Origin of the sequence: Luteipulveratus mongoliensis, assembly GCF_001190945.1 — a bacterium.
Taxonomy (GTDB): domain Bacteria; phylum Actinomycetota; class Actinomycetes; order Actinomycetales; family Dermatophilaceae; genus Luteipulveratus; species Luteipulveratus mongoliensis.
Window position 1 is genome coordinate 2,826,420 of record NZ_CP011112.1, and the last position, 230,686, is coordinate 3,057,105.

Annotated in this window: 201 protein-coding genes, 1 tRNA gene, 3 rRNA genes and 1 riboswitch (2 of these 206 only partly in view); of the genes, 167 read left to right on the forward strand and 38 right to left on the reverse strand. The window is 68.0% G+C overall.

Annotated elements, in window-relative coordinates; all coding sequences use genetic code 11:
* The 7 genes in view from VV02_RS13500 to xylB are tightly spaced (at most 41 nt apart) and all read left to right on the forward strand, a layout consistent with a single transcriptional unit that may run on beyond the window.
* A protein-coding gene (locus VV02_RS13500; protein ID WP_052592204.1) for an ABC transporter substrate-binding protein crosses the window boundary here: on the forward strand, positions 1–693 show its 3' portion. It extends 663 nt beyond the left edge of the window; the window shows 693 of its 1,356 coding nt (coding positions 664–1,356); the start codon falls outside the window, past its left edge; its stop codon occupies positions 691–693.
* A 29-nt stretch (positions 694–722) separates the two neighbouring features.
* Positions 723–1,604, forward strand: a complete 882-nt coding sequence (locus VV02_RS13505; protein ID WP_245633071.1) for a carbohydrate ABC transporter permease — start codon at positions 723–725, stop codon at positions 1,602–1,604.
* Positions 1,601–2,473 carry a carbohydrate ABC transporter permease gene (locus VV02_RS13510; RefSeq protein ID WP_052592207.1) on the forward strand — a complete coding sequence of 291 codons (873 nt, stop codon included), beginning with the start codon at positions 1,601–1,603 and terminating at the stop codon, positions 2,471–2,473. The genes VV02_RS13505 and VV02_RS13510 overlap by 4 nt, the downstream gene beginning before the upstream one ends.
* Before the next feature lie 41 nt (positions 2,474–2,514).
* The gene (locus VV02_RS13515) at positions 2,515–3,966 is read left to right on the forward strand and encodes a mannitol dehydrogenase family protein (RefSeq protein WP_245633072.1); all 1,452 of its coding nucleotides are present in this window, start codon (positions 2,515–2,517) and stop codon (positions 3,964–3,966) included.
* Between the two features lies 1 nt (position 3,967).
* On the forward strand, positions 3,968–4,981 hold the full coding sequence (locus VV02_RS13520; protein WP_052592209.1) for an NAD(P)-dependent alcohol dehydrogenase: 1,014 nt from the start codon (positions 3,968–3,970) through the stop codon (positions 4,979–4,981).
* A gap of 6 nt (positions 4,982–4,987) precedes the next feature.
* A complete protein-coding gene (locus VV02_RS13525) occupies positions 4,988–6,049 on the forward strand; it encodes a zinc-dependent alcohol dehydrogenase family protein (protein ID WP_052592211.1) in 1,062 nt (353 codons plus the stop codon).
* 12 nt (positions 6,050–6,061) lie between these two features.
* Positions 6,062–7,492, forward strand: a complete 1,431-nt coding sequence (xylB, locus tag VV02_RS13530; RefSeq protein ID WP_052592214.1) for a xylulokinase — start codon at positions 6,062–6,064, stop codon at positions 7,490–7,492.
* On the opposite strand, the gene VV02_RS13535 is transcribed toward xylB, so the two are convergent.
* The 5 genes from VV02_RS13535 to VV02_RS13550 all read right to left on the reverse strand — a co-directional run bounded on the left by VV02_RS13535 (position 7,468) and on the right by VV02_RS13550 (position 9,537).
* Complete coding sequence (locus VV02_RS13535) at positions 7,468–7,830, reverse strand: DUF952 domain-containing protein (RefSeq protein WP_052592216.1); 363 nt, start codon at positions 7,828–7,830, stop codon at positions 7,468–7,470. The two genes, xylB and VV02_RS13535, sit on opposite strands and share 25 nt — an antisense overlap.
* A gap of 53 nt (positions 7,831–7,883) precedes the next feature.
* Positions 7,884–8,528 (reverse strand): SDR family oxidoreductase, encoded by a 645-nt coding sequence (locus VV02_RS13540; RefSeq protein ID WP_052592218.1) that lies wholly within the window; start codon positions 8,526–8,528, stop codon positions 7,884–7,886.
* A gap of 4 nt (positions 8,529–8,532) precedes the next feature.
* A complete protein-coding gene (locus VV02_RS26425; RefSeq protein WP_157063405.1) occupies positions 8,533–8,670 on the reverse strand; it encodes a hypothetical protein in 138 nt (45 codons plus the stop codon).
* A 143-nt stretch (positions 8,671–8,813) separates the two neighbouring features.
* Positions 8,814–9,161 carry a cupin domain-containing protein gene (locus tag VV02_RS13545; RefSeq protein ID WP_052592220.1) on the reverse strand — a complete coding sequence of 116 codons (348 nt, stop codon included), beginning with the start codon at positions 9,159–9,161 and terminating at the stop codon, positions 8,814–8,816.
* 7 nt (positions 9,162–9,168) lie between these two features.
* A complete protein-coding gene (locus VV02_RS13550; protein WP_052592222.1) occupies positions 9,169–9,537 on the reverse strand; it encodes a winged helix-turn-helix transcriptional regulator in 369 nt (122 codons plus the stop codon).
* Between the two features lie 102 nt (positions 9,538–9,639).
* Between VV02_RS13550 and VV02_RS13555 the strand changes: the two genes are divergently transcribed.
* The 39 genes from VV02_RS13555 (at position 9,640) to VV02_RS13740 (ending at position 53,326) form a co-directional block, all read left to right on the forward strand.
* Entirely contained in the window at positions 9,640–10,269 is a 630-nt protein-coding gene (locus tag VV02_RS13555; protein ID WP_052596985.1) for an NAD(P)-dependent oxidoreductase, read from the forward strand.
* A 268-nt stretch (positions 10,270–10,537) separates the two neighbouring features.
* The gene (locus VV02_RS13560) at positions 10,538–12,472 is read left to right on the forward strand and encodes a glycosyltransferase family 2 protein (protein ID WP_052592224.1); all 1,935 of its coding nucleotides are present in this window, start codon (positions 10,538–10,540) and stop codon (positions 12,470–12,472) included.
* Positions 12,469–13,668 (forward strand): acyltransferase family protein, encoded by a 1,200-nt coding sequence (locus VV02_RS13565; RefSeq protein ID WP_052592226.1) that lies wholly within the window; start codon positions 12,469–12,471, stop codon positions 13,666–13,668. Before VV02_RS13560 ends, VV02_RS13565 begins: the two co-directional genes overlap by 4 nt.
* Before the next feature lie 63 nt (positions 13,669–13,731).
* Positions 13,732–14,916, forward strand: coding sequence for an MFS transporter (locus VV02_RS13570; RefSeq protein WP_052592228.1), 1,185 nt, complete (start codon positions 13,732–13,734; stop codon positions 14,914–14,916).
* A gap of 329 nt (positions 14,917–15,245) precedes the next feature.
* Positions 15,246–15,827, forward strand: coding sequence for a translation initiation factor IF-3 (gene infC, locus VV02_RS13575; protein WP_052592230.1), 582 nt, complete (start codon positions 15,246–15,248; stop codon positions 15,825–15,827).
* Positions 15,828–15,952: 125 nt separating this feature from the next.
* A complete protein-coding gene (rpmI, locus tag VV02_RS13580; RefSeq protein ID WP_052592232.1) occupies positions 15,953–16,147 on the forward strand; it encodes a 50S ribosomal protein L35 in 195 nt (64 codons plus the stop codon).
* Between the two features lie 111 nt (positions 16,148–16,258).
* On the forward strand, positions 16,259–16,654 hold the full coding sequence (gene rplT, locus VV02_RS13585; protein ID WP_052592234.1) for a 50S ribosomal protein L20: 396 nt from the start codon (positions 16,259–16,261) through the stop codon (positions 16,652–16,654).
* A 34-nt stretch (positions 16,655–16,688) separates the two neighbouring features.
* A complete protein-coding gene (locus VV02_RS13590; RefSeq protein ID WP_052592236.1) occupies positions 16,689–17,507 on the forward strand; it encodes a TrmH family RNA methyltransferase in 819 nt (272 codons plus the stop codon).
* Between the two features lie 24 nt (positions 17,508–17,531).
* Positions 17,532–18,644, forward strand: coding sequence for a sensor histidine kinase (locus VV02_RS13595; protein ID WP_052592239.1), 1,113 nt, complete (start codon positions 17,532–17,534; stop codon positions 18,642–18,644).
* 122 nt (positions 18,645–18,766) lie between these two features.
* Positions 18,767–19,861 carry a phenylalanine--tRNA ligase subunit alpha gene (gene pheS, locus VV02_RS13600; protein WP_052592241.1) on the forward strand — a complete coding sequence of 365 codons (1,095 nt, stop codon included), beginning with the start codon at positions 18,767–18,769 and terminating at the stop codon, positions 19,859–19,861.
* Positions 19,861–22,383, forward strand: a complete 2,523-nt coding sequence (gene pheT / locus VV02_RS13605; RefSeq protein WP_052592243.1) for a phenylalanine--tRNA ligase subunit beta — start codon at positions 19,861–19,863, stop codon at positions 22,381–22,383. Before pheS ends, pheT begins: the two co-directional genes overlap by 1 nt.
* A 35-nt stretch (positions 22,384–22,418) precedes the next feature.
* Positions 22,419–23,468 carry an N-acetyl-gamma-glutamyl-phosphate reductase gene (gene argC / locus VV02_RS13610; protein WP_052592246.1) on the forward strand — a complete coding sequence of 350 codons (1,050 nt, stop codon included), beginning with the start codon at positions 22,419–22,421 and terminating at the stop codon, positions 23,466–23,468.
* Entirely contained in the window at positions 23,465–24,616 is a 1,152-nt protein-coding gene (argJ, locus tag VV02_RS13615) for a bifunctional glutamate N-acetyltransferase/amino-acid acetyltransferase ArgJ (protein WP_052592248.1), read from the forward strand. The genes argC and argJ overlap by 4 nt, the downstream gene beginning before the upstream one ends.
* On the forward strand, positions 24,613–25,524 hold the full coding sequence (argB, locus tag VV02_RS13620) for an acetylglutamate kinase (RefSeq protein WP_052592251.1): 912 nt from the start codon (positions 24,613–24,615) through the stop codon (positions 25,522–25,524). The genes argJ and argB overlap by 4 nt, the downstream gene beginning before the upstream one ends.
* A complete protein-coding gene (locus VV02_RS13625; RefSeq protein WP_052592252.1) occupies positions 25,521–26,726 on the forward strand; it encodes an acetylornithine transaminase in 1,206 nt (401 codons plus the stop codon). Before argB ends, VV02_RS13625 begins: the two co-directional genes overlap by 4 nt.
* Positions 26,723–27,661, forward strand: a complete 939-nt coding sequence (gene argF, locus VV02_RS13630; protein WP_052592254.1) for an ornithine carbamoyltransferase — start codon at positions 26,723–26,725, stop codon at positions 27,659–27,661. The genes VV02_RS13625 and argF overlap by 4 nt, the downstream gene beginning before the upstream one ends.
* Positions 27,658–28,185 (forward strand): arginine repressor, encoded by a 528-nt coding sequence (locus tag VV02_RS13635; protein WP_052592256.1) that lies wholly within the window; start codon positions 27,658–27,660, stop codon positions 28,183–28,185. Before argF ends, VV02_RS13635 begins: the two co-directional genes overlap by 4 nt.
* A 5-nt stretch (positions 28,186–28,190) precedes the next feature.
* On the forward strand, positions 28,191–29,651 hold the full coding sequence (gene argH / locus VV02_RS13640) for an argininosuccinate lyase (protein ID WP_425412271.1): 1,461 nt from the start codon (positions 28,191–28,193) through the stop codon (positions 29,649–29,651).
* Positions 29,652–29,672: 21 nt separating this feature from the next.
* On the forward strand, positions 29,673–30,290 hold the full coding sequence (locus tag VV02_RS26830) for a DNA-3-methyladenine glycosylase (protein ID WP_052592260.1): 618 nt from the start codon (positions 29,673–29,675) through the stop codon (positions 30,288–30,290).
* Between the two features lie 67 nt (positions 30,291–30,357).
* Complete coding sequence (tyrS, locus tag VV02_RS13650) at positions 30,358–31,620, forward strand: tyrosine--tRNA ligase (protein ID WP_052592262.1); 1,263 nt, start codon at positions 30,358–30,360, stop codon at positions 31,618–31,620.
* Positions 31,621–32,021: 401 nt separating this feature from the next.
* Positions 32,022–33,543: ribosomal RNA gene (locus VV02_RS13655) — 16S ribosomal RNA — on the forward strand.
* A 347-nt stretch (positions 33,544–33,890) separates the two neighbouring features.
* Positions 33,891–36,998 (forward strand): 23S ribosomal RNA (locus tag VV02_RS13660).
* Between the two features lie 141 nt (positions 36,999–37,139).
* Positions 37,140–37,257: ribosomal RNA gene (gene rrf, locus VV02_RS13665) — 5S ribosomal RNA — on the forward strand.
* Together the 16S, 23S and 5S rRNA genes form the textbook arrangement of a ribosomal RNA operon.
* Positions 37,258–37,680: 423 nt before the next feature.
* Positions 37,681–38,190 (forward strand): hypothetical protein, encoded by a 510-nt coding sequence (locus VV02_RS26835; RefSeq protein ID WP_179945362.1) that lies wholly within the window; start codon positions 37,681–37,683, stop codon positions 38,188–38,190.
* Positions 38,191–38,210: 20 nt separating this feature from the next.
* The gene (locus VV02_RS13670) at positions 38,211–38,864 is read left to right on the forward strand and encodes a hypothetical protein (RefSeq protein WP_083450152.1); all 654 of its coding nucleotides are present in this window, start codon (positions 38,211–38,213) and stop codon (positions 38,862–38,864) included.
* Positions 38,865–38,927: 63 nt separating this feature from the next.
* Positions 38,928–39,302 (forward strand): single-stranded DNA-binding protein, encoded by a 375-nt coding sequence (locus tag VV02_RS13675; RefSeq protein WP_052592264.1) that lies wholly within the window; start codon positions 38,928–38,930, stop codon positions 39,300–39,302.
* 47 nt (positions 39,303–39,349) lie between these two features.
* A complete protein-coding gene (locus VV02_RS13680; protein ID WP_245633073.1) occupies positions 39,350–40,453 on the forward strand; it encodes an HAD-IIA family hydrolase in 1,104 nt (367 codons plus the stop codon).
* An 80-nt stretch (positions 40,454–40,533) separates the two neighbouring features.
* Positions 40,534–41,265, forward strand: a complete 732-nt coding sequence (locus tag VV02_RS13685; protein ID WP_052592268.1) for a hypothetical protein — start codon at positions 40,534–40,536, stop codon at positions 41,263–41,265.
* A 1-nt stretch (position 41,266) separates the two neighbouring features.
* The gene (locus tag VV02_RS13690; protein ID WP_052592270.1) at positions 41,267–41,707 is read left to right on the forward strand and encodes a hypothetical protein; all 441 of its coding nucleotides are present in this window, start codon (positions 41,267–41,269) and stop codon (positions 41,705–41,707) included.
* A gap of 42 nt (positions 41,708–41,749) precedes the next feature.
* A complete protein-coding gene (locus VV02_RS13695; RefSeq protein WP_245633074.1) occupies positions 41,750–42,589 on the forward strand; it encodes a TlyA family RNA methyltransferase in 840 nt (279 codons plus the stop codon).
* Positions 42,586–43,485, forward strand: coding sequence for an NAD kinase (locus tag VV02_RS13700; protein ID WP_052592272.1), 900 nt, complete (start codon positions 42,586–42,588; stop codon positions 43,483–43,485). Before VV02_RS13695 ends, VV02_RS13700 begins: the two co-directional genes overlap by 4 nt.
* A 38-nt stretch (positions 43,486–43,523) precedes the next feature.
* Positions 43,524–45,251, forward strand: a complete 1,728-nt coding sequence (gene recN, locus VV02_RS13705) for a DNA repair protein RecN (protein ID WP_052596990.1) — start codon at positions 43,524–43,526, stop codon at positions 45,249–45,251.
* A gap of 61 nt (positions 45,252–45,312) precedes the next feature.
* A complete protein-coding gene (gene steA, locus VV02_RS13710) occupies positions 45,313–46,494 on the forward strand; it encodes a putative cytokinetic ring protein SteA (RefSeq protein WP_052592274.1) in 1,182 nt (393 codons plus the stop codon).
* Positions 46,470–47,441 carry a copper transporter gene (locus VV02_RS13715; RefSeq protein ID WP_157063406.1) on the forward strand — a complete coding sequence of 324 codons (972 nt, stop codon included), beginning with the start codon at positions 46,470–46,472 and terminating at the stop codon, positions 47,439–47,441. The genes steA and VV02_RS13715 overlap by 25 nt, the downstream gene beginning before the upstream one ends.
* Positions 47,438–48,220: a hypothetical protein gene (locus VV02_RS13720; protein WP_052592280.1), complete on the forward strand. Its 783-nt coding sequence runs from the start codon at positions 47,438–47,440 to the stop codon at positions 48,218–48,220. Before VV02_RS13715 ends, VV02_RS13720 begins: the two co-directional genes overlap by 4 nt.
* Positions 48,217–49,878 carry a murein biosynthesis integral membrane protein MurJ gene (murJ, locus tag VV02_RS13725; RefSeq protein WP_052592283.1) on the forward strand — a complete coding sequence of 554 codons (1,662 nt, stop codon included), beginning with the start codon at positions 48,217–48,219 and terminating at the stop codon, positions 49,876–49,878. The genes VV02_RS13720 and murJ overlap by 4 nt, the downstream gene beginning before the upstream one ends.
* Positions 49,875–50,957, forward strand: coding sequence for a glycosyltransferase (locus VV02_RS13730; RefSeq protein WP_052592285.1), 1,083 nt, complete (start codon positions 49,875–49,877; stop codon positions 50,955–50,957). Before murJ ends, VV02_RS13730 begins: the two co-directional genes overlap by 4 nt.
* 45 nt (positions 50,958–51,002) lie before the next feature.
* Positions 51,003–52,694 carry a CTP synthase gene (locus VV02_RS13735; protein WP_052592287.1) on the forward strand — a complete coding sequence of 564 codons (1,692 nt, stop codon included), beginning with the start codon at positions 51,003–51,005 and terminating at the stop codon, positions 52,692–52,694.
* Positions 52,691–53,326: an NUDIX domain-containing protein gene (locus VV02_RS13740; protein ID WP_052592288.1), complete on the forward strand. Its 636-nt coding sequence runs from the start codon at positions 52,691–52,693 to the stop codon at positions 53,324–53,326. Before VV02_RS13735 ends, VV02_RS13740 begins: the two co-directional genes overlap by 4 nt.
* A gap of 1 nt (position 53,327) precedes the next feature.
* On the opposite strand, the gene argG is transcribed toward VV02_RS13740, so the two are convergent.
* Positions 53,328–54,746 carry an argininosuccinate synthase gene (argG, locus tag VV02_RS13745; RefSeq protein WP_052592290.1) on the reverse strand — a complete coding sequence of 473 codons (1,419 nt, stop codon included), beginning with the start codon at positions 54,744–54,746 and terminating at the stop codon, positions 53,328–53,330.
* 81 nt (positions 54,747–54,827) lie between these two features.
* On the opposite strand from argG, the gene VV02_RS13750 reads away from it, so the two are divergent.
* The 3 genes from VV02_RS13750 (at position 54,828) to VV02_RS13760 (ending at position 57,032) form a co-directional block, all read left to right on the forward strand.
* Positions 54,828–55,361 (forward strand): PadR family transcriptional regulator, encoded by a 534-nt coding sequence (locus VV02_RS13750; RefSeq protein WP_218917413.1) that lies wholly within the window; start codon positions 54,828–54,830, stop codon positions 55,359–55,361.
* An 81-nt stretch (positions 55,362–55,442) separates the two neighbouring features.
* Positions 55,443–56,639, forward strand: a complete 1,197-nt coding sequence (locus VV02_RS13755) for a DUF2306 domain-containing protein (RefSeq protein ID WP_157063407.1) — start codon at positions 55,443–55,445, stop codon at positions 56,637–56,639.
* Positions 56,640–56,663: 24 nt separating this feature from the next.
* A complete protein-coding gene (locus tag VV02_RS13760) occupies positions 56,664–57,032 on the forward strand; it encodes a YchJ family protein (RefSeq protein WP_052592294.1) in 369 nt (122 codons plus the stop codon).
* Here VV02_RS13760 and VV02_RS13765 read toward each other — a convergent pair.
* From VV02_RS13765 to VV02_RS13775, 3 genes are all read right to left on the reverse strand, one after another.
* Positions 57,014–57,709 carry a peptidylprolyl isomerase gene (locus VV02_RS13765; protein ID WP_218917414.1) on the reverse strand — a complete coding sequence of 232 codons (696 nt, stop codon included), beginning with the start codon at positions 57,707–57,709 and terminating at the stop codon, positions 57,014–57,016. The genes VV02_RS13760 and VV02_RS13765 overlap by 19 nt on opposite strands.
* 87 nt (positions 57,710–57,796) lie before the next feature.
* Positions 57,797–58,702 carry a hypothetical protein gene (locus tag VV02_RS13770; protein WP_157063408.1) on the reverse strand — a complete coding sequence of 302 codons (906 nt, stop codon included), beginning with the start codon at positions 58,700–58,702 and terminating at the stop codon, positions 57,797–57,799.
* Complete coding sequence (locus VV02_RS13775; protein WP_083450153.1) at positions 58,699–60,162, reverse strand: AMP-binding protein; 1,464 nt, start codon at positions 60,160–60,162, stop codon at positions 58,699–58,701. The genes VV02_RS13770 and VV02_RS13775 overlap by 4 nt, the downstream gene beginning before the upstream one ends.
* Before the next feature lie 570 nt (positions 60,163–60,732).
* Between VV02_RS13775 and aspS the strand changes: the two genes are divergently transcribed.
* On the forward strand, positions 60,733–62,550 hold the full coding sequence (aspS, locus tag VV02_RS13780; protein ID WP_052592303.1) for an aspartate--tRNA ligase: 1,818 nt from the start codon (positions 60,733–60,735) through the stop codon (positions 62,548–62,550).
* A 2-nt stretch (positions 62,551–62,552) separates the two neighbouring features.
* Positions 62,553–63,185 (forward strand): HAD family hydrolase, encoded by a 633-nt coding sequence (locus tag VV02_RS13785; protein WP_052592305.1) that lies wholly within the window; start codon positions 62,553–62,555, stop codon positions 63,183–63,185.
* Here VV02_RS13785 and VV02_RS13790 read toward each other — a convergent pair.
* Positions 63,182–63,952, reverse strand: coding sequence for a GNAT family N-acetyltransferase (locus VV02_RS13790; RefSeq protein WP_052592308.1), 771 nt, complete (start codon positions 63,950–63,952; stop codon positions 63,182–63,184). The genes VV02_RS13785 and VV02_RS13790 overlap by 4 nt on opposite strands.
* Positions 63,953–63,971: 19 nt before the next feature.
* On the opposite strand from VV02_RS13790, the gene VV02_RS13795 reads away from it, so the two are divergent.
* From VV02_RS13795 to aroB, 14 genes are all read left to right on the forward strand, one after another.
* Positions 63,972–65,333, forward strand: coding sequence for a replication-associated recombination protein A (locus tag VV02_RS13795; RefSeq protein WP_052592311.1), 1,362 nt, complete (start codon positions 63,972–63,974; stop codon positions 65,331–65,333).
* Between the two features lie 150 nt (positions 65,334–65,483).
* Entirely contained in the window at positions 65,484–67,223 is a 1,740-nt protein-coding gene (locus tag VV02_RS13800; RefSeq protein WP_052592313.1) for an ABC transporter substrate-binding protein, read from the forward strand.
* 510 nt (positions 67,224–67,733) lie between these two features.
* Positions 67,734–68,741: an ABC transporter permease gene (locus VV02_RS13805; protein WP_245633075.1), complete on the forward strand. Its 1,008-nt coding sequence runs from the start codon at positions 67,734–67,736 to the stop codon at positions 68,739–68,741.
* 98 nt (positions 68,742–68,839) lie between these two features.
* Positions 68,840–70,609, forward strand: coding sequence for an ABC transporter substrate-binding protein (locus VV02_RS13810; protein ID WP_052592316.1), 1,770 nt, complete (start codon positions 68,840–68,842; stop codon positions 70,607–70,609).
* Positions 70,610–70,704: 95 nt separating this feature from the next.
* Complete coding sequence (locus VV02_RS13815) at positions 70,705–71,682, forward strand: ABC transporter permease (protein WP_052592318.1); 978 nt, start codon at positions 70,705–70,707, stop codon at positions 71,680–71,682.
* Positions 71,679–72,737, forward strand: a complete 1,059-nt coding sequence (locus VV02_RS13820) for an ABC transporter ATP-binding protein (protein ID WP_052592319.1) — start codon at positions 71,679–71,681, stop codon at positions 72,735–72,737. Before VV02_RS13815 ends, VV02_RS13820 begins: the two co-directional genes overlap by 4 nt.
* 5 nt (positions 72,738–72,742) lie before the next feature.
* Positions 72,743–73,831 carry an ABC transporter ATP-binding protein gene (locus tag VV02_RS13825; RefSeq protein WP_218917415.1) on the forward strand — a complete coding sequence of 363 codons (1,089 nt, stop codon included), beginning with the start codon at positions 72,743–72,745 and terminating at the stop codon, positions 73,829–73,831.
* Positions 73,832–74,062: 231 nt separating this feature from the next.
* On the forward strand, positions 74,063–76,783 hold the full coding sequence (gene alaS, locus VV02_RS13830; RefSeq protein ID WP_052596998.1) for an alanine--tRNA ligase: 2,721 nt from the start codon (positions 74,063–74,065) through the stop codon (positions 76,781–76,783).
* A gap of 1 nt (position 76,784) precedes the next feature.
* Positions 76,785–77,291 carry a Holliday junction resolvase RuvX gene (gene ruvX, locus VV02_RS13835; RefSeq protein ID WP_052592321.1) on the forward strand — a complete coding sequence of 169 codons (507 nt, stop codon included), beginning with the start codon at positions 76,785–76,787 and terminating at the stop codon, positions 77,289–77,291.
* Positions 77,288–78,598: an endolytic transglycosylase MltG gene (gene mltG, locus VV02_RS13840; protein ID WP_052592323.1), complete on the forward strand. Its 1,311-nt coding sequence runs from the start codon at positions 77,288–77,290 to the stop codon at positions 78,596–78,598. The genes ruvX and mltG overlap by 4 nt, the downstream gene beginning before the upstream one ends.
* The gene (locus VV02_RS13845) at positions 78,592–79,440 is read left to right on the forward strand and encodes a shikimate dehydrogenase (RefSeq protein WP_083450157.1); all 849 of its coding nucleotides are present in this window, start codon (positions 78,592–78,594) and stop codon (positions 79,438–79,440) included. Before mltG ends, VV02_RS13845 begins: the two co-directional genes overlap by 7 nt.
* Positions 79,441–79,486: 46 nt before the next feature.
* Complete coding sequence (gene aroC, locus VV02_RS13850) at positions 79,487–80,707, forward strand: chorismate synthase (RefSeq protein ID WP_052592325.1); 1,221 nt, start codon at positions 79,487–79,489, stop codon at positions 80,705–80,707.
* A gap of 77 nt (positions 80,708–80,784) precedes the next feature.
* Complete coding sequence (locus VV02_RS13855) at positions 80,785–81,300, forward strand: shikimate kinase (protein WP_052597002.1); 516 nt, start codon at positions 80,785–80,787, stop codon at positions 81,298–81,300.
* Complete coding sequence (gene aroB, locus VV02_RS13860; RefSeq protein ID WP_052592327.1) at positions 81,297–82,379, forward strand: 3-dehydroquinate synthase; 1,083 nt, start codon at positions 81,297–81,299, stop codon at positions 82,377–82,379. Before VV02_RS13855 ends, aroB begins: the two co-directional genes overlap by 4 nt.
* A 37-nt stretch (positions 82,380–82,416) precedes the next feature.
* On the opposite strand, the gene VV02_RS13865 is transcribed toward aroB, so the two are convergent.
* Complete coding sequence (locus VV02_RS13865) at positions 82,417–83,994, reverse strand: FMN-binding glutamate synthase family protein (RefSeq protein WP_052597005.1); 1,578 nt, start codon at positions 83,992–83,994, stop codon at positions 82,417–82,419.
* 114 nt (positions 83,995–84,108) lie between these two features.
* On the opposite strand from VV02_RS13865, the gene VV02_RS13870 reads away from it, so the two are divergent.
* From VV02_RS13870 to VV02_RS13895, 6 genes are all read left to right on the forward strand, one after another.
* Entirely contained in the window at positions 84,109–84,981 is an 873-nt protein-coding gene (locus VV02_RS13870) for an intradiol ring-cleavage dioxygenase (RefSeq protein WP_052592329.1), read from the forward strand.
* A 129-nt stretch (positions 84,982–85,110) separates the two neighbouring features.
* Positions 85,111–85,671 (forward strand): elongation factor P, encoded by a 561-nt coding sequence (efp, locus tag VV02_RS13875; RefSeq protein ID WP_052592331.1) that lies wholly within the window; start codon positions 85,111–85,113, stop codon positions 85,669–85,671.
* A 7-nt stretch (positions 85,672–85,678) separates the two neighbouring features.
* Entirely contained in the window at positions 85,679–86,095 is a 417-nt protein-coding gene (gene nusB, locus VV02_RS13880; protein ID WP_052592333.1) for a transcription antitermination factor NusB, read from the forward strand.
* 10 nt (positions 86,096–86,105) lie between these two features.
* On the forward strand, positions 86,106–86,882 hold the full coding sequence (locus VV02_RS13885) for an acetyltransferase domain-containing protein (protein ID WP_052592335.1): 777 nt from the start codon (positions 86,106–86,108) through the stop codon (positions 86,880–86,882).
* A gap of 49 nt (positions 86,883–86,931) precedes the next feature.
* The gene (locus VV02_RS13890) at positions 86,932–87,192 is read left to right on the forward strand and encodes a FitA-like ribbon-helix-helix domain-containing protein (RefSeq protein WP_425412272.1); all 261 of its coding nucleotides are present in this window, start codon (positions 86,932–86,934) and stop codon (positions 87,190–87,192) included.
* Positions 87,189–87,614 carry a type II toxin-antitoxin system VapC family toxin gene (locus VV02_RS13895; RefSeq protein ID WP_052592337.1) on the forward strand — a complete coding sequence of 142 codons (426 nt, stop codon included), beginning with the start codon at positions 87,189–87,191 and terminating at the stop codon, positions 87,612–87,614. Before VV02_RS13890 ends, VV02_RS13895 begins: the two co-directional genes overlap by 4 nt.
* Here the strand turns inward: VV02_RS13895 and VV02_RS13900 are convergent.
* Positions 87,586–88,005, reverse strand: a complete 420-nt coding sequence (locus tag VV02_RS13900) for an NUDIX hydrolase (protein WP_083450158.1) — start codon at positions 88,003–88,005, stop codon at positions 87,586–87,588. The two genes, VV02_RS13895 and VV02_RS13900, sit on opposite strands and share 29 nt — an antisense overlap.
* 173 nt (positions 88,006–88,178) lie before the next feature.
* On the opposite strand from VV02_RS13900, the gene pyrR reads away from it, so the two are divergent.
* The 6 genes from pyrR to pyrF are packed head-to-tail and all read left to right on the forward strand — an operon-like array spanning position 88,179 to position 96,366.
* On the forward strand, positions 88,179–88,775 hold the full coding sequence (gene pyrR, locus VV02_RS13905) for a bifunctional pyr operon transcriptional regulator/uracil phosphoribosyltransferase PyrR (protein WP_052592341.1): 597 nt from the start codon (positions 88,179–88,181) through the stop codon (positions 88,773–88,775).
* Entirely contained in the window at positions 88,772–89,707 is a 936-nt protein-coding gene (locus tag VV02_RS13910) for an aspartate carbamoyltransferase catalytic subunit (RefSeq protein ID WP_052592342.1), read from the forward strand. Before pyrR ends, VV02_RS13910 begins: the two co-directional genes overlap by 4 nt.
* The gene (locus tag VV02_RS13915) at positions 89,707–91,023 is read left to right on the forward strand and encodes a dihydroorotase (protein WP_052592344.1); all 1,317 of its coding nucleotides are present in this window, start codon (positions 89,707–89,709) and stop codon (positions 91,021–91,023) included. The genes VV02_RS13910 and VV02_RS13915 overlap by 1 nt, the downstream gene beginning before the upstream one ends.
* The gene (gene carA, locus VV02_RS13920) at positions 91,020–92,171 is read left to right on the forward strand and encodes a glutamine-hydrolyzing carbamoyl-phosphate synthase small subunit (RefSeq protein WP_052592345.1); all 1,152 of its coding nucleotides are present in this window, start codon (positions 91,020–91,022) and stop codon (positions 92,169–92,171) included. The genes VV02_RS13915 and carA overlap by 4 nt, the downstream gene beginning before the upstream one ends.
* Complete coding sequence (carB, locus tag VV02_RS13925) at positions 92,171–95,497, forward strand: carbamoyl-phosphate synthase large subunit (protein ID WP_052592348.1); 3,327 nt, start codon at positions 92,171–92,173, stop codon at positions 95,495–95,497. Before carA ends, carB begins: the two co-directional genes overlap by 1 nt.
* Complete coding sequence (gene pyrF / locus VV02_RS13930) at positions 95,497–96,366, forward strand: orotidine-5'-phosphate decarboxylase (protein ID WP_052592350.1); 870 nt, start codon at positions 95,497–95,499, stop codon at positions 96,364–96,366. The genes carB and pyrF overlap by 1 nt, the downstream gene beginning before the upstream one ends.
* A gap of 7 nt (positions 96,367–96,373) precedes the next feature.
* Here the strand turns inward: pyrF and VV02_RS13935 are convergent, their stop codons facing one another.
* Positions 96,374–97,249 carry an RNA polymerase sigma-70 factor gene (locus tag VV02_RS13935; protein ID WP_052592354.1) on the reverse strand — a complete coding sequence of 292 codons (876 nt, stop codon included), beginning with the start codon at positions 97,247–97,249 and terminating at the stop codon, positions 96,374–96,376.
* Positions 97,250–97,321: 72 nt separating this feature from the next.
* Complete coding sequence (locus VV02_RS13940) at positions 97,322–98,356, reverse strand: aldo/keto reductase (protein ID WP_052592356.1); 1,035 nt, start codon at positions 98,354–98,356, stop codon at positions 97,322–97,324.
* Between the two features lie 102 nt (positions 98,357–98,458).
* Here VV02_RS13940 and VV02_RS13945 point away from each other — a divergent pair, with 102 nt between their 5' ends.
* The 8 genes from VV02_RS13945 to VV02_RS13980 all read left to right on the forward strand — a co-directional run bounded on the left by VV02_RS13945 (position 98,459) and on the right by VV02_RS13980 (position 106,126).
* The gene (locus VV02_RS13945; protein ID WP_052592358.1) at positions 98,459–99,301 is read left to right on the forward strand and encodes a helix-turn-helix transcriptional regulator; all 843 of its coding nucleotides are present in this window, start codon (positions 98,459–98,461) and stop codon (positions 99,299–99,301) included.
* Between the two features lie 126 nt (positions 99,302–99,427).
* Positions 99,428–99,745 (forward strand): integration host factor, actinobacterial type, encoded by a 318-nt coding sequence (gene mihF / locus VV02_RS13950; protein WP_052592360.1) that lies wholly within the window; start codon positions 99,428–99,430, stop codon positions 99,743–99,745.
* 7 nt (positions 99,746–99,752) lie between these two features.
* Positions 99,753–100,325, forward strand: coding sequence for a guanylate kinase (gene gmk / locus VV02_RS13955; RefSeq protein WP_425412273.1), 573 nt, complete (start codon positions 99,753–99,755; stop codon positions 100,323–100,325).
* A gap of 52 nt (positions 100,326–100,377) precedes the next feature.
* Positions 100,378–100,641 carry a DNA-directed RNA polymerase subunit omega gene (rpoZ, locus tag VV02_RS13960; RefSeq protein ID WP_052592362.1) on the forward strand — a complete coding sequence of 88 codons (264 nt, stop codon included), beginning with the start codon at positions 100,378–100,380 and terminating at the stop codon, positions 100,639–100,641.
* Between the two features lie 29 nt (positions 100,642–100,670).
* Complete coding sequence (coaBC, locus tag VV02_RS13965) at positions 100,671–101,888, forward strand: bifunctional phosphopantothenoylcysteine decarboxylase/phosphopantothenate--cysteine ligase CoaBC (protein WP_052592364.1); 1,218 nt, start codon at positions 100,671–100,673, stop codon at positions 101,886–101,888.
* 69 nt (positions 101,889–101,957) lie between these two features.
* On the forward strand, positions 101,958–103,178 hold the full coding sequence (metK, locus tag VV02_RS13970) for a methionine adenosyltransferase (RefSeq protein ID WP_052592366.1): 1,221 nt from the start codon (positions 101,958–101,960) through the stop codon (positions 103,176–103,178).
* 106 nt (positions 103,179–103,284) lie between these two features.
* Entirely contained in the window at positions 103,285–105,363 is a 2,079-nt protein-coding gene (locus VV02_RS13975; RefSeq protein WP_052592368.1) for a primosomal protein N', read from the forward strand.
* A 64-nt stretch (positions 105,364–105,427) separates the two neighbouring features.
* Positions 105,428–106,126, forward strand: coding sequence for an HAD family hydrolase (locus VV02_RS13980; protein WP_052592370.1), 699 nt, complete (start codon positions 105,428–105,430; stop codon positions 106,124–106,126).
* A gap of 9 nt (positions 106,127–106,135) precedes the next feature.
* Here VV02_RS13980 and VV02_RS13985 read toward each other — a convergent pair whose 3' ends face one another.
* A complete protein-coding gene (locus VV02_RS13985; protein WP_052592372.1) occupies positions 106,136–107,623 on the reverse strand; it encodes a hypothetical protein in 1,488 nt (495 codons plus the stop codon).
* 241 nt (positions 107,624–107,864) lie between these two features.
* Between VV02_RS13985 and def the strand changes: the two genes are divergently transcribed.
* The 13 genes from def (at position 107,865) to VV02_RS14050 (ending at position 120,066) form a co-directional block, all read left to right on the forward strand.
* Positions 107,865–108,422, forward strand: a complete 558-nt coding sequence (gene def / locus VV02_RS13990) for a peptide deformylase (protein ID WP_245633077.1) — start codon at positions 107,865–107,867, stop codon at positions 108,420–108,422.
* Between the two features lie 3 nt (positions 108,423–108,425).
* Positions 108,426–109,355 (forward strand): methionyl-tRNA formyltransferase, encoded by a 930-nt coding sequence (fmt, locus tag VV02_RS13995; RefSeq protein WP_052592376.1) that lies wholly within the window; start codon positions 108,426–108,428, stop codon positions 109,353–109,355.
* Positions 109,348–110,865, forward strand: coding sequence for an RsmB/NOP family class I SAM-dependent RNA methyltransferase (locus VV02_RS14000; protein WP_052592378.1), 1,518 nt, complete (start codon positions 109,348–109,350; stop codon positions 110,863–110,865). Before fmt ends, VV02_RS14000 begins: the two co-directional genes overlap by 8 nt.
* A 19-nt stretch (positions 110,866–110,884) precedes the next feature.
* Positions 110,885–111,541: a ribulose-phosphate 3-epimerase gene (gene rpe, locus VV02_RS14005; RefSeq protein WP_052592380.1), complete on the forward strand. Its 657-nt coding sequence runs from the start codon at positions 110,885–110,887 to the stop codon at positions 111,539–111,541.
* Positions 111,542–111,629: 88 nt separating this feature from the next.
* A riboswitch (FMN riboswitch) is annotated at positions 111,630–111,758 on the forward strand.
* A 141-nt stretch (positions 111,759–111,899) separates the two neighbouring features.
* Positions 111,900–112,934, forward strand: coding sequence for a bifunctional diaminohydroxyphosphoribosylaminopyrimidine deaminase/5-amino-6-(5-phosphoribosylamino)uracil reductase RibD (gene ribD / locus VV02_RS14010; RefSeq protein ID WP_052592382.1), 1,035 nt, complete (start codon positions 111,900–111,902; stop codon positions 112,932–112,934).
* The gene (locus VV02_RS14015; protein WP_052592383.1) at positions 112,934–113,545 is read left to right on the forward strand and encodes a riboflavin synthase; all 612 of its coding nucleotides are present in this window, start codon (positions 112,934–112,936) and stop codon (positions 113,543–113,545) included. The genes ribD and VV02_RS14015 overlap by 1 nt, the downstream gene beginning before the upstream one ends.
* Positions 113,542–114,234: a nicotinamide riboside transporter PnuC gene (gene pnuC, locus VV02_RS14020; protein ID WP_052592385.1), complete on the forward strand. Its 693-nt coding sequence runs from the start codon at positions 113,542–113,544 to the stop codon at positions 114,232–114,234. The genes VV02_RS14015 and pnuC overlap by 4 nt, the downstream gene beginning before the upstream one ends.
* A gap of 23 nt (positions 114,235–114,257) precedes the next feature.
* A complete protein-coding gene (locus VV02_RS14025; protein ID WP_052592387.1) occupies positions 114,258–115,478 on the forward strand; it encodes a bifunctional 3,4-dihydroxy-2-butanone-4-phosphate synthase/GTP cyclohydrolase II in 1,221 nt (406 codons plus the stop codon).
* Positions 115,475–115,942, forward strand: coding sequence for a 6,7-dimethyl-8-ribityllumazine synthase (ribH, locus tag VV02_RS14030; RefSeq protein WP_052592389.1), 468 nt, complete (start codon positions 115,475–115,477; stop codon positions 115,940–115,942). The genes VV02_RS14025 and ribH overlap by 4 nt, the downstream gene beginning before the upstream one ends.
* 10 nt (positions 115,943–115,952) lie before the next feature.
* A complete protein-coding gene (locus VV02_RS14035; RefSeq protein WP_245633078.1) occupies positions 115,953–118,466 on the forward strand; it encodes a bifunctional FO biosynthesis protein CofGH in 2,514 nt (837 codons plus the stop codon).
* Between the two features lie 19 nt (positions 118,467–118,485).
* Positions 118,486–118,749 carry a phosphoribosyl-ATP diphosphatase gene (locus VV02_RS14040; protein WP_052597011.1) on the forward strand — a complete coding sequence of 88 codons (264 nt, stop codon included), beginning with the start codon at positions 118,486–118,488 and terminating at the stop codon, positions 118,747–118,749.
* 10 nt (positions 118,750–118,759) lie between these two features.
* Positions 118,760–119,605 (forward strand): ATP phosphoribosyltransferase, encoded by an 846-nt coding sequence (hisG, locus tag VV02_RS14045; protein WP_052592393.1) that lies wholly within the window; start codon positions 118,760–118,762, stop codon positions 119,603–119,605.
* A gap of 8 nt (positions 119,606–119,613) precedes the next feature.
* Positions 119,614–120,066 (forward strand): PH domain-containing protein, encoded by a 453-nt coding sequence (locus VV02_RS14050; RefSeq protein ID WP_052597013.1) that lies wholly within the window; start codon positions 119,614–119,616, stop codon positions 120,064–120,066.
* 6 nt (positions 120,067–120,072) lie between these two features.
* Here the strand turns inward: VV02_RS14050 and VV02_RS14055 are convergent, their stop codons facing one another.
* From VV02_RS14055 to VV02_RS14065, 3 genes are all read right to left on the reverse strand, one after another.
* Positions 120,073–121,260, reverse strand: a complete 1,188-nt coding sequence (locus VV02_RS14055) for an FUSC family protein (RefSeq protein WP_083450160.1) — start codon at positions 121,258–121,260, stop codon at positions 120,073–120,075.
* A gap of 54 nt (positions 121,261–121,314) precedes the next feature.
* Positions 121,315–123,366: a family 20 glycosylhydrolase gene (locus VV02_RS14060; RefSeq protein ID WP_052592395.1), complete on the reverse strand. Its 2,052-nt coding sequence runs from the start codon at positions 123,364–123,366 to the stop codon at positions 121,315–121,317.
* A gap of 77 nt (positions 123,367–123,443) precedes the next feature.
* A complete protein-coding gene (locus VV02_RS14065) occupies positions 123,444–124,025 on the reverse strand; it encodes a nucleoside/nucleotide kinase family protein (protein ID WP_245633079.1) in 582 nt (193 codons plus the stop codon).
* A gap of 23 nt (positions 124,026–124,048) precedes the next feature.
* Between VV02_RS14065 and hisF the strand changes: the two genes are divergently transcribed.
* Positions 124,049–124,804, forward strand: a complete 756-nt coding sequence (gene hisF, locus VV02_RS14070) for an imidazole glycerol phosphate synthase subunit HisF (RefSeq protein ID WP_052592397.1) — start codon at positions 124,049–124,051, stop codon at positions 124,802–124,804.
* Here the strand turns inward: hisF and VV02_RS14075 are convergent.
* Entirely contained in the window at positions 124,801–125,454 is a 654-nt protein-coding gene (locus VV02_RS14075; protein ID WP_052592400.1) for a TIGR03085 family metal-binding protein, read from the reverse strand. The genes hisF and VV02_RS14075 overlap by 4 nt on opposite strands.
* A 132-nt stretch (positions 125,455–125,586) precedes the next feature.
* On the opposite strand from VV02_RS14075, the gene VV02_RS14080 reads away from it, so the two are divergent.
* From VV02_RS14080 to VV02_RS14175, 20 genes are all read left to right on the forward strand, one after another.
* Positions 125,587–127,464 carry an ABC transporter ATP-binding protein gene (locus VV02_RS14080; protein ID WP_052592401.1) on the forward strand — a complete coding sequence of 626 codons (1,878 nt, stop codon included), beginning with the start codon at positions 125,587–125,589 and terminating at the stop codon, positions 127,462–127,464.
* Entirely contained in the window at positions 127,461–129,260 is a 1,800-nt protein-coding gene (locus VV02_RS14085; protein ID WP_052592403.1) for an ABC transporter ATP-binding protein, read from the forward strand. Before VV02_RS14080 ends, VV02_RS14085 begins: the two co-directional genes overlap by 4 nt.
* A 71-nt stretch (positions 129,261–129,331) precedes the next feature.
* Entirely contained in the window at positions 129,332–130,015 is a 684-nt protein-coding gene (locus tag VV02_RS14090) for a DUF2975 domain-containing protein (protein WP_052592405.1), read from the forward strand.
* Positions 130,015–130,239 carry a helix-turn-helix domain-containing protein gene (locus VV02_RS14095; protein WP_052592407.1) on the forward strand — a complete coding sequence of 75 codons (225 nt, stop codon included), beginning with the start codon at positions 130,015–130,017 and terminating at the stop codon, positions 130,237–130,239. The genes VV02_RS14090 and VV02_RS14095 overlap by 1 nt, the downstream gene beginning before the upstream one ends.
* 36 nt (positions 130,240–130,275) lie before the next feature.
* Positions 130,276–130,893, forward strand: coding sequence for a class I SAM-dependent methyltransferase (locus tag VV02_RS14100; protein ID WP_052592409.1), 618 nt, complete (start codon positions 130,276–130,278; stop codon positions 130,891–130,893).
* A 187-nt stretch (positions 130,894–131,080) separates the two neighbouring features.
* Entirely contained in the window at positions 131,081–131,437 is a 357-nt protein-coding gene (hisI, locus tag VV02_RS14105) for a phosphoribosyl-AMP cyclohydrolase (protein ID WP_245633080.1), read from the forward strand.
* Entirely contained in the window at positions 131,434–132,978 is a 1,545-nt protein-coding gene (locus VV02_RS14110; RefSeq protein WP_052592411.1) for an anthranilate synthase component I, read from the forward strand. The genes hisI and VV02_RS14110 overlap by 4 nt, the downstream gene beginning before the upstream one ends.
* Entirely contained in the window at positions 132,975–133,562 is a 588-nt protein-coding gene (locus VV02_RS14115; RefSeq protein WP_052592413.1) for a Trp biosynthesis-associated membrane protein, read from the forward strand. The genes VV02_RS14110 and VV02_RS14115 overlap by 4 nt, the downstream gene beginning before the upstream one ends.
* Before the next feature lie 91 nt (positions 133,563–133,653).
* A complete protein-coding gene (locus VV02_RS14120; RefSeq protein WP_052592415.1) occupies positions 133,654–133,893 on the forward strand; it encodes an HGxxPAAW family protein in 240 nt (79 codons plus the stop codon).
* A 62-nt stretch (positions 133,894–133,955) separates the two neighbouring features.
* The gene (gene trpC, locus VV02_RS14125) at positions 133,956–134,747 is read left to right on the forward strand and encodes an indole-3-glycerol phosphate synthase TrpC (protein WP_052592417.1); all 792 of its coding nucleotides are present in this window, start codon (positions 133,956–133,958) and stop codon (positions 134,745–134,747) included.
* Positions 134,744–135,970: a tryptophan synthase subunit beta gene (gene trpB, locus VV02_RS14130; RefSeq protein ID WP_052592419.1), complete on the forward strand. Its 1,227-nt coding sequence runs from the start codon at positions 134,744–134,746 to the stop codon at positions 135,968–135,970. The genes trpC and trpB overlap by 4 nt, the downstream gene beginning before the upstream one ends.
* Positions 135,967–136,761, forward strand: coding sequence for a tryptophan synthase subunit alpha (gene trpA / locus VV02_RS14135; protein WP_052592421.1), 795 nt, complete (start codon positions 135,967–135,969; stop codon positions 136,759–136,761). The genes trpB and trpA overlap by 4 nt, the downstream gene beginning before the upstream one ends.
* Entirely contained in the window at positions 136,758–137,261 is a 504-nt protein-coding gene (locus tag VV02_RS14140; protein WP_052592423.1) for a MauE/DoxX family redox-associated membrane protein, read from the forward strand. The genes trpA and VV02_RS14140 overlap by 4 nt, the downstream gene beginning before the upstream one ends.
* A gap of 58 nt (positions 137,262–137,319) precedes the next feature.
* Positions 137,320–138,069: a DsbA family protein gene (locus VV02_RS14145; RefSeq protein ID WP_052592426.1), complete on the forward strand. Its 750-nt coding sequence runs from the start codon at positions 137,320–137,322 to the stop codon at positions 138,067–138,069.
* Positions 138,066–138,932 (forward strand): prolipoprotein diacylglyceryl transferase, encoded by an 867-nt coding sequence (lgt, locus tag VV02_RS14150; protein WP_052592428.1) that lies wholly within the window; start codon positions 138,066–138,068, stop codon positions 138,930–138,932. The genes VV02_RS14145 and lgt overlap by 4 nt, the downstream gene beginning before the upstream one ends.
* Before the next feature lie 144 nt (positions 138,933–139,076).
* Positions 139,077–143,615: a glutamate synthase large subunit gene (gltB, locus tag VV02_RS14155; RefSeq protein WP_052592430.1), complete on the forward strand. Its 4,539-nt coding sequence runs from the start codon at positions 139,077–139,079 to the stop codon at positions 143,613–143,615.
* Complete coding sequence (locus tag VV02_RS14160) at positions 143,608–145,065, forward strand: glutamate synthase subunit beta (protein ID WP_052592431.1); 1,458 nt, start codon at positions 143,608–143,610, stop codon at positions 145,063–145,065. The genes gltB and VV02_RS14160 overlap by 8 nt, the downstream gene beginning before the upstream one ends.
* Positions 145,066–145,227: 162 nt before the next feature.
* Positions 145,228–146,682, forward strand: coding sequence for a pyruvate kinase (pyk, locus tag VV02_RS14165; protein WP_052592433.1), 1,455 nt, complete (start codon positions 145,228–145,230; stop codon positions 146,680–146,682).
* A 56-nt stretch (positions 146,683–146,738) separates the two neighbouring features.
* A tRNA-Leu gene (locus VV02_RS14170) sits at positions 146,739–146,821 on the forward strand.
* A gap of 40 nt (positions 146,822–146,861) precedes the next feature.
* Positions 146,862–147,053 carry a hypothetical protein gene (locus tag VV02_RS14175; protein ID WP_052592435.1) on the forward strand — a complete coding sequence of 64 codons (192 nt, stop codon included), beginning with the start codon at positions 146,862–146,864 and terminating at the stop codon, positions 147,051–147,053.
* Between the two features lie 10 nt (positions 147,054–147,063).
* On the opposite strand, the gene VV02_RS14180 is transcribed toward VV02_RS14175, so the two are convergent.
* Positions 147,064–147,747: a hypothetical protein gene (locus VV02_RS14180; RefSeq protein ID WP_052592437.1), complete on the reverse strand. Its 684-nt coding sequence runs from the start codon at positions 147,745–147,747 to the stop codon at positions 147,064–147,066.
* A gap of 90 nt (positions 147,748–147,837) precedes the next feature.
* Here VV02_RS14180 and VV02_RS14185 point away from each other — a divergent pair, with 90 nt between their 5' ends.
* The 6 genes from VV02_RS14185 (at position 147,838) to VV02_RS14210 (ending at position 153,756) form a co-directional block, all read left to right on the forward strand.
* The gene (locus tag VV02_RS14185; RefSeq protein WP_052592440.1) at positions 147,838–148,464 is read left to right on the forward strand and encodes an ANTAR domain-containing response regulator; all 627 of its coding nucleotides are present in this window, start codon (positions 147,838–147,840) and stop codon (positions 148,462–148,464) included.
* A gap of 205 nt (positions 148,465–148,669) precedes the next feature.
* Complete coding sequence (locus VV02_RS14190; protein ID WP_052597021.1) at positions 148,670–149,899, forward strand: branched-chain amino acid ABC transporter substrate-binding protein; 1,230 nt, start codon at positions 148,670–148,672, stop codon at positions 149,897–149,899.
* A gap of 93 nt (positions 149,900–149,992) precedes the next feature.
* Positions 149,993–150,982, forward strand: a complete 990-nt coding sequence (locus VV02_RS14195) for a branched-chain amino acid ABC transporter permease (RefSeq protein WP_245633212.1) — start codon at positions 149,993–149,995, stop codon at positions 150,980–150,982.
* Entirely contained in the window at positions 150,979–152,145 is a 1,167-nt protein-coding gene (locus VV02_RS14200; RefSeq protein ID WP_052592443.1) for a branched-chain amino acid ABC transporter permease, read from the forward strand. Before VV02_RS14195 ends, VV02_RS14200 begins: the two co-directional genes overlap by 4 nt.
* The gene (locus tag VV02_RS14205; RefSeq protein ID WP_052592444.1) at positions 152,142–153,056 is read left to right on the forward strand and encodes an ABC transporter ATP-binding protein; all 915 of its coding nucleotides are present in this window, start codon (positions 152,142–152,144) and stop codon (positions 153,054–153,056) included. The genes VV02_RS14200 and VV02_RS14205 overlap by 4 nt, the downstream gene beginning before the upstream one ends.
* Positions 153,043–153,756 carry an ABC transporter ATP-binding protein gene (locus VV02_RS14210; RefSeq protein ID WP_052592446.1) on the forward strand — a complete coding sequence of 238 codons (714 nt, stop codon included), beginning with the start codon at positions 153,043–153,045 and terminating at the stop codon, positions 153,754–153,756. The genes VV02_RS14205 and VV02_RS14210 overlap by 14 nt, the downstream gene beginning before the upstream one ends.
* A 29-nt stretch (positions 153,757–153,785) precedes the next feature.
* On the opposite strand, the gene VV02_RS14215 is transcribed toward VV02_RS14210, so the two are convergent.
* Positions 153,786–154,544 (reverse strand): DUF554 domain-containing protein, encoded by a 759-nt coding sequence (locus tag VV02_RS14215; protein WP_083450163.1) that lies wholly within the window; start codon positions 154,542–154,544, stop codon positions 153,786–153,788.
* A gap of 172 nt (positions 154,545–154,716) precedes the next feature.
* On the opposite strand from VV02_RS14215, the gene VV02_RS14220 reads away from it, so the two are divergent.
* Positions 154,717–155,304: a GNAT family N-acetyltransferase gene (locus tag VV02_RS14220; protein ID WP_052592448.1), complete on the forward strand. Its 588-nt coding sequence runs from the start codon at positions 154,717–154,719 to the stop codon at positions 155,302–155,304.
* An 8-nt stretch (positions 155,305–155,312) separates the two neighbouring features.
* Here the strand turns inward: VV02_RS14220 and VV02_RS14225 are convergent, their stop codons facing one another.
* Positions 155,313–155,762: a PaaI family thioesterase gene (locus VV02_RS14225; RefSeq protein WP_052592449.1), complete on the reverse strand. Its 450-nt coding sequence runs from the start codon at positions 155,760–155,762 to the stop codon at positions 155,313–155,315.
* Positions 155,763–155,808: 46 nt separating this feature from the next.
* Here VV02_RS14225 and polA point away from each other — a divergent pair, with 46 nt between their 5' ends.
* Positions 155,809–158,487 carry a DNA polymerase I gene (gene polA / locus VV02_RS14230; RefSeq protein WP_052592450.1) on the forward strand — a complete coding sequence of 893 codons (2,679 nt, stop codon included), beginning with the start codon at positions 155,809–155,811 and terminating at the stop codon, positions 158,485–158,487.
* Positions 158,488–158,550: 63 nt separating this feature from the next.
* On the opposite strand, the gene VV02_RS14235 is transcribed toward polA, so the two are convergent.
* Positions 158,551–159,228, reverse strand: a complete 678-nt coding sequence (locus VV02_RS14235) for a hypothetical protein (RefSeq protein ID WP_052592451.1) — start codon at positions 159,226–159,228, stop codon at positions 158,551–158,553.
* A 138-nt stretch (positions 159,229–159,366) separates the two neighbouring features.
* Between VV02_RS14235 and VV02_RS14240 the strand changes: the two genes are divergently transcribed.
* Together VV02_RS14240 and VV02_RS14245 are read left to right on the forward strand one after the other, a co-directional pair.
* The gene (locus VV02_RS14240) at positions 159,367–160,371 is read left to right on the forward strand and encodes a nucleotidyltransferase family protein (RefSeq protein WP_052592453.1); all 1,005 of its coding nucleotides are present in this window, start codon (positions 159,367–159,369) and stop codon (positions 160,369–160,371) included.
* 82 nt (positions 160,372–160,453) lie between these two features.
* Entirely contained in the window at positions 160,454–162,376 is a 1,923-nt protein-coding gene (locus VV02_RS14245) for an acyltransferase family protein (RefSeq protein WP_083450165.1), read from the forward strand.
* A gap of 12 nt (positions 162,377–162,388) precedes the next feature.
* On the opposite strand, the gene VV02_RS14250 is transcribed toward VV02_RS14245, so the two are convergent.
* A complete protein-coding gene (locus tag VV02_RS14250; RefSeq protein ID WP_169787692.1) occupies positions 162,389–164,359 on the reverse strand; it encodes an acyltransferase family protein in 1,971 nt (656 codons plus the stop codon).
* A 122-nt stretch (positions 164,360–164,481) separates the two neighbouring features.
* Here VV02_RS14250 and VV02_RS14255 point away from each other — a divergent pair, with 122 nt between their 5' ends.
* From VV02_RS14255 to VV02_RS14270, 4 genes are all read left to right on the forward strand, one after another.
* The gene (locus VV02_RS14255; protein ID WP_052592459.1) at positions 164,482–164,841 is read left to right on the forward strand and encodes a hypothetical protein; all 360 of its coding nucleotides are present in this window, start codon (positions 164,482–164,484) and stop codon (positions 164,839–164,841) included.
* Positions 164,842–164,912: 71 nt separating this feature from the next.
* On the forward strand, positions 164,913–166,889 hold the full coding sequence (locus VV02_RS14260) for an acyltransferase family protein (RefSeq protein WP_052592461.1): 1,977 nt from the start codon (positions 164,913–164,915) through the stop codon (positions 166,887–166,889).
* Positions 166,886–168,832, forward strand: a complete 1,947-nt coding sequence (locus VV02_RS14265) for an acyltransferase family protein (RefSeq protein WP_052592463.1) — start codon at positions 166,886–166,888, stop codon at positions 168,830–168,832. Before VV02_RS14260 ends, VV02_RS14265 begins: the two co-directional genes overlap by 4 nt.
* Positions 168,833–168,931: 99 nt before the next feature.
* Positions 168,932–169,765 carry a class I SAM-dependent methyltransferase gene (locus VV02_RS14270; RefSeq protein ID WP_052592465.1) on the forward strand — a complete coding sequence of 278 codons (834 nt, stop codon included), beginning with the start codon at positions 168,932–168,934 and terminating at the stop codon, positions 169,763–169,765.
* Here VV02_RS14270 and VV02_RS14275 read toward each other — a convergent pair.
* Complete coding sequence (locus tag VV02_RS14275; protein ID WP_157063409.1) at positions 169,730–170,983, reverse strand: oligosaccharide flippase family protein; 1,254 nt, start codon at positions 170,981–170,983, stop codon at positions 169,730–169,732. The genes VV02_RS14270 and VV02_RS14275 overlap by 36 nt on opposite strands.
* Positions 170,984–171,109: 126 nt before the next feature.
* Between VV02_RS14275 and VV02_RS14280 the strand changes: the two genes are divergently transcribed.
* The 5 genes from VV02_RS14280 (at position 171,110) to VV02_RS26430 (ending at position 179,241) form a co-directional block, all read left to right on the forward strand.
* Complete coding sequence (locus VV02_RS14280) at positions 171,110–175,321, forward strand: alpha-(1->3)-arabinofuranosyltransferase domain-containing protein (RefSeq protein ID WP_052592469.1); 4,212 nt, start codon at positions 171,110–171,112, stop codon at positions 175,319–175,321.
* On the forward strand, positions 175,318–176,151 hold the full coding sequence (locus VV02_RS14285; protein WP_052592471.1) for a glycosyltransferase family 2 protein: 834 nt from the start codon (positions 175,318–175,320) through the stop codon (positions 176,149–176,151). Before VV02_RS14280 ends, VV02_RS14285 begins: the two co-directional genes overlap by 4 nt.
* Positions 176,148–177,239 carry a glycosyltransferase family 4 protein gene (locus tag VV02_RS14290; protein ID WP_052592473.1) on the forward strand — a complete coding sequence of 364 codons (1,092 nt, stop codon included), beginning with the start codon at positions 176,148–176,150 and terminating at the stop codon, positions 177,237–177,239. Before VV02_RS14285 ends, VV02_RS14290 begins: the two co-directional genes overlap by 4 nt.
* Entirely contained in the window at positions 177,236–178,999 is a 1,764-nt protein-coding gene (locus VV02_RS14295) for an MmpA family trehalose lipid delivery protein (protein WP_052592474.1), read from the forward strand. Before VV02_RS14290 ends, VV02_RS14295 begins: the two co-directional genes overlap by 4 nt.
* Positions 179,000–179,091: 92 nt before the next feature.
* Positions 179,092–179,241 (forward strand): hypothetical protein, encoded by a 150-nt coding sequence (locus VV02_RS26430; RefSeq protein ID WP_157063410.1) that lies wholly within the window; start codon positions 179,092–179,094, stop codon positions 179,239–179,241.
* 87 nt (positions 179,242–179,328) lie between these two features.
* Here the strand turns inward: VV02_RS26430 and VV02_RS14300 are convergent, their stop codons facing one another.
* Entirely contained in the window at positions 179,329–180,666 is a 1,338-nt protein-coding gene (locus tag VV02_RS14300) for a glycosyltransferase family 4 protein (RefSeq protein ID WP_245633081.1), read from the reverse strand.
* Positions 180,667–180,777: 111 nt separating this feature from the next.
* On the opposite strand from VV02_RS14300, the gene VV02_RS14305 reads away from it, so the two are divergent.
* Genes VV02_RS14305 through VV02_RS14315 form a run of 3 tightly spaced genes read left to right on the forward strand, consistent with a single transcriptional unit; the run spans position 180,778 to position 186,274 of the window.
* Positions 180,778–181,626 (forward strand): class I SAM-dependent methyltransferase, encoded by an 849-nt coding sequence (locus VV02_RS14305; protein WP_245633082.1) that lies wholly within the window; start codon positions 180,778–180,780, stop codon positions 181,624–181,626.
* On the forward strand, positions 181,623–182,339 hold the full coding sequence (locus VV02_RS14310) for a class I SAM-dependent methyltransferase (protein ID WP_052592479.1): 717 nt from the start codon (positions 181,623–181,625) through the stop codon (positions 182,337–182,339). Before VV02_RS14305 ends, VV02_RS14310 begins: the two co-directional genes overlap by 4 nt.
* Entirely contained in the window at positions 182,336–186,274 is a 3,939-nt protein-coding gene (locus tag VV02_RS14315; RefSeq protein ID WP_052592481.1) for an alpha-(1->3)-arabinofuranosyltransferase domain-containing protein, read from the forward strand. Before VV02_RS14310 ends, VV02_RS14315 begins: the two co-directional genes overlap by 4 nt.
* Here the strand turns inward: VV02_RS14315 and VV02_RS26045 are convergent.
* Complete coding sequence (locus VV02_RS26045) at positions 186,174–187,367, reverse strand: acyltransferase family protein (RefSeq protein ID WP_083450170.1); 1,194 nt, start codon at positions 187,365–187,367, stop codon at positions 186,174–186,176. The genes VV02_RS14315 and VV02_RS26045 overlap by 101 nt on opposite strands.
* Positions 187,368–187,438: 71 nt before the next feature.
* On the opposite strand from VV02_RS26045, the gene VV02_RS14330 reads away from it, so the two are divergent.
* The 6 genes from VV02_RS14330 (at position 187,439) to pgfA (VV02_RS14355) (ending at position 192,930) form a co-directional block, all read left to right on the forward strand.
* Positions 187,439–188,542, forward strand: coding sequence for a GHMP family kinase ATP-binding protein (locus VV02_RS14330; protein ID WP_083450171.1), 1,104 nt, complete (start codon positions 187,439–187,441; stop codon positions 188,540–188,542).
* Positions 188,542–189,189, forward strand: coding sequence for a D-sedoheptulose-7-phosphate isomerase (locus tag VV02_RS14335; RefSeq protein WP_245633083.1), 648 nt, complete (start codon positions 188,542–188,544; stop codon positions 189,187–189,189). The genes VV02_RS14330 and VV02_RS14335 overlap by 1 nt, the downstream gene beginning before the upstream one ends.
* Complete coding sequence (locus VV02_RS14340) at positions 189,167–189,736, forward strand: D-glycero-alpha-D-manno-heptose-1,7-bisphosphate 7-phosphatase (protein ID WP_052592490.1); 570 nt, start codon at positions 189,167–189,169, stop codon at positions 189,734–189,736. The genes VV02_RS14335 and VV02_RS14340 overlap by 23 nt, the downstream gene beginning before the upstream one ends.
* A 104-nt stretch (positions 189,737–189,840) precedes the next feature.
* The gene (gene pgfA / locus VV02_RS14345; protein ID WP_052592492.1) at positions 189,841–190,857 is read left to right on the forward strand and encodes a cell envelope lipid trafficking protein PgfA; all 1,017 of its coding nucleotides are present in this window, start codon (positions 189,841–189,843) and stop codon (positions 190,855–190,857) included.
* Between the two features lie 2 nt (positions 190,858–190,859).
* Positions 190,860–191,852, forward strand: coding sequence for a UDP-glucuronic acid decarboxylase family protein (locus VV02_RS14350; RefSeq protein ID WP_052592494.1), 993 nt, complete (start codon positions 190,860–190,862; stop codon positions 191,850–191,852).
* Positions 191,853–191,928: 76 nt separating this feature from the next.
* The gene (gene pgfA, locus VV02_RS14355; RefSeq protein ID WP_052592496.1) at positions 191,929–192,930 is read left to right on the forward strand and encodes a cell envelope lipid trafficking protein PgfA; all 1,002 of its coding nucleotides are present in this window, start codon (positions 191,929–191,931) and stop codon (positions 192,928–192,930) included.
* A gap of 24 nt (positions 192,931–192,954) precedes the next feature.
* On the opposite strand, the gene VV02_RS14360 is transcribed toward pgfA (VV02_RS14355), so the two are convergent.
* Positions 192,955–193,773: a class I SAM-dependent methyltransferase gene (locus VV02_RS14360; RefSeq protein ID WP_052592498.1), complete on the reverse strand. Its 819-nt coding sequence runs from the start codon at positions 193,771–193,773 to the stop codon at positions 192,955–192,957.
* A 193-nt stretch (positions 193,774–193,966) separates the two neighbouring features.
* Between VV02_RS14360 and rpsA the strand changes: the two genes are divergently transcribed.
* The 9 genes from rpsA to VV02_RS14405 all read left to right on the forward strand — a co-directional run bounded on the left by rpsA (position 193,967) and on the right by VV02_RS14405 (position 206,791).
* A complete protein-coding gene (gene rpsA, locus VV02_RS14365) occupies positions 193,967–195,496 on the forward strand; it encodes a 30S ribosomal protein S1 (RefSeq protein WP_052592500.1) in 1,530 nt (509 codons plus the stop codon).
* Between the two features lie 83 nt (positions 195,497–195,579).
* Positions 195,580–196,044 carry a PPOX class F420-dependent oxidoreductase gene (locus VV02_RS14370; RefSeq protein ID WP_052592503.1) on the forward strand — a complete coding sequence of 155 codons (465 nt, stop codon included), beginning with the start codon at positions 195,580–195,582 and terminating at the stop codon, positions 196,042–196,044.
* A 31-nt stretch (positions 196,045–196,075) separates the two neighbouring features.
* On the forward strand, positions 196,076–197,338 hold the full coding sequence (coaE, locus tag VV02_RS14375; RefSeq protein ID WP_052592505.1) for a dephospho-CoA kinase: 1,263 nt from the start codon (positions 196,076–196,078) through the stop codon (positions 197,336–197,338).
* Positions 197,339–197,364: 26 nt separating this feature from the next.
* Positions 197,365–198,282, forward strand: a complete 918-nt coding sequence (locus tag VV02_RS14380) for a siderophore-interacting protein (RefSeq protein WP_052597027.1) — start codon at positions 197,365–197,367, stop codon at positions 198,280–198,282.
* 41 nt (positions 198,283–198,323) lie between these two features.
* Positions 198,324–199,388 carry a lipoate-protein ligase LplAB gene (lplAB, locus tag VV02_RS14385; RefSeq protein WP_052592507.1) on the forward strand — a complete coding sequence of 355 codons (1,065 nt, stop codon included), beginning with the start codon at positions 198,324–198,326 and terminating at the stop codon, positions 199,386–199,388.
* Positions 199,389–199,445: 57 nt separating this feature from the next.
* On the forward strand, positions 199,446–201,554 hold the full coding sequence (gene uvrB / locus VV02_RS14390) for an excinuclease ABC subunit UvrB (protein ID WP_052592509.1): 2,109 nt from the start codon (positions 199,446–199,448) through the stop codon (positions 201,552–201,554).
* Between the two features lie 198 nt (positions 201,555–201,752).
* Complete coding sequence (locus VV02_RS14395) at positions 201,753–205,214, forward strand: phosphocholine-specific phospholipase C (RefSeq protein WP_052592511.1); 3,462 nt, start codon at positions 201,753–201,755, stop codon at positions 205,212–205,214.
* Positions 205,215–205,256: 42 nt separating this feature from the next.
* Positions 205,257–205,613, forward strand: coding sequence for a DUF3817 domain-containing protein (locus tag VV02_RS14400; RefSeq protein WP_245633084.1), 357 nt, complete (start codon positions 205,257–205,259; stop codon positions 205,611–205,613).
* A gap of 185 nt (positions 205,614–205,798) precedes the next feature.
* Complete coding sequence (locus VV02_RS14405) at positions 205,799–206,791, forward strand: TerC family protein (protein ID WP_052592516.1); 993 nt, start codon at positions 205,799–205,801, stop codon at positions 206,789–206,791.
* A gap of 67 nt (positions 206,792–206,858) precedes the next feature.
* On the opposite strand, the gene VV02_RS14410 is transcribed toward VV02_RS14405, so the two are convergent.
* The 5 genes from VV02_RS14410 to VV02_RS14430 are packed head-to-tail and all read right to left on the reverse strand — an operon-like array spanning position 206,859 to position 211,847.
* The gene (locus tag VV02_RS14410; RefSeq protein WP_342667830.1) at positions 206,859–207,734 is read right to left on the reverse strand and encodes an EamA family transporter; all 876 of its coding nucleotides are present in this window, start codon (positions 207,732–207,734) and stop codon (positions 206,859–206,861) included.
* A 51-nt stretch (positions 207,735–207,785) separates the two neighbouring features.
* A complete protein-coding gene (locus tag VV02_RS14415; protein ID WP_052592517.1) occupies positions 207,786–208,541 on the reverse strand; it encodes a C40 family peptidase in 756 nt (251 codons plus the stop codon).
* A gap of 56 nt (positions 208,542–208,597) precedes the next feature.
* A complete protein-coding gene (locus VV02_RS14420; RefSeq protein ID WP_052592519.1) occupies positions 208,598–209,281 on the reverse strand; it encodes an MBL fold metallo-hydrolase in 684 nt (227 codons plus the stop codon).
* A gap of 2 nt (positions 209,282–209,283) precedes the next feature.
* Complete coding sequence (locus VV02_RS14425) at positions 209,284–209,991, reverse strand: maleylpyruvate isomerase family mycothiol-dependent enzyme (RefSeq protein WP_052592521.1); 708 nt, start codon at positions 209,989–209,991, stop codon at positions 209,284–209,286.
* Positions 209,991–211,847, reverse strand: a complete 1,857-nt coding sequence (locus VV02_RS14430; protein ID WP_052592523.1) for a glycoside hydrolase family 15 protein — start codon at positions 211,845–211,847, stop codon at positions 209,991–209,993. The genes VV02_RS14425 and VV02_RS14430 overlap by 1 nt, the downstream gene beginning before the upstream one ends.
* Before the next feature lie 117 nt (positions 211,848–211,964).
* Here VV02_RS14430 and uvrA point away from each other — a divergent pair, with 117 nt between their 5' ends.
* The 11 genes from uvrA to VV02_RS14485 all read left to right on the forward strand — a co-directional run bounded on the left by uvrA (position 211,965) and on the right by VV02_RS14485 (position 224,589).
* Positions 211,965–215,066, forward strand: a complete 3,102-nt coding sequence (gene uvrA / locus VV02_RS14435; protein ID WP_052592525.1) for an excinuclease ABC subunit UvrA — start codon at positions 211,965–211,967, stop codon at positions 215,064–215,066.
* A gap of 116 nt (positions 215,067–215,182) precedes the next feature.
* Positions 215,183–215,680, forward strand: coding sequence for a Rieske (2Fe-2S) protein (locus VV02_RS14440; protein ID WP_052592528.1), 498 nt, complete (start codon positions 215,183–215,185; stop codon positions 215,678–215,680).
* A 45-nt stretch (positions 215,681–215,725) separates the two neighbouring features.
* Positions 215,726–217,717: an excinuclease ABC subunit UvrC gene (gene uvrC, locus VV02_RS14445; protein ID WP_052592530.1), complete on the forward strand. Its 1,992-nt coding sequence runs from the start codon at positions 215,726–215,728 to the stop codon at positions 217,715–217,717.
* A gap of 14 nt (positions 217,718–217,731) precedes the next feature.
* A complete protein-coding gene (gene rapZ / locus VV02_RS14450; protein WP_052597030.1) occupies positions 217,732–218,619 on the forward strand; it encodes an RNase adapter RapZ in 888 nt (295 codons plus the stop codon).
* Positions 218,616–219,602 (forward strand): gluconeogenesis factor YvcK family protein, encoded by a 987-nt coding sequence (locus VV02_RS14455; RefSeq protein WP_083450175.1) that lies wholly within the window; start codon positions 218,616–218,618, stop codon positions 219,600–219,602. The genes rapZ and VV02_RS14455 overlap by 4 nt, the downstream gene beginning before the upstream one ends.
* A gap of 103 nt (positions 219,603–219,705) precedes the next feature.
* A complete protein-coding gene (gene whiA / locus VV02_RS14460; protein ID WP_052592531.1) occupies positions 219,706–220,686 on the forward strand; it encodes a DNA-binding protein WhiA in 981 nt (326 codons plus the stop codon).
* 154 nt (positions 220,687–220,840) lie between these two features.
* Positions 220,841–221,845 carry a type I glyceraldehyde-3-phosphate dehydrogenase gene (gap, locus tag VV02_RS14465; RefSeq protein WP_052592533.1) on the forward strand — a complete coding sequence of 335 codons (1,005 nt, stop codon included), beginning with the start codon at positions 220,841–220,843 and terminating at the stop codon, positions 221,843–221,845.
* Between the two features lie 4 nt (positions 221,846–221,849).
* Positions 221,850–223,049 (forward strand): phosphoglycerate kinase, encoded by a 1,200-nt coding sequence (locus VV02_RS14470; protein ID WP_052592535.1) that lies wholly within the window; start codon positions 221,850–221,852, stop codon positions 223,047–223,049.
* A gap of 4 nt (positions 223,050–223,053) precedes the next feature.
* Positions 223,054–223,872: a triose-phosphate isomerase gene (tpiA, locus tag VV02_RS14475; protein ID WP_052592537.1), complete on the forward strand. Its 819-nt coding sequence runs from the start codon at positions 223,054–223,056 to the stop codon at positions 223,870–223,872.
* A gap of 81 nt (positions 223,873–223,953) precedes the next feature.
* Positions 223,954–224,196 carry a preprotein translocase subunit SecG gene (secG, locus tag VV02_RS14480; RefSeq protein WP_083450176.1) on the forward strand — a complete coding sequence of 81 codons (243 nt, stop codon included), beginning with the start codon at positions 223,954–223,956 and terminating at the stop codon, positions 224,194–224,196.
* 42 nt (positions 224,197–224,238) lie between these two features.
* Positions 224,239–224,589 (forward strand): RNA polymerase-binding protein RbpA, encoded by a 351-nt coding sequence (locus VV02_RS14485; RefSeq protein WP_083450177.1) that lies wholly within the window; start codon positions 224,239–224,241, stop codon positions 224,587–224,589.
* Positions 224,590–224,671: 82 nt separating this feature from the next.
* Here the strand turns inward: VV02_RS14485 and pgl are convergent, their stop codons facing one another.
* The 5 genes in view from pgl to tal are tightly spaced (at most 55 nt apart) and all read right to left on the reverse strand, a layout consistent with a single transcriptional unit that may run on beyond the window.
* The gene (gene pgl / locus VV02_RS14490) at positions 224,672–225,430 is read right to left on the reverse strand and encodes a 6-phosphogluconolactonase (protein WP_052592539.1); all 759 of its coding nucleotides are present in this window, start codon (positions 225,428–225,430) and stop codon (positions 224,672–224,674) included.
* Positions 225,427–226,626: a glucose-6-phosphate dehydrogenase assembly protein OpcA gene (locus VV02_RS14495; RefSeq protein WP_052592541.1), complete on the reverse strand. Its 1,200-nt coding sequence runs from the start codon at positions 226,624–226,626 to the stop codon at positions 225,427–225,429. Before VV02_RS14495 ends, pgl begins: the two co-directional genes overlap by 4 nt.
* A gap of 55 nt (positions 226,627–226,681) precedes the next feature.
* Positions 226,682–228,226 carry a glucose-6-phosphate dehydrogenase gene (zwf, locus tag VV02_RS14500; protein ID WP_052592542.1) on the reverse strand — a complete coding sequence of 515 codons (1,545 nt, stop codon included), beginning with the start codon at positions 228,224–228,226 and terminating at the stop codon, positions 226,682–226,684.
* The gene (locus tag VV02_RS14505) at positions 228,223–229,866 is read right to left on the reverse strand and encodes a glucose-6-phosphate isomerase (RefSeq protein WP_052592544.1); all 1,644 of its coding nucleotides are present in this window, start codon (positions 229,864–229,866) and stop codon (positions 228,223–228,225) included. The genes zwf and VV02_RS14505 overlap by 4 nt, the downstream gene beginning before the upstream one ends.
* Positions 229,867–229,868: 2 nt before the next feature.
* Positions 229,869–230,686, reverse strand: partial view of a transaldolase gene (gene tal / locus VV02_RS14510; protein WP_052592546.1) — the 3' portion only. The gene runs 328 nt beyond the window's last position; 818 of the gene's 1,146 nt are visible here — the last part of the coding sequence; its start codon lies beyond the right edge, outside the window — the gene reads right to left on this strand; its stop codon occupies positions 229,869–229,871.

The window sequence follows — 230,686 nt, forward strand, 5'->3', positions numbered from 1 at the left end:
AAGGACTGGAACGCCAAGGTGGACTCACCCGAGTTCACCCAGGCGACGTCGTTCTACGTCAACCTGGTGCGCAAGTACGGCGAGAAGGGCGCACCGCAGGCGGGCTTCACCGAGTGCCTCAACAACCTCACGCAGGGCAGTGTCGCGATGTGGTACGACGCAACGTCGGCGGCGGGATCGCTCGAGGCTGACGGGTCGCCGGTCAAGGGCAAGATCGGCTACGCGCCGGCGCCGGTGGTCAAGACCAAGAGCTCGGGCTGGCTCTACACCTGGTCCTGGGCCATCGAGCAGGCGAGCACCAAGAAGGACAACGCCTGGAAGTTCGTGTCGTGGGCCAGCAGCAAGAAGTACGAGAACCTCGTCGGCACTCGCATCGGCTGGTCGAGCGTCCCGGCAGGCAAGCGCGCCTCGACCTACACCAACCCGCAGTACCTCAAGTCCGCGGGCGCGTTCGCGGCGCAGACCAAGGCCTCGATCCAGTCCGCTGACCCGGTCAACCCCGGCGTCCAGCCGCGACCGGCAGCCGGCATTCAGTTCGTCGATATCCCGGAGTTCCCCGACCTCGGCACCCAGGTCAGCCAGGAGGTCAGCTCGGCGATCGCTGGCAAGACCAGTGTTCACAACGCTCTCGACCTGGGGCAGCAGCTCGCCGATGACGTGGCGAAGCAGTATCAGAAACGGGAGGGGAAATGAGTTCTGTTGTTGCTCAATGCAATTCGGCGATGAACAAGGCGGGAGCCTGGGCCAGGCGAGCACCGCTGCTGCCAGCGCTGATCTTCATGATCATCGTCACGCAGCTGCCGTTCCTCGTGACCCTGGTGGTCTCGTTCATGAACTGGAACGCGTACTACCCCGATGACCGTGGGTTCGCAGGCGTCGACAACTTCGTCAGCGTGCTGACTGATGTCAATGCTCGCAAGGCGATCTTCGTGACGGTCCTGCTCACCGTCGGTGTCGTGCTGATCTCGCTCATCGTCGGGCTCTGCATCGCGCTCCTGCTGGACCGCAAGTTCCGCGGCCGCGGGGTGGCCCGCACCTTGATGATCACCCCATTCCTCGTCGTCCCGGTCGCCGCGGCGCTGATGTGGAAGCACGCGCTGTTCAACCCGGAGTACGGCCTGCTCAACGGGATGCTGAAGATGGTGTTCGGAGACAACGCTCCGCAACGCGACTGGATCACCGACAACCCGCTGATCTCCATCGTTGTCGCTCTGGTCTGGCAGTGGACGCCGTTCATGATGCTGATCCTGCTGGCGGGCCTGCAGAGCAGGCCCATGGACGTCGTCGAGGCGGCGCGCATCGATGGCGCCTCACCGTGGCAGATCTTCCGCAGCATGACCTTGCCCCACCTGCGCCCCTACATCGAGCTGTCGGGTCTGCTCGGCGCGATCTATGTCGTGCAGAACTTCGATGCGGTCTTCACCATCACCTCGGGCGGGCTCGGGACGGCCAACCTGCCCTACTTCATCTATCAGACCTTCTACACCGCTCACGACTACGGTCGAGCGTCCGCAGCGGGCGTCGTCGTGGTGATCGGCACGATCATCATCGCGACCTTCGCACTGCGTACGGCGTTCAGCCTCTTTCAGGAGGACTCGCGATGACGTCTACCACCGTCAAGAAGGCGGCCACCAGACCGCCGCTGGAGATCCGGCACGCCAAGCCCAAGAGGTCAGGTGTCCTGCTGACCGGGCTCGCGTGGTTCATCAGTGTGATGTTCGTGCTGCCCGTGGTCTGGATGGTTCTGACGTCGTTGCACACCGAGCAGGACGCCGCCGCCAACCCGCCCAAGCTGGGTGCGCCGATCAGCCTTGACGGCTACCGGTCCTTCTTCGACTCCGGACCCTGGCCGCCGATTGCGAACTCGCTGACGGCGAGCATCGTGTCGACGTTCCTGGTCCTGGTGCTGGCCCTGCCGGCGGCGTACGCGCTGTCGATCAAGCCGGTGAAGAAGTGGAGCGACGTGATGTTCTTCTTCCTCTCCACGAAGTTCCTACCGGTGGTCGCGGGGCTGCTGCCGGTCTACCTGTTCGCCCAGAAGGTCAACCTGCTGGACAACATCTGGTTGCTGATCATCTTGTACACCTCGATGAACCTGCCGATCGCGGTCTGGATGCTGCGCTCGTTCCTGTCCGAGGTGCCGGTCGAGATGCTCGAGGCCGCGCAGGTCGACGGTGCCGGTCTGGTGCGGACGCTGAAGGAGATCGTGGCGCCCGTCGTCATGCCTGGCATCGCGTCGGCAGCGCTGATCTGTTTCATCTTCTCCTGGAACGAGCTGCTCTTCGCCCGTGTCCTCACCGGCACCCGGGCCGAGACAGCACCGGTGTTCCTCACCGGGTTCGTCACGAGCCAGGGCCTGTTCCTGGCCAAGGTGTGTGCGGCATCGTTGGTGGTGTCACTACCGGTGCTCGCGGCCGGGTTCGCCGCGCAGGACAAGCTGGTCCAAGGTCTGTCGATGGGAGCCGTCAAGTGAGCCGTACGCCGATCTCGTTGTCTCCCAGCACGATCGGCGAGTTGGATACGCGAGTCCAGCGACCGTCGTACGACCGCTCCCGCGTGACGCCGGGCATCGTGCACTTCGGGGTGGGCGGCTTCCATCGCGCCCATCAGGCGATGTACCTCGACGCGCTGATGAACGACGGCAAGGCGCTGGACTGGGGCATCGTCGGCGTCGGGGTGCTGCCGCAGGACAGCCGGATCGTCGACGCGCTCACGGCGCAGGGCGGGCTCTACACCCTGGTCCTGAAGCATCCCGATGGACGCCTCGAACCGCGCGTCATCGGCTCGATCGTCGGGATGCTCCTGGCACCCGAGGACCCGGAGGCAGTGCTGGAGCGGATGACCAACCCGGGCACCCGCATCGTCTCTCTGACGATCACCGAAGGCAGCTATCTGATCAATCAGGCGACGGGGGAGTTCGACGGCGAGCACCCCTCGATCCAGGCCGACCTCGCTGAGAACGCAGTGCCCGCAACGGCGTTCGGCTTCATCATCGAGGCGCTGCGTCGGCGGCGTGAGGCTGGCACGCCGCCCTTCACGGTGATGTCCTGCGACAACCTCCCGGGCAACGGTGATGTGGCGCGCAAGACGCTGACGGCGTTCGCGCGGCTGAAGGATCCTGCGCTCGCGGACTGGATGGAGGCCGACGTGGCCTTTCCCAACGGGATGGTCGACCGGATCACCCCGGTCACGGCTGCCGAGGACACGCAGCGGCTGGCCGAGGAGTTCGGCGTCGAGGATGCATGGCCAGTGGTCTGCGAGCCCTTCACCCAGTGGGTGCTGGAGGACGAGTTCCCGCAGGGGCGGCCGCCGTACGAGGACGCGGGCGTGCAGCTCGTCGACGACGTCGTGCCTTATGAGCTGATGAAGCTGCGGCTGCTCAACTCCAGCCATCAGGCCCTGTGCTACCTCGGCTACCTGTCCGGCTACCGCTACGCCCACGAGGTCTGCCAGGACCCGCTCTACGTGGAGTTCCTGCTGGGCTACATGCGCGACGAGGGCCGACCCACCCTGCCGGACGTACCCGGTGTCGACCTCGATGACTACAGCCGCACGCTGATCGAGCGATTCGCCAACCCCGAGGTGCGGGACACGCTCGCTCGGCTGTGTGCGGAGAGCTCGGACCGCATCCCGAAGTGGCTGGTCCCGGTCATCCGCGACAACTTGAAGGCAGGTGGCCAGGTGGATCGCTCGGCGCTGGTGGTCGCAGCCTGGGCGCGCTATGCCGAGGGCCTCGATGAGGCAGGCGAGCCGATCGAGATCGTGGACCACCGCAAGGACGCGGTCATGGCAGCCGCAGCGGATCAGGCCGAGGACCCGCTGGCGTTCCTGCGTGACACGACACTCTTCGGTGACCTCGCAGATCAGGAGGCCTTCACCAAGCCCTACCTCGCAGCGCTGAAGTCGTTGCACGACAACGGTGCTCGCGCAACGACAGAGGCGCTCGTCGAACGACTGCGCACCTGACATGCGGGTCAGTGTGCTGGCGCGCGCCGGCGTCGTGGAGCTGATCGAGCGCGATCGTCCCACTCCCGCGCAGGACGAGGTCCTGGTGCGCGTCGTCGCCGTCGGAGTGTGCGGCTCGGACACCCACTACTTCGATCACGGCCGTATCGGACACTTCGTCGTCGAGAGTCCACTCGTCCTCGGCCACGAGGCGGCGGGTGTCATCGAGGAGGTTGGCGCAGAGGTCGATCCGAGCCGGGTGGGCCAACGGGTCAGCATCGAACCCGGCGTGCCTTGTCGACGCTGTCGCCTGTGCCTGTCCGGTCACTACAACCTGTGCGCGGACATGGTCTTCTATGCGACGCCACCGGTGGATGGAGCCCTTGCCGAGTACGTCACGATCCACGAGGCCTTCGCACACCCGGTCCCGGACGTGCTGTCCGACGACGCGGCCGCGCTTCTCGAGCCGCTCTCCGTCGCACTGTGGGCTGCTCAGCGTGCCGGCATCCGCGCGGGCTCGCGGGTGCTGGTCACCGGGTGCGGACCGATCGGCCTGATCGCGGTGCAGACTGCGCGGGCGTTCGGCGCGACGGACGTCATCGCCAGCGACGTCAACGCACACCGACTCGCGCTCGCCCGCGAGATGGGTGCCACGCAGGCTCTCGACACCTCGGCACAGGTCCTTTCAGAGGTAGGCGTGGAGGCGGACGTGCTGCTGGAGTGCTCGGGACACCCAGCAGCGACGTTGGACGCCCTACGGGTGCTCGCCCCTGCCGGACGAGCGGTTCTGGTCGGCACCGGCAGTCACGACCTTGCCATCCCGCTGCAGCTGGTGCAGGAGAAGGAGCTCGAGCTGACCGGCACGTTTCGTTATGCCGGCACCTGGCCGGTGGCGATCAACCTGGTAGCCACCGGAGCCGTCGACCTCGATCGACTGGTCACGGCACACTTCGCTCTCGCTGAGAGCAGCTCGGCGCTCACGGCCGGTCGTGACGATCCGCACGCCGTCAAGTCCGTCATCCGACCTCAGGAGTAGCCGACGATGTCCACGATGCAGGGTGTTGTGCTGCCTGGAGACAGCACCGTCGAGCACGTCACGGTGCCTGTCCCCGAGCCAGGGCCGGGCCAGGTGCTGCTGCGGGTCCGCGCATCATCGATCTGCGGCAGCGACATCCGCGCGATCTACCGAGAGCATCTCGGTCACGGCGCCGAGGCTTATCAAGGTGTCATCGCCGGGCACGAGCCCTGCGGTGAGGTCGTCGGGCTCGGCGCGGGTTCGCGACGACTGGTCGAGGGCGACCGCGTCGTGGTCTATCACATCGCGGGTTGCGGCATGTGCGACGAGTGTCGGCGCGGCTACGAGGTCGGCTGCCACTCACCCCATCGGGCGGCCCACGGTTGGCAGCGCGATGGTGGGCACGCGGAATTCCTTCTGGCAGAGGAGCGTTCGTGCATCCTGCTGCCCGAGCCGCTCACCTTCGTCGACGGTGCTCTGGTCTCGTGCGGCTTCGGGACGGCGTACGAAGGACTCCGGCGAGCCGACGTGAGCGGCCGGGACCGGCTGCTGGTGACCGGGCTCGGTCCGGTGGGCCTGGCTGCTTGCATGCTCGGTCGCGCGATGGGTGCGACCGAGGTCATCGGCATGGACGTCGTGCCCGAACGGGTCGAGCTCGCGCGCCGGCTCGGACTCGTCGACGGTGCGGTCACCTCGTCAGATGACCTCGTGCGCGTCGTCCGCGAATGCACTGGGGATGGGGTGGAAGTCGCCATCGACTGCAGCGGCAACCCACAGGCCCGCGAGCTGGCACTTCGGAGCACGCGCCCGTGGGGTCGTACGGTCTTCGTCGGCGAGGGCGGCGACGTCACCTTCGCGGTCTCGGACCTGTTGATCCACAAGCAGATTCAGCTGCACGGCTCATGGGTCACCTCGGTGCTACACATGGAGGAGCTGCTGGCCGAGCTGGTGCGGTGGGAGCTGCATCCGGACGTGATCGTGACTGACATCCTGCCTTTGTCCCAGGCCGCCCGTGCCTATGAGCTGGCGGACGGCGGTCGCACAGGCAAGGTCTGCCTCGTGACGAACGCGCCTGAGAAGTCGGGGTAGACAATGGCTCCCATGGAGCGACGTCTCGTAGCCGGGGTGGACTCGTCCACCCAGTCCTGCAAGGTCGTGGTCTGCGACGCCGACACCGGAGAGGTGGTCCGCGAGGGCCGAGCCTCGCACCCAGACGGCTCCGAGGTCAGCGCCACCCACTGGTGGCGCGCGTACGAGAAGGCGACGTCCGGCGGACTCCTCGAGGGCGTCGCAGCGCTTGCGGTCGGCGGTCAGCAGCACGGCATGGTCACGCTCGACGAGCGCGGCAAGCTCGTCCGAGATGCGTTGCTGTGGAACGACACTCGCTCGTCGGGCGCGGCGGAGGACCTGGTGCGTGAGCTCGGTGGTGCGCTGGCGTGGGTTGACGCCGTCGACTGCGTGCCGGTCGCGAGCTTCACGGTGACCAAGCTGCGCTGGCTGGCCGAGCATGAGCCAGACAACGCGCGTCGCACACATCGAGTGGTTCTGCCGCACGACTGGCTCACGGGCCAGATCTTGCAGAGCCGGGGTGGGTTCCACGACTGGACGACGGATCGAGGCGACGCGTCCGGGACGTGCTACTGGTCTGCCACTACCGGTGACTACCGCCACGACCTGGTGGAGCTGGCCTTCGGCAGACAGCTCGAGCTCCCGAGGGTGCTCGGTCCGGCGGAGGTCGCGGGGCGTACACACGATGGGGCTGTCGTCGCCGCAGGCACCGGCGACAACATGGGAGCCGCGCTCGGTCTCGGTCTCCGGACCGGCGATGTCGCAGTGTCCCTCGGAACCAGCGGCACGGTGTTCGCCGAGCACGACGCACCCATCGGTGATGGCAACGGCTATGTCGCCGGATTCGCCAGTGCGACCGGGGGCCACCTGCCACTGGCCTGCACGCTCAACGCGGCCCGTGTGCTGACGGCTGGCGCGAGCATGCTCGGCACCGACCTCGCAGGGCTGGACCGATTGGCATTGGAGGCCGACCCGGGAGCCGGGGGTCTCACTCTGCTGCCCTATCTCGATGGCGAGCGCACCCCCAACCTGCCCGAGTCCACCGGCAACCTGAGCGGCCTGACAAGGAGCAACGCGACGCCCGCTAACCTCGCGCGCGCCTGTGTGGAGGGCATGCTGTGCAACCTGGCCGCCGGCGTTGATGCGTTGCGAGACAAAGGGATTCGAGTCAATCGCGTTCTCCTGATCGGCGGCGCCTCCGCGTCGGCAGCAGTTCGGCGCGTGGCGCCCCAGGTCTTCGGCGTACCAGTCGTCCTGCCTGCCCCGGGGGAGTACGTCGGCCTGGGCGCCGCGCGCCAGGCGGCTTGGGCTCTCGGTGGCACCGACGAGCCGCCCCAGTGGGACGTCGCGCGTGGCCTCGAGCTCGAGCCCCCTGTTGGGGCCGCACTGGAGGCCGCCCGGGAGGTCCGCGGCCGTTATGACGCTTGGCAGCAGCAGGTCTACCCGACCGGCGCTGCGGGCTGACCTACTCCATCGTGGGGAGCGCGGATCGTCCGGACGGCGACCACGGCACCAGGCGTGATCGGTCCGTAGATGTGTGGGAACTCCTCACCCGTCTCAGGGTTGCCCACCTCGCGGATCACCTGGTGCGACAGCAGATCCGGGTCGATCTCGAGCAGGAGGAGGTCGCCCGCGACATCGGCGTAGAAGCTCCGACGGACGACCGGCCACTGGTGCTCGTCGGAGGCATGGATGAAGCCCTCGTCCTCCAACGAACGACCCCGGGTCGAGATCCGGTACGCACCGGACCTCTGGGCCGCCGCCCAGTCGGCCGGCTCAGCAAGGTGGTAGATACGCGACATGGCCCCGAACCTACGGCTGGTGCCGTGGTCGGGGCCATGTCGGGTGGTGCGGTCTAGGCGAACGCCTCTGCGATGGGCGTCGAGCCATGGTTGTACTCGTAGGTCTGCCGGTAGGTACGCGAGTCGTCGACAACCGCCGCAATAGTCGCGGCGACGTCGGCTCTCGAGACCTCTGACTTGTCCTGATCTGCGCCGACACTGACCGACCCGGTTGCGGGTCCGTCCGTGAGGCGGCTCGGTCGCAGGATCGTCCAGTCGAGCTCCGACTGCGCAAGGCGCGCGTCGGCGGCCGACTTGGCATCGGCGTACGCGAAGAACGAGTTGTCCTGGGGCACACCGTGATCCGGTCCCGCGCCGAAGTACGACACCATCACGTAGCGGCTGGCTCCGGCCTTGGTCGCTGCGTCCATACTTCGCACGGCAGCATCCCGATCGACGGCATAGGTGCGTTCGGGGCTGCCCCCGCCTGCGCCGGCGGACCAGACCACGACGTCGTACCCGTCGAGCAGACTCTCGATCTCCTGCTGGTCCATGTGCTCGATGTCCGCGACGACAGCCGTGGCCCCGAGCGCCTCGACGTCGGCCGCGTGATCAGGATTGCGGATGACGGCGCCGACTTCGTCGCCTTGCGACACCAGGAGTGGAATCGCGAGGAGCGCGACCTTGCCGTGCCCGCCGATCAGGGCGATACGAGTCATGCGGTCACCGTACCGGCGCCATGACCGGCTTCGGCGTCGCAGATCGTTGGGTCGTGGTGTGCTGGCTGCCGAGCACAAAGCGGTTGCGCTGTCGCAGCAGGTGCTGGGTCGTGGCGGTCACGACGGAGGACGAACGAGGCACAGTGGTCTCCCTTCGACGGCTGTCCTGGAACTCGTGAGAGATCAGACGGCTCGGGTGGCTAGGGGGTCACAGTCGTCAACGGAGGCACCCTCCGATTAATTCCGGCGCTGCTGACTTTCTTTGAAGTCGCCTTACTGCGCCCCTCAGCGCAGACCGGGAGCGGGCTCGAACGGCCCCTCGACCACCAGTGCCGTGAGGCCCTCTGAGCCTGCTTCCGTCTCGTGCTCCTCGTCCGCATGCCACAGGACTGCGCGCCCCGGTGACACGATGGCCGTCGCGCCGTCGGCCCCTGAGACGCGTGCTGATCCAGTCAGCACCACCAGCAGCTGTTCCCCGACTGCGGGGTGCCGTCCGATCAAGCCGTCGGGGCCGAGGGTCAGGACGGCCACGTGCGCAGGCTCGAACTTCCCAACGCCAGCAACCTGAAAACCCTTGCTGGAGAACGCATCCACCGGTCGCGCCGGAGTCTCGGCCAGAGTGATGATCCGCATCGGTGACTCAGGCCGACTCAAGTGCGAGCTGGTCGGACGCGGCGCGCGCAGCGCGAAGGTCGGCCAGATGCTCCTTGGTCCAGGCGCACCGCGCCTTCAGCAGGTCGAGCAGGGACCGCCCGAGCTCGGTGAGCTCGTACTCCACTCGTGCCGGGACCTCGTCGTACGCCGTCCGCGTCACGAAGCCGTCCCGCTGCATCGCCCGGAGCGAGGCTGCCAGGACCTTCGGTGTCACCGGTTGCAGCGCCGTGAGCAGCTCGCCGAATCGACGTGGTCCGTCGAGGAGGGACATCACGATCTGGTCGTCCCACTTGCCCGACAGGTGCACGGGCAGGAGGTCGGTCACGCACTCATGGGTGGAGAGACGCTCGCTCATGCGAAGAAGCCTAGGTCAGCGCCAGTTTCGTTGCGGTAACCACGATCTCGCGTCGTACGTTCCCGCCGTCGCCGGAACGCCCGGCGAGGAGAGCGAGTGGTGATGACAAAGCTGTTGGTGGTGGGCGCAGGCGGAAGGGCAGGTCGCGCCGTGGTGAAGCAGGCGGCTGCGCGCGGTGTGGCCGTGACCGCTGCGGTGCGCGATCCGAGCGCCTACGGACCGGTGCCGGACGACGTGGTGCTGGTACGCGCTGACGTGACTGATGCCGACTCGCTGGCGGCCGCTGCGGCGGGCCACGACACGATGGTGGTGACGGCGGCACGGCTCGACGTCGACGCGAGCGAGTTCTTCCGTGCTGCGGCGACCGCGGTGGTCGATGCGACGACGCGAGCCGGCGTAACGCGCGTGGTACTCACCGGAATCGGCACGCTGTGGGTGAGTGGCCATAGCAGCCGGCTGCTGGACGATCCGGCGTTGCCGGACGAGGCGCGCACGTTCTCCCTCGGACACCTCGAGCAGCTGCGCGTGGTCGAGACGGCGGACGTCGACTGGCTGATCGTGGCACCGCCGCCGGTGTTCCTCGAGGAGGACGGTGACCCGCACCCGTGGATGGTGGCAACGTCACCAGAGGACGCCGGGCCGTTCTCCTTCGCCGACCTCGGCGCTGCGCTGCTCGACGAGGCTCTCTCGCCCAAACACCATCGTGAGGTACTTCAGGTCACGCGCTCCTGACACCCCGGAGATGGCATGTCGACCTGGCATACCGCCTGCGCCTGACCGTTCAGGATGATCTGTCGTGCGCGTCCGCGTGCGTCTGCGCGACGGTAGCGAGGAAGTCTCCTGCCGCGTGTGGTCGTCAAGCGTGAGATATCGCACCCACCAACGGGACTCGGAGTTCGGGACAGGTCCCGGTGGGGGTCGATAGCGTCCAACGCGGACGCGGCGGCTGCCATGACCGGCAGGCCGTCGATGTGACGACAACCCCACAAGGGAGACGTTCGTGACCGCCCTGGTCCCACCGCCGTTGGAGGTCGAGCCCGCCGAAGACGGGCCGCAGGCTCCGCTCGGCCGATTCCCCACCCGAACCGTCGAGACGGAGCACTGGAATCGTCTGGTCTCCGATCAGCTCGGAGCTCCCCGTCGCGACCATCGCGGCGTCGTGGCGATGGTGCGGCTGAGCGAGCTCGACTCCTTGCGGGACAAGCTCGGCCTCGATGACCTCGCCCACCTGCGCGCGACGGTCGCAGATGTTCTCGTGGGCGACGGCACCAGTGGCACGTGGCTGGCGTGGCCCGAGGACGGCCTCATGCTGGCGTTCACACCAGCCGAGTCGCTGGACGCCGCAGAGCGGACCTGGGAAAAGGCATCGCGTGCGCTGGCCGCGCGCGGCGTGGTCATGCGTGAGGACACCTTCCATCTCAGCGCCCATGTCGGCCTTACGACAGTGGCCGGGCATTGCGGTGTCGCCGACACGCTGGCATCCGCCGAAGCCGCGCTGGACACCGCCGAGGTGCGGCAGGACCTCGTACCTCGGGTCGGTCGGCCAGGGGATGGGAACCCGCGTCACAGCCCCAGCCGAACGCGCTTCCTGACGCGCACCCCGGTCCTCGTGCTGCTGGCGTACGCGATCGCCCTGGTCCCGCCGTTCGCGGCGTACGAGCTCATCTGGCGGTTCGGTGTCGACATCACGACCGTGATCTACCCAGTGCTGATCCTGGCCGGGGTCCTGACTTCCTGGACCGTGTGGGTCGAGTGCCTCAAGGCCCTTCGCAACTCCACTCCAACCCGAACGGGTACGCCGTTCGTGTCGCCTGCTGCGACGGCGCTGATCGCGGCCTACCTGCCGAACGAGGCCGCGACCATCGAGGACACGGTCGAGTCATTCCTGGGGTTGGAGCATCCGGGCGGCCTGCAGATCATCCTCGCGTACAACTCACCCACCCGACTCCCGGTCGAGGACCGGCTCATGGCGATGGAGCTCCGACATCCTCAGCTGCAGCTGATCCGCGTCGACTCCAGCACCTCGAAGGCTCAGAACGTCAATGCCGCACTGCCCGAGGTCAGGGGTGAGCTCATCGGCATCTTCGACGCGGACCACCACCCGGAGGCCGGCGGCTTCGACCGCGCGTGGCGCTGGATGCAGGCGGGCTACGACGTGGTGCAGGGGCACTGTGTGGTCCGGAACGGCGGTGCCTCGATGACGTCTCGTGTCGTGGCGGGCGAGTTCGAGGCCATCTACGCCGTGTCGCACCCGGGTCGTGCGCGGTGGCACGGCTTCGGAGTGTTCGGTGGCTCGAACGGCTTCTGGCGCACCGAAGCTCTTCGCGCGGTGCGCTTTCGCAACGACATGCTCACCGAGGACATCGACTCCTCGATCCGTGCGATCACCATGGGCGCCAAGATCGCCAACGATCCCTTCATCGTGTCCACCGAGCTCGCGCCGACGAGCTGGGGCGCGCTCTGGAAGCAGCGGTTGCGCTGGGCTCAGGGTTGGCACCAGGTGGCGCAGCGGCGCTATCACCGCGCGGTCCGTTCCCCACACCTGACGCTGCGTAACCGTCTCGGGCTCACCCTGCTTCTCTGGTGGGCCCAGCTCATGCCGTGGGTCGCTCTCCAGACCGTGCCCGTCCTCGCCTTCGCGGTGATCCACCGCGACTCGATCGACACCAGGTGGGCGGTACCGATCTTCCTGCTCTCGACATTCTTCACGGCAGGGACCACGTTCCTGCAGTACTCGGTCGCCTGGCTTGCCGCCCATCCCAGCGTGCGGCGGCATCGACGGTGGTTCGTCCTCGGTGCGCTGACGTCGGTGCTCTTCTACACCGAGTTCAAGAACGCCGTCGTGCGCACGTCGCACCTTCAGGAGCTGCTGGGCCAGCGTCAGTGGGTCGTCACCCCCCGAGGTGAATCCGCTCGAGCGAAGGTGACCGCATGAGTGACGCACGCCGCATGGTGTCCCTCGACGGTATGCGGGGCGCGATCGTGCTGGCCGTCATCGCCTTCCATGCCTGGCAGTACGCCGGGGGACAGGCGCGGTCGGGGCAGCACGATCCCTACTCGCTGGCGATCCGAGGCGCGAGCTGGGCGGTCGCCTGGTTCTTCGTCGCCACGGGAGCGCTGCTGTACCGCTCGTACTCGACCCGCGTCCTCGAAGATCGAGAGACCGGCCCGGCACATCGATTCCTCATGCGTCGACTGCTGCGCGTGCTCCCGGCGTACTGGGTTGCGGTGGTGGTCGTGTGGGCGGCACGCAACCCCAAGCTGCCGGGGGACTGGGTCGATCTGGTCGAGCACCTCACTCTCACCCACGTATTCGATCCCCAGCGCATCTTCTGGACGATCGGTCCGGCGTGGTCCCTGCCGTCGCAGATCCTGCACTATGTCGTCATCGCCCTGTTGTGGGTGCCGTTGGCGCGGTGGTGCAGCGGCCGTTCGAGGACCGCCCGGACCGTCGCGCTCGCAGCGCCATGCGTCGCCCTGATCCTGATCGGTCTGGTCTACAGCGTCTGGCTGTCCCTGGCGTCCGGCATCGATCGGGGCGACTGGCCCATCTTGTTCAGTCCGGCGGCCCAAGCGCCGGCACTCGGCGGCGGCATGCTCCTGGGTCTCGTCCTGGCCCGATGGAAGCCACAGCTCCGGCGGGTGGGGAGCACCCTCCTCGCCGGTGCAGCAGTAGCGCTCCTGGCGGCTCTCATCGGCTGGGAGGCGTCGCACGGTAGCGGCCACGCGGACGTCCTGGGCTTTCGGGCTCTCAGCACAGCGACCGCCATCGTGTTCATCGCCTCCGTGATGGCCACGCAGCCGAACCTCTGGTGGAACCGTGCGTGGGGCCTGGAGCCGCTCGCGATGGTCGGCAGGATCTCGTTCAGCGTCTATCTGTGGCACGAGCCCTCCCTCCTGCTGATGAGCGCTCTCGGAGTCATCACACCGTCGGACTCTGTTGCTCACGTGACGGTCGTGCTCCTGATCAGCGGCCTGGTCAGCGGGGTCCTGGCGTATCAGGCGATCGAGAAGCCGCTGGCCAACCTGACCGAGCTGGTGGCGCCCCGCGTACCTTTCCGGGACCGCTACCGGGCTGCGCATCGGTCTGCCGAACCCGAGCTCGCTACGGTGACGTCCTCGTCGGCCTGAGCCGGTCGGCCACCATGCGAAATAGATTTGAAACGTAAATATTCGATATGGAAGTATTGGGGCATGACCCTCGCCCCCTACCGTCGCGTGCTGGCCCGCCCGCGAGCCCGCCAGATCCTGCTGCTCGGGCTGCTGCTGCGCATCCCGATCTTCGGCACGGGCGTGCTGCTGACCCTCCACGTGGTCGAGCACCTGGGGCGTTCCTGGAAGGAAGCGGGGCTTCTGTCGGCGATGGCCACTCTGGCCATCGCTATCAGTGGCCCCTGGCGGGGTCGACTGATCGACCGCTACGGACTGCGCCGCGTCGTGGCGCCGTCGCTCTTCGTGACGGGCGCGGCCTGGGCCGTGGCGCCTTTCGTCGGCTACGGCATGCTCATGCTGCTCGCGACCGTCGGCGGCCTGTTCGTGATCCCGATCTTCACCGTCGCCCGCCAGGGAGTGATCGCCGCGGTCCCGGCAGACGAGCGTCGTACCGCGTTGTCCGTCGACGGTGTCGCCGTCGAGCTCGCGTACATGAGTGGGCCTGCCGTTGCGGTCTGGGCCGGCACGCAGTGGGGCACCGCACCCACGCTCCTGGTCGTCCAGATGTGCGCTGTTGCGGGTGGGGTCGTGCTGTGGTGGCTGAACCCGCCGATGCGTGAGGAGGCGGATGTCGAGGCCGTCGAGGTGCCGCGCTCGTCCTGGCTGCGCCCGCGGTTCGTCGCGCTCTGCCTGACCGCGGCTGCCTCGACCGTCGTGCTCGTCGGGAGCGAGGTCGCGGTTGTCGCGGCGCTGCGTGAGTGGGGTCAGGAGACCCAGCTCGGCCTGGTCTTCGCGGCCTGGGGCTTGGGGTCGATCATCGGCGGCATCGCCTACGGCGCGATGTCGCGCGGCCGCTCGCCGTACGTCCTGCTCGCGGGTCTCGCTCTGGTGACCGCGCCGATGGCGCTCGCCGGCTCCGCGTTCACCGTCGCCGCACTCGGCCTGCTCGCCGGCCTGCTCTGTGCACCGACCATCACCGCCGGAGTCGAGGCTGTCACCCGCGTCGTGCCGACGGCCGCGCGTGGCGAGGCGATGGGCTGGCACGGGTCATGCATGACGATCGGTTCGGCGATCGGGGCACCGGTGGCCGGGCTGATGATTGACAGCACGGGCTACCGGTCGGCGATCCTGGTGGTGGCGCTCGTCGGTCTGCTGGTCGCCCTCGGGGGAGGAGCCGCTGCGCTGGTGGCCCGCCGGGAGCGGCGGCCGCTGGAGCTGGCCGCGTAGGCGCCGATTCGGGGAATGTCGCCGATTCCGGTACCGTTGACCTACCGACTGGCGTGCGCAAGTGCGCCAGTGTGCAAGAGAAGCCCAGCTTCCACCCGCGTCGACAGGCATGTCGCCGGGTTCTCGGTGAGGACCGACCCGTTGTCATTACGACATCAGGGTCACCGATCGTCGTACGACGATCGAGGTCCTCGTCCTTGGCGAAGGCTCCTCGTGCACCCCGGTGACGAGGGGCCTTTCTTCGTCTCTGGGAGCCAGGACTAAGGACAACCGAAGGAGCAGACATCAGCGTCGAGCCACGTATCAACGACCGCATCCGGGTACCCGAGGTGCGGCTGGTCGGACCCAACGGTGAGCAGGTCGGGATCGTGCGCGTCGAGGACGCGCTCCGGCTCGCTGCCGAGGCAGACCTGGATCTCGTCGAGGTGGCACCGATGGCCAAGCCACCGGTGGCCAAGCTCATGGACTACGGCAAGTTCAAGTACGAAGCCGCGATCAAAGAGCGCGAAGCTCGCAAGAACCAGATCAACACCGTCATCAAAGAGATCAAGCTGCGCCCCAAGATCGACCCGCACGACTACGGCACCAAGAAGGGCCACGTCGAGCGGTTCCTCAAGGCGGGCGACAAGGTCAAGGTGACGATCATGTTCCGCGGACGTGAGCAGTCCCGCCCCGAGCTCGGGTTCCGGTTGCTGCAGCGCCTCGCAGAGGACGTCATCGAGCTGGGCTTCGTGGAGAGCGCGCCCAAGCAGGACGGCCGCAACATGATCATGGTGCTCGGACCGACCAAGAAGAAGGCTGAGGCACGTGCCGAGGGGCGCCGTCGCCGCGAGGCGGAGGCAGCCGAGTCGGCTGACCCGTCCAGCGAGACCGCCGCTGAGCCGTCAAGCGAGACCGTCGCCTCAGAGTGACTCGAGGGCGACCGCCCTCGAGCGCGGCTCCGGCCGCAACAACAGCTCGCCACGAGTGCGCTCGTGGCTTCATATCCGCGATCGACGCCGTCCCCTGGCGCCGACCACACGAAGGAGATCGGCTCATGCCGAAGATGAAGACGCACAGCGGTGCGAAGAAGCGTTTCCGCGTCACGGGCAAGGGCAAGATCATGCGTGAGCGCGCCCGCCACGTCCACAAGTTCCAGGAGCGCACCTCCAGCCAGGCCCGCCGCCTGGCGAACGACGTCGAGGTCGCTCCTGCCGACGTGAAGAAGATCAAAAAGCTTCTGGGCAAGTGAGCCCGCTGTCTCATCGACGATGCCGATCGGGTGAGCTTGCGAGCCCGGCCGGAGGAGAAGACGAGACCAAAGACACTTCCCCTGACCACCCAGCACTGAAGGAGTACTCACGTGGCACGCGTGAAGCGGGCAGTCAACGCCCACAAGAAGCGTCGGACCGTTCTCGAGCAGGCCAGCGGCTACCGCGGCCAGCGCTCGCGCCTTTACCGCAAGGCCAAGGAGCAGGTCACCCACTCGATGGGTTACAGCTACCGGGACCGTCGCGCTCGCAAGGGTGACTTCCGTCGCCTGTGGATCCAGCGCATCAACGCCGGTTGCCGCGCCAACGGCATGACCTACAACCGTTTCATCCAGGGCCTGAAGGCCGCTGAGGTTGAGGTCGACCGTCGCATGCTGTCCGAGCTGGCCACCAACGACGCGCCCGCCTTCGCCGCGCTCGTCGAGCTGGCCAAGGCCAACGTCCCGGCCCAGGAGACTGCCAAGGCTGAGCCGACTCCGGCTGCCTGAGCATCACCACACCACGAACGCCGGCTCCCCGCCCGTGCTGACCAACCCCCGCGCTGAGCGGGTCAAGGCCGTACGAGCACTGGGCCGGCGTTCGTCGCGTGAGCGGGCGGGTCGCTTCGTCGCCGAAGGCCCGCAGGCCGTGCGAGAGGTGCTCGCGTTCCGTCCCGAGACGGTGATCGAGCTGTACGTCGACCCCGAGGTGAGTGGTCGGCGTACCGACATCCTCGAGCTGGCCGACAAGCACGACGTGCCGGTGCACGAGTGCTCGGCCGACGTCATGACCGCACTGGCGGACACCGAGCACCCGCAGGGACTCCTCGCGGTCTGCCGCCCGGTCGACGTCCCCCTGACCGAGGCCCTGTCCGGGCAGCCTCGGCTGGTCGTCGTCCTGACCAACGTGCGAGACCCGGGCAACGCCGGCACGGTCATTCGTGCAGCCGACGCGGTCGGTGCCGACGCCGTCCTCGTCAGCGATGCGAGCGTCGACATCTACAACCCCAAGGTGGTCCGCTCGACCGTCGGATCGCTGTGGCACCTGCCGGTCGTCCGCGGCGTCCCTGTGCCTGATCTGCTCGAGGCCTGCCGTGCGGCCGGCCTCAGAGTCCTCGCCGCCGACGGGCAGGGTGAGCAGCTGTTGCCCGACACCGACCTGCAGCCACCGCACGCCTGGGTCATGGGCAACGAGGCCTGGGGCCTGGAGCCTGAGGTGCTCGCAGCGTGCGATGAGGTCGTACGGGTCCCCATCTACGGACATGCCGAATCACTCAATCTGGCGATGGCCGCCACCGTGTGTCTGTACGCCTCGGCGGAGGCTGTGTCCACAGCCGCCGGGGTCGAGCGCCGGACCCCCTAAGCGGCGCTGGCTATCCTGCACGGCATGCCTCGGGATCCTGCGCGCGACGACGTCCGCCGCGCGCCCGATGGCGCCGGAGGCACGACCCACGACGGGGTGCCGGTGGGCTGGGCTGCTGCTGTCGAGCGACTCCCCGAGGGCGTGGTCGTCATCGACGACCAGCGGCGGCTCGTCTCGGCCAACCGCCGAGCAGAGCGCCTCACCGGACTCCCGCTCCGGCAGCTGACAGGTCAGTCGGCCGACGTCGTACTCCCGCTCCGGGACAACCAGTACAGACTGTGGTGGGACTACCAGAACCCGTGGACGGGTCTGCACATCCGGTCAGGAGCGCCGGAGCAGGACCTGCGGTTGCCCAACGGCCGCTCGGTGCTGTTCGCCGCCAGCTACCACCGGCATCCCGACCGCTCCCTCGACTACATCGTCGGCACCATGCGCAGCACCCATGTTCGGGAGCGGCTCGAGGCCGACAGCTCCGCCCTGATCAGCACTGTTGCCCACGAGCTGCGCTCGCCGCTCACCTCCGTCCGGGGGTTCTCCCGCACGCTGCGGCAGCGCTGGACCCAGCTGGCGGACGAGCAGAAGCAGTGGATGCTGCAGGCCATCGAGACCGACGCCCAACGCCTGTCCCGTCTTGTTGGAGAGCTCCTCGACATCTCCCGGATCGATGCCGGCCGACTGCGCCTGCGCCAGCAGCCGATCGACCTGGGGACCTTGGTGACCGACCAGGTCGAACGTCTGGTGACAGCCGGCCACGACCCGGCGCGGTTCGCGATCGTCCAGGCACCCGAACCACCCGAGCTGTGGGGCGATGAGGACCGCGTCGTCCAGGTCATCAGCAACCTCCTCGAGAACGCCCTGCGCCACGGTGCCGGCACCGTCACGGTCAGCATCGGGCAGGACGCCGAGCACGTGATCCTGATGGTCGGCGACGAAGGCCCCGGGATCCCCACGGAGAGTCGCGAAGCAGTCTTCGGCCGGTTCTGGCAGGGGAGCACGCACGGCGGCAGCGGCCTGGGTCTCTATGTCGTTCGTGGACTCGTGCAGGCGCACGGTGGACGCGTGGAGGTCCTGGACGTGCCCGGTGGAGCCACCATCCGCGTGCTGCTGCCCGCCGGTCTGCCGGAGTCGTTGCGCTGATGTCGCCGTGAACTGAAGGCGGACGGCCGTCAGGCGCGGCGTACGGCGTCGATAGACTCTGCCCGCGCGCTCGCCGGGGGGACCCCGAGACGCAACCACACGACGCCCGCGAAGTGAGACTCATGTCTGGCCCCAACACGCAGTACGACCCGGTCGAGGTCAGTGCCCTCGACCCTGCCGTCCTTGACCGTGCGGTCGAGGAGGCCCTGAGCGCCATTGCCGCAGCGGGCAGTCTTGACGAGCTCAAGACCGTACGCACCGCGCACCAGGGCGAGCGCAGCCCGCTCGCGCTCGCCAACCGTGAGATCGGTGCGCTGCCGCCGACCGCCAAGGCCGACGCCGGCAAGCGTGTCGGGCAGGCGCGTGGGCGAGTCGGCGGCGCGCTCAAGCAGCGCCAGGCCGAGCTGGAGATCGAGCGCGACGAGCGCATCCTGGTCGACGAGGCCGTCGATGTCACGATGCTCCCGGCGCGACGCCCGGTCGGTCGGCGGCATCCCGTCGAGCTGATGGCCGAGAAGATGGCCGACGTCATGGTCGGCATGGGCTGGGAGATCGCCGAAGGGCCGGAGATCGAGGCCGAGTGGTTCAACTTCGACGCCCTCAACTTCGACGTCGACCACCCCGCGCGGCAGATGCAGGACACGTTCTACGTCGAGCCGGCGGACGATCGGCTGATCCTGCGTACCCACACGTCACCCGTCCAGGCCCGAGCGCTCCTCGAGCGTGGCGCGCCGCTCTACGTCGCGGTGCCCGGCAAGGTGTTCCGCACCGACGAGCTGGACGCCACGCACTCGCCGGTCTTCCACCAGATGGAGGGGCTGGCTGTCGACGAGGGTCTGACGATGGCCCACCTGCAGGGCACGTTGGACCGCCTTGCATCCGAGCTGTTCGGCGAGGGCATCACCACCCGCCTGCGTCCCAACTTCTTCCCGTTCACCGAGCCCAGCGCCGAGATGGACCTGCGCTGCTTCGTCTGTCGCGGCGAGGACCCGGACTGTCGCACCTGCGGCGGTACCGGCTGGGTCGAGTGGGGCGGCTGCGGCATGGTCAACCGCAATGTGCTGCTCGCCTGCGGTGTCGACCCCGACCGATACAGCGGCTTCGCCTTCGGCATGGGAGTGGAGCGAGCACTGATGTTCCGTTCGGGCGTGGCCGATATGCGCGAGATGTTCGAAGGTGACGTGCGGTTCAACGCACAGTTCGGTCTGGAGGTCTGATGCTCGTCCCGATCGAGTGGCTGCGTGACTACGTCGCGGTGCCGGCCGAGGCGACCGGCCTCGAGGTGGCTGCCAGCCTGGTCAAGGTTGGTCTCGAAGAAGAAGGCCTGGTCGGTGGCGACATCACCGGACCGCTGGTCGTGGGCCGCGTGCTCACCCAGGAGCCCGAGCCGCAGAAGAACGGCAAGACGATCAACTGGTGCACCGTGGACGTCGGCGATGCCAACGGCACCGGCGAGCCGCAGGGCGTCGTCTGTGGGGCACACAACTTCGGCGTCGGCGACCTGGTCGTCACCGTCCTGCCGGGTGCCGTGCTGCCGGGTGGTTTCGCCATCTCCGCGCGCAAGACCTACGGGCACGTCAGCTCAGGGATGATCTGCGCCGCCGACGAGCTCGGTCTGCCCGACGACGGCTCAGGCGGCATCATCCGTCTCGCTGAGCGCCTCGGCCGCGACGACCTGACGCCCGGTGAGGACGCCATCCCGTTGCTCGGTCTTGACCGCGAGACCATCGAGGTCAACGTCACGCCCGACCGGGGCTACTGCTTCAGCCTGCGTGGGATCGCCCGTGAGTACGGCCATGCGACCGGTGCGTCGTTCACCGACCCCGCCATCGCCTTGTCGAAGGCGGCGCCGCCGGCCAACGAGCAGGGGCACGCCGTCCGCCTGGCCGACGAGTCGCCGTTGCGTGGCGTGCCCGGCTGCGACCGCTACATCGCCCGGGTGGTTCGTGGCATCGACCCGCAGGCGCAGACACCGGCATGGCTCGCGACCCGCATCACCGAGGCCGGCATGCGGCCGGTGTCGCTCGCTGTCGACGTGACCAACTACGTCATGCTCGCGCTCGGCCAACCGCTGCACGCCTTCGACGTGTCGACGCTCGGCGGGCCGATCGTCGTACGCCGGGCGCAGTCGGGGGAGCAGCTGACCACGCTCGACGGTGTCGAGCGCAAGCTCTATGCCGAGGACCTGTTGATCACCGACTCCGGCGACCAGGTGCTCGGCATCGCGGGAGTGATGGGCGGCCAGACGTCCGAGGTGTCGGAGTCGACGACAGACGTCCTCATCGAGGCGGCGCACTTCGACCCGATCTCGGTGGCGCGCTCCTCGCGGCGCCATCGGCTGACGAGCGAGGCTTCCAAGCGTTTCGAGCGTGGCGTCGACCCCGACGTCGCTGCAGCGGCCGCGCAGCTGGCCGTCGACCTTCTGGTGGAGCACGGCGGCGGCACAGTCGACGAGGGCGTCAGTGACGTTGATGAGCGCGCGGAGCGTCAGAGCCTTCGTATGCCGGTGGAGCTGCCGACCCGACTCGTCGGCGTCGACTACTCGTCGGCCGACGTGATCGGCGTCCTCCGTGAGATCGGTTGCGACGTCATCGAGCTCGGCGACGAGCTCCAGGTCACGCCGCCCTCATGGCGGCCAGACCTGCGCAACGGACCCGACCTCGTCGAGGAGGTCGCCAGACTCAAGGGCTACGACCAGATCCCATCGGTCTTGCCGACACCCCCTGGTGGTCGCGGCTTGACCCACTCCCAGAAGGTCCGGCGCATTGTCGCGAACGCCCTTGCCGCGCAAGGACTTTCGGAAGTCCTGACCTATCCCTTCGTCAGCGATGCCATCTTCGACCAGCTCGCCTATCAGCCCGGGGACCCTCGCCGGACCGCCGTACGACTGGTCAACCCGCTCTCCGACGAGCAGCCCCTGATGCGTACCTCGGTCCTGTCGACTCTGCTGGACACCGTGCGGCGCAACGCGTCCCGCGGCTCCAAGGACCTCGGGCTCTTCGAGCTCGGTCTGGTCGTCGCGGGTGGACAGGGCACCGCGGAGTCCTATCCCGTGGGCGAGTACCCCGGGCCGGATGCCGTGCAGGCCGTACGCGACGCCGTGCCCGATCAGCCCCGTCACCTCGCGTTCGCGCTGGCAGGCGAGATCGAGCGCGCCGGCTGGTGGGGAGCAGGGCGCAGTGCCGACTGGTCCGACGCGGTGGCCACGGCCCGCGCTGTGGGCGAGGTGCTGGCGGTCCCGCTGAGTGTCGAGGCCGGCGACGAGGCGCCCTTCCACCCGGGCCGCTGTGCGCGGTTGTCGCTGGCGGACGGCACGCTCGTCGGTCAGGTCGGCGAGCTGCATCCCAAGGTCGTCCAGACGCTGGGCCTGCCGGCGCGCACGGTCGCGGGCGAGCTCGACCTCGATGTTCTCGTCCGTGCCAGTGAGCCCCTGGTGCAGGTGACGCCCCTGGCGACCTACCCGGTGGCCAACAGTGATGTCGCACTGACCTTGGATGCCGGCGTACCCGCGGCCGAGGTCGAGCGTGCCCTGCGCTCAGGCGCGGGTGAGCTGCTCGATACGGTGACGTTGTTCGACGTCTACTCAGGTGACCAGGTGGGAGAGGGCAAGAAGTCGCTGGCCTACCGCCTCGTCTTCCGCTCGCCGGAGCGCACGCTGACGACCGAAGAAGTCAACGACCTGCGCGACGCGGCAGTCAGCAGCGCTGCCGGTGCCACAGGGGCCGTACAGCGCATCTGACCGCCCCGCATGGTCATGCGGCGTGATGTATCATCATGCAGGTGATCAAGGTTGGCGTCGCGGGCGCGAGTGGGTACGCCGGGGGAGAGGTGCTGCGGCTGGTCCTCGGCCACCCCTCCTGCGAGATAGGCAGCCTGACGGCGGGCGGGAGCGCCGGCACAGCGCTGGGGCTCGTCGCTCCGCACCTCGGGCCGCTGCGAGAGCGCGTCCTGCAGGAGACCACAGCCGAGGCCTTCGCGGACCACGACGTGGTCTTCCTTGCCCTACCGCACGGCGCGTCCGCGGCCTTGGCCGATGCCCTCCCGGACGACGTGGTCGTGATCGACTGTGGCGCCGACCATCGGCTCGTGGATGCGGCGGTGTGGGAGCGGTTCTACGGCACCCCTCACGCCGGGGCCTGGCCGTACGGCATGCCCGAGCTGCTGAGCAACGGCGGAGCGCGGCAGCGCGAGCAGCTCGTGGGCGCGCGCCGAATCGCCGTCCCGGGTTGCTATCCGACCGCCGTCAGCCTCGCGCTCGCGCCGGCCTTGGCTGCCGGTCTCGCGCAGCCTGAGGACATCGTGGTTGTCGCAGCGAGCGGGACGTCGGGTGCTGGGCGTGCGCTCAAGCCGCACCTGCTCGGCGCCGAGGTGATGAGCTCCATGAGCCCGTACGGCGTGGGCGGCGGGCACCGACACACACCGGAGATCGAGCAGAACCTCGCGGCTGCCGCGGGACAGCCCGTGCAGGTGTCCTTCACGCCGACGCTGGCGCCGATGCCGCGTGGGATCCTCGCGACGTGCACGGCCCGCCTCCGTGGCGATGTCGACGAGCAAGCCGTCCGGGCGGCGTACGAATCTGCTTATGGCACAGAGCAGTTCGTGACGCTGCTGCCTGAGGGCCAGTGGCCTTCGACGGGAGCCGTGCTTGGGTCGAACCAGGTGCAGATGCAGGTTGCCGTTGATCCGCACGCCGGACGGGTGATCGTGGTGGCTGCGGTCGACAACCTCACCAAGGGCACCGCCGGGGCCGCTGTCCAAAGCATGAATCTTGCCCTCGGGTTCGCCGAGGACACCGGACTGAGCAGTGTGGGAGTGGCGCCGTGAGCGTGACCGAACCTCAAGGATTCCGCGCCGCTGGCGTTGCTGCGGGACTCAAGACGGGCGACCGACGTGATGTCGCTCTGGTCGTCAACGACGGCCCCGACCACCACGCGGCGGCGGTGTTCACGAGCAACCGGGTCGAGGCGGCACCGGTGACCTGGAGCCGCCAGGTGGTGGTCGACCGCAGGGTCGATGCCGTCGTCCTCAACTCCGGAGGTGCCAACGCGTGCACCGGCGCACAGGGCTTCCAGGACACCCATGCGACAGCTGAGGCCGTCGCCACTGCTCTGGAGATCTCTGCCGGCGACGTCGTGGTCTGCTCCACGGGTCTCATCGGTGAGCTCCTGCCGATGGACAAGATCCTCAACGGCGTTACGGCCGCAACGAATCAGCTGTCCGCACAGGGCGGTCCGACGGCGGCCGAGGCGATCATGACCACGGACACCGTCGCCAAGCAGGCCCTCGTCCAGGGCGACGGCTGGCAGGTCGGCGGGATGGCCAAGGGTGCCGGCATGCTCGCGCCGGCCCTCGCCACGATGCTGGTCGTCGTGACGACGGATGCGGTCGTCGACCCCGAGGAGCTCGACCGGGTGCTGCGTACGGCCACCGCCCAGACCTTCGACCGGATCGACTCCGACGGCTGTCAGTCGACCAACGACACCGTGCTCCTCCTCGCGTCCGGTGCCTCAGGCGTCACAGCCGATCCGCAAGCGCTGACGGAGGCGGTGACGACGTGCTGCGCGCAGCTGGCCCGCCAGCTCATCGCCGACGCCGAAGGCGCCAAGCACGACATCGCGATCGAGATCCGTTCAGCCGCAACGGAGTCCGACGCCCTCGAGGTCGCGCGGTCGATCGCACGCAACAACCTCTTCAAGTGCGCGGTCTTCGGCAACGACCCCAACTGGGGCCGGGTGTTGTCGGCGGTGGGCACGACAGCCGCGGCCTTCGACCCGCAGACTCTGGACGTCTCGATCAACGGGGTCGAGGTGTGCAGATCCGGCGGTGTGGGCGAGGACCGCTCACTGGTCGACCTCACCCAACGTGAGGTCCAGGTGACCGTGGACCTGCACGCCGGCGATGTCACAGTGACGGTCTGGACCAACGACCTCACGCACGACTACGTGCACGAGAACTCGGCGTACAGCTCATGAGCCTGCGCACTCCCGACTCGCTGCTCGCCGCGGCAGACAAGGCAGCCACCCTGGTCGAGGCGCTGCCCTGGCTCGAGCGGTTCAAGGACGCCCTCGTGGTGGTGAAGTACGGCGGCAACGCGATGACCGACGACACGCTCAAGGCTGCGTTCGCCGCTGATGTGGCCTTCCTGCGTTACGCCGGGCTGCGCGTCGTGGTGGTCCACGGTGGCGGACCGCAGATCCAGACGATGCTCGACCGCCTCGGCGTCGCGAGCGAGTTCAAGGGCGGTCTGCGGGTCACGACACCCGAGGCGATGGATGTCGTACGCATGGTGCTCACCGGGCAGGTGTCGCGCGAGCTCGTGGGACTCATCAACCAGCACGGCCCGTTGGCAGTCGGACTGTCCGGCGAGGACGGCGCGCTGTTCGGCGCGCGTAGGCGTCCCGGGACTGTGGATGGCGTCGAGGTGGATCTCGGCCTCGTCGGCGACGTCGTCACCGTCAACCCATCAGCCGTCCGCGATCTGCTGGACGCCGGTCGCATCCCGGTCGTCTCGTCGGTCGCGCCCGACCTCGACCAGGACGGTCAGGTCCTCAACGTCAACGCCGACACGGCCGCCGCTGCTCTGGCCGTCGCCCTCGGTGCGCACAAGCTCGTCGTCCTCACGGACGTCGAAGGCATCTACGAGCGCTGGCCCGACCGAGACAGCCTGCTGTCCAGCCTCAGCGTCGAGCGCGCGGAGGTCCTGCTGGAGACCGTGGCATCAGGCATGGTCCCCAAGCTCGAGGCCTGCATCCGCGCGGTGCGTGGCGGCGTACCCCAGGCACACGTGATTGATGGGCGCGCCTCCCACTCGCTGCTGCTCGAGATCTTCACCGACGAGGGAATCGGCACCATGGTGCTGCCACAGGAGGCGACCGCATGACGACCACTGACAGCCACCAGGCCGGCCTCCTCGAGCGCTATCGCCGCAGCCTGCTCGGTGTCTTCGGCACGCCACCACTCGTGCTCTCCCACGGTGAGGGCTGCTACGTCTGGGACGCCGACGGTCACCGCTACCTCGACTTGGTCGGTGGCATCGCCGTCAATGCGCTCGGACACGGCCACCCGGCCCTCGTCTCAGCGCTGTCCAAGCAGGCCGCTGAGGCGATCCACATCTCCAACCTGTTCACCTCGGTCCCGCAGATCGAGCTCGCGGAGCGGCTCCTGCAGATTGCTGGCGCCCCGGAGGGTTCGGGCGTCTTCCTCGCCAACTCCGGCGCCGAGGCCATCGAGGCCGCGATCAAGCTCAGCCGTCGCACGGGTCGTCAGCAGATCATCGCCGCCGAAGGCGCCTTCCACGGTCGTACGACAGGGGCGCTCGCGCTCACCTCGAAGGCTGCCTACCGCGAGCCGTTCGAGCCGCTGCTGCCGGGCGTCAGCCACATCCCATACGGCGACGTCGACGCTCTCCGGGCCGCGGTCACCGAGGCGACCGCGGCCGTCGTACTCGAGCCCCTCCAGGGTGAGGCCGGCGTGATCGACCCCGGGCCCGACTACCTGGTCGCCGCGCGCGAGATCACCCAGGCAGCGGGTGCACTGCTGATCATCGACGAGATCCAGACCGGTGTCGGCCGTACGGGGGAGTGGTTCGCGTTCCAGGCGAGCGGCATCCAGCCCGACGCGATCACCGTCGCCAAAGGGCTGGGCGGCGGCGTACCCATCGGCGCGCTGATCACGTTCGGGGAGCGCAGCTCTGCTCTGCTCACGGCCGGCCAGCACGGCACGACGTTCGGCGGCAACCCGCTCGCGACCGCCGGAGCGCTGGCGGTGCTCGACACGATCGAGCAGTCGGACTTGCTACGACATGTCACACGGGCCGGGCAGCACCTGGTCGACCAGGTCGCCGCGCTCGATCACCCACTCATCGTACCGGTCCGCGGCCGTGGTCTGCTCCGAGCGATTCCGCTGCGGGAGCCCGTTGCGCCAGCGCTGGCCGCAGCTGCTCGAGAAGCGGGCTTCATCGTCAATCCCGTTTCGCCGCAAGCGATTCGGCTTGCACCACCGCTCATCATCACGCCCGAGCAGCTCGACACGTTCGTCGCAGCGCTGCCCGGCCTGCTCGACTCCTTGGAGGGCCAGTCATGACCCGTCACTTCCTGCGCGACGACGATCTCAGCCCGGCCGAGCAGGCAGCCGTGCTCCAACGCGCGGCCCGCCTCAAGGCAGATCGCCACGCTGAGCAGCCGCTCGCGGGTCCTCAAGGCGTGGCGATCGTCTTCGACAAGCCGACGTTGCGCACCCAGCTTTCCTTCTCGGTGGGCGTTGCCGAGCTCGGCGGGTTCCCGATGGTGGTCGACGGCAGGCTGGCCCAGATCGGCACCCGCGAGTCCATCCCCGACACGGCACGGGTCCTCGGCCGCCAGGTGAGCGCGATCGTCTGGCGGACCTACGAGCAGGCCCGTCTTGAGGAGATGGCCGCCCACGCCGGCGTACCCGTGGTCAACGCACTCACCGATGACTTCCACCCCTGCCAGATCCTCGCGGACCTGCTCACCGTGATCGAGCACAAGGGCGCGCTCGCGGGCCTGACGATGACCTACGTCGGGGATGCGGCCAACAACATGGCGCACTCCTACCTCCTCGGTGGCGCCCTCGCCGGTATGCACGTCCGCGTCGCCGGGCCCGCCACGCACCACCCGCAGGCAGAGATCCTCGCCCGCGCCAGCGAGATCGCTTCGGAGACAGGCGGATCCGTCGCCGCGACCGATGATGCTGTCGGGGCCGCCACCGATGCGGACGTCATGATCACAGACACCTGGGTCTCGATGGGGCAGGAGGCCGAGGCAGGCTCCCGCAAGGGCGAGGAGTCGCCGTTCGCGGCGTACGCCCTCGACAGCGCTCTTCTCGCCCATGCCAAGTCGGACGCCATCGTGCTGCACTGCCTGCCGGCCTACCGCGGTTTCGAGATCGCGGCCGAGGTGATCGACGGTCCGCAGTCCGTCGTGTGGGACGAGGCAGAGAACCGCCTCCATGCTCAGAAGGCCTTGCTCGCCTTCCTCCTCGAGCAGGGTTCGTCGTGATCGCCCGTACGCGGACGGCGCGTCACCAGCGCATCATCGAGATCATCCAGGGCGAGGCGATCCACTCCCAGACCGAGCTCGCGGCGCGCCTTGCGGTGGACGGGCTGGAGGTCACACAGGCGACGCTGTCGCGTGACCTCGTCGAGCTCGGCGCGGAGAAGGTGCGTCAGGGCCGACAGCTCGTGTACGCCGTACCCGGCGAGGGCGCGGACCGCACCCCTCGAGCCGGCGGCGAGGAGCACGAGCCGTCGGACGGGCGACTCCGCCGGGTGGCTGCAGAGCTGCTCGTCGACGCCGAGGCCACCCGCGACCTCGTCGTGCTCCGTACGCCGCCCGGTGCGGCCAACTTCCTGGCCTCAGCGATCGACCACGCGGGTCTGTCATCGGTTCTTGGCACCATCGCCGGCGATGACACGATCCTGGTGATCGCACGACCCGGACATCCGGGCGCTGACGTCGCCGCGACCCTTCTCGACCTTGCCCAGCACGAGGCCGCACCGGCCAGCAACAACCAGGAGGACTGACCGACGTGTCTGCCAGCCACGACCAGCCGAGCGGTGCCGAGGAGGAGCGGGTGAGCCTCTGGGGAGGTCGTTTCGCCGGCGGTCCGGCCGACGCGCTCGCCGCGCTCTCCAAGTCCACCCACTTCGACTGGCGACTCGCGCCCTATGACATCGCCGGGTCGCGGGCACATGCGCGCGTGCTGCACCGAGCAGGTCTCCTCGACGACGCGACTCTCGCGTCGATGCTCGAGGGTCTGCAACGTCTGCTGGCCGACGTCGGCGACGGCTCGTTCGCGCCGGCTCCGGACGACGAGGATGTGCACACCGCCCTCGAACGCGGTCTGATCGAGAGGGTCGGACCCGACGTGGGCGGTCGGCTGCGTGCCGGGCGCTCGCGCAACGACCAGGTCGCCACGTTGTTCCGGATGTACCTACGTGAGCACGCGCGTGTCGTTGCGGCGTTGGTCCTGGACGTCGTCGACTCGCTGGTCGCACAAGCAGATCAGCACCTCGGCGTGGCGATGCCGGGGCGGACTCACCTGCAGCACGCGCAGCCCGTCCTCTTGTCTCACCATCTCCTGGCCCACGCGTGGGCGCTCCTACGCGATGTCGACCGGTGGGTGGACTGGGACAGTCGCGCTGACGAATCTCCTTACGGATCAGGCGCACTCGCTGGGTCGTCCCTGGGCCTCGACCCAGTTGCCGTCGCCACCGACCTCGGCTTCACCCGTGCCACCTGGAACTCCATCGACGGGACGGCATCACGGGACTTCGTGGCCGAGTTCGCTTTCGTCTCAGCGATGGCCGCGGTCGACATCTCGCGCTTCGCCGAGGAGGTCGTCCTCTGGGCGACCAAGGAGTTCTCGTTCGTGACGCTCGATGACTCCTACTCCACCGGGTCGAGCATCATGCCGCAGAAGAAGAACCCTGACGTGGCGGAGCTCGCGCGTGGCAAAGCCGGCCGGTTGGTCGGCGACCTGACCGGTCTCCTCACCACGCTGAAGGCCCTGCCCCTGGCCTACAACCGTGACCTGCAGGAGGACAAGGAGCCGGTCTTCGACGCGGTGGACACGCTCGAGGTCCTCCTTCCAGCCTTCTCCGGCATGGTCGCGACGCTCACGTTTCACCCAGAGCGGCTCGAATCCCTTGCGCCACAAGGGTTCTCGTTGGCAACTGACATCGCTGAGTGGCTCGTGCGACAAGGCGTGGCGTTCCGGATCGCGCACGAGGTCGCCGGCGCGTGCGTCCGTGCCTGCGAAGAGCGGGAGATCGAGCTCTGGGACCTGTCCGACGACGAACTCGCCGCGATCAGTGAGCACCTGACTCCTCAGGTACGCGAGGTCCTCACCGTCCCGGGTTCTCTCGCCTCGCGGTCGTCGCAGGGAGGCACGGCGCCGGATCGAGTGCGCGAGCAGCTCGAGCGGGTCCGCCAGGAGTCGGCGAAGCACCGCTCCTGGACTGCGCACTCGGTTCTCCCGCGCGCCTGAGACCGCGGAGCAGGCGACAGGATGACGAGGCTCAGCGAGGAGTTCTTCGACCGGCCCGTCCTGCAGATCGCGCCGGAGCTGCTTGGCTGCGTGGTGACCCACGCCGGCGTCAGCGTCCGGCTCACCGAGGTGGAGGCGTACGACGGTGCCAACGATCCCGGCTCCCACGCCTTCCGTGGTCGCACGCCCCGCAACGCGAGCATGTTCGGGCCGGCAGGCACGCTCTACGTCTACTTCACCTACGGCATGCACTTCTGCTGCAACATCGGGTGCGGTCCGGAGGGCATCGCCAGCGCAGTGCTGCTGAGGGCGGGCGAGGTCATGGCCGGCCACGACCTCGCGCGGCAGCGTCGCGGTCGCTCGACCGACCGCGACCTGGCCCGCGGGCCGGCGCGTCTCGCACAGGCCATGGCCCTCGGCCGCGATCAGGATGGGCTGTATACGCCGGACCCGGACTGTGCGATGTCCGTCGAGCCGCGCAGTCAGCAGGGCCGTCCGGCTGTTCGCACTGGACCCCGTGTGGGCCTCAGCGGACCGGGCGGGAACGGCGCGACCTACCCGTGGCGGTTCTGGCTGGACGGGGAGACGAGCGTGTCGGCGTACCGCCCGGCGAAACCGCGTCGTCCTCGGGCGACCTGATACGGCAGGCTGGGCCCTGTCAGTCGATGCAGCAGGTATCGGCGGCAGGCGAAGGGAACGAGCGATCGTGGACGACCTCATCGACGAGCTGCAGTGGCGTGGCTTGGTGGCGCAGACCACCGACGAGTCAGCGCTGCGCAAGGCACTCGCCGACGGGCCGATCACGGTGTATTGCGGGTTCGACCCGACCGCGCCGTCCCTCCACTTCGGCAACCTCGTCCAGCTGATCCTGCTGCGGCACCTCCAACGGGTGGGGCACCGCGTGCTCTGCCTGGTCGGCGGTTCGACGGGCCTGATCGGCGACCCGAGGCCGAGCTCTGAGCGCGTGCTCAAGACCAAGGAGCAGACTGCCGAGTGGGTCGCCCAGATCCAGCGTCAGGTCCAGCCGTTCCTCGACTTCGAGGGCGACAACCCGGCACAGATGGTCAACAACCTCGACTGGACCGAGGGGATCTCGGCGCTGGACTTCCTGCGTGACTACGGCAAGCACTTCCGGGTCAACGCCATGATCAAGAAGGATGCTGTCGCCGCACGCCTCAACAGCGAGCAGGGCATCAGCTACACCGAGTTCAGCTACCAGATCCTGCAGGGCCTGGACTACCTGCACCTGTTCCGCGAGTTCGGCTGCACGCTGCAGACCGGAGCGGTTGACCAGTGGGGCAACATCCTCGCCGGGGCCGACCTGATCCGCAGTGCTGAGGGCGCCCACGTCCATGTCTTGACGACTCCCTTGATCACGGATGCCAACGGGGTCAAGTACGGCAAGTCCGAGGGCAACGCGATCTGGCTGGATCGCGACATGACGACGCCGTACGCCTTCTTCCAGTACTGGGTCAACATCGAGGACGCAGAGGTGATCCGGATGCTCAAGGTCATGACCGACCTGGGGCCGGCCGAGATCGCCGACCTCGAGAAGCAGGTGGCCGAGGAGCCCTTCAGACGTGAGGCGCAGCGGACGCTGGCGCGCTCCGTGACGACGCTGGTCCACGGTGAGGAGGCGACCACCGCGGTCGAGGCGGCCTCGGCCGCACTGTTCGGCAAGGGTGATGTCACTGCTCTCGACCAGAGAACTCTCATCGACGCGACGGCAGAGCTGCCCGGGGGAGTCCTGGAGCCCGGCGCGACGATCGTGGATGCCTTGGTCGCCACGGGCGTTGCAGACAGCCGAAACGCCGCGCGTCGACTGGTGGGAGACGGTGGCGTGTCGATCAACAACGCCAAGGTGGCCGACCCTGAGCAGACCCTGTCCGACGAGGACTTCCTGCATGGTCAGGTCGTCCTCATCAAGCGCGGTCGCAAGCACCTCGCGGCGGGCCGACGGCCCTCGTGACGGCCGCCCCTGACGTCGATTTGGCGTCTGGGCGCAGGTCATCTAATGTTTCCCATGTCGCCGCAAGGAGGCACGGACAGCCGGGACACTCGGTTGGCCGGTCCGGCGGAGACACCCACTTCTCAACTCGGTAGACGTCAGTCTGTCGTATGAGTACAGTGGACCTCCGCTCCTAAGCGGCTCCCAACACCCTCTTCAGAGGCGGACCTGGTCCGAGTTGGTGAGAGGCAGGAGCGGTGGTAAGTTAGAGAAGTTGCCCCGGAGTCCTACAGCGCAAGCTGAGGCCAATGGAGTGCGGTTGTTTCTTGAGAACTCAACAGCGTGTCGAATGATTGATGCCAAGTTTGTTTGTTTTTGGTTGATTTTGAACTCTTGTTCATTTTCTGCCGGGTTTTGAGTTTTCTACGGAGAGTTTGATCCTGGCTCAGGACGAACGCTGGCGGCGTGCTTAACACATGCAAGTCGAACGATGAAGGACCAGCTTGCTGGTTTGGATTAGTGGCGAACGGGTGAGTAACACGTGAGTAACCTGCCTTCCACTCTGGGATAAGCCTGAGAAATTGGGTCTAATACTGGATATGACTGATCCTCGCATGGGGGTTGGTGGAAAGATTTTTCGGTGGAAGATGGGCTCGCGGACTATCAGCTTGTTGGTGGGGTAGTGGCCTACCAAGGCTTTGACGGTTAGCCGGCCTGAGAGGGCGACCGGCCACACTGGGACTGAGACACGGCCCAGACTCCTACGGGAGGCAGCAGTGGGGAATATTGCACAATGGGCGAAAGCCTGATGCAGCGACGCCGCGTGCGGGATGACGGCCTTCGGGTTGTAAACCGCTTTCGCCAGGGACGAAGCTTTTGTGACGGTACCTGGAGAAGAAGCACCGGCTAACTACGTGCCAGCAGCCGCGGTAATACGTAGGGTGCGAGCGTTGTCCGGAATTATTGGGCGTAAAGAGCTTGTAGGCGGTTTGTCGCGTCTGCTGTGAAAGCCCGGGGCTTAACTCCGGGTCTGCAGTGGGTACGGGCAGACTAGAGTGTGGTAGGGGAGACTGGAATTCCTGGTGTAGCGGTGAAATGCGCAGATATCAGGAGGAACACCGATGGCGAAGGCAGGTCTCTGGGCCACTACTGACGCTGAGAAGCGAAAGCATGGGGAGCGAACAGGATTAGATACCCTGGTAGTCCATGCCGTAAACGTTGGGAACTAGGTGTGGGCCTCATTCCACGAGGTCCGTGCCGTAGCTAACGCATTAAGTTCCCCGCCTGGGGAGTACGGCCGCAAGGCTAAAACTCAAAGGAATTGACGGGGGCCCGCACAAGCGGCGGAGCATGCGGATTAATTCGATGCAACGCGAAGAACCTTACCAAGGCTTGACATACACCGGAATCATGCAGAGATGTGTGAGTCTTCGGACTGGTGTACAGGTGGTGCATGGTTGTCGTCAGCTCGTGTCGTGAGATGTTGGGTTAAGTCCCGCAACGAGCGCAACCCTCGTTCCATGTTGCCAGCACGTAATGGTGGGGACTCATGGGAGACTGCCGGGGTCAACTCGGAGGAAGGTGGGGATGACGTCAAATCATCATGCCCCTTATGTCTTGGGCTTCACGCATGCTACAATGGCCGGTACAGAGGGTTGCGAGACCGCGAGGTGGAGCGAATCCCTTAAAACTGGTCTCAGTTCGGATTGGGGTCTGCAACTCGACCCCATGAAGTCGGAGTCGCTAGTAATCGCAGATCAGCAACGCTGCGGTGAATACGTTCCCGGGCCTTGTACACACCGCCCGTCAAGTCACGAAAGTCGGTAACACCCGAAGCCGGTGGCCTAACCCTTGTGGGAGGAGCCGTCGAAGGTGGGACTGGCGATTGGGACTAAGTCGTAACAAGGTAGCCGTACCGGAAGGTGCGGCTGGATCACCTCCTTTCTAAGGAGCTGCTAAGCCCTTCATGGCCACCGAGTGTGTGGTCTGGGGTGATGCTCATATGGGTGGATCATCAATCATGGTGCTGTGGGTGTTCGTCGCGCCGGCGTGAGTACGACCTGTGTGCCCCTCTTGGGGGTGTGTGGGTGTGGAAAGTGTTGGTGTGGTGGGGCTTGGAGTGTCGACACGTTGTTGGGTCCTGAGGGAACAACCGGGCCGTCCTGTTTTTTGGGGTGGTGGTTGTTGCTTCTGTGTGTGACGGGCTCATCGGTGCTCCTGCTGTTGTGGGGGTGTGGGTGGGTTTTCCGTGTGTTGTTTGAGAATTGCATAGTGGACGCGAGCATCTTTGTGGCCAAGTTTTTAAGGGCGTACGGTGGATGTCTTGGCACCAGGAACCGATGAAGGACGTAGGAATCTGCGATAAGCCTCGGGAAGTCGATAACCAGACTGTGATCCGAGGATTTCCGAATGGGGAAACCCGGCGAGAGTCATATCTCGTCACCCGCACCTGAATATATAGGGTGCGTGGAGGGAACGTGGGGAAGTGAAACATCTCAGTACCCACAGGAAGAGAAAACAACAGTGATTCCGTGAGTAGTGGCGAGCGAAAGCGGATGAGGCTAAACCTGTTTCGTGTGATACCTGTCAGGGGTTGCGGAGCAGGGGTTGTGGGACTCGTTGGTTGACGCTGACACGTTGACAAAGAGTAAGAAATGACAGGCGTAGGTGAAGCAGCTTGAATGCTGCGGCGTAGAGGGTGGTACCCCCGTAACCGAAACGTTTGTGACTCTTGATGAGTATCCCAAGTAGCACGGGGCTCGAGGAATCCCGTGTGAATCTGGCAGGACCACCTGCTAAGCCTAAATATTCCCTGGTGACCGATAGCGGACTAGTACCGTGAGGGAAAGATGAAAAGTACCCCGGGAGGGGAGTGAAATAGTACCTGAAACCGTGCGCTTACAATCCGTCAGAGCCCCCCTGGTTGGGGTGATGGCGTGCCTTTTGAAGAATGAGCCTGCGAGTTAGTGCTCAGTGGCGAGGTTAACCCGTGTGGGGAAGCCGTAGCGAAAGCGAGTCCGAATAGGGCGTTTGAGTCGCTGGGTCTAGACCCGAAGCGGAGTGATCTACCCATGGCCAGGTTGAAGCGCCGGTAAGACGGCGTGGAGGACCGAACCCACTTAGGTTGAAAACTGAGGGGATGAGCTGTGGGTAGGGGTGAAAGGCCAATCAAACTCCGTGATAGCTGGTTCTCCCCGAAATGCATTTAGGTGCAGCGTCACGTGTTTCTTGCCGGAGGTAGAGCTACTGGATGGCTGATGGGCCTCACCAGGTTACTGACGTCAGCCAAACTCCGAATGCCGGTAAGTGAGAGCGTGGCAGTGAGACTGCGGGGGATAAGCTTCGTAGTCGAGAGGGAAACAGCCCAGATCACCAGCTAAGGTCCCTAAGCGTGTGCTAAGTGGAAAAGGATGTGGAGTTGCTGTGACAACCAGGAGGTTGGCTTAGAAGCAGCCACCCTTTAAAGAGTGCGTAATAGCTCACTGGTCAAGTGATTCCGCGCCGACAATGTAGCGGGGCTCAAGCACACCACCGAAGCTGTGGCAATGACACATTACCCTAGGTTTTCCTCAGGGGTGTTGTTGGGTAGGGGAGCGTCGTGTAGCGGGTGAAGCAGCGGGGTGACCTAGTTGTGGACGCTACACGAGTGAGAATGCAGGCATGAGTAGCGAATGAGGAGTGAGAAACTCCTCCGCCGAATAACCAAGGTTTCCAGGGTCAAGCTCATCTGCCCTGGGTAAGTCGGGACCTAAGGCGAGGCCGACAGGCGTAGTCGATGGACATCCGGTTGATATTCCGGAACCGGCGAAGAACCGCCCATATCGAATCAGGGGATGCTAACCACCTGAAACCAGCTTTACTTTCACCTTCGGGTGAAAGGTTGCTGGCGGAGCGTGGGACCCGATCTTGTAGTAGGTAAGCAATGGAGTGACGCAGGAAGGTAGCCTCCGCGTGGCGATGGTTGTCCACGTCTAAGAGTGTAGGGAGTGAGGTAGGCAAATCCGCCTCACACATATCCTGAGACTTGATAGTGACCACGTAATGTGGGAAGCAGGGTGATCCTATGCTGCCGAGAAAAACTTCTAGCGAGGTTCGAGCCGCCCGTACCCCAAACCGACTCAGGTGGTTAGGTAGAGAATACCAAGGCGATCGAGTGAATCGTGGTTAAGGAACTCGGCAAAATGCCCCCGTAACTTCGGGAGAAGGGGGGCCCAGACCCTGAAGCCTTTACTGGCTAGGGGAAAGGGCCGCAGAGACCAGGGAGAAGCGACTGTTTACTAAAAACACAGGTCCGTGCGAAGAAGCAATTCGATGTATACGGACTGACGCCTGCCCGGTGCTGGAACGTTAAGGGGACCGGTTAGCCTCACGGCGAAGCTGAGAACTTAAGCGCCAGTAAACGGCGGTGGTAACTATAACCATCCTAAGGTAGCGAAATTCCTTGTCGGGTAAGTTCCGACCTGCACGAATGGCGTAACGACTTCTCCACTGTCTCAACCACGAACTCGGCGAAATTGCACTACGAGTAAAGATGCTCGTTACGCGCAGCAGGACGGAAAGACCCCGGGACCTTTACTACAGCTTGGTATTGGTGTTCGGTACGGCTTGTGTAGGATAGGTGGGAGACTTTGAAGCATTAGCGCCAGCTAGTGTGGAGTCAACGTTGAAATACCACTCTGGTCGTTCTGGGCTCCTAACTTCGGACCATGATCTGGTTCAGGGACAGTGCCTGGTGGGTAGTTTAACTGGGGCGGTTGCCTCCTAAAAGGTAACGGAGGCGCCCAAAGGTTCCCTCAGCCTGGTTGGCAATCAGGTTTCGAGTGTAAGTGCACAAGGGAGCTTGACTGCGAGACAGACATGTCGAGCAGGGACGAAAGTCGGGACTAGTGACCCGACGGTGGCTTGTGGAAGCGCCGTCGCTCAACGGATAAAAGGTACCCCGGGGATAACAGGCTGATCTTGCCCAAGAGCTCATATCGACGGCATGGTTTGGCACCTCGATGTCGGCTCGTCGCATCCTGGGGCTGGAGTAGGTCCCAAGGGTTGGGCTGTTCGCCCATTAAAGCGGTACGCGAGCTGGGTTTAGAACGTCGTGAGACAGTTCGGTCCCTATCCGCTGTGCGCGTAGGAAGCTTGAGAAGACCTGTCCCTAGTACGAGAGGACCGGGATGGACGAACCTCTGGTGTGTCAGTTGTTCTGCCAAGAGCACCGCTGATTAGCTACGTTCGGAAGTGATAACCGCTGAAAGCATCTAAGCGGGAAGCACGCTTCAAGATGAGGCTTCCATGCCCCTTGTGGGTGAGAGGCTCCCAGCTAGACGACTGGGTTGATAGGCCGGACGTGGAAGCACAGTAATGTGCGGAGCTGACCGGTACTAATAAGCCGATAACTTGATACACGAAGATGCTACGCGTCCACTATGCAACTCTGGAACAACACACAACCGTTCCACACCCCCTTTGACAGGTCCAGTCTCAGACCGGACCACGTCAGAGGGAAACTAACTGAACAGGTTGCGTGACCTTGCGTTCCACAAGGTTACGGCGGTCATAGCGAAGCGGGAAACGCCCGGACACATTCCGAACCCGGAAGCTAAGCCCTTCAGCGCCGATGGTACTGCACTGGTGACGGTGTGGGAGAGTAGGACACCGCCGGACAAACACACCCAAGGAAGGCCAGCACACACGTGCTGGCCTTCCTTGCGTTACGGCACGATGAGGGGCACAGTGCAGATGGCCCCCGTGGCAGAACCGAACTTATCCATAGCGTTGCCGGCTGGCCGGCGCAGAATCGAGTAGACGTGGCCGACGAGAAGCCGTCAGACGAGGGTTCGCCGTCGCGCGACCAGGAGCGTCAGGCCCGCTCGAGTCGGTGGGCCCGTCCGAGTGGTGCTGCCGATAAGGAACGCCCGACGTCGGAGCCGAAGGCTGAGCGTGATCGCTCGAACGAGGCCCGGCCCCCGGAGCGTGGTGAGCGTGGCCCCGATAGGCGAGGACAGGACGACGGCGCAGGGCGCCAGGGCGGGAGCTCCGAGGGCCAGCGGGACCGCGGGCGACCCGGTCGATCTGACGATCGGCGCGATGAGAGGTCTCGCGGGCGTGAGTCCGGAGCCGACCGGAGGCCGCAGGGCGATGGGCGAGGGCGCGGCTCGGGCGGCGGTCAACCGTCCGGCCGTGGCGAGCGCGACGATCGTTCGGGCGGCCGCTCGTACGGACGAGATGATCGTGGTGCGGGGCGCCAGTCCGGCGGTCGAGGCCGTGACAGCGAAGGCTATCGAGGCGACCGGGACCGGAACGCCGCGCCGCGGCGCTCGGGTCCGGACAGTGGCAGTCGCTCTAGCAGCACCTTCTCCGGGGATCGTGGTCGGAGCGCACCCCGAGGCGTTGCTGGGGGCCGGGACGATCGAGGACCCCGGTACGACGACCGCAGGACTGATCGGTCAGATGGTCCCACTCGCGGTCCACGCAGCTGGGATCGGCGGCGTGAGTCCGATGACAGCACCGCCCCGAGGCGCCGTGAGCCGGAGATTCCAGAAGGCATCACGGGCAAGGAACTTGACCGCAGCGTCTGGCAGCAGCTGCGCACTCTGACCAAGGAGAACGCCGAAGGTGTGGCGCAGCACCTCGCCGCCGCGGCGATGCTGCTGGATGAGGACGAAGAGCTTGCCCTCGACCATGCGCAGCATGCAGTGCGCCGCGCAGGACGGGTCCCGGCAGCGCGTGAGGCTCTGGGCCTCGTCCTTTATCGACGTGGTGAGTTCAGCGAGGCGCTGCGTGAGTTCCGGACGGCTCGACGACTGTCCGGGTCGAATCACCTGCTGCCGTACATGGTCGATTGTGAGCGTGGCCTCGGTCGTCCTGAGCGGGCGCTCGAGCTCGCTGCCTCAGCCGAGGCAAAGGGCTTGGCTGAGGCCGACAACATCGAGCTGGCCATCGTCGTCTCAGGTGTTCGACGTGACCTGGAGCAGTACGACGCAGCAGTGATGGGTCTGAGGATTCCCGCTCTGACGCGAGCCTCGGGACAGGCATGGTCTGCGCGACTGTTCTATGCCTATGCCGACGCTTTGCTGGCAACGGGCGATGAACAGGGTGCTCACGAGTGGTTCAGCAAGGCCCTTTCTGCAGATGCCAACGGCGAGACCGACGCCGCAGAGCGCCTCGCCGATCTCGAGGGACTCGTGGTCGAAGATCTGCTTGAGGAGGACGAGGTGGACGGCTCGTCCTCCACATCCCCAGATGTGCCCGGCGACGGTCCCCAGCGCTGAATCACGTTCTGTCTGCACACTTCTCGAGTTGGCAGTCTGGCCTCCTTAGCGACAGGAGGCAGCATGCCGACAGCACCAACGACGCCAGTGGCGTCCGTAAACGAGGTCAGACTGGTGGGACGGGTCAGCGGAGATCCGCAGACACGCGTCCTCCCGAGTGAGGACGAGCTAGTCACGTTCAGACTCGTCGTGGATCGCCCGACCGAGAAACGCAAGCCAAAGCCCGTCGTCGGGCGGACACCCAGTGTGGACACGTTTGACATCGCGTGCTGGTCGGCGACTACGCGCCGTCGGGCGGGTCTGCTGGTGCCGGGCGACGTCGTGGAGGTCAACGGATCACTGCGGCGGCGATTCTGGAAGGCCGGTGCGGGAGCTGTCAGTCGATGCGAGGTGGAGGCCACCACGATCGCGCGACTACGTCGTGCAGCATCGGCATGAGGCGCCCCGGCGAACGGGCCCACGCGTCATCTCCGACAATGTCTCGGGTGAGCCAACCATCGTTGAAACTGCAAGACGACACCTCGCTGCTTGACCAGTTCGCAGGCCTCATCTGCGATCTGGACGGTGTGGTCTACGAAGGTCCGACGGCGATCTCGGAGGCCATCCCCTCATTGCGCGAAGCGCGCGATCGTGGGCGCGGTGTCGTCTACGCGACCAACAACGCGTCGCGAGCACCGCAAGAAGTCGCGGATCACCTCAGGTCGCTCGGCTTGGATGCGATGCCTGATGACGTGATCACCAGCTCCGTCGCCGGCGCGGATGCTCTCGCTCACTCATTCGAGCCAGGAAGCCGGGTGCTCGCTGTCGGTGGCCAGGGAGTCAGCCACGCGCTGGCCGCTGCGGGTCTGACGCCAGTGCCGGCTCGCCTTGTACGCGCCGGGTCGGCTGTAGACGGAGAGTCCCGCGCCTCGGTGGTCGCAGTGCTCCAGGGCTACGGCCCGGACGTGACCGCTGCCGACCTCGCGGAGGCGGCCTTTGCCATCCATGGCGGTGCGCGATGGGTTGCGACCAATACTGACCGGACGTTGCCTACCGAACGAGGAACGGCGCCGGGCAACGGGACCCTGGTGGCAGCGGTGAGCGCTGCCGTCCGGTCAGAGCCAGAGGTCGTAGGCAAGCCAGGCCCGGCGATGTACGAGCTGGCGGCACGTCGGCTCGGCGCCGAGCCGAGGCGGCTGCTGGGGATCGGTGACCGGCTCGAGACAGATATTGCCGGCGCTCACGCTGCGGGGATGCCGGCCATGCTGGTGCTCACCGGCGTTCATGGCCCGGAGGATCTGATCGTGGCCGAGAGGACCACGCGTCCCGAGTACGTCGGTGCGGACCTGCGTACGTTGCACGAGATCTATCGGGTGCCGAGCCTCACTGACGCGGGAGCCGTGTGTGGGGAGGCCACCGTGCGGGTCGGTGGCGCCGATGACTCGGCCGTCGGCGGGCAGCCGGTCAGCGAGTCGGCTGTCCTACAGGTCACGGGTGGGTCGACCGACGAACAGCTTCGGGCAGCACTGCTTCTCCTGTGGTCCCTGATCGATGCGGGCGACCTGACGCCGGACACCGCTGTTGGACTCTGGCGCAGTAGCGTGGGCTGACAAACCAAGCCGTTGGTGCCGACGCCATGCCAGGTTCTGGCCGCAGCGACGACCATGTTCGCAGGGACTGAGGAGACGTCATGAGTTTGGACAATGTCCGCGCCGCACTACAGCTGCTGTCCGGCGCCGGCGAAGTCACGCGTGCCAAGGCGTTGGATGCCGCCAACAGCTTGCTGTCGGCTCCGGCCCAGCTCCCGGGAGCGCGCGGCACGACCGAGCGAGCAGGTCAGCTGGCGGGTCAGGTGAGCACACTGGCGGACGAACTGGTCGCCGCCGCCGCTGCTAACCAGGAGAACATTCGTGCCCTCGTCCGGCACGAGATCGAAGGACAGCTGCAGAAGGTCGGCCTTGCATCCTCGGGAGAGTTGCAGTCCGCGCGAGCGGAGATCGACAGACTGAAGAGCGAGGTCAGCAACCTGCGTCGCGGGCTTGCGAAGTCGGGGCCCGGACCGAGCGATGAAGCGCCGGTCGCTCGAAAGCGCCCGACTCGCAAGGCTATTGCTGACCGTTCGGCGTCGAACCCGTCTTCTCCGTCGGCGCCGAAGGCTGCTGGCGAAGCATCTGGAACGCCTGCCGCGGGACCTGGTGCGAAGAAGGTGCCGGCCAAGAAGGTTGTGAAGAAAGTTCCCGCAAAGGCACCGGCGGCCACGTCCGCCCAGTCGCCGGGGGCTGCGGCGAAGGCAGCAAGTCCAGGTGCGCCGGCGAAGAAGGCACCGGTCAAGAAGGCAGTGAAAAAGGCGCTGGGCGGGCCGACCAAGAAGAGCACCGGCGGCACGACGACCCCCGTCACTGGCGTAGAGAGCACGAGCTGACGTGACGGACCAGCACACGAGCGAATTCGCTGCGAGCACGGCGCAGGAGGACATGCTGCCGGACGCTCAAGAGGGCCCTGTCCGCGGCGATGACGAGGACAACGAGCGCGGCGTCAACGACCGCGTCGACAGCAACGACTTCGACAGCAACGACTTCGGCAGCGACGACGGAGACAGCGACGACGGAGGCAGCGAGGACAGCTACGGGGTCGACGACAACACGTATGTAGAGACCCCTGTCGCCCGCGATGCGACGCCCGACCCGACTCAGGAGTTTGTGCAGGTCCAGCGTCCCGAACGCCTGGCCACCGGCGACGCCGCGGTCGAGGCATCACTTGATGACCTGGATGCTGCGGACGGACGGACACTCCAGGACCAGATCGACGCCGCAACCGAGACGCACCGCACCCTGCAGAGCCGGTTGTCGGACCTGAACGACTGAGGGGTCCGTGATCGACAGCACCAGCGACCAGTGTGAGATGACGTGACAACGCCCGTGCCCACCGATCCGGTGTCCTCGTCTGCCAGGGTCGACGTCGCACTGGTCAATCGCGGCCTGGTGCGGTCGCGCGCCCAGGCTCGTGAGCAGATCGATGCTGGCAACGTCACGATCGACGGTGACATCGTCCGGAAGCCATCGGTTCGGGTCAGCGCCGAGCAGGTGATCGCCGTGACAGGTGAGCGCGACCCCTGGGTCGGTCGGGCGGCGTACAAGCTGCTGGCTGCGCTGGAAGCCTTCGGCCCACGCGGTCTCGATGTCGCGGGCGCCCGCTGTGTGGATGTCGGCGCATCGACTGGCGGGTTCACGCAGGTGCTGCTGCACTGTGGGGCGGCGCACGTGGTGGCTCTCGATGTCGGCCGTGACCAGCTTGCGCGCGAGATCGCGAGTGATCCACGGGTGCAAGAGATTTCGGGCACCAGCGTTCGTGGTGTGACAAGCGCGCAGGTGGCTCCCGGCGATGTCGTCGTCGCTGACCTCAGCTTCATCTCCCTCAGTCTGGTCATGGCCGACATCGCCGCGCTGACGCGGCCGTCGGGTCACGTGGTCGTGCTCGTCAAGCCACAGTTCGAGGTGGGCCGCGAAGCCCTCGCAAGGGACGGAGTGGTGCGCTCCGGCGAGCTGCGTGCACGGGCGGTCGAGGGAGTCCTGACCGCGGCGCGTACCTCGGACCTGTCGCCGCACGGTCTGCTGGTCAGTCCGGTGGTTGGGGGCACGGGCAATCAGGAGTACCTGTTGTGGCTGCGCTTCGGTGAGGCAGGCATGATGACGGCAATGGATCTCACACAGCAGCTGGCACAGATCTCGGGGAGGTCCGGCCGGTGACCCGTCGCATCGTGCTGGTCGGACACCCGCGGCGGCCAGAGGCGATCCAGGTGGCCGCTGCCCTGGTCCGCGGACTGGCAGACCACGGCATCCAGGTCGATGGCGATGAGGAAGAGCTCGCCGCCTTCGGGCTGCTCAAGGAACCCAACATCGTGGTGGCCGCGCACGGGGCTCCGGCGCCCGGCACCGAGCTCGTGGTCGTCCTGGGCGGCGACGGCACGATTCTGCGCGCGGCGGAGACGGTGCGCGACACCGGCGTACCCCTGCTCGGCATCAACCTCGGCCACGTCGGGTTCCTTGCCGAGGCAGAGCCCGAGGATGTCCACGCCACCGTGTCAGGAATCGCCGATCGCGCATGGACGGTCGAGGAGCGGCAGACGCTCGAGGTCACCGCACGAGTCGACGGCACCGTGGTGTGCGAGGGCTGGGCGCTCAACGAGGCCACCGTCGAGAAGGCGGCGCGCGAGCGCATGCTCGAGCTCGTGGTCGAGATCGATGGCCGTCCGCTCTCGACGTGGGGCTGCGACGGCGTCGTGGTGTCGACGCCGACCGGTTCGACGGCGTACGCGTTCTCGGCCGGGGGACCGGTCGTGTGGCCCGGCGTAGAAGCTCTGCTGCTCGTGCCCATCTCTGCACACGCTCTGTTCGCCCGGCCGCTGGTCCTCGGACCGCAGGCTCAGCTGGCCATTGAGCTGGTGCCTTCGTCCGATGGCCGCGGCGTGCTCTGGTTCGATGGTCGACGTTCCTTCGACCTACCTCCGGGTGCCCGGATCGAAGTACGTCGCAGCGACCGCTCCGTGCACCTGGCGCGGCTGACCGATGCGCCGTTCACCGACCGGCTCGTCGCCAAGTTCGACCTGCCCGTCGAGGGCTGGCGCGGACGGAACCGTCGCTGACGGCCTGCCCGTCACCGATCGTTACTACAGTGACCGCCGTGCTGCGTGAGATCAGGATCCGAGAGCTGGGTGTCATTGACGACGCCGTGCTCGAGCTGTCCGACGGCCTCAACGTCGTCACAGGCGAGACGGGCGCCGGTAAGACCATGGTCGTGTCCGGGCTGGGCCTGCTGCTGGGTGAGCGGGCCGATGCCGGTCGGGTTCGGGCGGGAGCAGACCAGGCCCTCGTGGAAGGCGTCATCGAGGTCACGGCAGACCATCCTGCGGCTATCCGGGCCGCTGAAGCCGGCGCTGACGTGACCGACGGCCTGATCATGGCCCGTTCAGTCTCGGCTACCGGACGGTCCCGCGCCTACATCGGTGGCCGGTCGGCGCCTGTTGGCCTGCTGAGCGAGATCGGTCAGGACCTCGTCGCGGTGCATGGACAGGCTGACCAGTGGCGTCTGCAGCGACCCGAGCAGCACCGTCTGGTCCTCGACGGCTACGCCGGGGAACCGGTGGCCGTCGCAGTCAAGGAGTATGCCGAGCTGTATGACGCGCTGCAGTCCGCGCGCGCCGAGCTCGACTCCCTCACGGTGGCTCACCGGGAGCGGGTGCAGCGACTGGACTCGCTGACCGTGGCGCTGGAGGAGATCGAGAGGGTCGACCCCCAACCCGGCGAGGAGAGCGCCCTGGCCACGGAGGCGGAGCGGCTCAGCCATGCCGACTCGCTGCGGGCGGGCGCCCAGGACGCGCAGGTCGCCCTGATGGGCAACGAGGATCAGGTCGATGACGCGGCGTCAACCGTGGTCGACCTGGTGTCGCATGCCCGGGCCGCTCTGGCGTCATTGACCGAGCACGACCCCGCGGTGGCGGCCTTGGACGGCCGGTTGCGCGAGCTCGCCGTGCTGACAGCGGACCTCGGTGGCGACCTGGCGTCCTACATCGCCGATGTCGATGTCGAGCCGGGGCGCCTGGACGAGGTCAACGCCCGGCGCGCTGCCGTCACCACCCTGATGCGCAAGTACGGCGACTCGGTCGATGAGGTGCTGGCATGGGGCCAGAGCGCGGCAGCGGAGGCAGCTGACCTGGCGGGCACGGACGACAGGATCGAGGCGCTGCAGGCGCAGGTCGGCGATCTTGAGCCACGGCTTGCCGCCTCCGCGCACACGCTCAGCCAGGCGCGCCAGGAGGCGGCGACAACGCTGGGGGAGCGGGTCAGCGACGAGCTCACCCACCTCGCGATGGGCTCGGCGCACGTCGAGGTGGTCGTTCGCCAGCATGAGGCGGAGGACGGGCTGAGGCTGCCTGACGGTCGTACGGTCCGGCTGGCGGGCCACGGTGTCGATGAGGTGGAGATTCTGCTGGCCGCCAACAAGGGCGCGACGCCGCGCACGGTCGCCAAGGCTGCCAGCGGAGGTGAGCTGTCGCGGGTGATGCTCGCGCTGGAGGTGGTCACCGCATCGGGAGATCTGCCGACGTTCGTCTTCGACGAGGTCGATGCAGGCGTCGGAGGCGCAGCCGCTCTCGATGTGGGAGCCCGGCTCAAGGCGCTTTCGGAGCACGCCCAGGTGATCGTCGTGACGCACCTTGCCCAGGTGGCGGCGTACGCCGACCGGCACCTCGTCGTACACAAGGAGGATGACGGCCAGATCACCTCCAGCGGGGTGACGGCCGTCAAGGGCGCGGCGCGTGAGGCTGAGCTGGCGCGGATGCTCGGCGGTGTGAGTGACAGCAAGGCGGCTCTGCGTCATGCGCGCGAGCTGTTGAAGTCCACCGGTTCATGACCGGCCCGGCACGGCTGGGCACGGCGCCTGACCTGCGTTGTTGCATGGCACGATGGTCCCGATGAGGATTCCCCTGCGTCGGCGCGTCAGCCCGGAGCCCGCCGGTGTCGGTGGCCCTGTGCGTGTCGACGCGCGCACCAAGAACCTCACCAAGCGCCTGCGTCCGGGTGACATCGCCGTGATCAACCACCGTGACATCGACCAGGTGAGTGCTGACGCCCTCGTGGCCTGTCGTCCCAGTGCCGTGGTGAACGCGGCGGAGTCGATCAGCGGCCGCTACCCCAACCTCGGTCCCGCCATCCTCGTCGAAGCGGGCATCCCGTTGATCGATCAGGTCGGCGAGGACGTCATGGACGCGGTGTCCGACGGTGAGTCCGGCCGGATCAACGGCGGTGACCTCCTCGTGGGCGACACGGTTGTTGGTTCGGGCATCGCGCTGGACCATGACGCCATCGAGACTGCACTCGAGGAGGCCCGAGCGGGGCTCTCGGAGCAGATGGAGGCGTTCGCCGCCAACACGATGGAGTACCTGCGCGAGGAGCGCGACCTGCTGCTCGACGGCGTCGGTCTGCCCGACATCCGCACGGTGATGGAAGGGCGCCCCGTGCTCGTGGTCGTCCGTGGCTACCACTACAAGGACGACCTGCAGATCCTGCGACCGTTCATCCGGGACTTCAAACCGGTGCTGATCGGTGTCGACGGTGGAGCAGATGCGCTGGTCGAGGTCGGGCTCAAGCCGACGATGATCGTCGGCGATATGGACTCGGTGAGCGACAGCACGCTGCGGTGCGGCGCGGAGGTCGTGGTGCACGCTTACCGCGACGGGCGAGCACCCGGCCTGGAGAGGGTCGAGCAGCTCGGCATCAAGGACGCCGTGGTCTTTCCGGCCACCGGCACGAGCGAGGACATCGCGATGCTCCTCGCTGACGACAAGGGAGCCGACGTGATCGTGGCCGTCGGAACTCACGCGACACTCGTGGAGTTCCTCGACAAGGGCCGGGCCGGTATGGCCAGCACCTTCCTCACCCGCCTCCGGGTCGGCAGCAAGCTGGTCGATGCCAAGGGCGTCAGTCGTCTCTACCGGACCTCCGTGCCGACCTGGATGCTCGTCATGCTGGTCATCTCCGGTTTCCTTGCGCTCCTGGTCGCCCTGGCGACCACGCCAGCGGGTGACACGATGTTCCAGCTGCTGGGCACCCGGTGGGACGAGTTCTGGTCGTGGCTGACGGGGGCCTTCGAATGATCGACTTCCGCTACCACGTGGTGTCGATCGTGGCCGTCTTTCTCGCCCTCGCGGTCGGCATCGTCATCGGAGCGACCACGCTGCGCGACGAGGTCGCCGGGGGTCTGAACCAGCAGGTCAAGGATCAGCGCCGCGAGATGAACACCCTGCGGGACCAGAGCAATGCCGCCAAGAAGGCGATCGGCCGTCAGGACCAGTACGCCGAGTCCGTGGCGCCGAGGGTGCTCCCCGGTCAGCTGGCGACTCGCCCGGTCGCTGTTCTGGTCCTGCCGGGTGTCGATGACGGACTCCTCGACACCACCCGCGACAGCCTGCGCACGGCAGGGGCGACGGTGACGACCACGCTGAAGCTCGACGAGAGCTGGGCCTCGGGTGACAACGCCGACCGCAACACCTACCTCGGTGCGGCGGCACGAGACCTCGGCCTGGACAGCGCCTCGATTCCCAAGAATCGCCTGGCCGGCCAGGTGCTCATCGAGTCGGTGGCGCACAAGGGCTCCAGTGGTCAGCAGGACGAGGCAGCATCACGGGTGCTCGGCCAGCTCAAGGACAGGGACCTGGCGTCCGCTGAGCCGGCCAAGCCCGTACAGGCCGGATCCGTGATCGTGATCTGGCCCGGGATGGACGGCAAGAGCAGCGACAAGAACAGTGCCGTGAAGGCGTGGACGGACGTGATCACCGCTGTGGGTCTTTCGGGACGGCCCGTGGTCGGCGTCTCGGCGGGCCCCATCGAGGACGACCTGACGACTCCGGATGCCCTGGTCACCGCGCTTCGGAAGAGCCCAGAAGTGACCGGCGCGATGAGCACCGTCGACGACGGTGGCCGTGCCATCGGCCAGGCCGCGTTGGTGCTCGCCCTCCGCGAGGAGTTCAACGGTCAGGCTGGTCAGTTCGGACTCGCCAACGACGCCACGACGGTCACGCCGAGTCTGACGGAGGGCGAGTGAACCGATTCGTCGCCGCCGGCATCGCTGCCGGCGCCACTCGCCTCGCGCTGCCTCTCCTCCGACAGGCCCAACCCGGAGGACGCGAGCGCTGGGACCGCACCAACCACGCGGGCCGGACGGTCTCGTTGCTCGAGGGTCCTGCCGTCGTCCTGGGCGCTGCCACCACTGCCCTCGGATCGCCTGCGGCAGGGTTGTCCGCTTTGGCCGCAGGCGCGCTCGGGGTCGTGGATGACCTGGCAGGTGACACCGATCGGAAGGGCCTCAAGGGGCACCTGAGCGCGCTGGCGCAGGGCGATGTCACCACCGGGGCCGTCAAGATCCTCGGACTTGGTGCGACCGGTGCCGTCGCTGCTGCGACGATCGATCGAGGTCGATGGTCACCCTCGACCATCGCGGCTGCCGGTCTCGTCGCCGGCACCGCCAACCTGCTCAATCTCTTCGACCTGCGTCCTGGGCGTGCGCTGAAGGTCTCGCTGCTGCTCGGCGTGCCGACCGCGATCTCTGGGTCAGCCCCGGCGGCCGGTCTGGTCGGAGCAAGCATCGCCGCGCTACCGGAGGACCTGCGCGGCGAGACCATGATGGGCGACACGGGCGCCAACGCGCTGGGTGCCCTGGCCGGCGTAGCACTCGCGGAGCGTCTGCCCGGCGCGGGGCGGTGGGTCGCTCTGGGTGCGGTCGTCGGGCTCACCATGGCATCCGAACGGGTCAGCTTCTCCGCGGTGATCGCGCGGACTCCCGTTCTTGCGCAGATCGACGCCTGGGGCCGGCCACGCACATGAGCTCCAGAGCAGGCCGCGCGTCAGGACTTGCTGCCGCGGCCGGACTCATCGCCATCACCACCCTCGTCGCGCGAGTGGTCGGGTTCGGCCGGTGGATCGCCTTCTCCGGCTCGGTCGGCAGCACCTGCGTGGGCGAGGTCTATGCGACAGCCAATCTGCTGCCCAACGTGCTCTTCGAGGTGGCCGCGGGTGGCGCCCTGGCAGCGGTGGCGGTGCCCTTGGTCGCCGGTGCGCTCGCTCGTAACCGCCGAGCGGAGGCGGACCAGGTCGCCTCGGCCCTGCTGACCTGGGCGATGACGGTCCTGGTGCCACTGGCCGTCCTGCTGGCGGTTGCGGCGCGTCCGATCGCGACCTGGCTGCTCGGTGACTCCTCCGGGCGCGGGTGCGCACAGCAGGGGAGGACCGACCTCGCCGTCACCATGCTGCTCGTCTTTGCACCACAGATCCCGCTCTACGGCATCGGCATCCTGCTCGCAGGTGTGCTCCAGGCGCATCACCGGTTCTTGGCCGCCGCGGTCGCGCCCTTGCTGTCGAGTCTGGTGGTGATCGGGTCCTATCTCTTGTACGGCCACCTCGCCCACGGCGCGGGCGGGGTGCCGGAGCGCCTCAGCGGTGGGGCCGTGGCCGCGCTGTCCGGCGGTACGACGCTCGGTGTCGTCGCGCTGAGCCTGCCCCTCTTGATTCCCTTGCGCCGAGCGGGTGTTCGGCTGCGTCCGACGTGGAGCTTCCCGTCGGGAGCAGGCCGCCGGGCGGTTCACCTCGCCGGCGCCGGCGTCCTCGCGCTGGTGGCGCAGCAGGTCGCTGTGCTGGCCACTGTGACGGTGAGCAACCACCGCGGTGGCACGGGCACCCTCAACGTCTACAACTATGTCCAGGCCCTCTACCTGCTGCCGTACGCCGTGCTGGCCGTGCCCATCGCGACGGCGGCGTTCCCGAGCCTCGTCGGCAGCGACGACGCTTCGCGACGGACCAGCGTCCAGGTCCTGGCGTCCTCGCTCCGCGGTGTGATCGTGGCCGGAGCGCTCGGCGCGGGACTCCTCGCCGCGACGGCCATGCCGGCGAGCCGATTCTTCGAGCGGATCGATGCCAGCCGCGGCGGCGTCGCCGGCTCGTCGGTCCCCGCGATGGAGCCGGCGCTGATCGCCTATGCCGGGGGACTGGTCGGCTTCTCGGTCATCGCACTTCTGCTTCGGGCGCTGTACGTCCAGGGCCGGCCGTGGCAGGGCGGCCTCGCGGTGGCAGGTGGCTGGCTGATCGCGGCCGTCCTACCGCCGCTCCTCGTCACCGATCACGCTGGGTCACGATCAGCCCTGATCACCCTCGGCTGGTCCAGCACCGCGGGCATGACGGCGGGTGCCGTCGCTCTGGCGGTACTGGTCGCTCGGGCGTGGGGTCCGCAGGTCCTGCGGTACGCCGCACGCACGGCCGCCGCGGCCGTGCTTGCCGGCATCGGTGGCGCTGCTGTCGGAGCGCTCTCTGTCGCCTGGGCTGATCCGAGCAGCGTCCTGACCGCGGTACTTGCCGGGCTGCTGGCGGCCGGCGTAGCGCTCGCCGTCTTCGTAGCCCTGCTCGCCATCTGTGACCCGGCCAGCATGGTGCTGCTGCGCGGGCGACTTGGCCGGGCACCCCGCAGCAACAGCCAGGAGTTGGCTTCATGACGTCGCGTCGAGTACTGCTGGTCGTCGGCCTGGTGGCGGGCGGAGCGGGGCGGCACGTCCACGAGCTCTGCTCGGGACTGCTGGCGCGTGGACATCGAGTCACGATCGCCTGCCCGCCCGAGGTCGACGACCGTTATGGGTTCTCCAGATCGGGTGCGCAGGTCGTCGAGGTCGGTATCGCGGACCGGCCGCACCCGGTCTCCGATGCGCGCACGATGCGGACGCTGCGATCTGCGGTCCATGAGCACGACCTGGTCCACGCCCACGGGTTGCGCGCCGGCGCCATGGCCTGCCTGTCGACACGGCTCGTGCCGGTCATCGTGACTCTGCACAATGCCGCGCCAACTGGTCCGAGTCGGGTCATCTTTCAAGCTCTCGAGCGGGTGGTGAGCAGCCGGGCGGCATCGGTGCTTGCGGTGTCGACCGACCTGGTCGAGCGGATGTCCGCCCTGGGCGCGGCCAACGTACGACTTGCCGTGGTGGCCGCGCCCTCCTTGCCACCGACCACTCGGCCGACCCAGGACGTACGCCGTGAGCTCGGCGATCCGGGGTGTCTCGCCCTGGTGGTCGGGAGACTCGCGCCTCAGAAGGACCTCGACCTGCTGCTGGACGCGCTTCCTCTGGTGGATGACCGCGCCGCGCTGACGGTCGCGGTGGCGGGCGACGGGCCGCTGCACGACCACCTGGCGCTCCGGGTCCAGGAGGAATCTCTCTCCGTCCTCATGCTGGGCCATCGCAGCGATGTGCCTGACCTGCTGCGGGCCGCCGATCTGGTGGTGTCGAGTGCACGGTGGGAGGGCCAGCCTGTGTGGCTGCAGGAAGCGCTGTTCGCGGGCCGGCCGATCGTGGCCACCGATGTGGGCGGGACTCGTGACGTGGTCGGCTCCGCAGCGGTGCTGGTGCGGCCCGGCGATCCCGTGGCCCTGGCAGCAGCCATCTCAACCGTGTCGTGCGACGCGTCCTACCGCGAATCTCTTGGCCAGCAAGCCATCTCGCGATCGGAAGACCTGCCGAGCCGTGACCAGGCGGTCGATGCGGCCCTCATGGTCTATCGCGATGTCCTGAGCAACACCCCGTGACCAGGCTGGACGAAGGGCGCTCGGCATAACGTAGACTGAGAGCCCGTGGTGGAGCAGACGAAGCACATCTTTGTGACCGGAGGCGTTGCCTCTTCGCTCGGCAAGGGGCTCACAGCCTCCAGCCTCGGACAACTTCTAAGAGCGCGCGGCTTGCGCGTGACGATGCAAAAGCTGGATCCCTATCTGAATGTGGATCCGGGCACGATGAACCCCTTCCAGCATGGCGAGGTCTTCGTCACCGAGGACGGCGCCGAGACTGATCTCGACATCGGGCACTACGAGCGCTTCCTGGATGTGAACCTCTCCGGCAGCGCCAACGTGACGACCGGCCAGGTCTACAACCAGGTGATCGCCAAGGAGCGCCGCGGCGAGTACCTCGGCGACACGGTCCAGGTGATCCCGCACATCACCAACGAGATCAAGGAACGGATGCGGGCCGAGGCGTCCGTACCCAATCCGCCGGACATCATCATCACCGAGATCGGCGGGACCGTCGGCGACATCGAGAGCCTGCCGTTCCTGGAGGCCGCGCGTCAGGTTCGCCAGGACGTCGGCCGTGACCATGTCTTCTTCCTGCATGTCTCGCTCGTGCCCTACCTCGCACCGAGCGGCGAGCTGAAGACCAAGCCCACCCAGCACTCGGTGGCCGCGCTTCGCCAGGTCGGTATCCAGCCGGATGGGCTCGTGCTGCGGGCCGACCGTGAGATCCCCGAAGGGATCAAGCGCAAGATCTCGCTGATGTGCGATGTCGACACCGAAGCATGTGCCGCCGCGGTCGATGCGCCGTCCATCTACGACATCCCGCGCGTGCTGCACAGCGAAGGCCTGGACGCGTACGTCGTACGCCGCCTCGGTCTGCCCTTCCGTGACGTGAACTGGAAGAAGTGGGACGAGCTGCTGCGTCGGGTCCACGAGCCTGAGCACGAGGTCGAGATCGCCCTGGTCGGCAAGTACATCGATCTGCCCGACGCTTACCTGTCGGTCACAGAGGCGATGCGCGCAGGCGGCTTCCACCACGACGCCAAGGTCAAGATCCGGTGGGTACCCAGCGACGACTGCCAGACCGAGGCAGGCGCCGCCAAGGCACTCGGCGGGGTCGACGCGGTGCTGGTGCCCGGTGGTTTCGGTGTGCGCGGTATCGAGGGCAAGCTCGGCGCGCTGCGCTGGGCGCGGGAGCAGAAGGTGCCAACGCTCGGCATCTGCCTTGGCCTGCAGTGCATGGTGATCGAGTACGCCCGCAATGTCGCCGGCATCAAGGGCGCGTCCTCGACCGAGTTCGACCCTGAGACACCGGCGCCGGTCATCGCCACGATGGAGGAGCAGAAGGCCTTCGTGGAGGGTGCTGGAGACCTGGGCGGCACGATGCGTCTGGGCGGCTATCCCGCTGTCCTGCACAAGGATTCGGTGATCGCGCAGGCGTACGGCGAGACCGAGGTCTCCGAGCGGCACCGCCACCGGTACGAGGTCAACAACGGCTACCGCAAGGATCTCGAGAAGGCCGGTCTGGTCTTCTCCGGCACCTCACCCGACGGCACGCTGGTCGAGTTCGTCGAGCTGGCCCGTGAGGACCATCCTTACTACGTCTCGACGCAGGCGCACCCAGAGTTCCTGTCGCGTCCGCACCGCGCGCATCCGTTGTTCGCGGGTCTCGTGGGAGCTGCGATCGATGCTCAGAAGGCGGCACGTCTGGTCGAGGTGGAACGCCCTCGGCCGGCCGAGACCGTCGCCGCGTCGTGAGCCCGGACTACCTGGCGGACGAGGTCGCTCCTCGGCCGGTGCTGCATCACGAGACCCTTCACAAAGGCGCCATCTGGGACGTCATCCGTGAGCAGGTCGATCTCGGTGACGCAGGAGTCGTGACGCGCGAGTTCATCGATCACCCGGGAGCCGTCGGCTGCGTTGCCCTCGACGAGCAGGGCCAGGTTCTCCTGCTCCAGCAGTACCGGCACCCGACCGGCATCCTCGACTGGGAGCTGCCGGCCGGTCTGCTCGACGTGGAGGGTGAGGCGCCATGGCTCGCCGCCGCGCGTGAGCTGCACGAAGAGGCCGACCTGCGTGCGCAGGACTGGCACGTGCTGGCCGACTGGCAGAACTCACCCGGAGGCTCGACCGAGAACTGGCGCTGCTTCCTGGCCCGTGGGATCTCCGCGGTGCCGCACGACGCGCGGTTCGAGCGAGAGCACGAAGAGGCAGGGATCGTGGTGCGCTGGGTTCCGCTGCAGGAAGCCGTCGACGCTGTGCTTGCGGGACGCCTGCACAACGCGTGCACGGTGGCCGGGGTGCTCGCGGCGCACGCGGCGAGCCAGCAGGGCTGGGCGACCCTGAGGCCCTACGACGCTGCGTGGCCCGAGCACCCGGCGTACCGCTAGGTCAGTCGACTCCGGAGTCGATGGCGGCGCGGTCGAGGGCCTCGTCCTCGTCGGACTCGACCTCTGGGTTGGACGAGATCGCTTGTGCCCCACCGGGACTCAGCTCACCCACGAGCTGGGTGTCACGCGCTGCGAGGCCGCCCTGCGCGGCGTACAGCTCGAGCTTGGCGCGAGTGTCGGCGATGTCAAGGTTGCGCATCGTGAGCTGTCCGATGCGGTCGGTCGGACCGAACGCGGCGTCCTCGGTGCGCTCCATCGAGAGCTTGTCCGGGTGGTAGGAGAAGTCCTCGCCGGTGGTGTTGACGACGGAGTAGTCCTCACCGCGGCGCAGTCGGATCGTCACTTCGCCGGTGACGACTGAGGCCACCCAGCGCAGCAGACCTTCGCGAATCATCAGCGACTGTGGGTCGAACCAGCGTCCCTCGTAGAGCAGGCGTCCGAGGCGGCGGCCGTCGACGTGGTACGCGGCGAGGGTGTCCTCGTTGTGGACCGCGTTGACGAGGCGCTCGTAGGCGATGAAGAGCAGGGCCATGCCGGGCGCCTCGTAGATGCCGCGCGACTTCGCCTCGATGATGCGGTTCTCGATCTGGTCGGACATACCGAGCCCGTGTCGACCGCCGATAGCGTTGGCCTCGTCGAACATGGCGACGACGTCGTCATAGGAGTGGCCGTTGATCGCGACGGGGCGACCACGCTCGAACCGGACCGTGACGTCCTCGGTCTCGATCTCGACAGCCGGGTCCCAGAACGCCACACCCATGATCGGCTCGACGGTCTCCAGCGACGTGTCGAGGTGCTCGAGGGTTTTGGCCTCGTGCGTCGCGCCCAGGATGTTGGCGTCCGTGGAGTACGCCTTCTCGGTGCTGTCGCGGTAGGGCAGATCGTGGGCGACGAGCCATTCGGACATCTCCTTGCGACCGCCGAGCTCGGTCACGAAGTCGGCATCCAGCCAGGGTTTGTAGATGCGTAGGCCCGGGTTGGCCAGCAGGCCGTAACGGTAGAAGCGCTCGATGTCGTTGCCCTTGAACGTCGAGCCGTCGCCCCAGATGGAGACGTTGTCCTCATGCATGGCTCGTACGAGCAGGGTGCCGGTGACAGCGCGGCCCAGGGGAGTGGTGTTGAAGTAGGTGCGGGTGCCGCTGCGGATGTGGAAGGCGCCGCACGCGATCGCGGCCAGACCCTCCTCGACGAGCTGAGCCTTGCAGTCGACCAGTCGCGCGAGCTCGGCGCCGTACTGGCCGGCCCGACCGGGCACGGAGTCGATGTCGGGCTCGTCGTACTGGCCGAGATCGGCCGTGTACGTGCAGGGGACGGCGCCCTTGTCACGCATCCATGCGACCGCAACAGAGGTGTCGAGACCGCCTGAGAAGGCGATGCCGACACGTTCACCGACAGGAAGGGAAGTCAGAACCTTGGACACGCGGGCCACACTAGAGCGCCGGGGCCGTGCATTGGGTGGTGGCCTCAGCGTTCGGACTGCAACATCAGTAGGGTTCACCGCATGCCTGTTCGCCTGACTACGGCCTCCTACCTCGTGCTCGGTCTGGTTGACATGCTGGGAGAGGCGTCGCCGTACGCCCTGAAGCAGGCAGCCGCCGACTATGTGGCTCCCTTCTGGTCCCTGCCGCACACCCAGATCTACGTGCAGGCGGACAAGCTGGTCGAGTCCGGTCTGCTGCGTCAGGACCAGGAGACCGACGGCCGCCGCCGCCGCATCCTCACGATCACCGAGGAGGGCCGGGAGGCGTTGAACTCCTGGCGCGCAGATCCGACCGCGGTCCCCGTCGAGGCTCGTGACCTCGGGCTGCTGAAGCTGTTCTTCGGCGCTGACTCGAAGGTCATCGGACCGGCTCAGGTCGAGCACCACTCACAACGGCTCGCCGGCTACGAGGAGATGAAGGCCGGCGGCTCGCGGATGCCGGACGGTGCCGCGGCGACCTTGGAGTTCGGGATCCGATACGAACGCGCACTCGTCGCGTTCTGGAGCACGCTGCTCGAGGTCCGCAAGCCCCGGTCGCCGCACAAACCGGACTGAAGGGTCTGGTCAGCCACTAGAGGCTTATGGTTCACTCTGAACGTTAAAACGTTCAGATTGGACCGTCCCCTGGGAGCTCACGTGACCCTCGTAGCCCGGCCCTCGCGCCGCCCGAAGATGTTCTGGATCGCCGTCTGGTCCCTGGTGATCGTCTCCGTCGCGTACGCCCCGATCGCGATGACCGCCATCTGGCCCTACGCCTCGCCCGGCGCACCGAGCCTCGGCCCCGACGCCCTCGCCTCAGCGACGTCGTACGACTACGTCCACACCGCGATCGTGGACCGCACGCCGGTCTACGACAAGAACATCCCGGCGCTGCTGGTGCACACCATCGGCGGCGGTCTGCTCATGGTGCTCGGCCCGGTGCAGCTGTTGAGCGCGGTCCGACGTCGCCGACGCCTGCACCGGATCGTCGGTGTGGTCTACGCCGTGACGGTGTTCGCGAGCATGATCGGCGCGCTGATCTACCTGATGACGACACCGATGGATGACGTCTTCAGCGGGCCAGTCTTCGCGATCGCGCTGACGACGATCCTCATCGGTACGGTCATGAGTGTCACCTTCGCGCTGGTGTCCCTGGCGCAAGGGCTCGTGCACATGCACTTCCGGTGGATGGCCCTGAACTATGCGTTCCTCATGACTGCGCCCGGCCTGCGAGGCGAGAGGTACCTGCTGAAGAAGTTCCACCCGGAGGCGAGCCTCGCCGAGGTCAACATGATGGCGATCATGCACCAGGCGGGCCTGGTCGTGGTGGCTGCACTGGTGGCTTCGCGGATGCTCGACACCCGGCGTACGGCACCCGGTGTCACGGGTACCTGGTTGCCCGGGCCGGCGTTCATCGGCGGCGGGTTCTTCTCGCTGGTCGCGTTCGTACCGATGGGTGTCGCCTTCCACAGCTGGGGTGCGGACGGGGACCGACTATTTCTCTACTTCGCCGTGCCGTATCTCGCGACAGCGGCGTTGATGACCTGGTGCATCCTGCGCACGCGGGCCCAAGGGAAGTCGCTGGCGCAGGAGGAGTGGCGCATCCAGCTCTTTCTGCTGTGCGGTGTGCCGGGCCTTGCGCTCTCGCTGGGGTTCGCGTTCCAGAGCCTGCTCGACCTGGACCCGGCGACTGCGCTCACCTCGGCGGTGGCCGTCAGCTGGGGCGTGTGCGCGTTCGGCGCCTTCCAGCTGATGGGTCTACGGCTCTGGCTCGGCCAGCGATCCGTGCGTCAGATACGCGCGACCGAAGCGGCCGTCGCCGCGCCTCAGCAGGAGCTGGTCGAGGCAGGCTGACGGGCTCATCGCTACGTTGAGCCCGTGCCTGACGACGACTTGTGTCCCTGCGGCAGCAACCGTTCGTACGACTCCTGCTGCGGCCCGCTGCTGAGCACCGAACGGCTCGCGGCGACTGCGGAGGAGCTGATGCGCTCGCGCTACACGGCCTACTTCTACGGCAACCGGGAGCACCTCTGGCGGACCTGGCATCCGCGTACGCGCCCTGCCGAGGTCGTCATCGACGCCGCCACCCGCTGGACCGGCCTGCGCATCGACGAGGTCGTGGGCGGGGGAGCAGACGACGACGAGGGCGTGGTCGAGTTCACTGCGAGCCACACCGGCGGCGCGCTCCACGAGCGGAGCACCTTCGCGCGACGGGGCGGTCGGTGGTTCTACCTCGACGCAGAGTGACCCTGCCGGCCCACGATGACGTCCAGGATCCAGACGGGGCGCTTGGGCGGGCCGTCCTGGTCGGGGTCGTCGATGCCGGCCGCCACGATCGCGTCCATCGCGGCGAAGCCGCTGATCTGGCGGCCCATGACGGTGTAGTTGGGCGGGATGTTGGCGAACGAGTGGACGATGAAGAACTCGCTGCCGTTGGTGCCCGGTCCTTGGTTGCCCATGGCGATCGTGCCGCGGGGGTAGGTCTCGGTGCCGTCCACCTCGTCCGGGAACTGGTAGCCCGGCCCGCCCTCCTCCTGCCGGATGAGGTCGCCGCACTGCAGCACCCCGAGCCGTGCGCTGTTGGTGAGGCGGAAGCACTGGCTCAGGGCGTAGAAGTGACTGCGCGCCAGGTGCACGAGGTTGCCGACCGCACATGGCGCGGTGTCGCGCTCGAGGCGGAACGTCATCGGCCCGTAGTTCGTGATGATGCTGACGTCGACCGTGCCATGCGACTTCTGCTTCTCATGCGGGATCCGCACAGGGCGTGCCGCCGGGCGGTCAGGAGTCGGTGTGAAGCTGCACACGGCGGGTCGGTGCCCTTTGTCTGCGGGCGCCGCGTCAGCGGCACCTGGCCATGCCGCTGTAACGCCGAGGGATGCGGTGAGAACGAGCGCAGCGAGTGAGGTGGGCCGGTGAGTTCGCATCTTCATGACGCTAGCGCCGCGTGCGTCTTGATGGGTTCAGCACGTTCGTCGGCCACCAGTGCCAGCCGTGACTCGCTCAGCCAGACGCTAGCGAGATGGAGCCGATGAACTGGCGTCGAACGTACCGGTGGCGTGCTGCGCACCAACGAGGTGCGGGCGAGCTGTGCGTCGAGCTCCCCCCCAATGCTCGAACTCCGCAAACGTCCGTTCTGGTCTCCGCCGGCGCAGCAAGAGGAAGTGGAGCAGTACTGCAGGCCCGATGAAGATCATGGCGGGCACGAGGCTGTCGAGAACTCCTAGCTCGAACCCGATGTGAATCAGGACGAGTCCACCGAGCGTCAGGGCCGCTCCGGTGACTGCATCTCGTCTCGAATGCGCTTTGGTCAGCACCAGCGGCCACAGGGTCGCCATGAGGATGTCACCGAGGCCGATCGCGGCCAAGTTTCCTCCGCTACCCCATCTGAGAACTGGAGTGAACGGCAGAGCCTCCACTCGCCCGTAGAAGTCCACCATCATCGGAAGAGCCCATGTCGCCACCAAGTCGTAGGCGACCAGGAACGCCGCGAGCATGGCTACGTTGCTCGTCCGCATCCCACCCTGGACCCAGGTGTTCGTCGCGCCAACCATGAGAAGGATCAACGCTGCCCCGTTGACCAGATCGAAGAGGGCTGAGTGTGATCCCAGCCCGAGACAGATGGACACGTCGGCGATCCCAAGTGTCAACGCCACGCAGGTACCACCTCGTGAGCCGACGACAGGAACCAAGGTCAAACGGATGAGCGCGGTTCCCAGGACAGCGAAGATCGATCCGACGATCCACCCAGGAAGGTGAAGATAGGCCACCGGGAGAACGATCACGAACACACTGATCAAGTAGACGTCGCTTCGATTCACGACGCCGACTGGCGGCCGATCCATGCGGTAACGCAGTAGGTAGATGACACTGGCGACGATCGCAAGGACAACGCCCCCGATTACCATGGCGAAACTCAACGCAGCTCCCAGGTCCCTAGCGCATCATGTCGGACAGGAATCGTCTCCCGAAGCAATGCGCGGTTAAGCATTCGGTGGGGGATGGACGAGGGGTTCCGGTGACCGATGACGCGCTTGACGGGGAGACCTCGGCGGGTCGCTTCGAGCTCGAGGCGATCGATCAATGGCGGTGGGCACGGGGAGCCGATGTGCAGAATGACCTCGTTGCCGTCCGGCTCGATGCCATAGGAGACGGCGAGCGGAATCGGTGGTTCTCCATGGAGCAGCTCAAGGATGTCTCGCTCGAAGATGCGTTCCGCGTCTATTGAGGGGCGCAGACCCTCACGGCCCAATGGCAGTGACGTCGCCTCCAGCCCCGAGAGCTCACATCCGAGATCGGACTGGTCCAGAACCCGTACTAGGTCCCCGGTGACCATTCGAAGCACGACAGTTGTTTCGCGATAGGGAATGAACGGGGTCATCACCAGGACCCCGATCGAGCCGGGCCTTGCCGGGGTCAGCGAATCAGGATCGAGAGTCTCGACGAGCCCGGTGTCGGACGCGAAGTGAAGGTGGCCGCTTCCGCAGGCCATCCCGGTCATCGGGAATGTCTCGGTCATGGCGTACGCCTCGGTCACTCGGGCGCCGAAGAATCCTTCCGCCTCCTGCTTCAGATGAGCTGTGAGGACCTCACCTCCACAGAGGATCTGCTCGAGCTGGAAGTCGGTGCTCGAAAACCTTCCTGCGCGGGCGGTGTCGAGGAGAGCACCGAGATAACTCGGGCAGGTGATGAGAACGCTTGGCTTGTCCTTCTTTCCCCGGACGCCGATTGGTTGGCTCAGGTTAAACAGGGCCTGCTGGGGATCGATCACTCCTACAAACTGCGACGCGACACCTGCCATTTCTAGAGCGCGTAGCATGGAGCGAACGGCCACGACCGAGCGACCGCTGACGCAGATGGTCACGAGATCTTCGTTTCGAAGGCGGTTAACGGCCAGATAAGCGATTGCCGAGTACGCGGCCGCAAGGTCGAGTTCGTATGTCGAGAACCAGCACACAGCCGGACGGCCGGTCGTCCCCGTGGTCGTTGCGCGCAGCGCTGGTCGAGCAGCCGAGCTGACGAAGTCACTCGGCCTGGATCTCAGGGCTGCTTTTGAGGTGGGCGGGACGGCGTCGAGATTGTCGAGGGTGAGGTCGTCAAGATCAACACCGAGATCGTTGAAGAGATCGCCGTAGAAAGTTGTCGTCCTGCCGGCGTTCTGGGCCGTGCGCCGCCAACCCTTCTCCTTCATTCGTTGCCGGATGTCGGGATCGAGCGGGCGAGCCATCGCCTCCGAGAACTGCTCGTCATTGACGTCGCCGAACTCATCGAGCGTGGCCCTCAGCTGAGTCACCAGGGCGGACACGTCTTCTGGCCGAATGTGACGCCCTGATGCCACGGCAAGCCCGTGACGGACCTGTCGCCATGCTGTGTCGATCATCTGTCATCCCCAGTTTGATTCGATTTCTCGGGGCGGCGCGAACGGCAGTCGCGCCGCCCCTTGCACGTCAGACGTGAATACCGCCGAACATCGTTGCGGTGAAGGAGTTCAGGACGTACTTCATGTGACGAAGGGAAATCTTCATGGTGCACCTCCTCTCGAACGCGGACCGGGTGGACACATCGAATGTATGCAACATGTCGGCGATTCAACGCTCCGCTTCCTGTTCAGGAAGTCTTCCTTGACAAGGCTCCGTCGCGGCCAACGCAGGCTGGTGCACTCACGGGTCACCTGACCAAGCTGGCGCGGGTTCGTGAATGTCGTTCGCACCTGTCTCGTCCTGGCCCGTACGATGGCGGCGTCCTGGGCGGCGGGGTGACGACCCGCCAGGTGCGCGATCGGCGTACCGGCCCTGGACCGCGCGTTCGGCGACACCGACGAGAGGCCGAGGACTCCTCGGCAAAGGTGTGGTGGCACCGCGATCTGGCCCCCGCCCACACCTTCAGGGCTGCCGTTCTCGGAGGCAGCCCTTGCGGACCTCTGAGACCTGATCTCGAGAGGACAACGCACATGATGCGAACACACGACGCCGGCAGCCTGCGTTCCGGCGACGCCGGGACGACCGTGACTCTGGCGGGCTGGGTGGCCCGCCGCCGCGACCACGGGGGAGTGGCCTTCCTGGATGTCCGCGACGCCAGCGGATTCGTTCAGGTGGTGGCGCGCGACGAGGTGCTCACCGGTGCGGCTCATGGCCTGCGCAACGAGTACTGCGTGCAGGTGACCGGCACCGTCACGCCGCGCGACCCCAAGGACGTCAACCCCGACCTGCCGACCGGCGAGATTGACGTGGTGGCCGACAAGATCGAGGTGCTCTCGGCGTCGGCGCCGCTGCCGTTCCAGATCGACGAGCGCGTCAACGTCGGAGAGGAGGCTCGCCTCAAGTACCGCTATCTGGACCTGCGTCGTCCAGCGCCTGGCGAGGCGATCCGGTTGCGCTCCAAGGTCAACGCTGCTGCGCGTTCTGTGCTGGCGGAGCGCGACTTCGTCGAGATCGAGACGCCGACTCTGACCCGGTCGACGCCCGAGGGCGCACGCGACTTCCTCGTGCCCGCGCGCCTTGCGCCCGGCAGCTGGTACGCCCTCCCGCAGAGCCCGCAGCTGTTCAAGCAGCTGCTCATGGTCGCTGGGATGGAGCGCTACTACCAGATCGCCCGCTGCTACCGCGACGAGGACTTCCGCGCCGACCGGCAGCCGGAGTTCACCCAGCTCGACATCGAGATGTCGTTCGTCGAGCAGTCCGACATCATCGAGCTCGGTGAGTCGATCGCGAAGGCTCTCTGGAAGGTCGTCGGCGTCGACCTGCCGACGCCGTTCCCGCAGATGACCTACGCCGACGCGATGGCGCGCTACGGCTCCGACAAGCCCGACCTGCGGTTCGAGAACGAGCTCGTCGAGTGCACGGATCTCTTCAAGGACACCACCTTCCGGGTGTTCCAGGCGCCGTACGTCGGCGCCGTGGTCATGCCCGGCGGTGCCGCTCAGCCGCGTAAGAAGCTCGACGCGTGGCAGGAGTGGGCCAAGCAGCGCGGGGCGAAGGGTCTGGCGTACGTCCTCGTGCAGGAAGACGGGACGCTCACCGGTCCCGTCGCGAAGAACCTCACCGAGGCCGAGATCGCAGCGCTGCCAGGGCATGTCGGCGCCAAGCCGGGCGATTGCATCTTCTTCGGCGCAGGCGAGGCGAAGTCGTCACGAGCGCTGCTCGGCGCGGCCCGCCTCGAGATCGGCAAGCGCTGCGAGCTGATCGACGAGTCGGCCTGGTCGTTCCTGTGGGTGCTGGACGCTCCGTTGTTCGAGCCGGCTGCGGACGCGGTCGCCTCGGGTGACGTCGCGGTCGGTGCTGGCAAGTGGACCGCAGTGCACCACGCGTTCACCATGCCGAAGGCCGAGTTCGTCGACACCTTCGACGCCGAGCCGGGCGAGGCCCTCGCGTACGCGTACGACATGGTCTGCAACGGCAACGAGATCGGCGGTGGCTCAATTCGTATCCACCGCAAGGACATTCAGGAGCGAGTGTTCAAGGTGATGGGTCTGTCCGAGGAGGAGGCCCAGGAGAAGTTCGGCTTCCTCCTGGACGCGTTCGCCTTCGGCGCGCCCCCGCACGGCGGCATCGCGTTCGGCTGGGACCGCATCTGTGCGCTCCTGTCGGGCACGGACTCGATCCGCGAGGTGATCGCGTTCCCGAAGTCCGGTGGAGGCTACGACCCGCTGACCGCCGCGCCCGCCCCGATCACGCCGGCCCAGCGCAAGGAGGCGGGCGTCGACGCCAAGCCCGAGCCGAAGTCCGAAGCGGCCGGTCGGCCGGCGCCTGTCGAGGCGGCGAAGGCTTGAGGTTGAAGCAGATTCGGGCCGTGCTGTGGGACGCCGATGGCGTCCTGCAGCACGGCCACCCGGCCCCCGGCCACTCTGGAGCAGCCGAGGTCCGCGGGTGGCCGGAACGGCTGAACGATATGGGTGGCCCAGACTTCGCCGACGCTCTCTTCGCAGCGGAGAAGGCGCCGCTGCGGGGTGAGGAGCCATTCCGACCCGCAGTCGAACGGCTGCTGATCGACCGCGGCTTGTCCGTGTCGCCGGAGGATGTGCTGGCGCTGTGGGACGACGTGCACGTGGACTCTGAAGCGTTCGACGTAGTGGATCGTGTTCGTGCGCAAGGCATCTCGTGCGCCCTCGCCACCAATCAGCAGGATCATCGAGTGCGGCTGATGCGCGACACGCTCGGATACGACGCGCACTTCGATCGCACCTACTACTCCAGCGAGGTTGGTGCGATGAAACCCGAGCCCGAGTACTTCAGGCGGGTGCTCGCCGATCTCGAGCTGCCTTCGGAGGCAACGCTGTTCATCGATGACAGTGCTGCCAACGTGGAGTCGGCAAGTGTGCTCGGGATCATCGCTGAGAGGCATGACCCACGGGCGGGTGTGGCAGGTCTGCGAACGCTCCTGGCCCGGCACGACATCCTGGTCTAGGTGAGGCGCCGGCTCGCCCAGGCGTGGGCGAGCCGGTAGCCGAGCCCGACGTACACCCGGTGTGCAGTGTCGTTGTCGGCGTTCACGCCCAGGGTGCACACACCGTCTTGACGGACGGCAGTCCTGGTCAGGGCCCCTGTCATCGCGAGACCGAGCCGACGTCCTCGGTGATCCGGATGGACCACGATGCCGGTCAGGTGAGGTGCGCCAGCCGTGGTGCGGTGCATCGCGGCGGCCGCGATCAGCTCGCCGCCGGACCGCACTCCGACCCATCGCTCAGTGGTGCCTTCGCCGGGCTCGGACTCCGCTGACGGATTGCCGATCTCGTTGAGTCGCAGCACATCTCGTGCGTCGCGGCGGTCATCGAGCTCGGTCAGAAGGGCCTCCTCCGCCAGAACCGCCGGTTCATCCGTCGTCCACATCCAGTCCCAGTCGCCGCCGGTGCCGACATCGACATGGCGACGGAGGACGGGTTCGAGGGGGCGTTCGACCGTGACGGCGCCGGCGACCTCGGGAAGTCCGTGAGCGGTGTACCACTCGATCAGGGCCTCGACATCGTCGGCAGGGCCCACGAACGTCAGGGACGGCCGACGCAGTCGGGACTTGGGGATCCGGACCAGAGCGACGGCCCGACCCAACGCCACCGGGGGCACGAGGGTCGGCAGCCGGATGTCGTAACGCACGAAGGGGTCGCCCTGGGTGTGCTCGAGGACTGATGCCGGATCGGTGAGCTCGGTGACGTCAGCCAGGGGGAGAGAGTCAGTCACGGCGGATAGCGTGTCAGACGTGACCGTTGACGACCTGTTCGCCTCCGCGCCCACGAGTGAGGACGTGACGCCTCCGCTCGCCGTGCGGATGCGACCCCGCACCCTCGATGAGGTTCGTGGGCAGCAGGAGGTCCTGCGCGCCGGAAGTCCGCTTCGGCGCCTGGTCGAGGGAGCCAAGGGCGCGGCCGGCCCGATGTCGGCCATCCTGTGGGGACCTCCGGGCACGGGCAAGACGACCCTGGCTCACCTCGTGGCGGGGGCAAGCGAGAGATCGTTCGTCGAGCTGTCCGCGATCAACGCCGGGGTCAAGGACGTGCGCGCCGTGATGGACCAAGCGGCCCGCAGCCGGGATCTCTACGGCCGTCAGACCGTGCTCTTCCTGGATGAGATCCACCGGTTCAGCAAGGCCCAGCAGGACGCCCTGCTCCCAGGTGTTGAGAACCGCCTCATCGTGCTCGTCGCGGCTACCACCGAGAACCCGTCATTCAGCGTGATCGCGCCGTTGCTCTCGCGCTCGATGCTCGTGCGACTCACGTCCTTGGACGACGGCGACGTCGCCGAGCTGATCGATGCCGCGGTGGCCGAGGAGCGCGGTCTCGACGGGGCCTTCGAGCTCGACGAGGCGGCCCGTGACCACCTGGTGCGGATGGCCGGCGGCGATGCTCGCATGGCACTCACCGCCCTCGAGGCTGCGGCCGGCGTCGCCGAGGACGCCGCGTCGGACAAGTCTCCGACACCGATCTCGGTGGGCCAGGTCGAGCAGGCAGTGGCAACCGCGGCGGTGCGCTACGACCGGGCCGGCGACCAGCACTACGACGTGGCCAGCGCCCTGATCAAGTCGATGCGCGGCAGCGACGTGGACGCTGCGCTGCACTACCTCGCACGGATGCTGGAGGCGGGGGAGGACCCGCGATTCATCGCTCGGCGCATCGTGATCGCGGCGAGTGAGGACGTCGGTATGGCCGATCCGACGGCACTGCAGACCGCGGTGGCCGCCATGCACGCCGTGGCGCAGATTGGTATGCCCGAGGCGCGAATCATCCTGGGACAGGCGGTGGTTCACAACGCTGTCGCTCCGAAGTCGAACGCGAGCTATCGAGGCATCAACGCCGCCATTGCTGACGTACGCGAGGGTCGGGGCGGCGCCGTACCTCCCCATCTGCGTGGGTCGGGCTACGCCGGGGCCGATCGTCTGGGTCATGGCGATGGATACCGCTACTCGCACGACGAGCCGGGCGGCGTCGGGCCTCAGCAGTACCTGCCCGACGACCTGATCGACGCCGACTACTACCAGCCCACCGACCGCGGCTGGGAGAGCAACCTCGGTCCCCGCTGGCAGCAGCTGCGTAGCACGATCCGCGGAGGCGACGGCACAAACTGACGAAATGTATGCCCAACGGTGGGTCCGCACTTACCATGTCCGATGGTCGTGCCAGTTGAATGGTCGCCGCGCCTGAGCCCCGGACAATGACGTCCGTCCGTGTGGGCCCCGCTCCTGCGGCTTACGACAGAACACCAAGGAGAAGTCTTTATGCGTCGCTGGACCAAGGTCTGGGCACTCGCCGGGTCGGCGACCCTGGCACTCGCTGCGTGTGGTGGTGGTTCCGCGGACGACAGCTCGTCCAGCGACGACGGGCAGATCCAGCAGGCATCAGCCCAGCTCGATCCCACCGCCATGGGTCCCGCTCCCATCCCCTCGGGGGCAAAGACCGGGGGCACGCTGCGGCTGGCGTTCGCCAACGTTCCCGAGACCCTCGACCCGACTCGGGTCTACTACCGCGACGCGAGCGCCATCCTGGGCCAGCTTGTGGTGCGCAGCCTTACCAACTGGAAGGTCGAGAACGGACAGTCGGTGCTCGTACCCGACCTGGCCACCGACCTGGGGCGGCAGTCCGAGGACGGGCTCAGCTGGACGTTCACCCTGAAGAAGGGTCTGAAGTACGCCGACGGGTCGCCGATCCGGGCTCGGGACATCGTCTACGCGACCGAACGATCCTTCGCCACCGAGGAGCTGCCGGACGGGCCGTCCTACAACCTCGAGTACTTCAAGGGCGGCTCGACCTACAAGGGTCCCTACAAGGACAAGAAGCCGTTCGAAGGGGCGACGGCACCGGATGACCGGACCGTCGAGTTCCACCTGACCAAGCGGTGGGAGACCTTCCCGTACTACGCGAGCTTCAGCCAGATGGCGCCGATTCCGCAGCAGCTCGACACTGGGGCCGACTACGGGCGCAACCCGATGGCGTCCGGGCCCTACATGTTCGACACGTACAGCAAGAACCAGCTGAAGCTGCGCAAGAACCCGCAGTGGGTCGCCAGCTCCGATCCCGCCCGGCGACAGCTGGTCGACGCCTTCATCTTCACGTTCGGCGCAGATGTGGTCCCGACCCAGGAGGGCATCCTCGCGAGCAACGGCAAGGACGCCACCACGCTCAACACCGATCCGGTCGACTCCAGCCTGGTCAGCCGGGTCAAGGGTCCTGCGTCCAAGCAGCTGGTGACCGGTCCGGACCCGTGCGTGACGTACTTCAACTTGGACACCCGCAAGATCCCACTGTCCGTGCGCAAGGCGTTCGCGCTCGCATATCCCTACGACGCGGTCCGCAAGGCCGGCGGAGACACGTCGTTGTCGGTCAGCCCGGCGACGTCGTACATCGCGCCGCAGGTCCCCGGCTTCAAGAGGTACGCCCCGGTCAACGGCATGACGGGGGAGGGCAACGGCGATCCCGTCGCGGCGAAGAAGGCCCTCGAGCAGGCCGGACAGCTCGGCTTCGACCTGTCGTACTACTACATCAACGACGACCCGCAGCAGGCGCAGATCAACGCGGTGCTGAAGCAGAAGCTCGAGCAGGCCGGGTTCCAGGTGCGCGACATCGGCGTCTCCAAGGACGTGATCCGCAAGAAGCGGGCCGACTCCAGCGGCGCCGCGGCCAACACGCAGAGCGGGCCTCAGGGTTGGTGCTACGACTGGGCCGTGGGTGACTCGGTCTATCCGCCTCTGTTCAGCTCCGCCGTGCTGCGCTCGGGCCAGAGCGTCGGGTTCCTCTCGGATCCGGCCCTGGATGCCGAGATGCGACGGATCTCAGCGCTACCGGCGACCGAGCAGGGTGCCCAGTGGAGCAAGTTCGACGAGAGGCTCGCACGCGACTACCTGCCGTCGGTGCCGGTGAGCTACGGCAAAGCCAACTACCTGTTCGGCACCAAGGTGCACAACGTCGTGAACGACCCCAACCGCGGGTGGCCGGACATGGCGCAGATCTGGGTCGGCTGAGTCGACCGCTCTCGTACGCCGGTGCCGGATCTCGTGTCTGGTGCCGGCGTCGTGCTGCGCGGCCCGCTGGCCGATCTACAAGGTCACGGCACGGTCTCCTCGGTCCAGACGGAGTCCGATAGCCCAGGACCCTCCCAACGACCTCATTCACGTAGGAATGCTACGGACCCGAGTGAGGTGTTCGACGAATCGCGTCTGGATTCCGGTGAACGTGAAAAGTGTTGCAGCAGTAGGCAGTTCGAGCGCGCGACTCCGACCTACGCCATCGGAGGATGGTCATCTGGGCTGCCCAGTCGCGCCCAGGAAGAGTCAGCACGAATCAGAAGACCGCGGTTCCACAAACAAGGTAACGATTGGGTGTCCGTGCGCCGTACGGGGATGGCGACCGACGGGGGCTGTGGCACATTTCTGCGGGTGGCGCCGACCGGCGTCAGACGTGGGTCGATTCCGATCCACGCACCACCTCGACAGCTGGCGACTAGAGCGCAGCGAGACGTCACGGAGGCCGAATTGAGTCTGGGAGCAGGCACTGAGGCGACGATCATCGCCGCGGGCGAGGACCAGGCCACTCCAGGGCCCGCGCCACGCGAAGGGCGCTCTCCGACGCAGATCGCTCTGGAGCGGTTGCGCAAGGACAAGTTCGCGATGGCTTCTGTGGCCGTCATCGTCCTGTTCATCCTCGTGGGCGTGTTTGCCCCGGTGCTCACCTCTTTGGTGGGCGTCAACGACCAGGCGGACAACAGCACGCTGGACTTCAACGGGCTCCCGCTGTTCCAGTACAGCAGTGCACACCCGTTCGGAGTGGAGTCGGGCACCGGGTACGACTTGTTCTACAAGTGGGCCTACGGAGCGCGCCCATCTCTGATCATTGGCATCGTTGCGGCCGCGCTGACGGTGCTCGTTGGAGCGGCCCTCGGGTTGATCTCGGGCTTTCTCGGCGGCTGGGTCGACCGGGTGATCAACTGGTTCGTCGACTTCATCCTGTCGCTGCCGTTCATCCTCATGGTGATCGCGCTCGTGCCGATCCTGATCAACCGCTTCGGCAACCCGGACAGTCTGGGATTCGTGCCCCCGGAGAAACAAGCGAATATTCGCTTCGGCGCGATCATCTTCGTGCTGGTGCTCTTCTCCTGGCCGACAGTCGCCCGTCTCGTCCGCGGTGAGGTGCTCTCGCTGCGTGAGCGCGAGTTCGTCCAAGCGGCTCGTTCGCTGGGTATGCCGACCAGCCGCATCATCCGCAAGGAGCTGTTGCCCAACCTGCTCGGCCCGATCTTGGTGAATCTCTCGGTGCTGATCCCGGCTTTCATCTCGGTCGAGGCGGCCCTGTCCTACCTCGGCGTCGGGCTCCAGCCACCCATCAATTCCTGGGGGCAGACGATCTCGGCGGGCTCAGCGCAGTTCGACACTTATCCACTGTGGATGTGGGTGCCGGCGATCAGCGTGTCTCTGCTGGTGCTCGCGTTGAGCCTGTTCGGAGACGCCGTCTCGGATGCCTTCAACCCTCAGACCCGTCGCTAACACGACCTGAATACGACACATCACACAACAACACCGACCAGGCCCGGGGGCTGTACCCGAGCCGTCCCGGTCCGCCGGGAGACACGAAGGAGATCACTATGCGCTGGACCAAGGTCCTCGCGTTCACCGCAGCGGGTGCGTTCACCCTCACGGCCTGTGGCGGAGGCGGCTCGGATGACAAGGGCACGGGCAGCAAGCCCGGAAACCAGCCCACCAACGAGTACGCAGGCGTTCCCGCGAGCGCCGCGCTCCAGCCGAACGCCAAGGGTCCGGCGGCCGTGCCGGCGGGCGCGAAGAAGGGCGGCACATTCACGCTCAACGCGCAGGCGATTCCTGAGAACATGGACCCGTCGACGGAGTACTTCCAGGACTCGGCGATGATCCTGCGGCTGACGACCCGCACGCTCACGCAGTACAAGGTGCAGCCCGACGGCAAGTCGGTCCTGGTGCCGGACATGGCGACCGACCTCGGTCAGCAGTCCAAGGACGGTCTGACCTGGAAGTTCACGCTCAAGAAGGGCCTCAAGTACGAGGACGGCACGCCGATCAAGGCGTCGGACGTCGAGTACTCGGTGCTGCGGTCGTTCGAGACTGCTGCAATGCCCGGTGGTCCCACCTATCAGATGGAGTACCTGAAGGGCGGGGACGCCTACAAGGGTCCGTGGACGCAGCCTGGGGCGAAGTTCCCGGGCATCGAGACCGATGACGCGACTGGCGTGATCACCTTCCACATGGCCAAGAAGGTGCTGGACTTCCCGTACTTCACCGCCTTCACCATGTTTGGTGCCATCCCGAAGGCCAAGGACACCAAGACCAACTACCAGCTGCACTGGGTTTCCACGGGTCCCTACAAGATCCAGAAGTACACCAAGGGCTCGGGACTGACGCTCGTCAAGAACACCAACTGGGACCCGGCGACGGACCCGGCACGTATGCAGCTGCCAGACACGATCCAGTTCAACTTCGGCAAGGACGAGGCGGCCACGGCGAAGGCCATCATGGCCAGCAACGGTCCGGACGCGACCACGCTGACCTATGACGGCGTCGACGCCTCGGTCCTCAAGGACGCCACCGGTTCCAAGAAGAACCAGGTCATCAGCGGGCCGAGCCCGTGCACCAGCTGGACCGGCGCTTCGCTGGACACCCAGAAGATTCCACTCGAGGTGCGACGCGCGATCCAGGTGGCGTGGCCCACCCGGAAGCTGATGCAGGCCACCGGTATCACCCAGTTCGACGCGGCCCCCGGTGGGTCGATCGGCGCACCGCAGGTCCCGGGCTTCAAGGACCTGCCGGCCGCGGGTCAGCCCGTGACGGGCAACGGCGACGCAGCCAAGGCCAAGGAGATGCTGAAGAAGGCCGGCAAGCTCGGCTTCACCCTGTCGTACTACTTCACCAACGACAAGGAGTCGACCAAGAAGGCACAGTCCGTGCGCCAGCCGGCGCTGGAGGCAGCCGGCTTCACGGTCAAGGCCATCGGTGTTCCCGGTAGCCAGCTGCGGGCCAAGATCAAGGACCCGAAGGCGCCGACCAACATGGGTAACGGTGTCGGCACCGGCTGGTGCTTCGACTGGCCGTCCGACAGCTCGGTCTACCCGGCCATCTTCAACAGCAAGCTGGCCCCCAACACGGGCGTCGGCAACGTGAAGCTGCCGTGGTTGGACGCGGAGATGAACACGATCTCCAACCTTCCGCTTGACCAGCAGGGTCCGAAGTGGAGTGAGCTGGACAAGAAGATCCGCGAGCAGGTTGTCCCCGCCGTCGTGATGTACGCCGGTAAGGGCTCGGCGATCTTCGGCACCAAGGTGCACAACGCGAAGATCGACCCGAACGCTGGTGTGCCCGACCTGACGACCATCTGGGTCGGCTGACGAATCCCGTCACATGACTCTCGGCCGGGGCGGGACATCCCGCCCCGGCCGGGAGTCGGGGACCTTCATTCCACCTCTGTTCAGGAGCCCTTCACGTGCTCGTCTACATCCTCCGGCGGCTGATCCTCGGCATCAGCGTCATCGCGGCTGCCATCACGACGACCTTCATCCTCTTCTTCCTCGGACCGAACGATCCCGCGGGCGCCATGTGCGGCGACAAGTGCACACCCGAGCGGCTGGAGTTGATCACTCAGAGTCTCGGGCTGGACAAGCCGGTCTCCGAGCAGTTCACCCAGTACGCCTCTGGTCTCGTCGTCGGCACCCACACGTCGGTGCGGACGTGTGATGCACCGTGCTTCGGCTGGTCCTACTTCCAGAACCGACCGGTCCGCGACATCGTCTTCGAGGCGCTGCCGGTGACGGTCTCGCTCGTGGTCGGCGGCGCTATCGCCTACACCACGGTGGCGCTGATATTCGGAGTGCTGGCGGCGCGACAACGCGCCACCTGGGTAGACCGGGTCATCGTCGGAGGTAGTCAGCTGCTCGGGTCGATCCCGTACTTCGTGATCGCATTGCTGTTCTTCCTGTACCTGATGGTCTTCTGGGAGGTCATTCCCCGCGCCAACTGGGTGCCGTTGACGGACAATCCCTGGAAGTGGTTCACCGGCCTGATCGGTGTGTGGATCTTCTTCGGCATCGTGCAGTCCACCGGATATATCCGTTATGTGCGAGCGAGCATGATCGACACCCAGAACCAGGACTATGTCCGCACGGCACGCTCCAAGGGATTGTCGGAGGGCACCATCGCGGTCAAGCACAGCCTGCGGGCTGCGATTGCACCTGTGGTCACGTTGGTAGGCCTGAATATCGCTGGCGAGCTCAGCGGCACGGTCATCACCGAGTCGATCTTCGGACTGCCAGGTATGGGTCGTACGGCGATCCTTGCCTTCAATACAGGAGACCTCCCGATCATCTCGGGTGTTGTGCTGATGGGTTGTTTCTTCGTCGTGATCATCAACCTGGTCGTTGACCTTCTGTACGGAGTGGTGGACCCCCGCGTGAAGCTGACATGAGTACGGCAGCCGCAGCACCCGAGGCGAGGTCGTCCGAGACCATCCTCAAAGTCGAGGACCTCTGTGTTCAGTTCCCGACCGCGGATGGTTTGGTCAATGCCGTCAACGGGCTGAGCTACACCCTGGACCAGGGCAAGACGTTGGCGATCGTGGGCGAGTCCGGGTCGGGCAAGAGCGTCTCCAGCATGGCCGTGATGGGTTTGCACGATCCGAAGCGAACCCGGATCAGCGGATCCATCGAGCTGGACGGGACCGAGATGGTCCGCGCTTCCTCGTCGGTCATGCGCCGGATGCGCAGCAGCACGGTCTCGATGATCTTCCAGGACCCGCAGAGCTCGTTCCACCCGTTCAAGAAGATCGGGCCGCAGATCGCCGAGGGCTACCTGGCGCACCACAAGGTGTCCAAGTCAGTGGCGATGAAGCGAGCGGTCGAGATGCTCGACCGCGTCGGTATCCCCAACCCGGATCGTCGGGCAAAGCAGTACCCGCACGAGTTCTCGGGCGGTATGCGTCAGCGCGCAATGATTGCTCTCGGTCTGATCAATGACCCGAGACTGCTCATCGCTGACGAGCCGACGACGGCTCTGGACGTCACGGTCCAGGCTCAGATCCTGGACCTGCTGAACGATCTCCAGCGCGAGTTCGGGTCGGCCATCGTGCTGATCACGCACGACCTCGCGGTGGTCGCCGAAGTCGCTGACGACGTCATGGTGATGTACGGCGGCAGGGCGGTCGAGCACGGCACGGCGAAAGAGGTGCTCGCGACACCGCGGCATCCCTACACCTGGGGCCTGCTCGGCTCGGTGCCCAAGCTGTCGGCCAAGGGCGGCAACCTGCGCACCATCCGTGGTCTCCCGCCGTCGTTGATCAACCTGCCGACCGGGTGCTCGTTCCACCCACGGTGTGACTTCATGGACCGGGTGGGCGGGGGCCTGTGCTCCAAGGAGCTGCCGGCCCTGGAGGTTCGCGGAGGCGACAGTACGCGTACGTCGCGCTGCCACCTTGCTGACCCCGGAGGCATCTTCGATGCCGAGATCGCCTCGACCCTGGAGTGATGGACATGAGCACAGCAGACACCGAGACCTCGGACACGGTGGTCCATCCCCGACGTGGCGGCCCGCGCGAGGCACTGCTCGAGGTCACCGACCTGGTCAAGCACTACCCGGTCAAGGAGTACAACGGCCTCTTTCCGGCCAACAAGAGCGTTCGCGCTGTTGACGGCGTCTCGTTCGACGTCGCGCCTGGCGAGACACTCGGCTTGGTGGGGGAGTCCGGTTGCGGCAAGACGACAACTGGCCGCCTGGTCACCCGACTGCTCGAGCCGACGTCCGGCTCGATCAAGTTCGACGGCCAGGAGATCGGCCATGCCAAGGAGCGGGCGCTACGGCCCCTGCGCCGTGACATGCAGCTGATCTTCCAGGACCCGTACCAGTCGCTGAACCCGCGGCAGACGGTCAACACGATCATCAGCACGCCCCTGGAGATCCACAACTTGGTCCCCAAGGACAAGCGCAAGGCCAGGGTCCAGGAACTGCTTGAGCTGGTCGGCCTCAACCCGGAGCACATCAACCGGTACCCGAACGAGTTCTCGGGCGGCCAGCGGCAGCGCATCGGGATCGCGCGAGCGCTGGCCGTCGAGCCGCGGCTGATCGTCGCTGACGAGCCGGTCTCCGCGCTCGACGTCTCGATCCAGGCGCAGGTGATGAACCTGCTCGAGAAGCTGCGGCGTGAGCTGAACCTGGCGTTCGTGTTCGTGGCGCACGACCTCGGTGTCGTTCGGCACTTCTGTGACCGGGTCGCGGTGATGTACCTCGGCAAGATCATGGAGGTCGGTGACCGCGAGGACATCTACGAGGCCCCGCAGCACCCGTACACCCAGGCTCTGCTGTCCGCGGCCCCTGACCTCAACGTCGTGCGCGGCGCTGAGCCGAAGGAGCGCATCAGGCTGGAGGGCGATGTACCGAGCCCGATCAATCCGCCGAGTGGATGCCGCTTCCGCACCCGCTGCTGGAAGGCGCAGGAGATCTGCTCGCAGGAGGAGCCGGTCCTGCAGATCAAGACCGGGGCCCGCGAAGGCCACAGCATCGCCTGCCACTTCCCGGAGATCAAGGACGACCTGACCGCGACGTTGGAGGACACTCCCGTCTAGTCGGATCAACCCGAAACAGATGTCGGTGCGCACGGCCCTCAACGGTAGGGTCGTGCGCATCGATGTGTCCTGCAAGAGGAGAGTCAGTGAGCGTTCTGCTGGGTGAGTGCACCCGGATGGTCAGGCGAGCTATCCAGGGCCGATCGGCCCTGCCTCCGACGCCCTGACCCTCCGCCGGCGCTGATGCCGGCTGCGCAGCTGGTGCTGCGCCCGAACGATGAAGGAACCCTCATGGAGACCGCTGAGATCCGCCGCCGCTGGCTGCGCTACTTCGAGAGCAAGGGCCACTCGGTCGTGCCGAGCGCCCCGCTGATCTATGACGACCCCAACCTGCTGTTCGTCAACGCCGGCATGGTGCCGTTCAAGCCCTACTTCCTCGGTCAGCAGACCCCGCCCTGGGAGCGCGCGACCAGTGTGCAGAAGTGTGTGCGGACCGGCGACATCGACGAGGTCGGCAAGACCTCCCGTCACGGCACGTTCTTCCAGATGAACGGCAACTTCTCCTTCGGCGACTACTTCAAGCGCGGCGCCATCGAGATGGCCTGGGAGCTGTTGACGACGCCTCAGCCAGACGGTGGATACGGACTGGACGCGGATCGCCTCTGGCCGACCGTCTTCAAGGACGACGACGAGGCGTACGCCTTGTGGCGCGACGTGATCGGCATCCCGGAGGCGCGGATCACCCGGCGCGACGAGAACGACAACTACTGGCACATGGGCGTAGCGGGTCCCGGTGGTCCGAGCTCGGAGATCTTTGTCGACCGCGGTCCCGAGTACGGCGTCGAGGGCGGGCCGGCGGTCGATGAGGACCGCTACATGGAGATCTGGAACCTCGTCTTCATGCAGTACGAGCTCTCCGCAGTGCGCAGCAAGGCGGACTTCGACGTGGCGGGCGAGCTGCCCGCGCGCAACGTCGACACGGGAATGGGCCTGGAGCGCATCGCCTCGCTGCTGCAAGGCGTCGACAACCTGTACGAGATCGATGAGGTCTTCCCGGTGCTGGACCGTGCCGCGGAGATGACGGGCAAGAAGTACGGCGCTCACTCCGGGCCGGACGCGGCGCACAGCCACCCGGACGACATCCACCTGCGGGTGGTGGCCGATCACGTGCGTTCGTCGCTGATGCTGATCGGTGACGGGGTCACGCCGGGCAACGAGGGGCGCGGCTACGTGCTGCGCCGGATGCTGCGGCGCGCGGTGCGGGCGATGCGTCTGCTCGGTTATGCGGACAAGGCGCTCCCGGAGCTGCTTCCGATCAGCATGGACCGGATGAAGGCGTCCTACCCCGAGCTGGAGACCGACTTCGCGCGGATCAGCCAGATCGCCTATGCCGAGGAGGAGGCGTTCCGTCGCACCCTGGAGTCCGGGACGACCATCCTCGACACCGCGGTGACCAAGGCCAAGCAGACGCAGGCGTCGACCGGTGACCAGGGGCCGGCGCGGCTGTCGGGTGCTCAGGCGTTCCAGCTGCACGACACCTACGGATTCCCGATCGACCTGACGCTGGAGATGGCGTCCGAGCACGGTGTCGAGGTCGATGAGCCGGGCTTCCGCCGGCTCATGCAGGAGCAGCGCGACCGGGCCAAGGCGGACGCCAAGTCCAAGAAGTCGGTTCACGGCACCACCGAGGTGTGGAAGGACCTGCGCGGCCTCGGCGCGACGGACTTCCTGGCCTACGAGGCGCTGACCACCGAGGCCAACGTGCGTGGCCTCGTCCAGGACGGCGCCATTGTCGAGGAGCTGGAGACCGGCGCGGTCGGCCAGGTCGTGCTCGACCGGACGACGTTCTACGCCGAGTCCGGCGGTCAGGTCGCGGACGAAGGTCTCATCAGGACCTCGGGCGGTCTGCTCAAGGTGGTCGACGTGCAGCGGCCGGTGAAGGGTCTGGTCGTGCACACCGTCGAGGTCGCCGAGGGCTCGATCCGCAACGGTGCTGCGGTGCAGGCCGAGGTCGACTCGGAGTGGCGGCTGTCCGCATGCCAGGCGCACTCAGGCACACACGTGATCCACGCGGCCCTGCGAGAGGTGCTCGGCCCGTCGGCGCTGCAGTCCGGCTCCTACAACAAGCCGGGCTACCTCCGCCTCGACTTCGCCTGGAACCAGGGGCTTTCCGCGGAGACGCGGAGCGAGATCGAGGAGGTCGCCAACCGCGCCTTGCGCCACGACCTGCCGGTCTCCGCGGCGTACATGACGCTGCCGGAGGCGCGTGACCTCGGCGCGCTGGCGTTGTTCGGCGAGACCTATGACGAGCAGGTCCGTGTGGTTGAGATCGGCGGTTCCTGGTCGCGCGAGCTCTGTGGTGGCACGCACGTCCAGCACTCGTCCCAGGTGGGTGCACTCACGCTGACCGGTGAGGCGTCGGTGGGTTCGGGCGTACGCCGCGTCGAGGCCTTCGTGGGTCTCGAGGCGTTGCGCTACCTCGCCAAGGAACGTGCTCTCGTCGCCGAGATCAGCCAGCTGGTGAAGGCACAGCCCGCTGAGCTGACGGATCGGATCGGTGACCTGCTGACGCGGGTCAAGGACGCCGAGCGTGAGGTGGCCGGCTTGCGTCAGCAGCAGGTCCTCGCTCAGGCCGGTGCGTTGGCGAACAAGGCGACCGATGTGTTCGGCGTGCGCTACATCGGGCATGACGCCGGCGAGCTGGGCGGTGACGACGTACGCAGCCTGGTGCTCGACCTGCGGTCACGGCTGGGCGACGGTACGCCCTCCGTCGTGGCTGTCGCGGCGACGGCCAAGGGCCGTCCGGTGGTGGTCATCGGTACGAATGCGCTGGCCCGCGAGTGGGGCGTACGGGCCGGCGACCTGGTGAAGATCGCGGCCTCGACGCTCGGCGGCGGTGGTGGCGGCAAGCCCGATCTCGCACAGGGTGGTGGCACGGATGCGTCGAAGGTGACCGAGGCGCTGCAGCGCGTCGAGCACACCGTCGGCGAGACCGTGACCGCGGGTCGCTGAGGTGCGTCACGGTGTCCGGCTCGGGGTCGACGTGGGCAGTGTCCGCGTCGGCCTCGCGGCCTGTGACGCCGAGGGTGTGCTGGCCACTCCGGTGGCCACCGTGCCGCGTCGGCCCTCCGACCGTTCCGACGTCGTGGCGATCGCGCAGGAAGCGCGTGAGCGCGAGGCGATCGAGATCGTGGTCGGCCTGCCCCGATCCCTGTCCGGCGACGAGGGCGCGGCGGCGCAGGCCGCTCGGGAGTGGGCGAAGGCTCTGCAGGCGGAGCTGTCCGGCGTCCCGATCCGCCTCGTCGACGAACGACTGACCACGGTCGATGCCCACCGGGCACTGCGCGAGAGCGGCGTCTCCGGGCGCGATCAGCGTTCGCGCGTGGATCAGCAGGCGGCCGTGCTGATCTTGCAGGTTGCGCTTGACTCGGAGCGCCGATCAGGACAGCCTTCCGGAGAGCTCCTGGGGGGACGAAAGCCACGGGCGCGCCGGGCCCGTGCAGCGGAAGGTCAAGGATGAACGAGCCCCACCTGAGCGACTCGATCTTCGGAGGCGGCTCGGACCCTTCGGATCCGAGTGCGGCGCGCCCGAAGGGTGAGAGTGCGCCCTCCCATGACCCGGTTCGTCTGCCTGAGGCCCCACCCGCATCACGGAAGGCTGCGCGCGAGCGCGAGGCCGCACGGGAGCGTGAGCAGACGGGCAGCCGCCGGGCCGCCCGTGCTGAGCGGACGCGCGCGCCCCGGACGTACGACGAGGTCAAGCCGCGCCGCCGCAAGCCATGGCTACCGCTTCTGATGGCGTTCGTCCTGGTCTTCGGTGGTGGCGCCGTGGCCTACAAGACCCTCGGACTGCACATGCCGTCGTTGGGCGGCGGCAGCGAGGGCGGCGGCGACTTCGCCGGCGAGGGCAGTGGTGTGGCCAAGATCGTGGTCCGTCGCGGAGACACGGGCAGCGATATCGGAGCGACCTTGGAGCAGGCCGGTGTGGTCAAGTCCGGTCGGACCTTCGCGCGTGCGTTTGCCGCTGAGCACGACGCAGCAGGGCTGCAGCCGGGGACTTACACACTGCGCAAGCAGATGAGCTCCGCGTCGGCGCTGTCGCTCATGCTCGATCCGAAGAGTCACGTCGGAGACGGCGTGACCGTTCCCGAGGGATTGTGGGCGCAGGAGGTCTACGCCCGGCTGAGCAAGGGCACGGGCGTGCCACTGGCCGATTACGCCAAGGTCGACCCCAAACAGCTCGGGCTCCCAGCCGCTGCGGGCGGGCAGGTCGAGGGCTACCTGTTCCCATCGACGTACGAGTTCCCGGACAAGGCGACTGCGACCGACCAGCTGCGGACGATGGTGACCGAGTTCAAGCGCCGTACTGCATCGCTCAACATCCCGGCCGGTCAGGAGCAGCGCGTGATGACGATCGCGAGCGTGGTGCAGGCAGAGTCGAAGCTCGGGGAGGACGGCCCCAAGGTGGCGCGGGTGATCGAGAACCGACTGCGGCCCAACCCGGCCACCAACGGTCGCCTGCAGATGGACTCGACGGTCCACTACATGCTGCGCAAACGCGGCACTGTGACCACGACCGACAAGCAGCGGCAGAGCACGAGCCCGTACAACACGTACGTACATCCGGGCCTGCCGCCGGCACCGGTCGACAGCCCAGGGCTCGAGGCGATCCAGGCTGCGTTGCAGCCGACGCCCGGCAACTGGCTCTACTTCGTCACAGTCAACCTGAGCACGGGCGAGACCCGGTTTGCGGCAACCCTGCCGGAGCACAACAAGAATGTCGCTGTGTTCCAGGCCTGGTGCAAGGCCAACCCGGGCAAGTGCTGAGCCACTGTCGGGCAGCCGTTCTGGGGTCACCGATCGATCACTCCCTGTCGCCGCTGCTGCACCGGGCGGCGTACGCCAGCTGTGGTCTGGCCCCCGAGTGGACGTACGACGCCTACGAGGTCAGGCGCGGTGGGCTGGCCGACTTCGTGGAGGGTTTGGGCCCGCAGTGGCGCGGACTGTCGGTGACTATGCCGCTGAAGGAAGAGGTGCTCAACGCAGCCGCCGACTCTTCGAGCCTCGCCCTGCAGGTCGGCGCTGCCAACACCTTGGTACGCCAGGGCGACGGCTCCTGGCGTGGTGAGAACACCGACGTCGAGGGCATCCGAGCGGCGCTCCAGGATGCGGGGGTCGGGCGCGAGCGGCCTCCCGTGACCGCCGCGGTGATCGGCTCCGGCGCCACCGCTCGCTCGGTCCTCGCAGCGCTCGCCGCGCTGGGGGTACAGCAGGTGACGTTCGTGGTCCGTGACCAGGCCCGGGAGAGCACGCTCGCGCAAGCCCGCGATCACGGGTTGAAGTCGGACGTCGTGCACGAAGCCGACAACCCGGCGGGCTGGGTCGGCGCCGACGTGCTCGTCAGTACGACGCCGGCTGGGGCTGCCGACCGAGTGGCCCAGACGTTGGTGGACGCGCAGCCCGCACCCGAGGGCCAGATCGCCCTGGATGTGGTCTACGCGGACTGGCCGACGACCTTCGCCAGCTCCTGCGAGGCCCGGGGTGTCCGGGTGGTCGGAGGTATCGAGATGCTGATCCATCAGGCTGCCGCTCAGTTCACCTTGATGACTGGTCGACCCGCTCCCCTGGAGGAGATGCAGCGCGTGGGCCGGGCGGCCGTCTCAGGCTGAGGGCCTCGCCGCGGTCCGCCTCGCCGCGCGTGGCAGGATCGCGGGCATGCTGCGTTGGTTGACCGCTGGTGAGTCGCACGGACCGGCCCTGGTGGCGGTGCTGGAGGGCCTCCCGGCCGGAGTCGAGCTCGGCACCGCCGACATCCAGGACGCGCTGGCTCGTCGACGGCTGGGCTACGGTCGCGGAGCGCGGATGTCGTTCGAGAAGGACCAGGTGTCCCTGCTCGGTGGATTCCGGCACGGACGTTCCCTGGGTTCGCCGGTTGCAATCCAGGTCGCCAACACCGAGTGGCCCAAGTGGCAGGCCGTGATGAGTCCGGACGCCGTGGACCAGGGTGCCCTTGATGCAGCGAACGACGTGGGCGCCGAGAAGGAACTGGCGCGCAACCGCCCGCTCACCCGACCGCGGCCCGGTCACGCTGACCTCGTCGGGATGCAGAAGTACGGGTTCGACGAGGCCAGGCCGATCCTCGAGCGTGCGTCCGCGCGTGAGACGGCAGCCCGCGTCGCGCTGGGTGAAGTGGCTGCACGATTCCTGGAGCAGGCGTACGGCATCCGCCTGGTCTCCCACACCGTGGCGATCGGCGAGGCAGGCGTTGCTGACGACGCGGCACTCCCTGGGCCGGACGACGTGGATCGGCTCGACGCCGATCCGGTCCGGACGCTCGACGTCGATGGGTCGGCCGCGATGGTCGCCGCCGTGGATGCGGCCAAGAAAGACGGCGACACGCTGGGCGGGGTCGTCGAGGTGCTCGCCTACGGACTGCCACCCGGTCTGGGCTCACACGTGCACTGGGACCGCCGTCTGGACTCACGTCTGGCCGGCGCCCTCATGAGCGTGCAGGCGATCAAGGGTGTCGAGGTGGGTGACGGGTTCCGGACGGCTGCGCGTCCCGGCTCGGCGGCGCACGACGAGATCGTGCGGTCCGACGGGATCATCCGCCGTGAGACCAATCGCGCCGGCGGCACCGAGGGCGGCATGTCGACGGGTGAGCCGCTGCGGGTGCGCGCGGCGATGAAGCCCATCAGCACCGTGCCCCGGGCATTGCGCACCATCGACGTCGCGTCCGGCGAGGACGCGACGGCCATCCACCAGCGCTCCGACGTGTGTGCGGTGCCGGCCGCGGGTGTCGTCGCCGAGGCGATGGTCGCGCTGGTTCTTGCCGAGGCGTGCACGGAGAAGTTCGGCGGTGACTCGGTGGCCGAGACCCGTCGCAACTATGAGAGCTACCTCGCAGCGATCCCGGAAGGGATGCGGTCGTGGTGAGCGGCGAGGAGGAGGTAGCGCAGGGTGGGGGCGAGGTACCCGGCCGAAGCGAAGTCCGACCGAGCGCGACAGACGGGGTGAGCCGGCCGCAGGTCGTACTCATCGGGCCGCCCGGATCGGGCAAGACCACCACCGGCCGCGCAGTGGCCGAACGCCTCGGTGTCGAGTTCCTCGACACCGACGAGATGGTCGAGGAATCCGCAGGTCGATCCATCTCGGAGATCTTCGTCGAGGACGGCGAGCCGGCTTTCCGGGCGTTGGAGGCGGACGCCGTCATCACCGCGCTCTCGACCCACAGCGGCGTCCTCGCGCTGGGTGGTGGCGCACCGATGCAGGCCGCCGTTGCGCAAGCCCTTGGGGGGCACACGGTGGTGTTCCTCGACGTCACGATCACCGACGCTGCGCGTCGTATCGGTTTCGACGGCACGCGTCCGCTGCTTGCGGTCAACCCACGTGCCACCTGGACCCGACTGATGACCCAGCGGCGACCGACGTACGAGCAGCTGGCCACCGTCTCGGTGGACACGGCCGGCAGATCTGCGGATGAGGTCGCCGACGACATCGTGGCCCGTCGATCGAGCGAGGACGCGTGACGCAGACACACACGATTTCCGTGGGTGGGGCGTACGACGTCGTCATCGGCGACGGGGTGTGGGACCGGCTGGTCGAGCTGATCGGTGACCAGGCGCAACGGGTTCTGCTCGTGCACCCTCCGACGCTGCCGACGTACGCCGAGTCGGTGCGCGAGACTCTGACGGCTGCGGGGTACGACGTGGTGGTCGCCCCGGTGCCCGACGCGGAACGGGCCAAGACAGCTGAGGTCGCCGCGGGCCTGTGGCAGGTCCTTGGGCAGCACGGCTTCACGCGCACGGATGCGGTGGTCGGTCTCGGCGGGGGAGCGACGACCGATCTTGCCGGCTTCGTCGCGGCGTCCTGGCTGCGCGGAGTTCCGGTGGTGCAGGTGCCGACCACGCTGCTCGGCATGGTCGACGCGGCGGTGGGCGGCAAGACCGGCATCAACACCGCGGAGGGCAAGAACCTTGTAGGGGCTTTCCACCCGCCCGTCGGGGTGCTGGCTGACCTCAGCACGTTGCGCACGCTGCCTCACGCCGACCTGGTGGCCGGGATGGCTGAGGTCGTGAAGTGCGGCTTCATCGCCGATCCCAGGATCCTGGAGCTCATCGAGGCCGACCCGACGGCAGCACTCGACGTCGATGGGCCGGTGCTGCGTGAGCTCGTCGAGCGGGCCGTCCAGGTGAAGGCGGACGTCGTGTCCCAGGACCTGCGCGAGTCGTCGCTGCGCGAGATCCTCAACTACGGCCACACGTTCGGGCACGCGATCGAGCAGGTCGAGCAGTATTCATGGCGCCATGGTGAGGCAGTCGCGGTCGGCATGGTCTATGTCGCCGAGCTCGCGCACGCAGCCGGGCTGCTGCCGGCCGACGACGTGGTGAGGCACCGCAGGGTGCTGACCTCGCTCGGCCTGCCGACGTCGTACGCCGGTGGTCGGTGGGAGGATCTGCTCGCCGCGATGCGGCGGGACAAGAAGACGCGAGGATCGCTGCTGCGCTTCGTCGCCCTCGAAGGTGTGGGGCGGCCCACCCGTCTCGAAGGGCCTGCGGACGCGCTCCTGCAGGGTGCCTACGCTGCGATCAGCGAGCATGTGTCCTGACTGACGAAGGGCTCGCGGATCATGGCTGACCGCCGACTCAATGTGCAGCGCTGCGTGATGGGGCAGCTGATCCTCCGGTCGGTGCCTCGCGGGTCATCAGCTCGGTGATGTCCGCGGCGATGTCCTTACCGAGCACGCCCCACGTCGGCGCGTAGCCGTAGACGCCGCGCAGCGGCACCCCGTGACGGGTGCCCTCGAGCAGCTCGATGTCGTCCGGGTCGATCAGACCAGGGTGCAGGACGCCGACAGCCTCCGAGATCTTCAGCAGGTCGCGGCGCACCGTCCGCAGGTAGGCCGCGAGCCGGACCGACTTCGAGGCCGGGTCGAGCCCGCGCACCAGCCAGGGGTTCTGCGTCGCGACGCCGGTCGGGCACTTGTCGGTGTGGCACTTCTGGGACTGGATGCAACCGATGGACAGCATGGCTTCCCGTGCGACGTTGACCATGTCGACACCGAGAGCGAGAGCGACGGTCGCGGCCTTGGGCAGGCCCAGCTTGCCCGAGCCGATGAACGTCACGCTGTCGGTCAGCCCGGCCTCGGCAAAGACCGAGTAGACCCGGGTGAAGCCCACGAAGAACGGCAGCGCCACGGCATCGCTGAACACCAGGGGTGCGGCACCCGTACCGCCCTCGCCGCCGTCCACGGTGACGAAGTCGACGCCGCGGTCGCCCTTGGCCATCTGCTGCGTCAGCTGCTCCCAGAAGACCAGGTCACCGACGGCCGACTTCACTCCGACCGGCAGCCCGGTCGCGTCGGCGATCTTCTCGACCCAGTCGAGCATGGAGTCGACGTCCTTGAACTCGCCGTGCCGCGACGGGCTGACGATGTCGTGCCCCATCTCGACGCCGCGGATGTCGGCGATCTCCTGGGTGAGCTTGGCGGCCGGAAGGACGCCACCCAACCCGGGCTTGGCACCTTGGCTGAGCTTGACCTCGATGGCTCGCACGGGTGCACCGGCCACAACGTCCTTGAGCCGCTCGAGGTCGAACCGCCCCTCGCGGTCACGGCAGCCGAAGTAGCCCGTGCCGATCTGGAAGATCAGGTCGCCGCCCTGACGGTGGTGCGGCGAGAGGGCACCCTCGCCCGTGTTGTGCAGGGCTCCAGCGAGCAGCACACCCTTGTTGATCGCCTCGATGGCGGCCCCGGACAACGACCCGAAGCTCATCGCGGACACGTTGATCAGCGACTGCGGCCGGAACGCCAGCCGCCGACCACGCGGCCCGCCGAGCACCTTCGCGCTCGGGAGGACGACGTCTTCGGCACTGTGCGTCCCGCTCGGCGGCGGGGAGTCGGTGAAGGTGCGGTGCTTGATGACCGGGTAGCCGATGTTGTCCTCGACATCGTCGTCCGTGCCGAATCCGAAGTAGTTGTTCTCGCCCTTGCAGGACGCATAGATCCAGGACCGCTGGTCACGGCTGAAGGGCCGCTCCTGGTCGTTGGTCGAGATGATGTACTGACGCAGCTCCGGGCCGATCGTCTCCAGCAGGTAGCGGCCGTGGCCGATGACGGGGAAGTTGCGCAGCAGGGCGTGCTTCTTCTGCGACATGTCCCAGGCAGCCAGACCAGCCGTCGCGAGTAGCGGAGCTGCGGACAGGGCACGGGTCCACTTCGACATGTCCGCAGTCTGGCGCGGATCACCAGGTCGCGCCACGGGGCACGACCGGACGTCACAGAACGCCCACAGGAAGTTCACAACGGCGTGCTTGGCCCGCCATCCAGGCTTCCTGTCATGAACATGAACCCCCGCCTCGGCCAGCCGCACCCCGACCACGACCGGGGCCTCGCGTACGACGTCTCGACGCTGCTCTCGCGGCGCCGAGCCCTCGGCCTGCTGGGTGGCGCCGGCCTAGTGACCCTCGTCGGGTGCTCCAGCTCGGACCAGGGCTCGGGTACGACTTCCACGGCGAGCGCTTCGGCGAGCGGCTCCTCCTCGTCCTCGTCCTCGAGCGCTGCTGACGTGGTCAATGCTGCCGACGTGGTGGAGGTGCCGGACGAGACCGCAGGGCCCTACCCCGGAGACGGCTCGAACGGCCGCGACGTCCTGACCCAGTCGGGCATCGTGCGCAGCGACATCCGCAAGAGCATCGGCACGGGGTCGGCGACCGCTGCCGGCATACCGCTCACGGTGCACCTGACGGTGCTGAGCGCCGATCGGGACAACGCGGCGTACGCCGGAGCCGCGGTCTACCTGTGGCACTGCGACCGTGACGGGAAGTACTCGATGTACTCCGACGGAGTCGAGAACGAGAACTACCTGCGCGGTGTGCAGGAGTGCGGTGCGGACGGCACGGTCAGCTTCACCACGATCTTCCCGGCCTGCTACGCCGGGCGGTGGCCGCACATCCACTTCGAGGTGTACGCCTCGGTCGACGTCGCGACCTCCTCCGGCCCGATCGTCAAGACGTCCCAGATCGCGCTGCCCGACGCGGTGTGCCGCACGGTCTACGGCACCAGCGGCTACGACGCGAGCACCCACAACCTCGCCCAGATCTCGCTGGCCTCCGACAACGTGTTCGGCGACGACAGCGGCGTGCACCAGCTCGCCACCGTCACCGGCGGCACTAGCCAGGGGTACTCGGCGCACCTCACGATCGCGGCTTGAGGCTTGCCGTGCGATCACGGGCCGCCGAGCCGTTAGACTTCCCCGGAACCCCTAGTCCTGTTGGGGTGCCGTCATGCCCTGGCGAGATGATCGCCGGGCCCGGCACCGGCGTACGAGAGAGATGAACGCGTGGCAAGCACGAATGAGCTGAAGAACGGCCTGGTCCTCAACCTCGAGGGCCAGCTGTGGTCCGTCGTCGAGTTCCAGCACGTCAAGCCTGGCAAGGGCCCGGCCTTCGTGCGCACCAAGCTCAAGAACGTCCTGTCCGGCAAGGTCGTCGACAAGACGTTCAATGCGGGTGTGAAGGTCGAGACGGCCAGCGTCGACCGCTCGGACATGCAGTTCCTGTATAAGGACGGCACGGACTTCGTGTTCATGGACACCAAGACCTATGACCAGATCCACGTCCCCAGCGACACCGTCGGCAAGGTTGCGGACTTCCTCCTGGAGAACCAGGAGGCGATCATCGCCCAGCACGACGGCGCCGTTCTCTACGTCGAGCTGCCCGCGTCCGTGGTCCTGGAGATCTCCTACACCGAGCCGGGTCTGCAGGGCGACCGTTCGACCGGTGGCAGCAAGCCGGCGACCCTCGAGACCGGCGCCGAGATCCAGGTCCCGCTGTTCCTCGAGCAGGGCACCAAGATCAAGGTCGACACCCGCGACGGCAGCTACCTCGGTCGAGTGAGCTGACCTGTCGATGTCATCGGCACGCACGAAGGCCCGCAAACGGGCGCTCGACCTGCTCTTCGAGGCCGAGCAGCGCGGCGTGAACGCGGTGACGCTGCTGGACGACCGCGAGGTCACGCCGGTCACGCCGGCGCCGCTGCCGGCGTACACCGGCATCCTGGTGCGCGGCGTGGTCGGCAAGTGGCACGCGATCAACGAGGCGCTGTCGACGTACTCCCAGGGCTGGCCGTTGGACCGGATGCCGGCGGTCGATCGCGCGCTGCTGCGCGTCGCGGCCTACGAGCTGCTCTACGAGGACGACGTGCCCGACGCCGTGGTGATCTCCGAGGCCGTGGGGCTGGCGACGGAGCTGTCCACCGACGAGTCGCCGTCGTTCATCAACGGCCTGCTGGCGCGGCTCGCCGAGGTCAAGACCACTCTCGTCTGAGGGGAGCCGGATGGCCACCGCACGAGTCGTACGTGAGATGACCACCACGACGACCAGGGTGCCGAGCACCCGTACCTCCCGGATCGCGGCCGTCGACGTCCTGCGCGGCGTCGCGATCATCGCCGTCATCGCCTACCACCTCACGTGGGATCTCGGATCGCTCGACCTCATCGGCACCGACATCAGCCACACGGCGACCGGTCGAGGCATCGCCCACGCGATCGCGGGGACGTTCCTCACCCTCGTCGGTGTGAGCCTGGTGCTCGCCCACCGCGACGGCTTTCGGGCGCGATCCTTCTGGCGGCGCGAGATCGAGATCATCGGGTACGCCGCTCTGGTCACCCTGGCGACCTATGTCACCTTCCCGTCCGAATTCGTCTCGTTCGGGATCCTCCACTCCATCGCGGTGTCATCCGTGCTGGCATTGCCCTTCGTCTGGGCGTCGAAGACGACGGCGATCGGTGCTGCTGGTCTGGCGGTCCTCCTTCCTCGGATGGTGACGATCCCCGGCGACTCGCGCTGGTGGTCGTGGACGGGACTCACGGAGGGCGCGCAGCCGACCATGGACAATGCGCCCGTGCTGCCGATGTTCGCGCTGACGCTGGCGGGCCTCGTGGTGACGCGGATGCTGCACGAGCAGGGGCGCCTCGAGGTGCTGTCCCGGTGGCGCGCCGAGCGCGGAGCCGGGGGAGCGCTGTCGTTCCTCGGACGCCACACCCTGGCGATCTACCTGCTGCACCAGCCGATCCTGCTCGGAGTGCTGCACGCCTACGACTGGCTGCGCTGAGCTCGCCCGCACCTCCGGTGCTAGCATTGACAGCACTCGATCGGAGGTGATGTCGGTGGCCACAATTACGGTCCGAGGACTCGATGACGCCGTGCGTGACAAGTTGCGCGTGCGCGCGGCCGAGCACGGACGATCCATGGAGGCCGAAGTGCGACAGATCCTCAATGACGAGCTCGCCGATCGGCCAGACGACAGGGCAACACTGGGCGACCTGGCACGACGACTGAGGCGCGAAACGGGCGGAGTCGAGCTTCCCATTCCGCCACGTACTGAGGAAGCAGGCTTCGTCGACTTCTCCGATCATCTGTGATCGTTCTCGACGCCAACGTCGTGTCCGAGATGGTCCGCGACGCGCCAGATCCGCGAGTCCTGGAATGGCTCGACGGCATACGGGCCAGTCAAGCGTGCGTGACCGCTGTAGTCCTCGCCGAGCTCTCTGCGGGAGTGGCTGTCCTTCCTGCTGGCACGCGTCGCGACCAGCTCCAGAGCAGCCTGCACCGTGTTCTTGCAGGTCTCTCAGGACACGTCATTCCCTTCGATGAGGCAAGCGCGTCCGAGTATGCAGATGTGTTCGCGAGCCGACGACGGATGGGGCGTCCTGCCTCAGTGCTCGATGCGCAGATTGCTGCGACCTGTCGGGCGCACCGGCTGCCACTCGCGACGAGGAACGTGAAGGACTTCGAGGGCCTCGGCCTCGGCCTCATCAATCCGTGGCAGCCACCAGGCAAGTGATCGCCAGGTCGGCCCACGGCGTCAGATCATCGGGCGGCATGGCTAGCGCGAACCACGCCGTCGCGTCCGTGCCGCCGTCCGCTTCGGGGCGACATCTGCCCGAGGCAGTAGCGGTGAAGATCAGGCGGATGCCGTGGCGTGGAGCGCCGTCATGCGGTGTGTAGACGTTGTCGTGCACAGCGATGAGCGAACCGACCTCGGCTGTGAGTCCGGTCTCTTCCGCGACCTCCCGGACGACGCCGTCCGTCGGTGACTCACCGATCTCAAGGCCGCCTCCGGGCAGTGTCCAGCGCCCGGGGGTCGACGTACGAGAAGACATGCGGCACAACAGGATTCGACCATCGCGCACGCACGCGGCGTAGACCCCGACTCGTCGGATCCCTGGGCTCATCGCCTCACCGTAGACGTCACGGTCAGGCGTGATCGGTCACCAGAGACTCCCGAGAGGCTTTGTCCACGGAGCGTGCCGTTGCGCGCCGAACGCTGGGCGGCAGGTAGCATCCCACCCGAACAGACATCCTTTAACGATCCGTCCTGTGAGGCGGCGAAGGAGGTCCTGACGCCATGTCGCGTCCTGACTCTGCCCTACCCTCGGCGTCCGCGCCCTCGCTGGCTCCGCCGTCCGGACGCGTTGTTCTCAGCGCCAGTGACATCTCCCGGGCGCTGCGACGGATGGCCCACGAGGTCCTCGAGCACAACAAGGGCGCTACCGATCTGGTCGTCCTCGGCATCCCGACGCGCGGCGTCGCACTGGCCCAACGGTTGGTCGACGCCCTGGCTGATGTCGAGGGGACGGACGTCCCCGTGGGTGCGCTCGACGTGACGATGTACCGCGACGACCTGCGGCAGCAGCCCATCCGCACCGCGCACGCCACCCAGATCCCTGCCTCCGGCATCGACGACAAGGTCGTGGTGCTCGTCGACGACGTGCTCTACTCCGGACGCACGGTCCGGGCCGCGCTCGACGCGCTCGGCGACCTGGGCCGCCCCCGGGCCGTACGCCTCGCCGTGCTCGTCGATCGCGGTCACCGCGAGCTGCCCATCCGGGCCGACCACGTCGGCAAGAACCTTCCCACCGCCAAGAGCGAAAGGGTCCACGTGCGGCTGCGCGAGCACGACCAGGCGGATGAGGTCCGCATCGTCGAGGGGGAGTCGGCGTGAAGCACCTGCTGTCCGCGGCGGACCTCTCAAAAGACCAGACTCTGCAGATTCTCGACACCGCCGAGCAGATGCACGAGGTGCAGCACCGTGAGGTCAAGAAGCTTCCGGCGCTACGCGGTCGCACCATCGTCAACCTGTTCTTCGAAGACTCGACCCGCACCCGCAGCTCGTTCGAGATCGCGGGAAAGTGGCTCTCCGCCGACGTCATCAACGTCTCGGCCAAGGGGTCGTCGGTCAGCAAGGGCGAGTCGCTGCGCGACACGGTGCTGACGGTCGCCGCGATGGGCGTCGACGGCCTCGTGATCCGCCACCACGCGAGTGGCGCGCCGCACCAGGTCGCGCAGTGGGTGGACGCCATGGTCGTCAACGCCGGAGATGGCATGCACGAGCACCCGACGCAGGCCCTGCTGGATGCGTACTCGATGCGGCAGCGACTGGGTGACCTCGATGGACGCCACGTCGCCATCGTCGGAGACCTGACCCATTCGCGCGTGGTGCGCAGCAACCTGATCCTGCTCAAGACCCTCGGTGCGCACGTCACCCTCGTAGCGCCGCCGACGCTGATGCCAAGCGGCATCGCCGACTGGGCGAAGGACGAGGGTTTCGACACTTCCTACGACCTGGACGATGTGCTGCCGCACGTCGACGCGGCGATGATGCTGCGGGTTCAGCGGGAGCGGATGAGCGGCGGCTTCTTCCCGACTGCGCGCGAGTACACCGTGGGTTACGGGCTGACTCGACAACGTCTCAAGGTGCTGCCGGAGCACGCCGTCATCTGCCACCCGGGTCCGATGAACCGCGGCCTGGAGATCACCGCAGACGCGGCCGATGAGGCTCGCTCCTTGATCCTGGACCAGGTCTCAGCAGGTGTCGCGGTCCGGATGAGCGTGCTTTATCACCTGCTTGCTTCGAGTGAAGGAGCCGAAAACTGATGGGGGACAAGGCAATTCAGGCAGACTCGACGTACGTCGTCCGCGGGGTCTCGCCGCTCGGCGGCGAGTCCGCGGACCTCCTGATCCGCGACGGGGCCATCGCGAAGGTCGGCAAGGTGAGTGTGCCCAAGGGCGCCACCGTGATCGACGCGGACGGGCTGGTCGCGCTGCCGGGTCTGGTCGATCTGCACACACATCTGCGTGAGCCCGGCCGCGAGGACGCCGAGACGATCGAGACCGGCTCGGCCGCGGCTGCGGCCGGCGGGTTCACCGCGGTGCTCGCCATGGCCAACACCAACCCGGTGACCGATACCGCCGAGGCGGCCGAGCGCGTCCGCGACCTCGGCGACAAGGTGGGCCTGGTCGACGTGCAGCCTGTGGGTGCGGTGACCAAGGGCCTGGCCGGCGAGGAGCTCGCCGAGCTCGGGCTGATGGCCCGGTCGCGCGCCGGCGTACGGGTCTTCTCCGACGACGGCAAGTGCGTCCACGACGCCCGTCTCATGCGCCGGGCGCTGGAGTACGTCAAGGCCTTCGGCGGAGTGGTCTCCCAGCATGCGCAGGAGCCGCGTCTCGCGGACGGGCAGGCGTGCTGCCACGAGGGCGAGCTGTCCGGTCGGCTGGGCCTGCCGGGTTGGCCCGGCGTGGCCGAGGAGGTCATCGTCGCGCGCGACGTGATGCTCGCGCGGCACACCGCATCTCGGGTCCACATCGCCCACGTCTCGACAGCTGGCTCGGTCGACATGATCCGGTGGGCCAAGGCACAGGGCATCGCGGTCACCGCAGAGGTCACGCCGCACCACCTGCTGCTGACGACGGACCTGCTCACCGGCTTCGACCCGGTCTTCAAGGTCAATCCGCCGCTGCGCCCGGCCGAGGACGTCGAGGCGCTGCGCACTGCGCTGGCCGACGGCACCATCGACGCGGTGGCGACCGACCACGCTCCACACGCTCGGCACGACAAGGAGCACGCCTTCGCAGAGGCAGCCTTCGGGATGCTCGGGCTGGAGCAGGCACTGTCCGTCGTCACCACGGTGATGGTCGACAGCGGCCTGATGGCGTGGCCCGAGGTCGCCTCCGCGATGTCCACCAGACCGGCCGAGATCGCCGGGCTGACCGGACAGGGGCGACCGTTGGCGGAGGGAGAGCCGGCCAACGTCGTACTCCTCGATCCGGAGGCCACGGTGACCGTGAACCGCGAGCAGTCCCAGTCACTTTCGCGCAACAACCCCTGGCACGGACGCGAGCTCAAGGGCCGCATCCACTCGACCTTCCTGCGAGGACGAGCCACCTACTTCGATGGAGAGGTTCTGCAATGACGCAGCGTGAGCAGGCGGTTCTCGTCCTCGAGGACGGCCGCACGTTCCACGGTGAGTCCTACGGCGCGGTCGGTGCGACGGTGGGCGAGGGAGTCTTCTCGACCGGCATGACCGGCTACCAGGAGACGATCACCGACCCGAGCTATCACCAGCAGGTCGTGGTCATGACCGCGCCGCACGTCGGCAACACCGGCGTCAATGACGAGGACGCGGAGTCGCGACGCATCTGGGTGGCCGGATACGTCGTGCGCGACCCGGCGATCCGCCCGTCGAGCTGGCGCTCGGTTCGCACGCTCGAGGACGACCTGCGCGACCAGGGCGTGGTGGGCATCAGCGGCATCGACACCCGCGCCCTGACTCGGCACTTGCGCGAACGTGGCGCCATGCGAGTCGGGATCTTCAGCGGCGAGCACCTCGACGACCGGGCGGAGGACCTGCTTGCACGGGTGCAGGACGCACCCGAGATGGCCGGCTCCGAGCTCGCCTCGCAGGTCTCGACCGACGAGGCGTACGTCGTTCCGGCCGTCGGCGAGAAGCGCTTCACCGTCGCGGCGCTCGACCTGGGGATCAAGGCCATGACGCCGGCGATGATGGCGCAGCGGGGGATCGAGGTGCACGTCCTCCCCGCAGATGCGACCTTCGAGCAGATCCAGGCCGTGCAGCCGGACGGTGTGTTCTTCTCCAACGGTCCGGGCGACCCGGCAACCGCACCGCAGGTCGACGTGCTGCGAGAGGTGCTGAACGCCCGACTGCCGTTCTTCGGAATCTGCTTCGGCAACCAGATCCTCGGGCGCGCACTCGGCTTCGGGACGTTCAAGCTGAAGTACGGCCACCGCGGCATCAACCAGCCGGTGATGGACCGCACCACGGGCAAGGTCGAGGTCACCGCGCACAACCACGGCTTCGCCGTTGACGCACCCCTCGATGGGGAGACCGCCGCCCCGGCAGACCAAGCCGATGGGACGTCGTACGGGCGGGTCCGCGTCTCTCATGTCTGCCTCAACGACGATGTCGTTGAGGGGTTGGAATGCCTTGATATCCCTGCCTACTCGGTGCAGTACCACCCGGAGGCGGCGGCCGGCCCGCACGACGCGGCCTACCTCTTCGATCGCTTCCTCACCCTCATGACTGACAAGAAGGGCGCCTGATGCCGAAGCGCGACGACATCAAGAGCGTGCTCGTGATCGGCTCCGGTCCGATCGTGATCGGGCAGGCCTGCGAGTTCGACTACTCCGGGACCCAGGCGTGCCGGGTGCTGCGCGAGGAGGGCCTGCGGGTCATCCTCGTCAACTCCAACCCGGCGACGATCATGACTGACCCGGAGTTCGCGGACGCGACCTACATCGAGCCGATCACACCCGATGTGGTCGAGTCGATCATCGCCAAGGAACGGCCAGACGCCGTGCTCGCCACCCTCGGTGGTCAGACTGCCCTCAACACGGCAATCTCGTTGCACGAGAACGGTGTTCTGGAGAAGTACGGCTGCCCGCTGATCGGCGCGAACGTCGAGGCCATCCAGCTCGGCGAGGACCGTGAGCGGTTCAAGGGCGTCGTCGAGCGCTGCGGCGCCGAGTCGGCACGATCCATCATCGCGCGGTCCATCGACGAGTGCATCGCGGCGGCGGACGACCTCGGTTACCCGATGGTCGTGCGTCCGTCCTTCACCATGGGCGGGCTCGGCTCCGGGTTCGCGTACGACGAGACCGACTTGCGTCGTATCGCCGGCGCCGGCCTCCAGGCCAGCCCGACCACTGAGGTGCTTCTGGAGGAGTCGATCCTCGGCTGGAAGGAGTACGAGCTGGAGGTCATGCGCGACCATGCGGACAACGTCGTGGTCGTCTGCTCCATCGAGAACCTCGACCCCATGGGCGTGCACACCGGCGACTCGATCACGGTGGCGCCGGCGCTCACGCTGACCGACCGCGAGTACCAGCGGCTGCGCGACATCGGTATCGCGGTCATCCGTGAGGTCGGCGTCGACACCGGTGGCTGCAACATCCAGTTCGCGGTCAACCCCGAGGACGGCCGCATCATCGTCATCGAGATGAACCCGCGCGTCTCGCGGTCCTCGGCGCTGGCATCCAAGGCGACCGGGTTCCCGATCGCCAAGATCGCCGCGAAGATGGCGATCGGCTACACGCTCGACGAGGTGCCCAACGACATCACCAAGGAGACGCCGGCCAGCTTCGAGCCGACGCTCGACTATGTCGTCGTCAAGGTGCCCCGGTTTGCCTTCGAGAAGTTCCCGGCTGCGGACACGACGCTGACGACGACCATGAAGTCGGTCGGTGAGGCGATGTCGATCGGTCGCAACTTCACCGAGGCGCTGCAGAAGGCCCTGCGCTCGATGGAGCGCAAGGGCTCGTCGTTCCACTGGAGCCGTGACACCGAGCCTTCCAAGGAGATGGCGCGCGCCCTCCTCGACGAGGCGAGGCGACCCACCGATGGCCGAATCGTGCTGGTACAGCAGGCTCTTCGCGGTGGGCTGTCGGTCGAGGAGGTGCACGAGGCGACCAAGATTGACCCCTGGTTCCTCGACCAGATCCAGCTCATCAACGAGGTTGCCGACGGCCTGGCCGGGGCGCGACAGCTGACACCTGAGCACCTGCGACGGGCCAAGCGACACGGTTTCTCCGATGCTCAGATCGCCGAGATCACCAAGATGCCCGAGTCGGTCGTGCGCGGGGTGCGTCACGCGCTTGGCGTGCGGCCGGTCTTCAAGACGGTCGACACCTGTGCGGCCGAGTTCGCGGCCGAGACGCCGTACTACTACAGCACCTATGACGAGGAGACCGAGGTGCTGCCGCGAGAGCGGCCCGCAGTCCTCATCCTCGGGTCCGGGCCCAACCGCATCGGGCAGGGTGTGGAGTTCGACTACTCCTGTGTTCACGCCAGCTTTGCGTTGCGGGACAAGGGTTTTGACACGGTCATGATCAACTGCAACCCCGAGACCGTGTCGACCGACTACGACACCTCGAGCCGGCTCTACTTCGAGCCGCTGACGCTCGAGGACGTGCTCGAGGTCGTGCACGCCGAGACCGAGGCAGGTCCGCTCGCCGGCGTCATCGTCCAGCTCGGTGGTCAGACGCCGCTTGGCCTCGCCAAGGCGCTCAAGGCCGAGGGTGTCCCGGTTGTCGGCACCTCGCCTGAAGCGATCGACCTCGCGGAGGACAGAGGCGCATTCGGACGAGTCCTCGCGGAGGCGCAGCTGCCCGCCCCCCGGCACGGGACGGCGTACAGCAGCGAGGAAGCCGTCGCGGTCGCCGCGGAGATCGGCTATCCCGTGCTGGTGCGGCCGTCGTACGTCCTGGGCGGGCGTGGCATGGAGATCGTCTACGACGACGAGACGCTGACCGAATACGTCAACCGCGCGACCCTCGCGTCGCCGGAGCACCCCGTCCTGGTCGACCGGTTCCTCGACGAGGCCATCGAGATCGACGTGGACGCGCTCTACGACGGGCACGAGATGTACCTCGGCGGGATCATGGAGCACATCGAGGAGGCCGGGATCCACTCCGGCGACTCGGCCTGTGTGCTGCCTCCGGTCACGCTCGGCGTCGAGGAGATCGAGCGCGTACGCGCCTCGACCCTCAAGCTCGCGGAGGGCATCGGCGTACGCGGCCTCATGAACGTGCAGTTCGCACTGGCGCAAGACGTCCTCTATGTCCTGGAGGCCAATCCTCGTGCCAGCCGGACGGTTCCGTTCGTGGCCAAATCGACCGGTGTGCCCCTGGCCAAGGCTGCGGCCCGCGTGATGCTCGGCTCGACCGTGGCAGAGCTACGGGCCGAGGGCATGCTCCCGCCGGTGGGCGATGGGGGAGCGATGCCGGTCGACGCGGCGGTCTGCGTCAAGGAGGCCGTGCTGCCGTTCAAGCGTTTCTTGACCAAGGAGGGACAGGTCGTCGACAGTCTGCTCGGACCTGAGATGCGCAGCACCGGCGAGGTCATGGGCATCGACCGCGACTTCGGCGCGGCCTTCGCCAAGAGCCAGCTCGGCTCAGTGTCGGGGCTGCCGTCGAGCGGCACGATCTTTGTCTCGGTGGCCAATCGCGACAAGCGCGCGATGATCTTCCCGGTCAAGCGTCTGGCCGATCTCGGCTTCCACCTGATCGCGACGAGCGGTACGGCAGATGTGTTGCGGCGCAACGGGATTCACGCAGACGTGGTCCACAAGCACCACGAGGGCAAGCGGACCGACGGTGAGCTCACGATCGTCGACCACATCCTCTCCGGTGAGGTCGGAATGGTGGTCAACACACCGTCTGGTCGCGACGCACGTGCGGACGGATATGCCATCCGGGCGGCGACGACGAGCATGGACAAGCCGATCATCACGACGGTCCAGCAGCTCGCAGCAGCGGTGCAGGGCATCGAAGCGCAGATGGCTGGGCCGATGACGGTCAAGCCACTCCAGGAGCACGCTGCGGACCTGGATCTCTACGGCCGCCGGACGGCTGCAAAGGAAGGCGCCTGATGAGCGAACCAGCCTTGCGCACAACAGCATTCGGCGACCGCCTGACCAAGGCTGTCGACACGTTCGGGCCTCTTTGCGTCGGGATTGACCCGCACGCGCAGCTCCTCGAAGCCTGGGGTCTCAGCGACGACGTCGACGGGCTCCGCCGCTTCGCAGAGATCAGCGTCGAGGCGTTCGCCGGCCAGGTGGCGATCGTCAAGCCGCAGTCGGCGTTCTTCGAACGCCACGGCTCTGCAGGCGTCGCCGTTCTGGAGGAGGTGCTCGCCGGCCTCCGCGAGGCGGGCACGTTGAGCCTGCTGGACGTGAAGCGTGGCGATATCGGCTCGACGATGACGGCGTACGCCGACGCCTACCTGTCCGACCGCTCGCCCCTGCGCGCGGACGCGATCACGGTCAGTCCCTACCTCGGGTTCGGTTCGTTGCAGCCGACCATCGAGCTGGCCCAGGCGACGGGTCGTGGCTTGTTCGTGCTCGCCATGACCTCCAACCCAGAAGGTGCGTCGGTGCAGCACGCGGTGCGTGACGGTGTCTCCGTTGCGGAGTCGATGATCTCCGGAGTCGCCAAGCTCAATGCAGGCGAGCCGAGCCGGATCGGCAGCTTCGGGCTGGTCGTCGGCGCGACGACGGGCAAGGACCTCGCCGATCTCGGGCTCACCGCGGCGCTGACGGAGAGCCGAGCGCCCTTGCTGGCGCCGGGAGTCGGCGCGCAGGGAGCCACCATCGAGGACGTACGGCGTGGGTTCGGCGAGGCAGAGCGTCAGGTGCTGCCCGCTACATCGCGAGACGTCCTCTCGGCCGGCCCGGATCCGGCGGCGCTGCGCGCACGCTGCCAGAGCGTGGTCGAGGAAGCAGCAGCCCTCCAGCGCTGACCGACTCCTATGTGCGGACTCGGGTGAGCTTGTCCGGGTTGCGGATCAGGTGCAGTGCCGTGATGCCCTGCTCCTCGACCGTCAGGAAGCAGACCGAGTCGAGCTCGTCGTCGCGGGTGAGCAGGATGGCGGACTCGCCGTTGACCGGGAGCACCCGCATCACGACGTCCTTGACGCCGCCCTTCTCAGCGATGCCGGCCAGGAACCTCGACACCTTGTCGACCCCATGGATCGGTCGGAGTGCCGCCTGGCGCACGCCACCGCCGTCCGCGACGAGCACGACCTCCGGCGCGAGCAGCTCCAGCAGCTCTTGGACGTCCCCGGTCGACGCCGCGTGCACGAACTGCTCGGTCACCTTGCGGTGACGGACGCGGTCGACGACCTGGCGAGGCTGCCTCGCCGCGACGTGGGAGCGTGCCCGGTGCCCGAGCTGTCGCGCGGCGGCCTCGGAGCGGTCGAGGGCGATGGCCACCTCGCCGAACGTCAGCCCGAACACGTCGTGCAGGACGAACGCCGCGCGCTCCAGAGGGCTCAGCGTCTCAAGGACGACCATCATGGCCATCGACACCGACTCGGACATCTCCACACTGGTCGCGACATCGACCTCGTCGATCGGCTCGGGCAGCCAGGGACCGACATAGTCTTCGCGTCGACTGCGTTGCTGCCGTAGGCGATTCAGCGCCACACGGGTCGTGACGGTCAGCAGGTACGCCGCCGGTTCGCGCACCTCCTCGCGGTCCACCCTCGACCAGCGCAACCAGGCATCCTGGACGACGTCCTCGGCGTCCGCGACGCTGCCGACGATGCGATAGGCGGCACCCACCAGTCGCGGCCTGACAGCCGAGAACTCCTCAGCAAGGAGCTCGGTTGCATCGGGTGTCATCTGGTCCTCCCGGGTGAAGTGACGATCCTTTCAGGAGTCAGACACCTGGGCTCGAGCGGACTGTGACATCGCTCAGCGCGACTGCTCGCTGTCGAGCATCGCCATCTGGGCCCCGGCGTAACGGTCACCGGCCACGGAGTCGCGAGGCAGCGCCATCTCCAGGGCGGCGACCGCGTCGTCGTCGAGCGGGCGCGCGATCGCGTCCAGCGTGTCGGCGAGCTGGCTGCGCGTCCGTGATCCGACCAGCGGCACGATGTCTTCGCCCTGAGCGGCGACCCACGCGATGGCCGCCTGCGAGACTGACAGGCCGAGTCCGGCAGCGGTCGTACGCAGCTGCTCGACGAGGGCCAGGTTGTGCTGCAGGTTGTCACCCTGGAACCGCGGGCTCGCGCTGCGGAAGTCGCCTGCGCCACCGGAGCGCTCGCCCCAGCGGCCGCTGAGCAGCCCGCGAGACAGCACGCCGTACGCGGTGATCCCGATGCCGAGCTCGCGGCAGGTGGCCAGGATCGTCTCCTCGATGCCGCGGGAGGCCAGGGAGTACTCGATCTGCAGGTCGGAGATCGGGTGGACGGTCGCGGCGCGGCGCAGGGTCGCCGCACCGACCTCGGACAGCCCGATGTATCGGACGTAGCCGCGCTCGACCAGGTCGGCCAGAGCGCCGACCGTCTCCTCGATCGGTACGTCCGGGTCCAGCCGAGCGGGGCGGTAGATGTCGACGTGGTCCAGCCCGAGGCGGGTCAGCGTGTACGTCAGGGCGGTCCGCGTCGCTGCCGGACTGGCATCGAAACCCAGCCACGACCCGTCAGGGTCGCGCTGAGCGCCGTACTTCACGCTGACCAGGAAGTCCTCTCGCGGTCGTCCGTGCAGCGCATCGCGCAGGAGCAGCTCGTTGCCACCCATCCCGTAGAAGTCGCCGGTGTCCAGCAGGGTGAGGCCGGAGTCCAGTGCGGCCCGCACCGTCGCGAGACTCTCGTCCCGGTCGGCCGGTCCGTACAGCGCGCTCATGCCCATGCAGCCGAGGCCGATCGCGCCGACCGTCGGGCCGGTCGCACCGAGCGTGCGGGTCTGCTGGAGTGCGGTCGTCTGGGTGGTCTGCTCGTTCGTCATGTCGATGACGCTGCCCGCTGATCGCTCAGCGCGAAAGAGGAGCGTCGACCCTGGGACGGCCGGTCCCTGGATCGGCTCGCGCCGGAGCGCGAGAATGTGGACGTGGACCGGACATCACTCGCCGACTTCCTCCGACGCAGGCGTGAGCGTCTCGACCCGCAAGAGGTCGGGCTCAGCCCCACTGCGCGGCGGCGTACGCCGGGGTTGCGGCGCGAGGAGGTCGCCGCCTTGGCGGGGATGTCGGTCGACTACGTCGTACGCCTGGAGCAGGGCCGCGCGCCCCATCCCTCGGACCAGATGCTCACCGCGCTGGCCCGCGCGCTGCGGCTCGGCGACGACGAGCGCGACCACCTGTTCGTGCTCGCCGGTTCGAGTCCGCCGCTGCGGACCACACGGCACGCCGCGGTCCGGTCCGGCGTGCTGCATCTGCTGGACGCGGTGTCCGACTCGGGCATGTTCGTCAGCAGTGACCTCGGGCGCCTCCTGGCCGCAAACTCCCTGGCCGTCAACCTCCTCGGGCACGGTCCGGGAGGGGTGGCGCGCGAGGACAGCGCGGTCTGGCAGTGGTTCACTGACCCGGCGTCCCGCGAACGTACGCCTCCCGAGGACTACGAGGACCGCAGCAGGGTGTGGGCCTCCGACCTGCGCGCGGCGACCACCCGTCGCCCGGACGATCCAGAGGTCACCGGCATGGTGGAGGCGCTCCTGCAACGCAGCGAGGAGTTCGCCGCCGTGTGGGCCAGACACGAGGTCGCCGTGCGCCACGCCGACCACAAACGGATCATTCATCCGCAGGTCGGACTGCTCGAGCTGGACTGCGAGACGCTCGTTCTCCCGGAGGCGGACCAACGGCTGGTGGTGCTGACCGCATCGCCGGGTTCTGCGGCGTACGAACGGCTTCGGCTGCTGCGAGTGATCGGTGAGCAGGCATTCGACACGGTTTGACCGGCGGGCTGCGTTGCCTCACGTGAGGCTGAGTCGCTAGGTTCCGAGGAGAGCCCAATCATCCTGTCCTCGGACTGCTTGCGTCCCGCTTGCGTTCGTTGATCGCCGACCTTGAGGAGTCCGCCCGTGGCCCTTCCGCCCTTGACCCCCGAGCAACGCGCGGAGGCTTTGGAGAAGGCGGCGCGGGCTCGCCGTGAGCGGGCCGCGGTCAAGAATCGGCTCAAGTACGCGCAGGGCTCGTTGCGAGACGTGATCGACAGCGGACGCGACAACGACGTGATCGGCAAGATGAAGGTGTCGGCTCTGCTGGAGTCCATGCCGGGCGTCGGCCGGGTGCGCGCCCGCCAGATCATGGAGGAGATCGGCATCTCCGAGAGCCGCCGGGTGCGCGGACTCGGTGCCAATCAGATCTCTGCCCTGCTCGGCCGCTTCGAGCAGGCCTGATCTGCCGGTGAGCGACCAGGAGCACGGGCGACTCGTCGTCCTCGCAGGGCCGACCGCGGTCGGCAAGGGCACCGTGGCGGCGTACGTCCGAGAGCACTTCCCGGAGGTCTGGCTGTCGGTCTCGGCGACGACCCGCAAGCCACGTCCGGGGGAGGTGCACGGCGTCCACTACTTCTTCGTCTCCGACGAGGAGTTCCAGCGCATGGCGCACGAGGGCGAGCTGCTGGAGTACGCCGTCGTGCACGGCCGGGCGAGCTACGGCACCCCGCGACAGCCCGTGCTCGACGCGATCGCCGCCGGCCGGCTGCCGTTGCTGGAGATCGACCTGCAGGGTGCACGGCAGGTCAAGGAGCGGATGCCCGAGGCGTACCTCGTCTTTCTTGAGCCGCCCAGCTGGGATGAGCTCGTGCGTCGGCTGGTCGGTCGAGGCACCGAGACTGCTGACGAGCAGGACGTCCGGCTGCAGACCGCGCGGGCCGAGCTGGCCGCCGTCAGCGAGTTCGATACGACCATCGTCAACGACGATGTTCGGCGTGCGGCCGAGGAACTCGTATCATTGATGCGCAAACCACCTCGCTGAGACCATCGCAGCGGAGTGCTCCGCTGAGTGACAGAGAAAAGAGACTCCTTTCGTGTCTGGCACCAAGGCTGCCCCCGAAGGCATCACCAACCCGCCCATCGACGACCTCCTCGAGGTTGCCGACTCCAAGTACGCCCTGGTCATCTACTCCGCCAAGCGTGCGCGGCAGATCAACGCCTACTACTCCCAGCTGTCCGAGGGCCTGCTCGAGTACGTCGGCCCGCTCGTGGACAGCCAGGTCAACGACAAGGCCCTGTCGGTCTCGCTCCGTGAGATCAACGAGCGACTGCTGACGATGGAGAAGCAGGAGGCCTGAGGCGCAGCGCCTCACCCTCCCCACGACCCATGCGGATCGTCCTGGGCGTCAGCGGTGGCATCGCTGCCTACAAGGCAGCGTCGCTGCTGCGCCGTCTCAGCGAGTCGGGCAATGACGTCACTGTCGTCCCGACCGCTGCTGCCTTGCAGTTCGTCGGCGCCCCCACATGGGCTGCGCTGTCCGGCAAGCCGGTGTCCGATCAGGTCTGGACCGACGTGCACGAGGTGCCGCACGTACGGATCGGCCACGAGGCCGACCTCGTCGTGGTCGCTCCGGCGACTGCCGACCTGCTGGCCAAGGCCGCGCACGGCCTCGCGGACGACCTGCTGACCAACACCCTGCTGACCGCACGCTGCCCGGTGGTCATGGCTCCGGCCATGCACACCGAGATGTGGGAGCACCCGGCCACCGTCGCCAACGTCGCGACCCTGCGCCAGCGTGGTGTGCACGTCATGGAGACCGCGTCCGGGCGCCTGACGGGCGCCGACAGCGGTCCTGGTCGGCTGCCGGAGCCCGAGGACATCGCCGCCTACTGCGAGCAGATCATGGGCGGTCCGTCCGACGACTCACTGACCGGCGTTCACGTGGTGGTCACCGCGGGCGGGACGCGCGAGCCTCTCGACCCGGTGCGCTTCCTCGGCAACCGTTCGAGCGGCAAGCAGGGCTACGCGGTGGCTGAGGTGGCCGCTCGCCGCGGCGCCAAGGTCACCCTTATCTCCTCCTCGACCCTGCCTGCGCCGGCGGGCGTCGAGGTCGTCCCTGTCGAGACTGCACTCGAGCTGCGCGAGCAGGTCCTGGCCATCGACGCCGACGTGGTCGTGATGGCAGCTGCCGTCGCCGACTTCCGACCGGCGGCGGTGTCGGACACCAAGATCAAGAAGACACATGACCCGGCCGACCCGGACGCGGCGCCGAGCGTCGCGCTGGTCCGCAATCCCGACATCCTCGCGGAGCTGGTGCAGCGTCGCGGCGAGGCGACACGCCCGGTCCTGGTCGGCTTCGCTGCCGAGACCGGTGATGCTGACGGGGACGTCCTGACCCACGCGCGCGCCAAGCTCGAGCGCAAGGGCTGCGACTTGCTCGTGGCCAACGAGGTCGGCGACGGGCTGACCTTCGGCCAGGACGAGAGCACCGTCCATCTGCTGCGCCGGGGCGAGGCACAGGTGACGACGATCGGACCCGCTCCGAAGACCGTCGTGGCAACCGCCCTCTGGGATGCGGTCATCCCACTCGTCAAGACGCTTTAGACTCCCCGCGACGCATCATGAGATCTCATGACGCGTCCTCAGCAGCCGCTGCAATCGACAGGAGTATCCGTGGCACGCCTCTTTACCTCCGAATCCGTCACCGAAGGACATCCGGACAAGATCTGTGACCAGATCAGTGACTCGATCCTTGACGCCATGCTTGGGCAGGATCCCACCGCCCGCGTCGCGGTCGAGACCATGGTCACCACCGGGCTGGTCCACGTGGCAGGCGAGGTGAGCACCAGCGGCTACGTCGACATCGCCAAGATCGTCCGCGAGACGATCGTCGGTATCGGCTACGACTCCTCGGCCAAGGGCTTCGACGGCCACTCCTGTGGTGTCTCGATCTCGATCGGTCAGCAGTCGCCCGACATCGCACAGGGTGTCAACACTGCTCACGAGCAGCGCACCGCCGGCGCCGAGCACGCTTACGACCAGCAGGGCGCGGGCGACCAGGGCCTGATGTTCGGTTACGCCTGCCAGGACACGGCCGAGCTGATGCCGCTGCCGATCTATCTCGCGCACCGGTTGTCCGAGCGTCTGACCGACGTCCGCAAGAACGGCGATCTCGCCTACCTGCGACCGGACGGCAAGACTCAGGTCACCATCGGTTACGAGGGCGACAAGGCCGTCTCGCTCGACACTGTGGTCCTGTCCACCCAGCACGCCGAGGACATCTCCCTCGACACCCTCCTCGAGCCGGACATCAAGAAGTTCGTCATCGAGCCGGTGCTCGAAGAGCTCGCGGCGTCCGGCAGCACGCTCGACGCCTCCGGCTACAACACCTACATCAACCCCACCGGCAAGTTCGTCATCGGTGGTCCGATGGGTGACGCCGGCCTGACCGGACGCAAGATCATCGTCGACACCTACGGCGGCATGGCCCGTCACGGTGGCGGCGCCTTCTCCGGCAAGGACCCGTCGAAGGTCGACCGTTCGGCCGCCTACACGATGCGTTGGGTCGCCAAGAACGTCGTGGCCGCCGGCCTGGCGACGCGCTGTGAGGTGCAGGTCGCGTACGCCATCGGCAAGGCTCAGCCGGTCGGTCTCTACATCGAGACGTTCGGCACCGAGACCGCTCCGCTCGACAAGATCCAGAACGCCATCACGACGGTCTTCGACCTGCGTCCGGCGGCCCTGATCCACGAGCTGGACCTGCTGCGCCCGATCTACAAGCCGACCGCGGCGTACGGCCACTTCGGCCGTACCAGCGCCGAGGGCGTCGACAAGGCGTTCACCTGGGAGCAGACCGACAAGGTCGAGGCCCTGCAGAAGGCCGTCCGCGGCTGACGCTCGTCTCACCGATGCCGCCTGGTCCTTGTGACCAGGCGGCATCGTCGTCTCCTGGGCCGGTCCCGGGTGCACGCGTGTCGCCCTGGACCGATAGAACTGCGCCATGACCGAGGAGGGTGCGTCCGCCGCAGCTGAGCAGCTCGCGCTGCTCCAGGCTGTCGCGCCTGCGTCCACTCCGCGGCCGCGCACGGGACCGGCTCTTGCCAGCAAGGACCCAGTGGCCGTCGTACACGTCGACACCGGTCTGCCACACCTGGACCGCCCGTTCGAGTACTCCGTGCCCGCAACACTCGCCGACGACGCCGTTCCCGGGTGTCGGCTCAAGGTGCGGTTCGCCGGGCAGGACGTCGACGCGTTCCTGCTCGAGCGCCGGGCTGAGGCTGAGCACACGGGCCGGCTGACGCCCATCCGCCGGGTGGTCAGTGCGGAGCCGGTGCTCACCGACGACGTACTCCAGCTGGCCCGCGGTGTCGCGGCCCAGTACGCCGGGACACTCGGCGATGTCCTCCGCCTGGCGATCCCGCCTCGCCACGCGCGCGCCGAGAAGGCCCTGGCGATGGCGCCGCCGGAGAGTGCGCCCGAGACCGCTGGAGCAACGCGCCACGTGGCCTGGGAGCCATACCCCGCAGGGCCCGCCCTCCTCCAACGCATCGCCGACGGGGGTGCGCCGGCCGCCTCCTGGCTCGCGCGCCCGACCGTCGGGCCCGAGCTCGACTGGCCGAGTGCCCTCGCCGAGCTCGCTCAGACGGCCCTGAGCGCCGGCCGCGGAGTCGTTCTCGTGGTGCCGGACGGACGTGACACCGAGAGGCTGGACGAGGCCTTACGGGATCGCCTGGGCGCGGGGCAGCATGTACGCCTCAGCGCGGATCAGGGCCCGCAGGCTCGCTACACCGCCTGGCTCAAGCTGTTGCGTGGACACGTCCGTTGTGTCGTCGGCACCAGAGCCGCGGCGTTCGCGCCGGTCCGTGACCTGGGTCTGCTCGTCTGCTGGGACGACGGCGACGACGCGCTGACCGAGCCGCGGGCGCCCTATGCCCACGCTCGTGACGTCCTGGCGATGCGCGCCGAGCAGCAGGGCGCGGCGCTGGTCCTCGGGGGGCATACGCGGTCGGTGCCGGTGCAGGCCTGGCTCGAGGCGGGTCGAGTCCGAGCTGTGGAGGCTCCGCGCGACCGGTCGGCCCACCCACGCACGGTCGTGACCGGCGACGAACGCGACGTCGAGCGTTCGGGGCCGGCCGCACTGGCACACCTGCCGTCACGCGCCTGGGCGGCCGCCAAGGAGGCGCTGCAGTCGGGACCGGTGCTGGTGCAGGTCCCGCGCCGTGGCTACCTGCCGTCGTTGTCCTGCCAGCGCTGCCGGACACCCGCCAGGTGCGCGACCTGTCACGGCCCCCTCGGACTCGTGTCACCGGATCGTCCCCCGGCCTGCCGTTGGTGCGGGCGGGTCGAACCGGCCTTCCGGTGCCCGGAGTGCGACGACACCCGGCTGCGGTCCAGCGTGGTCGGAGCCCGGCGTACGGCTGAGGAGCTGGGGCGAGCGTTCCCCGGCGTGCCTCTGCACCGCTCGGCGGCCGGCGAGATGCTCGACCGGGTAGGCCCCGATCCGTCCCTGGTCATCGCCACACCCGGAGCTGAGCCTGTGGCCGAGTCCGGCTATGCCGCCACGCTGCTGCTCGACGCGTGGGCCTTCTTGGACCGTCCGGTGCTGGAGGCGCAGGCCGAGGCCGTACGTCGATGGACGGCTGCCGCCGCGCTCACCCGTCCCAGCACGGCTGGGGGAGTCGTCGTGCTGTGCGGCGCGCCGACCCACACCACGATCCCGGCCGTGGAGGCTCTGGTGCGATGGGCCCCAGGCTGGTTCGCCGAGCGGGAGCTGCATGAGCGTGCCGAGCTGCGTCTGCCGCCGAGCTGCTGGGTCGCTGAGCTGACCGGCCCCCGCGTGGAGCTGAGCGGCGCGTTGACAGCCCTCGACCTGCCGACGGACGTGGAGGTGCTGGGTCCGCTGCCGGTCGGCACCCGGCGAGCGGGCGAGTCCGAGGACGGGCAGCGCCTGTTGCTGCGGTGTGAGCACGACCAGGCGGCCCTGGTGCTCGCTCGCCTCACCGCGATGCGAGCCGCCCGTAGCGCACGCAAGGACGTCGCGATCGGGGTCCGCGTCGACCCGGACCCGAGCCTGCTCTGACCAGACCGACGCCGGCGTGACCCCGTGGTGGTGCTGTCGGGTGGTCCTGGTTGGGTGTGGGGGTATGAGCGAGTCGCAGCACGAGAGCGTCGAAGCGCCCTTCGCCCTGGACCTTCAGGACGACATCGCGCCCAACCCGGTGGATGCCGTGGTCTTCGATCTGGGCAACGTCCTGATCCGCTGGGACCCCGTGCCCGCGATCGCCGCTGCAGTCGGCCAGGAGCGTGCTGAGGCCTTCGTGGCCGACCCGGCGTTCGACTTCACCGCGTGGAACCACGCCCAGGACGCCGGTCGCAGGTGGGACGAGGGGGAGCAGCTCGCGCTCCGTTCGCACCCACACCTGGAGCAGGAGATCCGCTCCTACCGCTCCAACTTCGGCGCGTCCCTGCTGGGTGAGGTCGAGGACACCGTTGCCATCCTGCGTGAGCTGCACCAGGCCAAGGTGCCGCTGTTCGCCCTGACCAACTGGTCGGAGGAGCTCTTCCCCAAGGCGTTGGACCGCTTCGACTTCCTCGACGTGTTCGAGGACATCATCGTGTCCGGCGAGGAGGAGGTCGCCAAGCCTGATCCCGAGATCTTCGAGGTCCTCGGTGAGCGGATCCGGCACGTCGGTGGGCTCGATGACTGTGTCTTCATCGATGACAGCGAGGCCAATGTGCAAGCCGCGACGGCCGCCGGTCTCGACGCCATCCTCTTCACCGACACCGGCCATCTGCGCGAGGACCTCATCGTGCGCGGACTACCGCTGCAGCCGCGGCGCTAAGTCAGCAGGTCAGCTGCGTACGGCCGAGCCGTTGCGCTGCCACCAGCGGCAGCGTTCGCGGACATCGGTCGACATGTCCGCTGACCTCGCCCACTCCGGCAGCGACGGGTGGGCGCCCATGCCGGCGGCGTAGCGTGCCGCGGCGTCGGGTGTGTCCGGCGTCGAGGATGCAGCCAGCAGGTCGAGGTCGGCTGGTACGCCGGCCGCGTGGGTGATCGCGGTGAGTGCCGCCTGGCGAACCCCTGGCTGCGGGTGCCGGGTCAGCTCGATGAGGGTGTCGGTGTGCTCGGGCAGCGCGAGGTAGGACAGCATGATCGCCGCACTGACCGAGCTGGGGCTGCCCGGCCGCTCGACCAGCAGCTCGGCCGCGACGGACGCCAGGCTGGCGCGATAGGGGCTGGCCATCAGCAGCAGACACGCGTGGTGGCGCAGCTCAGTGCGGTCGTGCACATGGACCTCTTGCAGCAGACGCCGCAGCACCGGATCACTCGGCAGGCCCGTGGCCTGCTGGGCAGCGCGCTCGAAGCGCGCCAGGTCAACGGGCGCCGTGGGCGGCGGGAGAGACCGTGCCGTGCCCGAAGGCGCCGGCGCGGTGCGACGGCGCAGCAGGGCGAGCCCTTCGGCCTGGTCCTCCTCGGGCAGCCGGACGATGAGCTGCCGAGCCAGCCGCGCGTCGTCCAGAGATCCCGCGCACAACGCGCCGATCAACTGGCGCAGCCGCGGCCGTAGTGAGAGCGGGAACGTGCCCATCCGGATCTGGTTGGTGAGCGCGCCGACAGCTCCGGTCCGCACCCGCCCGAACTGGTCGGCACCGAGGTCGAGCAGCACCGGTGCCGTCTGCTCAGCCAGGCCCTCGCCCATCAGGCTGATGGCGTCGATGACCGGCTCGACCCCTGGGACGGCGATGAAGTCCAGGATCGTGTCGACCAGGACCTGGGCGTAGACCGGGTGATCGGCGAGGTGGCACAGCGCCTGATAACGGGTCACATAGGCCGTGCCGCAAGAGCGGACCATCTCGCTCAGCAGGGTCGCGGTCAGGGAACGCACGATCGCGATGGGGATCATCGTGTCGCTCATGTGGTCCCAGTAGGACGTCAAGGCGAACCAGTCGCCGCCCGTCGTCGCGTGCCGGCTGGCTGCGTCGTAGACCGTGTCGAGGAGCTGCTGACCGCCACCGAGTGCGCGGGCCCGCTGCAGCGACGGTCGGCCGCTCGCGGAGATCGAGCGGCTCAAGCCCTCGCAGGTCGCCTGCAGCTGACCCGGCGCGAGATCGAGGACCTTCTCATAGCCGGCAAGGACGGCCAGCGTCATCGGCTGGTGGGCGTTCTCCCACAGGGACACCTTGGTGCTGCTCGCGCTCACCCCGACCGCGCGCATCCGGTCGGCGAACGCAACCTGCTTGGTGGCCTCGGGATCGGAGGATGCACAGCGCGACACGCGAGCCAGCCAGGCCACGCGCGCGCGCAGATCGACGGCGCCGCCCTGCGGGTCGGACATGTCGCCCAAGATCTGGGTCGGTCGTCCCGGTCCTCGCGTCAATGTCCCCACCTCCCCACCCTGCGCGGCATATCGACTCCCTGATGGAACATTACGCGTTGGGACGGCTGCCGCTGGTCATTCCAGAAGTGCCGGTCATTAGAGTGTTCGTCGGACTGATCTCCTCCTCCAATCGGCTCGCAGGCTCCGCCGAGCCGGCATCGTCGATCAGTCGCTGTGAGCACTCCCGTCTCGTCCGCTCGTGAGGTCCCCGTTGCCCGTCCAGCCCATCCGACTCTTCGGAGACCCCGTCCTGCGTACGCCCGCAGCCCCGGTCGTCGACTTCGACGCCGAGCTGCGCCGGTTGGTCGCTGACCTCGAGGACACCATGCTGGATGCGCCCGGCGCGGGTCTCGCGGCGCCTCAGATCGGTGTGGGGCTGCGGGTGTTCACCTATTTCATCGACGGGCAGGTCGGGCATCTGATCAACCCGGACCTCGAGCTGTCAGAGGAGATCGAGTGTGGCCCCGAGGGCTGCCTGTCGATCCCGGACCTGGTCTTCGACACACCGCGGGCTGTGCGCACGGTGGCCAAAGGCTTCTCCATGTACGGCGAGCCGATCACCATCGAGGGCACCCATCGGATGGCGCGCTGTCTCCAGCACGAGACCGACCACCTGGACGGCATCCTCTTCGTCGACCGGCTTGACCATGAGGCGCGCCGTCTGGCTCTCAAGGAGATTCGTGACGCGGAGTGGGCCGGGCAGCCGGGACCGATCATCCGCGAGTCCCCGCACCCGACCTTCGGCCGGGGGCGATGACCGGTGCGCGTGGTCTTCGCCGGCACGCCTGAGGTCGCCCTGCCGTCCCTCGATGCCCTCCTCGACTCCGATCACGAGGTCGTCGCCGTCATCACCCGTCCCGACGCGCGCGCGGGTCGTGGCCGTCGGGCTGCGACCTCCCCGATCCGTCGCCGTGCCGAGGAGGTCGGTCTTGAGGTGCTGGCTCCCGGTCGCCCGTCGGATCCGGAGTTCCAGTCGCGGCTCGCCGCCCTGAGCCCCGATGCCTGCCCGGTCGTCGCCTATGGCGCGCTGGTGCCGCGGTCTGCCCTGGACATCCCTCGGCTCGGCTGGATCAACCTGCACTTCTCACTGCTGCCCGCATGGCGCGGGGCTGCTCCGGTGCAGCACGCCGTGCTGGCGGGCGACGAGGTCACCGGTGCTACCACGTTCATCCTCGAAGAAGGCATGGACACCGGACCCGTCCTCGGCACCCTGACCGAGACGATCCGGCGGACCGACACCAGCGGCGACCTGCTCGAGCGACTGGGCAAGGCCGGTGCCGGCCTGCTCGTCGCCTCGCTCGATGCCCTGGCCGATGGGAGCGCACTGCCGGTGCCCCAGCCGGCCGAAGGCGTGTCTCTCGCACCGAAGATCACCGTCGAGGATGCTGAGATCCGTTGGCAGCAACCAGCATTCGCGGTCGATCGTCGAGTCCGAGCCTGTACGCCTGAGCCGGGTGCGTGGTCGACCTTCCGTGGTGAGCGGCTCAAGATCCAACCCGTCGAGCCCGTTGCTGACGTTGCTGCTCTGCCGCCCGGCCACCTTCGGGTCGCCAAACGGGAGGTTCTCGTCGGCACGGCGACCACCCCCGTACGACTCGGCCTGGTGCAGCCGGCTGGCAAGAAGCCGATGGCGGCCGCAGACTGGGCTCGCGGCGTACGAGCCGGTGACGAGGAGGTTCTGGGTGCCTGAAGGACGCGACGGTGGCAGTTATCGCAACTCACGAGGTCGGCAGCGGCCGGACGCGCGGCGCTCCGGCGACCGCGCACGCTCCGCGAGCCGGCCGTCCGACCGGCGGCGAGAGGGCGATCCGGCCAGGCGGGCGGCGTACGACGTGGCGCGTGCGGTCGACCGTGGCGCGTACGCCAACCTCGAGCTCCCGCGCATCCTGCGCAACGCAGGACTTGAGGGACGCGATGCCGGATTCGCGACTGAGCTGACCTATGGCGGGATCCGGATGCGGGGGCTCTACGACCCTGTGATCGAGCTGGCCGCCGGACGCCCCGCGACACAGATCGACCCGCCCGTCCTGGACACGTTGCGCCTCGGCGCCCACCAGCTGCTCGGGATGCGGGTGCCCTCGCACGCCGCCGCGTCCGAGACGGTCGCGCTGGCGCGCAGTGTCAACGGAGCCGGTGCCGCGGGGTTCGTGAATGCGGTGCTGCGGCGTATCAGTGAGCGCACTCGCGAGGAGTGGGTCACCGAGGTGACCGCAGGCCGGGATCGGGTCGATGCCCTTTCGGTGGAGTACTCCCATCCGGGCTGGGTGGTGCGTGCCCTGCGCGCGGCGCTGGTCGCGCACGGCGCATCCACCGACGAGACGGTTGACGGTGACCTCGAGCGCCTGCTTGCCGCGGACAACGACCCGGCACGCGTGTCGCTCGTGGCTCGTCCTGGTCTTGCGACCGTTGAAGAGCTCGTCGAGGCGGGCGCAGAGGCGTCCTCGTTGTCGCCGTTGGCCGCGATCATGGAGTCGGGCGACCCGGCCGCGATCGCCGCCGTCCGCCAGACGCGTGCGGCCGTGCAGGACGAGGGCTCCCAGCTGCTCGCCCTGGCGCTCGCCGCGGCAACCGTGCAGAACCCCAACCCGGACGGTGAGCAGTGGCTCGACCTGTGCGCCGGGCCCGGAGGCAAGGCAGCTCTCCTCGCGACGCTCGCCGCGCAGCGCGGTGCCGTGCTGTTCGCCAACGAGGTCAGCGAGCACCGCACCGAGCTGGTGCGCAAGACGCTGCGTGCGGCTCTCGATGCGGACGTCGAGGTGATGGTCGGGACCGGCGATGGTCGCGACCTCGGCGCGGAGGAGCCCGACACGTACGACCGTGTGCTGGTGGACGCGCCGTGCACCGGCCTCGGAGCGCTGCGCCGACGCCCCGAGTCACGCTGGCGCCGACAGGCGTCCGACGTCCCTCAGCTGTCGGCCCTCCAGCGCGAGCTGCTCGTCTCGGGCATCGAGGCGACGCGCCCGGGAGGCGTGATCGGCTACGCGACGTGCAGCCCTCATGTGGCCGAGACGCAACTGGTTGTGGACGACATCGTGGGCGACCGCACCGATGTCGTGCTCGAGGACGCGCGGCCCCTGTTCATCGACGCAGAGGGCGCGCCGATCGACAGGTTGGGCGACGGCCCGACCGTCCAGCTGTGGCCGCACATCCACGGCACCGACGCCATGTACTTCGCGCTGCTTCGCAAGCAGCCCCGCTGACACCCCAAGGGACCCTCCGTTGCAGATCTCGCCGAGCATCCTGTCCGCTGACTTCGCCAACCTCGAGCGCGAGCTCGACCGCATCTCCAATGCGGACTGGGCCCATGTCGACGTCATGGACGGCCACTTCGTGCCCAACCTGACGCTGGGCCTGCCGGTGGTCGAAGCGTTGCAGAAGGTCAGCCCGATCCCACTCGACTGTCACCTGATGATCGATGACCCTGACCGGTGGGCACCGTCGTACGCCGAGGCCGGTGCCAAGTCCGTGACCTTTCACATCGAGGCGGCGAAAAACCCTGTGGCGCTTGCGCGTTCGCTGCGGGCGGCCGGCGCCCGAGCGGCCATGGCGCTGAAGCCCAAGACGGAGTTCGCGCCTTACGAGGACCTGCTGCCCGAGCTCGACATGGTGCTCGTGATGACGGTCGAGCCAGGTTTTGGCGGGCAGTCCTTCATGGCAGATCAGATGCCCAAGGTGCGGCAGGTCCGCGACGCCGTGCAGCGTCACGGCGGTGAGATCTGGGTGCAGGTCGATGGGGGAGTCTCGGCCAAGACCATCGAGCAGTGTGCTGAGGCGGGCGCCGATGTGTTCGTCGCGGGTTCGGCGGTCTACGGCGCCGACGACGCGGCGAACGCCATCGGGGAGCTGCGCGAGCTCGCCTCCCAGCACACCCACTGAATCCACCCGACGATCGGCCTGCCATCTCGTCCACGGGGATACACGAAGTGCCGTGATGATCGTCGTGGTGCATACTTATGGGTAGCAGTACGTGCTCCGGGGTCGGTGTAATTCCGAGCCGGCGGTGATAGTCCGCGACCCGGCCACCTTCGGGTGGTCGGTTGACCTGGTGGAACTCCAGGACCGACGGTGAAAGTCCGGATGGGAGGCGCACGTGGCGGTTGCTCTTTGGCGACCGCTTGCCGGTGATGTCCGGTCCCGCTTCGGCGAGGGCCGCTCACTGGGTCGAGCCTTGTCGACCCTTTGACGTCACCAGTCCACCCCGGAGCTCGCCGTCGCGAGCGAGAGGGAGTGGGCCATGACCGTAGGCCTGACGCAGCAGGATGCTGCGCTGCTCTCGCGTGCCGTGGAGCTCGCCGCTCAGGGTCGCCTCGCCGATCCGAACCCCCGAGTCGGTGCCGTGATCCTCAGCGCGCAGGGCGAGGTGGTCGGCGAGGGCTGGCACCACGGAGCCGGTACGCCGCATGCCGAGGTCGTCGCGCTACAAGCCGCCGGCGATCGTGCATCCGGTGGGACGGCGTACGTCAGCCTTGAGCCCTGCTCCCACGAGGGCCGTACGCCGCCGTGCACCCGGGCGCTCCTGGCAGCCGGTGTACGTCGGGTGGTCTTTGCCCAGGCCGACCCGAGCCCTGTGGCCGGCGGGGGAGCCGAACTCCTGCGCTCACAGGGGATTGATGTCACCGGACCGGTGAGCGGGACCGGTGCCGAGGATCTGAACCGGCCGTGGGCGTTCAGCGCTGTCCACGGTCGCCCTTTCGTGACGTGGAAGGTCGGCTCAACCCTTGACGGTCGCGTCGCCGCACTCGACGGCACCAGTCGCTGGATCACCAGCGCGGGGGCGCGCGCGGACGTGCACCGCCGTCGTGCCACGGCCGGGGCGATCCTGGTCGGCACCGGCACCGTGCTGACGGACGACCCCTCTCTGACCGTGCGCGACGCCGAGGACCGCCCAGTCGGAGTGCAGCCGCTCCGAGTCGTCATGGGCGAGCGTGACGTCCCCGCGGACGCGCGCGTCAACGGGCCGGGCGAGGTCTGGCACGCGCGCACTCACTCGGCCGAGGTCGTACTGAAGACGTTGCAGGACAAGGGGATTCGTCACCTGTGGCTCGAAGGCGGCCCGACCGTCGCGGCTGCCTTCCTGCGCGCTGGCCTGGTCGATGAGGCGCTTGTCTACGTCGCTCCCACCCTGCTCGGCGACGGCCCGTCGCTGGTCGCCTCACTCGGCGTGCCGACCCTGTCGGCCGCCCACCATCTCGAGCTGCTCGATATCGAGCAGCTCGGCCAAGACGTCCGGCTGCGCCTGCGGCCGAGACCTGTCGAAGGAGATCTGTGATGTTCACCGGGATCGTTGAGGAGCTCGGCGCCGTGGAGCGCCTCGAGCACGGGTCCGACTCCGCCGTGCTTTGGCTGCGCGGTGCCACGGTCACGGCGGACGCCGTGCACGGTGCCTCGATCGCCGTCAACGGCGTCTGTCTGACCGTGGTCGAGGTGAAGGGCCAGGTGTTCGGCGTCGACGTGATGGCCGAGACGTTGCAGCGCAGCAGCCTCGGCGGACTCACGGTGGGCGATCCGGTCAACCTCGAGCGAGCCATGCCCGCGAACGGCCGCTTCGGTGGCCACGTCGTGCAGGGCCATGTGGACGGCACCGCAGCGATCGTGTCTCGGGAGCCTGGAGACCGCTGGGAGGTCGTCACGTTCGAGCTGCCGGTCGAGCTCGCACGCTACGTCGTAGAGAAGGGCTCGATCACCGTCGACGGTGTCTCGTTGACAGTCTCGGCAGTCGCCGACGGCACGTTCAGCGTGTCCTTGATTCCCACGACCTTGGACCTGACCACGTTGGGGCGTAAGGGAGTTGGTGACCTGGTCAACCTCGAGGTCGATGTCCTGGCGAAGTACGTCGAGCGGCTGCTCGCCAGTGGCGCGCCGACAGGAGTCAGCGCGTGAACCTCTTCGAGCGCATTTACGACGCGCACCTGACCATCTCGGGTCACCCGATCACCTGGCGCGAGATCCTCGGCAACCTGTTCGGGTTCGCCTCCGCGATCGGCGGCATGCGACGCAAGGTGTGGGCCTGGCCCGTCGGCATCATCGGCAACGCGATGCTCTTCACCGTCTTCCTCGGCGTCGGTATCACCAACACCGGGAGCGGGCCGCTGTTCGGTCAGGCCGGGCGGCAGGTCTTCTTCATCATCACCTCGATCTACGGGTGGTGGATCTGGAACGAGAGCCGCAAGCTGCGGGGTGCGGACAAGCCGGCGATCAGCCCGCGCTGGGCGACCACGCAGGAGCGTGTCGGCTATCTGATCGTCTGGGTGGCCGGTGTCCTGGTCACGCAGGCGGTGTTCGCCAAGATCGGCGCGGGCTGGCCCGCGGAGCGTTGGTACTACTGGTGCGACGCCTGGATCTTCGTCGGATCGATGGTCGCGACCTATGCGATGGCTCGCGGCTGGAACGACTTCTGGCTCGCCTGGGTCGCCGTTGATCTGGTCGGAGTGCCGCTGCTGTGGCACTCCAAGTACTACCCGTCAGCCATCCTCTACGTGATTTACGCGGGGCTGGTCATCTACGGGTTCACCGTCTGGCTGCGCGCGACGCGCACCGAGCAACCGACTCCTGTGGAGGTGGCGGCATGAGCGACAGAGCGAATGGTGGAGAAATGAACGCGCTCTCATCGATCGAGGACGCGCTGCAAGCGATGCGCGATGGCCGACCGGTCCTGGTCACCGATGACGAGGACCGCGAGAACGAGGGCGACGTCATCCTCGCCGCGGACACACTCACCGACGAGTGGGTCGCCTGGATGGTGCGGCACACCTCGGGCTACCTGTGCGCGCCGCTGCCCGAGGCGTACGCCGACCGGCTCGGCCTGCCGCTCATGGTCGAGCACAACCGGGACCCGTTCCGTACGGCGTACACCGTGTCCGTGGACGCCGCCGAGGGCGTGACCACCGGGATCAGTGCAGCCGACCGAGCGCGCACGATCCGGCTGCTGGCCGACGCCGACGCGACACCGCAGGACTTCATCCGGCCCGGACACGTCCTGCCGCTGCGCGCGAAGGACGGCGGCGTCCTGGTCCGGCGTGGGCACACCGAGGCCGGCGTCGACCTGCCCCGGCTGGCAGGGCTGAACCCCGTGTCGACGCTCGCGGAACTGCAGCACGACGACGGCACCATGATGCGGCTGACTGCCGTGCTGGAGCTGGGTGCCGAGCACGATCTGCCGGTCATCACGATCGAGCAGCTCGTCCAGTGGCGCGAGAAGCATGATCGCGTCGAGCGGGTCGCGGAGGCGCGCCTGCCCACGTCGCACGGCATCTTCCAGGTCGTCGGCTACCGGGACCGGGTGACCGGCGCTGAGCACGTGGCGCTGATCAGCGGGCGCGGTCTGGACGGCGACCACCCGCTGGTGCGGGTTCATTCGGAGTGCCTGACCGGCGACGTCTTCGGCTCGCGCCGATGTGACTGTGGCCCGCAGCTGGACCGCTCCCTGGAGCGGGTCAGTCGTGAAGGTGGCGTGGTCGTCTACCTGCGCGGGCACGAGGGTCGTGGCGTGGGTCTGCTCTCTAAGCTGCAGGCGTATGCGTTGCAGGACAACGGTTTTGACACGGTCGACGCGCAGACCGAGCTGGGACTCCCGATCGACGACCGCGAGTACGGCGCGGCCGGCGCGATCCTGCGGGACCTCGGTGTCGAGCGGCTGAGGCTGATGACCAACAACCCGGTCAAGGTCGAGGCGCTGGCGCGGTCCGGGATCGACATCGTCGGCGTTGACCGGGTGCACGTGCCCGCGACCGCCGACAACACGGCGTACCTCACGACCAAGCGTGACCGCCTGGGACACGACATCCTCCTCGAGGCTGAGGCGGCGTCCGCATGAGCGGGCACGGGTCGCCACAGATCGCGGTCGACGGGACGGGACTCAGGGTCGCGATCGTCGCGGCTTCCTGGCACACGACGGTCATGGACGGTCTGGTCGACGGTGCCCAGCGCGGGCTCGCCGACGCGCAGGTCGAGGACGTCACGCTGGTACGCGTGCCCGGCAGCTTCGAGCTCGGCGTCGCCTGCGCGCGCCTCGCTCCGTCGTACGACGCTGTCGTGGCTCTCGGTGTCGTCATCCGTGGTGGGACACCGCACTTCGACTACGTCTGCCATGCGGCCACGTCCGCGCTCTCGGACATCTCGGTGCGCACCGGGACACCCGTCGGGTTCGGTCTGCTGACCTGTGACACCGAGAAGCAAGCCCTTGACCGTGCCGGTCTGCCCGACTCGATCGAGGACAAGGGTCACGAGGCGGCCACTGCAGCTGTCGCCACTGCCGTGACGCTGAAGGGCCTCACGTAGCCTGCTGCGAGTGACCTCTTCGAGCGGTATGAGACGGGCACTGGCCCGGGCACGTGACGGCAAGACGCTGGACGAGGGTGAGGCGCTCGTCCTGCTCGGCGCGCGCGGCGAGGACCTGGAGGCGCTCTTCGAGCCAGCCTCCCGGGTGCGTGATGCCGCGATGCTCAAGGCCGGGCGTCCAGAGGTCGTCACGTACTCACGCAAGGTGTTCATCCCGCTGACCCGGTTGTGCCGGGACCGTTGCCACTACTGCACATTCGCGACCGTGCCGCACCGTCTGCCGGCTGCTTTCCTGTCGCCCGACGAGGTGCTGGAAATCGCGCGCGAGGGTGCCGCCCAAGGCTGCAAGGAAGCGCTTTTCACGCTCGGTGACCGCCCGGAGGATCGGTGGCCGGCAGCGCGGGAGTGGCTCGACGCGCATGGGTACGACGACACGCTGGCCTACGTACGCGCCATGGCGATCCGGGTGCTGGAGGAGACCGGGCTGCTGCCGCACCTCAACCCCGGCGTCATGTCCTGGTCCGACCTGCAGCGGTTGAAGCCGGTCGCTCCGTCGATGGGCATGATGCTCGAGACCACCTCGACGGCACTGTTCACGGAGCCGGGCGGTGCGCACTTCGGCTCTCCCGACAAGGACCCGGCCGTACGACTCCGCGTCCTCGAAGACGCAGGCCGCGTCGGCGTACCGTTCACGACCGGGGTCCTGGTCGGCATCGGTGAGACCGTCCAGGACCGGCTCGACAGCATCCTGGCGATCCGGCAGGTAGCGCGGGAGTACGGCGCGATCCAGGAGTGCATCGTCCAGAACTTCCGGGCCAAGGACGACACCGCGATGCGGTCGACGCCCGATGTGGGGGAGGAGGAGTATCTCGCCACCATCGCGGTCACCCGACTGCTCCTCGGCCCATCTGTGACGGTCCAGGCGCCGCCGAATCTGTCTGAGCCACAACAGATCTCACGCCTCCTGGCGGCAGGCGTCGATGACTGGGGCGGCGTTTCGCCGGTCACGCCCGACCACGTCAACCCCGAGCGTCCCTGGCCGGAGGTCGACGAGCTGCGCCAGTGGACCGAGGAGTCAGGGCTGCGGCTCGCCGAGCGTCTGACGGCTCATCCGAGGTACGTCCTCGGTGCCTTGGAGCGCGACGAGCCGTGGATCGACCCGCGGCTCCATGAGCACGTCCGCGCACTGGCGGATCTCTCGACCGGCCTGGCCGCGGAGGACGCTCGCGCCACGGGGCGACCGTGGCAGGAGCCGGATGGCGGGCTGGCCGCGACAGGTGACGGCCGCGGACGTGTCGACCTGCACCGTGAGGTCGACACCGAAGGCCGCACCGATGACCGGCGCAGCGACTTCGACGAGGTCTACGGCGACTGGGCTGAGGTCGCGCATCGCGTCGACTCCGCGCCGCAGCCGCTGGGCGCCGACGTGCGAGATGCGTTGTCCCGTGCGGAAACTGACCCGGCGGGGTTGTCCGACGACGACTACTTGGCGCTTGTCACGAGCGATGGTGCCGACCTCGACGCGCTCTGCCGGCTGGCCGACGACATCCGTCGTGACGTGGTCGGTGATGACGTGACCTATGTCGTCAACCGCAACGTCAACTTCACCAACATCTGTTACGTCGGCTGCCGGTTCTGTGCCTTCGCTCAACGCAAGACGGATGCCGACGCCTTCACCCTGTCCCTGGAGCAGATCGGTCAGCGTGCCGCCGAGGCGCAAGCGCTCGGAGCGACCGAGATCTGTCTGCAGGGCGGGATCGACCCCTCACTGGGGCGGACGGCGTACGTCGACATCGTGCGTGCAGTGACCGGCGCCGCCCCGGGCATCCACGTACACGCCTTCTCTCCGATGGAGATCGCGACGGCTTCCGCGAAGGCAGGCGTGTCCGTGAAGGAGTGGCTGCAGGAAGTACGCGATGCCGGCCTCGGCTCGATCCCCGGGACGGCGGCGGAGATCCTCGACGACGAGGTGCGCTGGGTGCTGACCAAGGGCAAGCTCCCGGCGTCGCAGTGGCTCGAGGTCGTGCAGACCGCGCACGAAGTGGGGCTGCCGAGCAGCTCGACGATGATGTACGGCCACGTCGACCACCCGCGGCACTGGGTCGGCCATCTGCGCACCCTGGCTCGGCTGCAGGACAAGACAGGTGGTTTCACCGAGTTCGTGCCGCTGCCGTTCGTCCATCACAACGCGCCGGTCTATCTCGCCGGTCTGGCACGGCCGGGCCCCACGCTCCGCGACAACCGCGCCGTGCACGCCCTCGCGCGACTGATGCTGCACGGGCGGATCCACAACATCCAGACGTCCTGGGTCAAGCTCGGCGTGGACGGCACCCGGCAGATGCTCCAGGGCGGCGCGAACGACGTCGGCGGCACCCTCATGGAGGAGACGATCAGCCGGATGGCCGGTTCCGAGCATGGCTCCGCCAAGACCGTCGCCGAGCTGCAGGAGATCGCGGCGGGCATCGGCCGAGGGGTGCGGGAGCGTACGACGACCTATGGACGCCCTGCGGCAGGGGCGGCCTGAACCCGTACTCTCTTGCGACGTGAAGACGTTCGAGCAGCTGTGGGACGAGCTGTCCCGCAAGGCCACTGAGCGCCCCGAGGGCTCCGGCACTGTCGCCGCCCTCGATGCAGGCGTACACACCATCGGCAAGAAGGTCGTCGAAGAGGCGGCCGAGGTCTGGATGGCGGCCGAGCATGAGGGCAAGGAGCGCACCGCCGAGGAGATCAGCCAGCTGATCTACCACCTGCAGGTGCTGATGCTCGCCAGCGAGATCTCCCTCGACGACGTCTACGCCCACCTGTAGGAGCACCCTGATGCTGAAAGTGGCTGTCCCCAACAAGGGCGCCCTGTCCGAGTCGGCTGCCGCGATGCTCCGCGAGGCCGGCTACCGCGGCCGCCGTGAGAGCAAGGAGCTCGTGGTCCGCGACACCGACCACGACGTCGAGTTCTTCTTCCTGCGGCCGCGTGACATCGCGATCTATGTCGGCGCCGGCACTCTCGACGTAGGCCTGACCGGGCGCGATCTGCTGCTGGACTCCGCCAGCCCGGCGGAGGAGGTCCTCGCCCTGGGCTTCGGTGGATCAACGTTTCGGTACGCGAGCCTCCCGGGCTTCGCTGCCGATGTCACCGAGCTCGCCGGGCGCCGGATTGCGACCAGCTTTGCCGGCCTGGTGGAGGCTGACCTGGAGCGGCACGGGGTCGAGGCAAGCGTGGTCAAGCTGGACGGTGCCGTCGAGACGGCCGTGACGCTCGGCGTGGCTGACGCGATCGCCGACGTCGTCGAGACCGGTACGTCGATGCGCAACGCGGGCCTGGAAGTCTTCGGTGAGCCGATCATGACCAGCGAGGCGGTGCTGATCCGCCCCGCCGAACGCGAGGACAGCGCGGCCGTCGACGTGCTCGTACGCCGGCTCGAGGGCGTGCTGACCGCACGCCACTACGTGATGATGGACTACGACATCCGGGTCGAGCTGGTCGAGCAGGCGTGCGCCCTGACGCCTGGTTTGGAGTCGCCCACGGTGTCGCCGCTGCACGACAAGGGCTACGTCGCCGTGCGTTCGATGGTCCCGCGCAAGCGCACCAACCAGGTGATGGACGACCTCTACGACCTGGGTGCGCGGGCGATCCTGGTCACCGACATCGCCGCATGCCGCATCTGAGTCTCGCCATGAGTGCCAACAGGGACCTGTACGCCGTCTTCCGCCCTCGCAAGGGACGCATCGTCCCGCTGGTGGCGGCGGCTGCCTCGCTCGCGGTGTTCACGTTCGTCGCGGTCACCGTGCAAGGCGGCGGACACAGCGGCTGGTCAACGCCGGACCGGGTGATGCTGATCGCCTTCGGCGCCCTGATGGCGTTCGGGTTGTGGCGTTTTGCGCAGGTGCGCGCTGTCCCGACGCCGACCGGTCTGACCGTCCACAACCTGATCGCCACGCGGCAGCTGGAGTGGTCGCAGGTCGTCAACGTGCAGTTCGGCGCGCACAGCTCGTGGGCTGTTCTCGAGCTGGATGACACCGAGACGCTCGCGGTGATGGCGATCCAGCGGAATGACGGACAGCGTGCACTGGCAGAGGCACAGCGGCTCGCCGCTCTGGTCGAGGGACGCTCGCGGCCGTCTGCGTGACCGGTGTCAGTCGTCCAGGTCCTCCGCACGGGCCGGCACCTGGCCGCGCGCCTCGGCATAGGTCAGACCGGTGAGCATCAGCAGGTCGACCACGGTGGAGCGCATCTGAGCGCGAATCACCTCACCCGACAGCGATGTTCGGCGCGAGGCCAGCGAGCAACGACGGGCGATACGGACGAGCGCGTCGCGCGAGTCCTCGGGGTCTCGGCGAGCGGTGAGGTCGGTCGCCATCTCGCCCATCGTGGCCGCGAGGTCGTCGAGGATGTCGAGGTAGGACGGCGGAACCAGCTCGCCCACCCAGACTGCGACTGACGCTCGTCGCACGAGCACGCGCAGGTTGCGGATGGCCCGGTCAAGGGGCTCCTGGATGTCGGCGATCCCGACCACCGACGGTCCGTGCCTCCGCCGGAAGGGCGACTGCCGGGTGACCGCGATGCCCTCCGCCGTGGCTTCGCGCAGCTCGGTCAGCATCGACTCCGAGTCCCGCGCACGGTCCAGGGCGGTGTCGACACGGTCCTGGTCACGGCGGCGTACGGCGGTGGCGGTCTCGGCGAGCACATCGCTGAGCTCGGTGAGCACTTCGCCGGCCTTGACGCGCGGTCGGCGGATCGGTGAGGTCGGCGTGATGGTCGCGGCGATGATCGCCACGATGCCTCCGACCGCGGCGTCGAGCCAGCGGCTGAACGCCGTGCCCGGAGGGGCAACGAGGATCACCACGATCATTGACTGGACGCCCGCCTGGATCATGATGAGCCCGCCCGCGCCGAGCAGGACTGCCAGGCACATCGAGCAGACGACGACCACCGCCAGCTGCCACGCGCCCGTGCCGAAGATGTGCACGAACACGTCGCCGATAAAGACTCCGATGGCCACGCCGGCGGTGAGCTCGACCACCCGACGCAGGCGCTGGCCGTACGTCAGGCCAAGCGTGACCAGCACGGTCACCGGTGCGAAGAACGGTTGCGGATGGTCGAGCACGTCGTGCGCGATGACCCAGGCGAGTGCGCCGAACAACCCGCACTGCAGGATCAGGAAGAACCGGTTGCGCAGCCGGTCGGCACGCTCTCGCAAAGAGCGACGGGTGAGCTGGGGGCGAGGGTCGAGGCGCCGACCCCAGTCGCGTGCGAGCACCGTTGCGGCAGTGCTGTCCTCGGCAGGTGGAGGGGTCTCGCCGGACGGCTCCCGCGTGCTCATCGGTGACCTCCTCGACGTCGGGACGAGGCTACCGGCGTTGACGCTCGAACGCCCTTATCGGCGTGGTGCGCCGAACAGCCGAAGGGACATCACGTCCACGCCGCCTGCTGGCGCCGATTCGACGACCAGTCGGACGTATCGGCCAACCCCACGCAGGTGCTCGAACTCTTCGATGCCGACCGCCCGTGGGTCGAAGTCGATCAGGTCCTGGGGAGTGGTCGCCTTCCGGTAGGGCGTGGTGCCGCCCTTCCCCGTGCTGGTCGAGGCCAGCTGGCGCCAGCGCCTGCCGTCGGCGGACAGCTCCAGCCGGTACGCCGAGGCGAACCGAACGCCCCACTGCACGGCCGCGCGGTCCAGCGCTACCGGCTCGCCGAGGTCGATCGTGAACGCAGTGCCACGGCCGCCATCCGACCCGCTGCTCCAGCCGGTCGACGGGTCGTCGTCCACGGCCGCCGCTGGATCCTGGCCAGTCGTCGCCACGGCTCTGCATCCCATGGCCAGGTCCACCGTGGGCAGTCCGCCGGGCGCGTCTCCGACCTGTTGCAGGGCACGGACGAAGCCCGGGTAGTCGGCGGCCGGCTTGGGCGAGCCCCAGCCGGCCTGGGCCACGATGTGAGTGAGCCGGGTGGTGTACTCGGAGATGTGCTGCTCGGACTCCGCGTCGCCTGCGTCGCACCAGATGTGCATGGCGGTGCCCTGGTTGGCCGATCCGGTGATCGTGCGGAATGGGGAGGGGGTCTCTCCGTCCGCTCCCCAGTTCAAGAACTCATCGACCTGCCAGTTGTCGTAGGTCCACGGGGTGTCCTTGCGGTAGTCCCAGCCGCCGCCGGCCGCGTAGTAGGTGGGCGGGCTGCCACCGTTCATCACGGTGAAGCCCTGGTCGACCAGCCACTGAGGGTCCGCGCCGCGGGAGGTCCAGAAGTCGATGTTGATGGTGCTCGACGGCCGGACGACCGCGGTCTTGACCCCGACCAACCCGTCGTTCCACATCCGCATCGTCTTGCCGTGCGCGCGCACGATGTCGTTCGCCCAGTTCAGGAACCCGAGCACGCAGTCGTTGCCGGTCAGCTTGGACGCGTCTCCGTCTGAAGGCAGGTAGTGCGCCTTCGCGTAGGCGATGTACGCAGCGTTGTCCGACACTGAGTCGGCCTCGTCGCCGCCGATCATCCAGTAGCGGCCCGGGAAGAGCGGCAGGTACTCATCCAGCAGGTCCTTGATGAACGCGTAGACCTCGTCCTTGCTCAGGTCCAGGGTGGTCTTGGTGCCCGGCAGACCCAGCTCGGGGTGGACGGAGAGCACCTGGGTCATGTGTCCGGGGACGTCGATCTCAGGGATGATCTCGATGTGGTGCTGCTCCGCGAGCGCGATCAGGTCGCGCACCTGGCGCTTCGTCAGGAAGCCGTCCTTCGACACCACTTCGGGGTGCGTGCTGGACTCGATGCGGAAGCCCTCACTGTCCGACAGATGCAGGTGCAGGGTGTTGAGCTGCATGTACGCCATGTTGCGGATGGTGCCTTCGAGCCACTCGGGCGTGAAGTACTTGCGACCGTTGTCGACCATCAGCCCGCGATAGGGCTTCAGCGGCCAGTCCACGGCGGTGCCGCCCGCCACGACCGGCGACTGGTGCAGCAGCTGGAGCAGCGTACGAGTGCCCCGGAAGATGCCCGTCACAGCCGCCGCTGACAGGTCCATGACAGCGCCGGAGTCAAGGGTGTAGCCCTCGTCGCCGGTCGCCGGGTTCCTGTCGTCGGACAGTCGGAGCCGCAGATCGCCGGGGCGTGCAGCGCCGGTGACCACAGGTATCCGGCGGCCGGTCAGCGTGTGCAGGTCGGTCGCGAACAGGGCGGCGGTGCCGGCCAGCTTCGAGCGGTCGGCCCTGTCCAGGACGATGCGGCTCCGTACGCCGAAGCGGTACGCACCTCTACCGGCCGTCCACTGCTGGAGTCCGGGCACGGTCAGCGGTCGTGCTACCACCGCTTGACGGACGCCCGGGGTTCGCACGAAGCCCTCCGCCCGGGCCGAACCTGCCGGGGCGGTCGTGGCAGCCGCGACGAGGGCGGCCGTGCCGGTGACGAAGGTGCGTCGGGTGGGATGCGCCGGATGCATTGCGACTCCAGAAGGCAGGAGGAAGATGTCTATACAACTCCGGTCATCCTGGCCGTTCGATGCGCGAGCCGCAAGGGTCAGTCGGGATCAGTGCGGAAGAGCAGGTGGGCGTGGTCTCGCGTGTGATCAGCGGCGAAGACCGCCGCCTCCTGACGTGCCCAGCGTTCCCAGTTGGTGCCGAACGTGTCGCCGTCGCGTTCGAGCCCGCGCTTCATCCGCAGATCGTGCTCCGCCTCGAGCCACACTCGCACCGCGACGTCCTCGCGAGCCGACCCGACCGTGCAGGCGCAGCCCTCCACGACCACGAACCGGTGCTCGGGCACCTGCACGAGCTCGGCGTACCGTCCGCTCTGCCAGTCGAACCGGCGGTACGCCGCGGGCTCGCCCCGAGTGAGAGGGGTGAGCACCTGCGCGGACAGGAGGGCGGGAGCGGCGGCCAGGCCGTCCCAGCCGGGAAAGATGTCGTCCAGGTGCACGACGGGCGCATCGTCGAGGGCTCGCGAGACGAGCTGGGCGAGTGAGGACTTCCCCGAGCCGGCAGGCCCGTCGATCCCGACGATCACCGGGGCGCCGCGCGCTGCTCGGGCGAGGTCGGCGACTCGCTCGGCGTCGGCGGGGCGCGCGTGGTTCACACCCCAGACGTGATGGTCATCGGACACGGACGTCACCCTAGGCTGACGGCGTGAGCGTCGCCGTCCGTGTCATCCCGTGTCTCGATGTCGATGCCGGTCGTGTGGTCAAGGGCGTCAACTTCGACAACCTGCGCGACGCGGGCGATCCCGTCGAGCTGGCCGCCGTCTACGACCGGCAGGGCGCCGATGAGCTCACCTTCCTCGACGTCACCGCGTCATCGGCCGACCGCGAGACGACCTACGACGTCGTACGCCGGACGGCCGAGCAGGTCTTCATCCCGCTGACCGTCGGGGGAGGCGTACGCGCAGTCGGCGATGTCGACCTGCTGCTGCGCGCGGGCGCCGACAAGGTCGGCATCAACACCGGCGCCATCGCTCGCCCGGAGGTCATCGCTGAGATCGCCGACCGGTTCGGCTCTCAGGTGCTCGTGCTGTCCGCTGATGTACGCCGCTCGCCGGACGGCCGCTTCGAGGTCACCACCCACGGTGGTCGCCGGTCGGCCGGTCTCGAGGCGGTCGAGTGGTGCGTACGCGCGACAGAGCTGGGCGCCGGCGAGATCCTGCTGAACTCGATGGACGCGGACGGGACCAAGAACGGGTTCGACCTGGAGCTGATCCGGGCGGTGCGCGCCGAAGTGAGTGTGCCGCTGATCGCCAGCGGAGGAGCCGGCACACCGCAGCACTTCGTGGAAGCCGTGGAGGCGGGGGCCGACGCGGTCCTAGCGGCCTCGGTGTTCCACTTCCAGGAGATGACGATCGGCCAGGTCAAGGACGCCTTGCGCACCGCCGGCCACGAGGTCCGTTAGAGCCCCATCGTCGCTGACCGGTACGCCGCGACCGCGTCCGGAGGACCGTCGATCTCGACATCGGCCCTGGCACCATCCGCGCCGGCCCGGCCCGCGATGCTCAGCAGGATCTCGCCGGGAGCGCCCTTCAGCGTGACGGTCTGCTCGGGTCCGCTGCCGCGTCGCAGCACCGCCTCGCCGTGGCCGTCGCTCTGTGCCTCGACACCGACGTCGACCCCACGCAGCGTCATCTTGGCCATCCGCTGCACGACCGGCCACAGCTCTCGCTCAGCAGCTGAGGTCAGCTCGCGCCGCGCGCTCGGATCGACGCCGCGCAGCACGTCCTCGTGGTGGATGAAGAACTCACCCGTGTTGGCGACCTGGTCGATCGCGCCGATCCGGAACGGCGAAAGGAAGGGCGGCCCGGAGCGTACGGTCTGCACGAGCTGCTCCCACGGCTGCGCCGCGAGGCTGGACATCACCGAGTCGGTGTGGCTCGACAGCGCACTGACGAACATCCCGATCGCAGCGTCGGGACGCGACTCGCGCAGCACGAGATGGGCGGCGAGGTCACGGGTCGTCCAGCCCGCGCAGAGAGTGTCCGCGTCGGGCCCGACGAGCTCGAAGGTGTCGCAGAGCGCCTGTCGTTCCTGCTGAGCCAGAGATGCCATGGCGCCATGCTCTCGCGAATAACCGGTGGCGGTCGTGTCGGTACCGCGTGAGAGGCTGGAAGACGCGGTCGCACCGGCTTTGGGGAGTCGGTCTGCGGACCCGTCCACCCGCGGTACGAAAGGGATCTCGCCGTGACCTCGGCTGCTCAGACCAGGCCGGCACCTCGCCGTACCCTCCGCCGGGGCCTGCGCGTCATCGCGACCGGGTTCGGCGAGCAGCGCAAGGTGCTCGCCGTGGCCGTTCTCGGTTCGGCGATCTACGGGGTGATGACCGTCGCGATGGCGCGGGTGATCGCTCATCTGGTGTCCTCGATCGTCGAGCCGGCCGTTGCTGCGCGCTCGATCAGCGGCGGGCAGGTCTGGACGATCGTCTGGCAGATGACGCTGGCCGTGCTGCTCACGGTGGTCGGTGTGGTGCTGCGTCGGGTCGGTGCCGGCATCGCGTTCTTCAACCTCAACGCGTCCTACCGTCGACGGGTCACCCGCCAGTACCTCCGGCTCCCGCTCGCGTGGCACCACCGGCACCCGTCCGGCCAGCTGCTCTCCAACGCCAATGCCGATGTCGAGGCCACCTGGAACGTCTTCCAGCCGCTGCCCATGGCGATCGGTGTCCTCGTGATGCTGGCGGTGGGCTCGGTCGAGATGTTCCGTGTCGACCTGTGGCTGGCGTTGATCGGAATGCTCGTGTTCCCAGCGCTTTTCGTGGCCAACCTGGTCTTCCAGTCCCGCATGTCACCTCGTGTCACCCTCGCCCAGCAGCTGCGGGCGGAGGTCAGCGAGGTCGCCCACGAGAGCCTCGAGGCTGGGCTGCTGGTCAAGGCGATGGGTCGCGAGGAGCAGGAGACCGCGAGGTTCGCCGAGGTCACCAACCGGTTGCGAGTGGCCGCCGTCGAGGTCGGTCGGACGCGCGGCACCTTCGACCCGGTGATCGAGGCGATCCCGACGTTCGGCACGTTGGCCGTGCTCGCAGTGGGGACCGCTCGCGTGTCCTCCGGCGACCTCGACGCCGCCTCCGTGGTCCAGATCGCCTACCTCTTCTCCGTGCTCGCGTTCCCGGTCCGCTCGTTCGGCTGGGTGCTCGCCGAGCTGCCGCGCACCGTCAACGGCTGGGACCGCGTCGCCGGCGTCCTGCGCGCTCGCGGCGAGATGACGTACGGCGACCAGCCTCTCCCGTTCGACGGCCAGGGCGCGGTCGGACTGGAGGGCGTCTCGTACGCCTATGACGTCGCCGAGCGCTCCGACCTGGGCCGCGAGGGCGTGACCGGCTCGGAGTCGGCACCGACTGAGCGCGTCACTGCCGTCCGGGACGTCACCATCGAGATCCCGCCCGGGCAGACGACCGCGCTGGTCGGGCCCACGGGCTCCGGCAAGTCGACCCTCGTCAACATGGTGCTGCGGCTGGTCGATCCGACGGGCGGCGTGGTCGAGATCGACGGGCGCGACCTGCGCGAGGTCCGGCAGGGCGGCGTACCCGAGGTGGCGACGCTGGTCGCCCAGGAGACCTTCCTGTTCGACGACACCGTGGAGGGCAACGTCACACTCGGCCGGGACGCCGATGAGACGGATGTCGAGGACGCTCTGCGGGTCGCACAGGCATCCAAGTTTGTGGCGGAGCTCTCGGACGGCGCGCAGACCCGGGTGGGGGAGCGCGGTGCGAGCCTGTCCGGCGGACAGCGTCAGCGAATTGCGTTGGCACGTGCGGTGATTCGCCGGCCCCGGTTGCTGGTGCTCGACGATGCGACATCCGCCGTTGACCCGGCCATCGAGACAGCCATCCTCGACGGGCTGCGCGAGCGCAGTGACGGGATGACCGTGCTCGTCGTGGCCTACCGGAAGTCGACGATCGGCATGGCTGACCGGGTCGCCTACATCGAGCGTGGCCGGGTACTCGATCAGGGCACGCACTCTGAGCTGATGGACCGGTGCGAGGGCTACCGCCGGCTCGTCACCGCCTACACCCGCGAGGCTGAGGAACGCGCAGCCGTGGCGGCCGATGAGGAGGCGTCATGAGCGCGGACACCGCGACCTCGAGCGAGATCGGCGGCAGCGCCGAGCTGACGACCAGCCAGACGCTGCGTCGCGGCGTCCAGCTGTCACCGGAGCTGCGCAACGGTCTGCTCGTCACCCTGGCGCTCGCCCTGATCTCGACGCTCGGACGCGTCCTCGTGCCGTTCGTCGTCCAGCAGACCATCGACCACGGCATCATGGCCGACGGCGGTCCGGACACCGGCCTGGTCGTACGACTGGTGTGCCTCGCGGGGCTCGCCGTCGGGCTGACGGCCGTGACGTCGTACTTCGTCAACCTGCGGCTTTTCCGCGCCTCTGAGGGCGGTCTGGCCACACTGCGGGTGCGCGCCTTCCGACACATCCACGACCTGTCGGCCTTGACCCAGAACTCCGAACGCCGTGGCGCGCTGGTCTCGCGGGTCACCAGTGACGTCGACACGATCTCGCAGTTCGTGCAGTTCGGCGGGCTGATGTTCATCGTCTCGATCGGTCAGCTGACCGTCGCGACCGTGCTGATGGTCATCTACAGCCCGCTGCTGGCCGCGGTGGTCTGGATCTGCTTCATCCCGCTGTTCGTGGTCGTGCGCCGTTTCCAGGGGATGGTGGGTCGGGCCTACACCGGAGTTCGCGAACGCGTGGGCGACATGCTCGCGGCAATCTCGGAGTCGGTGGTCGGGGCGGTGACGATTCGGGCGTACGGCGTCGAGGAGCGCACCGGCGAGCGGATTGACCTCGCGATCGACCGGCACCGACGTGCGGCCATCCTGGCTCAGCTCAAGGCTGTTGCCGCGTTCACCTCCGGACAGCTGGTCGCCGGCCTGACGACCATGGCAGTGCTCGCGGTGGGTGCAGTGATGGCCGCGCACGGTGACCTCAGCCTGGGTGAGCTGCTCGCATTCTTGTTCCTGGTCAACCTCTTCACCCAGCCGGTGCAGACGGCGACCGAGATCCTCAACGAGATGCAGAACGCCATCGCCGGTTGGCGACGCGTCATCGGCGTGATCGACACTCCAGCCGATGTCAGCGACCCGGCCGACGACGGTGTCGAGCTGCCGCGTGGGCCGATCACGGTGGAGTTCGACGACGTGTCCTTCGCCTACCCGGGCGGCGAGACCGTGCTGTCCGACGTCTCGTTGACGATTCCGCCTCGGTCGCGCGTGGCCGTGGTGGGGGAGACGGGCTCGGGCAAGACGACGCTCGCCAAGCTCCTCACCCGACTGATGGACCCGGCGGGCGGGACCGTACGGCTGGACGGCGTCGACCTGCGTGATCTCCGCTTCTCGTCCTTGCGGTCGCGCGTGGTGATGGTGCCGCAGGAGGGCTTCCTCTTCGATGCCACGCTGCTGCACAACCTCAGGTTCGGTCGCCCGGACGCGAGCATCGAGGACGTCGAGCTGACTCTCACCGAGCTCGGACTGGACGGGTGGGTCGAGGGCTTGCCGCACGGTCTGGACACCGAGGTCGGCCAGCGCGGCGAGTCCCTGTCGGCCGGTGAGCGCCAGCTGGTCGCGCTCGCTCGCGCCTACCTCGCCGACCCTGATCTCCTGGTGCTCGACGAGGCCACCAGCGCAGTTGACCCCTCCACCGAGGTACGCATCCAGCGAGCCCTCGACGGTCTCACCACCGGCCGCACGTCGGTCGCCATCGCCCACCGGCTCTCCACCGCGGAAGCAGCCGATGAGGTGATCGTGGTCGACCGCGGTCGCGTCGTGCAGCGTGGGCCGCACGAGCAGCTCGTCCGGCAGCAGGACGGGGTCTATGCCCGTCTGCACGCGTCCTGGGCCCGCCAGCAGACCTGATCTCGGCTTCCCTGGGGTATCGATATTCGATAGTATCGAAAATCGATAGCATCAAATCTCGGGAGGCTCGGATGTTGACCCAGGACAAGCCCTTTGTGAGTCTGCGCGCCATGAACGCACTGGCTGCCCTTGTCGTCGTGCTCGGCTGGCTGGCGGCCGTGGGTGGCGTGGTGTACGCGATCAACGGTGCGACCCAGGCGGGCGGCTCGATCACCGTCTCTGCGCAGGTGCACGATCTGACCGGGACCACAGTTCGGGACAGCGTGCCGGCCGACGCAACGCTTCGTCCGACGGGGAGCCAGTCGGCGCTTCAGCTAGGGCTGCCGAACAGCGGTACGGACAGCTGGATGCACACCCCGGCCGACTCCTGGTTGCTCACGACAGGGGACTCCTCCGTTGCTGAACAGCTCCTGTCGCGCGGCGACGCGGTCATCTGGGGCCTGAGCGCTCTGGCGGCGGGCTACGCGCTGCGCGCCCTGATCCTGTCCATCAGCGCTGGCCGACCGTTCGCCGAGGGCAACGCTCGCCGCATTGCCACCATGGGCGTTCTGGCGGTGGCAGCGTGCTGGGCCGGGTCTGCCTCGACGGGTGCTGCGGCCGTCGTGGTTGCCGATCGAGTGGGCGTGACGTCACAGGTGAACGGCGTCCTGTCGTTCTCGCTCCTGCCGCTGGTGGTCCTGCCCTTCGTCCTGGTTCTCGCCGAGGCGTTCCGGCGCGGCGGGGAGCTGGCGCGCGACGTCGACGGCCTCGTGTGATGGCAGCTCCCGAGCACCGGGTCACCTGCCATCTCGACCGATTGCTCGAGGAGCGCGGCATGACCCTGACTGAGCTGGCCGAACGTGTCGGCGTCACGGTGGTCAACTTGTCGGTGCTCAAGAACGACCGAGCCAAGGCGATCCGGTTCTCGACACTGACTGGCATCTGCGAGGTTCTCCGGTGCGAGCCGGGCGACGTCCTCTCGCTGCGCGCCGCACCCTGAACGAGCGGTGTCGGTCCTGACCACCAGGATGGCCGGATGAACAGAGCGCAGCTCGAGGCCGACCTCGTGACCTACTACGACAGCGAGGCGGCCGAACGCACGGTGCGCGCACTGCCGCCCGAGCGAGAGGCCGCGCGGTCGTCGTACGCCGACCTGCTCGGTCGCGAGAACCGCGCCTCGGTGCTGGAGATCGGTTCCGGTCCGGGTCGGGACGGTGTGGCGCTGCGTGACACCGGTCTGCGCTACACCGGCGTCGACCTCGCGCCGGAGAGCGTCGCGCTGTGCCGTCAGGAAGGGCTGGACGTCCACGTCGCCTCGGTGCACGAGCTGCCGTTCGAGGACGACGCGTTCGAGGCCGGCTGGACGATGAGCACCCTGCTGCACGTACCCGACACGGACCTCGACTCCGCGCTCGGCGAGATCGTCCGTGTGCTGCGACCCGGAGCTCCGTTGGCGGTCGGCGTCTGGGGTGCAGCGCAGTCGCGCGAGGAGACCTGGGACGAGGGCACCGGGTTCGGGCCGCGGTTCTTCAGCCTCCGCAGCGACGCCGACCTGCGGGAGCAGCTCGCGTCGTACGGCGAGATCGAGGAGTTCCGCACCTGGCCCGGACACGGCGGTCTCCACTACCAGTGGGCCGTGCTGCGCTGCCGCTGATCGACGCAGGGGCACCCTCAAACCCAGGCGACTCGCCACCTCGCAGATGCCTCCCCTACGTGGGGGTCACTCTCGACGTAGCGAGTCACTTTGCGGATGCAAAAGAAGGCCGGCCGTGGTCCGTCCCGATCCGCGCCACGTCCAACCGCTGTACTCCTGCCGACCGGCCATCGTGAACAATGGCCGGGTGCCTGACGAGACCGCTCTGCCCCCGGACGTCGCCGCGCGTCTGAAGCGCGATGCCGACGGCCTGGTCGCCGCCGTCATCCAGCAGCACGACACCGGTGAGGTGCTCATGCTCGGCTGGATGAACGACGAGGCCCTGCACCGCACGCTGACCGAAGGTCGCGTGACGTTCTGGTCGCGCAGCCGCGGCGAGTACTGGCGCAAGGGCGACACCTCCGGTCACGTGCAGCACGTCCGATCCGTCGCCATCGACTGTGACGGCGACGCGCTGCTCGTGCGGGTCGACCAGGTGGGTGCGGCCTGCCACACCGGCGAGCGCACCTGCTTCTTCACCGACATCCCGGCGGTCGTGGCATGAGCTCGCAGGACGTTCACGCGGACCTGAGCTGGGGTACGACCTGGCCCAGCCTGCCGGTCTTCGCCGAGCTGGCGCGCGAGCGGCGAGTCATCCCCGTCGTACGCCGGCTGCTCGCCGACGGGGAGACCCCGCTGGGCGTCTACCGGAAGCTGGCCCAGGACCGCCCGGGCACCTTCCTGCTGGAGTCGGCCGAGCACGGTGGCGTGTGGTCGCGCTACTCGATCATCGGCGCGTCCAGTCACGCGACGCTGACCGAGCAGGACGGCGAGGCGACCTGGCTGGGAGAGCCCCCTGTCGGCGTACCCACCGGTGGCAGCCCGACCGACGCGCTGCGGGACACGGTCGCGGCGCTGGCGACCGTCCCGATCCCTGGCCTGCCGCCGCTGACGGGCGGCATGGTCGGCACGGTCACCTACGACGCCGTACGCCGGTGGGAACGTCTCCCTGACACCGGCACCGACGACCTGGACCTGCCCGAGGTCGCGATGATGCTCGCGACCGATCTCGCGGTGCTCGACCACCGTGACGGCTCGCTGCTGCTCGTGGCCAACGCGATCAACTACGACAACACCGACGCACGGGTCGAGAACGCCTGGGCCGATGCTGTTGAGCGGCTGGACCGGATGACCGCTCAACTCGCGGCCGCCGCGCCCTCCACCGTGGCCGTCCCGCACCCGGTCGAGCTCGAGCCGAGCAGCACGCACACGCGCGAGCAGTTCCACGACATGGTCGAGCGCTGCAAGGAGGACATTCGCGCCGGCGAGGCGTTCCAGATCGTGGTGTCGCAGCGCTTCTCGGTGCCCTGTGCGGCCGATGCGCTGGACGTCTACCGCGCGCTGCGCGCCTCCAACCCGAGCCCCTATATGTATCTCCTGCGGCTGCCGCACCCGGACGGATCGACCTATGACGTGGTCGGGTCAAGCCCGGAGGCGCTCGTCAAGGTGACCGGACGCAAGGTCATCACCCACCCGATCGCTGGGTCCCGCCCACGCGGCAAGACTCCTGAGGACGACCAGCGGCTGGCCGACGAGCTGTCTGCCGACCCCAAGGAGCGCGCTGAGCACCTGATGCTGGTCGACCTCTCCCGCAACGACCTGCAGCGCGTCTGCAGGGCCGGGACGGTCGACACGGTGGAGTTCATGCAGGTCCGTCACTACAGCCACATCATGCATCTGGAGTCGACGGTGATCGGCGAGCTGAAGGCGGGCCGGTCGGCGTACGACGTGCTGGTGGCGACCTTCCCGGCCGGCACGTTGTCCGGCGCGCCCAAGCCGCGAGCCATGCAGATCATCGACGAGCTGGAGCCGAGCCGACGCGGTGTCTATGGGGGAGTGGTCGGCTACCTCGACTTTGCCGGTGACCTCGACCTGGCGATCGCGATCCGCACCGCCGTGCTCAAGGAGGGCACCGCCCATGTCCAGGCCGGGGCCGGCATCGTCGCCGACTCGGTGCCGGAGAGTGAGTACCAGGAGACGATCACCAAGGCCGCGGCAGCGCTGCGCGCCGTGTCGATCGCGACCGGCATGCGAGCCCCTCGATGACCGCCAAGCGCACCGTCCTGATCGAGGTGCTCGTTGCCGCGGTGGTGCTACTCGCGTGCAGCGCACGCACCTGGGTCGAGGGCACGGTCAGTGACGTGGTGCTGCAGGACAGCACCGTCTCGGTGTCCGGCAGCAAGGCCGCTGCCGGTGTGGTTGCAGGGGCCCTGGTCGGTGCGGCAGCCGCGGTTGCTACGGCGACGGGTGGTCGGATCGTACGTTGGGTCGGCGCGATAGCGGCGCTGCTCGCCGGGCTGCTGGCTGTCGTGCTGACCCTGCGGGTCATCCTCGACCCGAGCGATGTCGTCGGCCGTCAGGCGGCGACCACGACCGGCCGCACCGGATCGGTCGAGGCCGACGGCTCGGTCACCGTATGGGTCTGGATCGCCCTGGTCGGAGCCCTGCTGCTCCTCGCCGCTGGTGCCTCCGCCACGGTCGGGATGCGCCGTTGGGCGGGCCTCTCCTCCCGCTATGACGCACCGACGGCCGACAAGCCGGCCCGTCAGGAGTCGGACTGGGAACGACTGAGCAAGGGTGAGGACCCGACGGCAGACGCCGATGTCGACGCGGCCGACCCGCCGCGCTGAGACTCCGTTGCTGTGCGTTCCTGCGCGCCTGCCACAATGAGGCCGACCGCCACGGTGGGCGGTCCACCCCAGATCGAAGGAGTCCCCACGCATGTCTGACGACCACGACGAGAACCACGGCCACAGCGTCGCGGCGTGGACCGGAGTCTTCGCCCTGATCATCGCCTCCGGCCTCATCTCGGTCGGTGTCGCGTGGGGTGCGCACCTGTGGACGTTCCTCGGCATCGCGGTCGGCGTCGTCGGCTTCGTCGGGTCCATCGTGCTCAGCAAGACCGGCTTCGGCGTCGAGGCGAAGAGGCTGCAGGCGCAGGGCCACCAGGGCGTGCGCTGACCCGCTGTCCGGCAGGCAGACCGTCGTCCGGGCGGTCCGAGATCGGCAGGTAGCCTGCTGCGGTGCCCACGGTCCTCGACGAGATCATCAGCGGGGTCCGTGAGGACCTCGACGTCCGCCGGCGTACGACATCGCTGGCCGACCTGCAGAGTCGGGTGAGCGATCTCCCGCCCGCCCTCGACGCCCTCGCAGCATTGCGTGCCGACGGGCCGGTCAAGGTCATCGCCGAGGTCAAGCGCCGCAGTCCCAGCAAGGGCGACCTGGCGGCCATCGCCGATCCGGCAGCTCTTGCCGCGGACTATGCCGCCGGTGGCGCCTCGGTCATCTCCGTCCTCACCGAGCAGCGTCGCTTCGGCGGCACTCTCGATGACCTGGACGCGGTGCGGGCCGCGGTCTCGATCCCGTTGCTGCGCAAGGACTTCATGGTCAGCGACTACCAGCTCTGGGAGGCTCGCGCACACGGCGCGGACGTCATCCTGCTGATCGTCGCGGCACTCGATGACAGCCGGCTGCGCGACCTCCACCAGCTGGCCGGTGAGCTCGGTATGACGGCGCTGGTCGAGGTGCACGACGAGCCCGAGACCGAGCGTGCGGCCTCGCTCGGGGCGTCCGTCATCGGCATCAACGCCCGCAACCTCAAGACACTCGACGTCGACCGTACGACGTTCGCCCGCCTCTCCCCGCTGGTCCCGTCGAGCGCGGTCACCGTCGCCGAGTCCGGCGTACGAGGTCCGGCCGATGTCTCCGACTACGTCGCCGCAGGTGCGGACGCCGTGCTGGTGGGGGAAGCCCTCGTCACCGGCGGCGACCCGCGAGCCGCGGTCGGCCGCCTGCGCCAAGGAAGTGAGTCATGAACCAGGACAACAGGATTGGGCGCTTCGGCGACTACGGCGGGCGCTACGTCCCCGAGGCGTTGGTGGCTGCGCTCGAGGAGCTCGATGAGCAGCGCCTGAAGGCGATGCACGACCCCGGGTTCCTCGGGCAGCTCGCTGAGCTGCACCGCACCTACACCGGCAGACCGAGCATCATCACCGAGGTGCCGCGCTTTGCCGAGCACTGTGGCGGGGCGCGCGTGGTCCTCAAGCGCGAGGACCTCAACCACACCGGTTCGCACAAGATCAACAACGTGCTGGGCCAAGCGCTGCTCACCCAACGGATGGGCAAGCGACGCGTCATCGCTGAGACCGGCGCAGGACAGCACGGCGTCGCGACCGCCACCGCCGCTGCCCTGCTCGGCCTGGAGTGCGTCGTCTACATGGGCCGGGTCGACACCGAGCGGCAGGCGCTCAACGTCGCCCGCATGCGACTGCTCGGTGCCGAGGTCGTCCCGGTCGACCACGGCAGCCGCACCCTCAAGGACGCGGTCAACGAGGCCTTCCGCGACTGGGTGACCAACGTCGACGACACGCACTACGTCCTCGGCACCGTCACCGGTCCCTACCCGTTCCCGGAGATGGTGCGTGACTTCCACCGCATCATCGGCGTCGAGGCGCGGCAACAGGTGCTGGACACCTTCGGTCGGCTGCCGGACGCGGTGTGCGCGTGCGTCGGCGGCGGGTCCAACGCGATGGGCATCTTCCACCGCTTCATCGACGACACCGACGTCCGCCTCATCGGCTTCGAGGGCGGGGGAGAAGGCCCGGAGTCGGGGCGGCACGCGGCGCGCTTCAGCGGCGAGGCGACCCCCGGCGTACTCCATGGCGCGTTCACCTACGTGCTGCAGGACGACGACGGTCAGACGATCGAGTCGCACTCGGTGTCGGCCGGCCTGGACTACCCGAGCGTCGGCCCGGAGCACGCCTACCTCAAGGACATCGGTCGGGCGGAGTACCAGCCGATCACCGACGACGAAGCGATGGAGGCGTTCAAGCTGCTGTCGCAGACCGAGGGCATCCTCCCGGCGATCGAGAGCGCGCACGCTCTCGCCGGCGCGATGAAGGTCGGTCGCCAGCTCGGTCCGGACGGCTTGGTGCTGGTTAACCTGTCCGGCAGGGGAGACAAGGACGTCGACACGGCTGCGCGCTGGTTCGGCCTGCTTCCTGACAAGGCGGACAAGGCAGAGGGAGAGCAGTCGTGAGCCGGCTGAGTGAGGTGCTGGCCTCGACCAAGGCAGAGGGTCGAGCCGCACTGGTCGGCTACCTGCCGGTGGGCTTCCCCGACGTCGAGGGCTCGATCCGGGCGATGGAGGTCATGGTCGAGAACGGCGTCGACGTCGTCGAGATCGGCCTGCCCTACACCGACCCGCTGATGGACGGCCCGATCATTCAGACGGCCGCGACCAAGGCCCTTGAGGCCGGCGTCCGTGTCGCTGACGTGATGAAGGCGGCCCGCGCCGTGTCGGCGACCGGTGCCGGCGCGCTGGTCATGACCTACTGGAACCCCGTACTCCGTTATGGCCCAGACCGATTCGCCGCGGATCTCGCGGCCGCCGGCGGGTCCGGACTCATCACACCGGATCTGGTGCCCGACGAGGCGCAGGACTGGATCGCGGCCAGCGAGGCGCACGACCTCGACCGGATCTTCCTGGTGGCCCCGAGTTCCACGGACGAGCGGCTGATCAGCACCACGGCTGCGTCGAGCGGGTTCGTCTATGCGACCGCGCTCATGGGTGTGACGGGAGCCCGCGACAGCGTCGGCGACGCCGCGTCGATCCTGGTGGGTCGCGTACGCCAGGTCACCGATCTCCCCGTGTGTGTCGGCCTCGGCGTCTCGACCGGAGCGCAGGCCAAGCAGGTCGCGCAGTTCGCCGATGGTGTGATCGTGGGCTCAGCCCTCGTCCGCTGCCTCGTCGAGGCACCCGACCTGGACGCGGGGCTTGCCGAGCTGGCGCGCGTGACACGAGAGCTCGCGGAGGGCGTCCGGGGATGACTTCCAGCGTCCGGGCACTGCAGGGGACCTCGGATCGTTCCCTGGCCGTGAAGGACTGGATCGGCCTGGTGGCGAGACTGCTGCTGGGCGGGGTGCTGGTGGCCGCCGGGCTGCTCAAGATCACCCATCTCGGCAGCTCGCGCACAGCGACGCGGGCCTATGACCTGATGCCTGTCGATCTCGCCAACTTCGTCGGCACTCTGCTGCCGATGCTGGAGATCGTCCTCGGCCTGCTGCTGCTGGCCGGCCTGCTGACCCGCGGCACCGCCGTGCTCGGCGGCCTGCTGATGCTCGCCTTCATCGGTGGCATCGCCTCCGCCTGGGCGCGTGGCCTGACCATCGACTGCGGCTGCTTCGGCGGCGGTGGCTCGGTGGATGAGAACCAGACGAAGTACCTGCAGGAGATCCTGCGTGACACCGGGCTGGCGCTGTGCGCCGTCTGGTTGGTGGTCCGCCCGCGCTCCCGATGGAGCCTGGACGGGCGACTGTGGGGCAGCTGACCCCGACCGAGACTGCGCCCCGGTCGTCCGGGGCTCGACGACCAAGGAGACTCAACGCATGGCTCGCCCCGACGCCTCAGCCAAGCTCGCTGCCACCAAGCCGAAGGAAGGGCCGCCGAAGGCCCTCATCGCCGCGGTGATCGCGGTTGTCCTCGTGATCGTGGCCGGCGGGGCCTTCCTGCTGACCAACCCGTTCGGCAAGCTCGATGCCAAGGGTCCGAAGGCTTCCGTGGCTGAGGGCAACGGCGTCGTGATGTACCCGGGCAAGGCGAAGTCAGGCGTACCGACGGTTGATGTCTACGAGGACTTCCAGTGCCCGGTCTGCGGCCAGCTCGAGAAGAACAACGGCAAGTCGATCCAGCAGCTGGCGGCCGCGGGTGACATCAAGCTCGTCGTGCACATGATGTCCTTCCTGGACGACAACCTCAGCAACGATTCGTCCAAGAGGGCTGCCAACGCGGGATTCTGTGCGGCCGATGCGGGCAAGTTCCCGGAGTACCACAACGCCGTCTTCGCCGGTCAGCCCACCCAGGAGGGCCAGGGCTACACCGACGACCAGCTGAAGAAGACCTTCGCCACAGGAGCCGGCATCACGGGAGCGGCCGCGACGACCTTCACCAAGTGTGTTGATGACGGGACCTACGACGACTACGTCAAGGACACCGAGAAGCGGTCCAACGACGACGGCATCAACGGCACGCCCGCGGTCAAGGTCGACGGCAAGAAGCTCGCGGACGACCAGGTCGGCCAGCTGATCCAGCAGCCGAACACCTTCCCTGCCGTGCTCAAGGCCGCGACCGGCAAGTGAGAGCCTCCATCCCGAGCCCCACGAGCGGCGTCTGGTCCCTCGGACCGTTCCCGCTGCGGGCGTACGCGCTCTGCATCCTGGCCGGCATCGCCGTGGCCATCTGGGTCTGCGGGCGTCGCCTGGTCGACCGTGGCCACCACGTCGACGATGCACTGACGGTGGCCTACTGGGCGGTGCCGTTCGGCATCCTCGGTGGCCGGCTCTACCACGTGATCACGACGCCCCAGCCGTACTTCGGCAAGGGCGGTCACCCTCTCGACGCCTTCAAGATCTGGCACGGCGGCCTCGGCATCTGGGGTGCCGTCGCGCTCGGCGCCTTCGGTGCCTGGCTCGGCTGCCGCCGCCACGGGATCCCGTTCCTGGAGTACGCCGATGCGGCCGCTCCCGGCGTCGCGATCGCCCAGGCGATGGGCCGGTGGGGCAACTACTTCAACAACGAGCTGTATGGCGGGCACACCGACCTGCCGTGGGGTCTGCAGGTACACGAGTGGTCCGACGGGGAAGCCGTTCGCAACGCGGCGGGCGACGCCATCCTCAAGCCAGGCGGACCGTTCCACCCGACCTTCCTCTACGAGTCGATCTGGTGCCTGCTGATCGCGCTGATCGTGGTGCTGATCGACCGACGGCGGGTCCTCGGGCGCGGGCGCTCCTTCGCGCTCTACATCACGCTCTACCCGATCGGCCGCATCGTGTTCGAGCTGATGCGCAGCGATCCGGCCAACCACATCCTCGGAGTCCGCGTCAACGTCTGGATGTCGATCCTGGTGTTCCTGGCCGGTCTGGTGGCGTTCATCCACCTCGGGCGGCGTGATCCGGACGGCGGGCGACCAGCGACAGAGAGCGTCTCAACATCTGAGATCTGAAGTCCATGTTGTGAAACAGATCGGGCGCCGATAAAGTGCTCTGACTGTCCACGCTGGCCAATGTCGTCCTGCATGGCTCTCCCTGCCCGACGCTTTGGCCCCTGGTCACCGCGTCCCGACGACGACAGGACGGTGAGTCATCACATGGGTCTTGCCCACTTCTCCGCCCAGCCTCCGGCCACAGGTCTGTACGACCCCGCGAACGAGCACGACGCGTGCGGTGTCGCGATGGTCGCCACGATGCGTGGCACTGCCGGCCACGACATCGTTGATCACGCGCTGACCGCGCTGCGCAACCTCGAGCACCGTGGAGCCACGGGCGCTGATCCCACCGTCGGTGACGGCGCCGGCATCCTGACGCAGGTCCCCGACGAGTTCCTGCGTGAGGTGGCCGGTTTCGACCTGCCGCCCGCAGGCCAGTACGCCGTCGGCCTCGCGTTCATGCCGACCGATCCCGATGAGCAGTGGCACATCGGGGAGCAGCTCGACGTCCTCGCGTCCCAGGAGGGCCTGCGGGTCGTGGGTTGGCGCGACGTCCCGACCGATCCGTCCCTGGTCGGTGAGATGGCCCTGCAGACGATGCCGGTCTTCCGCCACGTGTTCGTGGCCTCGGCTGAGGGTGACCTGGGCGGCGTCGAGCTCGACCGCCTGGCGTTCTGCCTGCGCAAGCGCGCCGAGCGTGAGCTCGCGGTCTACTTCGCGTCGCTGTCCGCGCGGACCCTGGTCTACAAGGGCATGCTGACGACCGGTCAGCTGGAGCCGTTCTTCCCCGACCTGTCGGACCGTCGCTTCGCCACCGAGCTCGCCCTGGTCCACTCACGGTTCTCGACCAACACATTCCCGTCCTGGCCCCTCGCGCACCCGTACCGCTTCATCGCCCACAACGGCGAGATCAACACGGTGCGCGGCAACCGCAACTGGATGAGCGCGCGTGAGTCGACGCTCTCCAGCGACGTCATCCCGGGCGACCTGTCCCGCATCTTCCCGATCTGCACCCCGGAGGCGTCCGACTCGGCCACCTTCGACGAGGTGCTCGAGCTGCTCCACCTCGGTGGCCGCAGCCTGCCGCACTCGGTCCTGATGATGATTCCCGAGGCGTGGGAGAACCACGCCACGATGGACCCGGCCCGCCGTGCGTTCTACGAGTTCCACTCCACGATCATGGAGCCGTGGGACGGCCCCGCCTGTGTCACCTTCACCGACGGCACGCTGGTCGGCGCGGTGCTGGACCGCAACGGTCTGCGCCCCGGGCGCTACGCCGTGACCAGCGACGGTCTGGTCGTCCTGGCCTCGGAGGCCGGCGTCCTGGACCTTGACCCGGCCACGGTCGTACGCAAGGGCCGGATGCAGCCCGGCAAGATGTTCCTCGTCGACACCGAGCACGGCCGGATTGTCGGTGACGACGAGGTCAAGGCGTCCCTCGCCGCGGAGAACCCTTACGAGGAGTGGCTGCACGCGGGCATCGTCCGCTTCGAGGACCTCCCCGAGCGCGAGCACGTCTGGCACACGCCGGCCTCGGTCGTACGCCGTCAGCAGACCTTCGGCTACACGCAGGAAGAGCTGAAGATCCTGCTCTCGCCGATGGCCCGCACGGGTGGCGAGGCGCTGGGCTCGATGGGCACGGACACGCCGATCGCCGTGCTGTCCAGTCGGCCGCGGCTGCTGTTCGACTACTTCAGTCAGCTGTTCGCGCAGGTGACCAACCCGCCGCTGGACGCCATCCGCGAGGAGCTGGTGACCTCGCTCGGCACGCTCATGGGTCCGGAGGGCAACGCGCTCGAGGCCAGCCCCGCGCATGCCCGTCAGCTCGAGCTGCCGTTCCCGGTCATCGACAACGACGAGCTCGCCAAGATCGTCCATCTCAACTCCCGCGGCGACATGCCCGGCTACGCGACCTACGTCATCCGCGGCACCTACCGCGTCGCAGGTGGCGTGAGCGCGATGCGCGCCCGCCTGCAGGGCATCTTCGCCGAGGTCTCGCAGGCCATCGAGGACGGCCACCGCTTCGTGGTGCTGTCCGACCGCGACAGCGGGCCGGCGTTCGCGCCGATCCCGTCGCTGCTGCTGACGGCGGCCGTGCACCACCACCTGACCCGTGAGAAGACCCGCACCCAGGTCGGTCTGATCGTCGAGGCCGGCGATGTCCGCGAGGTCCATCACGTGGCCCTCCTCGTCGGCTACGGCGCGGCCGCGGTCAACCCGTACCTCGCGATGGAGTCCGTCGAGGACCTCGTACGCCGTGGGGTGCTGACCGATGTCAACGCCGAGCAGGCGGTGCGCAACCTCATCAAGGCGCTCGGCAAGGGCGTGCTGAAGGTGATGTCCAAGATGGGCATCTCCACCGTCGCGTCCTACCGCGGCGCGCAGGTATTCGAGGCGACCGGACTGTCGCAAGAGCTGGTCGATGCCTACTTCACCGGCACCGTGTCTCGCCTCGGTGGCATCGGGCTGGACATCGTGGCCCGGGAGGTCGCCGAGCGGCACGCGAAGGCGTACCCCAAGGACGGCCAGGGTCCCTCGCACCGCACGCTCGAAGATGGTGGCGAGTATCAGTGGCGCCGCGAGGGTGAGCCGCACCTGTTCGACCCGGAGACGGTGTTCCGGCTCCAGCACTCCACGCGTGCCCGCCGCTACGACATCTTCAAGAAGTACACCGAGGCGGTCGACAACCAGTCCGAGCGGCTGATGACGCTGCGCGGTCTCTTCGGCTTCAGCAGCGACCGCGGACCGATCTCCATCGATGAGGTCGAGCCGGTCAGCGAGATCGTCAAGCGGTTCAACACGGGTGCGATGAGCTACGGCTCGATCAGCATGGAGGCACACGAGACGCTCGCGATCGCGATGAACCGTCTCGGCGGGCGGTCGAATACCGGTGAGGGCGGCGAGGACCCCGAGCGGCTGACCGACCCAGAGCGGCGCTCGGCGATCAAGCAGGTCGCGAGCGGGCGCTTCGGTGTGACGTCGCACTACCTCACCGAGTCCGACGACATCCAGATCAAGATGGCGCAGGGCGCCAAGCCGGGCGAGGGTGGCCAGCTGCCCGGCCACAAGGTCTACCCGTGGGTGGCCAAGACGCGTCACTCGACGCCGGGCGTCGGCCTCATCTCGCCGCCCCCGCACCACGACATCTACTCGATCGAGGACCTGGCTCAGCTGATCCATGACCTCAAGAACGCCAACCCGCAGGCGCGCATCCACGTCAAGCTGGTCAGCGAGGTCGGAGTCGGCACGGTGGCGGCCGGCGTCTCCAAGGCGCATGCGGACGTCGTCCTCATCTCCGGTCATGACGGCGGCACCGGCGCATCGCCGCTGACCTCGCTCAAGCACGCGGGCGGACCGTGGGAGCTCGGCCTCGCCGAGACCCAGCAGACGCTGCTGCTCAATGGCCTGCGCAACCGGATCGTGGTGCAGACCGACGGTCAGCTCAAGACCGGTCGAGACGTCGTCATCGCGGCGCTGCTGGGTGCTGAGGAGTACGGCTTCGCGACCGCACCGTTGGTCGTGAGCGGCTGCATCATGATGCGGGTCTGTCACCTCGACACCTGTCCGGTCGGCATCGCGACCCAGAACCCGGACCTGCGAGCGCGGTTCAGCGGTAAGCCGGAGTTCGTCGAGACCTTCTTCGAGTACATCGCCGAGGAGGTGCGCGAGCTGCTCGCCGAGCTCGGCTTCCGCACGCTCGACGAGGCGATCGGTCAGGTCGGCGTCCTGGACACCGCGCGCGCCGTCGACCACTGGAAGGCCAGTGGTCTGGACCTCAGCCCGGTCCTGGCGAATGTCGAGCTCCCCGAGGGCACCTCGCGGCACCAGACCGTCCTTCAGGACCACGGCCTCGAGAAGGCCCTGGACCTGCAGCTGATCACGATGAGCAAGGACGCCCTGGAGCACCAGGCGCCGGTGCGCATCGAGGTGCCCGTCAGCAACGTCAACCGCACGGTCGGCACCATGCTCGGACACGAGGTGACCAAGCGCTATCCCGACGGGTTGGCTGACGACACCATCGACGTCTCGTTCACCGGTTCGGCAGGCCAGTCGTTCGGCGCGTTCGTCCCGGCCGGTGTCACGCTCCGTCTTTACGGCGAAGCGAACGACTACGTCGGCAAGGGCCTCTCGGGAGGCCGCATCGTCGTACGCCCCCTGCGGGATGCCTCGCTCGTCGCCGAACGAAACGCCATTGCTGGCAACGTCATTGGCTACGGCGCGACCAGTGGGCAGATCTTCCTGCGCGGTGTGGTGGGGGAGCGGTTCTGCGTGCGCAACTCCGGTGCGACCGCCGTCGTCGAGGGCGTGGGCGACCACGCCTGCGAATACATGACAGGCGGCACCGTGCTGGTGCTCGGTCAGACCGGCCGCAACTTCGCGGCGGGGATGTCCGGGGGACAGGCGTACGTCCTGGACCTCGACGAGAGCCAGGTCAACCCCGAGCTGGTCGACGTGATCGGCCTGCGTGAGGCAGACATCGCAGCCGTGCACGACCTGCTGCGCGCCCACGAGGAATGGACCGACTCCAGCGTTGCGGGCAAGCTCCTGGCGGAGTGGCCGGCGGCGGTCGAGCGGTTCTCCCTCGTCCTTCCGCGCACCTACCAGAAGGTGCTCGACGTCCGAACCGAGGCCGCAGACGAAGGCCTCGACCCCGACAGCCCCCAGGTGTGGGAGCGGATCATGGAGGCCAACCGTGGCTGACCCCCGTGGATTCTTGACGACGCGGGAGCGCGAGCTGCCCGCCCGCCGTCCGGTGCCCGTCCGGATCAAGGACTGGCGTGAGGTCTATGAGGAGCAGGAGCTCGGTCAGCTCCAGCGCCAGGCCGGCCGCTGCATGGACTGCGGAATTCCCTTCTGCCACAACGGTTGTCCGCTTGGCAACCTGATCCCTGAGTGGAACGACCTCGCGTGGCGGGGCGACTGGCCGGACGCCATCGAGCGGCTGCACGCGACCAACAACTTCCCGGAGTTCACGGGGCGGTTGTGCCCGGCTCCGTGCGAGACCGCCTGCGTGCTCGGCATCAGTGAGCCCGCAGTGACGATCAAGCAGGTCGAGCTGACCACCATCGAGCAGGCCTTCGCCCGCGACGGTGTCGAGCCGCAGCCGCCCGCCCGTCTGACCAACAAGACGGTCGCGGTGGTTGGGTCCGGTCCGGCCGGCCTCGCTGCTGCTCAGCAACTCACCCGCGCCGGTCACACGGTCGCGGTCTACGAGCGGGCCGACAAGCCCGGCGGCCTGCTGCGCTATGGCATCCCCGAGTTCAAGATGGAGAAGTCCGTCCTGGACCGTCGCCTGGAGCAGATGACTGCTGAGGGCACTCGCTTCCGCTGCAACCGCAGCATCGGTGACGACATCACCGGCACCCAGCTGCGTGCTCGGTACGACGCCGTCGTGCTGGCCGTCGGATCGACTGTTCCGCGTGACCTCCCCGTCCCGGGGCGCGAGCTCGACGGCATCGTGCAGGCGATGGACTACCTGCCGGACGCTAACCGGGTCGCGCTCGGCCAGGAGGTCGAGGACCAGATCCTGGCGACCGACAAGGACGTCGTGATCATCGGCGGTGGCGACACCGGTGCCGACTGCCTCGGTACGGCCATCCGCCAGGGTGCCCGGTCGATCACGCAGCTGGAGATCATGCCGCGCCCGGGTGAGGAGCGCGTGGACGGCCAGCCGTGGCCGACGTACCCGATGCTCTTCCGCGTCGCGAGTGCGCACGAGGAGGGCGGCGACCGCGTCTACGCCACGAGCACCAAGGAGGTGCTCGGCGACAAGGACGGCAAGGTCAAGGCGCTGCGCCTCGTCGAGGTCAAGATGGGCGACAAGGGGTTCGAGGAGGTCGAGGGCTCCGAGCGTGAGATCCCGGCCCAGCTCGTGCTGCTGGCGATGGGCTTCCTGGGTCCGGCGCCGGAGGGTCTGGTCGAGCAGCTCGGCGTGGAGACGGATGAGCGTTCCAACATCGTGCGGGACGACTCTTACATGACCTCGGTGCCGGGTGTCTTCGTGGCCGGTGACGCCGGTCGTGGGCAGTCGCTCATCGTGTGGGCGATCGCCGAAGGCCGTTCTGCCGCAAAGGGAGTCGACGCTTTCCTGACCGGTTCGTCCAACCTGCCCTACCCGATTCGACCGACCGAACGGCCGCTCACCGCGTAGTCGGTGGGCGGCCGTCCGGCCGTCATCCGCAATTACCCGACCGTACGTTGCTGTAGCTCTGGCGCGCACTCCTCCTCCGGACGGATTCGCAGGCTCACCCGTGCCGGCATCGTTGTGCAAGCCGGCTGCGTGATGTGCGTTTTCGGTGGATAGTGTTGGTTCATGCGCCGTGCCAAGATCGTTGCCACACTCGGACCTGCCACCTCCACAGCCCAACGGGTCCACGACCTCGTGACCGCGGGCATGGATGTCGCTCGACTCAACCTGTCCCACGGCTCCTATGCCGACCACGAGCAGGTCTATACCTACATTCGCGAAGCCAGCGACGACACCCAGCGTGCGGTCGGGATCCTGGTGGACCTGCAAGGACCCAAGATCCGGACCGGCACCTTCGCCAAGGGACCGATCAAGATCGCGCCGGGGGACCGGTTCACCATCACCGTCGATGACATCGAGGGCGACCAGGATCGGGTGTCGACCACCTACAAGGGGCTGCCCGGCGATGTGAAGCCCGGCGACCGTCTGCTGATCGACGATGGCAAGGTCGAGCTGCGCGCGGTCGAGGTCACCGACACCGACGTGGTCACCGAGGTCGTCGAGGGCGGTGCCGTCTCCAATCACAAGGGCATCAACCTGCCCGGTGTCGCAGTCAGTGTCCCCGCCCTGTCGACCAAGGACGAGGAAGACCTGCGCTGGGCGCTCAAGCTCCGCGCGGACATGATCGCCCTGTCCTTCGTGCGCAACGCGAGCGACATCAAGCGGGTGCACGAGATCATGGACGAGGTTGGCGTACGACTCCCGGTGATCGCCAAGGTCGAGAAGCCGCAGGCGGTCGACAACCTCGCCGAGATCGTCGACGCGTTCGACGGCATCATGGTCGCCCGAGGCGACCTCGGCGTCGAGATGCCGCTCGAGGACGTACCGATCGTGCAGAAGCGTGCGGTCGAGCTCGCCCGCCGCTCCGCGAAGCCGGTCATTGTCGCCACGCAGGTGCTCGAGTCGATGATCGAGAACTCCAGGCCGACCCGCGCCGAGGCGTCCGACTGTGCGAACGCGGTGCTCGACGGGGCGGACGCAATCATGCTGTCCGGCGAGACGAGCGTGGGCGCATGGCCGATCGACGCGGTACGCACGATGTCGCGCATCATCGAGAGCACGGAGGAGCACGGTCTGGAGCGCATTCCGGGTCTCGGTACGCGCCCGCACACCATGGGTGGTGCCGTCACCGCGGCAGCCGCCGAGATCGGTGACCTGCTCGATGTGAAGTACCTCGTCACCTTCACGACCTCAGGCGACTCCGCGCTGCGGATGGCCCGCATCCGCAGCAAGCGTCCGATGCTGGCGTTCACGCCGAACGGCTCGACCCGGTCACAGCTCGCGCTGGTGTGGGGCATGGAGACGTTCCTCACCCCGACCGTGAAGCACACCGACCAGATGGCCGCTCAGGTCGACGAGATCCTGCTGTCCTCCAAGCGCTGCGCTGAGGGGGACAGGGTGATCATCGTCGCCGGCTCGCCCCCCGGGATCCCTGGCTCGACCAACGCGCTGCGGGTCCACCGGATGGGCGATGCCAAGAACAAGGTGGCGCCGGCATACCAGGAGCTCGACAAGGGTTAGCCGCCGTGTCCGAGTTCAGGGCGAGCGGGCTTCTGCCGTATCCTGACTCGGCACTCGCCGGGGTGGTGGAATGGCAGACACGGAGCACTCAAAATGCTCTGCTCGAAAGGGCGTGCGGGTTCAAGTCCCGCTCCCGGCACTCTTATTCACTCGCTTTGCGCACCAGTCAGGGGACCGTCATGTCCGAGCCCAGCGACACGCGTCCATCGAAGGACGGCCCCAACAGGCACGGCGTGATCGGGATGGCGCTCGGCTTCCTGGTCGGCATCTGCGGCGTCCTCGTCGGCACGGCCGGCTGGCCGTCGTGGACCGTCGCTGTCGCGGCCATGGCCTGCGGCTTCTGGTGGGCCTTCGGTCGTCAGCTGTTCTGAGCCGCCGCGCTCAGGCGTCCAGCGGCGTCCGGCACCACGAGCTCATGCGCATGAAGCGATCCCGGCCGTTCTCGGTGTAGTGAAAACGCACCAGCTCCAACGTGTCGACCCGGTAGGCGACCGGCTCGATCCGGCGGCGTGACTGCGACCACTCGATCAGACCCGCGGGGTCCCTGATGTCGGCGGCGAAGTGGATCAGGTTGGCGTAGAAGATGTCTCGTGGGTCATCCCGCTCGTAGTACGCGTCCTCGCCGAGCTCGGCCGCCATCCGGTCCATGAGCTGCCAGGCGCGCTGATCGCTCGGCTCGAGCTGAGCCATCACACTGCCGCTGGTCAACGTGACCCCCGTGAGGGCGAAGGTGAGGGCGTTCGTGGCACGCGCGGTCCGGCGTACGGCTGCGGCGCAGCGCTGGGCGATGGGATCCACGGGCGCGGCGGCCGCCCGGTAGGGCTCGATCGCGCGCACCGTGATGTGTGCGGCCTCCTCGTGGCCGGTCATGAAATGACCCGGGCCTGCGTAGAACTCGGCCTCGCGCATCAGCGAAGCCACCTCCTGGCGCATCGGGTCGGGGAGCGAGAGCACGATGCTGATCGGCCAGCGTCCGCCCTCGTCAGGCGGGACATCGCGCCGGTGGCTCCCCTCCCGGATATCAACCTCGGCGGCCTGGAACAGGGTGTCGAACACGGTGGTCACCGCAGCATGGTCACATGCGGCCCGCGTGATGCTCAGCACGGGCGCGACGTACGGCGATCCGGCGCCAGAACCCGTCGGTAGGCTGATCTCGTGACCGAGAGCGTGCGTGCGACCACTGATGAATCCGCCGGCGGACAGCTCCGCGTGGTGGTGGCCGAGGACGAGGCTTTGATCCGCATGGATCTTGCCGAGATGCTCGGCGAGGCCGGGTACGACGTCGTGGCCGAGGTGGGCAACGGCGAGGAAGCCGTCGCCAAGGCCCGCGAGCTGAAGCCGGACCTGGTCGTGATGGACGTCAAGATGCCCGTGCTCGACGGGATCTCCGCGGCCAGCCAGATCGGCGAGGACGGCATCGCGCCGGTCGTCATGCTGACCGCCTTCAGCGACAAGGACCTGGTCGAGCGCGCCAGCGATGCCGGCGTCATGGCGTACGTCCTCAAGCCCTTCACCATCGATGACCTGCGCCCGGCCATCTCAGTCGCGACCTCTCGGTGGAGGGAGCGGGCGGTTCTTGCTCAGGAGGTCGCTGACCTGGGCGAACGCCTGGAGACCCGCAAGCGGCTGGACCGCGCCAAAGGCATCCTGATGAAGCGCCTCGACATCGATGAGGCGGCGGCCTTCCGATGGATCCAGAAGACCGCCATGGACCGCCGGCTCGGCATGCGCGAGATCTCCGACGCCGTCATCGACGGCATGTCGGACGACCCGAAGTCCTGACGGCAGCACGAGACGTAAGGGTCAAAGCCCGTGTGACTCCCGTCGCAGGCCGCAGATTGGTCACGACATGCGGGAGTTGTGGAGAAGTGCCATCAGCACGGCACGGTCGGGGCTACTTTCGAGCGACCTGTTCCATGGGGGCGGACCGGATCGAGTGATCGAGCCGGTCGTCTACGAACTCTTTCGACACACACGGAGGCTGACTGTGTCTCGGTCCATCAAGGCTTCAGCGGCGCTCGCCGCTGCGGCGTTCGTTCTCGCAGGCTGCGCCAATGACAGCAAGGACGGTGGCAGCTCTGACACCGGTTCCGGCGCGGGGAGCACCGTCAAGCAGCTGCCGGCGCAGTCCAGCATCGAGGCACCCGCAGATGCGCTGAAGCCGGCCGGTGACGGCAAGGCCAAGTGCGCGGCCGGCACGACCATCGCCTACATCGGCGCGATGACGGGCGACAACGCCCAGCTCGGTATCAACATCTACAACGGTGCTCAGCTCGCCATCAACGAGCACAACAAGGCCAACCCCGGCTGCCAGGTGACCTTCAAGAAGGTCGACACCGAGGGTGACCCCAACAAGTCCACCGGCCCGGTCACGCAGGTGACCAACGAGAAGGGCGTCGTGGGTGTCATCGGACTGCCGTTCTCCGGTGAGTCCAAGGCGACCGGCAAGATCTTCGAGCAGGCCGGCCTGGTGCACATCACGCCGTCCGCCACCAACCCGGCCCTGTCGACCAACGGCTGGACCACGTTCTTCCGTGGCCTCGGCAACGACAACGTGCAGGGCCCGGCCGTCCCGAAGCTCGCTGACAAGATCGGTGCCAAGAAGGTCTTCGTCGTCCAGGACGACTCGGACTACGGCATTGGCCTGTTCAAGACGAGCACCGCGGCGCTGGGCGACAAGGTCGCCGGCACCGACAAGGTGACGACCAAGCAGAAGGACTTCTCGGCCACGGTCGACAAGATCATCAAGTCCAAGGCGGACGCGGTGTTCTACTCCGGCTACTTCGCCGAGGGTGCGCCCCTCGACCAGCAGCTGGTCAGCAAGGGCTTCAAGGGCACGTTCATCGGCCCGGATGGTGTCAAGGACGACCAGTTCATCAAGCTGGCCGGTGACGCCTCCAAGAACGCCTACTTCACCTGCCCCTGCATCCCGGGTGAGCTGATCAAGGACTTCGCGACCCAGTACAAGACGGTCTCCGGCAACAAGGAGCCCGGCACGTACTCGGTCGAGGGTTACGACGCCACGGCGATCCTGCTGAGCGGTATCGACAAGGGCAAGGTCACGCGTCCGGCGCTGAAGGACTTCGTCAAGACCTACGACGGCCAGGGCCTCAGCAAGAAGTACAAGTGGGATGACAAGGGCGAGCTCGCGGAGCTGCCCGTCTACGGCTACCGCGTCGACAACGGCAAGATCGTGTCGGTCGGAGTCATCGACTGATCTCGTTCGGCATCAACGGGAGGCTCGCCCGCAATTCGGGCGGGCCTCCCGTCTCTCCGTCACCATTCAGGAGGCTCCAACTCCGTGCACACCTTGCTCATTGCCGCTGACGAACCGTGGATCACCTTCGACTGGGCCGCTCTCGGCGACAGCTTCCTAGGCGCCACCTTCGACGGTCTGACCTTCGGCGCGATCTACGCGCTCGTGGCTCTCGGTTACACGCTGGTCTACGGCGTGCTCAACCTGATGAACTTCGCTCACTCGGAGGTGTTCATCACCGGCGCGTACGCCGTCGTCTTCACCTTGAGTGCCCTTGGATTCGGTGCTTCGCCACCCAATCTCAGCGCTCTTGAGATCGCGCTCAACCTGATTCTGGCGTGCCTCGCGGCCATGGCTGCGGCGGCTGCGGTGGCCTTCCTGCTCGAGCGGATCGCCTATCGGCCGCTGAGACGAAGAAATGCGCCACGCCTGGTCTTCCTGATCACCGCCATCGGCATGTCCTTCGTCATCCAGAACCTCTTCTTCTGGCGGCGTGGAGCGACTGCCGAGCCGGCCGTCATCATGTTCCAGCCGAAGGCGGTCTTCGACATCGGCGGCACCCTGATCTACTCGGACACCCTCATCATCGTCAGCGCCGCCATCGTCATGATGGTCGGCGTCGACCAGCTGATCCGGCGGACGAAGATCGGCCGCGGTATTCGTGCGGTCGCGCAGGACCCGGACACCGCGACCCTGATGGGCGTCAACCGGGAGCGCATCATCGTGTCGACCTTCGTCATCGGTGGTGTCCTCGCCGGGGCGGCCGCGCTCTTCTACGTGATGAAGGTGCCTTCGGGAGTCGTCTACAACGGCGGCTTCATCCTCGGCATCAAGGCCTTCACCGCGGCAGTGCTCGGCGGTATCGGCAACGTGCGCGGTGCACTGCTCGGTGGTCTGCTGCTGGGCGTCATCGGCAACTACGGCCAGATCCTGCTCGGCAACGGTCAGTGGACTGACGTCGTCGCGTTCGTCGTCCTCGTCCTGGTCCTGATGGTGCGGCCCGAGGGCATCCTCGGCAGCAACCTGGCGAAGGTGCGCGCATGAGCTCCCCGATCGAAGACGCAGCGGCTACGCAGTCACACCTGGACGACCAGGCAGAGGGCAAGCGCCCCAGCCGATTCGCCGGTCTGGGCCGCTGGTGGAACGGTCTCGAGCGCTGGCAGCAGTGGGGCGTGCTGGCTATCGGGGCAGTGCTGATCTATCTGCTCCCGGTCATCAACCCGCCGCTGATCACCAGCGAACCGTCGACGGACTTCCCGATCACCTGCGCCAACATGGCGATCTACGCGTTGGCCGCATTGGGCCTGAACGTCGTGGTCGGCCAGGCCGGCCTGCTCGATCTGGGATATGTCGGCTTCTTCGCGGTCGGCGCCTATGTCGCAGCGTTGTGGACGAGCAGCGACTCCACGTTCGTGCACCTTCCGTTCCTCTGGACGTTGCCCCTGGCCATGATCGTGACGGTCTTCTTCGGCATCATCCTGGGCATACCAACGCTGCGGTTGCGCGGTGACTATCTGGCGATCGTCACCCTCGGGTTCGGTGAGATCATCCGCTTGCTGGCGACGCTCATCCCCGCGCTGCACGGACAGACGGGCTTCCAGAACATCGGAGCCCCTCCGGGCACCAGCGATGACGGCAACCCGATCTTCGCCAACAACAAGGGCATTCCTTGGTACTGGCTGACGGTCAGCGTCATCATTTTGATGATGCTGCTCCTGGGCAACCTGGAGCGATCGCGAGCCGGCCGCGCCTGGATTGCCATCCGGGAAGACGAGGACGCCGCCGAGATCATGGGTGTGCCGACCTTCAAGTTCAAGCTCTGGGCGTTCGGCATCGGAGCTGCTCTGGGTGGTCTGTCTGGCGCGCTTTTCGCGGGCCTGAACGGCTTCGTCAACAACCAGAAGTTCGACGTGCAGACCTCGATGCTGTTCCTCGCAGCGGTGGTCCTCGGCGGCGCAGGCAACAAGTTCGGTGCCGTGCTGGGTGGTGCGCTGATCGCGTACATCCCGTTGCGATTCACCGGTCTGGCCGAGTACAAGATCCTCATCTTCGGGATCATCCTGGTGCTGCTGATGATCTTCCGGCCACAAGGTCTGTTCGGTGCCCGCAACCACCTGCTCGCCTATGCGAGCAGAGCCCGTAAGTGGTTGACCAATCGAGAATCGCCAACGGGACCCGTCGAGACGGCGAAGGAGTCCGGCTCATGAGCACACCCGCGGGCACGACGCCCGACGAGCAGCCAGACGTCATCGAGACCGAGCACCCGGACGCTCCGCCGCCTCTGGACTCGGAGGTCGCACAGGTCGTCGCGCCCGACCGCGACATCGAGGTCGCGGTCGGCGACAACCTGGTCGAGATCCGCGATCTGACCGTCACCTTTGGTGGTCTCACCGCGCTCGACTCGGTCAGCTTCGACATCCGCCGTGGCGAGATCCTCGGTCTGATCGGTCCCAACGGTGCTGGCAAGACGACCTGCTTCAACGCGATGACGGGCGTCTACAAGCCAAGCGCGGGATCGGTCGAGCTCGAGGGCCATAACCTCGGCGGCCGCAAGCAGCACGTCATCACCCGCCTCGGCCTGGCCCGGACGTTCCAGAACATCCGGCTCTTCGGGCAGATGACGGCGCTGGAGAACGTCGCGGTCGGGCTGGACGCCCGGCACAAGACCAGCGTCCCCGGCGCAGTGTTCCGCTCTCCCCGCCACCGGCGCGAGGAGCAGGACACGATCGAGCGTGGCATGGCCTTGCTGGAGTTCGTCGGGATCGCCGACAAGGCCAGGGACCTGGCCCGCAACCTCCCGTACGGCTATCAGCGGCGCCTCGAGATCGCGCGGGCCCTCGCGACCGAGCCCAAGCTGTTGTGCCTTGACGAGCCGGCCGCCGGCTTCAACCCGGCGGAGAAGGACGAGCTGATGGCGCTCATCCGGACGATCCGGGACGACGGCTACACCGTGCTGCTCATCGAGCACGACATGCGGCTCGTCATGGGCGTCACCGACCGGATCGTGGTGCTGGAGTTCGGCAAGAAGATCGCCGAGGGCAGCCCGCAGGAGATCAGAGAAGACCCGAAGGTCATCGCGGCCTACCTGGGAGAGGAGTCCGACGATGGCGCTGCTTGAGGTCGACAACATCTCCGTCCACTACGGGCGGATTCAGGCCATCCACGACATGTCACTGAAGGTCGAGGAGGGCGAGATCGTGAGTCTGATCGGTGCCAACGGCGCCGGCAAGACCACGACGATGCGCACACTGGCCGGGCTGCTCAGCCTGTCCGGCGGCTCGATCCGTTTCGAGGGTGACGACATCTCCAAGATGAAGGGTCACACCCGCGTGGCGCGAGGTATCTCGCTCACGCCGGAGGGCCGTGGCATCTTCCCCGCCATGACCATCATGGAGAACCTCGACATGGGTGCCTACGCGCTCAAGGACAAGTCCAAGATGAAAGAGGACTTCGAGCGCGTCTTTGACCTGTTCCCGCGGTTGAAGGAGCGGCAGAAGCAGCTCGGCGGCACGATGTCCGGCGGAGAGCAGCAGATGCTCGCGATCGGTCGGGCGCTGATGGGTCATCCCAAGGTGCTGCTGCTCGACGAGCCGTCGATGGGCCTGGCCCCGCAGTTCATCCGGCAGATCTTCTCGATCATCAAGCAGGTCAACGACCAGGGCACGACGATCCTGCTCGTGGAGCAGAACGCCAACCAGGCGCTGGCCAAGGCAGACCGGGCGTACGTCCTGGAGACCGGCCGGATCACGCACACCGGCACCGGCAAGGAGCTCCTCGCCAACCCGGCGATCAAGGAGGCCTACCTCGGCGCTGCCTGAGCGCGTACGTCCTCGTCGTCGCCCGCCGGTCACCGGAAGGCGGCGACGAGGGCTGTCAGGAGGGGTGCGACGACGATCGCGGGCAACATGTCACCGACCGGGATCTCGCGAATCCGTAGCAGCCGCAGGCCGATTCCCACGAGCAGCAACCCGCCGGTGGCGGTCAGCGCCGCGATGTGAGCGTCCGGCAGCACCGATCCGAGCAGCACACCGAGCACGGTGAGCGAGCCTTGGATCACCGCCACGGACAGAGCGGACATCAGCACTCCGATGCCGAACGTCGACGCGAACGCCAGCGCGGCGAATCCGTCCAGCACGGACTTCAGGACCAGCTGGTCGATACCGCGACCGAGGCCGTCGCTCAGGGTGCCCAAGATGGTCAGCGGGCCCACGCAGAACAGCAACGACGCCGTCATCCAGCCTTCGATGAAGCGTTCCCGCTCGGCATGCCCGCCGCCGTCGTGGCGCATCCGTCTCTGCAGCACACCGGCCAGTCCTTCGAGCCGGCGCTCGATCTGGAGCAACGAGCCGGCGATCGAACCGATGAGCAGGCTGCCGAGGACGATCAGTACCGGCGCACCGTCACCGACGGTGTCCTCGAGCGACGGCGCCGTCACCTGATAAGCGGACAGAGCAGCCATCAGCAGGGTGACCAGGCCGAGGCAGTCGGTCACGACTGAACGGGTGCGCTCAGGTAGCCGATGACCGACAAGCATGCCGAGTGAGGCGCCAAGGAGCACGGTTGCGACATTGATGACGGTGCCGAAACCGGGAAAGGGACTGTCCACGAGTGCTCACCCTACGGCGGGGTAAGACGTCCACCAGCGGTGCTCTACGCTGCGGGTGAACGGTGGGTTCCGCCGTGAATTTCCACCACCCCATTCGTATCTCACCGGATCGTGCGACGGCGTACTCTGACGCCTTGTAGCACGTCCGAACCGCCCTCGTGAGGAGGAGCTGTTGTCCCGGTCCCCGGTCTCAGTCAGTCGTGTCGGCGTGGACGACGAGCAGGCGTTCGCTCCGTTGTGGATCGAGTCGCGCGTGGCCGTCGGTCAGACCGCTGACTGGGCGCGTCGTGCCGTGCGCGAGGGTCGCATCCGGGATGCGTTGCTACGAGACGATATTCGCATTTACGTCGCCAAGGCGGATGGTGCGCAGCTCGGTTTCGTCGTCGTCACTCATAGCCCGCTGTCTGGTCTGAATGACGACGCCGCCGCGTGGATCGACCAGCTGTGGGTCGATCCGGCCCATCGGCGTACGGGCGTGGCTCGTGAGCTCCTTCGGATGGCCGCGCGCTATGCCGAGTACATCGGCGCCAACCAGCTGGTCTCCTGCGTCCCGGCTCAGGAGAAGGACAGCAACCGCTACTTCGCGCGCCTCGGATTCGCTCCGTCGGTGACTAGCCGTTCGACGTCCCCGGGCGCCCTGCGCCGTCGCCTCGCGGGCGACGAGCAGGAGTCGACCTCAGAGGCCGTCGTACGCCGTCGCCGGTCCTTGCGGGCCCGCACCGCCGCCCGCGTCGGGCTGGCGCGCGGCACCGGCATCTGAGGCGCCGCTCAGGTCGCCCTGCTGGGCGTGTCACGCAGGACGCAGGTGATCCTGCTGGTGTTCACCCGACGACCCTCGTCGTCCACGATCGTGACGTCGTAGCTCGCGACCGACCGTCCCTCCGAGAGCGGTGTCGTCGTCGCGGTGACATAGCCGCTACGGACTCCTCGGTGATGGGTGGAGTTGATGTCCAGACCCATGGCCACTCGACCCTCGCCGGCGTGGATGGCCGCAGCGACCGACCCGACCGTCTCCGCCAGGACCACGCTCGCCCCGCCGTGCAGCAGGCCGTACGGCTGGGTGTTGCCCTTGACGGGCATCCGCGCCACGACGCGGCCCGGGCTGACGTCGAGAAACTCGATGCCCATGGTCTCTGCGAGGGTGCCTTGATTCATCGCGTTCATCTGGCTCAGTGCCTCAGCAGTCTGGGCGTCGGTCGACGAGCTCGGGTCTGTCATGGCTACACGTCCTGTCATGTCGGTTCCGACCCATAGGCTTTCATGCGTGAAGCGGCTCCTCCTCCTCGACGGACACTCCCTTGCCTACCGCGCGTTCTTCGCGCTCCCGGTCGAGAACTTCTCGACCACGACCGGCCAGTCGACCAATGCGGTCTACGGGTTCACCTCGATGCTCATCAACGTGCTGCGCGACGAGGAGCCCACCCACATCGGAGTGGCGTTCGACGTGTCGCGCCAGACCTTCCGGGCGGAGGAGTACGCCGAGTACAAGGCGGGTCGGTCCAAGACGCCCGATGAGTTCAAGGGCCAGGTGTCCCTCGTGCACGAGGTGCTCGACGCGCTGCGCGTGCCGTATGTCGAGGTGGCGGGCTTCGAGGCCGACGACATCATCGCGACGCTGACGACCCGAGCAGTTGCGGCGGACTTCGACGAGGTGCTGATCTGCTCGGGTGACCGTGACGCGATCCAGCTGATCAACGACAGGGTCACGCTGCTCTACCCGCGCAAGGGGGTCTCGGACCTGGCGCGGATGACGCCGACAGCGGTCGAGGAGAAGTACGGCGTGCCACCCGAGCGCTACAGCGACCTCGCCGCCATGGTCGGGGAGACCTCGGACAACCTGCCGGGGGTGCCCGGTGTCGGTCCCAAGACCGCGGCCAAGTGGATCAACCTCTATGGCGATCTCGCGGGTGTGGTCGACCATGTCGGTGAGATCAAGGGCAAGGCGGGGGAGGCGCTGCGCGAGCACCTCGACGGCGTGCTGCGCAACCGTCGCCTCAACCAGCTGGTGCTCGACATGCCGCTGGACATCACGGTCGATGAGCTCGAGCGCCGCACCTGGGACCGCGACGAGGTCCACACGGTCTTCGACGGCCTGGAGTTCCGGGTGCTGCGCGACCGGCTCTTCGAGACACTCAAGGCGGTCGACGCCGAGGCCGAGGAGGCCGTCGAGGTCGAGGGCGAGACGCTGGCCCCCGAGCAGGTGGCGGCCTGGATCACGGAGCACCTGCCGCCCGGCGAGCGTGCCGGGGTGCACCTGGCCGGCACCTGGTCGCGTGGCACCGGCGATGCCCACGGACTGGCCGTTGCCGCGCCGGCCGGCACGGCGGCGTACGTCGACCTGACCGAGCTGACGCCCGACGCTGAGGCGGCGTTGAGCGCCTGGCTGAGCGACGCGGAGCGACCCAAGGCGTGGTACGACGCGAAGGGCCCTCTGCAGGCCCTCGCCGCCCGGGGGTTCGAGGTGCGCGGGCTGACCAGTGACACCGCCCTGGCGGCCTATCTGGTACGCCCGGACCAGCGCTCGTACGACCTCACCGACCTCGTGCTGCGCTACCTCAAGCGTGAGCTCAAGGGGGTCGAGCCGGCGGACGGCCAGGGTCTGCTCGACCTCGGTGATACCGGCACGAGCGAGGAAGCTGTTGCGGCGATGCAGCGTGCCCAGGCGGTCGCTGATCTTGCCGTCGCGCTGGACGAGGAGCTCGCGCGCACCAACGGCACCGGCCTGCTGGCCGACATCGAGCTCCCGCTGGTCGGTGTCCTGGCGACGATGGAGCGCGCCGGAATCGCGGTCGACGGTGACGCGATGGAGTCGCTCGAGAGCGACTACGCCGACGGGGTGCGTGAGGCGCAGCAGGATGCTTTCGAAGCCATCGGTGGGGAGCAGATCAACCTGGGGTCACCGAAGCAGCTCCAGGTGGTGCTGTTCGAGACGCTCGGCATGCCCAAGACCAAGAAGACCAAGACCGGCTACACAACGGATGCCGATGCGCTGACCGACCTCTACACCAAGACCGAGCACCCTTTCCTGGAGGCGCTGCTGCGGCACCGCGACTCCTCGCGGCTGCGGGTCACGGTCGAGGGCCTGATCAAGTCGGTCGCCGATGACGCGCGCATCCACACGACCTACCAGCAGACCATCGCGGCCACGGGTCGGCTGTCCTCGACCGAGCCCAACCTGCAGAACATCCCGATCCGCACCGAGGCCGGTCGCCGGATCCGCGAGGTGTTCGTGGTGGGCGATGGCTATGAGTCGCTGATGTCGGCCGACTACAGCCAGATCGAGATGCGCATCATGGCTCACCTGTCCGGTGACGAGGGGCTGATCGAGGCGTTCCGGACGGGGGAGGACCTGCACCGGTTCGTCGGGTCGCGGGTCTTCGCGGTGGAGCCCGAGGACGTCACGCTCGAGATGCGCGCCAAGATCAAGGCGATGTCCTACGGCTTGGCCTACGGGTTGTCCGCGTTCGGGCTGTCCAAGCAGCTGACGATCAGCACCGAGGAGGCCAGCGGGCTGATGGACGAGTACTTCGCTCGTTTCGGCGGCGTCCGTGACTACCTCAAGGAGATCGTCGCCGACGCGCGCAGCACGGGCTACACCGAGACGATGCTGGGCCGGCGCCGCTACCTGCCCGACCTCAACTCCGACAACCGGCAGCGGCGTCAGATGGCGGAGCGGATGGCGCTCAACGCCCCGATCCAGGGCTCGGCAGCGGACATCATCAAGCTCGCGATGCTGCGCGTGGACCGTGCGCTGCAGGAGTCCGAGGCGAAGTCACGGATGCTGCTGCAGGTACACGACGAGCTCGTGCTCGAAGTCGCTCCGGGCGAGCGCGACGACCTCGAAAAGCTGGTCCGGACCGAGATGGGCGCGGCCGTCGAGATGGACGTGCCGCTGGACGTCAGCGTCGGCGTCGGCGGCTCCTGGCACGACGCCGCACACTGACGGCCGCTCTCCAACAAGCAAGGCCCCGCGACCTGGTCGCGGGGCCTTCTCGATGGTGCTGGGTCAGTCGTCGTAACGGTCATCCGGTCGGTCGAAGGTCCGCCGCCGCGGAGCGGGGTCATCGGGGTCGAGCTCGTGGCGTGCCGATCGTGTCTCTTCCTCGTAGCGGCGCGCGCTGCGGGACGGCGCCGGCGCCGGCGCGGTCGACTCATCGTCGGAGTCCAGCCGTCGGCTGCCGCGCGACCCGGTGGTCTCGCCGCGACGTGCGCCTCGCAGCGCATCGTCATCCGGCAGGAAGGCGGAGCGGTCCCGCGAACGCGAGTCGTCCTGGTCCTCCTCCTCGTCCCGGCGGCGACGCGGGCGGTCGCGCTCCTCGTCACGGTCGCGGCGAGGGCGCTCGTCCTCGTCCTCGTGGTCGCGGCGCGGCCGCAGCTCCTGGCGTCGCTCGACACCGAACATCGCACTGCCGAGGCCACCGATCAGCAGACCCGTCGCACCGAGCGCGATGGCGCGGTAGCGGTTGATCGTGTTGAGGTCGCCGCAGGTGCCCTTCTGGAAGCTGCCCGTGGGCGCGCTGGCCGCCGAGTCACAGTTGAAGGTCGAGCCGGTCGATCCCCGCAGGGTGATCGGCACGAAGAAGAAGTAGGCCGCCGCCAGCAGGAAGGGCAGGGCGACGAGGAGGCAGACCTTCGTCCCCGTGCGGGGCGAGATCAGCGTCCGGCTGTCGTGGTCCTCAGGCATGCGCTGGATGCTACTAGCAAGTCATGAGCGCGAGTGGCCTTAGTCACGCCGCTGCGCGCCCGGTGAGACGAGGCTCGGTAGCGTGCACCTCGGTCAGCCGTCCGGAGAGGCGGCACAGTGCAGTCCCAGGAGGTGAGCGTGGCAGTCGGCATCGTGCTCGCTGGGGGTTACGGGACCCGGATGCTGCCCCTGACGGAGCATCGCCCGAAGCATCTGCTGCCGGTCGGTCCGGACCCGATCGTGGTCCATCAGCTGCGCCGTCTTGCGGGCGCCGGGATCGCTGACGTCGTGCTGGCGACCGGCTTCTGTGCCGATCAGTTCGAGCCCGCGCTGGGGGACGGATCGCGCTGGGGCGTACGCCTGCGTTACGCACCCGAACCCGAGCCGCTGGGCACAGCGGGAGCCCTGCGCCACGCGTACGACGCCGTGGCGGATCTCCCCGAGGCCGACACCCTGGTGGTCCTCAACGGCGACCTCCTCAGTGGCCATGACCTGCGGGCTCAGGTCTCCGCGTACGAGAGCTCGGGTGCTGAGGTCTCGATCCACGTCCGGCAGGTTGCCGACCCGCGGGCGTACGGATCGGTGGTCCTGGGCGTTGCGGGTCGCGTACAGGCGTTCGTCGAGAAGTCACCCAACCCTCCGAGTGACCTGATCAACGCCGGGACCTACGTGGTCAGCCGGTCAGTGGCCGCCTCGATCCCGAGCGGGCGGAAGGCGTCATGGGAGCACGAGGTCGTGCCCGGGCTCATCGAGCGCGGTACGCCGGTTGTGGGCTTTCGCGAGGAGGCCTACTTCCGGGACATCGGCTCTCCTTCAGCACTGGTGGCTGCCTCGGTCGATGCGGTGCTCGGAGACCTGCCCGGTGCTGCCGGGGCCGGCGGCCGCGCGTGGATCGCCGCCACGGCCGACGTGGACCCGACCGCTCGGGTGGACGCGGGGAGCGCGGTGCACGACGGGGCGGTCATCGGCCCTCGGGCGCAGGTGTCGGGCAGCATCGTGATGGCGGGTGGTGTCGTCGGCGGGGGAGCCGTGGTCCGTGGCTCGGTGCTCGCTCCGATGTCTGTGGTGGGAGCGGGAGCCCGCCTGGTCGACGAGGCTCTGGCCGACGGCGAGGTGCGGTCGGCGACCCGTCCCACAGTGTGATGCAGACCACCCGTCGTGGCTACTCGCCGGTAATCGGCGACTATGCTGTCGGCGTTCTGTAGGCCGAAGTCTGTTGAGGATCATGAGCTCACGCCCACCCGGGATGGGGTATCGACCGGCGCTGGACGGGCTCCGGGCGGTCTCCGTCGTCACCATCATGCTGTTCCACGTTCCCGTGGCATGGGTGCACGGCGGCTACTGGTCGGTCAACGTCTTCTTCGTGGTCTCGGGCTACCTGATCACCGGTCTGCTCCTGAAGGAGCACTCCAAGTGGGGCAACATCGACCTGGTCGGGTTCTACCTGCGTCGCGCCCGACGGCTGCTCCCAGCGCTGCTGGTGATGCTGGTCGGAGTGTCGTTGCTGGCCCCTCGGATCATGGGCAGCCAGACCCCAGGGACGATCCGCGGCGACGGCATCGCGGCGCTGTTCTATGTCGCCAACTGGCGGATGATCATCACCGGCCAGTCCTACTTCGAGCAGTTCGGTGCGCCGTCACCCTTCCGGCACACCTGGACGCTGGCGATCGAGGAGCAGTACTACCTGCTCTTCCCCCTGCTCCTGCTGCTGCTCCTGCGCATCTTCCGGCAGCGCCGGTCGTGGGGCCCAGTGCTCGTCGTGGGCGCCCTCGGACTGCTGTCCGCCCTGGTCATGTCCTGGGTCAACAAGCCGGGCGATCCGTCCCGTGTCTACTACGGCACCGATGCTCGAATGCAGGACATCCTGGTCGGCGCGGTCCTGGCCCTGGTGCTGCACCGGATGGGCAAGGCCCGGGTCGCCGCACTCGCCCAGCACCGTGGCGTCCTCGCGGTGCTCGGCTGGGTCACCGCAGCCGGCACGCTGGCCGCGTTCTTGTGGCTGCCCGCCGACGGGTGGGTCTTCAGCGGCGGCTTCCTGCTGTTCGACGTGATGTTCGTCTTCCTGGTGCTCAGCGTCGAGCTCGCACCGACCACGTCGATCGCTCGCATCATCAGTACGCCTGTGCTCGCCTGGGTGGGCAAGCTGTCGTACGGCCTCTATCTGTGGCACTGGCCGATCTTCATCTTCCTGTCGCCCGATCGCGTCGACCTCGGGACCGTGCCGCTCATGGCGCTGCGTTTCGCGGTCACGTTCGCCGTGGCGACGGCGTCGTTCTACCTCGTCGAGGACCCGATCCGGCGCGGCTCGCTCCGTCGCCGCCTCGGTCCACGTGTGTCTCCTGCGGTCTCGACCGCCAGCATCGGCGTGACCGCCGTGCTGATCGGGATCTCGGCGTACGGCGTACAGCTCGCCCCGTCGGCCAAGGCTGGTGAGGGCAACTCGACGACGGTCGGCAGCGGCGACTACGGCGTACTGATCGTCGGGGACTCGGTCGGCTTCAGCCTGGGCTACAACTTCCCCAAGGAGAAGTACCCGGACACCTCGACGACGGCCAACGTCAACTTCGGCTGCGGTACGGCCGAGCAGCACCTGGCGTTCAACGGCAAGCCGCAGCAAGGCGACGACCAGCCCGAGTGCGAGACGATCTTCGCCAACTGGCGCGAGGGCATGCAGAAGGCCAAGCCGAAGGCGATCGTCTGGAGCCTCGGCGGCTGGGAGGTCTTCGACCACGTGGCCGATGGCAAGGTGCTCGACGTCGGCACGCCGGCCTACGCGTCCTACCTCTCGGGTCGTCTCGAGAAGGGTCTGGATGCGCTGGGCGAAGGCGGTAGCAAGGCACCGATCTACATCACCAACGTGCCGTGCTACCACCAGGAGAAGTTCGTCGTCAGCGGCGATGACCTGTCGGTGGACCGCAACGACCCCAAGCGGGCCAAGGCCGTCAACGCCGTCCTGACATCCTTCGCGGCCAAGCACCCGGACCGGGTGCACATCGCCGACCTCGACTCCTTCGCCTGCCCCAACGGCAAGTTCGAGGACATTGTGCACGGGGTGAAGCTGCGCATCGACGGCGTGCACTACACCGCGGACGGCGCCCGCGCGTTCTGGGCCTGGCTGATGCCACAGATCCGCAAGGTCACCGGCTGACGCGGTCGGGCCTCAGGGCCGGGTCGCGATCGTCCTCAGCTGCGGCGCGAGCCAGCGCCAGTAGATCGGCCCCGACTCCGGTGTGAAGTGCAGGCCGTCCTGGTAGAGCGGAACGCCATTGACGGTGCCGTGGTAGCCGCCCTTGCAGAGCGATCCATAGGTGTCGATCACGTCGACGCCGTGCTGGTGCGCCCACGCGGTGGCGACCCGGTTGACCCGGCGAACCCGGCTGTCGTCGTTGATCAGCTCGAACTCCTTGTTGACGCCGAAGTCGGGCAGGTCGTGGCAGCTGAGGGTGTTGATCGCGAAGTGCTTGGCGCCGTTGTCGAGCGAGATCTTGCGGACCTCATCCAGCGAGTCCCGGATGAACGCGTCGTGCCCGGGAGTGCCAAAACGTTGCACTCCGGCCTTGGTCTTGAAATCGCTCACGAGCGTCTGCGGCACGAAGAAGAGCAGCACCTCCGGCTTGAGGATCCGCACACTGTCGTCCCACTCGTGCTGCCAGTCCACGCACGCCTTCGACGGTACGACCGGGTCGCCGTCGACCAGCTTGTCGCCCAGGAACGGGTCGCAGCCGAGACTGACCGAGCCGGTCGCCGCGATGTCGGGGACGCTCCCGGGGTTGTGGTTCTGGATGAGGCTCGCGGGAATGGAGTTGCCCAGCAGCATGACCTTGCGCGCGGTCGGCAGCGCCCCAGTCGGCGCGGCCGTCGGGGGAGGCGGGGCGCCACCCAGAGTGGTTGAGCCCTTGCCCTCGTCTCCGATCGGCGCGGCCGACGAGCTCGACTGGCTCAGGCCCAGCGCGCCCAGGATGACGACCGGCAACGCCACGCGTGCGACCGCGACGCTCGGACGCGGCTGGCGGGGGATGAGCGCCTTGAACCCGTGCCGACGGATCGGCTTCTCCACGAAGCGGAAGGTCAGGTAGGACAGCGTCACCGAGAGGGCGATCTGCAGCAGGGAGAGCGGCACCCCGCTCATGTGGGACACGGATGGGTTGAGGAAGACGATGACGGGCCAGTGCCACAGGTAGAGCGAGTAGCTGATCAGACCCAGCCGCCGCAGCCACTCGAAGGACAGCACCCGCTGCAAGGCATTGGGGGAGCGGCTCGACGAGGCCATGATGGGCAGCGTCGCCAGCGCTGACAGCACGAGCAGGCCACCCTGGAACGGAACGTCAGAGTGCTCAGGGAGCACGAAGAAGCTCACCAGCAGCACCGCGAGCGCCGGCCAGGCAGCCCACGCGACCAGGCGTTCACTCGTTGACGGTCGGTCGCGACGGAACTTCGGGTCACGCTCGAACTGTCGCCCGCTGAGGAGGCAGCCGGCCGCTGCGCCGATCAACAGCTCGAACGCCCGGGTGTCCGTGCCGTAGTAGACGCGACCAGGGTCCTGACCAGGGACGTACAGATGGAACATCCACCAGGCGGAGGCCAGGGCGAGGAGCAGGAGGACGGCAGCCCGGACCTTGTGGCTGCGGGTGATCGCGGTGAGCGCCAAGAGGAGCAGGGGGAACGCGAGGTAGTACTGCTCCTCGATGGACAGCGACCAGGTGTGCCGCACCGGCGATGGCAGCGCGAGCCCGCCGAAGTAGGACTCGTCACCCAGCAGGAAGCGCCAGTTCGCGAAGTAGAACAACGCCGAGAACACGTCCCAGCCGACAGGGGAGCGACGGCCCGGTGGAGTCCAGATGCTGGCCGCCACCAGCACCGCGCTGAGCACGATGACCAGCGAGGGCAGCAGCCGGCGGGCGCGCGCCATCCAGAAGCCGATCAGGTCGATGCTGCCCCAGCGATGCTGCTCGTTGATCAGCAGCGAGGTGATCAGGAAGCCGGAGAGCACGAAGAAGAGGTCGACGCCGAGCCAGCCGCCAGGCGCCCAGTCGTTGTTGATGTGATAGATCAGCACCGCTGCGACAGCGAGGCCGCGCAGCCCGTCCAGGGCAGGGCGGTAGGGCAAGGAGCGGTGCTGATGGGAAACCACGATCTTCTTTCGTCACTCGGCAGCCGGCACACGGCAGGGTGTCACGAACTCCAGCGCGACCGAACCACTGTATGTACCGAAGAGTAGATAGTCCCGCCGGAACGATGGTTAGTATTCCGCGCATGCCACCAGACGCGCTCGAGACGCGGACGATCATCAGTCCGCGGCTCGGTACCAGGATTACCACGGTCGTGGCCCTGGTGCTGCTCGCCGGCGCGGTCTACTGGTTCTTCACCCCGATCACCCTGACCGGGTCCAGCGGCGCGCAGTTCGGTTGCGGGTCGGCTAAGAGCCCACCGAGCGACGCCTTCCCCAAGAATGTCTGCGGCGACCTGCCCAAGGTCCACGAGTTCCGCTCGGTGGCCTTCCTCGTCGCCGGCATCCTGATCGGGCTCCTGGGCGCGGTCATGTTCGGCTTCGAGCGTCGTACGCAGACGCGGGCTGCCCGCCCATCGTCGGCAGAGGAGTCGCCCACCCCCTGACGAACGACCAGCTTCAGCGGGGGTGACGTGGCGTCAGCTCGTCGCCCCTCTCGTAGGTGAAGGACACCGGTTTGGCTCGCTCGCGGTACGGCAACCGTCCAGCCCTGGACGGCGTGCGAGGCGTCGCCATGCTCACGTTCATGGCGTTCCACCTCGGCGTCGGCTGGCTGCAGGGCGCCTGGGTCGCGGTCAACGTCTTCTTCGTGCTGTCCGGCTTCCTGATCGTCCGGCTGCTGCTCGAGGAGCGCGTCACCTACGGCGACATCCGGCCGCTGGAGTTCTATCGCCGACGGATGCGGCGGCTGCTGCCGGGCCTCTTCCTGCTGCTCGGCACCCTGACGGTCTATGGCGTCTTCATCGCAGGCGACGACGTACGACGTCCGCTGCGCTCGGACATGCTCGCGACCCTCGGCTACGTCATGAACTGGCGGTTGATCCTGCGTGACGACCAGTACTTCGAGATGTTCGGCAACCCCTCGTTCCTGCGGCACGCCTGGACGCTGGCGGTGGAGGAGCAGTTCTACCTGATCGCGCCGTTCCTGGTGTCGCTGCTGGTGCTCTTCCTGTGGCGGCGCAGCCACCAGGTCGCCGTGCTCCTCCTGCTGGCAGCGGCCTCTGCGGTCTGGACCGCCAACGTCGGCCTCGCTGACCAGTCAGCTCAGGCTCACGCGTACTACGGCACGGACACGCGAGTGCAGGCCCTGCTCATCGGCGCCGCCCTGGCGTTCGTCCTCGGCCCGAAGTCCAACGGTCGTGATCCTCGCCGACTCCCGACCTCGGTCGTGGCAGCCCTCGGATGGGGCGGGCTGGCCGCCATGCTCGCCGGCTACATCTTCATCCCGCCGTTCGCGAGCTGGATGTTCGGTCAGGGCGGGATGGCCCTGTTCTCGCTCGCGTTCGCCGGGCTCGTGCTCGCCTGCGCCGACCCGCGACGGTCCCTGCTCACGACGGTGCTGGGTCAGCGTCCGATCGCCTACCTCGGCAAGCTGTCGTACGGCCTCTACCTCTGGCACTGGCCCATCCACCTCTGGCTGCAGGACGCCTGGCCGGACCTCCCGGTGTGGCTCGCCGTGGTCATCGGGATGGCCTTGACGATCGGGATCGCCGCGGCGTCGTACCGCTTCATCGAGCAACCGGTGATGCGTCGCGGGGTGCGTGCCCTGCTGCCCGGTCGGCGCGGCCGGCGAGGCCGAGGCCGAGTACTGGTGGCGGCAAGCCTCGGCGCGCTGCTGCTCGGCGCGTACGTCGTGGGCAAGGTCCCCGCGGCCGCCACCTCTGCGGACACCGGGCCGAACATTCAGCTGATCCCGGGGAGTGCGACGTACAAGCCCGGGACCACGCACGTGAAGGTCGGGATCTTCGGTGACTCGGTGCCCTACCTGCTCAACGCTCGGATGCCGCGCAGCCGCTATCCCGACCTCGACGTCGTCAACCTCGCCGTTCCGGGCTGCGATCTGGTCGATATCGACATCCGATGGACACCGGACAAGCGCGGTCCGAACTCACCGGAGTGCCTCCGTGGGAAGCGCACGTTCGACGCGACGCTGCGCAGCAGCAAGTCCCAGGTCTTCGTCCTGTTCGGTGGTGCTCTGTTGTCGATGCCGCACATCACACCGGACGGCACAGTGCTGCAGATCGACGACCCACGGATGCAGCGGCTCATCACGGCTCGACTGGATGAGTTCAGGCGCAGGGCGAAGGCTGCAGGGGTGCAGCAGATGCAGGTCGTCACCGTGCCGTGTCGCGACGTGAAGGTGCAGTACATCCCGGAGGAGTACCGGCCGTACATGCGGGCCCATCCCGAGATCGTCAAGGCGGCCACAGACCCGGTCGCGCTGAACACGTTGATGAAGTCGTGGGCCGCCAAGAACGACGTCGCGGTGATCGACATGTACCAGGTGCTGTGCAGCGACGGGTTCCACGCGCGGCGGAACGGGCTGGAGATCTTCGGTGATGCGATCCACTTCTCTCCGGAGGCGACGCCGATGATCTGGACGTGGCTCGCCCCGCAGATCCGTGCCGCCTATCAGCGCGGAGCGCATTCGTGAGCAGTCTGACCACCCGCCGCGACCTCAATGCTGCGCGGGCCCAGCGCTACGCCGCGATCGACGGCTACCGGGGCCTCTTCATCAGTCTCGTACTGCTGTACCACGCGGGGGTCTCGGCGCTCGCCGGCGGTTGGATCGGGATCAACCACTTCTTCGTGTTCTCCGGCTTTCTCATCGCGCGGTTGCTGATCCGGGAGCAGCAGCGCACCGGCACGATCAGGGCGCTGGAGTTCTACAGGCGACGGGTGCGGCGCATCGTGCCGGCGATGCTGATCCTGGTCGGCGCGGTGGTCGTGCACACCTGGCTCACCCAGGAGGCCGAGCAGCGTTCGCAGTTCGGCGGCGACGCCTTCGCGACGCTGGGCTTCTTCCTCAACTGGCGCCTCATCGGACGCGATGACGCCTACTTCGACATGTTCGGACACCCGTCGCCGCTGCGGCATGCCTGGACGCTCTCGGTCGAGGAGCAGTTCTACGTCCTGGCGCCGTTCCTCATCCTGGCGGTGTGCTGGCTGACCCGGAAGCGTCTGCGACGGGCGGCGGTGCCTGTTGGGCTGGCCCTGCTGTCGGCCTGGTGGACGGCGCACCTCGGCCTGCACAGCCTCGCCGACTACCCGCGGCTCTACTACGGCACGGACACTCGCGCCCAGGCGCTTCTGGTCGGAGTCGCGGTCGCCTTCGTGCTCGGCGTCGGGTCGGACGGACGACCCCCTGCTCGGCTGTCGCGTGGCGCCGTCGAGGGCATCGCGTGGACCGGCATGCTCGTCTCGATCTCGGCCCTGTTCATCCTGGACGAGGACACGCCCTGGGCGTTCAACAACGGCGGCATGCTGGTCTTCGCGATCGCGGCCGGCCTGATCGGGTTCGCGGCTGTCGACGACCGCAACCTGCTGATCAACCGGGTGTTCTCGTGGGCGCCGCTGGCCTACCTCGGCCGCATCTCGTACGGCCTCTACCTCTACCACTGGCCGATCATTCTGTGGCTGCCGCTGAACGGGCTCCCGCGCGTGGTGGCCGGCGCGATCCAGCTCGGGCTGACGCTCGTCGTGGCGAGTCTGTCGTTCCGCTTCGTTGAGGCGCCGATCCTGTTGCACGGTCTGCGCGGACTCTTCCGCCGGCGTACGACGCGACGCCTGCTGCCCGTCGGCCTGATCGCGGTACTGACCGCCGGCTCGATGGTCCTCTGGACGACGAAAGCGCCTGCGCTGAGCGAGGTTCCGACCCTCGTGGCAGGTCAGGCCGCGTACAAGGGGAACGGGCAGACGGTCGGTACAACGTTGGTCGGCGACTCGGTCGCGGCGTCGCTGGCAGCCGGCTGGACCCCGGGGTCCTACCCCGATGTACGGCTGGAGAACCAGAGCGCGATCGGCTGCGACCTGATGACGGTGCCGGTCCTCCGTGATGGCCAGACGCAGAAGGAGGATGAGAAGTGCACGGCCTGGAAGTCGCACTGGCCGGCCGTCGTCCGTGAGAAGAGCGACCGGACTGTCCTGCTCGTGGCCGACACGCACTTCCTGACCACGCACCAAGGCCCCGACGGACCGGCCACCCCGCAGTCGCCCGCACTGGCGAAGCTGATCGGCTCGGCCCTGGACCACGCGTGGGCGCAGGCCAAGGCTTCAGGCGCCACGCGCATCAGCGTGCTCAACCTGCCGTGCCGGCGTATCGACCCCCAGCGCCTGGACCCGTCGTTGCGCTTCTTCGCGGCGGAGGGCAGTAACGACCGGGCCGTGACGTGGGCCAACGGGGTCATCGCAGACTGGGTGCGCAAGACGTCCGGCGCGCAGCTCCTCGACCTGCACGCCCAGCTCTGCACCGACGGCTATCGACCGTCGATCCGAGGCGTGAACCTCTACCACGACACGTTGCACTTCTCCCCGCAGGCGGCAGCGATGATCTGGACCTGGATCACCCCACGGATACGAGACCACTCGCTCGCCTGAGCGACCGGCCGCTGCTCGAACGCTGCCATGTGAGGCAGCGCACATGGCACTATGAGTCCGCTACTCGGCGGTAATGACGGACAGGAACGGATCACCAGCATGGACACGGCGAGATTCTTCGAGGGCGTTCCCGCGCTCTTCCCGGGCGACCCCCAGGACACCGACCCGCTGGACTCGTACTGGGACGTCGTCAAGAAGGACGTCAGCGGCTACACCTCCTCCAACGAGCTGGCCGTGCTCAACCACGCGGCGCAGCTGATGCCGGAGTCCGAGGCCTACCTCGAGGTCGGCACCTTCAAGGGGCGCTCGCTGTGCGGGGCCGTGCGGGATGCCGCCGACAAGAAGTTCTATGCCATGGAGAACTTCATGGAGTTCGGGATGGCGGGCCAGGAGGCGCGTACCGAGCTGATGCGCAACCTCGGCGTCTACGGCGCCGACAGCGATGTCGAGCTGCTCGAGGGGGACTGCTTCAAGCTGATGGTCCAGCCGGGTGCGATCGATCGGCCCGTCGGCGTCTACTTCTACGACGGCGAGCACACGCTGCTGTCGCACTACCTCGCACTCGCGGTCGTCGAGCCGCTGCTCGCCGACGAGGCGCTCGTCCTGGTGGACGACGCGACCTGGCCGGTGGTCCAGCGCGCCCACCGCCTCTTCATGAAGCGCCACCCCGGCTGGACGATCGAGGCGACCTGGGATGCCCGCGAGGCCGATGACCCGCGCTGGGCCAATGGTCTGCACGCCCTGGTGTTCCGGCGTACGAAGCCCTCACGTCTCAGCCGCAGCGATGAGTCCCTGCGTCGCTACCAGACGACGGTGCAGGACCGCGTCAACGCCGTCGCCTGGAAGGCCGCGGACGCCATGCCCGGCGTGGTCAAGGCCGGCGCGAAGGTGCTGCTGTCACGCTCGCGTGCCATCGGTAGCGGCGATCGCTGACGTCTCGTCGAACGGATCGACCGCCTGGTGGGCGATCAGCACGCGCACGAGACCAGTCACAGCCACGACGAGTGCGCCAACCACACATACCGTCACGATCTGCGCTGCTGAGTCGTGCCACCAGAAGGCGATGACCGCGCACTGAGTGACCAGGACGACCCAGGTCAGCAGGCCGAGCGTCGCCGAGTTGCCGCCCATCTCCGAGAACAGCCAGACCTGCGCGAGTGCCCAGGTCGTGCCGAGCGCGACGCACGCCACCGCGAGATAGGCGAAGTCGACGTACTGGTCACCGCCTGCCAACCGGATCCACAGGCGTGGCGCCGCAGCGACGACGCCGAGGGCGACCAGGCCGAGGGCGAGCACCAGTCCGGACGCCTTGAGCAGCACCCGCGTGGCGCCGTGCGACTGCATCCGGGGGACGACCAGGAGAGCGACGAACTGGGTGGCCCAACAGACGGCTCGACCGAACGTCGAGGCCAGCGCATAACCGCCTGAGTCGTGGGCCGACAGGAAGTGACGCGCCAGGATCACGTCCACGTTGGTGAGCGCCATGAACGCCGCCAGCGTCGTGTTGGACTTGATCAGCTCAGTGACGAGTCCACGCGTCGCCCCGGGCAGCCGCCGGATCGCCTCACGGCACAGCCACCACCCCCAGGCAGCCCCGAAGGTGCTCGCGATGAGCAGGACGCCGAAGACCTCCTCGACCCTGAGCCCGAGCAGGGCGGCCGCGCAGGCCGCGGCCAACCGACCGCCGGCCGTCACGATGTAGAGACTCGAGAGCCCGCGGACCCGCTGCTCACCGAGGAGCACCCCCTGGAAGGCCCCCGTCAACGTCATCGGGATGAGCGTCAGGCCGAGCAGCACGGGGGACCAGAGCGAGTCGAGGTGGAAGCCCGACGCCAGCACGGTCGACAGCGCCACGGTCAGTCCGGCGAGTGCCGTACCGATCCACGCAGCGAGCCGGACCCCGCTGGTGAGCTCGCCTGAAGCGAGATGGCGGGCGACCACGACCTGGAAGGCGCCGGCGGGGATCGCCAGCAGGATGCCGTACGTCGAGAGCGCGGAGTAGCCGCCGAAGTCGGCCGGCCCGAGCGTGGGCGCCAGGACCACGACGAACAGGTAGCTCAGGACATTCGAGACTCCCATGGCCACACCGAGCACGGCGCCCGTCAGTGTCGCGCGCCACGGGCTGGGCGGCGCGGCATGGCGTGGCTTCAAGGAGGTGACCTTCGCATCGAGCGGCTAAGTGTGATCCAGGCTACTCACGGGTTATATTGGCCGTCGCCCGAAGCGACCTGCCGGCACCTGGCGTCGCCCCCGAGACCACCTCGCGGAGTCCCCGTCTTGCGCCTGTTCACCCGGTACCGGCTGACCGTTGCGCTGTTGGTTCTCATCCTCGGCCTGATCGTCTTCCTGAACGACCTCGGCGACTTCAACACCGACATCAAGCCCGAGGTCTACATCGCGCCGCTGGACATGATCGGGCGTTATCTCTCGTCCTGGACGTCCTCGCCCTATCTGGGCTCGCCGAACTTCAACGTCGGCCTCGTCCCGGTGCTCCTCGTGCTGGCCTTCCTGCGCTGGATCGGGATGTCGCCCGAGATCGCGTTCAAGACCTTCCACCTGATGCTGTGGCTGACGGCCGCGTGGGGGACCACGAAGCTGGTGCGGTCCATCGCTCCTCGCGCTGGCAGGTGGGGTGCCCTCCTCGCCGGCGTGATCTACCTCGCCAACCCCTACACGATCCAGGCGGGCGCGACCCTGGCGATCGCGTTGCCACTGTCGCTGCTCCCGTGGCAGCTCTACTGCTACGTGCGCGCGCTGCGCGACCACCGCAGCTGGGCATGGCCGGCGGGCTTCGGCCTGACGTTCTTCGCGATGAGCGGGATGAACGTCGCCGTCGTTCCCCTGCTGCAGCTGCTGGCGCTGATCCCCGTCGCGGTGGCGATCCGCTCCGAGACGCGGATCTCGTGGGCACGCATCACGGCGGTGACCGCCAAGTGCGCGGCCTTCGTGATCGGGGTGTCGATCTACTGGCTGGTGCCCTCCGCCGCCGCCCGCGCGACGGGCAGCCAGATCGTGGAGAGCTCGGAGACGCTGACCGGCATCGCCAAGGTCGCCTCCTTCCCGGAGGTGCTCCGCGGAGTCGGTCTCTGGCCGCTCTACGGCCACGACGAGAACGGCCCCTGGGTCGCGCAGCACGCGGTCTACGTCGCCAGCCCGTTGGTCATGATCGTCACGATGGTCTGGCCGGTCCTCGGACTGATCGCGCTGCGGTGGTGCACCGGTGTCGTACGCCGGCTGGTCGCCGTCTCCATCGCCATCGCCGCGGTGGTGATGGTCGGGTTGTTCCCCAGCCAGGAGCACCCGGCGTCGCCGTTCGGGCGGGCTCTGGAGTCGGTCCTGAAGATCCCGGTGATGTCGGCCTTCCGGACCACCAACAAGATCGGTGCAGTGCTGGCCCTCGGGCTGGCGATCGCGATCGGCGTGGGGATGGCCGCGATCTTGCCGCGCGTGTGGCGGCGTCCGGGCGCAGCTCCGGTCGTGGTCGGCCTGACGGTGGTGCTGCTCGGTGCGTGGACCCTGCCGGCGATCGGCGGGCGGCTCTACACATCGCAGATGAACATCCCCGCCTACTGGAATTACGCGGCGAAGGCGGCCGATCGAGGCAACCCCAACAGCACGGTGCTGATGCTGCCCGGGCAGGTGCGCCCGGACTACCGCTGGACGGTCGAGCGTCCGGACGATGTCGCCAACTCGCTGTTCAAGCGGGACGCGGTGATCCCGGAGACCAACCCCAACGCCTCGGAGCCGGGCGCCAACTTCCTGGCCGCGCTCAACGACGCGGTGCAGTCCGGCTCTGCGCCCCGCAACGTCATCTCGAGCATGTCGCGCTACCTCGGCGCGGACTCGGTCCTGCTGCGGCGCGACATGGTCTGGGAGGACGACGGTGGCGCAGCGCCGTCCGTGACGACCAAGCTGCTGTCCTCCGACCTCGGCCTCAAACAGTCCGCCACGTTCGGCTATCCCAGCGAGAACGTCGTCGACCCGGCCGGTGACGGACCCGGCGGGACCAAGCTGCCGCCGCTCGCGCTGTACGACGTCGCTCAGCCCCGCTCGGCCGTGCGTGCCGAGTCGACCGATGGCACCCTCGTGGTGGCCGGTGACGGGTTCGCCTTCCCCGCGCTGACCGACGCCGGGCTGCTCGGTACGACGCCCACGGTTCGCTATGCCCAGGACCTCACAGCAGCCCAGCTCGCGCAGGCGCTGCAGTCCACGGGACGCCTCGTCATCACCGACACCAACGCCCGGCGTGATGTGATCCCCAACCGGCTCACGGCCGGGATGGGCCCCCTCCTGGCGTCCAACCAGAAGCTCGACGACACTCGTACGCTCGGCACCAAGGCAGCGGACCAGACGGTGCTGCTGCGGTCCGGTCTCGGCGTTACGGCGAGCACGACGGGCGGCACGTTCTTCGACCTGCCCTACGGCGTGGCCGAGTACGCCGTGGACGGCGACCCGACCACGGCGTGGCGCTTCGGTGACTTCCGCCGGGCCGTGGGCCAGACATTGCAGGTCCGGCTCCCGGGTCCGACCGCGCTCGGCAAGATCCCGGTCTCGCAGCTGCCCATCGGCAGCGTCAAGATCGACAAGGTCACCCTGACTGCCGGTGGTCGCTCCTCGACCGTGCGCCTGCCGGACAAGGGGAGTGCGACGCTCGACCTCGGCGGCGTGATGGCCGACAAGGCGACGCTCAAGATCGACAGCATCCGGGGAGCGGGCTTCAACCTCGTCGGACTCGCCGAGCTCGGAATCCCCGGTCCCAAGGCCACTCGTGCCGCGCGTACCCCGACGACACTCAGCGATCGCTACGACCAGCTGGGCACGGGCGCTCGCGCACAGTTCGCCAAGACGCCCCTCGACATCCTGCTGACCCGAGTGCTCAACACACCGGAGTCCAACGACGACAGCGAGCGCGCCCTGCGCCGCGTCGTGACAGTCCCGGACACGCGTGACTACGCCATCCAGGGCAACGTGCGGGTCACGGCGCCGATCGAGAGGACGTACGACGACGTCGCCGGCTACTCCCGCTCGTCCGGGGCGCGCTCGTCGACCTTCTACTTCGGCAACCCGGTGTGGCGCGCCTCCCAGGCCGCCGACGGCAACCCGAAGACCGCGTGGGTCCCGGGCGGCTCGACCCGAGGCGAGTACTGGGAGAGCACCGGACCCGAGCGCACCATCTCCAGGGTCAAGATCAACCAGGTTCGCGGCCCTGACAAGGAGCCCCTGTGGGCGAGCCGGGTCCAGATCAGCGTGGACGGCAAGGCGGTCCTGACTGCCTCGATCAACCCCGGTCAGAACACCTTGACCCTCCCCGAGAGCGTCCGCGGCTCGAAGGTGCGGATGACGATCCTGGGCCTGTCCGGCAAGCTGACGTCAGCGCCGCCGCGGTTCACCGAGATCGATACCGGCGTGACGATGCAGACCACCACGCCGGGACCACTCGACAAGGCCGACTCACGCTGCCTGACCGTCGCCACCGTCGACGGCAAGGCGGTGCGGATGCGCCCGGACAGCAAGGAGCTCGCGGGTCCGGACCAGTCCGGCACCCGGTGGGTCGGCTGTCAGGATGTGACCCTCGACCGCGGTGAGCGCCGGATCGAGCAGGCAGACGGGTTCGTGCTGGACTCCTTGACGCTGAAGGACAAGCAGGGCAAGGCCCAGCCGACGCCGCTGCCCCCGCAGTTCAAGGTGACCGACAACTCCAGCTCGGCCAAGACCATCAAGGTGACGGCAGGCAAGGCGCCGTACGCCGTGGTCATCGGTCAGAGCATCGACCCGCGGTGGCGCGCGACGATCGACGGCAAGGACGCGGGCGCACCGGTCACGATCGATGGGTTCTCGGCGGGCTGGGTCGTGCCACAGGGCGGCTCGCACACGGTGAAGATCTCGTTCACGCCACAGCGCAGCTCCAACATCGGCCTGGCCGTGTCCACCGTCGTCGTCCTGCTGGCGCTGGTCCTGGTAGTGCTGGCCTGGTGGCGTCGTCGCCGTGGTCCGGCGACGCGTCCGCATCGCCTCGAGGCTGCGTCCGTGGCGACCCGGATGCGTCCTGAGCCTGCCCCGGCGACCCGCACCATCCGCCGGCAACAGGCGGAGGCGCGGCATACCACCGGCCAGCGAGCCCCCTGGCCGCGTCCCGTGCGTGAGCTGGGCCTGCTCGTACTTGCAGGTTTCGCCGTCGGCTGGGCGGGTCTGGCGGCCGCCGCCGTGGTGATCGCCGTACTTCGTTGGCGCCCGCTGCGTCCGTCCTGGCTCATCGGTGCCGGCGCAGGTTTCGCGATGTTGTCGATCGTGGTGTACGTCGCGCTGCTCGGCAGCGATCGTGGTGAAGTGACTGCAGACGCGGTCGCCTCCAGCCTGATCCCGCACTACCTCGCCGGAGGTGGCCTGGTGATCGCGCTGGTCGGCGTCCTACTGGCACACGACCACCATCACGACGACCCGGACGAAGACATGGCAGACGCCATCACGATGGAGGCACCACCCGCATGAGCACAGACAGCAACCCCGTGGTGACCGTCGTCGTACCCACACGCAACAACATCCGTACGATCGCCGCCTGCCTGGCCTCCGTCACCCAGCAGACTTACGCACCCCTTGAGCTGCTCGTCGTGGACAACCACAGCGACGATGGCACGGCGGATGTGGCGGGGGAGTACACCCCGGACGTCATCACCGCCGGTCCGGAGCGCAGTGCGCAGCGCAACATCGGCGTCGAGAAGGCGCGCGGTGAGTGGGTGCTGTGGCTGGACAGCGACATGGTGCTGCCGCCGGAGACGGTCGAGGTCGCGATGCGCACCGCTGCCGAGCACGATGCCGTCGGTGTCGCGCTGCCCGAGCGGACGATCGGTGATGGGTTCTGGACGGCCTGCCGAGCTCTCGAACGCTCCTGCTACCTCGACGACCCGTGGCTGCACAACCCGCGCCTGGTCCGACGGGACTTCCTGATGGAGGACGGCGGGTTCCACCTCGAGATGTCCGGACCCGAGGACGCCGACCTGCGGATGCGGATGCACGCCCAGGGCGCGGCCATTGCGCTGGCGCCGATCATCGTCGACCACGACGAGGGCCGCCTGACGCTGGCCGAGGTGATGCGCAAGCGCTACTACTACGGCCGCAGCATCCCCGCCTTCGCCGAGCAGCACGACGGCGCGGTGGGCGAGCAGGGCCGCGCCGTGCTGCGCTCCTACGTGCGCCACCGCGGTGACCTCGCCAAGGACCCTGCTCACTCGGCCGGCATGGTGGTGATGCGCGGCATGGAGGTCGTGGGCTACTCACTGGGCGCGCGCCGTGGTCGTCGTGACCGCGCCACCACACCATGACGCGTCGGATGCTGTGGGTGTCGCTGCCCGACCAGCGACCGCGCCGCGAGCTCTACTGGATGTCGCGGATGCCCGACACCGCCGTCACCGCTCTCGCGCGCGACGAGCCGGTCGGCGACATCACCTGGGTGCCGAGCACCTACCGCCGTCCGATCAAGCGGTTCATCGAGGCCGGCGCCCTCGCCTGGGTGCGTGGTCTGGACCAGCAGGACCCGACGTCGTACGACTGGGTCACCTCGCTCGAGCTCTGCTCGTTGGTCACCGGTCAGGCCTCGAAATGGCGGCGTACGACGAGTGGTCGCCGCCCGCTCCAGGCCGTCGTCACCTGGGAGAACCTCCCCAACCAGCCGATCTACAAGGTGCCGCCCTACAAGCAGGCGCTCGAGTCGTGCCGGGACGCCGACCTGCTGCTCTGCATGGTCGACGCCGCGCGAGATCACTTGCTGGACAACGGTTTTGACGATGACCGCATCCAAGTGGTCAAACCTGGCGTCGACACCGAGATCTTCACTCCGGCCGCCGAGCCGACCTCTGACCCGGTCGTCGCCTTCATCAGCCCGCTCGCGCCCAACAAAGGCATCGACCGCGTCCTGGAGGCCATGCAGATCGTGCAGCGCACCATCCCTGAGGCGAGTCTCGTCGTCGCCGGTCGTGGCCCGTTGCGCGACCAGGTCGAGGCGGCAGCCGCCGACCCGACCCGACGCGTACGCCTGGCAGGATCACTCGACGCCCACGGCGTGGCCGAGCTGCTGCGGGGGGCGGCCGTCTTCACGACCGCGCCACGCCCCACCTGGAAGTGGACCGAGCAGCTCGGCCTGGCCTACCTCGAGGCCCAGGCCTGCGGCCTCCCGATCGTGACCACCCGCTGCGGCACCAACGATGAGGCGGTCGAGGCACCCAACGACCTCGTCGAGGACGACGCCGAAGCGCTGGCGGCCGCTCTCGTGGCCTGGCTGGAGCACCCCGCGCGTCGCGCCGAGGCCGGCCGAGTCAACCGGGCTCGGATGGTGGCCGACCACGACCTCGTGACCCAGGTCGGGCGGATGGGCGAGGCCTTCGCCACCGTCGAGCGCGCGCACGGCCGATGAGCGCATCCAGCCGGGCACGCCGCTACTGGGGAGCCGGGACCGGTCTGGTCTGCGGCCTCGGGGCCCTCGGTCCGGCGCTGCTGCCGGGCTACCTCCTGGTCTACGACATGGTGTTCGTGCCGCGGCTCGGACTGAGCGACCGGACACTCGGCGTCGACGGATCGGTGCCCCGCGCCGTACCCAACGACCTCGTGGTCGCCCTCCTGTCCCACGTAGCGCCCGGATGGGTGGTCCAGAAGGCGCTGCTGCTGCTGGTGTTCATCGGTGTTGGTGCCGGTGTCGCGGGACTCGTCCGCACCCGCGTGGCAGCCGTCGCCGCCGCGCTGGCCGCCTGCTGGAACCCCTACGTCGCGGAGCGGCTGGCTATCGGGCACTGGGGCTTCCTGCTGGGCTACGCCTGCCTGCCGTGGGTCGCTTCGGCAGCGGCCGCGTGCCGTGACGGGCGCCCGTACGGCCGTGCGCGCCTCGCGACGGCGCTGGTCCTCGTGGCGCTGACCGGGTCCACGGGCTCGGTCCTGGCGGTGCTGCTGGTGGCCTGTGTCTTCGCGACGCCCGGGGCCGAGGCCAAGGCCCGCGCGGCTGCCGCTCGGATCGGCGACGTGGCGTGGATCGTCTTGGTGGCGGTGCTGGCCAACGCACCGTGGTGGTACCCGTTCCTCGTGGTGGCGCCCAGCGCGGAGGCGGACTCGGCTGGAGTCGAGGCGTTCATGTCGCGAGCCGACACCCCGTTCGGGGTGATCCCGTCACTGCTGACCGGCGGCGGGATCTGGAACCGCGGCGTCTGGTTCGACGAGCGGATGTCGGTGGCGATCGCCGGCGTCGCGCTCATCGGCGTCATCGCGTCGGTGGTCTGCTGGGTGCGCGCACGAGGCTGGAACCTGCATCCCGCTGCCGCGGGCCTCGGGCTCGCCGGGGTCATCGGCTTGCTCGCCGCCGGCCTCAGCTCGGTCGTCGGCGGCAAAGAAGTCGTCAGTTGGGTCGTGACCAACCTGCCCGGCGGCGGTCTGATGCGCGACTCGCAGAAGTTCGTCGCGCTGTGGGTCGTGCTCCTCGCCGTGTGCGTCGGCACTCTCACCGAAGTGCTGCGCGCGGCGATGCGGCGCGCCGACGCCGGCTGGGCAGGCAGCGTCGTCTTCGCGCTGGTCCTGGCGGCCTGGCCGGTCGCGACGCTCCCGAGCATGGCCTTCGGTGGACTGGGTCGTTGGGAGGCCGCCGAGTACCCGTCCAGCCAGCTCGCCCTCGCCGACCGGGTCGAGCAGCTCTCACCCGGGTCGGTCGCGGTGTTTCCGTGGACGCTCTACCGGCGCTACGCGTGGAACGACAACATCGTGGTCCTCGACCCGTGGCAGCGGCTGATCTCGCGTGAGGTCCTCGTCAACGACGACCTACCCCTGTCCAGCCGCACGGTTCGAGGAGAGAACGCCGAGTCGCACCAGATCGGCACCGCGTTGCGGACGCCCACCACAGACGTCGCACAGACGATGCGGGGGCTCGGAGTGCGCTACGCGCTGGTTCTGACCGACCAGCCGCCGGATCCAGGCGTACCGGATGTCCGGGGTCTTCCGCTGGTCGCGGCCAGTGACGGGGCCCGGCTGTACGACCTCGGCACCCGCGGGTTGACGCTGCATTCCGGCTCGCCGACAGCCGACCACTACGCCGGCCTGATCGGCGGCGGAGTGGCGCTGGTCGTCACCCTCGGCAGCTGGCCAGCCGGGCGCCTGGCCCGGCGAGATCACGAGTTGAGACCGGCGCGCGTCTGAGCCCCACGCGTACCCGCCAGTATTGCTATGCTTCCACTGAGAGAAGCGGCGCATGCATGCGCTGATGACGACGAGACCAGTGAGGTCAACTGATGACGAGTGGCAACAAGGCGGCCTGGAACATCGGCGGCGCAGTGGTCGGCATCCTGCTTGCCGGACTGTCGATCCTTGGCTTGATCCAGTCGCAGAACTCGATCAAGCAGCCCCAGACCTACAACAACGTCATCAGCTACGACAGCTGACGTGACCCGGCCGATGCGCCGGTGAGCACGACGACGAAGGGCCGCACCCCACGGGTGCGGCCCTTCGTGCGTGTCAGGAGAGCCGCCTCAGCCGGAGCGCTCCAGCTGGGTGTCCAGGTCGTCGAGCTCCTGGGTGAGCAGCACGCTCTCCACGGACGGCAGCAGCGCGTCCAGGTCATCACCCGACGCGGGCGTCGCGAGCAGGTCCTGCTCGATCTCCTCGACGGGCGTGAGCGACAGCGGCTCATGGTTGGGCTGCGGCAGCCGGGGGGAGTGGCCGAGGACCGAGCTCAGGGTGTGCGACAGGAGGGCGCCACTCGCACGCCAGTCGAAGCTGTGGGCGTGGGCCCGCGCACCGGCTCCCAGCCGCTCGCGCAACGTCGGGCTGCCCAGCAGGTGTGCGACCTGCCTGGTCATCTCGCGGGCATCGTGCGACAGCAGGCCGGTCCGGCCGTGCTGGATGGACTCGCTCGGCCCACCGGCGTGCGCGAAGGCCAGGGCCGGCGTGGCGTGCAGCCCGGCCTCGACGATCGTCAGACCCCAGCCCTCCTTGTGCGAGGGCATGAGGACGAGCCAGGACTGCGCGAGCAGCGTGTGCTTGGTCGTCTCGTCGACGAAGCCGTGGAAGTTCACCCGCTCGGCGACCCCGCGGGCCTCGGCGTGGGCGACGAGCTGGTCCTGCCAGTAGCCGGTGCCGACGATGTTGAGCTCGAGGTCGGGATGCTGCTCGGACAGGTCGGCGACGATGTCGATCGCCGTCTCAACCTGCTTGTGCGGCACGAGGCGGCCGAGGACCGTGATGCTCGGGTGCGTCGTACGCGGGAGCTCGGCGTAGGAGTCGAGGTCCTCCGGGTGGTCGTTGCCGCTGTAGATCAGGTCCACGCGGTCCGCGGAGATGCCCAGCTCGCCGAGGTCGCGCCGGGTCGCCTGGGAGACCGTGACGTAGCGCGAGCTGCGGTAGACGCGCGGTGCAAGCCTCGACTCCAGGAACCAGCCGACCCGACCGAGGTGGCGGCCGAAGATGACGTTCCACTGATCGCGGTGCACGTGATGGACCACGTTGACCACCGGCACGCGAGCGGCGACGGGCGACCAGAACGGCACGCCGTTCTGCACGTCGATGACGATGTCGTAGTCACCGCGACGACGAGCCACGTGCGCGAGCCCGTGCAGGTAGCAGGTGAAGCGATTGCCGCGCCGCAGCACGGTCACGTCGTCATGCCGGTCGTCGCGCTGCGCCCCGGGAAAACGGGAGGTGAAAAGGGTGACGTCATGTCCCAGCTGGGTCAGGACTTCGGCCGTACGCTCGACGAACGTCTCGGAGCCGCCGGCCTCGGGGTTGTCGCGGTCACGCCAGGACAGATAGAGGACCCTGAGGGGTCGCTGGGCTGCCCCTGCGGGCGACGCGCCAGAGGTGCGAAGCAACGGGTCTCCTCCTGGATCCGACCGAGGTGCGCAGGTGAGACGGCAGTCACACGTGCGGCCGATAGAGTAACGCCGATTGTTACTGAGAGGTAGCGGAACGGGATGGTGGGTGTGTGCGAGGTCTGTGGCGATGGGCTGCGTCCTCGCGTGCTGCGAGGTGGGGCGACGCTCCAGGAGTGCACTCGATGTGGCCATCTGCTGCGTGATCTGATCAACGCTCCGGCCGCTCATCGTGACCACGCCTACGGCGGCGAACCCACCTTGGACCGGCTGCGTCTCGGCCTGACCTACACCGCACTGCGCCGCTCGCTGCCGCGCCCCGCGCGCTCGGTGTTCGAGATCGGTTACGGCGGAGGCGGTCTCCTGCGGCGCTTCTACGACGACGGGGCGCAGATCGCCGGCGCTGACCCCGACCAGCTCGAGGTCGACGTCGACCCGGTGGTGCTCGAGCACGGCCGTCTGTGGGCGTCACCAGTCGAGGACGTCGACACGCAGGAGGTCGCTTGCGACCTGGTGTTCGGCGTCCACGTCCTGGAGCACGTCACTGACCCGGCGCGCACCTTGCGCGTCTCCTGGGACCTGCTGCAGCCCGGCGGCGTCGCCCAGTTCCTCACTCCGGCAGGCGACTCGACCGGCCCCCGCTGGTACGGGCAGGGTTGGTGGATGCTCGAGGACCCGACCCACATCCGGTTCTTCACCGCTGACAGTCTCGCCCGCCTTGCCCGTGATGCCGGCTTCGTCGATGTGCAGGTACGCCGTCCGGTGCTGGACAGCGTCATCACCGATGCCGCGAGTGCCGCCCGGGTGACGTCGAAGCGGTCTCGACCTGCCGGCGTACTCGCGTCGCGTGGAGTGCTCGCCCTGGGCATCGCGACGGCACCGCTCGTGCTCGGCGCGCGGACGGCGTACCCGCGCATGCGCCCGACCCTCCAGCTCATCGCCCGGAGACCGAACGCATGAGCTCTGCGAATCGGGGGGTCGGGCGCTCGGTCCGGCTCTTCTCCTCGTTCTTGGTGGAGCAGACCGACCCGACCAGGTTCTACGGCACGTTGGCGCAGGACTCGGTCGAGCTGCTGTCGGAGTGGACCGACCTCAACGGTCAGGTCGTGCTCGACGTCGGCGCCGGGCCGCGGGAGTTCGCCGACGCCTTCCGTGCGACCGGAGCCCGCTACGTCCCGGTGGACCACGACCCCGGCGTCGCGTCCGTCGGTGACGGCGGCCTGGTCGCGACAGCCGCCGCGCTGCCGCTGGCCGACCAGAGCGTCGACCTGGTGTTCTCGAGCAACCTCTGGGAGCACGTCCGTGAGCCGGAGCAGGTCGCGGACGAGATGGTTCGCGTGGTGCGGCCAGGTGGCCTGGTCTTTCTCTCCTACACCAACTGGCTCTCGCCCTGGGGCGGTCACGAGACCTCCCCGTGGCACTGGCTCGGCGGCGAGCGCGCCGCCCGGCGCTACGAGCGCAAGCACGGTCACCCGCCCAAGAACACCGTGGATCAGACGCTCTTCCGGGTGAGTGTTGCCCAAGGGCTGCGTTGGGCACGGTCCCAGCCGGACGTCGATGTGCTCGTCGCGAGGCCGCGCTACCTGCCCGACCGGGCGGAGCACCTCCTGCGCGTGCCCGGCCTGCGCGAGCTGCTGACCTGGAACCTCCTGCTCATCCTGCGTCGCCGATGAGCGACGCGCGTCCCGCGGCACCGGTCGACCGCGCCCGGGTGCACCTCTGGCTGGCGGCGGTCGCCATCGCGACCGTGCCGTGGTTGATCGCGCCCGGCAAGGTGCAGCCCGACACCAAGGTCGACCTGACCATCTCGCCGTGGCGATACCTCGGACGCGCGCTGTCGGCCTGGAACGATCACGCCGGGCTCGGCGAGCTGCAGAACCAGGCGTACGGCTATCTCTTCCCGATGGGTCCCGTCATGGGTGTGGCCGAGAGCGTCGGGCTGCCGGCGTGGGCGGCGCAACGGCTGTGGTGGACCGTGCTGCTGGTCGTCGCGTTCCTCGGCACTGAGCGGCTCGTACGCCGCCTGCGCCTTGCCGGGCCCGGCGTCGCGCTGGTGGCCGGTGCCGCGTACGCCCTGTCGTCGCGAGTCCTGACTGTGCTGTCCGAGATCTCCGCAGAGGCGTGGCCACTGGCGGTCGCGCCGTGGCTGGTGCTCGCCGTGATCCCTGCCGTGCAGGAGGGCGCCGATCGCCGCGTACGCATCCGCGCAGCGGCAGTCTCCGGGCTGCTCACTGCGGCGCTCGGGGGCGTCAACGCGACGGCGTCGGCAGTCGTCCTGCTGCTCCCGCTGCTCTATCTGTTGACCGCGGCGCGTGGCGGTCGCGCCCGGGCCATCGCCTGGTGGTCCGGCGGAGTGGCGCTCGGCGCACTGTGGTGGGTGCTGCCGCTGCTGGTCCTGGGCCGCTACGCCTACCCGTTCCTCGACTTCATCGAGACCTCCAGGATCACGACTGCAGTCACCTCGGTGCCCAACTCGATGCGCGGTGCCTCCCACTGGGTCGCCTACATCCTCGACTCCGAGAGCCACCCCGTCTGGCAGGCCGGTTGGGTGCAGGCGCAGGACCCCGTCGCGATCGTGACGACGAGCTTGGTCGCCGGTCTCGGCGCGGCGGGGTTGGTGACGCTGCGGCGTCGTGGGTCCGGCCACGTCGCGCGCTTCGCCCTGGTCGCAGTCGTGCTCGGGACGATGCTGATGGTGGTCGGTCATCCGGGGACTGCCGGGGGAGCCTTCGCTCGGACCGTGCAGTCCTGGCTCGACGGTCCGCTGGCGCCGCTGCGCAACGTGCACAAGGCCGACCCCGTTCTGCGCCTGCCCTTGGTCCTCGGAGTCGCCGTCCTGCTCGGTCGCTGGACCCCTCGTCGTACGACGCTCGCCCGGCTCGGCGTCATCGGCACCGCCGCGGTCCTTCTGATCTCCGCCACTTCTCTGTGGGTCGGTCGTGCGGGTGACGCTGCGGCGTACGGCCAGGTGCCGGCCTCCTGGCGACAACTCGCCAAGACCATCGACCGTGAGGCCGATGCCCACGGCGGCGCGACACTCCTGATGCCCGCATCACGCAATGCGCACTACACGTGGGGGAGTGCGACGGACGAGCCGCTCTCTGCCCTCGCGACGTCGCCGGTGGTGGTCCGAGCGTCGGCGCCGCTCGGTGACCCGGCCTCGACCCGCGTGCTCGACGTCGCGGACCAGCTGGCCGCTTCGGGTGTACGGCAGCCTGGACTCGCCGCGGGACTGGCCCGGATGGGTCTGGCACGAGTTGTGGTCCGGCACGACCTGGCCGCGTCGGTTGGGGCCGAGCCCTGGCGGCTGGTTGAGCAGACGCTGTCCCGGTCACCCGGATTCACCCGCGTCGGCGCCTCCGCCGGCCAGTCGCTGTGGCGAGTGGTGGGTGCGGCCGGCGGGGTGACGGCGTACGACGCCCGGTCCGAGCTGTCGGTACGCGGCGGTCCGGAGAGCATCTTCGGGCTGGCGGCGACGGGTGCGCTCGACCCGGCTGCCTGGACCAGCATTGCGACGGGCGCATCGAACGCCGTGGTCTCAGACTCCCTGCGGTGGCGCGCGTACAACAACGGGCGCACCACTGCGACGGCGTACGGGCCGACGCTCACCGCCTCGGACCGGGCTCCTGAGGAGGCGGGCTCTCGCGACCTGCCGCCGGCCGGTGACCCGAGCAGGCAGACCACCCGTGAGCTCGTCGGGCTCCGCGCGCTCGAGGCCTCGTCGTCAGCCGCGGATCCGTTCGCCCAGGCCTATATCGGCCCGGGCTCCGGCCCGGCGGCGGCGATCGACGGCGACCCCGCCACCTCCTGGATCTCCGACCAGGGCGAGCGTGCTCGCCTCACCTTGCTGCTGACAGAGCCCGGCCCGGTCGGAACCATCCGCCTGCGCACGGCAACAGGTCCAGGAGTGTCGACACCGGCGCAGGTGCGCATCACCACCGTCTCCGCAGGTCGTACGACGACGCGGCTCGCTCCCGTCCGTGATGCGGTTGCCGAGGTCGCTGTCCCCGGCGACCGCATCGATGAGGTGCGCGTCGACCTGGTGGCCGGCGGCAAGGACCAACAGCTCGGCCTCGCCGAGATCTCGTTGTCGGCGCAGGCGATCGGCAGCCGGCTCCATCTGCCCGGGGAGGTCGATCCGACCACGCAGCAGGTACTCATGGCACGTGACTCCCTGCAGCGGTCGGCAGCGGCTCGGGTCGGCGAGGACTCTGCGACGCTGACGCGGGCGATGTCGATCGCGCGGACCGGCTCGGTCTCGCCATCGGTGTCGCTCCGGCCGGTGTGGGGCAACGGACTGGACTCGCTGCTCGACGGGACGGCGCGAGTTGCCGGCAGCTCGCGGGTCGACCTGGACCCGTCCGGACGACCCGGCGCGACTCTCGACGCGGACCCGGCCACTCACTGGCGACCGGCGGCCGACGACCCGCTCCCGACCCTGACCATCGACCTCGGGAGACCGACATCGATCTCGGGGGTGCACGCGAGCGGCGGCGGTTCGCTGCGTGCGGTGCGAGTCACCGCCGACAACCGGACGACGCGGCTGCCCGCGAGCGGTGGACCGATCGCACTGCGGGCACAACGCCTCACCATCGGTCTCGTGCCAGGGACACGCGGACAGGGCTGGGTGGCTCCGGACATCACGATCGACGGCTACACGCCGGTCACCACGTCCTCGGTGACGATGCGCTGTGGACAGGCAGGCAGCCTGACTGCGTCCGGTTCGTCTCCGACGACTGTGCCGCTGAGTGCGCAGACCACGCGTCAGGCGCTGCTGCGTGGTGAGCCGCTCGCCGCTCGACCGTGCGGGCAAGGACTGCTCACGCTGCCCGCCGGCGAGGTGACCGTGTCCGCGTCGGCCGGACGCGGCGTACAAGCAGAGTCAGTCCTTCTTAGCCCGACGCAGCACGCTACGTCGGCGGTCGCGTCGCCTCGGCGGGTCGTCGAGACGAAGCAGGACGCGGGCCTCCACGTGGTCGAGGTGGCTGCCGGGTCGCCCGCGGTGCTCACTCTGACCGAGGGCGCCAACGCCGGATGGCAGGCCACCACCAGCGACGGGCGCCGGCTCGAGGCCGTGACCGTCGACGGATGGCGTCAAGGATTTCGACTGCCCGACACCGGGGCGACGACCGTGCGGGTGGAGTTCGCGCCGACCACCGCCCATCGACGCGGCCTGCTGGTCGGACTCGGGGGAGTGCTGGCCCTCGTGGCCGCCCTCGTCCTGACCCGGCGCGCTCGGCCGACCGATCGGATGCCGGCACCGCGGATGGCCGGTTCCGCGGCCGCGTACCTCGGGTGGGCTGCCAGCGCCGGCACCGTACTGATCGGAGTCCTTGCGGCCGGCTGGCCCGGTGCCGCAGTCGGCGTGGTCGCGCTCCTGGTGCCACGACGCTGGATCGCTGTGGCTGCCGCTGCCGCGATGGGTTGCGCCGGGATCGTCATGGCGACCCTGGGCGTCGTCGAGCAGCAGTCGGTGGGTGCCGTGGCTGGTCAGCTGTGCGGCACGCTCACGCTCGCGTTGCTCGCTCGGGCGCTGTGGCTCGGTGCGCCCAGGCCAGGACCGGGCGCTCCACGAGCTGAGCCGACAGCGACGCGGCTGCCACGGTGAGTCCGACGACCGGCAGCAGCACCCACCAGAAGCTGCCGCTGAACAGGTCTCGGCCGGTCGAGAGATAGACCACCTGTAGAACGAGCACGTGCCACAGGAAGACGCCGTACGACACGTCGCCGAGCCAGTGGGTCGCCGGATGACGACCGATCGCAGCGCCGATGCTCGCCTCCGGTGTGGGAGCAAGGGCGGCAGCGAGCAGGAGGCCCGCGAGGACGGCGTACAGCAGCTCCTTGGTCACGGCGTGCCCGACGCTCGGGGCGCTCAGATCACGTGGTCCGGCCAACGGTGAGGACGCCACGAGATAGACCACCCCGGCCCCCAGCAGGCAGGTGCTCGGCGAACGCAGCAGCTGCAGCCACGATGACCGTGTCCCGCCGGTCGACCACGGCACCACCTCGCCGTCGCGAGCGATCGTGAGCAGAGCGGCCACCGCGCCGACCGCGAACCATGCCGCATGTCCGATCACACTGGTGGACAGGGCTCCCGCGCCGGTCTGCGACCCGGCGTGGGTCCAAGCGGTCCCTGCTGCCTGGGTCACCAGGCCGACGGCAGCGATGACGGCCCACCACACGAGTGCTCGTCGTACGCCTGCAACGCCGGCCCGGCGCCGCAGGACTCGGGCAGTGACGAGCCCGATCACGGGCACGAGGACGTAGAAGACCAGCTCGGTCGTCAGGCTCCAGGTCTGGGTGAACGACTGGTAGGTCTCGCCGGTCATTCCCTGGAGGACGAACAGGTGAGTGACGACCTTGCCGGCTGATCCGACGCCTCCGGTCGAGGCCGCCAGCGCCGCGACGACCAGCACCCCGAGGAGGGCCAGCCAGTAGGCGGGCAGGATGCGCGCGAGCCGGCGCACGGCGTAGGTCCGCCCGTTCGGGCGCGGCTCATCCAGGAGGGCGTGCCGGAACCACGGACGCAGCAGCAGGAACGCCGAGAGCGCGAAGAAGACCGCGACCCCGCTGTCGCCGCGCGCGAGCAGGCCACCGACCACATCCAGGCCCGAGGCTCCGGTCCAGAACGCAACGTGGGAGAGGAGCACCAGCCCGGCCGCGACACCACGCAGTCCGTCGAGCAGTCGGATCCTGGCCATCTGTGCTCCAGTTCACAATTACTATCTAGTAGGTTTCACGCGCTGTCGTCGAGTTGGAGGCTAGTGCGCTCATGACTGAGCTGTTGCGCAAGGACACCGAGCGCCAGGAGTCACCCGCCGATGCGGCGAGGTTCGACTACCGGCGCCCGGTGCTGCGAGCACGCGCTCCGCTGCGGATCTCGTTCGCCGGCGGAGGCACCGACGTCGCGCCGTTCCCGCAGCGCGAAGGCGGCGCCGTGCTGTCCGCGACCATCTCGAGCTACTGCTACTCCACGCTGCGCCCACGCACCGACGGCCGGATCACAGTCCAGTCCTTGGACTACGGCACCTCGATCGGTTTCGGCGTGGACGAGGACGTGGAGTACGACGGTCAGCTCGACCTTCCCAAGGCGGCCATCGCCCGGATCCGTGAGGTCGACGGCGCGCTCCCCGTGACGGGGTTCGACCTCTTCCTGCACACCAACGCGCCGCCCGGCTCCGGTCTGGGGTCCTCGAGCGCGGTCATGGTCTCGGTCATCGGCCTGGTCGCCCAGCACTGCGGGCTCGACCTCACGCCGTACGACGTCGCCGAGCTGGCCTACCGGCTCGAGCGCGAGGACCTCGGCATCCCGGGAGGCTCCCAGGACCAGTACGCCGCGGCGTTCGGAGGCTTCAACTTCATCGAGTTCCTGAAGGACCAGGTCGTGGTCAACCCGCTCCGGGTGCGCGACGCGACCGTCCACGAGCTCGAGCACAACATGCTGCTGGCGTTCACCGGCCGCACGCGGGTGAGCGACCACATCATCGAGGACCAGGTCAGCCGCTACGAGACGGGCAATGTCGACGCGCTCGAGGGCCTGCGCGCCCAGAAGGAGCTCGCCGAGCAGATGAAGGTCGCTCTGGTGCGCGGCGAGGTCGACACGCTGGGCCGCTTGCTGGGCCAGGCGTGGTCGGAGAAGCGCAAGATGTCCTCGCGCATCACCACGCCGCTCATCGACGAGGCCATCAACCGGTCGCTCGATCTCGGCGCCCTCGGCGGCAAGGTGACCGGAGCCGGTGGTGGAGGTCACCTGATCTTCGTCTGCGAGTTCGAACGACGGCACGTCGTTGCCGAAGAGCTGTTGCGTCTGGGCCTGACGGTCTCGGAGTTCACCTTCAGCAAAGAAGGCGTTGTCACATGGAGGGCTCAAGGCTGATGAACATCGACCATCCGCTGCGTCGGGTCGGACCCGACCAGCTCGCAGACGCCGTCGCCGCGCGACGCGACGCCGGGATCGCCTCCTGGGTCGCCCTCGGACGAGACCTGGCCGACCCCATCCTGTGCGCCGAGGTCGACCAGGCCGGTGCTGATCTCGTGAGCAGCCTGGTGTCAGGCGGCACGCTGCTCGTGGTCGGCAACGGCGGCAGTGCCGCCATCGCGAGCCACGTGGCGGCTGAGTTCATCGGCAAGTGCATCCACGACCGGGACCCGCTGCCCGCGATCTCGCTCGCGGAGTCCCTGTCATCCATCACGGCGGTCGGCAACGACTACGGCTACGAGCACGTGTTCACCCGTGGCCTGGCCGCGCTGGGACGTCCGGGTGACGTGCTGCTGGCGATGACCACGAGCGGCACGAGCCCTAATGTCGTCGCGGCCCTCGACCTGGCCCGGGAGCGCGAGATTCGCACCATCGCGATGACCGGCTCGCGGGGGACCATGCTGCGGGGGAGGGCTGACCACGTCCTGGTCGTCCCTTCGGACGAGACGCCACGCATCCAGGAGGTGCACATGCTCTGGGCACACGCGTGGTGCGAGGCCATCGATGTGCTCTCCTCGCTCGATGCTCACGTTGCGCACCGCTGAGGGGCTGCTCGGGCGGGACACGTCCCCGATCCCTCCCGCAGCGCCCGATGCGCCCTTCCACATCGTCTTCCTCGACCGCGACGGGACGCTCAACCGCCATCGCCCCGGCTATGTGACCCGCGCCGCGGACCTGGATGTGCTCCCGGACGCGCCCGCCGCCGTACGCCAGCTCAATGACGCCGGCTGCCGCGTGGTCCTTGTGACCAACCAACGAGGGCTGGCGACTCACGACCTGACCGAGTCCCAGCTGGTGGAGGTGCACCAGGGCCTCGTCGACGCGCTCGCGGCGGAAGGCGCCCATCTCGACGCGATCCAGGTCTGCCCCCACGGCAAGGGCACCTGCCTGTGCCGCAAACCGCTGCCGGGGCTCTTCGAGCAGGCCCTGGCCCGCGCCCCTTGGGCGAGGCCGGAACGGTGCGCGACGCTGGGTGATCAGGCCACCGACCTGGAGCCCGCGCAGGGCCTCGGGATGCGCGTACAGCAGGTGGGAGAAGGCTTCGCCAGCCTTCCCGAGGCCGTCAGATCACTGCTCAGGCCCCCCATCTGACACAGTTGTGACACGAATCTCAGCTCTTGAGGTTGATGTCTGCCGCCGGACGTGGTCCGGATGCTACGGTCCGGTAAGTTTCAGACCATCTTGGAGGTCCCCCCGTGCGGAAAGCCGCAGTTGTCATCGGTCTTGGAGCGTTCTTCTTGACGATGGCGCTCCTGCTGAAGTTCTACGCCTACGGCAAGCTTGCCGTCATCCCGTTGGATCAGAACACCCAGCAGATCGCTCGAGATCAAGGTGCCAAGTTCTTCGATGCCGACAACGTCAAAGCTGGCAGCGGTCCGATTGAGACCAAGCTGACGGTCATCGCTGACAAGGACGCGAGCAAGAAGGCCAGCGAGGCGACCGACAAGAACGTTGTCGTGATCAACTTCGGCCGCTCCACCGATAACAACGGTGAGGCCCCGCCCATGGAGGTCTTCCGCGACACCCTCGCGGTCGACCGCCACACCGGCGAGGCTGTGCGCTGGTCCGGCGACCGCATCGACGGCAAGCCCGGACAGCACCATGGCCTGACGATCAAGTTCCCGTTCCAGACGGACAAGAAGACCTACCAGTTCTGGGATAACCGGACGCACAAGGCCGTCCCGGTTGCGTACTCGGGCTCGGACACGATCAAGGGCCTCAAGGTGTACAAGTTCCACGACACCGAGCCCAAGACCTTCTACCAGGACCAGGAGGTGCCGCGCGGCATCTTCGGTCAGCCCGACACCGGTGGCGTCGTGGCCAAGCGCTACTACACCAACGACCGCACGATCTGGGTCGAGCCTGAGACCGGCGTCATCATCAAGGTCCAGGAGAAGCGGCACGACACGATCGAGATCCCGGGGGCCGAGCCGGTCAATGCGATCACGACCACGAGCACCTTCGACGACAAGACCGTCACCAAGAACGTCGATGACTACAAGAGCAAGGCGACTCTCCTGAAGATCCTGAGGTTCTGGGCGCCGCTCGGCCTCGGCATCCTCGGCGTGCTGGCCATCCTGGGCGGGTTGGCGATCTCCGCCACCGGCGGTCGGCGTGGTGCGGCTCGGGAGGACGAGCAGGGTTTCGCAGGTGTCGATGAAGTGCTCGGGTCGCGTCGCGCGGACCGCTCTACCGGGGGCCAGGCCACCTGATCATGCGTGTTGTGGTGACCGGCGGGGCCGGATTTCTGGGGTCGCACCTGTGCGAGAAGGTGCTGGCCCGCGGTGACGAGGCTGTCGCTGTCGACAACTTCTGCACCGGATCACCGGCCAACGTCGAGCACCTGCGTCACGAGGAGAGCTTCCAGCTGCTCGAGCTGGACGTCTCCGAGCCGTTCACGGTCGAGGGCCAGGTCGACGCGGTGCTGCACTTCGCCAGCCCGGCCTCGCCCGTGGACTACCTGCGGATGCCGATTGAGACGCTGAAGGTCGGATCGCTCGGCACCCTGCACGCGCTGGAGCTGGCTCAGGCCAAGGGCGCCCGACTGGTGCTGGCCTCGACGTCCGAGGTCTACGGCGACCCGGAGGTCCACCCGCAGCCGGAGACCTACTGGGGCAACGTCAACCCGGTCGGCCCGCGCGGCGTCTACGACGAGGCCAAGCGGTTCGCCGAGGCCCTGACCCTTGCGTACCGGCAGTCGCACGGCGTCAACACCGGGATCGTGCGGATCTTCAACACCTTCGGTCCGCGGATGCGCCCCAACGACGGTCGAGCGATCCCCAACTTCGTCCGCCAGGCGTTGGCGGGTGAGCCGGTGACGGTGAGCGGAGACGGGTCGCAGACCAGGTCCATCTGCTACGTCGATGACCTGGTCGAGGCCATCCTGCGGATGATGGACGCCGAGCACGCCGGGCCGATCAACATCGGCAACCCGCATGAGATCTCGATGAAGGACCTCGCCGCGTGGATCGTCCGGCTCGCCGGCTCGAGCTCACCGATCACCTTCATCGAGCGCCCGGTCGACGACCCGACCGTACGGCGTCCGGACACCACCCGAGCCGAGTCACTGCTCGGGTGGGAGCCGCACGTGCCGATCGAGGACGCCTTGAAGTGGACCATCGGCTGGTTCCGTGACCAGCCCCTCGGCGGTCCGCCCCTCAGCGCCCAGGCCACCGAAGAAATTCTCGGGAGTCCTGAGCACCACTGACCCGCAGGATCCGTGGTGCGGTCGTCGACCGCACCAGGGCTTGTCACACCCTTTTCACCATCTCTGGAGGTTCACCGTGCGCAAGGCATCCGTGATCATCGGTCTCGGGGCGTTCTTCGTCACGATGGCGCTGCTGCTGAAGTTCTACGCCTACGACAAGCTGGCGGTGATCCCGCTGGATCAGAACACTCGGCAGACCGTCGTCGATGACCACGCGACGTTCTTCGACGCGGACAAGGTCGCCCCCGGGTCGGGCAAGCTGACCACGATCGCCACGGTGATCGGCGACCCCGACGCCAGCCGGAAGGCCTCCGACAAGAGCGGCAAGGACGTCGTGGTCATCAACAAGGGCCAGACCTCCGACAACAACGGCGAGGCGCCGCCGATGGAGGCCTCGACTCAGCGCATCGTGATCGACCGCTTCACCGGCCTGCCGGTCAACGGCTACGGCGCCACCCAGAACGGCCGGCCGAAGCAGTTCATCGGCCAGCTGATCAAGTTCCCGTTCCAGACCAAGCAGAAGACCTACCAGTACTGGGACGACACGGCCGACAAGCCGATGGACATGAAGTACGTCGGCCACGAGGACATCAAGGGTCTGAAGACCTACAAGTTCGAGGGCTCGCTGCCGCTGGCGGAGTTCCGCGAGCAGGAGGTGCCGCGTGGCATCTTCGGCCTGCCCGACACCGGCGCGGTGGTCGCCAAGCGGCTCTACGAGAACACCCGCACGCTGTGGGTCGAGCCGGAGACCGGCGTCATCATCAAGCTCCAGGAGAACCAGCACCAGGTGCTGCGGATCGACCAGCCGGGCGCCAAGGAGGTCAACGCACTGACCACCAAGAGCGTCTTCACCGACAAGACCATCAAGGACAACGTCGATGAGTACAAGACGAAGGTCGTGCTCCTGAAGATCCTGCGCCTGTGGGCACCGCTCGCCCTCGGGATCCTCGGCCTCCTGCTCCTGCTCGGCGGCCTGGCCATGTCGGTGGTCGGCCTGGGGCGCCGCGGCGACAACCCGGACGTCGAGCTCGGCGGCGGCGACGTCGAGTCGCGCCGCGGGCGTACGACAACGGTCTGACGCGAAGCGCGCAAGCCCTGCTCGTCAGGGCTTGCGCGCGACGTAGATCGCCGTCCCTGGGATCAGCTCGCCACGCAGCGGGCTCCATCCGCCCCAGACCTGGCGATTGTTCGCCGGCCACTCCGGCTCCAGCAGGTCGTCCAGGACCAGGCCGGCCGCCGTCAGCTCTCGGACCCGGTCTCCCAGCGTCCGATGATGCTCCGCATAGGTCGCCCGGCCGTGCTCGTCCTGCTCGACGTAGGCCGTCCGGTCGAAGTACGACTGCCGCACGGTCAGGCCCTCCGGACCGGGAGCGTCGGGGAACGCCCACCGGATCGGGTGGGTGGTCGAGAAGACCAGCCGTCCGCCGGGTCGTAGGACGCGCGCGCACTCGCGCATCAGCCGTCCGGAGTCGGCGACGAAGGGCACTGCGCCGTACGCCGTGACGACCAGGTCGAGCGTCGCGTCGCCGAACGGCAGATAGACCGCGTCGCACTGGACCAGGGGTACGCCATGGGCGGACTGTGCGTTGAGGGCAGCGGCCTGGTGGAGCATCCCCGCCGACAGGTCAGAGGAGACGACTCGCGCACCGCGTGAGAGCAGGTATCGGCCGCCTTGGGCGGCCCCCGCTCCGATCTCGAGGACGCGCAGGCCAAAGACGTCGCCGAGGACGTTGAGCTCGGCCTCGTGCACACCCTCGGGCCCCCAGACCAGCTCGTCGTCGCCGAGGAACTCGCCGTGCTCGAGGTAGTACGCCACCGCCTCGCCGTCCCACCAGGTGCGGTTGGCCGCGGCGGTCTCCGCCTGCTCGGCCGGACGCCGGACAACGCCGAAGTGATCCGGCGTGGACAGGTCATCCGTCATGGCAGTGGCCTGCTTTGACCGGGGTGTGGACGCCTGGGTAGGGTAGGAGGGCGCGGACCTGTGTGCTGCGTGAAAAACTTCTGCACTGCCACGTACAACTCTGTCCACCTCGGGTTGTCGTCCGAACAGGCCGCCGGCGGCCTGACTCCGGGCGTTCGCCTGACCATTCTGTCCACCGAAAGTTACCCACTACATGACTGCCACCACCACCTCGCAGATCGCTGTCAACGACATCGGATCTGAGGAGGAGCTGCTCGCCGCCATCGATGCGACGATCAAGCACTTCAATGACGGAGACATCGTCGAGGGTGTCATCGTCAAGGTCGACCGGGACGAAGTCCTGCTCGACATCGGCTACAAGACCGAGGGTGTGATTCCCTCCCGCGAGCTCTCGATCAAGCACGACGTCGACCCGGGCGAGGTCGTTTCCGTGGGCGATGAGGTCGAGGCTCTGGTTCTCCAGAAGGAGGACAAGGAGGGTCGTCTGATCCTGTCCAAGAAGCGCGCGCAGTACGAGCGCGCCTGGGGCACGATCGAGAAGATCAAGGAAGAGGACGGCGTCGTCACCGGCACCGTCATCGAGGTGGTCAAGGGTGGTCTCATCCTCGACATCGGCCTGCGCGGCTTCCTGCCTGCGTCCTTGGTCGAGATGCGTCGCGTCCGCGACCTCCAGCCGTACGTCGGCAAGGAGATCGAGGCCAAGATCATCGAGCTCGACAAGAACCGCAACAACGTGGTCCTGTCGCGCCGCGCCTGGCTGGAGCAGACGCAGTCCGAGGTCCGTACGACGTTCCTCAAGGAGCTGCAGAAGGGCCAGGTCCGCACGGGTGTCGTCAGCAGCATCGTCAACTTCGGTGCGTTCGTCGACCTGGGCGGCGTGGACGGTCTGGTCCACGTGTCCGAGCTCTCCTGGAAGCACATCGACCACCCGAGCGAGGTTGTCGAGGTCGGCCAGGAGGTCACCGTCGAGGTGCTCGACGTGGACATGGACCGCGAGCGTGTCTCCCTGTCGCTGAAGGCGACGCAGGAGGACCCGTGGCAGCACTTCGCCCGCACTCACGCGATCGGTCAGGTCGTGCCGGGCAAGGTCACCAAGCTGGTTCCGTTCGGTGCGTTCGTCCGCGTGGACGACGGCATCGAGGGTCTGGTCCACATCTCCGAGCTGGCCGAGCGCCACGTGGAGCTGCCGGAGCAGGTCGTCACGGTCGGTCAGGACCTGTTCGTCAAGGTCATCGACATCGACCTGGAGCGTCGCCGCATCTCGCTGTCGCTCAAGCAGGCCAACGACGACGCCGCGGGCGCTGCCGAGTTCGACCCGACGCTCTACGGCATGGCCGCGGAGTACGACGACCAGGGCAACTACAAGTACCCCGAGGGCTTCGACCCGGAGACCAACGAGTGGCTCGAGGGCTTCGAGACGCAGCGTGAGAAGTGGGAGAAGCAGTACGCCGAGGCGCACTCCCGCTACGAGGCCCACCAGGCCCAGATCGAGCAGGCTCGCAAGGACGACGCCGAGGCAGCCGCCGCCGGCGACGCCGCGCCGACGACCTACTCCTCGGGCTCGTCCGACAGCAGCTCCAGCAGCAGCAACGGTGGCGGTGGCAGCAGCAGCTCTTCCTCGAGCAGCAGCAGCACCTCGTCCTCCGCGCCGGCGCCGGCCGAGGGCACGCTCGCCTCGGACGAGGCTCTGGCAGCACTGCGCGAGAAGCTCACGGGCGGCTGACGCTGACCCGCTGACGCGAAGCTGACATCGAAGGCCCCGGACCTACACGGTCCGGGGCCTTCGACGCGTGTGAGCATGGGCGTATGCCACGAACCATCGCGACCACGACGTCCGTCGAGCGTGCCGACCTGCTGAACTTCGTCCGGCCGCGGCACCAGATGCTGCTCATCACCTCTCGCTCCGACGGCCGCCCGCAGGCGTCGCCGGTGACCGGGGGAGTCGACCCGGAGGGACGGCTCGTGATCTCCAGCTATCCGGAGCGCGCCAAGGTCTCCAACGCCAGGCACCGTCCGCAGGTGAGCGTGGTGGTCCTCTCCGAGGAGTTCAACGGGCCGTGGGTCCAGGTTGATGGCGACTGCGAGGTGATCGACTCACCGGACTCGGTCGAGCCGCTGGTCGAGTACTTCCGGTGCATCTCGGGCGAGCATCCCGACTGGGACGAGTACCGGCAGGCGATGCTCGACCAGGGCAAGTCGATCCTGCGGGTCACACCAACCCGGTGGTCGCCGGTCGCGACCGGCGGCTTCCCCGCCAGGCTGGCCGACTGAAACAACCGCACCCCTCAGTAGGGTTTGCCGCATGCTGCGTGTCGGACTTTCGGGTGGGATCGGTTCGGGCAAGTCAACGGTCGCGCGTGGCCTTGTGGCGCGTGGAGCGGTGCTGATCGACTCCGACGTGATCGCCCGTGAGGTGGTGGCGTCTGGGACACCGGGGCTCGATCAGGTGGTGAAGCGCTTCGGCGAGGACATCCTCGGACCGGACGGCACTCTGGACCGGCCGGCGCTGGGGCGGGTCATCTTCGGCGACGACGAGGCGCGCGCGGCGCTCAACGCGATCGTGCACCCGCTGGTGCTGACCGAGACATTGGAGCAGATGGCGGCCGCGCCCGCGGACTCCGTCGTCGTGCACGACATCCCCTTGCTCGTCGAGCTCGGCCGCAGCGTCGACTACCACCTGGTCGTGATCGTGGCAGCCTCTGAGGAGACGCGTCTCCAGCGGCTGATCCATGACCGAGGGATGTCCGAGGACGACGCCCGAGCTCGCATCGGCGCCCAGGCTGGCGACGACCGTCGGCGGGCTGCGGCCGATGTGTGGCTGCTCAATGAAGGGTCCGTCGAAGACCTCAGTAACCGCGTGGATTCGTTGTGGGACAACAGGATTCAGCCGTTCAACGTCAACCTCACCGCGAAACGGCCCGTTCGTCGCCCTGCGCAGATCACGCTCGAAGCTCCTGACCCGTCGTGGCCGACGACGGCGGCTCGACTGCTTGGCCGCATTGTGAGCCAATTGGCCAATGCGGGCCTCGGCGACACCGTCATCGGCGCCGACCACGTGGGTTCGACAAGCGTGCCCGGCCTGCTGGCCAAGCCGGTCATCGACCTTCAGCTGCGCATTCAACAGCTCGAGTCCGCGTCCAGTGAAGTCTTCGAAAACGCCCTGCTGGCAGCCGGATTCGTTCCTTCGCGTGGGCGTCGTGATGCAAATGGCCACAACATCGACACGATCCATCCATGGGCGCCGGAGCCAACCGCTTGGGTCAAGCTCAATTTCGGCAACGCAGATCCGGGACGGGTCACCCATCTCCATGTTCGACAGGGCGACTCGGCAGGCGCGCAGACGTGCCTGCTCTTTCGTGACTGGCTACGCGCCAACCCGAGCGAGTCGGCAGCGTACGCCCAGATGAAGACCGAGATGGCCCAATCGTTCCCCGGCGGGGACGAGGCAAGCCGTGGTGATTACCCGGAGGCGAAGGAGCCGTGGATCGCCGATGCCTTGCTACGCGCTCGGGACTGGGCGGCGAAGACGGAGTGGACGATGCCGAGAGGGACCTTGCGAAGTTAGGTAAGCCTTCCTTTAGGATGTCGACCATGAGTGTTGCCGTCCAGCAAGCAGTCCGCCCCTTCGAGATGTTCCGGGTCGCCGTCAAGACCACGACCCGAGTCTCTCCGCATCTGGTCCGCGTGACGTTCACCGGGCTCGAGCTCTCGGAGTTCGCGGACAATGGCTACGACCAGCGCATCAAGCTCATCCTGCCGGGCACGGACGGCACTCTGGAGGACATGCCGACCGGCGACACCTGGTTCACCGAGTGGCGTCAGCTGGACTCCGCGAAGCGACCGGTCATCCGGACCTACACCGTGCGAGCCGTGCGACAGGCAGACGCCGAGGTCGACATCGACATGGTCGATCACGGCGACTCCGGACCGGCCTCCGCCTTCGCCGGGTCTGCTCTCCCGGGAGACGAGGCGATCCTCTACGGCCCGCACGCGGCGTACGACGGTCCGCACGGTGGGCTGGAGTTCCGGAAGGACCTCGAGGAGCAGACCGACCAGCTGATCGTCGGCGACGAGTCGGCCGGGCCGGCTGTCGCCAGCATCCTCGAGGGGCTGTCTGAGCGGGCCCGAGGCCTGGTGTGCCTCGAGGTGGGCTCCGCCGACGACGTCCTCGACCTGCGCGGCCCGGACGGGGTGCGCATCACCTGGTGCGTGCGGGGCGATGAGCGCGGGCAGCATCAGCGGGCGGTTGTGCGGGAGTGGCTCGACTCCCATCCTGCAGTCGGCCGCGACGAAGGCGGCGAGACGACAGTGCTTGCGGACGGTCAGGACTCGGCGTACTGGGAGGTCACGACCGATCGTGGCGATGACGTCCCGCCCCTGTCAGCATGGATCGCGGGCGAGTCGTCCGCAGTGAAGTCGATGCGCCGAATGTTGGTGGGGGAGTACGACGTTCCCAAGTCCGCGGTCGCGTTCATGGGCTACTGGCGCGAGGGCCACAGCGAGTGCTGACCGGTGATCGGGTCAGCTGAGCTGCGGCGTACGGTCAGGGCATGAGTGAAGGTTCAGTCCGGGGCGAGTACAAGGTCCTGGGTGGCAAGCTCGTCGCCGTCGATGTCGAAGTGGCGGACGGCCGCCTCGCGCGGGCGGCGGTCTCGGGTGACTTCTTCCTCGAGCCGGACGAAGCGCTCGAGGACATCAACGCCGCCCTGATCGGGATGCCCGTGGAGTCGACGGTCGCCCAGCTCGCCTCCGCCATCGACGGCGCTCTCGACGACAGCGTCTCCATGATCGGCTTCTCCGCCGAAGCAGTCGGTGTTGCCGTACGCCGAGCGCTCGGTCGGGCGACCGGCTGGGTCGATCACACCTTCGATGTGATCCCGGCGGTCACGATGGCCCCCGTCATGCACGTCGCGCTCGACGAGGTCATCGCTCAGGAAGTGGCGGCAGGGACCCGACCGCCGACGCTGCGGTTCTGGGACTGGGACTCTCCGCTGGTCGTCATCGGCTCGTTCCAGTCGTACAAGAACGAGATCGACCCCGCCGGTGCGGCGCGGCACGACATCGGGGTCGTCCGGAGGATCTCCGGCGGCGGCGCGATGTTCATGGAGCCGGGCAACTGCATCACTTATTCGCTGGTGGTCCCCAGCTCGATGGTCGAGGGGCTGAGCTTCGAGCGCTCCTACCAGTTCCTCGACGAGTGGGTCATCAGCGCGTTGGCCGAGGTGGGCGTACAGGCGCACTTCGTGCCGCTCAACGACATTGCCTCCGACAAGGGCAAGATCGCCGGCGCGGCGCAGAAGCGGTTCGCCTCCGGCGCGGTCCTGCACCACGTGACCATGGCGTACGACATCGACGCCGACAAGATGCTCGAGGTGCTGCGCATCGGCCGCGAGAAGATGTCCGACAAGGGCACGAAGTCGGCCAACAAGCGGGTCGACCCGATGCGCTCCCAGACCGGCCTCACGCGTGAGGCGATCATGGAGTCGTTCCTGGAGACCTTCCGCGGTCTGTACGCCACCCAGGACTCCGCGTACACCGCCGCTGAGCTGGATGAGGCTCAGGCGCTGGTGGAGGAGAAGTTCGGCACGGAGGCGTGGACTCACCGCGTCCCCTGAGGGCCGGCGTGACCGCGCGGGAAGCACCGTGTCGGTCGCGACGTTTACGGTGACACCATGCGCCCCACGACTGACCTGCAACGCAGGGTGGCTCCGTTCGAAGTCGTCTCCGACTTCGAACCCAGCGGTGACCAGCCGACCGCGATCGCGGACCTGACGCGTCGGGTCAAGGCAGGTGAGCAGGACGTGGTCCTGCTGGGCGCCACCGGCACCGGCAAGTCGGCGACGACGGCCTGGCTGATCGAGCAGGTGCAGCGGCCGACCCTCGTCATGGCGCCCAACAAGACGCTCGCTGCCCAGCTGGCGAATGAGTTCCGCGAGCTGCTGCCCAACAACGCGGTCGAGTACTTCGTCTCTTACTACGACTACTACCAGCCCGAGGCATACGTCCCGCAGACCGACACCTACATCGAGAAGGACTCCTCGATCAACGACGAGGTGGAGCGGCTGCGGCACAGCGCCACCAACTCGCTGCTCACCCGGCGCGACGCGATCGTGGTCGCGTCCGTGTCGTGCATCTACGGCCTGGGCACGCCGCAGGAGTATGTCGACCGGATGGTCCAGCTCAAGGTCGGCCAGCGGCTCGACCGGGACGACCTGCTGCGCCGGTTCGTCCAGATGCAGTACACCCGCAACGACCTCGCCTTCACCCGAGGCACTTTCCGAGCCCGCGGCGACACGGTCGAGATCATCCCGGTCTACGAAGAGCTGGCGATCCGGATCGAGTTCTTCGGCGACGAGATCGAGCGCATCTACACGTTGCACCCGGTCAGCGGCGAGGTGGTTCGTGAGGAGCAGGAGATGTACGTCTTCCCCGCCTCCCACTACGTCGCCGGCCCCCAGCGCATGGAGCGCGCGATCGGCGGAATCGAGGCCGAGCTCGAGCAGCAGCTCGCAACCTTCGAGCGCCAGGGCAAGCTGCTGGAGGCTCAGCGGCTGCGCATGCGCACGACCTATGACATCGAGATGATGCGCCAGATCGGGTCCTGCTCCGGTATCGAGAACTACAGCCGGCACATCGACGGCCGCGGTCCCGGGACCGCGCCGAACTGCCTGATCGACTACTTCCCCGAGGACTTCCTGCTCGTCATCGATGAGTCGCACCAGACCGTGCCGCAGATCGGCGCGATGTACGAGGGCGACATGTCACGCAAGCGGACCCTGGTGGACCACGGGTTCCGACTGCCGTCGGCGATGGACAACCGCCCGCTGAAGTGGGAGGAGTTCCTCGAGCGGATCGGGCAGACCGTCTATCTGTCCGCGACGCCGGGCGACTACGAGCTTGCCAAGAGCGACGGCTTCGTCGAGCAGGTGATCCGGCCGACCGGACTGATCGATCCCGAGGTCGTGCTCAAGCCGACCAAGGGTCAGATCGACGACCTGCTGCACGAGATCCGCGAGCGGGCTCAGCGCGACGAGCGTGTCCTGGTCACCACGCTGACCAAGAAGATGGCCGAGGACCTCACCGACTACCTGCTGGAGAAGGACGTCCGGGTGCGCTACCTGCACTCCGAGGTGGACACCTTGCGCCGAGTGGAGCTGCTGCGTGAGCTGCGGCTCGGCGAGTTCGACGTGCTGGTCGGCATCAACCTGCTGCGTGAGGGCCTCGACCTGCCAGAGGTGTCGCTCGTGTCCATCCTGGATGCCGACAAGGAAGGCTTCCTGCGTTCGGCCAGGTCGCTGATCCAGACCATTGGTCGTGCGGCCCGCAACGTCTCCGGGCAGGTCCACATGTACGCCGACAAGATCACGCCCTCGATGCAGGAAGCGATCGAGGAGACGCAACGGCGGCGCGAGAAGCAGCTGAAGTACAACGCCGACAGGGGCGTCGACCCGCAGCCGCTGCGCAAGAAGATCGCGGACATCACCGACATGCTGCAGCGTGAGGACGCCGACACGGACGCACTCATGGGCTCCGGCAGGTCACAGTCGCGCGGCAAGGGGCGCGGCCGTGGGGGACCGGGTCAGGTCCAGGCCGACGCCGGCGTCGCCTCGGGCCGGCTGGACAACATGCCGGCGAGTGACCTGGCCAACCTCATCCAGGAGCTGACCACTCAGATGCACCAGGCTGCCTCGGACCTGCACTTCGAGCTGGCCGCCCGACTGCGTGATGAGCTCGGTGACCTCAAGAAAGAGCTGCGGCAGATGCAGGACGCCACGCGATAGCTCCCCGACATAGCGGCTCCGCGCGCCATCTCCCTGCTTGTGCATACATGTTCATGATGAGTTCGCCCATCTTGTGGCCGCCGGCGGTTCGCTGCGAATAGGGTCAGGCGCACGATCAGTCCGTGCTGCTCGTCCTCCTTCTCAGAGCGAACAGCTGCCGCGACTGGCGCCGATGTCTAGACAAGATCGGAGCCTCCCATGGCTGCCAAGCCCTCTCGTCGTGCCGTCCTTGGTGGAGCGATCGGCGCCACTGCCCTCGCCGCGCTGCCACCGAGTGTCCAGCGGGCGCTCGCCGCTCCGCCTCGTCCAGGGACGCTGTCCGACATCGAGCACGTGGTCATCTTCATGCAGGAGAACCGCGCCTTCGACCACTACTTCGGCACGGCGCCCGGAGTTCGCGGGTTCGGCGATCGGACCGCGGTGCGGGGGATCAATGGGCAGCCGGTCTTCCGCCAGCCGGACCCGACCCGCGCTGAGGGCTTCTTGGCGCCGTTCTCGATGAATGCGGCTCACACCAACGCCTACCGGCAGGGCGCTCCGGACTTCAGCTACACCACCTCGATGGGCGCTTGGGCTCGGGGTGTCGCGGACGGCTATGTCACCCGGCGCGGGGGAGGCTGGCTCGGCCAGGGCTTCTACGAGCCCGCGGACATGCCGTTCTATGCCGCGTTGGCGTCCGTATTCACCGTCGGGGATGCCTACTACTGCTCGATGCAGACCAGCACGAACCCCAACCGGGAACACTTCATGACCGGCACGAGCGGTGCGACGGTGCGTGACCTAGCGGTCTTCGACAACACGGAGATCCCCGCTGGCTACGAGTGGAAGACGTACGCCGAGCGGCTCGAGCAGGCCGGGGTGAGCTGGAAGACTTATCAGGCGTTGGACAACTTCGATGACAACGCACTGGCCTGGTTCAAAGCCTTCCACGATGCGAAGCCCGGGTCCTCGCTGTACGAGCGCGGCATGCGGATGGCCGGCGACAGCAGCCAGCAGGGTGACCCGTTCGCGATGGGTGACGCGCTGGTCGCGGAGTTCGCCGCCGACGTCAAGGCCGACAAGCTGCCTCAGGTTTCCTGGCTCGTCGCACCTGCGGCACTGTCCGAGCACGCGGACTACGCGCCGCCGAACGGCGAGCATCTGACCGCCCAGCTGCTGAGCGCGCTTGCTGACAACCCGGCTGTCTGGGCGAAGACGGCGTTCATCCTCAACTATGACGAGCACGGCGGGTTCTTCGATCACGTCCTGCCTCCGGTGCCGCCGCTGGGCAACGGACGCGGCAAGAGCAGTGTCAGCACCGATGGCGAGCTGGTCGTTCGCGTCACGTCTGCTGAAGGCGGCACCGCTCACCGGGTCGTCAATCAGGCCGGCCAGTACCGCGTGCGCGCAGCCGACGGGAGTCTGTCCTGGTCGAGCTCTCTGCCGGCGGGGGAGACGCTGGTGTCAGGCCCGCACCCCCTCGGGCTCGGCATGCGCGTACCGCTGATCATCGCCTCGCCCTGGACCCGTGGCGGGGCCGTCGACTCCACGGTCTACGACCACACATCGGTGATCCAGTTTCTCGAGCGGCGTTTCGGCGTGCTCGAGACCAACATCAGCCCCTGGCGCCGCGCCGTCACCGGCGATCTCGTCTCCGCTTTCGACTTCTCCGGGGACGAGCCGCGGTGGCCACGCCTTCCGGACACCAGTGGGAACCGCAAGAAGAGCGAGGACGCCGCCGGTCGGCCGGCGCCGACCGTGCCCAGTCCTCAGGTGCTGGTCCGCCAGCAGGCCGGAACCAAGCGACTGCGGCCGCTCCCATACGCGCTCACGCTCAAGAGCACCCTGCGACCCGGAGCCGTCGACCTGGAGCTGGACAACGGTGGCGACCAGGCGGCCGTCTTCGCGGTCTACCCGGAGCCGGGCGAACCTCCGAAGCACTACACCGTGTCGCGCGGCACGGGGATGAAGGACACTTGGCCGATCTCCGCCGCCGGCTTCGATCTGCGCGTCCATGGCCCCAGCGGGGCGCTGTGGCACCTGCGCGGCCGTGACGTGTCGCTGGACGCGAGTGTGGAGACACACGGCCGGGTGGCGTCGGCCGTGGTGCTCAACCACACGCGCAAGACCCGCACGTTCGTCGTCGGCGATCTGGCGTACGGCGGTGGCGTCCGCGAGGTCCGGGTGCCGGCCGGCCAGAGCCGCACGGTTCCGATGCCGATCGCCCAGCACGGTTGGTACGACGTCGCCGTCACCCTGGTCGACGATCCGTCCTTCCTGCGTCGCCATGCCGGACGCCTGCCCTCGCCGGCAGAGGCTGTCACCGATCCGGCGCTCGGTGTCCCTGACCCGCTGGCCACCTGGCTCACGCTGCCGACCACGCCCAGCGCGGCCGGCCAGATCACGATCGTGCCCGGTCGCCCGACCCGGCTCACCGCACAGCTGGTCGCCACAGATGCCGTCACGGACCTGGTAGGCGAGCTGCGCGTACCGGCCGGCTGGCGCGGACACCCGACGGCGGGCGTACCCACGAAGGTCGCTGCCGGACAGGCCGTCACCGCGACCTGGGAGATCACGTCACCGGTAGACCTCACCGACAAGGACACCCGACTGCTCCAGCTTCGTCTGCACGGCCGTGCCGCACGCCGCATGGTCGTGACGGAGGCTGCTTCGATCCCGGCGGTCGCGGCCGCTCTGACCACGTCGGCGAAAGTGGAGACGACCTCGACCACCATCGATGAGGAGGTGATCGTGCCGGGAGCACCGACCCGTCTGAACGTCGCGTTGACCGCTGCGGACGACCTCAGCGGGATCACGGCGGCCCTGGTCGTCCCGTCAGGCTGGGCATCACGTCTGGTGACTGCGGCCCCGAGGACGCTGGCGGCGGGCAAAGTGGCCACCGCGACCTGGGAGGTGACCGCTCCGGCACACCTCACCAACGACGACCCGCGCAACCTGCGGGCCACAGTGCGTGGCTCAGCGCGCGGCCGGGTCATCGAGGCCAAGGCCGAGTCCGTCCCGATCGTGGCGCCGAACATGACCGGTCACCTGCTCGACGAGGACTTCGAATCTCTGGTGGACAGGCTGCAGCACGCCGTTGATCGGCCCGCGCCCAGTGACATGCTCGGCTGGACGACGACTCCACCGGCGGGATGGTCGATCGTCAACGCCCCCGGAATGCCGCAAGGAACCAAGGAGCTGCAGGGCTGGTCGTTCATGACCAAACGGATGTTCGGCACCGGAGGGCAGGACCGCGCGAGCTTCTCTCGGGGGCTAGGCATCCTGGCGGTCGCCGACCCGGATGACTGGGACGACACGGGCAACCCGTCCGCCAAGGGAGCATTCGACTCGACCCTGATCTCACCGGCGGTGCCGGTCCCGGCCGGTGCGACGAAGCTCTACCTGGTGGTCGACTCGCACTACCGTCAGGAGGCGCCGCAGAAGGCGACGCTGACGGCCACCTTCGACGCGGGCGCACCCGTGCAGGTGGTCTCCTACAGCGGCGACAGCACCGGGAACGACAATGCCGGTAAGGATGTCGAGAACGCTGAGATCCGCAAGGAGATCGCGGTGCCGGCCGGGGCCACGAAGGTCACGCTGCGCTTCCGGGTGTTCGACGCGCGCAACAACTGGTACTGGGCGGTCGACCACATCAGGCTGGATTCGGGAGTGATCGACTGACCCGACGCCGCGCCGGCCAGCGATCTACTACGCTTGGTAGTTGTGACTACGACCTCAAGCTCCGCTCGTCCCCTGCACCGCATGGTCTTTCGCGTGGTGGCCTTCGCCGAGGCCCTCTCGTGGCTCGGCCTGCTGATCGGGATGTACTTCAAGTGGATCGCCGATGCCGGCGAGGGCGGCGTGAAGGCCTTCGGCCCGATCCACGGCACCGTCTTCATCGTGTACGTCGTGGTGACCCTCTGGGTCTCGCGCGCGTTCCGATGGGACGCCAGGACCACCGTCCTTGGGCTCGTCAGCTCGCTCCCGCCGTTCTGCACCGCGGTCTTCGAGGTCTGGGCGGACCGCCGAGGGCAGCTCACCCCGGAGCCGGCCGCGTCGGCCGCCGAAGTGCCCGCCTGACGAGACACCGTCGTACGAATGAGCCCAATTCGCCACGGGTGTGTCCCGTCTGGGAGACTCATGCGTGGAGGGGAGTATCCCCGAAGCGCAACCTCGTCATCACGGCTTTCGGCCCGGGGTTGCACGCCTTAGGGCGGGAGAGACCTCCGGACACCCATTGAGCCGTGCCCGGAAGGTTGCTATTGATGCATGTCGAACCCTGGGTCTGGATCGTCGTCGTCGGCACCACAGCAGCGCTGCTGCTGCTCGACGTCTTCGTGATCGGACGCCGCCCCCACGTTCCCTCCAACCGTGAGACCTCGCTGGCCCTCACGTTCTTCATCGGCCTGGCTGTGCTGTTCGGCCTCGGCGTCTGGTACTTCTCCGGAGGTCAGTACGCCGGTGAGTTCTTTGCCGGATGGCTGACGGAGTACTCGTTGTCGATCGACAACTTGTTCATCTTCTTGATCATCATGGCGCGCTTCAATGTGCCGGCGAAGTTCCAGCAGGAAGCCTTGATGATCGGCATCATCATTGCGCTCGTCCTGCGCGGCATCTTCATCGCCGTCGGAGCGGTCGCGATCAACCAGTTCGCCTGGATCTTCTACATCTTCGGTGCCTTCTTGATCTACACCGCTTACAACCTCTCCAAGGAGGGTGAGAGCGATGACGACGAGTACGAGGAGAACCGTCTCCTGAAGTTCGTCGAGCAGCGTTTCCCGGTCACCCAGTCCTGGGATGCGGGCGTCAAGATGCGCACCATCGAGCAGGGCAAGAAGGTCCTGACACCGTTCGCCATCGTCATTCTGGCCCTGGGTACGACGGACCTGCTCTTCGCGCTGGACTCGATCCCGGCGATCTTCGGCCTCACCAAAGAGCCATTCCTCGTGCTGATGGCCAACATCTTCGCGCTGATGGGTCTGCGTCAGCTGTACTTCCTGATCGGTGGTCTGCTCAAGAAGCTCGTCTACCTGAGCATCGGCCTCTCGGTGCTGCTCGCCTTCATCGGCGTGAAGCTGATCATGCACGCGCTGCACGAGAACAACTTGCCGTTCATCAACGGCGGCGAGCCGATCCACGGCGTGCCGGACATCCCGATCTGGCTCTCCCTGGTCGTCATCATCGGGGTCCTGGCGGTCACCGCGATCGCGAGCCTGGCGAAGTCCAAGCACGACGAGCGGACGCAGCTGAACGCCTGATCTCAGGAGCGACGTACACCGGCGCCGATCACCTCTGTGGTGGTCGGCGCCGTTGCGTTGTCCGCGGTCAGCCCTCGGGTACGCCGGCCGTGCGGCCCCCGCCGAGAACGACGACGCTGGCGAGCACGACCAAGGCCATACCGACCAGTCGAAGGGGCGCCAGGGTCTGGTCCAGCACGATGAGCCCGGCGATCGCGGCGGCGGCCGGCTCGACGCTCAGCAGGATGCCGAACACGTTGGCTCGCATCGTCCGTAGGGCGATCAGCTCGAGCGAGTAGGGCACGACCGATGAGAGCAGCGCGATGCCGAGACCCTTGGCCAGCACCTCGCCCTGCAGAAGGTCCGCACCGGCACCGAGGATGCCGATCGGCGTGACGACGGCGGCGGAAAGGAGCATGGCGATCGCGATCCCATCCAGGCCGGCGAAGCGAGCGCCGGTCCGGGCGCTGGTGAGGATGTAGCCGGCCCAGCACGCACCCGCCGCCAGCGCGAGGCCGAGTCCGAGCAGATCGAGATCTGCCCAGCTGGTGTCCAGGGCACCCGATACCAGCACGACACCTGCGCCGGCGGTGACCACGGCCAACAGGTCGAGTCGGCGACGGGACGTGATGGCCGCCAGCGCGAGGGGACCGGTGAACTCGATCGTCACGGCCACTCCGATCGGTAGCCGGAGCAGCGCGCCATAGAACACCAGGTTCATGACGCCCAGGCATGCGGCGTACGCCGAGACGATCAGCCAGTCACGACGGGAGCGGCCGCGCAGCTGTGGCCGGGCCACCGCGAGGAGGATGAGCGCCGCGATGCCCAGCCGAAGGGCGACGGATCCGGCCACCCCGATGGCAGGCAGCAGGGTAGCCGCCATCGCAGCCCCGAACTGCACGGAGCCGACAGCAACGAGAACGAGCGCCGGAGCAGGGAGGGCTCGGTGCGAGCCCACCGGCACGGCGACTCCTCTCAGGCGGTGGGGCCACCGCCCAGCACGCGTGTCTGTCGGTCAGCTCAGGCCGCGGATGCGGCCGATCGAGACCAAGGTCTCGAGGCGGTCGGTCTGCATCGGCTCATCGACGACGCCGTTGCCGGTGCCGGGAGCGTGCAGCATCTGCCCGCGGGCCGTGACGAACCCGACATGGTGGATCGGCTTGCCGGGGTGGGCGAAGAAGTAGAGGTCGCCGAGCCGTTCGTCACCGTGCTGGACGGGGTCGCACGCGGACGCCTGGTCGTCACCGTCGCGGGGCACGACGACGCCGTGTGCCCGGCAGGAGATGTGGACGAGTCCGGAGCAGTCGAGGGCGGTCGGTGAGACGCCACCCCACAGGTAAGGCAGGCCGACGTAGCGGCGCGCCGACTCGACCACATCGCTGGGCGAGACGGGCTCCGCCTTGGGCTCGACCCGGTCGATGCTGGGCGGCTCGACGGGCGTGAGGTGGGCGGTTCGGATCCAACCCGGGTAGCCGCGCTGGTCACCCTTGCTCGGCTGCCACGGGCAGGCGACCTGACTCCAGCCGTCCTGGGTGGCGAGCACGATCACCGGCTCACCCTCGACGACCTGCGAGTCGATGCGGCCGTCGAGACCCCAACGAGTGTCGTCGCGCTGGTCGGCGGAGTCCATGTCCTTCAGCCACTGCTCGTGGTCGGGCCGGTCCGCCGTCATGGCGTCATCGACGGGACGAGGGGCCGCTGGGGTGCGCCAGAGCACCGTCACGGGAGTGGCGACGGTGCTGACCTGCGGCGACGAAATCGATTCCTGCACAGGGCCATCAAAGCAGGAAGGAATAGGAGCTGCCGCAGAACTCCGATTGGTCGGGGTCACCATCCGCGCGCCCGCCACTCGGCCAGGTGCGGTCGTTCGGCTCCTAGCGTGCTGTCGTCCCCATGCCCCGGATAGAACCAGGTCGCATCGTCATAGCACCCGAAGACCCGCTCCTCGACATCATCGATCAGCTGCGGAAACGACTGGTAATCATGGCGATTCGTCCCGCCGACGCCGCTGGGGAACAGGCTGTCACCGGTGAAGAGGTGGACATGACCGGATGGATCGTCGTACGCAAGAGCGACTCCGCCTGGCGTGTGGCCACGCAGGTGGATCACTGTGAATACGAGGTCGCCGACAGTGATCCGGTCGCCGTTCGCAATACGTACGTCGGGCGGCACGGGGAGCGCATCTGCGTCGGCGGCACCCGCATACGTAGTCGCTCCGGGCTGAGCGGCCACGTCCGAGAGCGCCCTCACGTGGTCCCAGTGCTGGTGCGTCGTCACGATGGCATCGAGTGACCCGGACCCCTCGGCGACCAGTGCTCGCACACGTTCGGCATCGTCCGCGGCGTCCACCAGCAGCTGGGCGCCGGTGGCGCGGCAGGTGATGAGGTAGACGTTGTTGTCCATCTCCGAGACCGACGCCTTGCGGATGACGGCGTGCTCCAGCTCGCGAACCGCGGTGGGTCCGCCAGGGGTGACGTGACCGTCGTACGTCGTCGTGTTGTCCGAGCTCATCGTCAGCCTTCGTTCCGGGCGGGGAGAGGGCCGTCGCCGCGTACGCCCTCGGTCAGACCGCGACCCATCCAACCGAGCACAGCGCCGGGGCTGCCGGAGATCGTGACGCCTCCGCTTCCGAGGACGACCGGATCGTATCCGTCGACTGCGACCACCAGATCCACGTCCGGATTGCTCGTCAGCTCGTCAGCGAGGAACGCCTCGACCAGATCTGCAGGGATGTCGTCGAAGCCATAGCCCGCGAGAAGATCCGCGTGGTGAAAGGTGACCTCGCGCAGCCGCAGGTAGGGAACGTTGCCCACCCGGACGTTGAACCCGCCAGGCGTGCGTGGGCAGACGGCAGAGGCGTGCTCGGGGCGGAGCCGGTCGAGCTCGGCGCGAAGGCTGCCTGCCGCTTCCTGGAGGTCGGCGTGGAACTGCGCCGGCGTACGCGAGGTCCCCGACTCGATGTCTGCGTCCCGCGCCTCGTTGCTGGCGTACATCGTGACGTCCGCGCCGTCGACGGCTGACCGGACCACGTTGGCCAGGGCGGGGGCGTTGGCGATGAGGTGGCTGACGACGTGCGCGCGAGACCAGCCGGCACACTGCGACGGCTCGCTCAGGTCCGCTGCGCTCAGCCGTCCGACGGTCTCCAGGAGTCTGGCCGTCTCACGGTCGAGGGTGGCCAGATCCGCTGCGGCAGATGGGTGCTCGGGAAAAGTTCGTGCCATCAGGTGCGGCCTCCAGTGCCGTGTGCGGCCTCGACTTCAGCCTCGGCGAGGCAAACCGCGGCCTTGATCAGGGTCAGATGGGAGAAGGCCTGAGGGTAGTTGCCGACCATCTGTCCAGCCTGTGGGTCGTACTCCTCGGCGAGCAGGCCGACATCGTTGGTCAGGCCGACCAGCCGGTCCATGAGGGCGCGCGCCTTGGAGAGCTGACCGGTCTTGGCATAGGCCGACACCAACCAGAAGGAGCAGGCGAGGAAAGGGTGCTCATCTCCGCTGAGGCCATCGACTCCTGACTCGGTGCGGTAGCGCAGCAGGAACCCGTCGCGCATCAGGTCCTGCTCGATCGCGGCGACGGTCCCGAGCACCCGCGGGTCGTCACCCGGAAGGAAACCCACCAAGGGGATCAGCAGGAGCGAGGCATCGACCTCATCGGTGTCGTAGTGCTGGGTGAAGGTGTTCTTGTCCACGTTGAAGCCCTTGTCCAGGACCTCCTGATGGACCGCGTCGCGCACCTCGCGCCAGCGCTCGACCGGCCCGTCGTAGCCATGCTCCTCGACCGCCTGGATCGCGCGGTCGAAAGCGGCCCAGACCATCACCCGTGAGTGCGTGAAGTGCCGCAGCGGACCACGGATCTCCCAGAGACCGTTGTCGGGCTCGTCCCAGTGGCTGGCCAGCTCGTCGACGAGCGAACGCTGCACCGACCAGCTCTGCGTGGTCTCCTGCAGCCCGCGGTCACGGGCGATCTCGAGCGCGATCATGACCTCGCCGAGCACATCGGTCTGCTTCTGATCGACCGCGCCGTTGCCGACCCGCACCGGCTGGGACCCGGCGTAGCCCGGCAGGTGCGAGAGCTCGCGCTCTGGCAGCTCACGGCCGCCGTCGACGGCGTACATGATCTGCATGTCCTCGGGGTCGCCGGCCAGCGCGCGGACCAGCCAGTCCCGCCACAGCTTGGTCGCACCGACATAGCCGGCGCCGAGCAGGGACTCCAGCGTCAGGGACGCGTCGCGCAGCCAGCAGTAGCGGTAGTCCCAGTTGCGAACGCCGCCGAAGTCCTCGGGCAGGCTCGTGGTCGGGGCCGCCACGATGCCGCCTCGGCGAGTGTCGGTCAGCAGTCGCAGCACGAGAAGGGAGCGGACGACGGCGTCGCGGTAAGGCCCTTGGTAGGTGCAGCGATCGGCCCACTCCGCCGAGGTCTGGTAGGTCGTCTCGATCCGTGAAGGGATGTCCAGCGGCGGCGGGATGTCCTTCCACGAGGCGAACCAGGTCAGGCTGAACTGGAGCCGGTCGCCCGCTCGAACCATCCATCGGTCGCGGTGCTGGCCGTCTTCGGCCACCGGCAGGCGTTGGCCGCGCAGGACGAGCATGTCGGGGCCGGCGATCGCCACGATGACCTCGTCGTCCCGCTCGTGCCCCGGATGGTGGGACACCCACGGTCGGACCTTGCCGTAGTTGAAGCGCACCACCCACTCGTGCTGCATCTCGACCTCGCCCTCGAGGCCCTCGATCACGCGGACGATGTCGGCCCTGTTGTCGCCGAGCGGCATCAGGTCGGTGACCTTCACGCGGCCGGTCTCGGTCTCATGAATCGTCTCGAGGATGCATGAGCGGCCGCGGTATCGGCGGGTGCTGCGGGCCTCTCCGACCGGACCGAGGAGCCATCGTCCATGATCCGGTGTGCCCAGCAGAGCACTGAAGCACGCGGGGGAGTCGAAGCGCGGGATGCACAGCCAGTCAAGGGAGCCCGCCCGGCTCACCAGGGCCGCCGTCTCCGTGTCGCCGATGACGGCGTACTCCTCGATCGGGACCCGCGTGCGCGTGGTCTTTCCCGCGTTGTACGTCGCCTCCCGCGCACCCATGGACCGAGACTAGGCCGCGGCCAGGCTCTGGCGTGAGACCCCGGGTCGGACGGGCTTGTCGGACCCCGCGCCTAGCATGGTCCCGTGGCATCTCCCTCGACATCCGGCGCCGTCTCGGTGCCCTCTGCTGGCACTGGTTCCGCGCGCGACCATCTGAGGGTTCGGGGCGCGCGCGAGCACAACCTCAAGAACGTCTCGATCGATCTCCCTCGGGACAGTCTGGTCGTCTTCACCGGGCTGTCCGGATCAGGCAAGTCGTCCTTGGCGTTCGACACGATCTTTGCCGAGGGCCAACGCCGCTATGTCGAGTCCCTGTCGGCGTACGCCCGGCAGTTCCTGGGCCAGATGGACAAGCCGGACGTCGACTTCATCGAGGGTCTGTCACCTGCTGTCTCGATCGACCAGAAGTCGACCAACCGCAATCCCCGGTCGACAGTGGGGACGATCACCGAGGTGTACGACTACCTCCGCCTGCTCTTCGCGCGTGCGGGTCGACCACACTGCCCGGTCTGTGGCGAGCCGGTCGGTCGGCAGACGCCTCAGCAGATCGTCGACCAGCTGCTCGAGCTGCCGGACCGCACCCGTTTCCAGGTCCTGGCGCCGGTGGTCCGTGCCCGCAAGGGGGAGTACGTCGAGCTGTTCGCTGAGCTGCAGACCAAGGGCTTCTCGAGGGCACGGGTCGACGGTGAGGTCATCTCGCTGGCCGAGCCGCCCAAGCTGGAGAAGCAGAAGAAGCACTCGATCGACGTCGTGGTGGACCGGCTGGTCGCCAAGGGCGCCGGCGACGCCAACGGCAAGCAGCGGCTCACGGACTCGGTCGAGACGGCGCTCGGCCTGGCTTCCGGGGTGCTCGTCGTCGAGATGGTCGATCTCGAGGTCGACGACCCGCAGCGCGAGCGTCGCTTCTCCGAGAAGATGGCCTGCCCCAACGAGCACCCGTTGAGCATGGACGAGATCGAGCCGCGCTCGTTCTCGTTCAACTCCCCGTTCGGCGCCTGCACGGCGTGCACCGGCATCGGCACCGAGCTGGAGGTCGACCCCGAGCTCGTCGTGCCCGACGAGGACAAGTCGATCTCCGAGGGCGCGATCCTGCCGTGGGCCCAGGGCCAAGGCACCAACGACTACTTCATGCGGGTCATCGGTGCGCTGGCGGAGGACCTGAAGTTCACCCTCGACCAGCCGTGGCACTCCCTGCCGGACCGGGCCAAGCAGGCGCTGCTGCACGGCCAGAACCACCAGGTGCACGTCCGCTACAAGAGTCGCTACGGACGGGAGCGCAGCTACTCCACCGGGTTCGAGGGTGTCATCACGTTCGTGAAGCGCCGTCATGCCGAGACGGAGTCGGACTGGAGCCGCGACCGCTACGAGGGCTACATGCGCGAGGTGCCGTGCCCGGTGTGTCAGGGCGCTCGGCTCAAGCCCGAGTCCCTGGCCGTCACGATCGGTGGTCAGTCGATCGCCCAGGTCTGTGCGCTGCCGATCTCCGAGGCCGCGAAGTTCTTGCCGTCGGTCACGTTCACCGCGCGTGAGCACCAGATCGCCGAGCGCGTGATCAAGGAGATCGACGCACGGCTGGGCTTCCTGCTCGATGTCGGACTCGACTACCTCTCGCTCGACCGCCCGGCCGGCACCTTGTCGGGCGGTGAGGCGCAGCGCATCCGGCTGGCGACCCAGATCGGGTCCGGGCTGGTGGGCGTGCTCTACGTGCTGGACGAGCCGTCGATCGGTCTGCACCAGCGGGACAACCACCGGCTCATCGAGACCCTGACGCGGCTGCGCGACCTCGGCAACACGCTGATCGTCGTCGAGCACGACGAGGACACCATCGCGACGGCGGACTGGATCGTCGACATCGGTCCAGGTGCGGGCGAGCACGGCGGTGAGGTCGTGCACTGCGGATCCGTCAAGGACCTGCTGGACCACCCGGACTCCATCACCGGTGCCTATCTGTCCGGTCGCCTGGAGATCGAGACGCCCGCCGTACGCCGACCGCAGGACGGCCGCACCGTGACTGTGCGGGGCGCTCGGGAGCACAATCTCAAGAGTGTCGATGTCAGCTTCCCGCTCGCCAATCTCGTTGCGGTGACAGGGGTTTCGGGCTCGGGCAAGTCGACGCTCGTCAACGACATCCTCTACAGCGTGCTCGCCAACCAGCTCAACGGCGCACGCCACGTGCCCGGCCGGCACCGCACGGTCGAGGGCCTGGACGAGCTGGACAAGGTCGTCCATGTGGACCAGGGCCCGATCGGGCGGACACCGCGCAGCAACGCCGCGACCTACACCGGAGTGTTCGACCACGTCCGTCGGCTGTTCGCCGAGACGACAGAGGCCAAGGTGCGTGGCTATCAGCCGGGGCGCTTCTCGTTCAACGTCAAGGGCGGACGCTGCGAGGCGTGCAGCGGCGACGGCACCATCAAGATCGAGATGAACTTCCTGCCCGACGTCTACGTGCCGTGCGAGGTGTGTCACGGGGCTCGCTACAACCGCGAGACCCTCGAGGTGCACTTCAAGGGCAAGACCATCGCTGACGTCCTTGACATGCCCATCGAGGAGGCCGCCGACTTCTTTGCCGCCGTCCCGGCGATCTCCCGACACATGCGCACGCTCAACGACGTGGGTCTGGGCTACGTGCGGCTGGGCCAGCCGGCGCCGACCTTGTCCGGTGGTGAGGCCCAGCGCGTCAAGCTCGCTGCCGAGCTGCAGAAGCGGTCGACCGGTCGCACGATCTACGTCCTGGACGAGCCGACGACCGGTCTGCACTTCGATGACATCCGCAAGCTGCTCGGCGTCCTGCAGGGTCTGGTCGACAAGGGCAACACGGTCATCGTCATCGAGCACAACCTCGACGTGATCAAGAGTGCGGACTGGATCATCGACATGGGTCCCGAGGGCGGCAACGGCGGCGGCAGCGTGGTGGCCGAGGGCAGTCCTGAAGACATTGCGGCCGTCGAGGCCAGCCACACCGGCCGGTTCCTGGCCCCGGTCCTGGCGAAGGCCGCCGGTTCCGTCCGGCCCTCGACGGGCCGGCGTGCGCCGGCCGCTGCCACCCGGACCTCGTCCAAGGCCACGGCGAGCAAGTCGTTGCCGACCACGACAAAGAAGGCCGTCACCAAGAAGACCGCGGCTGCCAAGAAGTCGGCGCCGCGCAAGAAGGCCGCCTCGGCCAAGGGCACGACAAGGGCCAAGCGTTCCTCTGAAAGTTCGACGCATTCGAGCTGAACCATTGGCCTGCTCCCGACGTAAGCGCTCATAGACGCTCGTCAGCGGAACCGGGCTTGTTCTCCCGTACGTTGGTCGAGCGCGGCCATTGATCGTTCAAGCACTGGGAGATGGATATGACCGAGCAGACTGAGATCACGCAGGCCCTTCCAGGACGACGCCATGTCGTGCGCGGAGTCGGGGCAGCCGGTGTAGCGCTGGCCGCGGCCGGCGGACTCGCGGCGTGCGGTGACGACAGCTCGGACAGCGGCAGCACCGGTGGCGGTGGCTCCGCACCGGCCGGTTCTGGGGCGGGCTCCTCGGCGACGAGCTCGGCCGGCGCGGCAGACGGTGTCTCGGTGCCGACCTCGAAGGTGCCCGTCGGCGGCGGCTTCATCGACGCGAAGGCCAAGGTTGTCGTGACCCAGCCCGAGCAGGGGACCTACAAGGCGTTCAGCGCGGTCTGCACCCACCAGGGCTGCTCCGTCAACAAGGTCGAGAACAAGCAGATCATGTGCCCCTGCCACGGCAGCGTCTTCGATGCGTCGACCGGTGACGTCGTCGACGGGCCGGCGCAGAAGCCGTTGCCCAGCAAGACAGCGACGCTGCAGGGCGCCGCCGTCGTCATCACGTGACGGATCACGCTCGCGGGTGTCGGAGGGTGTTCGTAGGCTGGGTGCGTGGCTGACCCGTCGACCTACCGTCCGAAGCCGGGCGAGATCCCGGTCGACCCGGGCGTCTACCGATTCCGGGACAAGGACGGCCGGGTCATCTACGTCGGCAAGGCGAAGTCTCTGCGCAGCCGGCTGTCGTCGTACTTCCAGGACATCGCGGCGCTGCACCCACGCACGCGCACCATGGTGCAGACCGGTGCGAGCGTGGAGTGGACCGTCGTCCGCAACGAGGTCGAGGCCCTGCAGCTGGAGTACTCCTGGATCAAGGAGTACGACCCGCGGTTCAACGTCAAGTATCGCGACGACAAGTCCTATCCCTACCTGGCCGTGACGATGGGCGAGGAGTTTCCTCGCGCCCAGGTCATGCGCGGGGCGAAGCGGAAGGGCACGCGCTACTTCGGCCCCTACGCGCACGCCTGGGCGATCCGCGAGACGCTGGACCAGCTGCTTCGGGTGTTCCCGTTGCGCACCTGCAGCAGCGGCGTGTTCAAGCGGGCCGGCCAGGTCGGACGTCCGTGCCTCCTGGGATACATCGAGAAGTGCTCTGCGCCCTGCGTCGGCCGGGTGAGCCCCGAGGAGCACCGGGACATCGCAGCGGACTTCTGTGACTTCATGGCCGGCAACACGAGCCGGTTCGTCAAGCGTCTCGAGCGCGAGATGAAGGCCGCGAGCAGTGCCCTGGAGTTCGAGCAGGCCGCGCGCCTCCGCGACGACATCGCGGCACTCGAGAAGGCGCTGGAGCGGTCGGCGATCGTGCTCGGCGACGCCACCGACGCCGACGTGTTCGCGCTGAGCGGTGACGAGCTCGAGGCGGCGGTGCAGGTCTTCCACGTGCGCGGCGGTCGCGTCCGTGGGCAGCGCGGCTGGGTCGTGGAGATCCAGTCCGAGGGCGACCTCGGTCTTCCCGAGGTGGTGGAGCACCTGCTCCAGCAGGTCTACGGCGGGGAGTCGGCCGAGGGCGTACCGCGTGAGGTGCTCGTCCCGGTGCTCCCGCCCGATCCCGACATCGTCGCGGCGTGGTTGAGCAACCTGCGCGGAGCACAGGTGGACCTGCGCGTCCCCCAGCGGGGAGACAAGCGGACCCTGATGGAGACCGTGACGCGCAACGCCGAGCAGTCGCTGGCCCGGCACAAGGTCGCCCGCGCCGGCGATCTGACGGCTCGCAGCCAGGCCCTTCAGGAGCTGCAGGAGGCTCTCGCCCTGTCTCAGGCGCCGCTGCGCATCGAGTGCTTCGACGTCAGCCATGTCCAGGGCACCCAGGTCGTCGCCTCGATGGTCGTCTTCGAGGACGGGCTGCCGCGCAAGGGGGAGTACCGGCGGTTCATCGTCCGTGGCGAGGTCCAGCCCGACGGCACGGTCCGGATGGACGACACCGCAGCCATGGACGAGGTCCTCACCCGCCGCTTCCGCCGCTACCTCGAGGATCGCGACCAGGCCGGTGACGTCGAGCTGGACGCCGGCGAGGCCAGCGGTGGCCTGATCGACGAGGAGACCGGCAAACCCAAGAGATTCGCCTACCCACCCCAGCTGGTCGTCGTCGACGGCGGGCGCCCCCAGGTGCAGGCGGCGCAACGCGCTCTCGAGCGGCTGGGCATCGACGACGTCGCGGTCGTCGGCTTGGCCAAGCGCCTCGAGGAGGTCTGGCTGCCAGACGATGAGTTCCCGGTGGTGCTGCCGCGCACCAGCGAGGGCCTCTACCTGTTGCAACGGGTGCGCGACGAGGCGCACCGGTTCGCGATCACCTTCCACCGTCAGCGCCGGTCCAAGGCGATGACCACCTCGGCGCTCGACGGCATCCCGGGTCTGGGCGAGGTGCGCCGCAAAGCACTGCTCAAAGAGTTCGGGTCCGTCAAGAAGCTCCGCGCCGCCTCTGAGGAAGAGCTCGTGGCCGTCAAGGGTGTCGGTCCCAACCTCGCGCGCACCATCCACACCGCTCTGCGCGAGGATGCGGGTACGACTCCTGCGGTCAATGCGATGACCGGAGAGGTGCTGGACTAGTGGAGGAGGGCCGCATGAGCCAAGCGGACGTCGCGGATCAACCGACCAAGCAGCTGCTGATCGTCACAGGGATGAGCGGCGCCGGCCGATCCACTGTCGCGAACGTCCTCGAGGACCGTGGCTGGTACGTCATCGACAACCTGCCGCCCCAGATGCTCGTCCCGATGGCCGAGCTGCTCGAGGACGATGGTCAGGCGACCGCTCGCTTCGCCGCGGTCGTCGACGTACGCAGCCGTGCCTTCTTCACTGACTTCCGTGACGGGCTCGACCGGTTGCGTGACCACGGCTGGCGGCCCACGGTGGTCTTCGTCGACGCGACAGACGAGTCCCTCGTACGACGCTTTGAGTCCGTCCGCCGTCCGCACCCTCTGCAGGGTGACGGTCGGATGCTCGACGGCATCCTGCGCGAGCGGGAGATGCTGCGTGACCTGCGTTCCAACGCCGACCTGCTGATCGACACCAGCGGCCTCAACGTGCACCAGCTGACCGCCAAGGTGCAGGAGCTCGTCGGCGGTGATGAGCGGCCCGAGCTGCGGATCGCGGTGATGTCCTTCGGCTTCAAGTACGGCATCCCGCTGGACGCCGACCTCGTCTTCGACATGCGCTTCCTGCCCAACCCGTTCTGGAATCCCGAGCTGCGTCCTTTCAGCGGCAAGGACAAGGTGGTGTCAGATTTCGTGCTGGCCCAGCCCGGGGCGGCCGAGTTCGTGGAGCGGGTCCTGGCGTTGCTCGAGCCGATGACTGCCGGCTATCTGCGCGAGGGTCGCAGCTACGTGACGCTGGCTGTGGGCTGCACCGGCGGCAAGCACCGGTCGGTCGCGATCGCCGAGGAGCTGGCTCGCCGGATCGACGCTCCCCAGATCGGGACGCTTGTCGTCCACCGTGACCTGGGGCGCGAGTGACTTCGCCCGACGTCGGCGTCCTCAGAACCCGAGGCGGCTACATCAAGCGCCCCGCAGTGGCGGCGCTCGGCGGTGGTCACGGACTGGCCGCGTCGTTGCAGGCGCTGCAGCCGGTCACCGACCGGATCACCGCGATCGTGACGGTGGCCGATGACGGCGGGTCGAGCGGCCGGCTGCGTGAGGAGTTCGACATCCTCCCGCCCGGTGATCTGCGGATGGCGCTCTCGGCATTGTGCAGCAGCTCCGAGTGGGGTCTGCAGTGGCGCGATGCCCTCCAGCACCGGTTCCCAGGTGAGGGCCCGCTGGGCGGACACGCCCTGGGCAACCTGCTCATCGCCTCGCTCTGGGACCTGCTCGGAGATCCGGTTGCGGGACTCGATCTGGTCGGGCGGCTGCTCGGCGCGCACGGTCGGGTGCTGCCGATGGCTGTGGAGCCGGTTCGCATTGCTGCCACGGTGGTCGGCGCCGACCCGGCTCGCCCCGAGGACGTCACGGACGTGGTCGGCCAGGTACAGGTGGCGACGACGCCGGGGCGGGTGCTGTCCGTACGACTGGACCCTGACCCGCCGACAGCGTGCCCGGAGGCCGTTCAGGCCATCCTCGATGCCGACTGGGTGATCCTCGGACCAGGCTCGTGGTTCACGTCGGTCATGCCTCACCTGCTGGTGCCCGAGCTGCGAGATGCGTTGGTACACACACGTGCTCGGCGGATGCTGGCGCTCAACATGGTCATGAACACCGGCGAGACTACCGGCTTCAGCGCCTCGGATCACCTCGAGGTACTCGCGGCTCATGCGCCCGATCTGCACCTCGACGTCGTGCTCGCCGATCCCTCGGTGGTCGACGGCGACGGCGACCAGATCAGCGACACAGCGGCGGCCATGGGCGCCGAGCTCGTGTACTCGTCGGTGGCTGATCCGGACCAGCCGGGCACCCACGACACCCTTCGACTCGCGGCCGCTTACAGAGACGTGATGGAGTAAAGACCTTTGCCGGGTTTTGACCCGGAGTGGTTACAGTGCAAATGGTTTCGCCCGGGGGCACTCGCGGGACGACAGATGATGCACCTGGTGAAAGGATGACGGCATGGCCATGACGGCCAAGGTCAAGGACGAGCTCAGCAGAACTTCCGTGACCAAGACCTGCTGTCGCAAGGCCGAGATCGCCGCAGTGCTCCGGTTTGCGGGCGGGCTGCACATCGTCGGCGGGCGCATCGTGATCGAGGCCGAGCTCGATACGGCCAACGCGGCGCGGCGACTGCGACAGGACATCGCGGATGTCTACGGCCATCCCTCCGAGGTGATGGTTCTCAGCGGCGGTGGTATTCGCAAAGGCACCCGCTATGTCGTACGCGTGGTCCAGGACGGTGAGTCGCTGGCCCGTCAGACCGGGCTCATCGACCAGCGCGGCCGACCCGTACGAGGGCTTCCGCCCAAGGTGGTCAACGGCTCGGCGTGCGACGCCGAGGCAGCCTGGCGGGGTGCGTTCCTCGCGCACGGCTCGCTGACCGAGCCCGGCCGGTCCTCGTCCCTGGAGCTGACCTGCCCTGGCCCCGAGGCCGCCCTGGCGCTGGTCGGAGCCGCTCGGCGGCTCGGCATCCAGGCGAAAGCCCGCGAGGTCCGCGGCATCGACCGGGTCGTGATCCGGGACGGTGACGCCATCGGCGCCATGCTGACCCGGCTCGGCGCACACGAGTCGGTGCTGGAGTGGGAGGAGCGGCGGATGCGCCGCGAGGTCCGCGCGACGGCCAACCGGCTCGCCAACTTCGACGACGCCAACCTGCGTCGCTCGGCTCGCGCTGCCGTAGCCGCCGGCGCTCGGGTGGAGCGGGCCCTGGAGATCCTCGCCGAGGAGGTTCCCGACCACCTGGCTCAGGCAGGGCGTCTGCGGCTGGAGCACAAGCAGGCCAGTCTCGAAGAGCTCGGCCAGCTCGCTGACCCGCCCATGACCAAGGACGCGGTGGCCGGACGCATCCGGCGACTGCTGGCGATGGCCGACAAACGCGCCGAGGACCTCGGTGTCGCCGGCACCGAGGCCAACCTCACGCCGGACATGCTGGACAGCTGACGTCCGTACGACGGGGGCTACGGTCCAGTCTTCGGCCACCGTCAAAGCGCGGCGACCTCCGCCTATAGGGTTGAGGCGTCGTCCATCGCTGCACGGCCGACGCCACCGGCGGGCCGACATGCACAGCGTCTCCTGAAAAGAAGGGCTTGGTCTCGTGACCGTTCGCGTGGGTATCAATGGCTTTGGCCGCATCGGCCGCAACTTCTACCGGGCGGTCGTCGCCTCCGGTGCCGACATCGAGGTGGTCGGGGTCAACGACCTGACCGACAACGCGACCTTGGCGCACCTGCTGAAGTACGACACGATCCTCGGCCGCTTCCCCGGCGAGATCAGCTCCACAGACACCGACATCACGGTTGACGGCAAGACCTTCAAGGCGTTCGCCGAGCGGGACCCGGCCAACCTGCCCTGGGGTGAGCTGGGCGCTGACGTCGTCGTCGAGTCGACGGGCATCTTCACCGACGCGGAGAAGGCCAAGGTCCACGTCGACGGCGGCGCCAAGAAGGTCATCATCTCGGCGCCGGCCAAGAACGAGGACGTCACCATCGTGATGGGCGTCAACCAGGACCAGTACGACCCGGCCAAGCACACGATCATCAGCAACGCATCGTGCACGACCAACTGCCTCGGCCCGATGGCCAAGGTGCTCAACGACGAGTTCGGCATCGTCAAGGGTCTGATGACCACGATCCACGCCTACACCGCGGACCAGAACCTGCAGGACGGGCCGCACAAGGACCTGCGTCGCGCGCGCGCCGCGGCCCTCAACATCGTCCCCACCTCGACCGGTGCAGCCAAGGCGATCGGCCTGGTCATGCCCGAGCTCAAGGGCAAGCTGGACGGCTACGCGCTGCGTGTCCCGGTGCCGACCGGCTCGGCCACCGACCTCACCTTCGAGGCCGGCCGCGAGACCACCGTCGAAGAGGTCAACGCGGCGGTCAAGAAGGCCTCCGAGGGCGAGCTCAAGGGTCTGCTGACCTACACCGACGACGACATCGTCTCCTCCGACATCGTCACCGACCCGGCGTCGTGCATCTTCGACTCCGGCCTGACCAAGGTGATCGGCAACCAGGTCAAGGTCGTCGGTTGGTATGACAACGAGTGGGGCTACTCCAACCGTCTCGTCGACCTCGTCGCGCTCGTCGGCAAGGGTCTGTGAGCTGATGCGCACGATCGATGACCTCGGTGACCTCACCGGCCAGAAGGTCCTGCTCCGCAGCGACCTGAACGTCCCGCTCGACGACGAGGGCGCCATCACCGATGACGGCCGCGTTCGAGCATCGGTCCCGACCATCAAGGTGCTGACCGAACGTGGGGCCCGGGTCATCGTGTGCGCACACCTCGGCCGTCCCAAGGGCGAGCCCGACCCGAAGTACTCCCTCAAGCCGGTGGCGGAGCGGCTCGGCGAGCTGCTCGGCAGCCCCGTGGCGTTCGCTCAGGACACCGTCGGGGACTCGGCCAAAGCGGTCGTCGACAGCCTCGAGAACGGTCAGGTCGCCCTGCTGGAGAACCTCCGGTTCAACGCCGGCGAGACCGGCAAGACGCCGCAGGACCGGGCCGAGTTCGCCGACCAGCTTGCGTCGCTGGCCGACGTCTTCGTCAGCGATGGGTTCGGTGTGGTCCACCGTGAGCAGGCCAGCGTCTACGACGTCGCCGAGCGCCTTCCGCAGGCGGCCGGTGGTCTGGTCCTGACCGAGGTCCAGGTCCTGGAGCAGCTCACCAAGCCGCGCCGCCCGTACGCCGTGGTGCTCGGTGGCGCCAAGGTCAGCGACAAGCTCGGTGTCATCGAGAACCTGCTCAAGGAGGCCGACCTGCTGCTCATCGGCGGCGGCATGGCCTTCACGTTCCTCAAGGCCCAGGGCTACGAGGTCGGCAAGAGCCTCCTTGAGGAGGACCAGGTCGCCACCGTCAAGGGCTACCTCGCCGAGGCCGAGAACCACGGCGTCGACATCGTGCTGCCCGTGGACGTGGTGGCGGCAACCGAGTTCTCCGCCGACGCGGACCACGAGGTCGTTCCCGTCGATGCGATCCCGGCCGACCGGATGGGCCTGGACATCGGCCCGGACTCCGCGCAGCTGTTCGCGGAGAAGGTCACGACCGCCAAGACGACCTTCTGGAACGGCCCGATGGGCGCGTTCGAGATGGCTCCGTACGCCGACGGCACCAAGGTGCTGGCGCAGGCGCTGGTCGATGCGACGAAGGCCGGTGCCGTGACGGTGGTCGGCGGGGGAGACTCCGCTGCAGCCGTACGCGCGCTGGGCTTTGCCGACGACGACTTCACCCATATCTCCACGGGTGGCGGCGCCAGCCTGGAGTACCTCGAGGGCAAGACCCTGCCGGGTCTCGCCGTGCTGGAGGACTGAGCAGATGGCCAAGGACACCGCAAAGCCGGCGCGTACCCCGCTGATGGCGGGCAACTGGAAGATGAACCTCGATCATCTCCAGGCAGCGCACCTGCTCCAAAAGCTCGACTGGACCCTGCGTGACGGACGGCACGACTTCGGTGCCGTCGAGGTGGCGGTGCTGCCGCCGTTCACCGACCTGCGCACCGTGCAGACGCTGATCGACGGCGACAAGCTCAAGATCCGGCTCGGGGCGCAGGACCTCTCGGTGCACGCCAGCGGCGCCTACACCGGTGAGGTGTCCGGTGCCTTCCTCGCCAAGCTCGGCTGCACCTATGTCGTGGTCGGGCACAGCGAGCGCCGGCAGTACCACCACGAGACCGACGACGTCGTCAAGCTGAAGGTGCAGGCCGCCTACCAGCACGGGCTCACGCCGATCTTGTGTGTCGGTGAGCCACTCGAGGTGCGTCAGGCCGGCAACCAGGTCGAGCACACCATCGGCCAGTTGGATGCTGCGCTGGATAGGCTCGAGGCGGAGCAGGCGAGCAGTGTCGTCGTCGCGTACGAGCCGGTCTGGGCGATCGGCACGGGTGAGGTCGCGACGCCGGACGACGCGCAGGAAGTGTGCGCGGCCATCCGAGCGCGCCTGGCCGAGCTCTACTCGGCCGGCCTGGCGAAGGGCGTACGCGTCCTCTACGGCGGCAGCGTCAAGGCGGGCAACGTGGCCGCGATCATGGCGCAGACCGACGTGGATGGTGCGCTGGTCGGTGGCGCGTCCATCGACCCGGTCGAGTTCTCCTCCATCTGTCGCTATCGAAGCCACCACGGCGCCGACGCGAGCTGAACACCTCCAGCCCTACCCTCCTGTAACCTGTAGCGGATGGTCATCCGACCGTTCTGACCCGATTCGTAAGGTGATTCCCTAGTGGACGCGGTGCGTGTTGCCCTCCAGGTTGTGCTGATCGTCAGCGGTCTCTTCCTGGTCATGCTGATCCTCATGCACAAGGGCAAGGGCGGTGGCCTCTCCGACATGTTCGGTGGTGGCGTGTCCAGCAGCCTTGGTGGTTCGTCGATCGCCGAGCGCAACCTCAACCGGATCACGGTGGGTGTCGGAGTGCTCTGGTTCGCCACGATCGTGGGCCTCGGCCTCGTCGAGCGCTTCGCCTGATCCGTATCCCGCAGCAGTTCCTAGAGCGAGGAGAGATCCAACGTGGCCGGTGGTAACGCGATTCGCGGCAGCCGTGTCGGTGCAGGCCCCATGGGCGAAGCCGAGCGTGGCGAGGCCGCACCGCGCGTCGTCGTCTCGTACTGGTGCTCCAACGGGCACGAGACACGACCTAGTTTTGCCGAGGAGCCAAGCCTCAGCGTCCCGGAGCAGTGGGACTGCCCCCGCTGTGGTTTCCCGGCCGGCCAGGATCAGGAGAACCCTCCTGCACCTCCGCGCGTCGAGCCCTACAAGACGCACCTGGCTTATGTGAAGGAGCGTCGCAGCGACGAGGAGGGCGCCGTCATTCTCGACGAGGCCCTGGAGTCACTGCGGTCGCGCGGCCTGATCCGCTAGACGCAGACATCACGAAGGCGCGGCACCCGGTCTCGGGCGCCGCGCCTTCGTCATGCGGAGTCGGTCTCTGGCGGATCGGCGGTCAGGTCAGCTGGGCAGCTGCCGCGTCATCGAGCCACCACACCGTCGCATCCGTGCCGTGTACGCCGGCTGCCGGAGCCTGGTGCCGGTCGGCACCGCCGAGAGCCCTGGCCACCGCGTCGGCCTTGTCGGCCCCGGCCACCATGAGCCAGACCTCTCGTGCGGCGTTGAGCGTGGGATAGGTCATGGAGATCCGGTCCGGCGGCGGCTTGGGGGAGTCGTGGATCGCGACGGCGGCCGTCGCGTCGATGTCGAGGGCCGGATGGCCAGGGAACAGCGACGCCACATGGGCGTCGGGCCCCACACCGAGCATGAGCACGTCGAACGCCGGCACGGTCTCGCCGTCACCGGCCGCCGTGGCGAGCTGGTCGGCATAGCGTGCCGCGCCGTCCTCAGTGGTGACACCCTCGTCGCTGGCCGCCATCGGGTGCACCCGTGCGGGGTCCAGAGGCAGGCGGTCCAGCAGCGCCTGCCTGGCCTGGACCTCGTTGCGTTCACCGTCGCCGAACGGGACGAATCGTTCGTCACCCCACCAGATCTCGACTGCTGACCAGTCGATCTCGTCGGCACGACCGCTGGCTCCGAGCGCCTCGAGACTCGCGGAACCCATCGAGCCGCCGGTGAGGACGACATGGGCGACACCTCGGTCGCGCTGCGCGGTCAGGATCCGGTCGACAAGCCGGCCGGCGATCTGAGCGGACAGCGTCGCCTTGTCCGGGCGCCGGACGATCTCCGGTGCGCCGAACTCATCACCGCTCATGACTTCTTCTTGGGCGTGGTCGCCCGGGCGGTGGACTTCTTGGGCGTGGTCGCCCGGGCGGTGGACTTCTTGGTCGTCGCCCCGGACGTCTTGGCCGCGAGCTTGCGACGCGCGGCCTTCTTGACGGTCGGAGCATCCTTCGTGGCGGACGGGGCGGCCTCGACCATGGCGTTGCCGGTCAGCTTGCGACCCTCGCGCTGCGCCTTGTCGCCGGCCTTCCGCGCGGCGGCCACCGACGGTGCTTCCCCGTCAGCGACGGCCTCGGAGGCGGTGACCGATGTCGTACCGACCAGCTTGAGGCCCTTGACCAGCGACTCCTCGTAGACCTCGTCGGCATCGAGCCGTCGCAGCTCCTCGGCCAGTGCCTGGGCGTTGCTGATCCGGGCAAGGTTGATCCGCCGGACCGGCTGACCGGGCTGGGTGAGGGTGGCGATGCTGCCCTCGGTGCGCACCAGGTCGATGGGTCCGCTGGCGCGCTCGAGACGCACACTCGACATGCCGCCTCCCGGGCGGGTCCGAGCGCGACGAACCTTGCAGCGCAACCGAACGGCCAACCACGCGGCGAGCAGGTCGGTGCTGGGCGAGTCCGACGCACCGGTCACGGTGGCTTCCGTCACCGACTCGTACGGAGCCTGGTCCAGGGCGGCGGTCAGCAGGCCGCGCCATCGGGTCAGACGCGTCCACGCGAGGTCGGTGTCGCCATCGGCGTAGTTCGACGCCCGACGCTGCAGCGTCTTGCGTGGGCTCGTGCTCGTCGCCGCGTCGGTGATACGCCGCTGGGCGATCGCGCCGATCGGCGACTTCGCGACGTCGTCCGGGCTGGTCGAGGGCCACCACAGCACAATCGGCGAGTCCGGCAGCAGAAGCGGCGTGACGACGCTGCGCCCGTGGTTGGTGAGCGCGCCGTAAAGGCGCAGCACCACGATCTCGCTCGCGCCGGCATCACCGCCGAGCCGGATCTGGGCGTCTAGGCGGTTGGCGCCCCGCTTGTTGCCCAGGACGAGCGCGATGATGCGGCTGGGGTGCTGACGGGTCGCTTCACTGGCTGCGTCGAGCGCGGCGTCGGCGTCGGCCTCGTCCACCACGATGACGAGGGTGAGGACCCGGCCGAGGGTCATCGCACCAGTCTGGTTGCGGAGCCGGACGAGCTTCTTGCTGACGTCCTGCGTCGTGGCGCTGGGCAGGTCGACGATCACCGGGGTCCCCGATCAGTATCGGAGCGAGGAACGAGCGGAGAACTGAGTGGGGTGGTCAAGGCATCCTCCAGGTCCGGCCGTCGCGGCGCATCATCTCGTCGGCGTTGTCCGGGCCCCACCCGCCGGAGTCATAGGGGAGTGGTCGACCGTTGCGTGACCAGAACTTCTCGACCGGGTCGAGGATCTGCCACGACAGCTCGACCTCTTCGTGCCGCGGGAACAGCGGCGGGTCGCCGAGCAGCACATCGAGAATGAGGCGCTCGTAGGCCTCCGGGCTCGACTCGGTGAAGGCGCTGCCGTAGCCGAAGTCCATCGTCACGTCCCGCACCTCCATCGACCCCGCGCCTGGCACCTTGGAGCCGAACCGCATCGTGATGCCTTCGTCCGGCTGGACGCGGATCACGATGGCGTTCTGACCGAGTTCTTCGGTCGCGGTGTCGGTGAACGGCAGGTGCGGCGCGCGTTTGAACACCACCGCGATCTCGGTGACGCGTTTGCCGAGCCGCTTGCCCGTACGCAGGTAGAACGGCACCCCTGCCCACCGGCGAGTGTGCACCTCGAGCTTGAGGGCGGCGTACGTCTCGGTGGAGGAGCGCGGGCTGATGCCGTCCTCATCGAGGTAGCCGATGACCTTCTCGCTGCCCTGCCAGCCTGCGGCGTACTGCCCTCGGGCGCTGGACTTGGCCAGATCCTTCGGCAGTCGTACGGCGGCGAGCACCTTCTCCTTCTCGGTCCGCAGATCTGAGGCCTCGAAGGAGTTGGGCTGCTCCATGGCGGTCAGCGCCATGAGCTGGAGCAGGTGGTTCTGGATCACGTCGCGCGCGGCGCCGATGCCGTCGTAGTAGCCGGCGCGACCGGCGATGCCGATGTCCTCGGCCATCGTGATCTGCACGTGGTCGACGTAGTGGGAGTTCCAGACCGGCTCGAACAGCTGGTTGGCAAAGCGCAGCGCCAAGATGTTCTGGACGGTCTCCTTGCCGAGGTAGTGATCGATCCGGAAGACCGAGTCGGCAGGAAAGACGCTCTCGACGATCGCGTTGAGCTCGCGGGCGCTCTTGAGGTCGTGTCCGAACGGCTTCTCGATGACCACCCGGCGCCACTGGCCGGGCCCGGGCTTGGACAGTCCGCTGCGTTCGAGCTGCTCGCACACGACCGAGAAGAACGCGGGCGGGATGGACAGGTAGAACGCGTGGTTGCCGCCGGTGCCGCGTGACTCGTCGAGCTCCTTGACGGTCTCCGCCAGCAGGTCGAAGGCGGCCGGGTCGTCGAATGTGCCTGGTACGAAACGGAATCCCTCGGCCAGGTTGCGCCACACCTCCTCGCGGAATGGCGTACGGGCGTGCTCGCGCACCGCCTCGTAGACGATCTTGCCGAAGTCCTGGTCCTCCCAGTCACGCCGTGCGAACCCGACGAGTGAGAAGCCCGGCGGCAGCAGCCCCCGGTTGGACAGGTCGTAGATCGCCGGCATGAGCTTCTTGCGCGCGAGGTCTCCGGTGACGCCGAACAGCACCATGCCGCACGGGCCGGCGATGCGGGGCAGTCGCTTGTCCTCGACCTGTCGGAGCGGGTTGACCCCGCGAGCGACGCGGGCTGGGCTCACGAGGCGGTGTCCTCGCTCTTCAGGTCACCTACGGCCTGCATGACCTGGGTCAGGCCGTCGTCGTGATCGGTCAGGTGCAGGCGCAGCACGGGACGTCCGTGCTCAGCGATCACCTGGGCGTCGCCACCGGCCTGGGCTGCGATGAAATCACCCAGGGTGAACTCGCGTCCGGGCACGGCAAGGTCTTCGTGAGCCGTGGTGGTGATCTGCAGGTAGACACCCTCGGGCGCGCCACCCTTGTGGTACTGCCCGGTGGAGTGCAGGAACCGAGGTCCCCAGCCGAAGGTCACCGGTCGGTTGATCGTCTTGCCCAGCGACACGCGTACGTCGGCCAGGGCGGCATCCGCGATGCGGTCGAGGTAGGCCATCACCGCGAGGTAGCCGTGCTCGGGCAGCTGTCCGACGAGTGCGGCCAGGGCCTCGTCGACGGTCTTCGCACCGCCGAGCCAGTCTCCGCCGAGGGCACGCACCTCGACAGCTCCGTCGGTGAACGCCGGGGCGTCGGCCCCGGCCGCGCCACCGTCGAGCAGAGCGCGGGCAGCCTTCTTGGCGCTCTCGACATCGGGCTGGTCGAATGGGTTGATGCCGAGCAGGCGGCCCGCAACGGCAGTCGCCGCCTCCCAGAGGAGCAGCTGAGCGCCGAGCGACCCGGACACACCGACGGCAGCATCGCCCGCGACAGCGTCTTCGGAGTCGTCGGGAAGCAGGCTGACCCAGAGCTCGTCGTCGAGCAGCTCGCCCGCGGGTGACGAGCCGACCACGACGGGCAGCAGGCCGGTGCCGTCCTTGCCGGTGCTCTCGGCGATGAGCTGCTCGGCCCAGTCACCGAAGCCGACGTTGGCGGTGCCGGCGTCGATCAGCAGCACCTTGTTGCGCAGCGGGGACGTGCCGCCCAGGGCGGCGCCGAGGCGCAGCGCCGGGTTGGCGTCGTCATCGGCGGCGAGCACATCGGTGACGGCCTCGGCCTGGTCCAGCAGAGCCTCGACATCTACACCCGCGAGTCCGCTCGGCACCAGACCGAAGGCCGTCAGCGCGGAGTAGCGACCACCGACCTGAGGGTCGGCGTTCACGACGCGGTAGCCGGCCTGGCGGGCCTCCCCGTCCAGGGGACTGCCCGGGTCGGTGACGACGACGATGCGCTCGGTGGGGTCGATGCCGGCGTCCTTGAACGCCTGCTCGTAGATCCGCCGCTGGCTGTCGGTCTCCACGGTCGAGCCGGACTTGGACGACACGACCACGATCGTCTTGTCGAGCCGGTCATCGATGGCGGCGCGCACCATGTCGGGCTGGGAGGAGTCCAGCACCGTGAGAGGTACGCCGGCCGTGGCGCAGATGACCTCGGGCGCGAGCGAGGAGCCGCCCATGCCGCAGAGCACGACGTGGTCCAGACCCCGCGAGGTCATCTCGTCACGGATCGCGGCGATCTCGCCGACGAGCGGCCGGGAGGACCGGGCCAACGAGACCCAGGAGAGCCGCTTGGCGGACTCCTCCTCGGCGGCCGGGCCCCACAAGGTGTGGTCCTGGTCGAAGAGCCGGCTGGCGAACTTCTGCTCGACCAGTGCGCTCAGGTGCGCGTCGATGGCATCGGCAGCGGCGCCCGATGCGGTGACCGCGACCGAGCTGCTGGAGGTGTCGTTCACGCTCAGGCCTCCTGCGTGGCGTAGTCGGCGCTGTCCCCGGCCTTGGTGAGCTCTCCCTGCACGCTGGCCAGCAGCTCGGCCCAGGACTTGTCGAACTTGTCGACACCCTCGGTCTCCAGAACGCCGACCACATCGGCGTAGCTGACGCCGAGCGCCTCGAGGTCGTCGAGCACCTTCTTGGCGTCGGCGTAGTTGCCCGTGACCTGGTCGCCCTTGATCTCGCCGTGGTCGGCGACGGCCGCGAGAGTCTTGGGCGGCATCGTGTTGACGGTGTCGGACACGGCCAGGTCGACGACGTACATCGTGTCGGAGTACGCCGGGTCCTTGACTCCCGTCGAGGCCCACAGCGGCCGCTGGACGTGCGCACCGTCGTCAGCGAGCGTCTGCCAGCGTGACGTGCCGAAGACCTCTTCGAAGGCCTGGTACGCGAGGCGGGCGTTGGCGACACCGGCCCGGCCCTTCAACGCCTTGGCCTCGTCAGAACCGATGGCGTCGAGACGCTTGTCGATCTCGGAGTCGACGCGCGAGACGAAGAACGAGGCGACCGAGCGGATCGTCGAGAGGTCCTTGCCGTTCTGCCGGGCCTGCTCCAGGCCCGTGAGGAAGGCGTTCATGACACCGCGGTAGCGGTCAAGGCTGAAGATCAGCGTGACGTTGACGCTGATGCCCTCGGCGAGCGTCTGCGAGATGGCGGGCAGGCCCTCGACGGTGGCCGGGATCTTGATCATCACGTTGGGGCGGTCGACGGAGGCCCAGAGCTTCTTGGCCATCTCGACGGTGGCCTCGGTGTCCTTGGCCAGGCGCGGGTCGACCTCGATGC

Coding starts and splice junctions, on each gene's coding strand:
- VV02_RS13505 (WP_245633071.1), top strand. CDS start 723: ATGAACAAGGCGGGAGCCTGGGCCAGGCGAGCACCGCTGCTGCCAGCG.
- VV02_RS13510 (WP_052592207.1), top strand. CDS start 1,601: ATGACGTCTACCACCGTCAAGAAGGCGGCCACCAGACCGCCGCTGGAG.
- VV02_RS13520 (WP_052592209.1), top strand. CDS start 3,968: ATGCGGGTCAGTGTGCTGGCGCGCGCCGGCGTCGTGGAGCTGATCGAG.
- VV02_RS13525 (WP_052592211.1), top strand. CDS start 4,988: ATGTCCACGATGCAGGGTGTTGTGCTGCCTGGAGACAGCACCGTCGAG.
- xylB (WP_052592214.1), top strand. CDS start 6,062: ATGGAGCGACGTCTCGTAGCCGGGGTGGACTCGTCCACCCAGTCCTGC.
- VV02_RS13535 (WP_052592216.1), bottom strand. CDS start 7,830: ATGTCGCGTATCTACCACCTTGCTGAGCCGGCCGACTGGGCGGCGGCC.
- VV02_RS13540 (WP_052592218.1), bottom strand. CDS start 8,528: ATGACTCGTATCGCCCTGATCGGCGGGCACGGCAAGGTCGCGCTCCTC.
- VV02_RS13545 (WP_052592220.1), bottom strand. CDS start 9,161: ATGCGGATCATCACTCTGGCCGAGACTCCGGCGCGACCGGTGGATGCG.
- VV02_RS13550 (WP_052592222.1), bottom strand. CDS start 9,537: ATGAGCGAGCGTCTCTCCACCCATGAGTGCGTGACCGACCTCCTGCCC.
- VV02_RS13555 (WP_052596985.1), top strand. CDS start 9,640: ATGACAAAGCTGTTGGTGGTGGGCGCAGGCGGAAGGGCAGGTCGCGCC.
- VV02_RS13565 (WP_052592226.1), top strand. CDS start 12,469: ATGAGTGACGCACGCCGCATGGTGTCCCTCGACGGTATGCGGGGCGCG.
- VV02_RS13570 (WP_052592228.1), top strand. CDS start 13,732: ATGACCCTCGCCCCCTACCGTCGCGTGCTGGCCCGCCCGCGAGCCCGC.
- rpmI (WP_052592232.1), top strand. CDS start 15,953: ATGCCGAAGATGAAGACGCACAGCGGTGCGAAGAAGCGTTTCCGCGTC.
- VV02_RS13595 (WP_052592239.1), top strand. CDS start 17,532: ATGCCTCGGGATCCTGCGCGCGACGACGTCCGCCGCGCGCCCGATGGC.
- pheS (WP_052592241.1), top strand. CDS start 18,767: ATGTCTGGCCCCAACACGCAGTACGACCCGGTCGAGGTCAGTGCCCTC.
- pheT (WP_052592243.1), top strand. CDS start 19,861: ATGCTCGTCCCGATCGAGTGGCTGCGTGACTACGTCGCGGTGCCGGCC.
- argC (WP_052592246.1), top strand. CDS start 22,419: ATGCAGGTGATCAAGGTTGGCGTCGCGGGCGCGAGTGGGTACGCCGGG.
- argB (WP_052592251.1), top strand. CDS start 24,613: ATGAGCCTGCGCACTCCCGACTCGCTGCTCGCCGCGGCAGACAAGGCA.
- VV02_RS13625 (WP_052592252.1), top strand. CDS start 25,521: ATGACGACCACTGACAGCCACCAGGCCGGCCTCCTCGAGCGCTATCGC.
- argF (WP_052592254.1), top strand. CDS start 26,723: ATGACCCGTCACTTCCTGCGCGACGACGATCTCAGCCCGGCCGAGCAG.
- VV02_RS26830 (WP_052592260.1), top strand. CDS start 29,673: ATGACGAGGCTCAGCGAGGAGTTCTTCGACCGGCCCGTCCTGCAGATC.
- VV02_RS26835 (WP_179945362.1), top strand. CDS start 37,681: ATGAGAGGTCTCGCGGGCGTGAGTCCGGAGCCGACCGGAGGCCGCAGG.
- VV02_RS13675 (WP_052592264.1), top strand. CDS start 38,928: ATGCCGACAGCACCAACGACGCCAGTGGCGTCCGTAAACGAGGTCAGA.
- VV02_RS13685 (WP_052592268.1), top strand. CDS start 40,534: ATGAGTTTGGACAATGTCCGCGCCGCACTACAGCTGCTGTCCGGCGCC.
- steA (WP_052592274.1), top strand. CDS start 45,313: ATGAGGATTCCCCTGCGTCGGCGCGTCAGCCCGGAGCCCGCCGGTGTC.
- murJ (WP_052592283.1), top strand. CDS start 48,217: ATGAGCTCCAGAGCAGGCCGCGCGTCAGGACTTGCTGCCGCGGCCGGA.
- VV02_RS13730 (WP_052592285.1), top strand. CDS start 49,875: ATGACGTCGCGTCGAGTACTGCTGGTCGTCGGCCTGGTGGCGGGCGGA.
- VV02_RS13750 (WP_218917413.1), top strand. CDS start 54,828: ATGCCTGTTCGCCTGACTACGGCCTCCTACCTCGTGCTCGGTCTGGTT.
- VV02_RS13765 (WP_218917414.1), bottom strand. CDS start 57,709: ATGCGAACTCACCGGCCCACCTCACTCGCTGCGCTCGTTCTCACCGCA.
- VV02_RS13775 (WP_083450153.1), bottom strand. CDS start 60,162: ATGATCGACACAGCATGGCGACAGGTCCGTCACGGGCTTGCCGTGGCA.
- aspS (WP_052592303.1), top strand. CDS start 60,733: ATGATGCGAACACACGACGCCGGCAGCCTGCGTTCCGGCGACGCCGGG.
- VV02_RS13800 (WP_052592313.1), top strand. CDS start 65,484: ATGCGTCGCTGGACCAAGGTCTGGGCACTCGCCGGGTCGGCGACCCTG.
- VV02_RS13810 (WP_052592316.1), top strand. CDS start 68,840: ATGCGCTGGACCAAGGTCCTCGCGTTCACCGCAGCGGGTGCGTTCACC.
- VV02_RS13820 (WP_052592319.1), top strand. CDS start 71,679: ATGAGTACGGCAGCCGCAGCACCCGAGGCGAGGTCGTCCGAGACCATC.
- VV02_RS13825 (WP_218917415.1), top strand. CDS start 72,743: ATGAGCACAGCAGACACCGAGACCTCGGACACGGTGGTCCATCCCCGA.
- alaS (WP_052596998.1), top strand. CDS start 74,063: ATGGAGACCGCTGAGATCCGCCGCCGCTGGCTGCGCTACTTCGAGAGC.
- mltG (WP_052592323.1), top strand. CDS start 77,288: ATGAACGAGCCCCACCTGAGCGACTCGATCTTCGGAGGCGGCTCGGAC.
- aroC (WP_052592325.1), top strand. CDS start 79,487: ATGCTGCGTTGGTTGACCGCTGGTGAGTCGCACGGACCGGCCCTGGTG.
- VV02_RS13865 (WP_052597005.1), bottom strand. CDS start 83,994: ATGTCGAAGTGGACCCGTGCCCTGTCCGCAGCTCCGCTACTCGCGACG.
- VV02_RS13870 (WP_052592329.1), top strand. CDS start 84,109: ATGAACATGAACCCCCGCCTCGGCCAGCCGCACCCCGACCACGACCGG.
- nusB (WP_052592333.1), top strand. CDS start 85,679: ATGTCATCGGCACGCACGAAGGCCCGCAAACGGGCGCTCGACCTGCTC.
- VV02_RS13885 (WP_052592335.1), top strand. CDS start 86,106: ATGGCCACCGCACGAGTCGTACGTGAGATGACCACCACGACGACCAGG.
- VV02_RS13890 (WP_425412272.1), top strand. CDS start 86,932: ATGTCGGTGGCCACAATTACGGTCCGAGGACTCGATGACGCCGTGCGT.
- VV02_RS13900 (WP_083450158.1), bottom strand. CDS start 88,005: ATGAGCCCAGGGATCCGACGAGTCGGGGTCTACGCCGCGTGCGTGCGC.
- pyrR (WP_052592341.1), top strand. CDS start 88,179: ATGTCGCGTCCTGACTCTGCCCTACCCTCGGCGTCCGCGCCCTCGCTG.
- VV02_RS13915 (WP_052592344.1), top strand. CDS start 89,707: ATGGGGGACAAGGCAATTCAGGCAGACTCGACGTACGTCGTCCGCGGG.
- carA (WP_052592345.1), top strand. CDS start 91,020: ATGACGCAGCGTGAGCAGGCGGTTCTCGTCCTCGAGGACGGCCGCACG.
- carB (WP_052592348.1), top strand. CDS start 92,171: ATGCCGAAGCGCGACGACATCAAGAGCGTGCTCGTGATCGGCTCCGGT.
- pyrF (WP_052592350.1), top strand. CDS start 95,497: ATGAGCGAACCAGCCTTGCGCACAACAGCATTCGGCGACCGCCTGACC.
- VV02_RS13935 (WP_052592354.1), bottom strand. CDS start 97,249: ATGACACCCGATGCAACCGAGCTCCTTGCTGAGGAGTTCTCGGCTGTC.
- VV02_RS13940 (WP_052592356.1), bottom strand. CDS start 98,356: ATGACGAACGAGCAGACCACCCAGACGACCGCACTCCAGCAGACCCGC.
- coaBC (WP_052592364.1), top strand. CDS start 100,671: ATGCGGATCGTCCTGGGCGTCAGCGGTGGCATCGCTGCCTACAAGGCA.
- VV02_RS13975 (WP_052592368.1), top strand. CDS start 103,285: ATGACCGAGGAGGGTGCGTCCGCCGCAGCTGAGCAGCTCGCGCTGCTC.
- VV02_RS13980 (WP_052592370.1), top strand. CDS start 105,428: ATGAGCGAGTCGCAGCACGAGAGCGTCGAAGCGCCCTTCGCCCTGGAC.
- VV02_RS13985 (WP_052592372.1), bottom strand. CDS start 107,623: ATGTCCGACCCGCAGGGCGGCGCCGTCGATCTGCGCGCGCGCGTGGCC.
- ribD (WP_052592382.1), top strand. CDS start 111,900: ATGACCGTAGGCCTGACGCAGCAGGATGCTGCGCTGCTCTCGCGTGCC.
- VV02_RS14015 (WP_052592383.1), top strand. CDS start 112,934: ATGTTCACCGGGATCGTTGAGGAGCTCGGCGCCGTGGAGCGCCTCGAG.
- VV02_RS14025 (WP_052592387.1), top strand. CDS start 114,258: ATGAACGCGCTCTCATCGATCGAGGACGCGCTGCAAGCGATGCGCGAT.
- ribH (WP_052592389.1), top strand. CDS start 115,475: ATGAGCGGGCACGGGTCGCCACAGATCGCGGTCGACGGGACGGGACTC.
- hisG (WP_052592393.1), top strand. CDS start 118,760: ATGCTGAAAGTGGCTGTCCCCAACAAGGGCGCCCTGTCCGAGTCGGCT.
- VV02_RS14050 (WP_052597013.1), top strand. CDS start 119,614: ATGAGTGCCAACAGGGACCTGTACGCCGTCTTCCGCCCTCGCAAGGGA.
- VV02_RS14055 (WP_083450160.1), bottom strand. CDS start 121,260: ATGAGCACGCGGGAGCCGTCCGGCGAGACCCCTCCACCTGCCGAGGAC.
- VV02_RS14060 (WP_052592395.1), bottom strand. CDS start 123,366: ATGCATCCGGCGCATCCCACCCGACGCACCTTCGTCACCGGCACGGCC.
- VV02_RS14075 (WP_052592400.1), bottom strand. CDS start 125,454: ATGGCATCTCTGGCTCAGCAGGAACGACAGGCGCTCTGCGACACCTTC.
- VV02_RS14085 (WP_052592403.1), top strand. CDS start 127,461: ATGAGCGCGGACACCGCGACCTCGAGCGAGATCGGCGGCAGCGCCGAG.
- VV02_RS14090 (WP_052592405.1), top strand. CDS start 129,332: ATGTTGACCCAGGACAAGCCCTTTGTGAGTCTGCGCGCCATGAACGCA.
- VV02_RS14095 (WP_052592407.1), top strand. CDS start 130,015: ATGGCAGCTCCCGAGCACCGGGTCACCTGCCATCTCGACCGATTGCTC.
- VV02_RS14100 (WP_052592409.1), top strand. CDS start 130,276: ATGAACAGAGCGCAGCTCGAGGCCGACCTCGTGACCTACTACGACAGC.
- VV02_RS14110 (WP_052592411.1), top strand. CDS start 131,434: ATGAGCTCGCAGGACGTTCACGCGGACCTGAGCTGGGGTACGACCTGG.
- VV02_RS14115 (WP_052592413.1), top strand. CDS start 132,975: ATGACCGCCAAGCGCACCGTCCTGATCGAGGTGCTCGTTGCCGCGGTG.
- VV02_RS14120 (WP_052592415.1), top strand. CDS start 133,654: ATGTCTGACGACCACGACGAGAACCACGGCCACAGCGTCGCGGCGTGG.
- trpB (WP_052592419.1), top strand. CDS start 134,744: ATGAACCAGGACAACAGGATTGGGCGCTTCGGCGACTACGGCGGGCGC.
- VV02_RS14140 (WP_052592423.1), top strand. CDS start 136,758: ATGACTTCCAGCGTCCGGGCACTGCAGGGGACCTCGGATCGTTCCCTG.
- VV02_RS14145 (WP_052592426.1), top strand. CDS start 137,320: ATGGCTCGCCCCGACGCCTCAGCCAAGCTCGCTGCCACCAAGCCGAAG.
- gltB (WP_052592430.1), top strand. CDS start 139,077: ATGGGTCTTGCCCACTTCTCCGCCCAGCCTCCGGCCACAGGTCTGTAC.
- pyk (WP_052592433.1), top strand. CDS start 145,228: ATGCGCCGTGCCAAGATCGTTGCCACACTCGGACCTGCCACCTCCACA.
- VV02_RS14175 (WP_052592435.1), top strand. CDS start 146,862: ATGTCCGAGCCCAGCGACACGCGTCCATCGAAGGACGGCCCCAACAGG.
- VV02_RS14200 (WP_052592443.1), top strand. CDS start 150,979: ATGAGCTCCCCGATCGAAGACGCAGCGGCTACGCAGTCACACCTGGAC.
- VV02_RS14205 (WP_052592444.1), top strand. CDS start 152,142: ATGAGCACACCCGCGGGCACGACGCCCGACGAGCAGCCAGACGTCATC.
- VV02_RS14210 (WP_052592446.1), top strand. CDS start 153,043: ATGGCGCTGCTTGAGGTCGACAACATCTCCGTCCACTACGGGCGGATT.
- VV02_RS14225 (WP_052592449.1), bottom strand. CDS start 155,762: ATGACAGACCCGAGCTCGTCGACCGACGCCCAGACTGCTGAGGCACTG.
- VV02_RS14235 (WP_052592451.1), bottom strand. CDS start 159,228: ATGCCTGAGGACCACGACAGCCGGACGCTGATCTCGCCCCGCACGGGG.
- VV02_RS14245 (WP_083450165.1), top strand. CDS start 160,454: ATGAGCTCACGCCCACCCGGGATGGGGTATCGACCGGCGCTGGACGGG.
- VV02_RS14255 (WP_052592459.1), top strand. CDS start 164,482: ATGCCACCAGACGCGCTCGAGACGCGGACGATCATCAGTCCGCGGCTC.
- VV02_RS14270 (WP_052592465.1), top strand. CDS start 168,932: ATGGACACGGCGAGATTCTTCGAGGGCGTTCCCGCGCTCTTCCCGGGC.
- VV02_RS14285 (WP_052592471.1), top strand. CDS start 175,318: ATGAGCACAGACAGCAACCCCGTGGTGACCGTCGTCGTACCCACACGC.
- VV02_RS14290 (WP_052592473.1), top strand. CDS start 176,148: ATGACGCGTCGGATGCTGTGGGTGTCGCTGCCCGACCAGCGACCGCGC.
- VV02_RS14295 (WP_052592474.1), top strand. CDS start 177,236: ATGAGCGCATCCAGCCGGGCACGCCGCTACTGGGGAGCCGGGACCGGT.
- VV02_RS26430 (WP_157063410.1), top strand. CDS start 179,092: ATGACGAGTGGCAACAAGGCGGCCTGGAACATCGGCGGCGCAGTGGTC.
- VV02_RS14310 (WP_052592479.1), top strand. CDS start 181,623: ATGAGCTCTGCGAATCGGGGGGTCGGGCGCTCGGTCCGGCTCTTCTCC.
- VV02_RS14315 (WP_052592481.1), top strand. CDS start 182,336: ATGAGCGACGCGCGTCCCGCGGCACCGGTCGACCGCGCCCGGGTGCAC.
- VV02_RS26045 (WP_083450170.1), bottom strand. CDS start 187,367: ATGGCCAGGATCCGACTGCTCGACGGACTGCGTGGTGTCGCGGCCGGG.
- VV02_RS14330 (WP_083450171.1), top strand. CDS start 187,439: ATGACTGAGCTGTTGCGCAAGGACACCGAGCGCCAGGAGTCACCCGCC.
- VV02_RS14335 (WP_245633083.1), top strand. CDS start 188,542: ATGAACATCGACCATCCGCTGCGTCGGGTCGGACCCGACCAGCTCGCA.
- VV02_RS14340 (WP_052592490.1), top strand. CDS start 189,167: ATGCTCACGTTGCGCACCGCTGAGGGGCTGCTCGGGCGGGACACGTCC.
- VV02_RS14350 (WP_052592494.1), top strand. CDS start 190,860: ATGCGTGTTGTGGTGACCGGCGGGGCCGGATTTCTGGGGTCGCACCTG.
- VV02_RS14360 (WP_052592498.1), bottom strand. CDS start 193,773: ATGACGGATGACCTGTCCACGCCGGATCACTTCGGCGTTGTCCGGCGT.
- rpsA (WP_052592500.1), top strand. CDS start 193,967: ATGACTGCCACCACCACCTCGCAGATCGCTGTCAACGACATCGGATCT.
- VV02_RS14370 (WP_052592503.1), top strand. CDS start 195,580: ATGCCACGAACCATCGCGACCACGACGTCCGTCGAGCGTGCCGACCTG.
- coaE (WP_052592505.1), top strand. CDS start 196,076: ATGCTGCGTGTCGGACTTTCGGGTGGGATCGGTTCGGGCAAGTCAACG.
- VV02_RS14380 (WP_052597027.1), top strand. CDS start 197,365: ATGAGTGTTGCCGTCCAGCAAGCAGTCCGCCCCTTCGAGATGTTCCGG.
- lplAB (WP_052592507.1), top strand. CDS start 198,324: ATGAGTGAAGGTTCAGTCCGGGGCGAGTACAAGGTCCTGGGTGGCAAG.
- uvrB (WP_052592509.1), top strand. CDS start 199,446: ATGCGCCCCACGACTGACCTGCAACGCAGGGTGGCTCCGTTCGAAGTC.
- VV02_RS14395 (WP_052592511.1), top strand. CDS start 201,753: ATGGCTGCCAAGCCCTCTCGTCGTGCCGTCCTTGGTGGAGCGATCGGC.
- VV02_RS14405 (WP_052592516.1), top strand. CDS start 205,799: ATGCATGTCGAACCCTGGGTCTGGATCGTCGTCGTCGGCACCACAGCA.
- VV02_RS14420 (WP_052592519.1), bottom strand. CDS start 209,281: ATGAGCTCGGACAACACGACGACGTACGACGGTCACGTCACCCCTGGC.
- VV02_RS14425 (WP_052592521.1), bottom strand. CDS start 209,991: ATGGCACGAACTTTTCCCGAGCACCCATCTGCCGCAGCGGATCTGGCC.
- VV02_RS14430 (WP_052592523.1), bottom strand. CDS start 211,847: ATGGGTGCGCGGGAGGCGACGTACAACGCGGGAAAGACCACGCGCACG.
- VV02_RS14440 (WP_052592528.1), top strand. CDS start 215,183: ATGACCGAGCAGACTGAGATCACGCAGGCCCTTCCAGGACGACGCCAT.
- rapZ (WP_052597030.1), top strand. CDS start 217,732: ATGAGCCAAGCGGACGTCGCGGATCAACCGACCAAGCAGCTGCTGATC.
- whiA (WP_052592531.1), top strand. CDS start 219,706: ATGGCCATGACGGCCAAGGTCAAGGACGAGCTCAGCAGAACTTCCGTG.
- VV02_RS14470 (WP_052592535.1), top strand. CDS start 221,850: ATGCGCACGATCGATGACCTCGGTGACCTCACCGGCCAGAAGGTCCTG.
- tpiA (WP_052592537.1), top strand. CDS start 223,054: ATGGCCAAGGACACCGCAAAGCCGGCGCGTACCCCGCTGATGGCGGGC.
- pgl (WP_052592539.1), bottom strand. CDS start 225,430: ATGAGCGGTGATGAGTTCGGCGCACCGGAGATCGTCCGGCGCCCGGAC.